General features: G+C 37.9%; 217 protein-coding genes and 6 pseudogenes (2 of these 223 running past the window's edge). 126 read left to right on the forward strand and 97 right to left on the reverse strand.

Going from position 1 to position 230,686, the window contains the following annotated elements; all coding sequences use genetic code 11:
• The 5 genes in view from gyrB to dnaA are tightly spaced (at most 13 nt apart) and all read right to left on the reverse strand, a layout consistent with a single transcriptional unit that may run on beyond the window.
• A protein-coding gene (gene gyrB / locus RT723_RS04225) for a DNA topoisomerase (ATP-hydrolyzing) subunit B (protein ID WP_315945993.1) crosses the window boundary here: on the reverse strand, positions 1–1,023 show its 5' portion. 1,428 nt of this gene lie to the left of the window's left edge; only the first 1,023 of its 2,451 coding nucleotides appear in the window; it begins with the start codon at positions 1,021–1,023; the stop codon falls past the left edge of the window.
• The gene (locus tag RT723_RS04230; RefSeq protein WP_315945994.1) at positions 1,014–1,418 is read right to left on the reverse strand and encodes a DNA replication/repair protein RecF; all 405 of its coding nucleotides are present in this window, start codon (positions 1,416–1,418) and stop codon (positions 1,014–1,016) included. Before RT723_RS04230 ends, gyrB begins: the two co-directional genes overlap by 10 nt.
• Positions 1,412–2,140: a DNA replication/repair protein RecF gene (recF, locus tag RT723_RS04235; RefSeq protein WP_315945995.1), complete on the reverse strand. Its 729-nt coding sequence runs from the start codon at positions 2,138–2,140 to the stop codon at positions 1,412–1,414. Before recF ends, RT723_RS04230 begins: the two co-directional genes overlap by 7 nt.
• A 10-nt stretch (positions 2,141–2,150) precedes the next feature.
• Positions 2,151–3,254: a DNA polymerase III subunit beta gene (gene dnaN / locus RT723_RS04240; protein ID WP_216055411.1), complete on the reverse strand. Its 1,104-nt coding sequence runs from the start codon at positions 3,252–3,254 to the stop codon at positions 2,151–2,153.
• 13 nt (positions 3,255–3,267) lie between these two features.
• Positions 3,268–4,653, reverse strand: a complete 1,386-nt coding sequence (gene dnaA, locus RT723_RS04245) for a chromosomal replication initiator protein DnaA (RefSeq protein ID WP_216055410.1) — start codon at positions 4,651–4,653, stop codon at positions 3,268–3,270.
• Between the two features lie 417 nt (positions 4,654–5,070).
• Here dnaA and rpmH point away from each other — a divergent pair, with 417 nt between their 5' ends.
• From rpmH to RT723_RS04360, 23 genes are all read left to right on the forward strand, one after another.
• The gene (rpmH, locus tag RT723_RS04250; RefSeq protein ID WP_105051306.1) at positions 5,071–5,205 is read left to right on the forward strand and encodes a 50S ribosomal protein L34; all 135 of its coding nucleotides are present in this window, start codon (positions 5,071–5,073) and stop codon (positions 5,203–5,205) included.
• A gap of 2 nt (positions 5,206–5,207) precedes the next feature.
• Complete coding sequence (gene rnpA / locus RT723_RS04255; RefSeq protein WP_216055409.1) at positions 5,208–5,576, forward strand: ribonuclease P protein component; 369 nt, start codon at positions 5,208–5,210, stop codon at positions 5,574–5,576.
• Entirely contained in the window at positions 5,531–5,878 is a 348-nt protein-coding gene (gene yidD, locus RT723_RS04260; RefSeq protein ID WP_428983593.1) for a membrane protein insertion efficiency factor YidD, read from the forward strand. Before rnpA ends, yidD begins: the two co-directional genes overlap by 46 nt.
• A complete protein-coding gene (gene yidC / locus RT723_RS04265) occupies positions 5,802–7,463 on the forward strand; it encodes a membrane protein insertase YidC (RefSeq protein ID WP_315945996.1) in 1,662 nt (553 codons plus the stop codon). The genes yidD and yidC overlap by 77 nt, the downstream gene beginning before the upstream one ends.
• A 113-nt stretch (positions 7,464–7,576) precedes the next feature.
• Positions 7,577–8,956: a tRNA uridine-5-carboxymethylaminomethyl(34) synthesis GTPase MnmE gene (gene mnmE, locus RT723_RS04270; protein WP_315945997.1), complete on the forward strand. Its 1,380-nt coding sequence runs from the start codon at positions 7,577–7,579 to the stop codon at positions 8,954–8,956.
• A gap of 39 nt (positions 8,957–8,995) precedes the next feature.
• Complete coding sequence (locus RT723_RS04275; protein ID WP_315945998.1) at positions 8,996–9,442, forward strand: flavodoxin domain-containing protein; 447 nt, start codon at positions 8,996–8,998, stop codon at positions 9,440–9,442.
• A gap of 550 nt (positions 9,443–9,992) precedes the next feature.
• Complete coding sequence (mnmG, locus tag RT723_RS04280; RefSeq protein ID WP_315945999.1) at positions 9,993–11,882, forward strand: tRNA uridine-5-carboxymethylaminomethyl(34) synthesis enzyme MnmG; 1,890 nt, start codon at positions 9,993–9,995, stop codon at positions 11,880–11,882.
• Between the two features lie 109 nt (positions 11,883–11,991).
• A complete protein-coding gene (gene rsmG / locus RT723_RS04285) occupies positions 11,992–12,624 on the forward strand; it encodes a 16S rRNA (guanine(527)-N(7))-methyltransferase RsmG (protein ID WP_216055403.1) in 633 nt (210 codons plus the stop codon).
• Between the two features lie 13 nt (positions 12,625–12,637).
• The gene (locus RT723_RS04290; RefSeq protein WP_216055402.1) at positions 12,638–13,417 is read left to right on the forward strand and encodes a ParA family protein; all 780 of its coding nucleotides are present in this window, start codon (positions 12,638–12,640) and stop codon (positions 13,415–13,417) included.
• 17 nt (positions 13,418–13,434) lie between these two features.
• Positions 13,435–14,331 (forward strand): ParB/RepB/Spo0J family partition protein, encoded by an 897-nt coding sequence (locus tag RT723_RS04295; RefSeq protein ID WP_315946000.1) that lies wholly within the window; start codon positions 13,435–13,437, stop codon positions 14,329–14,331.
• Between the two features lie 399 nt (positions 14,332–14,730).
• Entirely contained in the window at positions 14,731–15,054 is a 324-nt protein-coding gene (locus RT723_RS04300) for an ATP synthase subunit I (protein ID WP_315946001.1), read from the forward strand.
• A 28-nt stretch (positions 15,055–15,082) separates the two neighbouring features.
• Complete coding sequence (gene atpB, locus RT723_RS04305; protein WP_216055399.1) at positions 15,083–15,886, forward strand: F0F1 ATP synthase subunit A; 804 nt, start codon at positions 15,083–15,085, stop codon at positions 15,884–15,886.
• Between the two features lie 108 nt (positions 15,887–15,994).
• Positions 15,995–16,213 (forward strand): F0F1 ATP synthase subunit C, encoded by a 219-nt coding sequence (atpE, locus tag RT723_RS04310; protein ID WP_105051295.1) that lies wholly within the window; start codon positions 15,995–15,997, stop codon positions 16,211–16,213.
• A gap of 50 nt (positions 16,214–16,263) precedes the next feature.
• Positions 16,264–16,734: a F0F1 ATP synthase subunit B gene (atpF, locus tag RT723_RS04315; RefSeq protein ID WP_216055398.1), complete on the forward strand. Its 471-nt coding sequence runs from the start codon at positions 16,264–16,266 to the stop codon at positions 16,732–16,734.
• Positions 16,735–16,751: 17 nt separating this feature from the next.
• Positions 16,752–17,285 carry a F0F1 ATP synthase subunit delta gene (gene atpH / locus RT723_RS04320; RefSeq protein ID WP_216055397.1) on the forward strand — a complete coding sequence of 178 codons (534 nt, stop codon included), beginning with the start codon at positions 16,752–16,754 and terminating at the stop codon, positions 17,283–17,285.
• 14 nt (positions 17,286–17,299) lie between these two features.
• Positions 17,300–18,841 (forward strand): F0F1 ATP synthase subunit alpha, encoded by a 1,542-nt coding sequence (atpA, locus tag RT723_RS04325; protein WP_216055396.1) that lies wholly within the window; start codon positions 17,300–17,302, stop codon positions 18,839–18,841.
• Between the two features lie 68 nt (positions 18,842–18,909).
• The gene (atpG, locus tag RT723_RS04330; protein ID WP_216055395.1) at positions 18,910–19,773 is read left to right on the forward strand and encodes a F0F1 ATP synthase subunit gamma; all 864 of its coding nucleotides are present in this window, start codon (positions 18,910–18,912) and stop codon (positions 19,771–19,773) included.
• Positions 19,774–19,800: 27 nt separating this feature from the next.
• Positions 19,801–21,183 (forward strand): F0F1 ATP synthase subunit beta, encoded by a 1,383-nt coding sequence (atpD, locus tag RT723_RS04335; protein ID WP_315946002.1) that lies wholly within the window; start codon positions 19,801–19,803, stop codon positions 21,181–21,183.
• A 15-nt stretch (positions 21,184–21,198) separates the two neighbouring features.
• A complete protein-coding gene (locus RT723_RS04340) occupies positions 21,199–21,618 on the forward strand; it encodes a F0F1 ATP synthase subunit epsilon (RefSeq protein WP_216055393.1) in 420 nt (139 codons plus the stop codon).
• A 527-nt stretch (positions 21,619–22,145) separates the two neighbouring features.
• Entirely contained in the window at positions 22,146–22,346 is a 201-nt protein-coding gene (locus RT723_RS04345) for a DUF3283 domain-containing protein (RefSeq protein WP_216055392.1), read from the forward strand.
• Positions 22,347–22,416: 70 nt separating this feature from the next.
• On the forward strand, positions 22,417–22,773 hold the full coding sequence (locus RT723_RS04350; RefSeq protein WP_216055391.1) for an MGMT family protein: 357 nt from the start codon (positions 22,417–22,419) through the stop codon (positions 22,771–22,773).
• Positions 22,774–22,883: 110 nt separating this feature from the next.
• On the forward strand, positions 22,884–24,272 hold the full coding sequence (locus tag RT723_RS04355; RefSeq protein WP_315946003.1) for a DNA-3-methyladenine glycosylase 2 family protein: 1,389 nt from the start codon (positions 22,884–22,886) through the stop codon (positions 24,270–24,272).
• 21 nt (positions 24,273–24,293) lie between these two features.
• A complete protein-coding gene (locus RT723_RS04360; RefSeq protein ID WP_315946004.1) occupies positions 24,294–24,818 on the forward strand; it encodes a methylated-DNA--[protein]-cysteine S-methyltransferase in 525 nt (174 codons plus the stop codon).
• Positions 24,819–24,839: 21 nt separating this feature from the next.
• Here the strand turns inward: RT723_RS04360 and RT723_RS04365 are convergent, their stop codons facing one another.
• From RT723_RS04365 to RT723_RS04375, 3 genes are all read right to left on the reverse strand, one after another.
• Entirely contained in the window at positions 24,840–25,739 is a 900-nt protein-coding gene (locus tag RT723_RS04365; RefSeq protein ID WP_315946005.1) for an AEC family transporter, read from the reverse strand.
• 19 nt (positions 25,740–25,758) lie between these two features.
• Positions 25,759–26,631, reverse strand: a complete 873-nt coding sequence (gene ubiA, locus RT723_RS04370) for a 4-hydroxybenzoate octaprenyltransferase (RefSeq protein WP_315946006.1) — start codon at positions 26,629–26,631, stop codon at positions 25,759–25,761.
• 83 nt (positions 26,632–26,714) lie between these two features.
• Complete coding sequence (locus RT723_RS04375; RefSeq protein ID WP_315946007.1) at positions 26,715–27,263, reverse strand: chorismate--pyruvate lyase family protein; 549 nt, start codon at positions 27,261–27,263, stop codon at positions 26,715–26,717.
• Between the two features lie 145 nt (positions 27,264–27,408).
• On the opposite strand from RT723_RS04375, the gene RT723_RS04380 reads away from it, so the two are divergent.
• Entirely contained in the window at positions 27,409–27,819 is a 411-nt protein-coding gene (locus RT723_RS04380) for a flagellar basal body-associated protein FliL (RefSeq protein ID WP_216055387.1), read from the forward strand.
• A gap of 88 nt (positions 27,820–27,907) precedes the next feature.
• Here the strand turns inward: RT723_RS04380 and glpG are convergent, their stop codons facing one another.
• Together glpG and glpE are read right to left on the reverse strand one after the other, a co-directional pair.
• Positions 27,908–28,771: a rhomboid family intramembrane serine protease GlpG gene (gene glpG / locus RT723_RS04385; protein ID WP_315946008.1), complete on the reverse strand. Its 864-nt coding sequence runs from the start codon at positions 28,769–28,771 to the stop codon at positions 27,908–27,910.
• Positions 28,732–29,055 (reverse strand): thiosulfate sulfurtransferase GlpE, encoded by a 324-nt coding sequence (gene glpE / locus RT723_RS04390; protein ID WP_216055384.1) that lies wholly within the window; start codon positions 29,053–29,055, stop codon positions 28,732–28,734. Before glpE ends, glpG begins: the two co-directional genes overlap by 40 nt.
• 287 nt (positions 29,056–29,342) lie before the next feature.
• Between glpE and RT723_RS04395 the strand changes: the two genes are divergently transcribed.
• Positions 29,343–29,666 carry a helix-turn-helix domain-containing protein gene (locus RT723_RS04395; RefSeq protein ID WP_216055383.1) on the forward strand — a complete coding sequence of 108 codons (324 nt, stop codon included), beginning with the start codon at positions 29,343–29,345 and terminating at the stop codon, positions 29,664–29,666.
• 306 nt (positions 29,667–29,972) lie between these two features.
• Here RT723_RS04395 and leuD read toward each other — a convergent pair whose 3' ends face one another.
• Genes leuD through leuA form a run of 4 tightly spaced genes read right to left on the reverse strand, consistent with a single transcriptional unit; the run spans position 29,973 to position 34,681 of the window.
• A complete protein-coding gene (gene leuD / locus RT723_RS04400; RefSeq protein ID WP_315946009.1) occupies positions 29,973–30,578 on the reverse strand; it encodes a 3-isopropylmalate dehydratase small subunit in 606 nt (201 codons plus the stop codon).
• Positions 30,579–30,589: 11 nt separating this feature from the next.
• Positions 30,590–31,999, reverse strand: a complete 1,410-nt coding sequence (leuC, locus tag RT723_RS04405) for a 3-isopropylmalate dehydratase large subunit (RefSeq protein WP_216055381.1) — start codon at positions 31,997–31,999, stop codon at positions 30,590–30,592.
• Positions 32,000–32,015: 16 nt separating this feature from the next.
• The gene (gene leuB, locus RT723_RS04410) at positions 32,016–33,083 is read right to left on the reverse strand and encodes a 3-isopropylmalate dehydrogenase (RefSeq protein ID WP_315946010.1); all 1,068 of its coding nucleotides are present in this window, start codon (positions 33,081–33,083) and stop codon (positions 32,016–32,018) included.
• 44 nt (positions 33,084–33,127) lie between these two features.
• Positions 33,128–34,681, reverse strand: a complete 1,554-nt coding sequence (gene leuA, locus RT723_RS04415) for a 2-isopropylmalate synthase (RefSeq protein ID WP_315946305.1) — start codon at positions 34,679–34,681, stop codon at positions 33,128–33,130.
• A gap of 484 nt (positions 34,682–35,165) precedes the next feature.
• Here leuA and RT723_RS04420 point away from each other — a divergent pair, with 484 nt between their 5' ends.
• The 5 genes from RT723_RS04420 to RT723_RS04440 all read left to right on the forward strand — a co-directional run bounded on the left by RT723_RS04420 (position 35,166) and on the right by RT723_RS04440 (position 39,937).
• A complete protein-coding gene (locus RT723_RS04420; RefSeq protein WP_428983600.1) occupies positions 35,166–37,301 on the forward strand; it encodes a S9 family peptidase in 2,136 nt (711 codons plus the stop codon).
• A gap of 101 nt (positions 37,302–37,402) precedes the next feature.
• Entirely contained in the window at positions 37,403–37,840 is a 438-nt protein-coding gene (locus RT723_RS04425; RefSeq protein ID WP_315946012.1) for a nucleoside deaminase, read from the forward strand.
• Positions 37,837–38,580, forward strand: coding sequence for a substrate-binding periplasmic protein (locus tag RT723_RS04430; protein WP_315946013.1), 744 nt, complete (start codon positions 37,837–37,839; stop codon positions 38,578–38,580). Before RT723_RS04425 ends, RT723_RS04430 begins: the two co-directional genes overlap by 4 nt.
• A gap of 126 nt (positions 38,581–38,706) precedes the next feature.
• Complete coding sequence (locus RT723_RS04435) at positions 38,707–39,360, forward strand: HD domain-containing protein (RefSeq protein ID WP_315946014.1); 654 nt, start codon at positions 38,707–38,709, stop codon at positions 39,358–39,360.
• Positions 39,353–39,937 carry a class I SAM-dependent DNA methyltransferase gene (locus tag RT723_RS04440; RefSeq protein WP_315946015.1) on the forward strand — a complete coding sequence of 195 codons (585 nt, stop codon included), beginning with the start codon at positions 39,353–39,355 and terminating at the stop codon, positions 39,935–39,937. Before RT723_RS04435 ends, RT723_RS04440 begins: the two co-directional genes overlap by 8 nt.
• Positions 39,938–39,990: 53 nt before the next feature.
• Here the strand turns inward: RT723_RS04440 and RT723_RS04445 are convergent, their stop codons facing one another.
• From RT723_RS04445 to RT723_RS04485, 9 genes and pseudogenes are all read right to left on the reverse strand, one after another.
• On the reverse strand, positions 39,991–40,659 hold the full coding sequence (locus RT723_RS04445; protein WP_315946016.1) for a GNA1162 family protein: 669 nt from the start codon (positions 40,657–40,659) through the stop codon (positions 39,991–39,993).
• Positions 40,652–41,002: a DUF4810 domain-containing protein gene (locus RT723_RS04450; RefSeq protein ID WP_315946017.1), complete on the reverse strand. Its 351-nt coding sequence runs from the start codon at positions 41,000–41,002 to the stop codon at positions 40,652–40,654. The genes RT723_RS04445 and RT723_RS04450 overlap by 8 nt, the downstream gene beginning before the upstream one ends.
• On the reverse strand, positions 40,999–41,328 hold the full coding sequence (locus tag RT723_RS04455) for a hypothetical protein (RefSeq protein ID WP_216055372.1): 330 nt from the start codon (positions 41,326–41,328) through the stop codon (positions 40,999–41,001). The genes RT723_RS04450 and RT723_RS04455 overlap by 4 nt, the downstream gene beginning before the upstream one ends.
• 4 nt (positions 41,329–41,332) lie before the next feature.
• Positions 41,333–42,280, reverse strand: coding sequence for a CsgG/HfaB family protein (locus RT723_RS04460; RefSeq protein WP_315946018.1), 948 nt, complete (start codon positions 42,278–42,280; stop codon positions 41,333–41,335).
• 285 nt (positions 42,281–42,565) lie between these two features.
• Entirely contained in the window at positions 42,566–43,480 is a 915-nt protein-coding gene (galU, locus tag RT723_RS04465; RefSeq protein WP_216055370.1) for a UTP--glucose-1-phosphate uridylyltransferase GalU, read from the reverse strand.
• A gap of 11 nt (positions 43,481–43,491) precedes the next feature.
• The gene (locus RT723_RS04470) at positions 43,492–45,249 is read right to left on the reverse strand and encodes a sugar phosphorylase (RefSeq protein ID WP_315946019.1); all 1,758 of its coding nucleotides are present in this window, start codon (positions 45,247–45,249) and stop codon (positions 43,492–43,494) included.
• Positions 45,250–45,264: 15 nt separating this feature from the next.
• Positions 45,265–46,523, reverse strand: a pseudogene (locus RT723_RS04475) (glycosyltransferase family protein).
• A 10-nt stretch (positions 46,524–46,533) separates the two neighbouring features.
• On the reverse strand, positions 46,534–47,355 hold the full coding sequence (locus RT723_RS04480; protein ID WP_315946020.1) for an HAD-IIB family hydrolase: 822 nt from the start codon (positions 47,353–47,355) through the stop codon (positions 46,534–46,536).
• Position 47,356: 1 nt separating this feature from the next.
• Positions 47,357–48,292, reverse strand: a complete 936-nt coding sequence (locus RT723_RS04485; RefSeq protein ID WP_315946021.1) for a P-loop NTPase fold protein — start codon at positions 48,290–48,292, stop codon at positions 47,357–47,359.
• Between the two features lie 125 nt (positions 48,293–48,417).
• On the opposite strand from RT723_RS04485, the gene RT723_RS04490 reads away from it, so the two are divergent.
• From RT723_RS04490 to RT723_RS04505, 4 genes are all read left to right on the forward strand, one after another.
• Positions 48,418–48,657: a DUF2164 domain-containing protein gene (locus tag RT723_RS04490; protein WP_315946022.1), complete on the forward strand. Its 240-nt coding sequence runs from the start codon at positions 48,418–48,420 to the stop codon at positions 48,655–48,657.
• Between the two features lie 89 nt (positions 48,658–48,746).
• Entirely contained in the window at positions 48,747–49,466 is a 720-nt protein-coding gene (locus RT723_RS04495; RefSeq protein ID WP_315946023.1) for an HAD-IA family hydrolase, read from the forward strand.
• 118 nt (positions 49,467–49,584) lie between these two features.
• Positions 49,585–51,999 carry a DNA helicase II gene (uvrD, locus tag RT723_RS04500; RefSeq protein ID WP_315946024.1) on the forward strand — a complete coding sequence of 805 codons (2,415 nt, stop codon included), beginning with the start codon at positions 49,585–49,587 and terminating at the stop codon, positions 51,997–51,999.
• 4 nt (positions 52,000–52,003) lie between these two features.
• Entirely contained in the window at positions 52,004–54,313 is a 2,310-nt protein-coding gene (locus RT723_RS04505; protein WP_315946025.1) for a tRNA(Met) cytidine acetyltransferase TmcA, read from the forward strand.
• An 8-nt stretch (positions 54,314–54,321) separates the two neighbouring features.
• Here RT723_RS04505 and RT723_RS04510 read toward each other — a convergent pair whose 3' ends face one another.
• The 6 genes from RT723_RS04510 to RT723_RS04535 all read right to left on the reverse strand — a co-directional run bounded on the left by RT723_RS04510 (position 54,322) and on the right by RT723_RS04535 (position 58,724).
• Positions 54,322–54,882 (reverse strand): GNAT family N-acetyltransferase, encoded by a 561-nt coding sequence (locus tag RT723_RS04510; protein ID WP_315946026.1) that lies wholly within the window; start codon positions 54,880–54,882, stop codon positions 54,322–54,324.
• Positions 54,883–54,924: 42 nt separating this feature from the next.
• Complete coding sequence (locus RT723_RS04515) at positions 54,925–55,344, reverse strand: hypothetical protein (RefSeq protein WP_315946027.1); 420 nt, start codon at positions 55,342–55,344, stop codon at positions 54,925–54,927.
• 37 nt (positions 55,345–55,381) lie between these two features.
• Complete coding sequence (locus RT723_RS04520; protein WP_315946028.1) at positions 55,382–55,549, reverse strand: hypothetical protein; 168 nt, start codon at positions 55,547–55,549, stop codon at positions 55,382–55,384.
• A gap of 546 nt (positions 55,550–56,095) precedes the next feature.
• The gene (locus RT723_RS04525; protein ID WP_315946029.1) at positions 56,096–56,458 is read right to left on the reverse strand and encodes a DUF1304 domain-containing protein; all 363 of its coding nucleotides are present in this window, start codon (positions 56,456–56,458) and stop codon (positions 56,096–56,098) included.
• A gap of 108 nt (positions 56,459–56,566) precedes the next feature.
• On the reverse strand, positions 56,567–57,919 hold the full coding sequence (gorA, locus tag RT723_RS04530; RefSeq protein ID WP_315946030.1) for a glutathione-disulfide reductase: 1,353 nt from the start codon (positions 57,917–57,919) through the stop codon (positions 56,567–56,569).
• Between the two features lie 154 nt (positions 57,920–58,073).
• Positions 58,074–58,724 carry a thiol:disulfide interchange protein DsbA/DsbL gene (locus tag RT723_RS04535; RefSeq protein ID WP_315946031.1) on the reverse strand — a complete coding sequence of 217 codons (651 nt, stop codon included), beginning with the start codon at positions 58,722–58,724 and terminating at the stop codon, positions 58,074–58,076.
• 222 nt (positions 58,725–58,946) lie between these two features.
• Here RT723_RS04535 and prlC point away from each other — a divergent pair, with 222 nt between their 5' ends.
• From prlC to RT723_RS04550, 3 genes and pseudogenes are all read left to right on the forward strand, one after another.
• A complete protein-coding gene (prlC, locus tag RT723_RS04540; protein WP_315946032.1) occupies positions 58,947–60,998 on the forward strand; it encodes an oligopeptidase A in 2,052 nt (683 codons plus the stop codon).
• A gap of 124 nt (positions 60,999–61,122) precedes the next feature.
• Positions 61,123–61,647, forward strand: a pseudogene (locus RT723_RS04545) (DNA-3-methyladenine glycosylase I); the annotation flags it as partial.
• A gap of 111 nt (positions 61,648–61,758) precedes the next feature.
• Positions 61,759–63,123: a tyrosine-type recombinase/integrase gene (locus RT723_RS04550; protein ID WP_315946034.1), complete on the forward strand. Its 1,365-nt coding sequence runs from the start codon at positions 61,759–61,761 to the stop codon at positions 63,121–63,123.
• 772 nt (positions 63,124–63,895) lie between these two features.
• Here RT723_RS04550 and RT723_RS04555 read toward each other — a convergent pair.
• The 3 genes and pseudogenes from RT723_RS04555 to RT723_RS04565 form a co-directional block, all read right to left on the reverse strand.
• A complete protein-coding gene (locus tag RT723_RS04555) occupies positions 63,896–65,446 on the reverse strand; it encodes a LytS/YhcK type 5TM receptor domain-containing protein (protein ID WP_315946035.1) in 1,551 nt (516 codons plus the stop codon).
• 15 nt (positions 65,447–65,461) lie between these two features.
• On the reverse strand, positions 65,462–67,000 hold the full coding sequence (locus RT723_RS04560; protein WP_315946036.1) for a methyl-accepting chemotaxis protein: 1,539 nt from the start codon (positions 66,998–67,000) through the stop codon (positions 65,462–65,464).
• 489 nt (positions 67,001–67,489) lie between these two features.
• A pseudogene (locus RT723_RS04565) lies at positions 67,490–68,172 on the reverse strand (DNA-3-methyladenine glycosylase I).
• Positions 68,173–68,458: 286 nt separating this feature from the next.
• Here RT723_RS04565 and RT723_RS04570 point away from each other — a divergent pair.
• Together RT723_RS04570 and RT723_RS04575 are read left to right on the forward strand one after the other, a co-directional pair.
• Positions 68,459–68,734, forward strand: coding sequence for a helix-turn-helix transcriptional regulator (locus tag RT723_RS04570; protein WP_315946037.1), 276 nt, complete (start codon positions 68,459–68,461; stop codon positions 68,732–68,734).
• Positions 68,735–68,817: 83 nt separating this feature from the next.
• Positions 68,818–69,234 (forward strand): hypothetical protein, encoded by a 417-nt coding sequence (locus RT723_RS04575; protein ID WP_315946038.1) that lies wholly within the window; start codon positions 68,818–68,820, stop codon positions 69,232–69,234.
• Positions 69,235–70,197: 963 nt separating this feature from the next.
• Here the strand turns inward: RT723_RS04575 and RT723_RS04580 are convergent.
• The 8 genes from RT723_RS04580 to RT723_RS04615 are packed head-to-tail and all read right to left on the reverse strand — an operon-like array spanning position 70,198 to position 80,656.
• The gene (locus RT723_RS04580; protein ID WP_315946039.1) at positions 70,198–71,208 is read right to left on the reverse strand and encodes a hypothetical protein; all 1,011 of its coding nucleotides are present in this window, start codon (positions 71,206–71,208) and stop codon (positions 70,198–70,200) included.
• A gap of 19 nt (positions 71,209–71,227) precedes the next feature.
• A complete protein-coding gene (locus tag RT723_RS04585) occupies positions 71,228–72,079 on the reverse strand; it encodes a M48 family metallopeptidase (protein ID WP_315946040.1) in 852 nt (283 codons plus the stop codon).
• Between the two features lie 5 nt (positions 72,080–72,084).
• Complete coding sequence (locus RT723_RS04590; RefSeq protein WP_315946041.1) at positions 72,085–75,387, reverse strand: type I restriction endonuclease subunit R; 3,303 nt, start codon at positions 75,385–75,387, stop codon at positions 72,085–72,087.
• Positions 75,387–76,001: an SLATT domain-containing protein gene (locus RT723_RS04595; RefSeq protein WP_315946042.1), complete on the reverse strand. Its 615-nt coding sequence runs from the start codon at positions 75,999–76,001 to the stop codon at positions 75,387–75,389. Before RT723_RS04595 ends, RT723_RS04590 begins: the two co-directional genes overlap by 1 nt.
• A 7-nt stretch (positions 76,002–76,008) precedes the next feature.
• A complete protein-coding gene (locus tag RT723_RS04600) occupies positions 76,009–77,289 on the reverse strand; it encodes an SMODS domain-containing nucleotidyltransferase (protein WP_315946043.1) in 1,281 nt (426 codons plus the stop codon).
• A 14-nt stretch (positions 77,290–77,303) separates the two neighbouring features.
• The gene (locus RT723_RS04605) at positions 77,304–78,425 is read right to left on the reverse strand and encodes a restriction endonuclease subunit S (RefSeq protein WP_315946044.1); all 1,122 of its coding nucleotides are present in this window, start codon (positions 78,423–78,425) and stop codon (positions 77,304–77,306) included.
• Positions 78,426–78,479: 54 nt separating this feature from the next.
• Positions 78,480–80,021, reverse strand: coding sequence for a type I restriction-modification system subunit M (locus RT723_RS04610; protein WP_315946045.1), 1,542 nt, complete (start codon positions 80,019–80,021; stop codon positions 78,480–78,482).
• A 59-nt stretch (positions 80,022–80,080) separates the two neighbouring features.
• Positions 80,081–80,656, reverse strand: coding sequence for a restriction endonuclease subunit S (locus tag RT723_RS04615; protein WP_315946046.1), 576 nt, complete (start codon positions 80,654–80,656; stop codon positions 80,081–80,083).
• 156 nt (positions 80,657–80,812) lie between these two features.
• On the opposite strand from RT723_RS04615, the gene RT723_RS04620 reads away from it, so the two are divergent.
• From RT723_RS04620 to RT723_RS04660, 9 genes are all read left to right on the forward strand, one after another.
• Positions 80,813–83,554: a hypothetical protein gene (locus RT723_RS04620; RefSeq protein ID WP_315946047.1), complete on the forward strand. Its 2,742-nt coding sequence runs from the start codon at positions 80,813–80,815 to the stop codon at positions 83,552–83,554.
• Positions 83,551–85,581 (forward strand): integrase, encoded by a 2,031-nt coding sequence (locus tag RT723_RS04625; protein WP_315946048.1) that lies wholly within the window; start codon positions 83,551–83,553, stop codon positions 85,579–85,581. Before RT723_RS04620 ends, RT723_RS04625 begins: the two co-directional genes overlap by 4 nt.
• Positions 85,582–85,591: 10 nt before the next feature.
• Positions 85,592–85,975: a hypothetical protein gene (locus tag RT723_RS04630; RefSeq protein ID WP_315946049.1), complete on the forward strand. Its 384-nt coding sequence runs from the start codon at positions 85,592–85,594 to the stop codon at positions 85,973–85,975.
• A 52-nt stretch (positions 85,976–86,027) separates the two neighbouring features.
• Positions 86,028–86,321 (forward strand): hypothetical protein, encoded by a 294-nt coding sequence (locus RT723_RS04635; RefSeq protein WP_315946050.1) that lies wholly within the window; start codon positions 86,028–86,030, stop codon positions 86,319–86,321.
• 82 nt (positions 86,322–86,403) lie between these two features.
• Complete coding sequence (locus RT723_RS04640) at positions 86,404–87,102, forward strand: class I SAM-dependent methyltransferase (protein ID WP_428983601.1); 699 nt, start codon at positions 86,404–86,406, stop codon at positions 87,100–87,102.
• 55 nt (positions 87,103–87,157) lie between these two features.
• A complete protein-coding gene (locus tag RT723_RS04645; protein ID WP_315946052.1) occupies positions 87,158–87,631 on the forward strand; it encodes a peroxiredoxin in 474 nt (157 codons plus the stop codon).
• Positions 87,632–87,682: 51 nt separating this feature from the next.
• Positions 87,683–87,925: a cysteine-rich CWC family protein gene (locus RT723_RS04650; RefSeq protein WP_315946053.1), complete on the forward strand. Its 243-nt coding sequence runs from the start codon at positions 87,683–87,685 to the stop codon at positions 87,923–87,925.
• 51 nt (positions 87,926–87,976) lie between these two features.
• On the forward strand, positions 87,977–88,153 hold the full coding sequence (locus RT723_RS04655) for a hypothetical protein (RefSeq protein WP_315946054.1): 177 nt from the start codon (positions 87,977–87,979) through the stop codon (positions 88,151–88,153).
• A 9-nt stretch (positions 88,154–88,162) separates the two neighbouring features.
• On the forward strand, positions 88,163–88,360 hold the full coding sequence (locus RT723_RS04660) for a DUF4019 domain-containing protein (RefSeq protein WP_315946306.1): 198 nt from the start codon (positions 88,163–88,165) through the stop codon (positions 88,358–88,360).
• 96 nt (positions 88,361–88,456) lie between these two features.
• Here RT723_RS04660 and RT723_RS04665 read toward each other — a convergent pair whose 3' ends face one another.
• The 11 genes from RT723_RS04665 to ilvC all read right to left on the reverse strand — a co-directional run bounded on the left by RT723_RS04665 (position 88,457) and on the right by ilvC (position 103,957).
• Positions 88,457–88,720, reverse strand: coding sequence for a hypothetical protein (locus RT723_RS04665; RefSeq protein ID WP_315946055.1), 264 nt, complete (start codon positions 88,718–88,720; stop codon positions 88,457–88,459).
• Positions 88,721–88,801: 81 nt separating this feature from the next.
• Positions 88,802–92,023, reverse strand: coding sequence for an efflux RND transporter permease subunit (locus tag RT723_RS04670; protein ID WP_315946056.1), 3,222 nt, complete (start codon positions 92,021–92,023; stop codon positions 88,802–88,804).
• Between the two features lie 14 nt (positions 92,024–92,037).
• On the reverse strand, positions 92,038–93,048 hold the full coding sequence (locus RT723_RS04675; protein ID WP_315946057.1) for an efflux RND transporter periplasmic adaptor subunit: 1,011 nt from the start codon (positions 93,046–93,048) through the stop codon (positions 92,038–92,040).
• A gap of 528 nt (positions 93,049–93,576) precedes the next feature.
• A complete protein-coding gene (locus tag RT723_RS04680) occupies positions 93,577–93,798 on the reverse strand; it encodes a hypothetical protein (protein WP_315946058.1) in 222 nt (73 codons plus the stop codon).
• A 50-nt stretch (positions 93,799–93,848) separates the two neighbouring features.
• The gene (locus tag RT723_RS04685; protein ID WP_315946059.1) at positions 93,849–95,309 is read right to left on the reverse strand and encodes a M20 family peptidase; all 1,461 of its coding nucleotides are present in this window, start codon (positions 95,307–95,309) and stop codon (positions 93,849–93,851) included.
• A 136-nt stretch (positions 95,310–95,445) separates the two neighbouring features.
• Positions 95,446–96,996 carry a threonine ammonia-lyase, biosynthetic gene (gene ilvA, locus RT723_RS04690; RefSeq protein WP_216055344.1) on the reverse strand — a complete coding sequence of 517 codons (1,551 nt, stop codon included), beginning with the start codon at positions 96,994–96,996 and terminating at the stop codon, positions 95,446–95,448.
• Between the two features lie 91 nt (positions 96,997–97,087).
• Positions 97,088–98,947, reverse strand: a complete 1,860-nt coding sequence (ilvD, locus tag RT723_RS04695; RefSeq protein WP_315946060.1) for a dihydroxy-acid dehydratase — start codon at positions 98,945–98,947, stop codon at positions 97,088–97,090.
• 161 nt (positions 98,948–99,108) lie between these two features.
• A complete protein-coding gene (locus RT723_RS04700) occupies positions 99,109–100,041 on the reverse strand; it encodes a branched-chain amino acid transaminase (RefSeq protein WP_315946061.1) in 933 nt (310 codons plus the stop codon).
• A gap of 21 nt (positions 100,042–100,062) precedes the next feature.
• The gene (locus RT723_RS04705; protein ID WP_216055341.1) at positions 100,063–100,410 is read right to left on the reverse strand and encodes an ACT domain-containing protein; all 348 of its coding nucleotides are present in this window, start codon (positions 100,408–100,410) and stop codon (positions 100,063–100,065) included.
• Positions 100,411–100,419: 9 nt separating this feature from the next.
• A complete protein-coding gene (ilvG, locus tag RT723_RS04710) occupies positions 100,420–102,132 on the reverse strand; it encodes an acetolactate synthase 2 catalytic subunit (protein ID WP_315946062.1) in 1,713 nt (570 codons plus the stop codon).
• A gap of 343 nt (positions 102,133–102,475) precedes the next feature.
• A complete protein-coding gene (ilvC, locus tag RT723_RS04715; RefSeq protein WP_315946063.1) occupies positions 102,476–103,957 on the reverse strand; it encodes a ketol-acid reductoisomerase in 1,482 nt (493 codons plus the stop codon).
• A 145-nt stretch (positions 103,958–104,102) separates the two neighbouring features.
• Between ilvC and ilvY the strand changes: the two genes are divergently transcribed.
• From ilvY to RT723_RS04740, 5 genes are all read left to right on the forward strand, one after another.
• Positions 104,103–104,984: an HTH-type transcriptional activator IlvY gene (gene ilvY, locus RT723_RS04720; RefSeq protein WP_315946064.1), complete on the forward strand. Its 882-nt coding sequence runs from the start codon at positions 104,103–104,105 to the stop codon at positions 104,982–104,984.
• Between the two features lie 126 nt (positions 104,985–105,110).
• Entirely contained in the window at positions 105,111–106,220 is a 1,110-nt protein-coding gene (locus RT723_RS04725; RefSeq protein ID WP_315946065.1) for an HD domain-containing phosphohydrolase, read from the forward strand.
• A gap of 245 nt (positions 106,221–106,465) precedes the next feature.
• Positions 106,466–107,782 (forward strand): conjugal transfer protein TraF, encoded by a 1,317-nt coding sequence (gene traF, locus RT723_RS04730; protein WP_216055336.1) that lies wholly within the window; start codon positions 106,466–106,468, stop codon positions 107,780–107,782.
• A 13-nt stretch (positions 107,783–107,795) separates the two neighbouring features.
• The gene (locus RT723_RS04735) at positions 107,796–109,724 is read left to right on the forward strand and encodes a hypothetical protein (RefSeq protein WP_315946066.1); all 1,929 of its coding nucleotides are present in this window, start codon (positions 107,796–107,798) and stop codon (positions 109,722–109,724) included.
• A 58-nt stretch (positions 109,725–109,782) separates the two neighbouring features.
• Positions 109,783–110,799, forward strand: coding sequence for a hypothetical protein (locus RT723_RS04740; protein WP_315946067.1), 1,017 nt, complete (start codon positions 109,783–109,785; stop codon positions 110,797–110,799).
• An 83-nt stretch (positions 110,800–110,882) separates the two neighbouring features.
• On the opposite strand, the gene RT723_RS04745 is transcribed toward RT723_RS04740, so the two are convergent.
• Genes RT723_RS04745 through coaD form a run of 3 tightly spaced genes read right to left on the reverse strand, consistent with a single transcriptional unit; the run spans position 110,883 to position 113,545 of the window.
• The gene (locus RT723_RS04745; protein WP_315946068.1) at positions 110,883–111,773 is read right to left on the reverse strand and encodes a TraB/GumN family protein; all 891 of its coding nucleotides are present in this window, start codon (positions 111,771–111,773) and stop codon (positions 110,883–110,885) included.
• Positions 111,774–111,777: 4 nt separating this feature from the next.
• Positions 111,778–113,013 (reverse strand): cystathionine gamma-synthase family protein, encoded by a 1,236-nt coding sequence (locus RT723_RS04750; protein ID WP_315946069.1) that lies wholly within the window; start codon positions 113,011–113,013, stop codon positions 111,778–111,780.
• A 49-nt stretch (positions 113,014–113,062) separates the two neighbouring features.
• Positions 113,063–113,545 carry a pantetheine-phosphate adenylyltransferase gene (gene coaD / locus RT723_RS04755; RefSeq protein WP_216055458.1) on the reverse strand — a complete coding sequence of 161 codons (483 nt, stop codon included), beginning with the start codon at positions 113,543–113,545 and terminating at the stop codon, positions 113,063–113,065.
• 450 nt (positions 113,546–113,995) lie between these two features.
• On the opposite strand from coaD, the gene RT723_RS04760 reads away from it, so the two are divergent.
• From RT723_RS04760 to hldE, 4 genes are all read left to right on the forward strand, one after another.
• Positions 113,996–114,649: a TetR/AcrR family transcriptional regulator gene (locus tag RT723_RS04760; protein ID WP_315946070.1), complete on the forward strand. Its 654-nt coding sequence runs from the start codon at positions 113,996–113,998 to the stop codon at positions 114,647–114,649.
• A gap of 8 nt (positions 114,650–114,657) precedes the next feature.
• Positions 114,658–115,233, forward strand: a complete 576-nt coding sequence (locus RT723_RS04765; RefSeq protein WP_216055330.1) for a D-sedoheptulose-7-phosphate isomerase — start codon at positions 114,658–114,660, stop codon at positions 115,231–115,233.
• 38 nt (positions 115,234–115,271) lie between these two features.
• Positions 115,272–116,132, forward strand: coding sequence for a PA4780 family RIO1-like protein kinase (locus tag RT723_RS04770; protein WP_216055329.1), 861 nt, complete (start codon positions 115,272–115,274; stop codon positions 116,130–116,132).
• Between the two features lie 114 nt (positions 116,133–116,246).
• On the forward strand, positions 116,247–117,704 hold the full coding sequence (gene hldE, locus RT723_RS04775) for a bifunctional D-glycero-beta-D-manno-heptose-7-phosphate kinase/D-glycero-beta-D-manno-heptose 1-phosphate adenylyltransferase HldE (RefSeq protein WP_315946071.1): 1,458 nt from the start codon (positions 116,247–116,249) through the stop codon (positions 117,702–117,704).
• A gap of 32 nt (positions 117,705–117,736) precedes the next feature.
• Here the strand turns inward: hldE and RT723_RS04780 are convergent, their stop codons facing one another.
• From RT723_RS04780 to RT723_RS04810, 7 genes are all read right to left on the reverse strand, one after another.
• A complete protein-coding gene (locus RT723_RS04780) occupies positions 117,737–118,135 on the reverse strand; it encodes a ribonuclease E inhibitor RraB (RefSeq protein WP_315946072.1) in 399 nt (132 codons plus the stop codon).
• 71 nt (positions 118,136–118,206) lie between these two features.
• Complete coding sequence (locus RT723_RS04785) at positions 118,207–118,767, reverse strand: sensor histidine kinase (RefSeq protein ID WP_315946073.1); 561 nt, start codon at positions 118,765–118,767, stop codon at positions 118,207–118,209.
• A gap of 35 nt (positions 118,768–118,802) precedes the next feature.
• Positions 118,803–119,648 carry a hypothetical protein gene (locus RT723_RS04790; RefSeq protein ID WP_315946074.1) on the reverse strand — a complete coding sequence of 282 codons (846 nt, stop codon included), beginning with the start codon at positions 119,646–119,648 and terminating at the stop codon, positions 118,803–118,805.
• 110 nt (positions 119,649–119,758) lie between these two features.
• On the reverse strand, positions 119,759–120,547 hold the full coding sequence (locus RT723_RS04795; RefSeq protein WP_315946075.1) for an ABC transporter substrate-binding protein: 789 nt from the start codon (positions 120,545–120,547) through the stop codon (positions 119,759–119,761).
• Positions 120,548–120,666: 119 nt separating this feature from the next.
• Positions 120,667–121,785 (reverse strand): DNA alkylation repair protein, encoded by a 1,119-nt coding sequence (locus tag RT723_RS04800; protein ID WP_315946076.1) that lies wholly within the window; start codon positions 121,783–121,785, stop codon positions 120,667–120,669.
• A complete protein-coding gene (locus RT723_RS04805) occupies positions 121,782–123,173 on the reverse strand; it encodes a 3-deoxy-D-manno-octulosonic acid transferase (RefSeq protein ID WP_315946077.1) in 1,392 nt (463 codons plus the stop codon). The genes RT723_RS04800 and RT723_RS04805 overlap by 4 nt, the downstream gene beginning before the upstream one ends.
• Positions 123,163–123,930 (reverse strand): 3-deoxy-D-manno-octulosonic acid kinase, encoded by a 768-nt coding sequence (locus RT723_RS04810; RefSeq protein ID WP_315946078.1) that lies wholly within the window; start codon positions 123,928–123,930, stop codon positions 123,163–123,165. The genes RT723_RS04805 and RT723_RS04810 overlap by 11 nt, the downstream gene beginning before the upstream one ends.
• A 121-nt stretch (positions 123,931–124,051) precedes the next feature.
• On the opposite strand from RT723_RS04810, the gene RT723_RS04815 reads away from it, so the two are divergent.
• The 6 genes from RT723_RS04815 to RT723_RS04840 all read left to right on the forward strand — a co-directional run bounded on the left by RT723_RS04815 (position 124,052) and on the right by RT723_RS04840 (position 130,338).
• A complete protein-coding gene (locus RT723_RS04815) occupies positions 124,052–125,098 on the forward strand; it encodes a glycosyltransferase family 9 protein (protein ID WP_315946079.1) in 1,047 nt (348 codons plus the stop codon).
• Positions 125,098–125,676: a D-glycero-beta-D-manno-heptose 1,7-bisphosphate 7-phosphatase gene (gene gmhB / locus RT723_RS04820; protein WP_315946080.1), complete on the forward strand. Its 579-nt coding sequence runs from the start codon at positions 125,098–125,100 to the stop codon at positions 125,674–125,676. The genes RT723_RS04815 and gmhB overlap by 1 nt, the downstream gene beginning before the upstream one ends.
• A gap of 203 nt (positions 125,677–125,879) precedes the next feature.
• Positions 125,880–127,757 (forward strand): choice-of-anchor I family protein, encoded by a 1,878-nt coding sequence (locus tag RT723_RS04825; RefSeq protein WP_315946081.1) that lies wholly within the window; start codon positions 125,880–125,882, stop codon positions 127,755–127,757.
• A gap of 196 nt (positions 127,758–127,953) precedes the next feature.
• Positions 127,954–128,193: a FeoA family protein gene (locus RT723_RS04830; protein ID WP_216055319.1), complete on the forward strand. Its 240-nt coding sequence runs from the start codon at positions 127,954–127,956 to the stop codon at positions 128,191–128,193.
• 2 nt (positions 128,194–128,195) lie between these two features.
• A complete protein-coding gene (feoB, locus tag RT723_RS04835) occupies positions 128,196–130,013 on the forward strand; it encodes a ferrous iron transporter B (protein ID WP_315946082.1) in 1,818 nt (605 codons plus the stop codon).
• An 88-nt stretch (positions 130,014–130,101) separates the two neighbouring features.
• On the forward strand, positions 130,102–130,338 hold the full coding sequence (locus tag RT723_RS04840; RefSeq protein WP_315946083.1) for a hypothetical protein: 237 nt from the start codon (positions 130,102–130,104) through the stop codon (positions 130,336–130,338).
• A gap of 13 nt (positions 130,339–130,351) precedes the next feature.
• Here RT723_RS04840 and RT723_RS04845 read toward each other — a convergent pair whose 3' ends face one another.
• Both RT723_RS04845 and RT723_RS04850 read right to left on the reverse strand, forming a co-directional pair.
• Positions 130,352–130,642, reverse strand: coding sequence for an antibiotic biosynthesis monooxygenase family protein (locus tag RT723_RS04845; protein WP_315946084.1), 291 nt, complete (start codon positions 130,640–130,642; stop codon positions 130,352–130,354).
• A 55-nt stretch (positions 130,643–130,697) separates the two neighbouring features.
• Positions 130,698–131,186: a GNAT family N-acetyltransferase gene (locus tag RT723_RS04850; RefSeq protein WP_315946085.1), complete on the reverse strand. Its 489-nt coding sequence runs from the start codon at positions 131,184–131,186 to the stop codon at positions 130,698–130,700.
• A gap of 85 nt (positions 131,187–131,271) precedes the next feature.
• Here RT723_RS04850 and RT723_RS04855 point away from each other — a divergent pair, with 85 nt between their 5' ends.
• From RT723_RS04855 to tdh, 5 genes are all read left to right on the forward strand, one after another.
• Positions 131,272–132,054, forward strand: a complete 783-nt coding sequence (locus RT723_RS04855; protein ID WP_315946086.1) for a polysaccharide deacetylase family protein — start codon at positions 131,272–131,274, stop codon at positions 132,052–132,054.
• A gap of 3 nt (positions 132,055–132,057) precedes the next feature.
• The gene (locus RT723_RS04860) at positions 132,058–132,417 is read left to right on the forward strand and encodes a hypothetical protein (RefSeq protein WP_315946087.1); all 360 of its coding nucleotides are present in this window, start codon (positions 132,058–132,060) and stop codon (positions 132,415–132,417) included.
• A gap of 55 nt (positions 132,418–132,472) precedes the next feature.
• Positions 132,473–133,276 (forward strand): hypothetical protein, encoded by an 804-nt coding sequence (locus RT723_RS04865; protein ID WP_315946088.1) that lies wholly within the window; start codon positions 132,473–132,475, stop codon positions 133,274–133,276.
• Between the two features lie 240 nt (positions 133,277–133,516).
• Positions 133,517–134,713, forward strand: a complete 1,197-nt coding sequence (locus RT723_RS04870; protein WP_315946089.1) for a glycine C-acetyltransferase — start codon at positions 133,517–133,519, stop codon at positions 134,711–134,713.
• Between the two features lie 7 nt (positions 134,714–134,720).
• The gene (gene tdh, locus RT723_RS04875) at positions 134,721–135,746 is read left to right on the forward strand and encodes an L-threonine 3-dehydrogenase (RefSeq protein ID WP_315946307.1); all 1,026 of its coding nucleotides are present in this window, start codon (positions 134,721–134,723) and stop codon (positions 135,744–135,746) included.
• A 121-nt stretch (positions 135,747–135,867) separates the two neighbouring features.
• On the opposite strand, the gene RT723_RS04880 is transcribed toward tdh, so the two are convergent.
• Entirely contained in the window at positions 135,868–137,928 is a 2,061-nt protein-coding gene (locus RT723_RS04880) for a glycoside hydrolase family 97 protein (protein WP_315946090.1), read from the reverse strand.
• Positions 137,929–138,120: 192 nt separating this feature from the next.
• On the opposite strand from RT723_RS04880, the gene RT723_RS04885 reads away from it, so the two are divergent.
• Positions 138,121–138,825 carry a DNA alkylation repair protein gene (locus RT723_RS04885; protein ID WP_315946308.1) on the forward strand — a complete coding sequence of 235 codons (705 nt, stop codon included), beginning with the start codon at positions 138,121–138,123 and terminating at the stop codon, positions 138,823–138,825.
• Positions 138,826–138,923: 98 nt separating this feature from the next.
• Here the strand turns inward: RT723_RS04885 and RT723_RS04890 are convergent, their stop codons facing one another.
• Positions 138,924–139,352, reverse strand: a complete 429-nt coding sequence (locus tag RT723_RS04890; protein ID WP_216055308.1) for an organic hydroperoxide resistance protein — start codon at positions 139,350–139,352, stop codon at positions 138,924–138,926.
• A 164-nt stretch (positions 139,353–139,516) separates the two neighbouring features.
• Here RT723_RS04890 and RT723_RS04895 point away from each other — a divergent pair, with 164 nt between their 5' ends.
• Positions 139,517–139,945, forward strand: coding sequence for a MarR family winged helix-turn-helix transcriptional regulator (locus RT723_RS04895; protein WP_216055307.1), 429 nt, complete (start codon positions 139,517–139,519; stop codon positions 139,943–139,945).
• A 55-nt stretch (positions 139,946–140,000) separates the two neighbouring features.
• Positions 140,001–140,825, forward strand: coding sequence for an alpha/beta hydrolase (locus RT723_RS04900; protein ID WP_315946091.1), 825 nt, complete (start codon positions 140,001–140,003; stop codon positions 140,823–140,825).
• 14 nt (positions 140,826–140,839) lie between these two features.
• Here RT723_RS04900 and RT723_RS04905 read toward each other — a convergent pair whose 3' ends face one another.
• The 3 genes from RT723_RS04905 to yegD are packed head-to-tail and all read right to left on the reverse strand — an operon-like array spanning position 140,840 to position 143,446.
• Entirely contained in the window at positions 140,840–141,511 is a 672-nt protein-coding gene (locus tag RT723_RS04905) for an RluA family pseudouridine synthase (RefSeq protein ID WP_315946092.1), read from the reverse strand.
• Positions 141,512–141,513: 2 nt separating this feature from the next.
• Positions 141,514–142,044: a YgjP-like metallopeptidase domain-containing protein gene (locus RT723_RS04910; RefSeq protein WP_216055304.1), complete on the reverse strand. Its 531-nt coding sequence runs from the start codon at positions 142,042–142,044 to the stop codon at positions 141,514–141,516.
• A gap of 43 nt (positions 142,045–142,087) precedes the next feature.
• Positions 142,088–143,446, reverse strand: coding sequence for a molecular chaperone (yegD, locus tag RT723_RS04915; protein ID WP_315946093.1), 1,359 nt, complete (start codon positions 143,444–143,446; stop codon positions 142,088–142,090).
• Between the two features lie 172 nt (positions 143,447–143,618).
• On the opposite strand from yegD, the gene RT723_RS04920 reads away from it, so the two are divergent.
• Together RT723_RS04920 and RT723_RS04925 are read left to right on the forward strand one after the other, a co-directional pair.
• Positions 143,619–144,386: a substrate-binding periplasmic protein gene (locus RT723_RS04920; protein ID WP_315946094.1), complete on the forward strand. Its 768-nt coding sequence runs from the start codon at positions 143,619–143,621 to the stop codon at positions 144,384–144,386.
• Between the two features lie 7 nt (positions 144,387–144,393).
• Entirely contained in the window at positions 144,394–145,020 is a 627-nt protein-coding gene (locus RT723_RS04925; RefSeq protein WP_315946095.1) for a hypothetical protein, read from the forward strand.
• Between the two features lie 356 nt (positions 145,021–145,376).
• Here RT723_RS04925 and RT723_RS04930 read toward each other — a convergent pair whose 3' ends face one another.
• The 5 genes from RT723_RS04930 to RT723_RS04950 form a co-directional block, all read right to left on the reverse strand.
• Positions 145,377–146,717, reverse strand: coding sequence for a Do family serine endopeptidase (locus RT723_RS04930; RefSeq protein ID WP_315946096.1), 1,341 nt, complete (start codon positions 146,715–146,717; stop codon positions 145,377–145,379).
• Complete coding sequence (locus tag RT723_RS04935; RefSeq protein WP_315946097.1) at positions 146,701–147,219, reverse strand: hypothetical protein; 519 nt, start codon at positions 147,217–147,219, stop codon at positions 146,701–146,703. Before RT723_RS04935 ends, RT723_RS04930 begins: the two co-directional genes overlap by 17 nt.
• Positions 147,209–147,748 (reverse strand): RNA polymerase sigma factor, encoded by a 540-nt coding sequence (locus RT723_RS04940; RefSeq protein WP_315946098.1) that lies wholly within the window; start codon positions 147,746–147,748, stop codon positions 147,209–147,211. Before RT723_RS04940 ends, RT723_RS04935 begins: the two co-directional genes overlap by 11 nt.
• A gap of 191 nt (positions 147,749–147,939) precedes the next feature.
• Complete coding sequence (locus RT723_RS04945; protein ID WP_315946099.1) at positions 147,940–149,481, reverse strand: EAL domain-containing protein; 1,542 nt, start codon at positions 149,479–149,481, stop codon at positions 147,940–147,942.
• Between the two features lie 264 nt (positions 149,482–149,745).
• The gene (locus RT723_RS04950; protein ID WP_315946100.1) at positions 149,746–152,598 is read right to left on the reverse strand and encodes a M16 family metallopeptidase; all 2,853 of its coding nucleotides are present in this window, start codon (positions 152,596–152,598) and stop codon (positions 149,746–149,748) included.
• A gap of 265 nt (positions 152,599–152,863) precedes the next feature.
• Between RT723_RS04950 and RT723_RS04955 the strand changes: the two genes are divergently transcribed.
• The 4 genes and pseudogenes from RT723_RS04955 (at position 152,864) to RT723_RS04970 (ending at position 156,696) form a co-directional block, all read left to right on the forward strand.
• The gene (locus RT723_RS04955; protein ID WP_315946101.1) at positions 152,864–153,901 is read left to right on the forward strand and encodes a sensor histidine kinase; all 1,038 of its coding nucleotides are present in this window, start codon (positions 152,864–152,866) and stop codon (positions 153,899–153,901) included.
• Positions 153,888–154,574, forward strand: a complete 687-nt coding sequence (locus tag RT723_RS04960; RefSeq protein ID WP_315946102.1) for a response regulator transcription factor — start codon at positions 153,888–153,890, stop codon at positions 154,572–154,574. Before RT723_RS04955 ends, RT723_RS04960 begins: the two co-directional genes overlap by 14 nt.
• A gap of 100 nt (positions 154,575–154,674) precedes the next feature.
• Complete coding sequence (locus tag RT723_RS04965) at positions 154,675–155,328, forward strand: potassium channel family protein (RefSeq protein WP_315946103.1); 654 nt, start codon at positions 154,675–154,677, stop codon at positions 155,326–155,328.
• 5 nt (positions 155,329–155,333) lie between these two features.
• A pseudogene (locus RT723_RS04970) lies at positions 155,334–156,696 on the forward strand (TrkH family potassium uptake protein).
• Between the two features lie 468 nt (positions 156,697–157,164).
• Here the strand turns inward: RT723_RS04970 and RT723_RS18020 are convergent.
• Entirely contained in the window at positions 157,165–157,854 is a 690-nt protein-coding gene (locus RT723_RS18020; protein ID WP_346432569.1) for a methyltransferase domain-containing protein, read from the reverse strand.
• Between the two features lie 407 nt (positions 157,855–158,261).
• Complete coding sequence (locus RT723_RS04980) at positions 158,262–159,452, reverse strand: BaiN/RdsA family NAD(P)/FAD-dependent oxidoreductase (protein ID WP_315946105.1); 1,191 nt, start codon at positions 159,450–159,452, stop codon at positions 158,262–158,264.
• Positions 159,453–159,615: 163 nt separating this feature from the next.
• Between RT723_RS04980 and RT723_RS04985 the strand changes: the two genes are divergently transcribed.
• Entirely contained in the window at positions 159,616–160,398 is a 783-nt protein-coding gene (locus RT723_RS04985) for a DUF481 domain-containing protein (protein ID WP_315946106.1), read from the forward strand.
• Positions 160,399–160,512: 114 nt separating this feature from the next.
• Complete coding sequence (locus RT723_RS04990) at positions 160,513–161,253, forward strand: DUF481 domain-containing protein (RefSeq protein WP_315946107.1); 741 nt, start codon at positions 160,513–160,515, stop codon at positions 161,251–161,253.
• A 51-nt stretch (positions 161,254–161,304) separates the two neighbouring features.
• Here RT723_RS04990 and RT723_RS04995 read toward each other — a convergent pair whose 3' ends face one another.
• Positions 161,305–162,258 carry a diacylglycerol/lipid kinase family protein gene (locus RT723_RS04995; protein WP_315946108.1) on the reverse strand — a complete coding sequence of 318 codons (954 nt, stop codon included), beginning with the start codon at positions 162,256–162,258 and terminating at the stop codon, positions 161,305–161,307.
• 237 nt (positions 162,259–162,495) lie between these two features.
• On the opposite strand from RT723_RS04995, the gene RT723_RS05000 reads away from it, so the two are divergent.
• The 4 genes and pseudogenes from RT723_RS05000 to cobA (RT723_RS05015) all read left to right on the forward strand — a co-directional run.
• Positions 162,496–164,325 carry an assimilatory sulfite reductase (NADPH) flavoprotein subunit gene (locus tag RT723_RS05000; protein ID WP_315946109.1) on the forward strand — a complete coding sequence of 610 codons (1,830 nt, stop codon included), beginning with the start codon at positions 162,496–162,498 and terminating at the stop codon, positions 164,323–164,325.
• A gap of 26 nt (positions 164,326–164,351) precedes the next feature.
• Complete coding sequence (gene cysI / locus RT723_RS05005) at positions 164,352–166,103, forward strand: assimilatory sulfite reductase (NADPH) hemoprotein subunit (protein ID WP_315946110.1); 1,752 nt, start codon at positions 164,352–164,354, stop codon at positions 166,101–166,103.
• 36 nt (positions 166,104–166,139) lie between these two features.
• Entirely contained in the window at positions 166,140–166,913 is a 774-nt protein-coding gene (locus RT723_RS05010) for a phosphoadenylyl-sulfate reductase (protein ID WP_315946111.1), read from the forward strand.
• Positions 166,914–166,992: 79 nt separating this feature from the next.
• Positions 166,993–167,808, forward strand: a pseudogene (cobA, locus tag RT723_RS05015) (uroporphyrinogen-III C-methyltransferase); the annotation flags it as partial.
• Here cobA (RT723_RS05015) and RT723_RS05020 read toward each other — a convergent pair.
• From RT723_RS05020 to glmU, 3 genes are all read right to left on the reverse strand, one after another.
• Positions 167,805–168,218 (reverse strand): SRPBCC family protein, encoded by a 414-nt coding sequence (locus RT723_RS05020; RefSeq protein ID WP_315946112.1) that lies wholly within the window; start codon positions 168,216–168,218, stop codon positions 167,805–167,807. The pseudogene cobA (RT723_RS05015) and the gene RT723_RS05020 overlap by 4 nt on opposite strands.
• Positions 168,219–168,358: 140 nt before the next feature.
• Complete coding sequence (locus tag RT723_RS05025) at positions 168,359–168,739, reverse strand: VOC family protein (protein ID WP_315946113.1); 381 nt, start codon at positions 168,737–168,739, stop codon at positions 168,359–168,361.
• Positions 168,740–168,907: 168 nt separating this feature from the next.
• Entirely contained in the window at positions 168,908–170,266 is a 1,359-nt protein-coding gene (gene glmU / locus RT723_RS05030; protein WP_315946114.1) for a bifunctional UDP-N-acetylglucosamine diphosphorylase/glucosamine-1-phosphate N-acetyltransferase GlmU, read from the reverse strand.
• Between the two features lie 93 nt (positions 170,267–170,359).
• Between glmU and RT723_RS05035 the strand changes: the two genes are divergently transcribed.
• The 3 genes from RT723_RS05035 (at position 170,360) to RT723_RS05045 (ending at position 174,287) form a co-directional block, all read left to right on the forward strand.
• Entirely contained in the window at positions 170,360–170,815 is a 456-nt protein-coding gene (locus RT723_RS05035; RefSeq protein ID WP_315946115.1) for a 2-thiouracil desulfurase family protein, read from the forward strand.
• Between the two features lie 193 nt (positions 170,816–171,008).
• Positions 171,009–173,870 carry a M16 family metallopeptidase gene (locus tag RT723_RS05040; RefSeq protein WP_315946116.1) on the forward strand — a complete coding sequence of 954 codons (2,862 nt, stop codon included), beginning with the start codon at positions 171,009–171,011 and terminating at the stop codon, positions 173,868–173,870.
• A 69-nt stretch (positions 173,871–173,939) separates the two neighbouring features.
• A complete protein-coding gene (locus tag RT723_RS05045; RefSeq protein ID WP_315946117.1) occupies positions 173,940–174,287 on the forward strand; it encodes a DUF6404 family protein in 348 nt (115 codons plus the stop codon).
• 14 nt (positions 174,288–174,301) lie between these two features.
• Here RT723_RS05045 and RT723_RS05050 read toward each other — a convergent pair whose 3' ends face one another.
• Both RT723_RS05050 and RT723_RS05055 read right to left on the reverse strand, forming a co-directional pair.
• Entirely contained in the window at positions 174,302–174,757 is a 456-nt protein-coding gene (locus RT723_RS05050; protein WP_315946118.1) for a hypothetical protein, read from the reverse strand.
• A gap of 118 nt (positions 174,758–174,875) precedes the next feature.
• Positions 174,876–176,891 carry a TonB-dependent receptor gene (locus RT723_RS05055; protein WP_315946119.1) on the reverse strand — a complete coding sequence of 672 codons (2,016 nt, stop codon included), beginning with the start codon at positions 176,889–176,891 and terminating at the stop codon, positions 174,876–174,878.
• 325 nt (positions 176,892–177,216) lie between these two features.
• On the opposite strand from RT723_RS05055, the gene RT723_RS05060 reads away from it, so the two are divergent.
• On the forward strand, positions 177,217–178,113 hold the full coding sequence (locus RT723_RS05060; protein WP_315946120.1) for a cupin domain-containing protein: 897 nt from the start codon (positions 177,217–177,219) through the stop codon (positions 178,111–178,113).
• A 39-nt stretch (positions 178,114–178,152) separates the two neighbouring features.
• On the opposite strand, the gene RT723_RS05065 is transcribed toward RT723_RS05060, so the two are convergent.
• Positions 178,153–179,637, reverse strand: coding sequence for a protein adenylyltransferase SelO (locus RT723_RS05065; protein ID WP_315946121.1), 1,485 nt, complete (start codon positions 179,635–179,637; stop codon positions 178,153–178,155).
• Between the two features lie 146 nt (positions 179,638–179,783).
• On the opposite strand from RT723_RS05065, the gene RT723_RS05070 reads away from it, so the two are divergent.
• Positions 179,784–180,086 (forward strand): c-type cytochrome, encoded by a 303-nt coding sequence (locus tag RT723_RS05070; RefSeq protein ID WP_315946122.1) that lies wholly within the window; start codon positions 179,784–179,786, stop codon positions 180,084–180,086.
• 112 nt (positions 180,087–180,198) lie between these two features.
• On the opposite strand, the gene recQ is transcribed toward RT723_RS05070, so the two are convergent.
• Positions 180,199–181,998, reverse strand: a complete 1,800-nt coding sequence (gene recQ, locus RT723_RS05075) for a DNA helicase RecQ (protein ID WP_252731737.1) — start codon at positions 181,996–181,998, stop codon at positions 180,199–180,201.
• 77 nt (positions 181,999–182,075) lie between these two features.
• Here recQ and RT723_RS05080 point away from each other — a divergent pair, with 77 nt between their 5' ends.
• The 3 genes from RT723_RS05080 to RT723_RS05090 all read left to right on the forward strand — a co-directional run bounded on the left by RT723_RS05080 (position 182,076) and on the right by RT723_RS05090 (position 184,860).
• Positions 182,076–182,531 carry a thioesterase family protein gene (locus RT723_RS05080; protein ID WP_216055269.1) on the forward strand — a complete coding sequence of 152 codons (456 nt, stop codon included), beginning with the start codon at positions 182,076–182,078 and terminating at the stop codon, positions 182,529–182,531.
• 54 nt (positions 182,532–182,585) lie between these two features.
• Complete coding sequence (gene rarD / locus RT723_RS05085) at positions 182,586–183,482, forward strand: EamA family transporter RarD (protein WP_315946123.1); 897 nt, start codon at positions 182,586–182,588, stop codon at positions 183,480–183,482.
• 136 nt (positions 183,483–183,618) lie between these two features.
• Positions 183,619–184,860: an erythromycin esterase family protein gene (locus tag RT723_RS05090; protein WP_315946124.1), complete on the forward strand. Its 1,242-nt coding sequence runs from the start codon at positions 183,619–183,621 to the stop codon at positions 184,858–184,860.
• A gap of 51 nt (positions 184,861–184,911) precedes the next feature.
• On the opposite strand, the gene RT723_RS05095 is transcribed toward RT723_RS05090, so the two are convergent.
• A complete protein-coding gene (locus RT723_RS05095) occupies positions 184,912–185,877 on the reverse strand; it encodes a siroheme synthase (protein WP_315946125.1) in 966 nt (321 codons plus the stop codon).
• 577 nt (positions 185,878–186,454) lie between these two features.
• Between RT723_RS05095 and nirB the strand changes: the two genes are divergently transcribed.
• From nirB to RT723_RS05125, 6 genes are all read left to right on the forward strand, one after another.
• Positions 186,455–189,049 (forward strand): nitrite reductase large subunit NirB, encoded by a 2,595-nt coding sequence (nirB, locus tag RT723_RS05100; RefSeq protein ID WP_315946126.1) that lies wholly within the window; start codon positions 186,455–186,457, stop codon positions 189,047–189,049.
• Positions 189,050–189,073: 24 nt separating this feature from the next.
• The gene (gene nirD, locus RT723_RS05105) at positions 189,074–189,406 is read left to right on the forward strand and encodes a nitrite reductase small subunit NirD (protein ID WP_315946127.1); all 333 of its coding nucleotides are present in this window, start codon (positions 189,074–189,076) and stop codon (positions 189,404–189,406) included.
• Between the two features lie 290 nt (positions 189,407–189,696).
• The gene (locus RT723_RS05110) at positions 189,697–190,962 is read left to right on the forward strand and encodes a MipA/OmpV family protein (protein WP_315946128.1); all 1,266 of its coding nucleotides are present in this window, start codon (positions 189,697–189,699) and stop codon (positions 190,960–190,962) included.
• Positions 190,963–190,972: 10 nt separating this feature from the next.
• On the forward strand, positions 190,973–191,455 hold the full coding sequence (locus RT723_RS05115; RefSeq protein ID WP_315946129.1) for a DUF3019 domain-containing protein: 483 nt from the start codon (positions 190,973–190,975) through the stop codon (positions 191,453–191,455).
• Positions 191,456–191,572: 117 nt separating this feature from the next.
• On the forward strand, positions 191,573–192,322 hold the full coding sequence (locus RT723_RS05120) for a response regulator (protein ID WP_315946130.1): 750 nt from the start codon (positions 191,573–191,575) through the stop codon (positions 192,320–192,322).
• The gene (locus RT723_RS05125) at positions 192,322–193,611 is read left to right on the forward strand and encodes an ATP-binding protein (RefSeq protein ID WP_315946131.1); all 1,290 of its coding nucleotides are present in this window, start codon (positions 192,322–192,324) and stop codon (positions 193,609–193,611) included. Before RT723_RS05120 ends, RT723_RS05125 begins: the two co-directional genes overlap by 1 nt.
• A gap of 300 nt (positions 193,612–193,911) precedes the next feature.
• Here RT723_RS05125 and RT723_RS05130 read toward each other — a convergent pair whose 3' ends face one another.
• The gene (locus RT723_RS05130) at positions 193,912–194,097 is read right to left on the reverse strand and encodes a hypothetical protein (protein WP_315946132.1); all 186 of its coding nucleotides are present in this window, start codon (positions 194,095–194,097) and stop codon (positions 193,912–193,914) included.
• A 146-nt stretch (positions 194,098–194,243) separates the two neighbouring features.
• On the opposite strand from RT723_RS05130, the gene RT723_RS05135 reads away from it, so the two are divergent.
• The 7 genes from RT723_RS05135 (at position 194,244) to RT723_RS05165 (ending at position 202,780) form a co-directional block, all read left to right on the forward strand.
• On the forward strand, positions 194,244–195,287 hold the full coding sequence (locus RT723_RS05135; RefSeq protein ID WP_315946133.1) for a GlxA family transcriptional regulator: 1,044 nt from the start codon (positions 194,244–194,246) through the stop codon (positions 195,285–195,287).
• A 454-nt stretch (positions 195,288–195,741) separates the two neighbouring features.
• Entirely contained in the window at positions 195,742–197,127 is a 1,386-nt protein-coding gene (locus RT723_RS05140) for a CmpA/NrtA family ABC transporter substrate-binding protein (protein WP_315946309.1), read from the forward strand.
• A 63-nt stretch (positions 197,128–197,190) separates the two neighbouring features.
• Positions 197,191–198,189 carry an ABC transporter permease gene (locus RT723_RS05145; protein ID WP_428983597.1) on the forward strand — a complete coding sequence of 333 codons (999 nt, stop codon included), beginning with the start codon at positions 197,191–197,193 and terminating at the stop codon, positions 198,187–198,189.
• A 14-nt stretch (positions 198,190–198,203) separates the two neighbouring features.
• On the forward strand, positions 198,204–199,055 hold the full coding sequence (locus tag RT723_RS05150; RefSeq protein ID WP_216055254.1) for an ABC transporter ATP-binding protein: 852 nt from the start codon (positions 198,204–198,206) through the stop codon (positions 199,053–199,055).
• Positions 199,056–199,114: 59 nt separating this feature from the next.
• The gene (locus tag RT723_RS05155) at positions 199,115–200,278 is read left to right on the forward strand and encodes an alginate export family protein (protein WP_315946134.1); all 1,164 of its coding nucleotides are present in this window, start codon (positions 199,115–199,117) and stop codon (positions 200,276–200,278) included.
• A 403-nt stretch (positions 200,279–200,681) separates the two neighbouring features.
• Complete coding sequence (locus tag RT723_RS05160) at positions 200,682–201,842, forward strand: N(5)-(carboxyethyl)ornithine synthase (protein WP_315946135.1); 1,161 nt, start codon at positions 200,682–200,684, stop codon at positions 201,840–201,842.
• A gap of 449 nt (positions 201,843–202,291) precedes the next feature.
• Complete coding sequence (locus RT723_RS05165; protein ID WP_216055250.1) at positions 202,292–202,780, forward strand: helix-turn-helix transcriptional regulator; 489 nt, start codon at positions 202,292–202,294, stop codon at positions 202,778–202,780.
• Here RT723_RS05165 and RT723_RS05170 read toward each other — a convergent pair.
• A pseudogene (locus RT723_RS05170) lies at positions 202,758–202,907 on the reverse strand (tyrosine-type recombinase/integrase); the annotation flags it as partial. The gene RT723_RS05165 and the pseudogene RT723_RS05170 overlap by 23 nt on opposite strands.
• 121 nt (positions 202,908–203,028) lie before the next feature.
• On the opposite strand from RT723_RS05170, the gene RT723_RS05175 reads away from it, so the two are divergent.
• Entirely contained in the window at positions 203,029–203,685 is a 657-nt protein-coding gene (locus RT723_RS05175) for a hypothetical protein (protein ID WP_315946136.1), read from the forward strand.
• A gap of 565 nt (positions 203,686–204,250) precedes the next feature.
• A complete protein-coding gene (locus RT723_RS05180) occupies positions 204,251–204,409 on the forward strand; it encodes a hypothetical protein (RefSeq protein WP_216055242.1) in 159 nt (52 codons plus the stop codon).
• A 205-nt stretch (positions 204,410–204,614) separates the two neighbouring features.
• Here the strand turns inward: RT723_RS05180 and RT723_RS05185 are convergent, their stop codons facing one another.
• Genes RT723_RS05185 through RT723_RS05195 form a run of 3 tightly spaced genes read right to left on the reverse strand, consistent with a single transcriptional unit; the run spans position 204,615 to position 207,488 of the window.
• The gene (locus RT723_RS05185; RefSeq protein ID WP_315946137.1) at positions 204,615–205,010 is read right to left on the reverse strand and encodes an ACT domain-containing protein; all 396 of its coding nucleotides are present in this window, start codon (positions 205,008–205,010) and stop codon (positions 204,615–204,617) included.
• 35 nt (positions 205,011–205,045) lie between these two features.
• Positions 205,046–206,890 carry a monovalent cation:proton antiporter-2 (CPA2) family protein gene (locus RT723_RS05190; RefSeq protein WP_315946138.1) on the reverse strand — a complete coding sequence of 615 codons (1,845 nt, stop codon included), beginning with the start codon at positions 206,888–206,890 and terminating at the stop codon, positions 205,046–205,048.
• Between the two features lies 1 nt (position 206,891).
• Positions 206,892–207,488, reverse strand: a complete 597-nt coding sequence (locus tag RT723_RS05195) for an NAD(P)H-dependent oxidoreductase (RefSeq protein ID WP_315946139.1) — start codon at positions 207,486–207,488, stop codon at positions 206,892–206,894.
• A gap of 337 nt (positions 207,489–207,825) precedes the next feature.
• Between RT723_RS05195 and RT723_RS05200 the strand changes: the two genes are divergently transcribed.
• The 17 genes from RT723_RS05200 to RT723_RS05280 all read left to right on the forward strand — a co-directional run bounded on the left by RT723_RS05200 (position 207,826) and on the right by RT723_RS05280 (position 219,716).
• Positions 207,826–209,352 carry a NarK family nitrate/nitrite MFS transporter gene (locus RT723_RS05200; RefSeq protein ID WP_315946140.1) on the forward strand — a complete coding sequence of 509 codons (1,527 nt, stop codon included), beginning with the start codon at positions 207,826–207,828 and terminating at the stop codon, positions 209,350–209,352.
• 32 nt (positions 209,353–209,384) lie between these two features.
• Positions 209,385–211,190 (forward strand): bifunctional protein-serine/threonine kinase/phosphatase, encoded by a 1,806-nt coding sequence (locus tag RT723_RS05205; RefSeq protein WP_315946141.1) that lies wholly within the window; start codon positions 209,385–209,387, stop codon positions 211,188–211,190.
• Between the two features lie 272 nt (positions 211,191–211,462).
• Positions 211,463–212,374: a DUF2785 domain-containing protein gene (locus RT723_RS05210; RefSeq protein ID WP_315946142.1), complete on the forward strand. Its 912-nt coding sequence runs from the start codon at positions 211,463–211,465 to the stop codon at positions 212,372–212,374.
• A gap of 139 nt (positions 212,375–212,513) precedes the next feature.
• Complete coding sequence (locus RT723_RS05215; RefSeq protein ID WP_315946143.1) at positions 212,514–212,924, forward strand: GFA family protein; 411 nt, start codon at positions 212,514–212,516, stop codon at positions 212,922–212,924.
• Between the two features lie 96 nt (positions 212,925–213,020).
• Complete coding sequence (locus RT723_RS05220; protein ID WP_315946144.1) at positions 213,021–213,497, forward strand: hypothetical protein; 477 nt, start codon at positions 213,021–213,023, stop codon at positions 213,495–213,497.
• 11 nt (positions 213,498–213,508) lie between these two features.
• Positions 213,509–213,916 (forward strand): EamA family transporter, encoded by a 408-nt coding sequence (locus tag RT723_RS05225; RefSeq protein ID WP_315946145.1) that lies wholly within the window; start codon positions 213,509–213,511, stop codon positions 213,914–213,916.
• Positions 213,917–213,951: 35 nt separating this feature from the next.
• Positions 213,952–214,464: a helix-turn-helix domain-containing protein gene (locus RT723_RS05230; RefSeq protein WP_315946146.1), complete on the forward strand. Its 513-nt coding sequence runs from the start codon at positions 213,952–213,954 to the stop codon at positions 214,462–214,464.
• 153 nt (positions 214,465–214,617) lie between these two features.
• Positions 214,618–215,046 carry a DUF4396 domain-containing protein gene (locus tag RT723_RS05235; RefSeq protein ID WP_315946147.1) on the forward strand — a complete coding sequence of 143 codons (429 nt, stop codon included), beginning with the start codon at positions 214,618–214,620 and terminating at the stop codon, positions 215,044–215,046.
• A gap of 81 nt (positions 215,047–215,127) precedes the next feature.
• Positions 215,128–215,583, forward strand: coding sequence for an SRPBCC family protein (locus RT723_RS05240; RefSeq protein ID WP_315946148.1), 456 nt, complete (start codon positions 215,128–215,130; stop codon positions 215,581–215,583).
• Between the two features lie 51 nt (positions 215,584–215,634).
• The gene (locus RT723_RS05245; RefSeq protein ID WP_216055232.1) at positions 215,635–215,961 is read left to right on the forward strand and encodes a hypothetical protein; all 327 of its coding nucleotides are present in this window, start codon (positions 215,635–215,637) and stop codon (positions 215,959–215,961) included.
• Between the two features lie 160 nt (positions 215,962–216,121).
• Complete coding sequence (locus RT723_RS05250) at positions 216,122–216,547, forward strand: MAPEG family protein (RefSeq protein WP_315946149.1); 426 nt, start codon at positions 216,122–216,124, stop codon at positions 216,545–216,547.
• Between the two features lie 9 nt (positions 216,548–216,556).
• Positions 216,557–216,742, forward strand: a complete 186-nt coding sequence (locus RT723_RS05255; RefSeq protein WP_315946150.1) for a glycine zipper domain-containing protein — start codon at positions 216,557–216,559, stop codon at positions 216,740–216,742.
• A gap of 28 nt (positions 216,743–216,770) precedes the next feature.
• Positions 216,771–217,088 carry a YciI family protein gene (locus RT723_RS05260; RefSeq protein ID WP_315946151.1) on the forward strand — a complete coding sequence of 106 codons (318 nt, stop codon included), beginning with the start codon at positions 216,771–216,773 and terminating at the stop codon, positions 217,086–217,088.
• A gap of 31 nt (positions 217,089–217,119) precedes the next feature.
• Positions 217,120–217,416: a YkgJ family cysteine cluster protein gene (locus RT723_RS05265; RefSeq protein WP_216055228.1), complete on the forward strand. Its 297-nt coding sequence runs from the start codon at positions 217,120–217,122 to the stop codon at positions 217,414–217,416.
• Positions 217,417–217,439: 23 nt separating this feature from the next.
• The gene (locus RT723_RS05270; protein WP_315946152.1) at positions 217,440–218,267 is read left to right on the forward strand and encodes a formyl transferase; all 828 of its coding nucleotides are present in this window, start codon (positions 217,440–217,442) and stop codon (positions 218,265–218,267) included.
• Between the two features lie 52 nt (positions 218,268–218,319).
• Positions 218,320–218,856, forward strand: coding sequence for a DUF924 family protein (locus RT723_RS05275; protein ID WP_315946153.1), 537 nt, complete (start codon positions 218,320–218,322; stop codon positions 218,854–218,856).
• Positions 218,857–218,906: 50 nt separating this feature from the next.
• Positions 218,907–219,716, forward strand: coding sequence for a Rossmann-fold NAD(P)-binding domain-containing protein (locus RT723_RS05280; protein WP_315946154.1), 810 nt, complete (start codon positions 218,907–218,909; stop codon positions 219,714–219,716).
• 27 nt (positions 219,717–219,743) lie between these two features.
• Here RT723_RS05280 and RT723_RS05285 read toward each other — a convergent pair whose 3' ends face one another.
• From RT723_RS05285 to RT723_RS05320, 8 genes are all read right to left on the reverse strand, one after another.
• Positions 219,744–220,673 carry a hypothetical protein gene (locus RT723_RS05285; protein WP_315946155.1) on the reverse strand — a complete coding sequence of 310 codons (930 nt, stop codon included), beginning with the start codon at positions 220,671–220,673 and terminating at the stop codon, positions 219,744–219,746.
• A 127-nt stretch (positions 220,674–220,800) separates the two neighbouring features.
• Entirely contained in the window at positions 220,801–221,220 is a 420-nt protein-coding gene (locus tag RT723_RS05290) for a hypothetical protein (RefSeq protein WP_315946156.1), read from the reverse strand.
• 5 nt (positions 221,221–221,225) lie between these two features.
• Positions 221,226–221,705, reverse strand: coding sequence for a hypothetical protein (locus tag RT723_RS05295; RefSeq protein ID WP_315946157.1), 480 nt, complete (start codon positions 221,703–221,705; stop codon positions 221,226–221,228).
• Between the two features lie 136 nt (positions 221,706–221,841).
• Positions 221,842–222,825 (reverse strand): glycosyl transferase family protein, encoded by a 984-nt coding sequence (locus RT723_RS05300; RefSeq protein ID WP_315946158.1) that lies wholly within the window; start codon positions 222,823–222,825, stop codon positions 221,842–221,844.
• Between the two features lie 16 nt (positions 222,826–222,841).
• The gene (cobA, locus tag RT723_RS05305) at positions 222,842–223,747 is read right to left on the reverse strand and encodes a uroporphyrinogen-III C-methyltransferase (protein WP_315946159.1); all 906 of its coding nucleotides are present in this window, start codon (positions 223,745–223,747) and stop codon (positions 222,842–222,844) included.
• Positions 223,748–223,754: 7 nt separating this feature from the next.
• On the reverse strand, positions 223,755–226,511 hold the full coding sequence (locus RT723_RS05310) for a nitrate reductase (RefSeq protein ID WP_315946160.1): 2,757 nt from the start codon (positions 226,509–226,511) through the stop codon (positions 223,755–223,757).
• A 325-nt stretch (positions 226,512–226,836) separates the two neighbouring features.
• Positions 226,837–227,928, reverse strand: coding sequence for a CmpA/NrtA family ABC transporter substrate-binding protein (locus RT723_RS05315; protein WP_315946161.1), 1,092 nt, complete (start codon positions 227,926–227,928; stop codon positions 226,837–226,839).
• A 1-nt stretch (position 227,929) separates the two neighbouring features.
• Complete coding sequence (locus RT723_RS05320; protein WP_216055219.1) at positions 227,930–228,553, reverse strand: ANTAR domain-containing response regulator; 624 nt, start codon at positions 228,551–228,553, stop codon at positions 227,930–227,932.
• 437 nt (positions 228,554–228,990) lie between these two features.
• On the opposite strand from RT723_RS05320, the gene RT723_RS05325 reads away from it, so the two are divergent.
• From RT723_RS05325 to RT723_RS05335, 3 genes are all read left to right on the forward strand, one after another.
• Positions 228,991–229,545 (forward strand): RNA polymerase sigma factor, encoded by a 555-nt coding sequence (locus tag RT723_RS05325; RefSeq protein WP_216055218.1) that lies wholly within the window; start codon positions 228,991–228,993, stop codon positions 229,543–229,545.
• A complete protein-coding gene (locus tag RT723_RS05330) occupies positions 229,532–230,224 on the forward strand; it encodes a hypothetical protein (RefSeq protein WP_216055217.1) in 693 nt (230 codons plus the stop codon). Before RT723_RS05325 ends, RT723_RS05330 begins: the two co-directional genes overlap by 14 nt.
• 89 nt (positions 230,225–230,313) lie before the next feature.
• Positions 230,314–230,686: the 5' end (the start) of a hypothetical protein gene (locus tag RT723_RS05335; RefSeq protein WP_315946162.1), read on the forward strand. It continues 608 nt past the right edge of the window; the window shows 373 of its 981 coding nt (coding positions 1–373); it begins with the start codon at positions 230,314–230,316; the stop codon falls past the right edge of the window.

A 230,686-nucleotide genomic window follows, 5' to 3' on the forward strand; every position in this document is an offset into this window, starting at 1 on the left:
ATCCGGTACTTTTACAGATACTACTGCAGTTAAGCCTTCACGAGCATCATCACCACTGGCTGATACTTCCAGTGCACCTTTGCTCTTACCTTTGCCTTTATTCAGACCTTCAGAGGTTATGTAGTTATTTAGAGTACGTGTTAATGCGCCTCTAAATCCACTTAAGTGAGTACCACCATCACGTTGCGGGATATTATTTGTAAAACAAAGAATATTTTCTTGGAATGAGTCATTCCACTGCATCGCAACTTCAACCATAATTCCATCATCTTTTTCTAGATTAAAATAGAATATTTCTTGGTTTACTGGTGTTTTGTTTGTATTTAAATAATCAACAAATGCTTTAATACCACCGTCGAAATAAAAGTGTTCGCTTTTATCTTCTTCACGCTCATCAATAATACGAATAGAGACACCTGAGTTTAGGAATGATAACTCTCTAATTCTTTTTACTAATATATCAAAGTGGAATTTTACGTCAGAGAATATTGTTGGGCTTGGCCAAAAACGAACTTCAGTTCCATTTTCAGACGCTTCACCAACTACCGCTAAAGGTGCTACTGGTTCACCTAAGTGATATTCTTGTTCATGTAACTTACCTTCACGACGAACATTTAACACTAGTTTGTCGCTCAATGCATTTACAACTGATACACCAACTCCGTGAAGACCACCTGATACTTTATAACCAGAGTCATCACCACCAAATTTACCACCGGCATGAAGTACCGTCATGATAACCTCAGCAGCTGAAACACCTTCTTCAGGGTGAATTTCAGTTGGGATACCACGACCATTATCTCTTACGGATACGGATCCATCTAAATGAATTTTAACAACAATATCCGTACAATGACCCGCTAAGGCCTCATCGATTGAGTTATCAAGAATTTCAAATACCATGTGGTGTAAGCCTGAACCATCGTCAGTGTCACCAATATACATTCCCGGACGTTTTCGAACCGCATCAAGGCCTTTTAAGACCTTAATACTGGCTGAATCATAATCATTTTCTACGGACATAGCTGCTCCATACTCTCTTGTCTGACGGTTCCATGTTCCACGTGGAACACGTTGACAGAATCTGTGTAATTCATAAATTCCATTGCAATATTATTCTCTATCCCTGTAACGAAAATTTGAGCTTGGGAATGTAAAAGCATTTCCAGCATCGTTTGTCTTGTTTGTTGATCTACTTCTGAAGGTAGATCATCAACCAATAACAAAATATTTTTCTTAGTTGTTTGTTTAATTATATTAACCATAGCAACAACTAATAGATAAAAAAGCATCTTTGCCTGTCCTCTTGATAGACGACTAGACATGTCTTCTCCATCTCTTAAAAACAAATAATCAGCCCTATTCGGCCCAAAACCAACTTGTTTATATTTAATATCTTTTTCAATTTGTTTTAACAAACTATCGTCAGATATTTCTTGTTCAAACGCTTTTTCTTGTAGCGCATTAACAAGTTTTTTAACAAATCCGTTTTTTCATTATGCTCTAATTCAAGAGCTAACTCTTTGATTGCTTTCGAGAAATGTTCTTCTAAAAACAACTCTCGAAAATGATCAATTTTATTGGCCGACTCAACAAGTCCCCTATACCAATAAAGTAATTCCTTTTGGTTCACCCCACCACGTCTCAGTAACGCGTTGGTCTGTTTCAATATTTTGCTATATACATTCCACTCATTTTGAAACTCATGTTCCACGTGGAACAAGCCAAAATCAAAAAAGCTTCTACGTGCTTTAGGTGAGCTCCAAAAGATATCAAAACTCTCAGGTGTAATTAGCTGTGTAGGAAAAAGAATAGAGGCCTGTGATAGTTTTGTTACCACTTCACCATCTAACTTTAACTTGGTAGTTCCTTTTCCTTCTAGCCCAATACCTAATTTATGAGTCTCTAAATGTTGCTGTAAATCTGCACTAACCGCTAATAAAGAACTGCCATCCCTTAATAACTCGCCTTTTTTACTCGTTCTGAATGACTTAGCTCGGCTGAGGAAAAACAAAGCTTCTAAAATACTTGTTTTGCCACTGCCATTTTTTCCGTAAAAAACGTTAACTCTTTTATTTGTATTTAAACTTGCTGTTTCTATATTCCGAAATCCGAATATCTTAAGTTGGGATATCAGCATTAATATAAAATTAAAGTTTCATTGGCATGACAACGTACAAGCTAGAGCCGTCATCATAACCTTCAATTAACGCACTACTATTTGAGTCCGCTAACATAATTTTAACTGTATCTGTTTTTATATTATTCAAAACGTCGATCATGTAAGAAACATTAAACCCAATCTCTAATGAATCACCGGTATAATCTACCACAGCAGACTCTTCAGCTTGCTCTTGTTCAGGGTTATTAGCTGAAACTAATAATTCACCATTAGAAAGATTTAAACGAACGCCTTTAAATTTTTCATTAGATAAAATAGAAACGCGTTGGAATACTTCTTTTAACATGGACTTATCTGCAACGATGGTTTTATCTCCACCTTGAGGAAGTACTCGACGATAATCAGGAAAACGTCCATCAACTAATTTAGTCGTGAATATAAAGTTTTGTTCTTCAATACGAATATGATTTGAACCAATATGCAATTGGATTACAGCATCGTCGTCTTCTAATAGCCTAATAATCTCCAGAACAGCCTTACGTGGCACGATCACTTGTCTTTGCTCTGTTAGCCCATTAACAATAGATTGTTGTGCTAAGGCTAATCTGTGTCCATCTGTTGATACGGTTCTGATCAAGTTTGGTTCTAATTCAAAAGACATACCATTGAGGTAATAACGAACATCTTGGTTAGCCATTGAAAAGTGTGTACTTTCAATTAATGCTCTAAGTGCATGACGTGTAAGTTCTATTTTTTCAGAACTAGACCATTCTTCAAGATTAGGGTAATCACTTGCCGGTAAAGTTGATAAGCTAAACTTACTTTTTCCAGACTTGACCACAGCAGAGTGACCATCAACTTTAAACTCAATTTCAGAGTTATCAGGTAATGAACGACAGATATCAAATAGCTTTTTAGCGGGAACGGTAATCGCACCAGCTTGAATAACATTTCCAGGTACAGCAGAAGCAACTAATTCAACCTCCATATCTGTGCCGGTGAACTTTACCTCTTCTAATGACGTTTCTATTAAGACATTGGATAGTATCGGTAACGTATGTTTACGTTCAATTGCACCAGATACTAAAGTTAACGGTCTTAATAATGCTTCTTTACTAATTATTATATGCATTTGTCTATTCCCACTACGAAGACAAGATTCTGTTCAGGTTTTGAACATCTTCTTTTATTTCGTGACTCTCTTCTTTTAATTCTTTGATCTTTCTACATGCATGTAGAACGGTTGTATGGTCTCGGCCACCAAAAGCATCACCAATTTCTGGCAAACTATGGTTAGTTAATTCTTTAGCTAATGACATAGCAATTTGTCTTGGTCTTGCCACTGAACGACTACGGCGTTTGGACAATATATCAGCCACTCTAATTTTAAAATATTCAGCGACCGTTTTTTGGATATTATCAATAGTGACTAACTTATCTTGTAATGCAAGAAGGTCTCTCAATGCATCTTTTACAAAATCAATCGTAATTGGTCTGCCTGTGAAGTTAGCATTCGCTATCACCCTATTCAGCGCACCCTCTAACTCTCGAACATTAGAGCGCAACCTTTTTGCTATAAAAAAGGCAACTTCTTCTGGTATTTTAACTTTACTTTGATGTGCTTTTTTCATCAATATAGCGACTCGAGTTTCTAACTCTGGTGGCTCAATAGGTACATTTAATCCCCAACCAAATCGACTTTTAAGTCTATCTTCAACACCATCAATCTCTTTTGGATAACGATCAGATGTTAAAATTATCTGTTTGTTACCTTCAAGCAAAGCATTGAAGGTATGAAAAAACTCTTCTTGTGAACGATCTTTCTTAGCGAAAAATTGTATGTCATCTATTAATAGAGCATCTAAGCCACGGTAGTAACGTTTAAATTCTTCAATGGCATTATTCTGAAGTGCTTTCACCATGTCTTGTACAAAACGTTCTGAATGCATATAGACCACTTTTGCATCTTTCTTGTTGGCCATAATGCCATTACCGACAGCATGCAATAAGTGAGTTTTACCTAGACCAGTACCACCATATAAAAATAATGGGTTGTAAGCATTTCCTGGATTATCAGCAACTTGCATAGCAGCTGCACGCGCTAATTGGTTACTATTACCTTCTACAAAACTATCAAATGTATAAGACTCATTAATATTAGATTTATGGCTGGTACGAACTGGAGTATTTTGAACAGGGGTAATTCTTGAAGGTGAAACAGTGCTAGATGTATTTGAGACAGGTTGTTGTGCAACAGGCGCTTGATTACTTGGCGCGTTAACTATTTTAGATCCAACATCAAAATTAATACTCGGGATATTAGAAGCGTCACCGAATTGGTTTAACAATTCTGTAATACGCGCCATATATTTATCACGAACCCAATCTAATACAAATCTATTTGGCGCATACAGAGTAATTAGCTTTTCTGAGCTATGTAACTGCAGTGGGCGAATCCACATATTGAACTGCTGCAGAGTTAATTCTTGCTCTAGTACTTGCAAGCAACTTTGCCAAAGTGATTGATACACTGATTATCCTAATATGATGTACGGTTATAATTATTATGGGCGTAAAAGCATTTGCTATTATGCCTTAGATTTATCCACAAACTCAACAAAGAATATGAATAAACTACAATTAAAATATTAGCCGCTATTTATAAGATTCAGCGTATGTAATATTTGAGTTACGCCTAATATTTAATGGATAAATATTGACTATTTAATTGTGAACAAAAAGTAGTGAAAACAGTGAAGTTATACACAATACACAGTAATTATCAGTCAAAATTGTGTATATCTTGTTATTTTCTGTTTTTTGGAATGATTGTGTTGACTATTATTCCATCTATCTATATTATTCGCCGTCCTTTTTTGGGGCCCTGCAGGGGTCGCGACCTGCGGGATATTTACATTAATTAGTTAAACCGATCGGATGGATTTAATATGAAACGTACATTTCAACCTAGCGTTCTAAAACGTAAACGTAGTCACGGTTTCCGTGCTCGTATGGCAACAAAAAACGGCCGTGCTGTCTTAGCTCGTCGTCGTGCTAAAGGACGTGCTCGTCTTTCTGCATAATAGTGAAAAGTAATACTTTTCCAAGGGAGTTACGCCTTGTAACTCCCTCTCAATTTTCCCGCGTTTTTGACCACCCAGTTAAAGCAGTTTCTGATCACATCACAATATTAGCCAAATTTAATGATCTAGATAATCCTAGAATTGGATTGACTATTGCTAAGAAAAAAGAAAAAACAGCGGTAGGCAGAAATAGAATTAAACGAATTATTCGCGATAGCTTTCGTTTAAATCAACATAATTTGCCCAATATTGATATAGTGGTCATTGCCAGAAACCAAATAGGTGAAGCAGACAATAAACATCTGCATAAACAATTGAACAAATTATGGAAAAAAATAGCTCTACGCTGCGAACAATCCTTAAAAAAATAATAAGGGTTTACCAAAAGGCAATTAGCCCTTGGTTTCCAGCTAAATGCCGCTTTTATCCAAGTTGTTCAGAATATGCTATTGATGCGTTAAATCACCATGGCTCTATAAAAGGTAGTTGGCTTAGTTTAAAACGTATTCTAAGATGTCACCCATTTAGTCAAGGTGGATTTGATCCTGTACCAAATTCACCTCAATCAAACATAGAAAAAAAGAGAATTAAGCTCTATGGAATCGCAACGTTCATTTTTAGTTATTGGTTTAGTATTAGTAAGCTTTTTGTTATATCAACAATGGTTAGTTGACTATTCCCCAAATCCTCAAGTAGCACCAGCGCAAACCGAACAAACGGTAAATAATGCAGTTGGTTCCGCTTTACCTATTTCTAGTGATTCAAATGATGATTTACCTTCATCAACAAGTTCACAGGTAATAGAGACTCCAATTCAACAACAAACACAAAATTTGGTTACTGTTACCACAGACGCGTTTGAAGTACAAATAGACACTAAGGGTGGCGATGTAGTTAAAACTATTTTGCTAAAACATGACGCTGAACATAAGTCTGCTGATAAGTTTGTATTGTTATCGCAAAAACCTAATGTATACGTTGCCCAATCGGGTTTAATAGGCCGCAATGGACCTGATGCTTCAGGTGAAGGTCGACCTATCTATAAAGTAGAAAAAACGGAATGGGTTTTAGAAAACAACGCGTTAGTCATTCCAATGACTTATGTATCAAAAGAAGGTTTAGAAGTTACTAAAACTTTTTATTTTGAACGTAATAAACATTCTATCGATGTAACATTTAATGTTAAGAATACATCTTCTAAAGCTTTAGAAGTTCAACCTTTCTATCAGTTAAAACAAGATGTCGCTGGTGATGAACAAAGTATGATGATGCCTACCTACCGTGGTGGAGCTTACTCTACAGCTGATGAGTCTTATGAGCATTATGATTTTGAAGACATGGCTGATAAGTCACTAAATACAAATACCGTTGGTGGCTGGATTGGCATGATCCAACATTACTTTGTAAGTGCTTGGGTACCAGCAAAAGATCAACAAAATAACATCTATTCTAGAGTATTAGGTAATAACCAATCTGCCATTATAGGTGTTAAATCACCCGCGATTGTTATAAATGCCGGTGAAACTGTAGAAACAAAAGCAACATTATTCTCAGGTCCTAAAAATCAAGAAGAGCTAGGTAATATCCACGAAACATTAGATTTAACGGTTGATTACGGATTTTTATGGTTCATCAGTCAAATGTTATTCTCATTACTAATCACTATTTATGGTGTTGTGGGTAACTGGGGTATCGCAATTATATTGATCACAATATTTGTTAAAACGTTAATGTACCCATTAACTAAAAAGCAATATGAATCAATGGCTAAAATGCGTGCATTACAACCAAAAATGGAACAATTAAAACAACGCTTTGGTGATGATCGTCAGAAGTTTGGCCAAGCCACTATGGAGTTGTACAAAAAAGAAAAAGTAAACCCTATGGGTGGGTGTTTACCACTAATTCTACAGATGCCTATTTTCTTAGCATTGTACTGGGTATTCCTAGAAAGTGTTGAGTTACGTCATGCACCATTTGGTTTATGGATTTCAGACCTATCTGCTGCTGACCCATATTACATCTTGCCAGCGTTATTTGGTGCTTCTATGTTCTTAATGCAGAAGTTATCACCAACACCTTCAACAGATCCTATGCAACAAAAAATGATGTTGTGGATGCCGGTTATATTCTCAGTGTTCTTTATCATGTTCCCTGCTGGATTGGTTTTATATTGGTTTGTATCAAACGTAATATCCATCATCCAAATGTTGATCATTTATCGTAATATAGATAAGAGAAACGCAGCTAAAAAATAACTGATAGAAAGCGGTTTAATAAAAGTTCTGAACTGTTTTCTAAAATTAAGTTAAAATTAAAGGTGACTATCCAGTCACCTTTTTTATTGCATTAAATTCAAAGAGATACTTCAATGACCGTACTAGCTTATTCAAATGACACTATAGCTGCACAAGCCACTGCCCCAGGAAAAGGTGGCGTAGGCATAATTAGAGTATCGGGTCCCAAAGCAGTATTAGTTGCCAACAAAATTTTAGGTAAGTGTCCTAAAACACGATATGCAGATTACCTCTCGTTTAATTCTTTAGATGGTGAATTATTAGATCAAGGCATCGCTTTATTTTTTAAGGGGCCAAATTCATTCACTGGCGAAGATGTCCTAGAACTACAAGGCCATGGTGGACCTGTAATTGTTGATATGTTGTTACAACAAATCACACAAATAGAAGGTATTCGATTAGCTCGTGCTGGCGAGTTTTCAGAACGAGCATTTTTAAATGACAAAATAGATTTAGCCCAAGCTGAAGCTATTGCTGATTTAATTGAAAGTACATCAGTACAAGCAGCAAAATCAGCTATGCAATCTTTACAAGGTGAGTTTTCTAATAAAATCCATCAACTTGTTGAACAAATGATCCGACTTCGAATATATGTTGAAGCCGCGATAGATTTCCCTGATGAAGAAATAGACTTCTTATCCGATGGCAAAGTTGAAAATGACTTGTTAGCTATTATCGACTATTTAGTCACTGTGCAAAATCAGGCTAAACAAGGTGCCATCATGCGTGAAGGTATGAAGGTCGTTATTGCTGGAAAACCTAACGCTGGAAAATCGTCATTATTAAATGCCTTGTCTGGTAAAGACTCTGCAATTGTGACAGAGATAGCAGGAACTACTCGTGACGTGTTAAAAGAACATATTCACATAGATGGTATGCCGTTACATATTTTCGATACAGCGGGTCTTAGAGAAAGCCCTGATAAAGTAGAACAAATAGGTATTAAACGAGCTTGGCAAGAAATAAACTCAGCTGATAAAGTATTATTGCTGGTGGATGCGAGTGAAAACGATAGTTTAGATCCTAAACTTATCTGGCCAGAATTTATGGCCAAACTGCCAAAAGATATGTCTGTTACCATAATTCGTAACAAGATTGACTTAGTGGAGTTAGATAAACAAAAAATCTACATCGATGGTGAAGTACCCGTATTATCAATTTCGGCACAACATGACATTGGCATACAAGAATTAAAAACTCATCTTAAAAAAGCAATGGGGTTCCAAGGAACGACAGAAGGTACATTTATGGCAAGACGCCGCCATCTTGATGCATTAGAAGCTGCCTACAATCACTTACTAACAGGTAAAGACCAATTACAATCTTATACAGCTGGTGAGATTTTGGCAGAAGAGTTACGCATTGCACAGCAACACCTAAATGAAATAACAGGTGAATTTAGCTCTGATGATTTATTAGGTCGAATATTCAGTTCGTTTTGTATTGGCAAATAATATCCATTTACGTATTACCAGTAATGTAGGAACAGAAAAATGATCAATATAATAGTAGGAACCGAAACAGGCACAGCAGAGTTTGTAGCGGATGAAGTACTGGAACTATTAACAAGCAATAATATACAAGCCTGCATAACGTTAGAGCCTGTTTTAAAGCAACTAATACCATCACCTCTATGGATAGTAATTACTTCTACGCATGGAGCTGGAGATATCCCACATAACCTACACCAATTTACACAAAGTGTGACTAATAGTAATTCGGATTTATCAAGTCAAAAAGCAATGATCATCGCATTAGGTGATTCAAGTTACGACACATATTGCCAAGCAGGGATCAGCATCAATGATCTATTTTTATCGGCTAATATGACTATGATCACCCCTATGTTAAAGGTTGATGCTATGGATGCTGACATGCCTGAAGACATAGTAATAGAGTGGTTAATCCAATATATACCAAGCATTTCGGATCTTATTTAATTAAATAACGTAATATTATTAAGATCCGATCAATATTTTGGATCTTAATTGTTACTCACATCACACTTCATATTTAGTACAACAAATAACCTTTTCACATCAAGTACTCAGCTTATCCACATTATCCACACAAGATTAGTGTTTTTAATATACGGTGTGTATAAGATCGTTAAGATCCTATGATCTAACTGGACATATCCAGAATATAACTATCAAGGCTAAAGTGCTTGTGGATAAACCCTATATTTATATGCAGGTTTAACCCATTTAGATCAAAGAATGATCACAACATATGATCTAATTAACTCTATGAATTAATAAGGAAAATAAGAGTTACTAACAAAATACGGGAAGTTAATAGTAGAAATAATAAAAGATCTTTAAAAAGATCTTATATATATAAGAGCAAGGACATGAAGGAATTACATATGTTCTGAATAAAAAATAACCGTTTCATTCCAGTAAAAAGAAAGATAGAATACGCGCCCTTTTTTAGAGGATCTTTACTAAATCCCTATTAAGAATTGGTTAAAAGTATTTCGAGGTATAAATGATCTTTGCTGAACAATTTGATGTGATCGTAGTCGGTGGTGGACACGCTGGAACAGAAGCGGCACTTGCTTCTGCAAGAATGGGACAAAATACGCTTTTGTTGACCCATAACGTTGATACATTAGGTCAAATGTCATGTAATCCAGCTATTGGCGGGATAGGCAAAGGTCATCTAGTTAAAGAGATTGATGCCCTAGGCGGAATAATGGGTCTAGCAGCAGATGCTGGTGGGATACAATTTAGAACATTAAATTCATCAAAAGGCCCAGCAGTAAGAGCAACTAGAGCTCAAGCTGATAGGATCTTATACAAAGCTTTTATTAGAGAAACACTTGAAAGCCAACCTAATTTAAAAATATTTCAACAGTCATGTGATGACTTAATTGTTGAAAACGAAACCGTTGTCGGTGTTGTAACCCAAATGGGGTTAAAATTTCGTGCAAAATCAGTAGTGTTAACGGTTGGAACATTTTTAGGTGGAAAAATACATATTGGTTTAGAAAACCATTCTGGTGGCCGAGCAGGCGATCCTCCATCAATCGCATTAGCGGATAGATTAAGAGAATTACCATTTAGAGTCGATCGTTTAAAGACAGGCACTCCACCAAGAATAGATGCAAGAACTATTGATTTTTCTGTTATGCAAGAGCAACAAGGTGATACTCCAACGCCTTATTTTTCTTACATAAGTGAAAAAAATACGCATCCTCAACAGATCCCTTGTTTTATAACGTATACCAATGAAAATACACACAATATAATACGTGGAGGACTTGATAGATCGCCAATGTATTCAGGTGTAATTGAAGGAATAGGTCCTCGTTATTGTCCATCTATTGAAGATAAAATTGTACGTTTTGCAGATAAAGATCAACATCAAATATTTGTAGAGCCTGAGGGACTAACAACACATGAAGTTTATCCAAACGGAATTTCAACAAGTTTACCTTTTGACGTACAAATAGAATTAGTAAGATCAATCAAAGGGTTCGAAAATGCACATATAACTCGCCCAGGTTACGCGATTGAATATGACTATTTTGATCCTAGAGATTTAAAACAAACATTAGAAACTAAATTTATAAATGGGCTTTACTTTGCCGGTCAAATTAATGGTACCACAGGCTATGAAGAAGCCGCTGCACAAGGTTTAATTGCAGGTGCGAATGCAGCATTACGCTCACAAGAAAAAGATCAATGGATCCCAACCAGAAACCAAGCTTATATCGGTGTATTAATCGATGATCTTGCAACTTTAGGTACTAAAGAACCTTATCGTATGTTTACAAGTAGAGCTGAATACCGTTTGATGTTAAGGGAAGATAACGCAGATCTACGATTAACTGAAACCGGGCGTCAATTAGGTTTAGTTTGTGATAAACGCTGGCAACTATTTAATGAAAAAGTAGAAAAAATCGCGACTGAAAAGCAACGATTAAAATCAACTTGGATCCATAAAGATCATGTTTCACTCGAACAAGTAAATTCATTACTTAAAAGTCCAATTTCTCGTGAAGCAAGTTTAGAAGATTTAGTGAGAAGACCTGAAGTTAGATATGACGACCTTATGAAGATAGAAGGTATTGGTCCTGCTTGCGATAATGTTCAAGCTGCAGAGCAAGTAGAAATACAAATTAAGTATCAAGGTTATATCGATCGTCAAATGCAAGAGATTGAAAAACTACAACGCCATGAAACGACTATTCTTCCGGCAGACTTTGATTATTCTACAGTAAGTGGTTTGTCTAACGAAGTCGTAGCGAAATTAGAAGATGCACGCCCTGATACAATAGGTCAAGCATCAAGAATATCTGGAATTACGCCTGCGGCAATTTCGTTATTATTGGTTTATCTTAAAAAACAAGGGGCGTTACGTAAATCAGCGTAACGCGTTCGTTTTTAAAGCAAATTAAAGTTTTTAAAATTAACACTAGGTATGACACATTTTGCTAGTTATACTTTTGCGATAATTGACCAAATTTTGAAACTATCACTCTATGTTAAAAGCTAAATTAGCTAAGTTAATTGCCAAAACAGATTTACAAGTTAATGAACAACAACTTGACCAGTTGGTCGCTTATGTTGGACTTTTGAATAAATGGAATAAAGCATATAACTTAACGTCGGTTCGTCAGCCTGAACAAATGTTAGTAAAACATATAGTTGATAGTTTAGTTGTAAGTCCTCACTTATCTGAAGTTTCAGATATCAATAATAAATTCATAGATGTTGGCACTGGACCTGGATTACCAGGTATTCCATTGGCAATCGTTAACCCTGAGTTAGAGTTCACTTTATTAGATTCATTAGGGAAACGGATTCGTTTTATTACTCAAGTAAAACATGAATTAAAGTTAGATAACGTTACTCCACTACAAAGTAGAGTTGAAGATCATCAAGGTCAATACGCTGGAGTATTAAGTAGAGCCTTTGCCTCTATTTCTGATATGGTAAATTGGAGTCATCATTTAGTTGCGAAAGATGGATTATTTTACGCATTAAAAGGTCAATTAGATCAGCAAGAAATCGATCAATTACCTGACTTTGTAACCGTTAAACAAGTTCATACATTGCTTGTTCCTGAATTAGATGGTGAAAGACATCTCGTTTTATTGAAAAACGTTAGTTAGAACTGAGGATACAGTGGCAAAAATAATAGCAATAGCCAATCAAAAAGGTGGTGTTGGAAAAACAACATCTGCAGTTAACCTTGCAGCGTCTATGGCTGCGACAAAACGTAAAATATTATTAGTCGATCTTGATCCTCAAGGTAATGCAACCATGGGATCTGGCGTTGATAAATATGATGTTGAATATAGCGCTTACGATTTGTTGGTTGACGACTTACCACCTGAAAAAATAATAATCACAGAAACATCTGGTGGATTTGACTTAATCGCAGGCAATGGAGACGTGACGGCTGCTGAAGTAAAAATGATGGAAATGTATGGCAGAGAATTACGCCTTAAAAATGCATTGGCTAAAGTTAAAGATAACTATGACTATATATTCATAGACTGCCCGCCTTCACTGAATATGTTAACGGTTAATGCGATGGCCGCGTCTGATTCTGTAATTGTACCTATGCAGTGTGAATATTATGCATTAGAAGGGTTAACTGCATTAATGGATACTATTTCTCAACTAGCGAGTGTTGTTAATCCAGATTTAAAAATTGAAGGGATATTACGAACTATGTATGACCCTAGAAATCGTTTAGCTAATGATGTTTCTGAACAGTTAAAACATCATTTTGGCGATAAAGTTTATCGAACTGTAATTCCAAGAAACGTTAGATTAGCAGAAGCGCCTAGTTTTGGTGCACCTGTTATGTATTATGATAAATCATCATCTGGTGCAAAAGCGTATTTAGCATTAGCCGGTGAAATGCTTCGACGTTCGAATAAAATAAAAGCTGCATAAAATTTCAAAGGAACACTATGTCTGCACGAAAACGTGGGTTAGGTAGAGGTTTAGATGCCCTACTTTCAAATCAATCCAACCAAAATACAACAGCTGAAAACTCAGAAGCTATTTTAAGCGCCAGTGAAATAGAAGCTAAAACGGGGTTATCTAAATTACCAATAGAGCAGCTTGTTCCTGGTAAATATCAGCCTCGCCAAGACATGTCTCCAGAAGCGCTTGATGATTTAGCATCATCGATTCGTTCACAAGGTATTATTCAACCTATTGTTGTGCGTCCATTAAAAGACGATAGTTATGAAATAATTGCAGGTGAACGTCGTTGGCGTGCCGCTCAATTAGCAGAGTTAGATCTGGTGCCTTGTATTATCAAAGATGTGCCAGATGAAGCAGCCGTTGCAATAGCTTTAATTGAAAATATTCAACGAGAAGATTTAAATGCAATGGAAGAAGCCATTGCATTACAACGTTTACAAGATGAGTTTGAATTAACACATCAAGAAGTTGCTGACGCAGTAGATAAGTCACGTACATCAATTACTAACTATCTTCGTTTAAACAAATTAGAAGATGATGTTAAGACATTAATGGAACATGGTGATTTAGAGTTTGGTCACGCAAAAGTATTATTAGCCTTGTCTGGCGATGAACAGATATTAGCGGCTCGTAAAGTTGTAGCAAAAGAATTGACGGTTAGAGAAACCGAAAAGTTAGTTAACAGTATTACCGATGGTATTAAAGAAAAAGTACCCGCTGATAAAGATCATGACGTTAAATTGTTAGAACAACAGCTGATTGAAAAGTTAGGTGCTAAAGTTGATATTTCTTACAATCGAAAAGGTAAGGGGAAATTAGTCATTTCTTATTCATCTTTAGATGAATTAGATGGGATTATCTCTCATCTCAGTCCTTAACAAAATTAATAAATTAAGAAGCCAACAATGTTGGCTTTTTTTATAAACTTTAGATCTAAAATATCAATAAATTGTTAAGAGTTTGATTATAAAATGACAGCTTAGATTAATAAGCCGTCATAAAACTGAAAGACAATAGTAAAAGTTTGTGCAGGCTATAAATTTTCAACCTTAAACGCTTAGTTATAACGTGCTTAATAGTTGCAAATTAATGACATAAACGTATAATTTCGCCAGTTTTGAGCCTAGAAAATGTGACGAGTTAAAAATTGTCATCTATTTGAATTAAGTCTAGGCAAACAATCATGCTGCATTGAGCATGAAATAAAATATTTAGGAAATTGATTTTTGGTACAACACATAACAAAAACAAATCGGCAAAAAGCCTTCAAGTTTTTGATGTGGCAATTCTTAATTGGGTTACTGATATCAGTTTTTATAGGATTTACATGGGATAATTTAGCGGGCAAATCATTTTTTATTGGTGTTTTGTTAGATGTTATCCCTTCAGTTGTATTTACATTATATGCGTTTCGTTTTACCGGTGCTCGCAAGTTACAAATGGTAGCTGCATCATTTTACCGAGGTGAAACCGTTAAAATAATGTTAACTGGCGCTATGTTTATTGCTGTTATTAAAACCGTACCGGTTATATTTCCGGTGTTATTTATAGGGTTTTTAATCGCAAAATTAAGTCAGTTTTTACAATCGATAATTTTTTAATAACTTTAAACTTTTGGGAAAATAAACAATGGCTGGTGAACTCACTACTCAGGGTTACATCAAGCACCACTTGACCAATGCGTCAGTGGGCGAAGGCTTTTGGACATGGCACGTTGATACGTTGGCATGGTCAATTCTTCTAGGCTTGGTTTTCATCCTTTCTTTTCGCAGTGTTGCAAAAAAAGCAACCGTTGGTGTTCCAGGAAAATTTCAATGTTTCGTTGAAATGATCGTGGAGTTTGTTGGGAACAGTGTGAAAGACACTTTCCATGGCAAAAATCCATTAATAGCTCCATTAGCGTTAACCATATTTGTATGGGTATTGTTAATGAACTTTATGGACATCATTCCTGTTGATTGGTTACCTACTGCAGCTGCATTAATTGGTGGTGAATCGTGGGAAACTATCGCTTCAGGTAACTCTCATATTTATATGAAGGTAGTACCGACTACAGATTTAAACATGACAGCAGCACTTGCTCTGGGTGTGTTTGTATTAATGATTTTCTACTCGATAAAAATTAAAGGTTTTGGCGGATTCATGAAAGAGCTTTATGCTCACCCGTTCAATACCCCTTGGTTGTACTGGTTTAACTTTATATTGGAAGTCATTGCATTAATTGCTAAACCTATGTCATTAGCATTACGTTTATTCGGTAACCTATATGCTGGTGAGCTTATCTTTATATTGATTGCAGGACTTATGGGTATATGGCAATTGCCTGCTCACTTCATATGGGCCGCTTTCCACTTGTTAGTAATTCCACTTCAAGCATTTATTTTCATGATGTTAACCATTGTGTACTTAAGCTTGGCGCATGAAGATCACTAATTAGTAAAACAGTTTACAAAGATTTAATTATCCATTTGGATATGGGCAGGAAGCCCTATAAAAATTTACTTTAACTTTAAACATTAACCATAAAAATTGGAGATACATATGTTATTTATTGCTGTTGCTCTACTAATCGGCCTAGGCGCACTTGGTACTGCTATCGGTTTCGGTTTATTAGGTGGCAAATTCCTAGAATCTGCAGCACGTCAACCTGAACTAGCACCTCAGCTACAAGTAAAAATGTTCATCGTAGCGGGTCTTATTGACGCTATCGCGATGATCGGTGTAGCTATCGCGTTATACATGTTATTCGTACTTGCTTAATCACTCATTTTCATTCGAACAATAGTATTAAATAAGTAAGGAGAGCGGTAATGAATCTAAATGCCACTCTATTAGGCGAGTCTATCGCATTTATCGTTTTTGTTTGGTTCACAATGAAATATGTGTGGCCACCATTAAACGGTGCTATCGAAGAACGCCAAAATAAAATAGCAGATGGTCTTGCAGCGTCTGAACGCGCTGAGAAAGACTTAGAACTTGCTCAAGAGAAAGCGACCGAGCAGCTTAAAGAAGCTAAAGCTCAAGCCGCTGAAATCATTGAACAAGCGAAAAAGCGTGCAACACAGATTGTTGATGAAGAAACGCAAAAAGGTCATGACGAACGTGAAAAAATTATTTCACAAGGTTATGCCGAGGTTGACGCTGAGCGCAACCGTGCGAAAGAAGATCTTCGCCAACAAGTTTCTGTTTTAGCAGTAGCTGGTGCAGCAAAAATTTTAGAGCGTCATATTGATGCTGCTGCCCACAGTGACATCCTAGATAAACTAGTTGCAGAACTATAAGCAGAGGAATAGAGCAAATGTCTGAATTGACTACAGTAGCTCGTCCCTACGCTAAAGCTGCGTTTGATTTCGCTGTTGAAAGCGGAGCCGTTACGCAATGGCATGAGATGTTGGAATTTGCAGCACAAGTTGCTTCAAACGAAGACATCAAAGCCTATTTAGCAGGCTCTCATTCACCAGAAGTTACTTCTGACTTATTTGTCAAAGTATGTGGTGAACAACTGAATGAACAAGGTCAAAACTTTATTAAAGTATTGGCCGAAAATGGACGTTTAGTTGCTCTTCCTGCAGTTGTTGATTTGTTCGAAGAACAAAAAGCACTGTATGAGAATGAGATTGAGGTCGATGTGACTTCAGCAACTGAAATTAGTGAAGCACACCAATCATCATTGGTTGTTTCTTTAGAAAAACGTCTAGCACGCAAAATTAAGCTGAATTGTAATATTGATAGTTCTGTTGTTAGTGGTTTGTTAATTAAAGCGGGCGATACCGTTATTGATGCAACAATTCGCGGCAAGTTAGAACGTTTATCACATACATTACAATCGTAATTGGGGATTTGAGCATGCAACTTAACTCAACTGAAATCGCTGAACTGATCAAGAAACGTATTGAGAAGTTTGACGTTGTCAGCGAAGCTCGTAACGAAGGTACTATCGTATCAGTAACTGATGGTATTATTCGCATCCATGGACTTGCAGCTTGTATGCAAGGTGAGATGATCGAACTTCCTGGTAGCCGTTTTGCTATCGCATTAAACCTAGAGCGCGACTCTGTAGGTGCGGTAGTAATGGGTCCATATGCGGATCTACGTGAAGGTACAAAAGTAAAATCAACTGGTCGTATTTTAGAAGTTCCAGTAGGTGAAGGTTTATTAGGCCGCGTAGTAAATACACTAGGTGAGCCAATCGATGGTAAAGGTCCAATCGACGCAGCTGGTTTTGAACCAGTTGAAAAAATTGCACCAGGCGTAATCGAACGTCAATCAGTAGATGAGCCTATTCAAACAGGTTATAAATCTGTTGATGCCATGGTTCCAGTTGGTCGTGGCCAACGTGAATTAATCATCGGTGACCGTCAAACAGGTAAAACTGCATTGGCAATTGATGCAATCATCAATCAAAAAGATTCAGGCATTAAATGTGTATACGTAGCAATTGGCCAAAAAGCCTCTACTATTGCTAACGTGGTTCGTAAGTTAGAAGAGCACGGTGCGTTAGGTAACACTATCGTTGTTGCTGCTACTGCTTCTGAATCTGCTGCACTACAATTCTTAGCGCCTTTCTCTGGTTGTACTATGGGTGAATACTTCCGTGATAACGGTCAAGACGCACTTATCGTATATGATGATTTGTCTAAGCAAGCTGTTGCTTACCGTCAAATTTCATTGCTACTTAAGCGTCCACCAGGACGTGAAGCATACCCAGGTGACGTTTTCTATCTTCACTCTCGTTTATTAGAGCGTGCTGCTCGTGTAAACGATGTTTATGTTGAACGTTACACTGAAGGTAAAGTTAAAGGCAAAACTGGTTCTTTAACAGCACTTCCAATCATTGAAACTCAAGCTGGCGACGTATCTGCGTTCGTACCGACTAACGTAATCTCGATTACAGATGGTCAGATCTTCCTTGAGTCAGACATGTTTAATGCTGGTATCCGTCCTCCTGTAAATGCAGGTATCTCGGTATCACGTGTTGGTGGTGCAGCTCAAACGAAAATTATCAAGAAACTAGGTGGTGGTATCCGTCTAGCTCTTGCGCAATACCGTGAATTAGCAGCTTTCTCTCAGTTTGCATCTGATCTAGATGACGCAACACGTGCTCAGTTAGAGCATGGTGAGCGTGTTACTGAGTTAATGAAGCAAAAACAATATGCTCCAATGTCTATTGCTGACATGGGTGTATCTTTGTTTGCTGCTGAAAAAGGTTACTTACAGGACATCGCCGTTTCTAAAGTTTTAGACTTTGAAGCAGCGCTAATCTCTTACATAAACAGCACAAATGCTGATCTTATGAAAGATATTAATGCAACTGGTAACTTCAACGGTGAAATCGAAGCAAGTTTGAAAGAAGCTATTGAGAAATTCAAAGCGACACAAACTTGGTAATTAGGTTAGGTGAGTTGTTCTTATTAAAAGAAAAACTCGCCTTCGTTGAAAGTTAATCGGAGAATCACATGTCCGGCGCAAAAGAAATAAAAGGTAAGATTGGGAGTATTAAAAATACTCAAAAAATTACCAGTGCTATGGAAATGGTTGCGGCTTCTAAAATGAAGAAAGCTCAAGACCGTATGGCGTCAAGCCGTCCATATGCACAAACGATGCGTAAAGTGATTGGTCATATTGCACGTGGTAGCCTTGAATATCGCCATCCATATTTGGAAGAGCGTGAGGTAAAACGTGTAGGCTATTTGGTCATTTCGTCTGACCGTGGTCTGTGTGGCGGCTTGAACTCTAACGAGTTTAAAGCTGTTGCTAACGACGTTGAAAAGTACTCTGAAGCAGGTGTAGAACTAGATTTTGCACTTATTGGTTCAAAAGCAGTAGGTTTCTTTAACCGTTTTGGCGGTAACGTTGTTGCAGTAAAATCAGGCTTAGGTGATGCACCATCTGTACAAGATGTAATAGGTGCAGTACGCACTATGTTAGATGCGTACAATGAAGGCAAAATTGACCGTTTGTTTGTGGTTTACAATAAATTTGTAAATACCATGACACAAACGCCAACGATCGATCAGTTATTACCTTTACCAAAGTTAGAAGAAGACAAAGACATGTCAGGTAACTGGGATTACATCTACGAACCAGACCCTAAAGTTTTATTAGAAGCTTTATTGGTTCGTTATGTGGAATCACAGGTTTATCAAGGTGTCGTTGAAAATGCAGCATCAGAACAAGCTGCGCGTATGATCGCAATGAAAGCCGCTACAGATAATGCGGGCGACATAATCAACGATTTACAATTGGTATACAACAGGTCTCGTCAGGCAGCCATTACTCAAGAAATTTCTGAGATATGTGCTGGTTCTGCTGCGGTTTAGGTTAACAAAAATTTATGAGGAAATGTCATGAGTCAAGGTAAGGTCGTACAGATCATTGGCGCAGTTGTGGACGTTGAGTTCCCACAAGATGCAGTACCTGCGGTATATGACGCAATACAAGTAACTGATGGTAACCTTGAAGGGTTAACATTAGAAGTACAACAACAACTTGGTGGTGGTATCATACGTGCAATTGCACTTGGTACAACTGACGGGTTGGCACGTGGTGCAGTAGTCGTTAGTACCGGTAAAGGTATTGAAGTTCCAGTTGGTGTTAAGACATTAGGTCGCATCATGGACGTATTGGGTAACCCAATTGACGAAGCTGGCCCTATAGGCGAAGAAGAACGTTACACGATTCACCGTGAAGCCCCTTCTTATGAAGAACAATCAAGCTCTACTGAATTATTAGAGACTGGTATCAAAGTAATCGACTTAGTTTGCCCATTTGCAAAAGGTGGTAAAGTTGGTCTATTCGGTGGTGCTGGTGTTGGTAAAACAGTAAACATGATGGAACTTATCCGTAACATCGCAATCGAGCACAGCGGCTACTCTGTATTCGCAGGTGTTGGTGAGCGTACTCGTGAGGGTAACGATTTCTACCATGAAATGAACGAATCAAACGTACTAGATAAAGTATCTCTAGTTTACGGTCAGATGAACGAGCCTCCAGGAAACCGTTTACGTGTTGCCTTGACTGGTTTAACAATGGCTGAAAAATTCCGTGACGAAGGTCGTGACGTTTTATTCTTCGTTGATAACATCTACCGTTATACACTAGCTGGTACAGAAGTTTCTGCACTACTAGGTCGTATGCCTTCAGCTGTTGGTTACCAACCGACTCTTGCTGAAGAAATGGGTGTTCTACAGGAACGTATCGCGTCTACTAAGACTGGTTCAATCACTTCAATCCAAGCGGTATACGTACCTGCGGATGACTTGACGGATCCATCACCAGCAACAACGTTTGCTCACTTAGACGCAACAGTTGTACTTTCTCGTGATATCGCATCAAAAGGTATTTACCCAGCGATCGATCCACTAGATTCATCTTCTCGTCAACTTGACCCGTTAGTAATTGGTCAAGAGCATTATGACGTAGCACGTGGTGTACAAACTGTATTACAACGTTATAAAGAGTTAAAAGACATCATCGCTATCTTGGGTATGGACGAATTATCTGAAGAAGATAAACAGACTGTATCTCGAGCTCGTAAGATTGAACGTTTCTTATCTCAACCATTCTTCGTAGCAGAAGTATTCACTGGTTCTCCAGGTAAATACGTATCGCTTAAAGACACTATTGCAGGATTTAAAGGTATTCTTAATGGTGATTACGATGATCTTCCAGAACAAATGTTCTACATGGTAGGTTCAATCGACGAAGCGGTAGAAAGAGCTAACAAATAGAATACGGAGCGTAAAATGGCTGCAATGACTGTCCACTTGGATGTAGTAAGCGCAGAACAGAAAGTATTTTCTGGTCTAGTTGAAACATTACAGGTAACAGGTAGTGAAGGTGACTTGGGTATATATCCAGGTCACGCGCCTTTACTTACCGCCATTAAACCTGGCATGGTACGCGTAGTTAAGCAATTTGGCGTAGAAGAACTTTTCTACGTTGCAGGTGGTATTTTAGAAGTACAACCTGGCGCTGTTTCTGTATTAACAGACACAGCTGTAAGAGCAGAAGACCTAGATGAAGCACAAGCATTAGCAGCACAAAAATCTGCTGAAGACGCAATTGCAAATCCTGGTGCTGACTTTGAATATGCAGAAGCAGCTATACAGCTTGCAGAAGCAGTTGCTCAATTACGTATTATCCAACAAATTCGTAAAGGCTAATTAAGCTTCCAAAGATTTGATGAGTCGACTCTTATACATCCTTGTATCGTCGACATTCCATCATCCAAAAACCCAGCTCAGGCTGGGTTTTTTTATGCCTAAATTTTATCAAATACATTATTGATAGCCGCATTTATGACGAAATAGATATCTGCTAATTGTTATCGTAGATATGATATAAAATAATTCACAAATAAGAATGATTATCATTTGCAATTAATTGAAAGGTATTATATCTTAAATATCAAGTTGGAAGACCAATAGGAAATAGCTAGGTATTGGTTCAACAAAAGCGTTGTCTCTAGGATGATATTAGGTGAGGCATCACCTTACATGGATGTAAAAGCACTTTGTTCCCCTCTCTTACTCTCTTACAGGCAGGGTATAGAGAGGTGGAGCATTCCCCTAAGAAAAAATACAAAATGGTAATATACACGAAACCATAAAATAATTTTCCATCTACTTGTTGCGTACCTGCCTTAAAGTTATGATGCACACATCTTTATTAACTTAAGTATTATAATATTGTGTCTTACAACATAGCGACAAAATCAAAACAAGAACAAGACAATATTCAATATGATTTAATGTCTTCATACTGGGCATATAAAGAAAAACGCGGGTTAATGAGCAAGCCCGAGATATTTAAGTATATCCATCAACATTTTTCTGACCCTGGGATACAAGACCATTTAATTCAGCGTTATGAATATTATAAAATGCAGTAACCGTTTTATGATGAATCATCAGTTTACAGATAATTAACTTATATATTTCTTAGTTCCACATGGAACCTAAATGCCAAATAATCCTCAGCACGAAAAAATATGGAAAGTCATTCAACTTATCCCTGAAGGTAAAGTAGCTAGTTATGGACAAGTTGCTGATTTAGCAGGTCTTCCTGGCCGTGCTCGATTGGCAGGTAAATGTTTAAGCTACGTACCAAAAGAAGGATTTAATGGTAAGTCAGTACCTTGGTTTCGTGTACTGCGCTCATCAGGTCAAATAGCCTTTGAATTAGGTTCATCATCATTTGAAGAACAAAGAGCACTATTAATGGATGAAGGTGTAATGGTAAAAGGAAGACGTATTTCAATCAAACAATATGGCTGGAAACCTGACTTAGGCGAAATTCTATTTCTGTTAGAAAATTAACAACACATCCACATACAATCATCACTTCCGTTTTCATCTAGTTTTATTTAATTGTTACGCTAAACTCAATGTTATTGATGTTACCAATAACGTTTAACTTAGAGTTCATTATGAATATTCAAGATTATCAACAAGCACGTTTATCCCGCGATCCTCGTTTTGATGGTGTGTTCTTTACAGCTGTGAAAACGACAGGGATATTTTGTCGACCCGTGTGCCCTGCTACACCACCGAAAGAACACAATGTTGAATACTTTGAAACTGCATCTGAAGCGCTTGTATCAGGTTATAGACCATGTTTAAGATGTCGGCCTGAATCAGCCCCCTTTTCCCCAGCATGGAGCGGTACGGAGACCACAGTTAAACGTGCTTTATCCATAATTCATCAAAATGGTTTTAACGGTTTAAAGTTATCAGAGTTAGCAGATAAGTTAGGTATTACTGATAGGTATTTACGTAAGTTATTTGAACAGCAATTAGGTGTTTCACCAAAAGCCTATGTGCAGCACCAACAAATACTATTTGCAAAGTCGTTATTACATCAAACTCACTTACCGATAAATCAAATTGCTTACGCTTGTGGGTTTAACAACGTCAGACGTTTTAATGACGCGTTTAAACGCATAACAACAAAAACCCCTTCTGAAATTAAAAAGCTACAAGTATCCGACGCGCCAATACGACTACAGATGAATTACCAACCTCCTTTTAACTGGCAGCACTGGCATGACTTTTCTGAGTTTAGATTAATGGATGGTATAGAAACATTAGGCAGTAGTTCTTATGGTAGAACCTTTAACTGGTTAACAGAAAAGGGATCGTATATTAAAGGTTGGTTTAATGCTGTACATAGGCCGGATAAACAAGGTTTTAATGTCAGTATTAATATTGATGATGCTAAATATTTATATCCCGTTAGTCAGAAGATAAGACAAGTATTTGATTTAAATGCCAATGTAGAGTTAATCAATTCACAAATTGTTAATGCAGGATTTCCCGATCATAATTTACAACAAGGTATTAGAATCCCAGGAAGTTGGAGTCCATTTGAAGCAGGCATCAGAGCGATATTAGGACAGCAAGTATCAGTTAAAGCGGCAACCAACTTGTTAAATACTTTGATATTGCATTTAGGTGATAAGAAAACATCAAGTAACGGCAATATGAAAACTCGTTATTGGTTTCCTACCCCAAAACAAATAGCTAAATCGGACTTGGCATTTTTGAAAATCCCTCAAGCAAGAAAAACCACCTTAATAACATTAGCAACGTGGTGTAATAAACATCCTGAGGGAGAAGTTAAAGATTGGTTAGAATTAAAAGGCATTGGACCTTGGACCGTGGAGTACGCTCAGATGCGCGGTGAAGCCAATACTGACATCTGGTTGGATTCAGACTTAGGCATCAAAAAAGCATTGGATATATTTCCAGAAATTGATGCCGAAAAAGCCAAACCTTGGCGTTCATATTTAACCTTTAATATGTGGAGCATGTTGTAATTTTTAGATACGAGATACGATATGAAAAATAAATTAGAGTTGCACCGTTATATAACAACCCCTCTAGGGGCACTTGAGATCACACTTAATATATCGGATGAAATTAAACCATGGTATCAATCGATTGTGTTTAAATCTGAATTAGAAATAATAGACTGCGTTAATGATTCTGAGCATGAGTTGTTAGATTTAGCACAAAATCAACTACAGCAATATTTTGATGGTGAAAGAACTGAATTTGGTGATTTACTTAAACATCAAAGTAATTTGGGAACACACTTTCAAAAACAATGTTGGTCAGCGTTATGTGAAATACCTTATGGGGAAACGTGGAGCTATGGTCGGCAAGCAAAACATATGAATAACCCTAAAGCAGTACGTGCAGTTGGTGCGGCTAATGGTAAAAATCCATTAGCTATCGTAGTGCCTTGTCATCGAGTTATTGGTGCCAACGGAACGTTAACTGGTTACGCAGGTGGTTTGGATAAAAAACAATGGCTGTTGGCGTTTGAAAATCAAAAAATTCAACCAGATCTAAGCTTATAACTAGGCTGTTGGATTAATAAACTACAGTAAAAAGTTGATCCAGAAAAGGTAACTCAAAGTGCAAAATATTGTAGATAGCACCACTGTAGATGCAGATATATCTTCTGCTGCTTGGTGTTTGGTTGCCATAATATAAGCCCCCACTCCAGTTGGGCTTGCCGTCAGAATAACTGCGATAAACAATTGCTCAGACGTTAGTTCAAAAACATAATGTCCAAGCAAATATACGAAAGCAGGTAGTATCATTAATTTGTAAAATGAGTTAACCAAGGCGACCTTTCGATTACCCTTAAATGGTAAGTAATACATAGCCGCACCTAAACCAAATAAAGCCAATGGAATAGCTGAAGCCGACAATGCAGTAAGAGGCTCTAATAACAATTCTGGGATATCGATCCCTAATAAATTAACGGTAAAACCACCCAAAATACTCAATACTATAGGATTTTTTCCGGCTTTTAATAAAGTATTAAAACCCGAATTATTTACAAAAACTTCCGTTAAGGTAAATAACACTGCACTATGAAAAGCAATAAGCACAAAAGCGCTTCCCGCAGCGGTAGGAGTTAATATGCTGGCAATTATAGGGATAGCAACCAATACGGTATTAGAATAAGTCGCCGCAAGAGCACTTAATGTAGAGTGGTTGTTTTTATGTTTAAGTAAGTAATGATTGAATATAAATAATACAGCAAAGCTGATTATTACCGGTATATAAAAAGTTAAAAACCATTGGGCAGAAAAGGCAATATCCAAATTAGTTTGGTAGGTGGACTTAAAAAGAAAGATAGGAACCAACAAATTAAAGCTGATGGCTGACAGGCTATCCATCTGCACCTTATTGAATAATTTAACCCTTACCGACAAATAACCTAACAAGCAGATTATGGCTAACGGTAATATAATGGTTAAGGTATTCATTTACTTAAGCTCAGCATTTTTAAAACAAAGCATATTCAATTACGAGTCCCAAAAATATCACCATACCTACATAATGATTATCCAAAAATGCGTTAAAACACGCTTTTGGTTCGCGGTGTCGACATTGCCATAATTGTCTTATAAATAGCAGTGCGCATATAACCAAACTAGAGATCACAGGCCAATGCCAGTTTAATAATAAAACGACTTTACCAATCAAAAGCAAGGTGATTATTTGTAACAAAGCTACGTTAAGTAAATCGTTTTTACCAAAAGCGATGGCTGTAGATTTGACTCCAATTTTTAAATCATCTTCCCTATCAACCATGGCATATAAAGTGTCATAGGCAACGGTCCAAGATAAGTTAGCAAAATACAGTAACCAAAGTTCGTGAGGTAAGTCGGCATTCACGGCCATAAATACCATAGGCATAGACCAACTGAATGCGGCACCTAAAACAACTTGTGGATAATGGGTGTAACGTTTCATAAAGGGGTAACAAAACGCTAATAACAAACCAACAACAGATAAGTAGATAGTTTGTATATCTAAGGTCGATACGAGTAAAAATGCGAGTATGATTAACAAAACAAATAATTGTAACGCCTCAGTGGAACTGACTTTACCAGACGGTATCGGTCTTTGATGGGTTCTTGTTACATCACCGTCAATATGACGATCTGCATAGTCATTTATTACGCAACCTGCTGCCCGCATAACAACTGTCCCGGCAAGAAATACAATTAAGTAGTGCCATAAAGGAAATCCATCTGACGCGATCCAGAGAGCCCAAAGCGTTGGCCACATGAGTAAATAGATACCTATCGGCTTATCCATACGCATTAACTGAATATAAGAAGCAAAGTTAGACGGTTTTAACAATAGTCGCATTAAGGTCAATTCTCTTTTTAAAAGCGTGGTTATTTTAACTATCTGATTGGGTATTGAATACTGTTTCTATATAGGTTGAGTATTTAATTAAATAGCGCCGGTAAAAAACATTCACATACTAACAAAGGTTTGCCATTTAAATGAAATATCGAACGGCGTATGTAACAGGTTCTTTTAATGGGTTGTTGTAACTGCTGTTCAATGAATTGACCTAGTTGACTATTCGGTTCAACCACGGCAAATTCAATATTACTTCGAATTGCTTGGGGTGATTGAAACAGAACTTGCCCAAGTGATTGGTTACCTAATTCACTTAACATTGATTCAGTCCCGGTAACACTGGAATCAGGCATGATAGTCTGCGCATATACTAAAGGGATATTACCTTGTTTTAGTAACACTTCTCGGTATAAAGCCGAGTTATCCGTTACCGCTAATAATGACTGTATTTCTGACGAAACAGGCCGATTTACTTGGTTGAGTAAATCAACGGAAAAGGCAATGCCCAACTCTTTAATTTTAACGGTGAGCGAACTATCCGAACAGATCCAACTTTCAGCGTCAGAATGGTTAATGCTTTGCTCTTTTTGGTCGCTAGAGTACCAAAGGTTTGGAAGATTAATTGGAAACAATTGAATTACCACATTATTTAACTAGAGGTATGTTAACAAGCTCAATAAAAAAGATCTTGTTAGTTTTAAATTAAGGGTGGTAGTTAATAAATAAACCTCTAAAATTAACCACTCATATTGGATTAAGCTTTTATAGGATCAGGAAATGATAAAACGTTTTTTTAACGCATTAGTATTAATAGGCTTGTTCACAAGTTTACAAGTGAACGCAGACGTCGCGATTAAAAAAGATAACGTTGGCTATTACGGCTTTGAACCAGACATTATTACTAATTACGTAAGTTCAAATGCGAAAAAAATTGGCTTTGTACGTATTACGGCGGAGTTAATGGTAGAAGATGTTAGTTATGTTGCCATCATAGAACACCACAGTCCGTTATTACGTGATGCCATAATTGACGTGTTACTGCGTCAACCGGAACAAAAAATAAAATCAATGACAGGCCGAGAAGAAATTCGAGTTTTGATACTTGATAGATTAAAAGAATTAATGGAAAAAGAGACAGGAAAAAAATTAGTTAGAGATATTTTATTCACTAAATATTTATACCATTAATTAGGCAATAGAGGAAAACGACTTTACACCGTATACAAGTTTTCCTCTTTGAATCACCATTTCAAACGTTCTCAATTTAAACAGATAGTTAACGCTTCTTTAACGTCATTATTTGAGCAATTAGTAAACCGGCAAGCAAACCAAACAAATGTGCCCAATTGGCCATGTTTATTGGCAACAAATCAACAAAACCCAACCCCATCCAAATTAACAAAAAGATAAAGATATTATTAGGTAAAAATACTTCACTGTTGGGTCTATTTCTACCATACAACCAAGTAAATCCCATCAATGCGTAAACAACACCAGAAATACCGGCGAAGTTATTACTGACTATTAATGATTGTGCGGAATTAGAAAATAATGCACTGAAGAGTGTGAGGTTGATCAATACATAAATACCAAACGACTTCTCTATTTTACCAGCTAAGTACCACCACCAAGTTATATTAAACACTAAGTGTAATGTGTCTAAGTGCATCAACATTGGGGTGATTAAACGATAAGGCTGATAAAAATCCCAGCTAAAACTAAGTGCGTTAAATATAACTGGAAAATAACCAATGTAAGATGCGATATATATGCTTATGCAAATTAGTGTGACTAACTTAGTTAACCAACCGGTACTGTTCCAAATTTTACTCAAACCTAAATTAGTATTGGAACTAGCGTTAGCAAAAGCGATAGTTTGTTGTGGGTTATTCACTTGCCAAGAAGCTTCTAAAAACTTAGCTTGATTTGGATTGTGAATAAATTCATCAAATAAGGCTTGGCTTTGGTGGTATTGCTCAGGATCAACAGAAATAACAAATCGGTTATCTGATTTATCTACATTATGTCTTATATGTTTAACACTTAAGTAGTCTGAAAAGGCTTGGCAAGCACGTTTATTGCCAAGCTCGCCAAGAACTATCATTGTGGGGATGTGATAAACGGGTAGTTTAGTTTCCACATTTCAAAACCGCCATCAACACTATAAACTTCATCAAAACCTTCGTGCACTAGATATTGTGCGGCACCTTGACTGCTATTGCCGTGGTAACAAAATACTAATATAGGCGTTTCATAATCATACTTTTGTACAAACGAAGACATACTTGCGTTGCTTAAATGAAATGCGTTTTCAACATGGCCATTAGCAAATGATTGATCATCTCTAATATCGGCAATGACAACATGCCCAGCTTCAATTAATTTATGCGCTTGCGCTACACTAATACGTTTAAAATCAGTCATGCAGTTTCTCTTTTTATTTATATATCGTGATAATAGCTAATTTTGTGCATAGAGTTAAACATCATTTTAGATCTAACTTACGTTACTGTGTATTTAAACTTACTTTATTGACTCAAATAGCTAATTTTGCATTAAAAACGAATGGTTGAACCAACCTATGATACTTACGTTTGTGTTTTGAGTTACAATAAGAAATACAGATTGCGGACTTTATCCCAACTATTAAACAGTGTAGTTAAGAGCTTGTCTTTTTTCGCCGCGCCAACTCCCCAAAAGGACAAGTAATAATGAAACCTTATTCTAACATTGCTGAATTAATCGAATCATTAGAAGATGAAATTCAAGATATTAATGCAGAAATAGCTACTCTAAAGAAAAAGCCGAATAGTTTTAACGAACGCATTCTTTTTAAATATATAGATACTGGCAGTACCGGCAAAGCTAAAGAGTTTGTTAGAGCTCAAGGTGTAATGTCTGACCGTGGTTCTCTATTCTCCTCTGGTGATGTTAGCCGTTTAATTAAAGATGGCGCAGGTGATGTATCGCCTGCTTTATTAGCGATAGCACGTAAAGTGGTTCATATGAAAAAGAAAAGTGGATCTAATCGTTAAGGTTTAGTGCTGGTGGAGTTATTGGGTTGTGTTCACTGACCCGATACCCTCTTTGCACACGAAGCTAAAACAACAGTCAAAACTTGCACATTAAGCTAATACATCAGGGGATTATGGGCTTTCTGAGTTGTTTGAACTGGCGGTACACCCTCATTGGCCATCCATGGCCATCGGGTGTTGGGCAATCCTTTGCCCAAAAAAAACCGCTACATATTATGTAGCGGCGATACGGTTGCACAGGAACAAAAACTGGTTCAAATTAATTTGCAATGAGTAAATAAAATTGCAAAGTAATTGAAAAACTATTTACTGCCAAGGGCGTGCTTCTGTTAATTGATCTTCAAACGCTTCAATTTCTTTTGAAAACTGTTCAGTCACACCAATAAAGTCCAAGTTTTTTAATAGTCTTTCTCTAACATCTTCCACTATTTCAAACTCTATAGGGGCTTCACCCTCAATCAGAATCTTTTGGCCTTTTAAGTCTATAGCCAAATTAACTTGTTCTTGAGTCTGGCACAGGTTGAACAATTTATCGACCATTTGCTCAGAAACTTTTGCAGGTAAAATTTGGTTATTTATGCAGTTATTATAAAATATATCTGCAAAGCTTGGGGCAATAACAATTTGGAAGCCATATTGTTTTAATGCCCATGGCGCATGTTCGCGACTTGAGCCACAACCAAAGTTTTTACGTGTTAATAAAACACTCGCCCCTTGGTATTGTGGAAAGTTTAAAACAAACTCTGGATTTGGTTGGTCATTATCTAGATAACGCCAATCATAAAACAAGGCTTTATCAAATCCACTGCGTTCAACTGAGGTTAAAAACTGTTTTGGAATGATCTGATCGGTATCAACATTGTTTTTATCTAATGGGCAAACTAAACCCTGATGAAAAATTGCATCTGACATTTTGTTACCCCTTATGCTTTTCTAATATCGACAAAGTGACCATGAATAGCAGCCGCTGCAGCCATCGCTGGGCTAACTAAATGAGTACGACCACCACGGCCTTGGCGGCCTTCAAAGTTACGGTTAGAAGTTGATGCACATCTATCACCAGGTTCCAATCGGTCGTCGTTCATTGCCAAACACATTGAACAACCCGGTTCACGCCATTCAAAACCTGCTTGTTTAAATATTTCATCTAAACCTTCTTGTTCTGCTTGAACTTTAACTCGAACCGAACCTGGTACTACTAATGCTCTAACGCCATCAGCAACTGTTTTTCCTTTAGCTATTTCTGCAGCTGCACGCATGTCTTCAATACGTGAGTTGGTACAAGAACCAATAAAAACGGTATTAACGTGAATATCAGTAATAGCTTGGTCAGCCTCTAAGCCCATATAAGCAATCGCACGGCGAATCGCATCTGCTTTTACCGAGTCATTTTCATGAGCTGGGTTTGGCACTTTAGCATCAACACTTATAACTTGTTCTGGGCTAGTGCCCCAAGTTACCTTTGGAATGATATTGTCTGTGTGTAAAGTGATTGTATGATCAAACACTGCATCATCGTCGGTTTTTAATGTTTTCCAGTAAGCAACGGCATCATCAAAGTCAGAGCGTTCAGCTGTGTTCTTTGGTGCGTAATCTTTGCCTTCAACATAATCAAAAGTTACTTGATCCGGAGCCACTAAGCCTGCTTTAGCACCCATTTCAATAGCCATATTACATAAGGTCATGCGGCCTTCCATTGATAATTCTTCAATGGCTTGTCCACAAAACTCAGCGACGTAACCTGTGCCACCAGCAGTGCCTAAAATTTCTATTACCGCAAGGATCACATCTTTAGCAGTTATGTCTGGGCGTAATGGACCATTAACTTCAATTTTTAATGTTTTCGCTTTTTTCTGTTGTAACGTTTGAGTAGCTAAAACATGTTCAACTTCCGAAGTACCAATACCAAATGCTAAGGCACCAAACGCACCATGAGTGGCGGTATGTGAATCACCACAAACTATTGTGTGGCCTGGTAATGTTATGCCTAGCTCTGGCCCAATAACATGAACAATACCTTGGTTTTCATGGTTTAAATCAAATAAAGTTACACCAAATTCTTTACAGTTTTTCGCTAGCGCTTCCAATTGCTTACGAGAAGTTTCACCAGCGGCTTCAAATGAACGTACTTGTGTTGAAACATTATGATCCATAGTGGCAAATGTTTTATCTAATCGATGTACTGGACGATTCTTTTCGCGTAAACCGGCAAAGGCCTGTGGAGATGTAACTTCATGTACTAAGTGGCGATCGATGTAAATTAAATTGGTATCACCCGATAATTCTGCGACAAAATGTGCGTCCCAGATTTTTTCATATAATGTTTGTGCCATTTTCATTCCCACACTTTTATTTAATTGCTTGCGCGATGGCTTGTGCTACTTGTTCCGTACTGAAACTTTCACTACCTTGGGCGATATCACCCGTTACTGTTCCTTGTGCAATAACATCGGCTATTGCTTGGTCTATTGCGTTAGCTGCATCTTGCTGACCCAAACTGTAACGTAACATCAAGGCTGCACTTAATATTTGAGCAATAGGATTAGCAATACCTTTACCGGCAATATCAGGTGCCGAACCACCAGCGGGCTCGTACAAACCAAAACCTTGTTCATTTAAGCTCGCAGATGGTAACAAGCCCATAGAACCTGTGATCATTGCGCACTCGTCTGACAATATGTCACCAAATAGGTTGTCACATAATAAAACATCAAACTGACTTGGGTCTTTTATTAGCTGCATTGTCGCGTTATCAATATAGATGTGCTCCAATTCAACGTCAGGGTAACCTTTAGCTACTTCGTTAACGGTCTCACGCCACAAAATAGAAGTTTGTAATACATTGGCCTTATCAACTGACGTAACCTTGTTACGACGTTTCTGTGCGGCTTCAAAACCAAGTTTTGCTATACGAGTAATTTCACTTTTAGAATAACGTTGGGTATCAAAAGCAGAATCACCTTCACGCCCTTTCTCACCAAAATAAATACCACCAGTTAATTCACGCATTACTAAAACATCAAAGCCTTTTGCACTGATGTCTGCTCGTAATGGACACATGGCCGATAATGCAGGTACTAAAGCAGCTGGACGCATATTACAAAACAGAGAAAAGTGTTTACGTAAAGGTAATAGTGCACCGCGCTCAGGTTGGTCATTAGGCGCTAGATTTTCCCATTTAGGGCCGCCAACAGAACCAAATAAAATAGCATCTGATTGTTCACATACATTTAATGTACTTGCTGGTAAAGGACTGCCATGATTATCAATCGCAATACCGCCAACATCAGCGTGGGTGTAGTTTAATTTAAAATTGTACTTTTTCTGTACCACATCTAAAACTGTTATTGCAGCAGCCATGACTTCAGGACCAATACCATCACCGGATAAAACTGCAATTTTGTATTCGTTACTCATTGTTATTCATTTCCCAATATATTGTGTATTTCTGACTTCTTATTTTAGATGCCTTGATGTTTCTCTTTAATGTCTTCCACTTGTTGTGCTCTGTGGATTAAATTTAAAACGTGGATATAAGCTTTAACGCCTGCATGGATAATATCTGTGGCTAAACCGGTACCGTGGAAGTTACGTCCCTTACATTTAGCAATGATATCGACTTGACCAATAGCGTCTGCCCCTTCACCTTTTGAATTTAATTTAAAATCAATAATATCCAAATCAACCTTGGTCATTTGTTTTAACGCTTTATAAGCCGCTTCAATTGGACCATTTCCCGTCTCAGCCTTAAATACCACTTCTGTACCACCAATGGTGATGCCAACGGTTGCGGTATTGACTGGAAGATTACTGGACAAACCTTGTAATGAGTTTAATTTGTAATAATCAGACTCTTCTTCAAGTTGCTGATTAAATACAATGGCTTCCAAATCGTAATCATGCACTTGGCCTTTTTTATCTGCCAATAACAAAAACGCATCGTAAATATCGTTTAAGTTGTAATCTTTATCGGAATAGCCCATTTCTGTCATACGATGTTGAATAACATGACGACCAGAACGAGACGTTAAGTTCAACTCATTGCTTTGCATACCAATGTGTTCAGGCTTCATGATCTCATAAGTATTTTGCGCTTTTAAAATACCATCTTGGTGAATACCAGAAGAATGAGCAAAGGCATTTGCTCCCACAATCGCTTTGTTTTGTTGTACTGGCATATTACAAAGCTGACTAACTAATTTAGAGGTACGGAAGATCTCTTCTGATTTAATGTTGGTTGTCACGCCAAAACGCTCTTTACGTGTTTGCATGATCATGGCGACTTCTTCTAATGCACAGTTACCGGCACGTTCGCCAATACCATTTACGGTACATTCTATTTGTCTAGCACCAGCTTGAACGGCGGCAATACTGTTAGCGACTGCTAAACCTAAGTCGTTATGACAATGAACAGAAATAATAGCTTTGTCGATATTTGGTACTTGTTGTTTGATGCCTGCAATAATTTCAGCAAACTCTGTCGGTTCTGTATATCCTACGGTATCTGGGATATTAATCGTGGTTGCACCGGCATCAATAGCTCGTTCAATGACATAAGCTAAGTCAGCAACCGGAGTACGCCCTGCATCTTCACAAGAAAACTCAACATCGTCAGTGTAAGTTTTGGCTAATTTAATGGCTTTAACCGCCATGTCGGTGGCTTGTTCTAACGTTTTTTGTAACTTATGTTCCAAATGAATAGGAGAAGTGGCAATAAAAGTATGAATACGGCGTTTTTCAGCTGGGGCTAATGCTTCACCACAAGCAATGATGTCCTTTTCCATGGCACGAGCTAATCCACAAATTATTGGCCCTTTTACTTGTTCAGCAATGGACTTAACGGCATCAAAATCCCCAGGGGAAGAAACAGGAAAACCAACTTCCATTACATCTACACCTAACTTAGCGATAGCATGAGCAATTTGTAGTTTTTCTCGTTTGCTTAAGCTGGCACGTAACGCTTGTTCACCATCACGTAAAGTGGTGTCAAAAATGACAACGTTATCTTGATTCATATTTTGCATATTCCTTTCTCCTGTAACCCAAACATAAGCTAACAGGGTAAAAAAAAACCCCGCTAGTTGAGCGGGGTTTTATTGATACTAATTAAATTTTAGTCAACCAAAACAAACCCGCGCACAGTTAAAAGCAGCAGGTTGAGTAATAAAACAATTGATGTGGTGAATAAATTTGCCATTTATGTAAATAAATATTCCGATTGACTTGCCTTATTTTTTAACATCCATAGAAATGGAGTGCAAGCTCTAATTGTTAAAACCTAGATTCTTTTCGTTATTTGTTATTCAAAATTGCAAAAATAGAGTAATTTATAATTATAAGCTCCATCGGCTGAAATTGTTTCAAGCATTAGTTACCTATAACTCACGTTTAATTTAAGCCGTTTTTTAAAGGAGTAAATGACAGTATTTAAATTTTTATAGTAAAAGGATGTTAGCAATGGCTAAGTTGAACTACGCATTTAGATTTGCAAAAAGTGGGATGATGGTTTCGTTTATCTCTCTAATTATCTCAGGTTGTGCCCCATCAAATAAAGCGACAGAAAATATGACATCGGAAACAATTAAAGCTCCAGTAGCAAAGAAAGTCCCGTATGAAATGATCCAACATGGACATAAACGAATAGATAACTACTATTGGATGCGTGACGACACTCGTGAAGACAAAGAAATATTGGCGCATTTAGCAGCAGAAAACAATTATGTAGATGCGCAAATGGCCCACACTCAACCACTGCAAGATACTTTATTCACCGAAATGACAGGTCGTCTTAAAAAAGACGATGCGAGCGTGCCATATGAGAAACGTGGATATTGGTGGTATAACCGTTATGAGGGTGACAATGAATATGCTATTTATGCTCGTAAAAAGTCATCACTTAAAAATACAGAAGAAGTTATTTTAGATGCTAATGTTTTAGCTGAAGGTCACGAATATTTCAGTTTAGATAGTGTCGCGGTTAGCACGAATAATAACCTTTTAGCTTATTCTACAGATACAGAAAGTAGACGCTTATACACCATTGAGTTTAAAGATTTAACAACCGGTGAATTATACCAAGATAAACTGGTTAACACCTCGGGTAGCATTGTTTGGGCAAACGATAATAAAACGGTTTTTTATATTAAAAAGGATGTGCAAACTTTATTAGGTTATCAAGTATTCCGTCATACGCTGGGCACAAGCCAAGAACAGGACAAGTTAGTTTATCAAGAAAACGACACTACGTTTTACACAGACATAGGTAAAACTCGTGATAATAAAACTATCTACATAAACCATGACTCAACATTAACGACGGGAGTATCTGTTATTTCAGCAGACATGCCAAATGCTGAGTTTAAACTGATAACTCCTATTACTACAGGTCATGAATATGACTTTGATCAACACAATGACTGGTATTACATACGTACCAACAAAGACGCTCAAAACTTTAAGCTGGTTAAAGTAAAGCGTAAAGACAGTGCCGATATCAGCAAATGGCAGGACGTGATACCACACAGAGAAAATGTGTACTTCGAGGATTTTATAGTTTTTGAAAACCACTTAGTATTAGAAGAAAAAGAGAACGGCAATACTCAAATTCGAGTGATTAATTTAACTACTAATGAAGTGACATCATTACCATTTAATGATGCGGCTTATGTTGCAACATTTGATACCAATCCAACCTCAGACACTGGCAAACTACGTTATTACTATAGTTCGTTAACTACTCCTGGCGCTGTTATGGAAGTAGATTTAAATACTTTTAGTAGTAAAACGTTAAAACAAGATGAAGTGTTGGGGAAGTTTGATTCAAATTGGTATCAAAGTGAGCGTGTTTTTGTCACTGCCCGCGATGGTAAAAAAGTACCAGTTTCTATTGTTTATCGTAAAGATAAGTTCAAAAAAGACGGGACTAACCCTCTGTATCAATATGCTTATGGCTCTTACGGTATAATCGTAGAACCATACTTTTCAGCATCTAGATTATCCTTGTTAGACCGCGGATTTATTTTTGCTATTGCACATATCCGTGGTGGACAAATGTTAGGCCGTTCGTGGTATGAAGACGGTAAAATGTTTAATAAAATTAATACATACACTGACTTTATTGATGTAACTAAGTCATTAACTGAGCAAAAGTATGGGGCTGAAGATAAAGTCTTTGCTATTGGTGGTAGTGCTGGTGGTTTATTAATGGGGGCCATTATAAATATGGAACCTGACTTATATCGTGGAGTAGCGGCACATGTTCCATTTGTTGATGTAGTTACCACTATGTCTGACGCTAGTATTCCGTTAACTACCGGTGAGTACGATGAATGGGGTAACCCAGCCAACAAAGATTCATACGAATACATGTTGTCCTATTCACCTTATGATCAAGTGAAAGCACAGGACTATCCAAACCTATTAGTCACCACAGGATTGCATGATTCACAGGTGCAGTATTTTGAGCCTATGAAATGGGTAGCAAAGTTACGTGACATGAAAACTAATGATAATAAATTGTACTTCCAAACTAATATGGATGCGGGTCATGGTGGCGCGTCAGGACGCTTCCGCCGTTATAAAGAACGCGCATTAGAATACGCTTTCTTTATGGACTTAGTTGGTATTAATAAATAGCGCCCAGTATATTTAAATTTAGTTTAAGGAATAGGCGTATCGACAGACGCCTATTTTTTGCTAAATTTAGAAATGAATTTAACTTATATAAGGTGGTGCTGGTGGATAAATTTATGCAAGCAGCGATTGATGAAGCCAAATTAGGCTTGGCTGAAGGTGGTATACCTATCGGATCGGTATTAGTTCATGATGGGATAATTATCGGTCGGGGCCACAATCGCAGAGTGCAAACCGGCAGTCCTACTTTACATGGTGAAATGGATGCATTAGAAAACGCTGGGCGTCAGCCAGCTCGTGTTTATCGTCAAAGTGTTATCTATACCACATTGTCACCTTGCTCTATGTGTACCGGTGCTATTTTGCTTTATGGCATACCTAAAGTAGTGATTGGAGAAAATCACAGCTTTATGGGGGAAGAAGAACTCCTTAAGTCCAAAGGCGTTGATATTCAATTAGTTAATTCAGCCGAATGTAAACAAATGATGAATGAATTTATAACAAATAAGCCTGACCTGTGGAATGAGGACATAGGAGAGTGAAGTTTTATACATTATTGATTACTGTTATTTTTATTATCAATGCATGGGCGGTTGAGGTAGTTAAAGTCGGCGTATATGACTTTCCTCCTTATGTTTTTGTGGGTGAGGAAGCGACAGGTATTGCCATCGATATAATAAATGAAATGAACCGTATTCAAGATGAGTATGAATTTGTGGCTGTACCAACAACGGCAAAACGTCGTTATAGCGATTTTGAAAAAAACAAATTTGATTTAATTCTGTTTGAAAATAAACAATGGGGGTGGCAATCATACCCTGTTGTTGCATCCCAAGTTTTTGGAAGTAGTTATGAGGTATATGTAACTAAAGCTGAAACGGGTAAAACCCAAGCGTATTTTTCAAATTTTAGCGACAAGGCGATGATCGGGGTATTAGGTTACCATTACCAATTTACTGGGATGCAGGCGCAGAGTGAAGATAAGTTAAATGTTTTTCTAACCAATAGTCAAAAAAATAGCCTAGGTTTAATATTAAACGACCGTGGTGATATCACGGTTTTATCTATGGAATATTTAAACTATCACTTCACTCACTATCCAGATGATAAAAATAAACTGTTAATATCCGACAAGTTTGATCAAATTTATCAACACACTATGTTAGTTCGTCGTGATAACAGACTTACCGTTAAATACATAAATACCTTAATTGATAACATGAAAACAAAAGGCGCATTAAGGTTCATTTGGCAAAGTTATGGCCTTGATGACCCCAATTAATACGTATCGAGTTCGCAACATTACCAGATAAAGCTTTTGCGGTAGATGCACCAAGGTAATTTATTGTTATCATATTATTCAATTTATCCAATATTGGGTTATTCCAATTTAACGCTAAGATAAACAATGAATTTAGAACAATTAGAAGTAAACTGCGCAGAGTTTATTCTGCAGCAACAAATTCATGATGCAGCACACGACATTAATCATATAAAACGTGTAGTAGCGACCGCTAAAAAGTTATGTGTGACCGAACATGCTGACTTAAACATAGTTTTGCCGGCCGCTTGGTTACACGATTGTGTTTCTTTTCCAAAAAATCACCCAGATAATAAACGTGCTTCAGTATTGGCAGGTGATAAAGCGGTTGAGTTTTTAACATCGATTGATTATCCAGTTCAGTACTTAGATGCCATTCATCATGCGATAAAAACCCATAGTTATAGTGCTAACATCACGCCAGAAACGATAGAAGCGAAAATAGTACAAGATGCAGATCGATTAGATGGACTCGGCGCTATAGGTGTGAGTCGTTGTATGTTAGTCGCGGGTAAACTCGGCAGTAAACTGTATAACCCAGAAGACCCTTTTTGTCAGCAACGAACCCCAGATAGCAAAGTTGCTGCGGTTGATCATTTTTATGAAAAGCTGTTTAAAACCGCAAAAACCATGACAACTCAAGCCGGATTACAAGAAGCACAAAAACGAGTTGAGTTTATGCAAGGATTTTTAGCACAACTAGCTGCTGAGATTGGCGATAAGGAATACTTAGATGTCTGATTCTTGGGATGATTATGCCGATGGCTGGGATGATAATAAGGACGTACAAAAGTACGCGCAATTAGCATTTAACAGCTTAGTTCAAAAAGTAAATTGCAAGGGACTTAACGTTCTGGATTTTGGCTGTGGTACTGGATTATTAACAGAAAAGTTATCGACTGTATGTAACCAGATTGTCGCGATAGACCCCTCTGTAAAAATGGCCGAGATATTATCGCAAAAACACTTAACTAACGTGAAAGTGGTGGCAGACTATTTAACTCCTGAAAGTATTCTACAGCATGTTGAATTACAGCAGTCATTTGATTTAATTGTTGCCAGTTCAGTCTGTTCATTTTTACCTAATTACCCCAAAACATTAAGTTTATTAACTTCATTGTTGACACCAAACGGTCATTGGGTTCAATGGGATTGGGCTGCAAAAAATGAAGGTGATTTTGGATTAACTAAACAGTCAATTGAGCAGGCATTGATTATATCTGGATTAAATAAACGAGCTCTGAATGTTGATTTTTCAATGAAAGCAAAAGAAGAAGTTATGGATGTGTATATCGCACATGGGATCAAACCCGCTTAAGGGTAAGGGGCTGGATTAAGATAGGAGAGGTGTTATTCACACCTCACCTATTATTAATGTTTCACTTTTTTGGTCTGACCCGAACCGTCATTAGCGTCTAACTGATAACGAGGGTGGTATTTGCCTAGTGGAATGGTATTCAGTATTTGACTGTTTACTTGTCTAGCAATTGGCACGTAATCCGTAGCGGCTGTAGTGACTGCGGTTGCGATAATATCAAACAGTATACTACCTGAATCATTGCTGGTTGTTTCATGCACAATAACACGTTGTTGCTGCCATAAAACTTCACTGGTTTTAGTTGAAATGAGTTCAAATTTAAGCCCAACTGTAACGTCTGCAACCGTTAATAAATAGGTTGTATCCCATTGGTCAATCGTTACAAATAACACCGCATCAGCACCAAATAAATAATTAAACCGTTCCATTGGAATATCTCTTACTTGAGCACCATCTTGTATCCCTTCTAACGCTAAAACATGATTAACATAAGGAATGGATACAACATAAAAACCCGCTTCCGCTAAAGGTTGAGCCACCGTAGTTGAAAATAAATCTGTCGCATCCGCTGCGGTTGTTTTATTAATTGCAGGTAAAACCACAATACTGATTGGCTTCTCTTCATACATTTTAGGGTAAGCTTCCATTTTCCCTATGTTTTCAGTGGTGACGCAGCCTGATAGAAACAGGATAAATGTAGTTACAATGATGTATTTATTCATTTTGATTCCCTGCTTTCATATTTTCTATGTAAGTTTTAGCTTCAGGGTAAAGTGCATATTCCTGACTAAGTAACATGTTCGCTTTGTCGTGATTGCCCTTTTTGCTTTCATACATGCTCAATTCAAAATAAATACCTGGTGGGATCTTCTTGCCATAATGATCGGCTAAGCTAATAATTTTTATTAGCTCAGCATAATGACGTTCATCACTTTTCACTGATTTTTCTTTTTTCGCTTCATACAGCGTATTTGAATAATCAGCCCAGTAATAAATATTTTTATTTTGTGCACATGCTGTGACAAACAGCAATATAACAACAAGGATGGTGTTTCTAATGATCACGGTATTATCAACTCTACAGTTTGTGCGTTAGACAGTAAGACTTTTTTATTAATTAATGTAATACCGTTTCTTTCTACTTTTACCGAATGAGTGCCCACACTCACTGGAAACTTGGAAACCAAATGCCCGTTTAGTTTGAATCGAGCGATTGTCTCGTCGATTGTGGTTGATGTATCGTCTATATGTAAAACGGTATTGCTAAAGTTGCCTTTTAATAAGATATAACCTGAGTCTTCGACTTGTGTGGCGCTAGAATAATTCGTCGTACACCCTGCTAATGAAGAAATAAATATTGAAAATATAATAGCTGTAATGATTTTATTCATGATCTTAATCCTTAATTTCTCTGATTACATATTGAGGGATTTTAGCGGTATCTATTTTGCCTGACTGTATTGAAACTATGCTTAGTTCATCATCACCTTGACCAACAAACCCTGTGACTTTTACTCTTGCAACTTCTTCCCCTGGCAAAGCGATTAAAAAGCCTGTTTGTGGATTTTTAACTTTGTTGCCTTCCTCAATCACGGCAAAGGAATGACCTAATTTGATGCCTTGTGACTTACCACCAGTCATAAATAAAGATCCATTATTATCAATTAAATAAGCCTGCCATGGCGAGTCCATAAGGTTATTCATAATATTGGAAACCAGTTTTGATATGGCCGCAGAAACTGCTTTGTCATCCAAGGAAGTATCGTAAGCGGCTGTTTTCCCAACACCTAGTACTTGGTTGGCTTCAGTACGTGCTTCACCAGAGGCTTCTTCTGTATACACAATACGGCCAGTTTTAACTTCAATTAACCGTACATTCACGGTGGCGTTGGCAATTTGAATTTTATTACGAGAAAAAATGGCTATATCACTTTCTGTACGTCGGCCAAACTCAGACACAGAACCAACGATTAAATAGTCAGCGCCTATTTTTGAACTTTCAAATTGGTTTGACTCTGAACGTAATAGTTGAACATCTGGACGTTCTAACATGATGAACTTTCCACTGGCGGTTAACCGAGAGCTTAAAATATCAGAAGCTTGTTTTCCTAGTCGGTTATTGTTTTGATCGACAAGAAAGCTATTACCTCGTTTGGTTTCATCTGAAAAACGACCGATAGCCACCAGTCGTTTTAACCCATTAAACTCAGTCGCCATTGAATTAGGCGCTATCTGTGATTGTGAAATTAACGGTGCATTTAATTTTTCTTTGGTTGATGTGGTACAAGCCGAAAGTAATACGGTTGAGGATAAAGTAAGTAAGACGAATAAATATTTTTTCATTACTACGTTCCTTGCTAAATAAAAGTAAAAAATGCCGTTAGATTTATGCGCTAATAGCTAATAAGTCTATATGCATTTAGACGATTAAAACACTTAGGTTGGAGACCTTAAGTTTCCAAGTGGTTCAATATGATATTGAATGTACTCGATGTGGAATTGGGATAATGTAAAAATTTGTACAAAGATGTAATGCGTCATCTTTTAACAGGTAAGTTGTTTAATAAAATTCAAAACGTGTGCCGTAAAGTCAAAGCGGTACACGTTTTGAGTTGGGGGATTTAATCGTTAAAATTCAAAGTTTGGATCAGCAATTAAGTCAGTGATTGCTTGTTTTAAATCGTCTTTAAATTCAGGACGTTGTAAAGAGTACTCTAAATTTGCTTTGATAAAACCGAGTTTACTGCCGCAATCGTGGGTTTTGCCAACGATGTGATAAGCAGACATATTTTCAATTTTATTGAGTTGGTGTAATGCATCCGTTAATTGAATTTCACCACCAGCTCCAGGTAACGTTTTCGCTAATAAGTCCCAAATTTTTTCTGAAACAACGTAACGTCCAGTAATGGCTAAATTCGACGGTGCGCAACCATCCTCTGGTTTTTCAACCATAGTTTTGATTGGTGCAGAACCTCCCGCAATAAGTGTTTCACCGTTGATATCAACAACGCCATAACTACCAACGTCTTTTTCCGGAACCGGGTTAACCATAATTTGATTATCCCCAGTTAATTCGTATTGTTTTAACATGCCAGCTAGATTTTCTACGCCTAAATCAGAGTAGTATCTGTCAATAATCACGTCTGGCAGCATGATAACAAATGGATTGTTGCCCAGTACCGGTCTGGCACAATTAATCGCGTGGCCTAGTCCTTTTGCTTCAGCTTGGCGTACTGAGATCATGGTGACGTCTTTAGGATTAATAGAGCGTACTTCTTCTAATAAAGAACGCTTAACCCGTGACTCTAGCTGTGCTTCTAATTCAAAACTAGAATCAAAATGGTTTTCTATTGAGTTTTTACTAGCGTGCGTAACTAATACTATTTCTCTAATTCCCGCTGCAGCAGCTTCTTCTACCACATATTGGATCAGTGGACGGTCAACTAAGGTTAACATTTCTTTTGGTATTGCCTTTGTTGCAGGCAACATACGTGTGCCAAGACCCGCTACAGGTATTACGGCTTTGGTTACTTTTTGGGTCATGTCGTTTCCTTCTATTCCTCGTTTCTGAAGTTGGTTAACCAAACTGTTTGGTATGGCATTAACTCAAGTTCAGTGGCGGTATCTTCAATATGGGTACCAGAGATAAGATCAAACCAATTGTCAGTCACTATTAGGTTTAATTCATTTAAGCGTAACTCTACTTTTTCATCGCTTATATTACTAATACAAAAAATACTTTGTTTACGGTTTAAGCTTTGACGCCAGTAACCGAATAATTGTAAACCCAGATGTAACACATATTGTGTTGCATTAGGATGAAATGCCGGCTGTTTTGTACGGATGTCAATTAACGCTAACATACGATTCAATACTTTACTGTGTGTACTAAAGTTAGAATCTAATTGCTCTTGAAGTAATTGATAATCCCAACGATGGCGGTTAATTGCACGGTTATGATGGGTGTTTTTTAATTTTTCATAGTCATTTTGAGTGGCTAAAAAGCTATGAATATATATACCTGGAATACCTTCCAATCCAAACATTACCGCGTGGGCACAGATAAAACGTTCTAGCCCCCATTTGTCTTCGCCCTTGGTGGTGCCTTTTAGTGCATCGTATAATGCAATGTTAATTTCATAGGCTTTTTGCTCCCCTGTATCTGACGTTCGCCAAGACACACGACCACCAAACGTTTGCATGGTGTTAACTAACGTATTGAGCTCTAAATCAGACAATAAACCTTCTGCTGGTCTTAAGCCAATGCCATCGTGTGAGGCAATAAAATTAAAGTAACTCGTGCCATTTTGAGCCGGAGGCATACTCATTAACCAACGTTTTAAATAAGTACAATTACCGGTTATTAAGCTATTCACTAACAGTGGTGGTAATGAAAAGTTATAAATGCAGTGGGCTTCGTTTGCATTACCAAAATAAGTAAGGTTTTGCGTATTTGGTATATTGGTTTCAGTGATGATCACTGTTTCAGGTTTAGTGTGCTCTATTAAGGTTCGTAATAAACGAATGACTTCATGGGTATGAGGTAAATTAATTGATGGACTACCGATAATTTTCCATAAAAAAGCCACCGCATCTAACCTAAATATTTTCACTCCGGAATCAAGGTATTGTCTAATAATTGAAACAAAGGCGAGCAAGACTTGTGGGTTTCTAAAGTCTAAATCTACTTGGTCGTGACTAAAAGTACACCATACGTGTTTGGTGCCTTCAGCGGTTTCTGTTTCACGTAATAGCGGACTGGTTCTTGGGCGAACGACTTGGGATAAATCGTCACTGGGGTCGGCGGTAAAAAAGTAATCTTTGCCAACACCTGAGCCTTTGATGAAGTTTTGAAACCAAGCACTTCGACTCGAACAATGATTGATCACTAAATCAGACATGAGCTTGTATTTATCAGCGATATCTTCAATATCTTGCCAATCACCTAAAGACTCATTAACACTGGAATAATCAATTACCGAAAATCCATCGTCCGAGCTATATGGGAAAAATGGCAAAATATGAACCGAGTTTATTTTGTCATCTAAGTAGTTATCCATAAAGGACGCTAAGGTTTTTAACGGCTTTTTATCTGCCTCAATTATGCTATCGCCATAAGTGATCAAAATCATGTCTTTTTCAGACCAATGATTTGCATATGGTACAGGCTCAACAAAGGTGTCAGGTATATTCATTTCATCAAGCAATAACTGGCTGAGTTCAGTTATTGGCATTGGTAACTCAATATCCTGATATATCACATTCAGTTGCAGCTCAACCTTATGTTTTAACTCGTCTAAACTTGCTGGCATAGGGGAATACTCCGATTACGCTGCGGTGGTGTTTATAGAATCTGATTTCACAGTATTAGCAAATTCTTCATAGTCTAATTCAACGGCTTGTTTTAATTCGGTTAATACTTCAGGCATAGCACTGATTACACGGTTCCAAGACGGAATAAATGGCGTTTCCATTGGATTCGCTAGGAAATTATCACCCGCTTCTATAATGTTTTTGGCGAACATTTCTACCGATTTTTCTTCGGTATGAATATCTAATGTTAAGCCATTGATCATAGCGTCATTGCGGTAAGTTTCTATATAATCTAGGGCAATACGGAAGTAAGTTGCTTTGATGGTACGCATATTTTCAGCATTAATGATGTAACCTTGGGTGGCTAATTTACGGAAAATCGCTTTGGTGATATCAATCGACATTTTAGATAAACCACCGTCAGTTGAATCCAGTGATAAATCTTGATGTTTATGATCGTAATTATTGGCAATATCTACTTGGCAAATTCGGTTGGAGGCAAAGTTTCTGTGCATTTCTGACAACACACCAATCTCTAATCCCCAATCACTTGGAATACGTAAGTCAGTTAACACATCTCTGCGGAAAGAGAACTCACCAGATAATGAGTAACGGAAACTGTCCATGTATTCCAAATACTCATTGGTGCCTAATACTCGTTTAAGCGCTTTTAATAATGGCGTTACCAATAAACGTGCAACGCGGCCATTTAATTTGCCGTGGGCAACACGAGCATAAAAGCCTTTACCAAATTCATAGTTAAAATGCGGGTTTGCCACAGGGTAAATAAGTCTAGCTAATAAACTACGGTCATAGGTTAGAATGTCGCAATCATGTAAAGCAACGGATTCCGCTTTACCAGACGCTAATATATAACCCATGCAATACCAAACGTTACGTCCTTTGCCCATTTCGGTTGGAGCCAAGCCGAGCTTTTGTAATTTAGCATCTAACGCTTTTAAACGAGGTCCGTCATTCCATAAAATTCTATGGTGTTGCGGTAACTTACTGAAAAAGTCGATGGCGTGTTTATATTGGTCGACATCGGCTCTATCTAATCCAATAACGATTTCAGATAAATACGGAACTTCGGCAATCTTGTTAACGATATCTGGTAATGCTTTGCCTTCTAGTTCAGAAAAAGTGAAGGCAGTATTAACCCTAGCGGTCGACTTTTAGAAAAAGTTAATAGCTCAGCTTCTAGCTCTTCGGTACTACGATTTGTTAAATTATGTAAGGTTGTAACAACCCCATTTTGATAAAAATCAGCCATGATGAAGCTCCTATGGTAAGTCTATGATTTGTTGTAAACATTCAGTCCAGCCAGAAGGCCCATAAAGAGTACTTTGCATAATATTGTCTTTACGTTGTAACGCTGGGTAGTCATGTTTATGTGATTTAATTTGAACTGCTATGTCAGCCACTTCTAACATTTCGTTGTCGTTATAACTGTCACCTAAGGCAACGGTAGAAAACGAGGTACTGGTATCGAGGCTTGCCATGAGTTGCGTAAGCCAAACCATTGCATTACCTTTGTCAGAGTTGCCGCTGATATGTAAAAAACGCCCCCCTTGCAATACATGAGCACCTGCATCCGTTAAGTGTTTTTTAAATATTTGTTTTTGTACATCAGTGCCTAGCCACTTCAATGGTTCACTATATAAACGGCTATTGGCATTTAACGCCGCAGGCGCAGTAAGGCCCGTTTCGTTACACAGCTGTTCATTGTTCATGGCGGAAAAGCCGAGATAACACTGCTGAAGTTCGGTGGGTAAAGTGTTTAATAACGTCAACCAGTGTGAGCGTGGTTTAGAAAAACTTTTCACCCAAAAACGTTCAAAGACTTCAGTCGCTGGTGGTTGCTCCGCAAAAAATCCAATAGGAATAAATACAGCAGCACCGTTCTCTACGATAAATGGGGTATCGAGCTTAGTTTGTTGTCTAAAGAAGATGAGTTCCGCATACGTTTTACTGGTGTTAGGGATAACGTGGATGTTTGACTGTTTTAGCTTAGCCAACATCTCTACAGCAGGTTGAAAACTATAAGTGTTATGATCTAATAACGTGCCATCTAAGTCGGTAAAGATTAAATACTGCTGACCCATATTATGAACTACCTCTTAAGTGATTGAATTCTGTAACTGAACTACCGTCAATCGAGATAGGTTGACGTTGTGCGTCTAAATTGAGGACGACATTGTATTGTTCCTGAGCATGCTTAAAACCATGTTCAGTTAAACGTTGAAAGTGTTGTATAAATCGCTCTACTTGCTCATCAGACATAATGGCTGTCGCTTTATCATCGTTTGATGATGCATCATGCGCTTGTCTTAATTTATGTTCCTGTTCTTTACGCCAATTGGCTATACAGTCAAAAGAAGGGGCTTTTAACATCACCCAAAAATCCATTAATTGGTATAAGGCTAAATAATCAGATTTAAGTGAATCATTAACAAAAGTGCGCCAAGTTCCGTTTTTGTCTTCATGCTTTTCTAATTCATTAATAGGATTGGTTAATTCCTCAACGGTTTGTGCTGATGTTCCCCAACACCAACCTTCCATGATCACCACATCTACTTTTTCGGTAATTAGCGGCCAGTTTTCTTGTGAATGAGGATTATCTATTGCTTTATTAAAACGCGGTAAACGACAATTAGGTTGGGGGGACGCTAATGCAAGTAAAGTGGATGACATTAATTGGATATCATGAGTACCTGGTACGCCTCGAGATCGTAACAGTGGGTGTACCGTTTCCGCTAAATGCTGACGCTGTTGCTGGTTTAAGTAAAAATCATCCAATGAAACGACGGCAACCGATAACTGACATTGAGTTTCAAGATACAATTTGATGTAATCGGCGAGCGTTGATTTACCCGACCCTTGACTGCCGTTTAAACCGACAAACAAAGTTTTATCCGCCCTTTTTTGGTGAGTGTTTATTATTTCAGCAATAGGTGTGTACCATTTTGGTGCATCAACTTCTATAACACTGGTTAGTTTGTGTTGTGCTTTAAAGGCTTGTATTAACTGGTCTGTAGTCATTTATATTGGCTGATTTATGTTAAAATTATTCATTTTAGTAATATAACGATTACAACTAGTGTGCCAATGGGATGTGTATTACCCACACAGCCATACTTATATACAGGTTAAAAAGGAATGATTTAGTGTCAGAAATAAAACTTACTAAAGAGCAACAAGCTGCGGCAGTCGTGAAGTTACAAGGGTATTTTGAGGAAGAATTAGATAAGGAGTTAGGTCAATTTGAAGCTGAGTTTTTGTTGGAATTTATAATGAAAGAGATTGGATCCTCGATTTATAACCAAGCTCTATATGATGCCCAAAGTTTGTTAACAGCAAAAATAGAAGATGTGTTTGCTGAGATTGAACAGTTTGATTCTCTTTAGCAATGACAATTGCAATATACGCAGTGGACCACATTACCACCGTTCATTATGTTAATATTGTCCAACTTACTTAATTTATAGGATGTCTTGTGTCTCTTAGATTTAACCGCCCATTTAGTGATCCAATTAAAGCGCTCAGTTTTGATTTAGACGATACCCTCTATTATAACGGAGATGTGATCCGCAACGCTATTCAAGTTCAGTTTGATATAATATGCCAACTCATTCCTAGTGCAAAAACAAAAGGACCTGAATTTTGGGAGGCGCTTAAATGGCAAGTTGCTAAATCGAAGCCAGAAGTTTGCCATGACGTAAATTTGTGGCGACATCACGTGCTCGACTTGGGGTTAGCGAGTTTTGGTATTGAGCAGCCATTAAAAAAGCAGATGAGCATGCATATATATAATGCCTTTTATGATGCCCGATCAGACTTTACTGTGCCGCAACAAACCTTTGATGTTCTGGGTAAATTAAGCGAAAAATACCCATTAGTAGCCGTTACAAATGGCAATGCCGATTATCAGCGAATTGGTCTGGCACCGTATTTTGTTGGTTATTACCGTGCGGGAGAAAATGGCACCAGAATGAAGCCTTATCCTGATATGTTAAAAGATGCGTCCAAAGACTTGAACATTCCTTGTGAAAATATCTTGCACCTTGGTGACAGTGCACCGTCAGATATTCAAGCTGCGTTAAACGCCAATTGCCCTTCTTTATGGTTTAACCCGGATAATAATAACTATCCAACAGGTTTTACTTTGGCAAATGGTGAATATTCGGACTTGGATGATCTGCTACACCTGTTATAATAAAAATCCTGTTTATATATACAGCTCTTGTCACTCGATGTTATCGGGCTTAAGTACAAGCTTTTATGTAACAACACTAAAATTTAACGGTTACTCAATTTAATAGGTTTTGTCTCTTATGGACGTTTATATTCCCTCACAAGATATTCCAAGTTCGGCTACTGCAGTATTAAAGCTGAATGAGCTAAATGAACGTCAATATGAAGCGGTAACTGCACCTCCACAAAATATGTTGGTATTAGCAGGTGCAGGCTCTGGTAAAACTAAAGTACTGATTAGCCGAATTGGTTATTTAATCCAAGCACATCAAACCTCTCCATTTTCAATCTTAGCGGTAACCTTTACCAATAAAGCGGCGGCGGAAATGCGTCATCGCTTAGAGTCATTGTTAGGTCAAGGATCTGTGGGGTCTCAATATGGTGCTGGTGGTATGTGGATTGGTACTTTCCATGGTTTAGCCCATCGTTTTTTACGCACACATTTTCGTGAAGCAAAATTACCAGAAAGTTTTCAGGTTTTAGATTCGGATGATCAACATCGATTAATCCGCCGTATTATGAAAAGCCTAAATTTAGATGAAAAGCGTTATCCGCCAAAACAAGCCATGTGGTACATCAATGGTAAAAAAGATGATGGTTTAAGACCTAAGCACATAGATACTTTTGATCCAACGGAACAAGTGTTTTTACAAGTTTATACTACTTATCAAGAAGCATGTGACCGTGCAGGTTTGGTGGACTTTGCAGAAATATTGTTACGTAGCCATGAAATTTTAGCCACATATCCAGAAGTATTAAGTCATTACCGTAAACGTTTCCGTCATATTCTGGTGGACGAGTTTCAAGATACTAATAAAATTCAATACGCTTGGATTAGATTATTGGCTGGTGGTCATGCTGGTAACGTTGCAGAAGATTTACCGCCTGCTCATGTAATGATAGTAGGTGACGACGATCAATCCATTTATGGCTGGCGCGGTGCGCAAGTTGAAAATATTCATAGCTTTCAAACCGACTTTTCTGACGTGGAAGTGATCCGTTTAGAGCAAAATTATCGCTCAACTGCCAATATCTTAAAAGCAGCCAATGAAGTGATCTCTAATAATACCGACCGCTTAGGTAAAGAGCTTTGGACGGAAGGTAAAGAAGGTGATCCAATAGGGTTATATGCGGCTTTTAATGAATTGGATGAAGCACGTTTTATAGTCGGCAACATTAAAAAATGGCAGCAAGAAGGCGAAGCTTTATCTGAATCTGCCATTTTATACCGTAACAATGCGCAATCTCGTGTATTGGAGTCGGCCTTAAACGAAGCCGGTTTAAGATATCGCATATATGGCGGTTTACGTTTCTTTGACCGTCAAGAAATTAAAGATGCATTAGCGTATTTGCGTTTGGTTTCAAATCGTGACGATGATGCTGCATTTGAACGTGTAATCAATACACCTGCACGTGGCATAGGCGAAAAAACATTACAAATGTTGCGTGATGCTGCTCGTAGTCAGAACATGACCATGTGGCAAGCAGCAGGACGTTTGATGGATGAAAAACATTTATCAGGCCGCGCAAGTAACTCGGTTAAAAACTTTATGGACTTAATTGTCCAGCTTGAAACTACAGTTGAGCCTTTACCACTGCATGAACAAGCCGATCACGTAATTCAAAGTTCGGGTTTAATGGCCATGTATCAAGCTGAAAAAGGCGAGAAAGGTCAAACACGAGTAGAAAACTTGGAAGAACTGGTTTCTGCCTGTAAGGACTATGAACCTGATGAAAACATGCAGGAAATGCCAATGTTAGCGGCATTTTTATCCCATGCATCATTAGAATCAGGTGACTCACAAGCAGACGCTTATGAAGATGCCGTCCAGTTAATGACGTTACACAGTGCAAAAGGTTTGGAGTTTCCTCTGGTATTTATGGCGGGTGTGGAAGAAGGTATGTTCCCAAGCCAACAAAGTTCAGATGCACCAGAAAGATTAGAAGAAGAACGTCGCCTTGCTTATGTTGGCATGACCCGCGCTAAAGAAAGATTATTTATAACTCACGCAGAAACAAGACGATTGTATGGCCAGGAGTTGTATCATCGTCCATCACGTTTTATCGCTGAAATTCCGAAAGAATGTATTTACGAAGTTAAGTTATCCACTCAAGTTTCAAGACCGCAATCTGGTTACAGTGGCGGTTATGGTGGAAAATCCAGTTATGGTGAACAGTCTACCTATAGCCAAAACTCTGGTTATAGCGCTAGCAATAGTTCTGGTAGTTCGACGGGACATGGTGGTTACCAAGGTGAGAGAAATAAATCGAAATCATCGAATAACTTTGGCTCTGGTTTTGGGCAAGCATCAAGCCACTTAAAATTTAGTGAAAGTCTATTTTCATTAGGACAGCGTGTAAGTCATGCTAAGTTTGGTGAAGGGACGGTATTAAATTGTGAAGGTGATGGTGACAACTCACGCATTCAAGTAAACTTTGATCAATTTGGTGCCAAATGGTTAGTCACTACGTATGCAAAGTTAACGGCCATCTAACGCTATGTTAAACCAACTAATTGAGCATTTAACGCAAAACAAACAACGCTGTTTATTTTGGGTTAAAGGCGAACAATGTTGGGCTCAGGCACAAATACAAACTTGGTTATCAACGACAGACCCGTCTTTGCAAATAACTAGGTTTGGTGAGCCACAATTAAACACAGGTATCCTTCGACACTCACAAACAGTAAATCACGAACAGAGTCAAAGCCAGACCCAAAATCAAATTACCGATATTAGAATTAAACAATACAAAAAAATGCTCGGTCAAGAATCAGATGTATTGATATATGATTGTTATGCCGGGTTAAATCCAGATGCACTGGGCGCATTGGTAGGCACTGTCAAACTAGGTGGTCTGTGTATTCTGATCTCCCCAGAAGTACCACAGTGGTTGAATTTTTTGGATCCAGAATATAACCGTTTATGCGTAGAACCTTATCAACCAGAACAGATCAGTCATCATTATCTGCAGTACTTTATCAATCAGCTAACCTTATCCTCAAGCGTATTGACCATAAGTCAAAGTGATAAACATGACCCCCAATATGTATTTGAAAACTGGTGTGAAGATGTTGGGGACATTAAAATTGGCTCGGATGTTCGTGGGGAAGTTGAAGGAATAAAGACTCATCCACAATATAATCAGTGTAAAACAGATGACCAATATCAGGTTGTAAAGCAGTTATTTGAAAGCTTTGATCTTCGGAGCGAGTGCTCTACTAGTCAAGAGGCCTTGATTATACAAGCGGACAGAGGGCGCGGTAAATCCGCATCTTTAGGTATTTTTTCTGGTCTTCTTTTAGCTGAAAGCAAAAAGCAAAATGACAGTAAATCAATAAATATAGTATTAACAGCGCCCCACTTGGCATCGATATCTGGTGTATTTGAATTTTGTGAAGTCGTATTAAAACAAAAAACCATAAATTACAGTGTTAATAATAATGCACTTAAAACTGAGTTTGGTTCGTTAACCTTCATCGCACCGGATGACCTCGCCGATAAGGTTACCGATGCAGATATTGTATTAGTTGATGAAGCTGCGGCCATTCCAAGTCAGATGTTATTGCCTTTATTGTCACCGAAAACAGCACAATCACAGTGTGCGTTTGTGGTATTTGCCACGACCGTTCATGGTTATGAAGGTACAGGGCGAGGATTTGAATATAAGTTTAAGCCGTTAGTAGCAAAAGCGTTTAACCAGGTCAAAAACTTGTCTTTGAGCCAACCAATTCGTTGGTCTGAACATGATTGTTTAGAGGCTGATATTAACCAGTTATTATTGATTAATACACACCTACCAGAGTTTGATAGAAAAAACATTAAGTTAATTAATTCCGAAAACGTCTCACTTTCATTGTTGTCATCACAAGACTTAATTAACCACTCGGTCAAGTTGGAGGGGGTATTTGGTTTGTTGGTAAATGCCCATTACCGTACAACCCCTAACGACTTACGTAATATGCTTGACGGCCCCAATATGCAGGTCTTTAGCTTGCAATATAAAGGGGAGATCATAGGTGCTGTGTTATTGGCGGAAGAAGGTTGTATAGATCCTGATTTAGCCGAGCAAATTTGGCAAGGTCGCAGACGACCCAAAGGACATTTATTACCACAGTCTTTAATTGCTCATAGTGGTTTTAAACGGGCTGGTGAATATCGGTATGGTCGTATCGTTCGTATTGCTATTCATCCAGATCTACAAAACCAAGGTTTAGGTAGTTTGTTATTAAACAAAGTAAAACAAGCAATAACACAACAGGGGTTCGACTTTATCTGTACTAGCTTTGGTGTAGCGGATAATTTAGTGAGATTCTGGATATCCAACCAATATGTACCTGTACGTTTAGGTTTGAAAGCAGAAGCCTCTACGGGAGAATATTCCTTATTAATGACTCAAGCGTTAAATCTGCCAAGCAAGACATTTGAACAAGATGTATCAACTAGATTCCAGCAAACGTTACTCGTAGAGCAAAAGCTGAACATGCGCCATGAGTTATCCGAGCGTTTATTAAATATGTTACAGCAAAGTGCTGATTTGACTGAGCTGGTCACTGGGCAAGATGCGCAAGATATTGCTTGTTTTTGTCATCACCACAGGTCATTAGATACCTGCATATTGGCTATGTACCGGTATGTTAAGTCAGGTTTTATGAGTGAAGAAGGTAAAGGGCAAAGAATTTCACCGTTAATCTTAGATAAAGTGATTAACGGTGTGGATAACAAAACCTTAATTCAAAACTATAAATTAACCGGTGAAAAGCAGTTAGTTCAGCAATTAAGGAATGAATGGTTAAGCTATATAAATTAAAGAGATGGCTACGTTCTATTAGTCAAACAAGCTAACTCATAATATTGGTTATTGTTGTACTCAAATTCTTGGATGACATCTAAACCGACCTTTTTGGTATGAGCAGCAAAAGAACGTGGATTTATTTTGTTAATAAAAGTGACCAAAACTGGATATCGTTTTGACATTTCTTGTAGAGCAAAACTAAAAACGCCTTCAAATACGCCTTGTCCCCTCACACTTTTATCAACACAAACCGGACCATATTGGTAAGAGTTTTCAGTACTTAATACGTACCCTTTGTATTGCAAATTAGGTAAGTCTTTTATCATATGGGCGAACATTGGCCAGCGTGACCAAAAGCCCCATGACGCAGCCATGGCATAGGCAACAATCTCATTGCCTTTAAGGGCCACAAACAACCCATGTTCTTGTTCAATTAACTCGGTCAGCTGTGTTTTATCAAAGGCCGTTGTGATAAACCCATCGGCTTTATCTGCTTCATTTATAGTGTCAACTTGGTAACGGGCATGAAGGGCGAGGATCTGCTGGATATCAGCTGTGGTGGCTGATCTAAATTCTATTGTCATATATTAACTGCCTTAATAAACGGATGATCTTAGCTTAGGAAATTATAAACTTGTCCAAAGTTGCTTCACACCAATGAAATGGATAATACCAAACAATAAACAAATGATGGAACTCCATAGCCAAAATTCAGGTGTACGTCCCATAGGTGAACTGATTAAGAATAAACCTGCGATACCGCGGATTAAATATATGAGTGTAATTAGGCTGAGCACAAGACGAAGAAATGGTAAGCGGGAAATAACACCCGCGGCAGAAAATGCATAAAGTGACCAAATAGAAAGTAGGATAACAATTATGCTAGTTATCACTGTAGGGCGAAGACTGCCTTGTTCTGCCAACGTAGCCATCTGCTCCCCTGCACCAAAAAAGCGATACCAAGGCGCACCAAAATAAATACAACCTAAATGCAATAGCGCGACAAATGTATTTAAAACACCAGCTACAATGAGAAAAACATTCATGCCTTATCTTATCCTATAACCTGTGTAATTATATGTTTTAAGCGCCAGCCATCTTATATAAAAACAACCCTAAACCACCAAAAATCACAATCCCAATCAGACACATTACGAACAATGTTTTGGACTTTATTAGAGATTGCAGAAAAGCAAACTCAGTTAATAAACCAGTTGCTAATAGTGCATTGTCTTTTGATTCTTGTTTCATAATGTTAACTCCAGCTTAAAAAAATGTTCAGGAAAAGTTGTAAATCCAACTTCAAGTTATTTCAAGGGACCATCTTTTGTTATAGCTTTGTACATGTTTGGTTTTATATTTTTCTTTGCATTAATACGATCGAAATCGGAAATGTGGGATTGAATAACATCTTTACGACATGATGCATAGCGCTTCTTAGAGATAGCCCAGCAATGTTGGTCATAACAATGAAAACTATAACTATCAGTTATAGAGGAATAAGACCATACTGGTAAAGCAAACATCAAGCTTAGTCTGTGATTGCCATTCCGCCCTCAAGTTAGATCAACTAACTTTAGGTTTATCTACAAATAATCAAAGGTAAATGTTATGAGTAAAGGGCAAGATACAAAGAAAAATAGTAAAAAGAAACCACTGTTAACTGCAAAAGAGAAAAAAGCAGCTAAAAAATCAAAAGAAAAATCAACGGATATCTTAGGCCGTTAATTTAGCTCGTTAATTGATCAAGGCTACCCAATTACACTACACAGGTAGCCTTTTAAAATGTCATTTGAATTAAATAAACTGCAGACTTAACAATGCCAAAAAGGCAGGTACGCCTTGCACAAATAAGATTGAACGTTTTACCGTTAAACCACCATAAACCGCCGCCACTAATACACAAGTCAAAAAGAACATTTGCAGTTGTAGACCAAACTCCTTGTTCGTATGTAACAAGCCAAATGCCAACCCAGCCGCTAAAAATCCATTATATAAACCTTGGTTTGCCGCCATCGACTTAGTTTGTTCGGCAAATTCTTGTTCTAGTCCAAACACCTTTAATGTTCTAGGTTTTGTCCATAAAAACATCTCCATTATTAAAATGTAAACATGTTCTATGGCCACTAATGAAACAAGAATAATTGAAAGTATAAGCATAGGTTTTCTCAATAAGTATGGATAAGTTAGGGTAATATTAAAAAAGCCCAATAATGTTTATTCATTATTAGGCTCTACATTTAACAACACTTTATATAGTTGAATTACTTAACGTAAAGTGACAAATTCTTCGGCTGACGTAGGGTGTATTGCTACACAAGCATCAAAGTCTGCTTTGGTTGCGCCCATTTTCATAGCTACGCCAAATCCTTGTAGGATTTCATCCATGCCAAGACCAATACCGTGGATACCCACTACTCTTTCATTGTCTCCAGCACACACTAATTTCATTTTAGTCATTTGACGATGTTCAGTCACGGCGGTGTACATAGCGGCAAAACTAGAGGTATAGACTTTTACGTTTTCTTCACCAAATTCAGCAATCGCTTCAGGCTCAGACAAGCCCATAGTACCAATGGCTGGATGGCTAAATACTACGGTTGGTACGTTAGTGTAATCCATAACGACATTAGTAATACCACCAAACAAACGTTCGGCTAATATACGGCCAGATTTCACAGCAACAGGGGTTAATTCGATTTTACCAATTATATCGCCAAGTGCATAAATACCTTTCACGTTAGTCTCGTGATGCTCATTAACTGGAACATATCCACGATTATCAAGCTCGACACCCGTCGACTCAATATTAATATTGTCAGTGGCTGGTGTTCGACCAATTGCCCATATAACACAGTCAGTTTCAACAAACGTTCCATTCTCAAAATGAAGAACCAAGCTCCCGTCGGCTTGTTTAACAACTTTTGATGGTGTGCTATTAGCAAGAAGTTCAATACCTTCCTCTTGCATCATTTCCGATAACGTTTCTGACAACATAGGGTCAAAGTTACGTAATGCCATGTGTTTACGCACGGCTAATTTAGTTTCAGTACCTAAGCTATGTAATACACCAGCGAGTTCAACTGCGATATAACCTGCACCAACCACCACACAACGTTTAGGTTGCTCAGTTAAGGCAAAAAAGCCATTTGAATCGATACCTAATTCAGCGCCTTCGATTTTTGGCCAAGTAGGGCTGCCACCTGTTGCGATAGTGATATGATCGGCTGTGTATTGCACGCCATCCACTTCTACGGTGTTAGCGTCCACAAATTTAGCAAAACCATTAATTACAGTAATATTATTATTGGCTAAAACTCGGTCGTAAGAGCCGTGAATACGTTTAATGTAAGCTTCGCGACTTTCTACTAATTTAGCCCAATCAAATTTATTAACGGTGACATCGAAACCATAATCTGCACTATATTTATGAATAGCTTCAGCGACTTGAGCGCCAAACCACATGGCTTTTTTAGGAACACAACCTACGTTTACGCAAGTGCCGCCCATGTGTTTAGCTTCAATTAATGCTACTTTTGCACCGCGCATCGATGCTCTATTAGCTGATGCAATGCCGCCACTTCCGCCACCTATGGCAATGTAATCAAAATGTTGTGTCATGTAATGAGTTCCAGTCTTGAATTAAAATAATAAGGACAATGTAGTAAGAATATGGGTTAACCCATAGAAAACCAAATTAAAAAAGTCGATGTGGTTAATCGGTAATTTAATAATTGTTAACAGCAGACCTTACTTTTACTAATAAAAATTCAAATTAAGCGGTTTTAGTTAATAAAAATGCAATTAATTTTAAGTATTCATCCATAGACTTGAGAGATTCAGTATTAGGTTTGTATTTACCGTTTATGATCAATGTTGGGACTTTAGTAAATCCTTGTTTTCGTAACAGGTCAGTTTTATTGCGCATAGTATTTGCGGCCATGTTGACATTAAAACTACCGAATATTTTATCAAATTCTTGGCTATCTACGCCTTTTAATAAAAACAAATTTTTAATATCTTTTAATTCAGAAAAGTCCGCCTTGCCTTGATGAATGTAGGAAAAAATAGATTGCACAATTGTTTCTTTAACATTGAGTAAATCAGCGGTAATTAACGCTTTTGTTAACAAATGTTCAATTTCAATTTTTCTACCAGGCATGCCATCAACGTGATTTTTTATAAACTGGTTAGGGTCAGGTAATAACGCTTTTACCTTATGCATAAAGGGTTCAGATTTGTAACAGTGTGGACAATAAAAGGAGAAAAATTCAGTCACTTGCGGCGTGGTAGATTGGATGCCTTTCACTTCTACGTAATGCTCGCCCAATTCAAATTGAGCTGCTTGAGCAATATTAAATACTGGGTTAAATAATAAAAAACTCGTTAATAACACGAGTGATGAGAAGATAATTTTCGATTTCACATTAGATCCTTTGCATGAATAACGGTTGATGTTTCATTAGAGGTTTTACTCACTTAAAATTCAAGTAAAAGTTAAATGACTATAAAGTATTGATAAAATTTGATGATTAACTAAACACAGTTAATCTTTTTCTCGGTATGTAGCTGCTTACCCTTGTAAAAGCTTGTATGTGATACTATTAATCTGTTAATTATCAAAATAATCGTAAATTATTGAGAACTCATGTCTGAACAAAACAATCCCCTACTCGCTAACCTCAACTTGCCTGCATTTTCAAAAATTAAACCTGAACATATTAAACCTGCAATAGAGCAGTTAATTGCAGAATGTAAAACAGTGATCAAAACAGCTGTTGAGCAAACGACACCAACATGGGAAAACTTAATACTTTCAATCGATGAAGTTGATGACAAGTTGAGTAAAGCTTGGTCGCCAGTATCGCATTTAAATTCAGTATTAAGCAGTGATGAACATCGTGAAGCATATGAGTCATGTCTACCGTTATTAACAGAATATTCTACTTGGGTGGGCCAGCATAAAGGCTTATATCACGCCTATAAAACGTTATCTGAATCAGAGGCGTTTGAGTCTTTTAATGCCACCCAACAAAAAGTAATTAACAACGCATTACGTGATTTTAAATTATCAGGCATTGATTTAGATGCTGACAAACAACAAAGATATGGTGAGATCCAAACACAACTTTCTGAGTTAAGTTCAACTTTTAGTAACAACGTATTAGATGCGACAAGTGCTTGGCAAAAGCTGATCACAGATGAATCTGAATTAGCAGGATTACCTGATTCAGCCATAGCCGCGGCTAAACAAATGGCACAAATGAAAGAATTAGACGGTTGGTTGTTTACCTTGGATTTCCCAAGTTACTTGCCTGTAATGACTTATTCGGAAAACAGTGAATTACGCCAAGAAATGTACACTGCATTTTCTACCCGTGCATCAGACCAAGGGCCAAATGCCGGTGAGTTTGATAATTCAGAGATCATTGACCAGTTATTAGCATTACGTCATGAAGTATCTAACCTTCTTGGTTTTGATACCTATGCGGATAAATCACTGGCAACTAAGATGGCTGAAAACACTCAGCAAGTGATTGGCTTTTTGGATCAATTGGCAGAAAAATCACATGCTCAAGCCCAACAAGACTTTGCCGAGTTAACCGAATTTGCCCAAACGGAATATGGCGTTTCTAGTTTAAACCCGTGGGATAATGCGTTTTACAGTGAAAAACTAAAACAACAAAAATACTCAATATCAGATGAAGCGTTACGTCCTTATTTCCCTGAAGACCGCGTATTGTCAGGTCTGTTTACCACAGTCAATAAGCTGTTTGGCATTACTGTAACTGAGCAAAAAGAAGGGATTGATACTTGGCATAAAGATGTACGCTTTTTTGATATCCACGACAGTGAAAATAACTACCGTGGTAGCTTTTACTTAGATTTATACGCTCGTGAGAAAAAACGTGGCGGTGCTTGGATGGACGACTGCAAAGGTCGTGCGTTATTAGCCGATGGTTCATTGCAAACCCCTGTGGCGTATTTAACGTGTAACTTTAATCAGCCTATTGGCGATCAAGCAGCGTTATTTACCCATGACGAAGTGATCACCTTGTTCCATGAGTTTGGTCATGGTATTCACCATATGCTGACACAAGTAGATGAAGCTGCGGTATCGGGCATTAATGGTGTAGCTTGGGATGCGGTTGAATTACCAAGTCAGTTCTTAGAAAACTGGTGCTGGGAAGAAGAAGCTTTACAGTTTATATCTGGTCATTTTGAAACGAACGAACCCTTACCAAAAGACATGTTAGATAAGATGTTAGCGGCGAAGAACTTCCAATCGGCCATGATGATGGTACGCCAAATAGAGTTTAGTTTGTTTGATTTCCGTATTCATGCCGAGTTTAACCCTGAAACCGGCGCGAAAGTGCAAGAAATCTTAGATGATGTACGTGATAAAGTTGCAGTGATTAAACCACCGGCGTTTAATCGTTTTCAGCACGGCTTTAGTCATATATTTGGAGGCGGTTATGCGGCAGGATATTACAGCTATAAATGGGCTGAAGTTTTATCTGCTGATGCGTTTGCTAAGTTTGAAGAAGAAGGTATTTTTAATCCTAATACCGGTGAGCAATTCTTAAATTGTATATTAGAGAAAGGGGGCAGTGCCGAACCTATGGAATTGTTTAAATCATTCCGTGGTCGCGAACCGCAAATAGACGCCCTTTTACGTCACTCTGGTATTACGGCTTAATTGCTATAAAGTAGCTTACACAGAGTTAAAGCGACACATATTTTGTTTGTTAATTAAACTCCCATGACAACGTGGGAGTTTTGCATTTTATACGTTAATTAATTGACCTAAACCTATGACCGAAATTAAAAACTTAGAGCCTTTTTCTGACATATTACACCGAGCCATTGAACGTAAAGGCGATAAAAGTTTTGTGTTAGATATGGCGGGGCAAACCTTTAGCCAAGACGAACTTGCTCAAATCCCAGATTCTATGTGGCTAGCGGCATTTACCAAACAAATATTCCAAAGTGGTTTTGTTTGGCGCGTGGTCGAACAAAAATGGCCGGGCTTTGAAGAAGTGTTTTTTAACTTTGATATTGAAAAAATGTTAATGATGTCTGACGACATGTGGGAGTCTAAATGCAAAGACGAACGCATCATTCGTAATGGCAAAAAAGTCATGACCATCAAAGACAACGCTCAAATGATATTCGAAATAGCAACTGAGCACGGGTCATTTGGACAGTTCATTGCAAACTGGCCAAAACACGACATTATAGGGTTGTGGGCGTTTCTTAAAAAACACGGTTCACGCCTTGGTGGTAATACCGGCCCTTATGCATTACGTAGAATGGGCTTTGATACCTTTTTAATTAGCCAAGACATAACCACATCTTCAATTCTTACAAATTAACCACATCTTCAATTATATCCATGAAGTGTTACTATATAGAGTAGTTGAAAAGTATGAAGCTATCATTTAAAAAAAGAGGTTAATGTGTTTTCTATAATTCAAACCGAAGTGAACTTAGGTGCATTGCCATCTTTTGATGGGGAACTAATTAAAGTCAAAGATAAACATCAGATTCGTTCTATTAATTACCAAAGAATGCACACAATAAATAAGTTCCCCCTGCTCTTTAATGATAGAAGATTAAATGATTGTCTTGAAGTAAACCTTTTTCTTGAATACAGGTATAAAGGTAAGTTCATTAGGCCCAAAAAAGGATCTCAAAGGAACTTCTTAGGTGGAGTAAGTGTAAAAACAATTAATAGCATAGCTAAATCGCTCAAAGTTTTTCTTACGTGGTTAGAGGACAAGGGAATTGAGTGGAAAGATTTATACGCAGTGGCAGAATCTGACAGAGCAAAAGAATGGTTACCTCCATATATATTTCGATCTCACTTAATTGAGCGAGTTAAGAAAAAAGAATTATCACTTGATACAGCTAACTTATATATTTCCCATGTTCGTCAGTTATATGAATGGGCATGGAAAACTAGACGCATTGAAAAGTTACCATTTAAATACACTGATAGAGTAATTAAGAAAAAGCGGTCAAATAATGAAGTAGATTTGATATTCACATCATTTATTAAAGATAAAGGTATGGTTATTCAAACTAATGACTTAAGCATTCCACGTAAGTTTCAACAAAAAAATATGGTATTAAATAATGGGTTGTCTCCTTTTAATCAAATAGAACTCAAGCAATTTTATTCCGCAGAATACATGCAAGCAGAATCGCGTAGGTTATGGGCTGATTTAGCTTTGTTATGTGGCTTACGCGCTTTCGAAGTGACGCTATTAAATGAAAGAGATATTGTTAATACTAGCCTAGATGAAACTAAGGTTTATTCTGTGAGTATTATTGGTAAGTTTCAAAAACATAGAGTAATACTTATCCCAAGAACTTTAATGACTCGTTTATGGGCTTATAAAAATTCACCGGATAGGTTAAGACGTTCTGTAAAATGGGATTGTCATCATAGTCAAATTGATAAACCATTATTTATAAATCGTTCGGGTAATCGCTTAAATGAAGGCTCGATTACGAATATAACATCTATTACAACAAGTGAATTAACTACTAACAAATTAAAGTTTAAACGCTCATTTCACGATCTACGATCTACATTTGCCACATCTTTAGCTCGTTACTTATTGGGTCAGAATATGCCGCTTGGGTTTATTCAATACAAAATAATGTCTTTAATGGGGCATTCAAATTTTTCAACGACTCAAAGATATATTGATCTGGCTAGAACTACTACATATGATAAAAAAATGAAATCTTGGGTAGATGAGGTATTTGGAGAATTAGTACAAGATCTACAACCACATACTACCAACGAACCTTAAACTATCGTTCTTCCGTTGCAAAATCCAGTTTTATAGCGCTTTATAAACCGTAATAAATCATCTTTAAGTTAGGCGGTTATTTAGAAGCTACACCGGAAGTTCATAAAAATGTCTTTGTAGACATTTTGAAGGGTTATTTGAATCAATCTAGGGACTGCCACTAATTGGGAAGTAATTTCGGGCTTTTTTGTTAACGTACTCTGTGGTAATAGCGTGTTAATGTTTAACACGCCAATGGACAGAAATGAGTTACTACGGATCGCATCATGGAGCCTAAACCGGTCTAAAATCACATGCATTAATCATCAAATTTAATGATCACTTTGATACGAAACCGGACGTTTGTAGTGGATTACCTAGCGACTAGTGAACCGACAAAGCGGTCATAAAGTTGGTTGAGATTTATTGCCTTAAAACTATCAAATCAAACTGCTCTAAAAAGCAGAATAATTTGACCGTTCTGGCAACTTAGCGGTCATAAACAGTGTTCAAACTTTTATTTCCGAAGTTTCCTGATTGGGGACGTTCTCCATAGATAAAAACATGAGTCTTTGATGATAACTTTTTGCCAATGAGTCGTTCAGCCTGGATGTGAACAAAGCCACCAAAAAGGTCATTAGTCATTAAACTTCAACATCATAACGGCAACTTTGTCGGATATAGCATTTCTTTAGGTGCATTATTAAATGGCGGGAGAGTGCTAGTTCAGTTTGGAATGACATGTTAACCGTTAGGTTATAGTCGTTTAGAGTCATACAGTAAGCTCTGCTGATTAGTAATCATTAAATTTATCCCTAATAGCTAAAAATTCATCTAAATTGTCAAAAAATATATCAATTAACTTGGGATCGAAGTGCTTTCCTTTCTCATCTTTAAATAGGTTGAATATTTTTTCTTCATCCCATGCTTTTTTATAGCAACGTTCACTACCAAGCGCATCAAACACATCGGCCACTGCCGTTATACGTCCGTAGATATGTATATTTTCGCCACTAAGACCTTGCGGGTAGCCACTCCCATCATATTTTTCATGATGTTCATAAGCTACGATAGCTGCAGCTTTTAGAAGTGGTCTTGATGAGTCCATTAGCATGTCATGACCAATCTGCGCATGTGTCTGCATGATTATCCATTCTTCAGCATCAAGTTTACCTGGCTTATTTAAGATAGCATCGGGTATGCCTACTTTTCCAATATCATGCATTGGACTCGCCTGCTTGATAAGCTCAGCTTCATCTTCACTTAAACCAGAATAAAGAGCCAACAACTTTGAATACTCAGCAACCCTTCTTACGTGATTTCCGGTTTCTTTGCTACGAGTTTCACCAATTTCCCCCATCCTGAAAATAACTTCTCGCTGCGTTTCTGCTATTTCTTCGTGGAGTTGCTCGACTTCTTTTCTATCTGTAATATCGAATCTTGTTGCAATATATCCAATATGCTTTCCATCAGAATCAAATTCAGGTTCTATTCGTGAATCTACCCAATAATGATCGCCACATTTCTTTCTATTTTTCAAGGTAATGTGGAAAGCCTTTTTTTGCTTTATTGTTTTCCATAAGTTTTCAAATACTGATGAAGGTGTATCTGGATGCCTTACGATTTTATGTGGCTGCCCCACCAACTCAGTCAATTCGAAACCACTTATTTCGCAAAATGCCTTACTCGCATGCGTTATTTTTCCTGTTAAATCTGTTTTTGAAAAAATAACATTCCTATCAAAATCATCAAGCGTTTTACTTAATGCTTGCTCAGTATTAAAACGGTCTTCAGCGTCTTTTAACAGCATGCCGAGGAATGCTGTAGCGGGTGTAAAAATAAGAATGAACGGGAAAGCAATCGTGGACATTACCCTCCCAACTACATCTGCGGGCAGCTGAGTAAATAATAGTACTGTGACAACGTGCACCAAAAGGCCAAATAACAGGAGCTGTACGATGTTAACTTTCATCCAGCCTTTATGAACACAGTAACGATAGCCTAAACCAAGGCAGGTAGATGCGATAACGACTGCAACACCAACATAAACGCCACCACCACCAAGAAATAACCGATACACTCCTGTAAGAGCAGCAGCAATAACTGAAACGATTGGACCACCGAATAAGCCCGCCATACTAAGGACTACCGTACGGGGGTCGAAAATGACTCCTGGGGTAATCTCAATCGGCAGCATCATGCCTATAATGCAAACCCCTCCAAAAATCCCCCCTGACACTACTTGTTTTGCAAGTTCATTTTTGCTTATAAAACGAACGGCAAAGCTTTGTAATAAACAAAGTGACAATAGTAGAGCTGTAGTCTTGATGAGTTCAATTATCATAAGTGTAAAGGTTTCTTATTTAAAGGTTGTACTTAATTTTCCGATATCTTCAGCACTTTTATTTACGGCTATTCCATAGTTATTCACTTTCGAAGCAAGTATGGTGTTTTTCTTAGAAAGATCATCTATGGTATGAACACTATGCGTTATTTGATTGGCAACAACACTTTGCTCTTCAGCCGCTGTTGCAATTTGAGCTGTCATATCGCTAACATCATTAACATTGCCAATAATATTTTCCATGGCTTGTTTTATTTTAGTGCTATCTTCAGAGCATTCTTCGGCATTAGCTTTACTAGCAAGCATCACTTGGCTCCAATTTTCTAATGTTTTTTGTAATTCCGTTACTGAGCTTTGGATCTGAACGGTTGCTCCCTGAGTCCTACTCGCAAGAGTTCTTACTTCATCGGCAACAACAGCAAAACCTCGACCCTGTTCGCCCGCTCTTGCAGCTTCAATTGCAGCATTTAAGGCAAGTAAATTTGTTTGATCCGCAATTCCCTGAATTTCAGACATGATCGTTGAAATTTTATTGACATCGGTTACCAATTCAAGCGCATTGCTGGCAGCTTTTTCAACATTACCCGCCAAACAATTAATTTTGTTTTGGCTGATTTCGATAACATTGATATTTTCCCTACATTCGTTTTGTACGATTAACACTTTGTCATGTGTCTGATTGGTATTTAAACTGACTTCATCAATCGTCGCACTCATTTCAGTGATGGCGGTTGCAAATTGTGCAAGATGTGAGTTCTCTTCTTCTATACTTTCGAGCATTTCTATTGAAGCGCTCTGTAATTCATTAGCAAGCCTTACCAGTTCCTGTCCAGAGTCATGACTACGTCCTAGTATTGTTCTTATCCGAGCTTTATATAACTCTAAAGGATAAGCGATAATACCTAATGCTCCCTTTCCTGAGAAAATTAGACGTGAGGGACTATCGAATAGTTTTTTCGTGGTCGTGACGTAATTTGGAAAGGTGAACAGTTCGGGTGAAAAAACCAGAAAGAGCAAAGCGATACAACTTAGTAACACGATAGACGGCACGATTGAGCTCGTATATGCCCAAACACCAAAAGATGCCATGGCGATAAGAACGATAGCAACTAACTTTCTCATGTTAACGTTAGTATCTAAACCTGAGACAGTGCACCCATTGTTCAGGGTATCATATAGCTGTTGAGCGTTTTGTTTTTGCTCGTGACTCGGCAATGTTCTCACGGACTGATAGCCAGTAACTTTTCCATTTTCATAGACGGGGGTTACGTAGGCATCGACCCAATAGTAATCGCCATTTTTACAACGATTTTTAACCATGCCTCGCCAAGAATTATCTTGTTTAAGTTTACTCCATAAATCAGCAAAAGCAGCTTTAGGCATTGATGGATGTCTAACTATATTATGATGTTGTCCTATGAGCTCATCAAGAGAGTATCCGGCAATTTCACAGAATTCCTTATTAGCGTAAGTTATTCTTCCCTCAAGATCAGTAATAGATACTAATTGTTCATTTTCTGAAAAATTTCTTTCACTACCTGATGTATGATTCATAACACTCAATATTAATACGCTAATAAAAACCAGTAATTTAGATTAATTAAATACAACATCAAAGTTAACAATTCGATGTAAATGTAAATGTAAATGTAAATGTAAATTAAAATAAAACTAATAACTTGATCTAGATCAGCATAAAGACTAATTGGCAATTAAAATTAAATCAGGTGCAGAAAATAATCTTAGATGATTCTGGTATTAAGCAATATAAAAAGGCTGTCAACGGTTAGCCCATTATTTTTTTCACAAAAAAAGGGTGTTTTATCATTCTAACGGGACAAATCACCTCGTACTTGACGGGGCGGATTAGTGCATAGCCTTTGATTAGTAACTTCCGCTTTTGGCTAGATGCTGACGTAAACCTCAACAAACATCTAATATCTGCAATGTCGAATAATAGACCCTCGCTAACTTACTTTGGGGCAGAGACGAGTTTGCCAATAACTCATTTATTGACAAAAGCGTGTTTACAGCTAATGAAAATTACACTACATGATTATCGCCAACTGAAAATGCGACTATTTGACTTAGCGCTTGTAAGCTTAAGCTTGACTCCTCATGCCATGTATTGAATGAGTTTTGAATTATATTCAAGTTGCGTTTAGATGTTAAACCACCTTCTATAAGCCTGTTAGCTCTGAAATATGTTTCAACATCTTTGCTGAGTAAAAAAGTATCTTTGCCTAATTGTCGAAGTGCGTATGGGCCAGTGTTGCCACCCAGTCGAGATCCTTCTTTTTTAAAAAAGACCACAAACCTATTATGTCAGTAGATGGCCATTCAGCTATAAACTTTCCAATTGAACCGTGTTCCGTGTCTATCTCATAAATCATTTGGGCATTGGCTTTGATAGTCATTATTTTTTTGCCATTTCGGATGATGCGTTGATCTTTGCTTTTTAAATCCCACATTTTATCAGGCATCATCAGTATTTTTTCAATATTAAAATTAAAAAATACTTCTTCAAATCCTGACCATTTATTATTAACCACGTTCCAAACAAAACCTGATTGAAATATTTTTCTTGAGAACTCGGCTAAAAATCTACTATTACTAATAGACCTAATATAATTATTATCTAAAGGCATTGTTAATAAATTTGATAAATTAGCTTCATTACCTTTTCGTTCAACAGCCCTAGCGTAAATTTTATTAAATTTTTCCATGATTCGATCTATTATTAGTTTTAGAAACGGGAGTTTACAATAGATACCATAAACTCTCAAAAGCCTACACTGAGCAATACTCTTATGACACTAGTTGATGAACTTTCGAGTCTTGCTAAATGTGGGGTTAATTTATCTATGACTTAGCCGTTAGAGTTGGATTTAATTGTTAGCTCTTTATTTTTTAGGCTTCGTGGAATTTGAACCTTATAGTATATAAGTTGAATTTGGAATTAGATAATATAGTCAGTGGCTTAATTAAATATTTATGAAGAGGATTTTCATTATGGATAATAATCACACATTTGAAGCAAAATTAGGTGCTCCTAAACCAGCTTCACATTACCTAAAGTTTTGGTTTAAAAACCAAGAGCTAAGCGCACCCCATGCAGCTAAAGTACTTGGGGTAAGTAAGTCCACTGTAACCAGATTATTGAACGGGGAAGGTAAGTTATCGATTGAAATTGCTAATAAACTATTCGTTAAATATAATATTGATCCATACCTTTTATTTTCGTTAGATGCTCAATACAAGTCACATATAGCTAAATCAATAGTGTGATACCATTACACCCAATTTTTAACTTAATAGATTCCCATGTAATTAACGTTGTCACTTCATCAAATAAACGAAAGAGATTTACTATGAATTCAGATAACAATGAAAACAACAACTTCGTGGTTTCTGACTTAATCATAAAAGCAAAAGAAGTTCTTGGTTTAAACAAAACCGATATGAGTAAATTTTTATATATATCTAGAATAATTTTAGACAAGCATATTAAAGGTGGAGTGGTAGAAGATAGGCAACGTTACGAAATGTTAAATGATGCAGTAAAAGATATTTATAGTGTATTTGGTTCTACACTTTCACCTTTTTCGAGCAATGTTATGATCGATGGTAAAACATTTAAACAACACATATTAGAAAGTGTTGATTTACAGGATATTGTCAAAGCAGCGAATTTATTAGCTACTAAAACAAAAAGTGCATATTGTAACAATGCAGAGGCTAATTCTAAAAGTTACATAAATACAATAGGTGTGGGCATAATAGGCTAGTTAGGTATCCGTTCAGCTGCAATAGCTTATAATAACTAGTTACTTACCGATGTTATTAATATTTAAATTAATCTAGGACCGATCATTTGACATCCCTCTTTATTTTTCTATTTGAATATACTTTATATAAATTTTTTTAATTAAATCAATTTATTTTCCGAAATCATATCACAATTTAATTGTATTTTTACCTACACAATAGAATATATTAGTTTCAATGTTTCACTGCAATTAACAGCTTAGTTTCGATCACTATTGCGAATGGAATAGCTTAATTTGAATATTTGACTGGAATTTCGATAGCTTAGTTTCGATCACTATTGCCAATGGAATAGCTTAATTTCAATGTTTCACTGGAATTAATAGCTAAATCTCGATCACTATTGCCAATGGAATAGCTTAATTTGAATATTTGACTGGAATTTCGATAGCTTAGTTTCGATCACTTTTGCCAATGGAATAGCTTAATTTCAATATTTTCACTGGAATTAATAGCTAAATATCGATCTCTATTGCCAATGGAATAGCTTAGTTTCAATGTTTCACTGGAATTAATAGCTAAATCTCGATCTCTATTACCAATGGAATAGCTTAGTTTGAATATTTGACTGGCCTCTCGATAGCTTAGTTTCAATACTCAGGATGCAATTAACAGCTTAGTTTCGATCACTATTGCCAATGGAATAGCTTAGTTTCAATATTCAGAGTGCATTAATAGCTTAATCCCGATCTTATTTGACCACTCCAGTTTTTCTCGATAGTATTGAGGGCATAAAAAAGGAGAATCAATGATTCTCCTTTTTTATGGTGATTTAATTGTTAGGCCTTTCAGGTATCTGGGAAACAACTTCTAATACTTCATTTTCTGTCAGTTACGATGAATTTAATTCTTTGTGCTTGTCGAGCAATTTTAAGCAACGATTGATTAATGTTTGCAAAGACAATGAATCTTTTGATTGTGACTCAGTTTAGTGGGCCTTTGATACCTATTAGTTGATCATATGGTTTTATTTGAAAGGGATGTAACTCATGATAAACATAGTCATCAAACCATATTTGTATCTTTTTGACTAAATTTGTCCCTTGTAAAGCGGTATCTTTAGCTAAATTATCAAAATCGGTAATGGCTAACTGTTTTTCAAAAGGAGTTGACCTCACTAGCCCATGAATGGTTGTATTTCGTTTCTTTCTCCATTCATCGACTTTAGAAAATAATTCAAGTTTATTGATCTTTAAGCAAAGTGAAATCAACTCATATAGGCTTTTACTATCTGATTGCTTCTTTTTATGACTTAAAAATAGAGCCAGTTTGTCGGATATAATACTTTCTTGAAGTGTAATCGCTTCAAGGTAGTAACCATCTTTGATTGCCTTTGTAATTCTGGCATTAGCGATTTCTGTAATACTGTCTTTAACAAGTAAAGTTTCAGTAACATCTATCTCAAACTCTTTAGTTAATATTATATTTTGTAATTGAGCTTTGAGTTCGCCTGAACTATCAACTTCTTTGGTTAAACCACGAATGTCACAAAACAACTTATTTAGAAATGCATAACTATAAACATCAGTTGATTGAAGCCAGTAAGCATAATAGTTATCGTCATTAGCCTTGTTAATATTTTGAAGGTACTCACCTAATGTCCAGATAAATTGGTGGATGTACTCTATAAATGCTGTGACATGTAGAAGTATTAATTCCCCATTCGGGTATATGTGAAACTGATCTTGCGGTACTTCAGCATTAGTTAGTTTTTGAAACCATGAAGGTGCTTGTGGAGACTCAGAAACTATTTTAATCAGAAGTTGTCCAATAAGATTAGGGTTGTTACTCGTGTATTTATTATCTCTAGAGAGGCATTCTGATAAGTAAACAGAGAAGGCATATACATCTAATCTTCCTTCGTTAAAAAATGAATAGTTCTTAATAAACTCATAAAATTTTTGGTCTACTTGATTGTTGTTAGTTTCCATCATTTTAATATCCCTATTGCCCTTACTCATTTAAATACAACTCCGCCATATCATCCAACTTGGCTTTAACTTCTTTCCAATTAGGCATTACTTGGGTTAGCAATCGCCAAAACTTTTCGCTGTGATTGTGTTCTGCAATATGGCAAAGCTCATGTAATATCACGTAATCAATACATTCTTTAGGGGCTTTAATTAGATGGGGGTTAAGCATTAAGTTGCCTTTAGTTGAGCAGCTTCCCCATTGCTTCTTCATAGCCATCACTCTAAATGATGGAATGTCTGTAACCCATGTCGCTTTAGGTAACATTTTATTTAAGCGTTCATGAAAAATTGCTTTAGCTTTATGTTGATACCATCGGTCAATTAATGGCTTTATTTTACACGCCCGGTCATCATTGATTGAACCTAAATTTTGTTGAATTGTTACATTCAATTTACCACGACTAAGCTTAACGTTAGACACTTGCTCAGAATCAATGAGAACTTTTAAAACATAGCGTCTACCTAAGTAAAACTGGCTTTCACCGCTAACATAGCGTTTGGGTAAAATGTAATCTTTTTGCTTCGCAAACTCTTCTATATTTTGCCAAATCCATCGGGCACGTTTAAGCATAGCCTTTTGAATCGAATCATCGGTAGCATCATGTGGCACTGTTGCAATCACACGTTGATCGGGATGCACCTTTATCACCACCTTACGAGCAATAGCTTTACTAGAGATAACCTTGCTGCTTTGTGATTTACGGATCACATCATAATGAATCATGTCATTACCGTAATAAAATGCACCACGCTCAGCCGTTTTAGTGTGGCTTTTTGGGGTAATAATGTCAGCAGCCATTGAAGAATTAGCCCCGGTTAATGAATTTTCCATCAACATTAACCTCTTGATAAACCAAGGCGGGTAATTTTAAGCACTGCTTCAATGAGCTTTTCAGCATTATCAATACCGATATCGCCAAACAACATCGGTAGTAACTTCATACTGATGGCATTTTCAATTTCGGCAGGGTTGATAGAGTATTCAGCTACAGCATTGTTAACAACTTCATCAATATTAAAAGCAAGCGCTACTAACTTCTCATTATCTAATGATTGTTCAATTAAATAGTCTGAGCCAAACACATGCTTAAACAAACCAAAATAGGCTTGAGCATGTTTATTTAACTTGCCTGAATCATCGGTAAAGTCGTTTGGAATGTCGGCAACTTTTCGCTCTTTTACCTCTTGTTCAAAGTCAGCAAACAAGATGTATTGTTTAACTGGCGCATCAAACATCTCCTTAGTTTTTTCAATTGCTTTCTTTAATAGATTAGAGAAATACTCTTGTGCATAAGGATCATCAGCAAGATCTTCTTCAATCATTTTAGTGATGCGACCCGTGATTTTGTCTGTTTGGTTTCGAGCTTCATCATCACTTAAATCTTGCGGTTTAACATTTTTACCCAGATTACCAACCAAATAAGCACCATCAGGTTCTTTTACCTCAATACCCGCAATATGTTTATCTAATAAGCTGCGTATATCTTCAGCGTATTCATCGTAATTGACGGTTTCATTGGCATCTTCACGCACCTGTTTACGCAGGTCTACAAAGGCTTTTAAGTCACGTTTATACAAGTCACGTTTGCTATCGAAAGACTTATCTTCAAAGTAGCTAGCAGATTGTAAAGCGACCTTAATACAGTTAGAAAAAACAGTAAGGGCAGAGTAAAAATCATCACGCTTTTTAAGATTAGTATCAACCAGCTTGCCATCTATATCCTGTACTTTAGGGGCTAATGCTTGCCTTAATGCAGGGCCATCTTGCTTATTTTTAACGTTCGAAAAAATATCCCATAGTTCACTATGTAAGCCTGGTAACTTTTTGTATTCCGTATCCATGCGGTTATATAAACCTTTAAGATCGTCTATATCAAAGCCACCCTGGGTGCGTTCCGCCAAGTCTTGGTATTTTTCAATGGTGGTATCGAGTTCTTTCAAAATGCCACGGTAATCAATTAAGTAACCAAACTGCTTTTTACTGTGTAAACGGTTTACGCGAGCAATGGCTTGTATCAGATTGTGCTCTTTAAGTGGCTTGTCGATATAAAGTACCGTGTTTTTAGGCTCGTCAAAGCCCGTTAGTAGCTTATCGACCACTATCATGATGTCAGGGCCATCGTCACGGCTAAAGTCTTCTATAATGGCTTTTGTGTAAGCTTTTTCATCGCCCCCGTAGGTTTGTGCAACGTTGCCTTTCCACCAGTTTTGAACGATGTCTTTACTGTCTTGATCAACAACGTCATGGCCTTCACGGGTATCAGGCGCTGACATTGCAACAACAGAAGTCACAGAGCCTATTTTATCTAATGCATTCTTATAGCGAATAGCCGAAGCTTTTGAGTCACAGGCTAATTGGCCCTTTAAACCTTGTTGTTTGAAATTTTGGAAATGATCAGAAATATCGTAAGCAATCAGATCAATTCGACCTTCAGCTTGGTAAATTTGACCTTTTTGTGAAAACTTCTTCTTTAAATCAGTTCGTTGTTTTTCGCTTAATTTACTAGTGCTGCGCTCAAACCAAGCATCAATGGCTTGGTCATTCACGTTTAATTCAGGTATACGCTCTTCATACAATAAAGGCGTTACGGTTTTATCTTCAACGGCTTGTTGCATGGTATACGAGTGGATTATTTTACCGAACTTATTTTCAGTCTTATCATCTTTTAATAGTGGTGTACCTGTGAATGCAATAAAGGCTGCTTTTGGCAGTGTTTGCTGCATTCGAATATTGTTTTCACCGTTTTGGCTACGATGGCCTTCATCTACTAATACGATAATATTGGGGCTGTCGTTAAAACATTCTTTTTGCTTAATGGCAGAACCAAACTTATTGATGATTGAAAAGATAACACGTTCATTACCTTTACCAATTTGTTCTGCTAAACGCTTGCCAGATGTTGCCATAGCGTCTTTCTTATCTCTGTCAGTCAGTACACCACCAGAGGCAAAAGTACGGCTAAGCTGATCTTCTAAATCAACTCTGTCAGTTACGATGATCACACGAACTTGTGATAGTTCTTCTAACCAAACAAGGGCTTTGGATAAAAACACCATAGTAAACGACTTACCACTGCCTGTTGTATGCCAAATAACACCGCCTTCACGAGCACCTGCTGCATCAAAGGTATTAATACGTTCAACTAAAGCTTTAATGCCAAATACTTGCTGATAACGAGCGACAATCTTACCTGCTTTTTTATCGAACAAAGTAAACAAGCGAGTCATCTCAAGTAAACGCTCAGGGCGTAATAAACTGATGATCAGTCTATCTTGGTCGGTAACGGTTAAATCACCTGCGGAAATTAACGATAAGTAGTCATCTTTAGCGTAAGCGGGGCGATGATTGAACAAACTATTGAGCTGTTTATCATTAAGGTTACGATTTTTTAGGCGAACAAACTCAGCTTCAGGTATTAACTCTTCTTTCCACTTTGCCCAGAATTTTTCAGGTGTGCCGCATGTAGCATATAAACCTTCGTGCCCATTAACCGACAAAAGCAACTGGCTATAAGCAAACAAGTGAGGGATTTCTTGTTGCCCTTGATTACGAATTTGCTGAGAAATTGCCTCCGCATTGGTCGATTTACCCTCTTTATTAGAATCAGGGCGTTTTGCCTCAATCACCACCAAAGGTAAGCCATTTACAAAACAAACAATATCAGGAATACGATTACCTGTGCCTTCAGCATTTTGTACCACTAGCTCTTCGGTAAAATGGAATTCGTTGTTTTCGATAGTGTGCCAGTCGATAAGCTGAATAGTTGGTGAGGCTTTTTTTCCATCAACAAACTCAGTAACACTCACGCCATACATCATGGCGTTATAGAGCTTTTCATTAGCGGCTTTAAGCCCTAAATTCATTGCAGGGTTTAACTCATGCATCACTTTATCAATCGCAGCATCAGTGAGCTTGTGTTGCTTACCTGCAAAGGGAAACGTTTGTTTAGCTAAAAAATCACGCATGATTGGCATTAACACTACTTGGTGAGTGCTTTTTTTCTCTGCTGCAAATGGATTACCACGTAAGGCTTCACAATCACTAGGCGGAATGAACTGATAACCTAAATTAGTAAGCAAGGTTAATGCTGGGATTTTTGAACTAAATTCTTCTTGGAAATTTATGGTGGTTCTACTCATTAGTTGCCACCTTTAGTATTTATAAACTCGCAAACCACTGCAAGAATATTAGTACAATTAAATACTACGATTAAAGTGGTAACTATCAATGTTACCCATAATGTTAATGGAATTTTGTCTCTAAAAAAGCCAAAAGGTCGATAATTATCAATCCACCCAATTTGTTGTTCCCAGAAAAATTTATAATGAGCAAACCAAGTTGCGAACATTATATGATGGGATGCACAACTTTGATTATATTTAGCTTCAATATCTTGCAGCTCATTGTTTATTATCTCGGTATCTGGTGATTGATGTTCTGCTTTTAACATTAAGTGTTTTAGCTCATTAAATAAGTCAGTTAGTTTGATGCCTTTTGTTTCATAATTAGCTTTGTCCCCATTTTTCATTGTGATGTATAAACCAATGAGACCAAGTACAAGAAGGGTGCAAGACATAAGTTTTGTTGATAGCTCAGAAAAAGCTAGCGCATAAATACCAAAAGCCATTGAGATAAAACTAATTAATCCTGGAAGCTTTTCAATCATTTCAAAACTAGCAAAGTGCAATTTAGCTGAATACCCAACGTTGTAGGCAGTTTCAGCAATATGTTTTTTTAAGTTATTATTATCCATTCTAGCCTCACTGGATTGGTACATCGATTCGGTCTCTTGCGACTACAACATCATTTTGAATAACAAAACATTCAACAATATGTTCTCCGTTAAAATCTGTTTTTTCGTCTTTCTTTCTAAAGCCTTTATCAATAACTATATCACCTCGAATGCAATCTCTTTGTTCAGCTACTGCACCACGATTAAGGACCTTCCACTTGATAATGAACTCACCTGGAACATCAATATCAGCAATAAAGAAGTTAAGTTTTTTCTTTGATTGTAATTTTAGCTTTCTAGCTAACATATTTCGAAGTAAAGCTTCCCTGAAACCGTTTTGTGAAACTTCACATTCAAGCCTTACGTTAAATCGAATGTCTACAGTGTATAAATCTTCAATAAACTGTTCTGTATTTCTAAACGAGTAAGCTGAAGATTTGCTTTCTTGCACCGCAGCAACAGGAAAAGGTCGGCCAAATATTTTTTTCCACTTTTTATTGGCGGAGCTTGTTTCTCCTGCTGCAATGGCTGTTAAACTATTTTCGTAAGCTTCTTTTGCTTTGCGCTGAAATTTGCTTTTAACATTAACTCGTTGATTACTACCTAAGGCTAAGTAGTAGTCTTTGTTTGGCTCTTCCGATACATACTTAAAGAAATCTCGGCACAACCAGTCATAATAAGCTGTTGAACGATTATCATAATCAGAGTTAGACTTAAGAAAGTTATACGCTAAGGTATCGACTAATAATCCACCCATACCAACACCGCATTTGTTCTTCCATGCTCTAGCCATTTTACAAAGCTTGCGTAGATTTTTATTTTTTTGATCAACAAACTCTTTCATCGCTTTAATTTCTTCACGAGGCTTGGTGATCTTCCAACATCCACCATTGTATGTGTCGGGATACTTGAAGCTACCATCGTCTTGCTCAAAAACAGGCTGAACTTCAACCATAAATCCGTTGTAAAGAACCTGCACAACCAAGCGATCTTTATTCACTGTTGTTTTTCGATATCGGGCTTGAATGGCATCTTTGGTGTCATCTAATAACTTAGACTGCTTACCGTTTTTATAATCATTCCATTTAGAACTTGGCATGATATAAAGCATGTCTAAATCCGATATGCCTTTTATAGCAGTCCAACGGCCATAAGAACCGACTTGCAAGCTATTAGTGGTTTTTGACTCGGTATCTCTAAACTTTTTATTTAATGCCGAAGTGATTTCTTCATACTTAGAGGTAATAGATGCACTATTATCAATCGCTAAATTTCTCAAAAAGTCGGTAAACATCTCTGTTGTAGTCATTAATAATCCTTTATTTACACTATTACTCTGCGCTTACCCGTTAATAACTGCTGCATTAATGCTTTTTTCTCTTGCTTTAAATCAGTAAGTTGTTGTTTTAAAAGCTCGATTTCATTGTCGGCATTGGTTAATACTGAGGCGATTTTTTGTTGCTCTTGTTTATCCTTGGGGTATTTAAAATCTTTTTCTTTCAGCTCTCGCATGTGTCTGCTGTATCCAAGGTTTGGAATATCTGTATTTTGTAATAAATAATAAGAAAACTTGGCATCTAGACATTTATTTTCTTTCAATACTTGTGTTCCATCTGCACCTTGAGCAAATTCAAAGTCTACCCATTTTATTATTCTTGTGTGATCTCCAAAAATGATCACTGGTAAATTAGTATGCTTTTCTGCGTTATTTGTATAACCAGAAATAAGTTGTTTGCCTTGATCGACTACAGGAATTTCGCCAATTTCCAAATAATCACCAGATTTAACTTGAGTCTTCTTATCATTAGCAACTTTAAAAATTTCAGTGAATATTGAAAATATCCAGTCACCATCAAACGGTTTGCCTGAATCATCAAGTAGGCGCTTTCTCTGGGTATGAGTGCCTGTGAGCAGTTGTTGCATTAGCGCTTTTTTCTGCTGTTTGCTGTTTTCGATTAGGTGCTCGGTGGTGCTAATCGCTTTATCCCATGTGCCAAGGATAGTGGCGATTTTTTGTTGTTCAGGATACGGTGGGATTGGCACCTTGATTTCCTGTGTCAGTTTGGTATTAAATACGCCTTGTGCTCCACCTGCGGCTCCTGAAAATATTTGATTTTTACCCATAGGAGATAATAAGAAATAAGTAAAAAAATCGGCATCAGCATCATTAACCAAGTCGGTTTTAATAATGATAGAATTTGCCATGTTTGCTAGCCCATGTAGCCCATCAGCTTTACAAACCATGCCTAAATTAGCACCTACGCGAGCGATTAAAATATCATTGTTTTTAATTTGAGATTTTTTGTTCTTTTCATTAAAAGCGTGAGTAACATACTTGAGTTGTACATGTCGAAAATGACCATTACGGATATTTAGAGTTCGATAAAAAGGAACACCTTCTTCAGGTGAACAATAGTGGTCATTAACATTTCCAACATAACCCACAACTATTTTTGGAAAGACTTTACCTAGGGGGATTCCCCCCAGGTTTCAGGGTAATTATTCATAACCCAACTCCTTTAAGTAGCCTGCCATTTCTGCTTCAAGCGTATTAAGCTCACTTTTAAGCGCTACACGTTTTGTACGCACAGCCACTAAATCAATTTCAGCTTCTTCCTCAAAGGTATCAACATATCGAGGGATATTGAGGTTAAAGTCATTTTCAGCAATTTCATCAAAACTGGCAAGGTAAGCGTATTTATCAACACTTTCACGGGATTTGTAGGTGTCGATTATTTTTTGAATATTATCTGGAGTTAATTGGTTTTGGTTTTTGCCTGATTTAAATTCACGACTAGCATCAATAAACAGTACGTTGTTATCCGTTTTTTGCTTTTTAAATAGCAAAATGGCGGCAGGGATACCCGTGCCAAAGAATAGTTTTTCTGGCAGGCCAATAACAGTATCAAGCAGGTTTTCTTCAATCAATTGTTGGCGAATTTTACCTTCAGATGATGCTCTGAAAAGCACACCATGCGGCACAACCACACCCATGCGCCCCCCTTTCTCCGATGAAGAGCCGGGCTTAAGGGTTTCAATCATGTGGCTGATAAACGCATAATCACCTTTTGTTTTAGGTGGTACACCTCGTCTAAAACGACCATATGGGTCGCTGCTAGCATCTTCATGGCCCCATTTATCCAAAGAAAATGGTGGATTGGCGGTCACGATGTCAAAGTGTAATAAGCCAGTTCCTTCTTTATCTAATAACTGAGGATTGCGAATAGTGTCGCCCCATTCAATACGGTGGTTATCTTCACCATGTAGGAACATGTTCATTTTGGCTAGTGCCCAGGTTGCACCAATGGCTTCTTGACCAAATAGCGCATATTTTTTTGAACCTGAGTTTTTACGCACCATTGCGCCACATTTAAGTAACAGCGAGCCAGAACCACAGGCTGGATCACAAATTTGGTCACCTTCAACGGGTTCTAAAATGGTTGCTAATAAATCGGAAACTTCTGGCGGAGTATAGTATTCACCTGCGGTGGCACCACTGCCTGCGGCAAAGTGTTTAATGAGAAATTCATAGGCATTACCTATAACATCTAAACTCCCCACACGTTCAGAACTTAAGTTAAGAATGTCTTTACCAAAATCTTCTAACAAGTGGCGTAGTAAATCGTTCTTTTGCTTTTCTTGACCTAGTTTGTCGGTATTAAAACTGATGTCTTGGAATACATTTTTAAGCTTAGTGCCGTTGGCTTCTTCTAATGCGTGTAGAGCTTGGTCAATACGTTGCCCATTACCTGCTTGGTGACGTTGTTCGTATAAATCCCAAAAGCTTGCACCTTCAGGCAATACAAAACGCTGTTTAGACATCATTGCGGTTATTAATTGTGGGTTATCGCCATGTTGTTCAACGAGCTTTTTGTAATCGTCTTTATATACATCTGAGATGTATTTTAAGAACAACATGGTCAACACGAAGTCCTTGTATGTATCTGCGTTAATAACACCTCTAAATGTGTCACAAGCTGCCCATACTGCTTTATTAACTTCACTTTGTAGTTGGTTGTTTGTTATCTGATCTGTGCTCATTATTTATTCCTTGTCTATTGCTTAAGGCTTTAATTCGGTAAATTAGTTACGTGTAACGGTTATTTTTTCAAAATTGAATTGGCTATAGCTTTAAGTTGTAACTCCCTGTTATGGATCAACTGTAACATTACATTCTTTTCTTTTAATGATGTTTTAGCCAACTCTACTATATTTTTTTGTATTTCAATATCTGGTACAGAAATATCGAATTCTTCTATCACTGATTTTCTAATTCCTACTTGTAAACTCCCTTCAGCACTTAATTCAAAATATCTTTTAGCAATAGCTTGGTTTAATTGCCACGCGAGAAATTCCGGCATAATTATCTTAGGGTTAGTAATTGTGATTATAAAAAAATGAGGAGAGCAAACGGTGGGAACTTCAGGCTCCAATGTTATACAGCTAGCAATGTTCCTAGGTCCCCTAGATGCAATAATAATGTTTCCAGAAGTCAACCATCCAGTACTCCCCCTTTGAGTTTCGACATTAGTTCGGACTAAATTGTTCCAGTTAATGACACCATCATTATCAATGTCTTTGATTTGAATTACTTTAGATTCAGCATCATCCTTAGCATCTATTCTGCCTCTGAATGGGTGCCCAGCACGAATTTTCGTAACTTCTTTTAACTTCATTCTTTGCATAGGTTAATTAACCATTTCAATATTGATTAAAGTCACTCTAGCATACAAATCACTATACAACATCTCGATAATGCACAAAATAACTTGCAATATGAAAAATAAGCACTATTGTGATGGTGTATTAATGTACTAGGTAGGAAATATTATATGTTGTTAAAATTTAGAGATTCAAACCTCAACATCAGGCTAGATGGGATAATTAAGCATAGTAAGCCATTAGCTAATGATATAAATACTTGTTATCAAACATTTTTGAATAATCAATGTAAGTGGAATTATCAGGAGAGTACTATCTCAAAAGGTATTCGTGCTATTACTACTCAATTTGAAAATTTACTAATCGAGTTGGATAAACACACAAAGAAAGCGTTACTGAAAAATGGCTTATCCGCGCTAGAAAATGAAATTGTGTGGTTAAATATTGAGAGCGCTTTCTTTAATACCTACAATCATAGTGAGGAGAAGAGGTTCCTCACAATATTAAATAACTCATTTCTCCTTTTAGCTCGCTTATTTCACAATGATTCTGACTTAGTATCTCCCAGTACAATAAAAGTCAAAGGCATATTTATTAATACACTTAAACTATATAAAGCATCATATTTATTGATGAATCAATATCAGATGTTCATACGATATTTAGAAGATAGTGGGAAAACTCAAAGGGAGATAAAACGTATAAAAGCTAGTACCCACGCTATCCTTAATGAACTTATACAAATTGAAAAATATCGTAAGCTGCTCGCTGAGGTGGGATTAAGGACATTTGTTTATGATGAACATATTTTACAGGAAGTATTAAAATCAAAAATGTATACAGGCAAACATTTTGAAATTTTCCTCAAGCACATAGACAGTATTGCTTTCGCTAATTTTGATAGCAAAACCTTTGGGAAAAAAACCATAGTCTACAAAGGTGACAATAAACTTGATTTAACCACATTACATAATACTTCAACTACTTTATTTGAAGAGCTAAATAATTTTTCAAAGGTTATTGGACATTCAGTTGATACCCACCTATCACGGGGGTCAATCCGAGATCGATTCTCCGAGTTCACTAGGGCAATAGGTATATTACAAACTAAGCTTACGGATGACTTATACCAAGAATTCCTCAAAAATGGTGTAAGAGTTTTAATCTGTAATAATAATCTTAAGCAGTTATATAACGATCAAGATGTTCCTAGGTGGGTAATTTTAAGCATTCACCGAATATGTCTATATATTTATCCCAAAGAAACACCTGAAATTGTTACTTTGCATGATAATTTGCTTTCATTTCCGAGTGTTAGTGAAAATAGAGACCCTTTATCCGACTTCTCAATAATCAAGAACATCTCAGAGTTGTTGTTTGATGATTTTAAAAATTTACTTGAGGAACTTATAAACGACATCGATCTTAAAGTCTATTCGATGATTAGTGTTTACCATAACTATCAGCAGATTAAGTCTTTGCTAGTTAAGTACAAAGATTCTTTTAGTGAACCACACCTCGAAATATTGAGAAAGCATGGATTAAAAAGTTTTGGTATTAAAGATGGATTAATTCAAAAGCATTTATTAGCTCAGTTACAGGCAAGCGTATTAAATGGCTCATTCAATCGTTCTACCGCCATTACCTATCGCTCTAGTTTTATATGGTTCTTGCATGAGTTAAATATTCCATACTACGAGATATACCCTATCAATAACTCTAAAGCTGTTAAGTATCAGGAACGATTAAATTCACAAGACTTCTATTCAGAAAATGAATGTAGAGAACTAGCTTTTCATATAGAAAAATTATTAAGTGACGATAGTACTTCTCTCAACGTACGAATTTTGTTGCTTTTTGGAAAAGTGATATTAAAAACAGGCTGGAATATCAGCCCATTACTTAAATTAGAATGCGAGGATATTGTCCAGATTGAATCACCGATCACCAATAAATCCGAGTTTGCAGTTGTGCTTCAAAAGGCAAGGGCTGGATATCGAAATGACACTTATATCTTTGAAAAAAACGAGTTACAAGCCGATGCCTACAAGAGTGCTATTACGGATTTGTTAATCGTTCGTGACGAACTAACAAGTCATTTACGAACGCAGACTAAAGAGCACAGTAACTATGTTTTCATAATACCCAGCAAAGAAACTGTGATCAAACTTGAGTACAGCCACCTAAAAAGGCTATCCGCAATATTGAACGCTGTAGGGTGTAACGTTAACTTTATTGCACGAAAAATTCGTAAAGGAGGTCTAAATTATATTTATCGTAAAGTACAGAAGAACATATCTAGTTATATCAATATAGCCAATCACTCGTTTGAGACGTTTGAGTCAAACTATTTAAGGATAGACCCAAATCAGTCTCGTTACACTCTCAATCAAGCGACCAAAGTTATGTCTGATTATTTTACTGGAAAAGACATAAGCTCTGTTATTCAAATTATCACAGATAACTCAACCGAACACACTCAAATCATACCCGCTGGTGTTTGTGCATCTAAAGAGGGAAGCGAAGAAGCTGTACGTTACAATAAAGAACATCGTAAATTGCACCAAGATAATGATACCAATGTACTAAATCTATGCGCAGATTTTCTAAGTTGTATCTGGTGTAAATACTATAGAGTGGTAGTAGATTCAGAGCATGTTTGGAAGCTATTAAGTTACAAAAATTATATTTTACTAAATATGGAATTATCGGTTGTAGATTTCCATGACACTAATAACCAAATATCAAGTATTAACATACTTAAACAAAGGGTTGATGAGATCATTTCGAGCCTAAAAGAAAGAGATAACAAAGCGGTATGTGAAGGATATGCGTTAATAAAACAGCATGGAATACATCCTGACTGGGAGTTTGCATTCCCTTCTATGCCACTAAGTATAGGAGAGTTATGATGTCTGAATTAAATACGATAGTTAACTGTATCACGGATGTTAATAACACTATTAAAATAAAACGGCTTTCTACTAATGAAATTCAAACCCTATCTCATCTAATTGTATGGGAATCCGAAACTTTTGATGGGCAAAAAACAATATTTGGTGGTGTCCGTTTTAAGTATTCTCTAAAAGAAAAAGGGGTTTTGATTAATACAGGTTCAATCATATTTGACTATGAAATAAAAGCAATAATGGTTGCTTCACTACATTTGGGAATGGTCGTAGGTGGATCTCCTTTAGAATGGAAATCAGTTATGTCCAGAGTCAATATACTCAAGCGATTTTGTATTTTCTTGCAAGTTAGAAATTACAGTTCGTTTCGAGATATGGACGAATTACCTGAATTGAAACTTCGGAATCTTCTAATTGATTTTATGTATGTACCGAAGGAAGAAGGAGGATTAGCCGCTGATATTTTTACTTCTTTAATAAAGGCCGCTCGTGATTCCTTAAAACTACTGCATATTTATGGACTAGTTGAAGAGCAACCTTTCTCTTTATTACTTGATGAATTAACTATTAATAAAATAAGAAAACATGAAAACCAACATAGATTGAAACATTCAATTATTCCAACACTTGTGATGAAGTCATTGATTCAAGCATCAACTGAGTATTTAAACTCAGTTAAAGCCAATATTAATAGTATTATTGATACTCACAAAAAAGCAAATGAACGTATAGAAGGATCTGGAATAAATAACTCAAAGCATATTATATTATCTGTAAAGGGAAAGTTAAAAAGTGATTTGACCATAGTAACTGCACTAATTAAGGATTTAAACCTTCATGTTTATACGTTAATTTTAGCATTCACTGGAATGCGCTTCAATGAGGTATTTGAACTCAAAAACAACTGCCACTCAAGTAAAATGGAATCGGGTGAAAAAATTTACACCATCAGGAGCCTTTTATCAAAAACCACTGAAGGGGTTCTTGAGCTTGACTGGATCGCCAATGAAGTCGTTTTTGAAGCTATAGATCTGTTAAGTAAAGTTAATGAAGTTTATAAAGAAAGAGCAATATTACTTCTTGAACACCAAAGCCATATTTTATCTGACTCCCAAATACGTGAATACAGGTATGGATTAAAACGCAATCGTTTGCTGGGTATTTCTCACAATAAAGGGACTGTTCGCTTTGTTACATCGTATTCACTCCACGATAAAGGCAGCTTTGCATCTTTGATAAGACATTCATTTAAGGTAACAGCCAGTGATATTGAACAATTAGAAAAAATGGGATGTAATTATCAATCAGTTTCGCAAACAAGTGGTAAACGAGGATTAAAATATAAAGTAGGGGATACCTTTAATTTTACAGCACATCAATTTCGTCATACTTTTGCATGGTTCATTATTGCTAATCGCTTAGGGGATCTTGATGATATTAAATATCAGTTCAAACATCTAAAAAATATGATGTCGTTGATATATTCAGAAAGAGGATTTGAATCTTTAAATGAACTTAGGTCTGTTATTGAATACTTTGAAACGTTAACAAACAGCCAGGCTATTGAAAATATTGTTGAATCTGCCAAACGAAACGAAGTTACTGGAGGTGGAGGAGATAAACTTTCTAAGTTTCTTGCAAAAATAAATTCGAATCAATCACAAGTAATATACACAACAGCCCAACAACCACATTTCAACAACACACAAGAATTAATAGATTTTTCAACCAAACATGGCACGATAATTAGAGGGTTACCGCATGGCTATTGTACTAAAGGTGTTGAATGTAAAATAAAGAATGCATCTGACCCTTCGCATTGTTTATATTGTGATACGTATTACGTGACACCAAAGCATTTACCATATTGGGAAGCTATTAAAAAAAGTTGCGAGAATAAAATAGAGCGAATTAACGAACTACCGGATTCATCCAAATACCAAGCGTACTTTACAGGCTTAAAGGATAATTTAAACGCTGCCAATAAGATAATTGATAAGCTTACACCAGCTCTAAAGAAACAATCATAAAAGGACTGTAATGAATACCCGAGAAAAATTATTAACCTGTGTAAAAAAATTTGAAGAAAGTAACATTCCTATCAGCATCTCAAAAGTTGCTGGCGAAGTTGGCATAAGTCACTCTCATATATCTAACAATCATCCTGATATTAGGGATGATATTATTAGAATTAAGAAAGAACAAAAAATACAAATATTAATTGAAAAAAAGAATAATAAAACCGAAAAGTTGATTAAACATAATGAAACTCTTGCCCGAAAGCTCTCTTTAGCCAAGGATAAACAAGCTGACAAAACCATAGCAACCTTAATGGCTCACATACAAGAGTTATATTCAATGTATGACTCACTGCTTGAAGAGCGGAACTCTTTTGCAGAAAGAATATTAGATTACGAAAAGTGAGACAGAAAGTCATTTTGTGAGTAACATATTGTTATAAATTAAAGGATTTTAGATGGGTTATTTGATTAGATTACGGTTCTTTTTTGTTACTAGGTCCAAAGCCTTTATAAATAAGGTTACTAACGGTTTTTATATTTTTCAAGATGTGATTAGGTCGGATGAAGCTTATTTCAGAGCTTACAAACATATTGATGGTGGCGTAAGCAGTAAAAAAAGCCAACAAACCATGCAACAATGTTTTGATATTTGGCAGCAACAAACAGGTTATTCTTATCAAACATTAAGCCGGGTATTGTCGTTTTCTGTGGGAGATAATTTTGTAGGCGTAGTCACTGATGGCAGCTGATCAATCAAACACCTTACAATTTGTTAATTGGCGTACCGCGCCGTTGGAAATAATCGACCTAGCTGAACAGTTTGGTTGGATTATGGCGAACAAGGCCCCGAATGATGAGTCATTACATATCGCTTTTGACGACGACAAACTGTTTTTAACCCGAGACAGTAAAACCAAAATATTTGTCGACTTTGCTGAGGGGGCAAATGCTCATAGACAAAAATTCGGTGGTGGTAAAAACCAAGCTATCGCTAAAGCGGTAGGGTTAAATAAAGTAGATTTGTCAAAGTCCTCGTTAAAGGTCTTTGATGCTACTGCCGGTATGGGTAAAGATGCGTTTGTATTGGCTTCCTTAGGCTGTGAAGTTACATTAGTTGAACGCCAACAACCTATCTATGCATTATTGGTTGATGGTTTTCGGCGTGCGAAAACATCAACTCATTTACCTTGGTTTGAGGAGCGTATGAGTCTGATTCATGCCCCTGCACAACAAGCATTAACGCAAGCTATATCGAATAAACAAGACGTAGATGTGGTGTATCTAGATCCTATGTTTCCACATAGAGTAAAATCGGCGGCGGTAAAAAAAGACATGGCGCTGTTTCAGACGTTTGTTGGGACAGATGATGATGCAGATGAGTTACTGCCAAGTGCAATAACCTTGGCTAAAAAGAGAGTTGTAGTGAAACGTCCAGACTACGCACCATTCTTAAATGCACAGCAGCCAAGCACGCAAATTAAAACCAAAAAGAATAGATTTGATGTATATGTTAACGCAGCCATGGTATAAATTGGCTGTTATTCAACGAAGAATATAAAAATAATAAGAAAATATAGGATGTTAGATGATAGATGTAAACAGTAAGCTACCAAGTGTCGAGTTTCAGTATTTTGCAGAGGGTGAAATGATCACCGCAACAACTGAAGAATTATTTGCTGGTAAAAAAGTGGTTATGTTTGCAGTCCCTGGTGCATTTACACCAACTTGTTCAAACACTCACCTTCCTGGTTATGTGGTAAATTATGATAAGTTCATAGCTAAAGGAATAGATACTGTTATTTGTTTATCAGTAAACGACGCTTTTGTTATGGATGCTTGGGGCAAAAGTCAAAACGCAGAAAATATTATCATGCTAGCCGATGGTGGCGCAGACTTCACTAAAGCAATCGGCTTAGAAGCTGAAACCGGCATTTTTGGTGGTACTCGTTCACGTCGTTACGCTATGGTCGTTGATGATGGTATGTTGCAAGTACTTAACGTTGAAGAGCCTAAAAAGTTTGAAGTAAGTGATGCTGAAACCATATTAGCTTTACTTTAATAGGTAAACATCAGTTAACAATTAGATAAATTAGCGTTTAAAGAGGCATGTGTGAGTCAATCAGTACAAAAAGCTAACCCACAATTATGCCCTTTATGCGCTAAAGACAATGCTTGTGGCAATCTGGTGAGCGACTCTCTAGTTTGCGACCCAGAAACGAAACAAACCTGTTGGTGTCAAAACCCTAAATTACAATTCCCACCTGAGTTATTACAACAAGTCCCAGATGCTGAAAAAAACAAATCTTGTATTTGTCAGGCTTGCGCGACAAGCTTTATAATTTCAAGGTCATGAAGTTAATTAGCCGTAGTAAAGAGTTCGATTGTTAAATATCAAGGAATTCAAATGAGAACATTTTTATGTATTGTTACGCTGTTTACGGCATTAGTCGTAAATGCCAAGCAAGTTAAGGCTCCAGAAGCATCAATGCATTGGTTAAGTCTTATCGATAATGGCGACTATGCAGAAAGCTGGCAATTGGCAGATAAAATATTCCAATCACAGCTAACGATAGGTAAATAGGAAGTTGCGCTGAATAATGTACGAGCACCTTTAGGCGATGTTAAATCTAGAGTGGCATTAGGAGAAAAAGCATTTACATCTTTACCTGGTGAGTACGTGGTACTGCAATTTAAAACAGATTTTGAATTTAAAAAAGACGCTATTGAAACACTCACCTTAACTAAAACTGACGGACAATGGCGTGCTATTGGTTACTTTATTAAATAGTTGGTGTACTTCGTTCTGTATTTCAGTTGAATTCAGCAATGAGTAAATGTGGTGTAAGAATCCAGTGGGTTATAGAAGTTAAATGCACACTGGTGATCATTCATCGTCAAGAGGTTCCCCATTTTCATCTTTTTTCTTAATGTGTTCCTGTTTAATGTTTTCAATTTTTTTGATTTCTTGATGTGGTATTGGAAAAATCGAAATTACAGGAAAGATAGTCAAAAATATCAAAGCCCCTTTTGACATTTTTTTGCTCCAGAGCACCAACCAATACAAAATTTGCACGACAAAAACAGCAAAACACACTAATAAAAAATAGCTAAAAAAACTCTCAATTTTAGCACCACTCAATAAATCCATTTACACCACCTATTATATTTATACTAATGAGGTGAGGGGCTAAATGGATATATCAAGTGGCCGCAGTTATGTGTGACCTTACTAAATTTTGTCTTTTTTACTTCTGTAATAAGCAATAGGAATAACAAACAAGGTCAGTGCTGACGATACCGCCATACCAAAGATTAATGAGACGGCTAATCCCTTAAATATTGGATCTGACAAGATAAACAACGCGCCTATCATGGCAGCTAACGCGGTCAATATTATAGGTCTTGCACGCATTTGAGCAGACGCTACGACGGCATCTTTTAAGTCCACACCTTGGGCTAATTGCTGCTCAATAAAGTCGACTAACAAAATTGAGTTCCGGACGATAATACCTGCCAGTGCTATCATGCCTATCATAGAAGGAGCCGTAAATTTAGCATCCAATAACCAATGACCAGGGAAAATGCCGATAATAGTTAATGGAATTGGCGCCATGATAATTAATGGTAAACGATAGTTTTTAAACTGGCCGACAATTAATAAGTAAATCAGTAACAAACCAACCCCATAAGCGATACCCATATCACGGAATGTTTCGTAGGTTATTTGCCACTCGCCATCCCATTTTATTGCATTGGTGTAAGGCGTATCTGGCGCTTGAGTGTAAAAGATATCTGTATCAGGGTTTTGTTCTGAAAAAGTGCCACCGGCTTCAAACATGCCATATAACGGACTGTCTGTATCACCCGCCATATCGGCTACAACATAAATAACCGGACGTAAATCTTTGTGATAAATAGGCTGATCTTGTACAGCTTTAATCACTTGAGTGAATTCACTTAACGGGATTAATTTGCCATTAACATTAGCCATCTTAGTATTTAACCAAGCGTTTACATCGGCTTTATAAGGGCTGTTGGCAGACACTATGATAGGCGTTGGAGTATTACCTAAACGGTCGTGTAAATAGCCAACAGGCTGCTCTGACAACAACTGATATAACATATTTTGTGCGTCTGCTTTGACTATGCCTAGTTGTTGAGCACGGGATTCATCAATTACCACTTTCCATTTTAGCTGTTGAGCTGCAATAGAAGTGTCAGTATCGACAACTTCGTTAGTGTTATTAAAGGCGTGCAATAATTGTTTTGCGGTATTTTCACGACTGGCTTGGTCTGGCCCATACACCTCCGCTACTATTGGCGCCAACGTAGGAGGGCCTGAAGGTTCTTCTACCATTTTAAAATTGGCATTTAACTTATTGGCAACAGGTAATAACAAATTACGAATTTGTTTGGCTATATCGTGGCTGCCCATATTTTCACCAAGAGAGCTGCGCTCATTATTTTCTACTATACGTAATGTGATCTCACCTTGATGAGACATTTCACGCATATAATACTGACGTACCAAACCATTAAAGGTTATAGGCGCATACGTACCCGCATACAGCTGATAGTCAACAACATACTCTTGTTCAGCTAACACAGAAGAGAGCTCTTGCAATGCAGCTAAGGTGGTTTCTACAGTGGTGCCTTCGGGCATATCAACGGCAATTTCCATGGTCGCCTTGTTATCAAACGGCAGCATTTTTAATAACACTAAACCGGAAGTAGGCAATACCATAACGGCCACCATTAATGACACAATCACACCAAATAACTTCCACTGATTTGCTAAAGCATTTTTAGAGGTAATAAATTTGCTTAGAACCTTTCCTGCAAATTTGCCAATAACATCATCTGATTCATCATGGGATGGAGCCGGTTTTTCATTAGCATCTTGTTTTGTGTTGTGATGTTTTAATAAACGTACTGCTAACCAAGGGGTAATGGTGAATGCAATGATCAGCGATAACAGCATACCGGTACTGGCATTGACTGGAATTGGGCTCATGTAAGGGCCCATTAAGCCAGAAACAAACGCCATAGGTAATAAGGCTGCGATAACCGTAAAAGTGGCTAATATGGTTGAACCACCCACTTCATCAACGGCTTTTGGTATTAACGTGGTTAATGATTCATCTGGGTGCGACTGTTGACGTCGATGAATGTTCTCCACCACAACAATGGCATCATCAACCAAAATACCGATTGAAAATATAAGGGCGAATAAAGAAATTCTATTTAAGGTAAAACCCCAAGCCCATGAAGAAAACAAAGTTATCAGTAACGTTAAACCAACCGCTAAGCCAACAATAATGGCAGCACGTTTACCCAAAGCAAACAAAACTAAAACAACCACAGCCATAGTGGCGAATAATAACTTTTGAATTAACTTGTTGGCTTTTTGTTGTGCGGTTAATCCACTGTTGCGAGTAACGCTGTATTGAATATTATCTGGGATCACTTTGCCTTTCAGCGTTTGTGCTGTGTCTAATACGGCATTAGCCACATCAATGGCGTTTCGGCCTTCCTGTTTAGCAACACTTAATGTCACAGCTGAGTGTAATTTGGTGTTTTGATCCGAGCCTTTACCAAATCCCATTTGAACATAACTCGTTGGTTTAATACTCGATAAACTCACATCCGCAATATCACGTAAATAAACTAACTTAGAACCCTGAGAGTCTATTTGCGCTGAGATCACTAGGTCTTTTACGTCTTGCTCATTTGTTAAGAACTGACCAATCGCAACGATCACATCTTTATTGCCACTTTGTACTGGTAACTCAGGGGAATGACCACCAAACTGCTGCATCGCACCTAAAACGGCACGTATATCTACACCAAAGGCAGCGGCTTTCACGGGATCAATTTTTACATTCACTGCGTGCTCAGCATAACCTGTTACTTCAATGTTACGACTACCTTCTACACGCTGTAATACTTGGCTAACTGAAGTAGCAACTTGGCCTAATTGTGATTGGCTAACTGTAACATCGTCACTCCAAAAGGTGAGGCTGACAATGGGGACATCGTTAATACCCCGTGCTCTTACTGCGGTTTGACCGACACCATACTGCTGTGGCCAATGCAACTCGGTCATGACTTGATTCCAAGTTTTGACTAAGGCCTCTTGACGTTTAATTCCCACTTTAAATTGCACAGTGACCACTGATTGACCTTGCATAGATACACTATAAACATGTTCTACGCCTGCCATTTGGGACATGGCATTTTCAGCTTTAATGGAAACTTGTTGCTCAACCTCACCACTACTTAAACCAGGTGCCGAGATAAATACGTCTACCATAGTGACGTTAATTTGTGGATCTTCTTCTTTAGGGGTAATTAAAATGGCGATTAACCCCAAAATCACAATCATGATTGCAAACAAAGGGGTAATTGGATTATTTTGCGATAGTCTCGCGATACGGCCTGAAATTCCCATAGTGATCACCTCAACTACTTAGTTTGAGATGCTAGGAATTTAGCACCAAAACGAACGACGGAATCTTTTTCAGTTAATCCTGACAATACTTCAATATTTTGGTCATCACTGTCACCTAAAACGACCTGACGTAATACATGGTGCTCACCTAGTTTTACAATCACAGCAGAAAGGTCACCTTGGTTAAACACAGAACTGATTGGTACAACTAAGGCTGAACGAGGGTCGGTTTTTACAGCAACTTTGATAAAACTACCTGGGCGTTGATTAAAGCTATCTTTGTTGATATTGGCGCGAACTAATAACGTGTGAGTATCTTTATCTAAGTTTGGCGCTATGGTTAAGTTGGTTAATTCCGTCCAATTTCCTTGGCTAGTTTGGGCTAATAATGATTTGTTTGCATCGATATCAGAAACCAGAGAATTAGGTACGTGAACGATCAATCTATTTTGATTAACGGCAAAACCTGACAACATAGCTTGTCCAAACTTAGCGGTTTCCCCCACTTCAATATGACGAGCTGTTACAACACCAGAGTATGGTGCAATCACCTTAGTATACGTAAGCTGTTGTTTAACTTCTGCTATTTGCGCCTTGGCTAAACTAATATTGGCCTTAGCCACTTCCAGCGCACTGCTGGCTTTAGTCATGTCGTTTTCACTGACAAAGCTATTGGACGTTAATTCTTTTAATCGATTGTATTCAGAGTTGGCTTGGTTCGCATTGGCTTGTGCTACTTTTAGTGATGCATTAGCTTTAGCTAACTGAGCTTTTAATTCGGAATTATCAAGTTCAATGAGAACTTTGCCGATGGCAACTTGGTCATCCACGTCGACATGTATTTTTTTTACTTTGGCATTTACTTGGGCAGAAACTGTCGATTCACTAATAGCTTCAACATGTCCGTTCAGTACAACCTTAGTATCAAGTTGAATGCGCTTAACCGCAACACTCTCACTCGCTTGTACGGAAAATATAAAACACAATAAAGTGCTAGTTAATGTGATTAAGTGACTCATTTTCATAATAAATACTCTGTTTGTTCTGTGATTATTTAAGCGCTATGGCCAAATAATAGACTAACGTGAATGAAATAATGTAGTTATTATATATTAGTTTTTACTAATATAGCAAGGTGATAAAATCCTTTATCTTATTTTTGTCTGATAGACGTTATTTCTAACTTGTTTTTACAATTATTAGGGGGATTAGTAACCCCCATTTTTGGGTTATGTAAGGTACTTAGCTATTTAAAATAGTGTCTTGTCGTTCTTTTCGCTCTCTCTCAATATCCTTATAAATTTTTCTTTTGGGATTATTTAAACAAGACAAAATTTCTTCAGGTTGCACAGTACGACAAATAGCCTCTCTTTCACTGTCTGATACGCTATTGCATGCAGCTAATAAGAAAGTAACGGTTAGCGTTAAAATTAGGTATGAATTGGTCTTAAACATAAAGTTTCTTAATTCCTTTAAAAAATCAATTTTATGTCACGTAATTTGACCGAGACATATATTTTCAGTTACCACAATTAAGTGAAAGATTCGCAAATTTATTTGCGGTTTTTAATTAATTCTTGTCTCAGTTTTTCGTATTCATCATAAGTTTTATCGTTAAGATTATTTAAGCAGTCCTCAATATCTTGTGGGGGTAAAGTACGGCAGTGCGCTTTTCTATTATTTTGCACTTCACTGTATAACTCTTTGCTAGTGCACGCCGCTAATACAAATGTCACGATAAGCGCCATAGCTATCTGTAAATTGTAGTTAAACATAAACTTTATAAACTCCATTCAAACTAAAATTGTAGAACACACATTTTGATTTACTGTTGTCGCATAATGCCAGCATAAAAACGTACCGCTTTAACCATATTGTCGATACTAATACGTTCATTAGTGCCGTGCATACGAGCTAAGTCTTGTTTGTTTAAAATCATAGGACTAAAGCGATAACTTTGCGTGATCTCAGAATAAAAACGACTATCTGTTGCTGCTATGGTGATGCCTGGAGTAACGATTACGTCACCATAAGCGGCTGATGCCTGCTCGGCAATAATATTAAAACCAGAACTGTCCATAGTGGCAATTGTTGAAGCCGACTGTGCTGTGACTGTATTGACTTCAATTCGTTCATCATTAATTACCCTTTTTACATGATTTATAACATCGTCAATGGTGTCTCTTGGGTGCAATCTGAAATTAACTATTGCGGTGGCACTGATAGGTAGGACATTGGATTTAATACTACCGGTTAACATAGTTGGGGCAGTGGTGGTTCTTAACATAGCGTTACCACTTGGAATGTTACCCATGACTTTCTCAATAATAGGTTTAAATAACCAAGTGTTGGCAAACAAAATTCGGTAACCCAACGACATATGTCGGCCTAACTTGTCGTACATAATCTCACTAACACCTGTTAAACCACCTGCGACCGGGTTATCTCGTAGCTTAACAATACCATCGGCCAGAATGCTTACTGCTGTATCTTTTGGCGGCATTGAGCTATGACCTCCTTCAGCGTTCGCGACTAACTCTAAATTCAAATAGCCTTTTTCAGCCACGTTTATCATGGCTATTTGTTTTGTTATGCCCGGCACAATGCCATCAATAACGGCGGAACCTTCATCAAGAGACCATGCGATATCCACTTTCTTTTTGGCAAGCCAATTAGCAACTGCCTGTGCGCCAAATTGACTTCCGATCTCTTCGTCGTGAGTTAATGCTACATAGATATCACCTTGCGGTTTAAAGTCTTTATTTGCTAATGCATTTATTGCTTCAAGCATGGCAATAGCTGAACCTTTATCATCCATTGCTCCACGACCCCATATATATTCTTGGTCAATCACGCCATCAAATGGAGCATGTTGCCAGTCTTGTTCTGTACCAGGGTTTACCGGAACCACATCATAATGAGCGGACAATAAAATAGCGGGTTTTTCAGGTTGTAAACCGCGCCAATAAAACACTAAGGTATGTTGATTGATTTTTATTAATTGCAGCTTTTTATGAACAAGTGGGTAAGTACTTCTCACCCAATCTACAAAATGATTAAATGCTTTTTTATCAATTTGAGCCTGATCTTCTTTTGAAATAGTTTTGAACTGTATGGCTGCTGATAGATTGTTAGCCAAAGACATGGGATCAATATCAAGTTCAGGGTTTTCTTTATTTATACTGATGATTGGTTCAGGTGCATCATAAGTTATGGTTCTTACTAAAATGATGGCAATTAAGATCAATATGCACGACAGCAAAATGTTTGTTATTTTTTTTAACATGGATATCTATTCTCAAAAAGACAATTTATGTGACTAAGGCGTTGAATAGATTACGGTAAATTTAAAGGGATGGCGAGGAAAAGTAAATCGACCATTTATCAAGAAATAGCCGATATTAAGAACCAATGACGGTGAGTTAACTGCTTTTTAAGAATAATTTAAAACTTGGATTTTCTGTTTCGTCTTTCCAAGTAAACCCTAGTTCGTCTAGATGCTGACGTAAGTTTTCATCTTCATCGTTGGTTGTTTCAAACGCTGCCAATACCTGACCAAAGGCCGCACCATGATTACGATAATGGAATAACGTAATATTCCAATTTTTGCCTAACGTATTTAAAAATTTAGACAGTGCGCCCGGGTATTCTGGAAATTCAAAACTAAATATTCGTTCGTTTACGGCTTCAATTGGTTTACCACCCACCATATGACGGACATGCAATTTAGCTAACTCATTATCAGTTAAATTCACCACTTGATAATCGGCTTGAGTTAGTTGAGTTATTAATTGTTCAAGCTCTTTTTGACCGTTGGTTAATTTAACACCAACAAATATTTGAGCTTTGCTTTTATCTTGAAAACGGTAGTTAAATTCAGTGATAGCTTTACCGCCGATAACATCACAAAATTCAATAAAGGCACCCTGTCGTTCTGGAATAGTCACCGCGATAACGGCCTCTTTTTTCTCACCGAGTTCGGTTCTTTCTGCTACATATCTTAATTTATCAAAGTTAAGATTAGCGCCAGACAGGACACAAGACAGACGTTGGCCAGTAATACCATTTTCATTTACGTATTTTTTTAGCCCTGCAAGGCTTAAAGCACCTGCGGGTTCCGCAACCGCACGCACATCATCAAATAAGTCTTTTATAGCCGCACAAATTTCATCAGAATTGACAGTGACAACGTCATCACAATACTGTTTTGCCAACTCAAAGGTCTTTTCTCCTATGCGTTTAACGGCAACGCCGTCGGCAAATATATCGACCTGGCCTAAATCAACAGGCTCTCCAGCTTCTAATGCGGCTTTTAAACAAGCGGCACCTTCTGGTTCAACACCGATTACTTTGATTTCAGGTTTAAGTTGTTTGATATACACCGCCATACCTGCAAGCAAACCACCACCACCAACCGGAATGAAAACAACATCTAAATCGCGAACTTGTTGTAATAACTCTTTGGCTACTGTGCCTTGCCCTGCAATGACATGATGATCATCAAACGGGTGGATATAACTCATGGATTTTTCAGCGGCTAAATTAAGAGCAAAGGTATTTGCTTCATCAAAACTTTTACCCACCAAAACTACATTTGCGCCATGACCCCGTACCGCATTGACTTTTATGTCGGGTGTGGTTTCTGGCATCACTATCGTCGCGTTTACGCCCAATGTCTTTGCAGAAAGGGCTAAACCTTGGGCATGATTACCTGCTGAAGCGGCTACGACGCCACAATTTAATTGTGATTTTGTTAGATTTGCGAGCTTGTTATATGCACCACGCAGTTTAAATGAATGGACTGGCTGTTCGTCTTCACGTTTTACAAAAACGTCGTTTTGTAATCTAGTGGACAAACTTTTTAATCTATCAACACTGGTTTGAACGGCAATGTCATAAATAGGAGCCAACAAAATATCGTGAACAAATCCTTGCGCTATTTTCAGTTTATTCAGTTGGTCGGTTGGTGACATAGTAATTCTCTTTTGCTTATATTTATATTGATGTGGATTTCACAATTTTTAGGGTAAATAACCCTTGATGATATGGGTTATTTACCACTAATTAATGTATGAAGTTATCTAATAACTCTCTGTTACGTACCGCGCCTTTATCTGCGCTGGTTGCTAACATAGCGTAGTTTTTAAGTGCATAACTAATTGGACGTACACGATCCGCAGGTTTCCATGCATCTTTTCCTTTTGCTTCCATTTTTGCACGACGTTCCGCTAACGCTTCATCACTAACTTGCAAAGTAATTTCACGAGTAGGGATGTCGATATGGATAATATCCCCTTGTTCAACCAGTGCGATAGTACCTCCGCTTGCAGCTTCTGGAGATACATGTCCGATAGATAAACCAGATGTACCACCAGAGAATCGACCGTCAGTTAATAAGGCACATGCTTTCCCTAAACCCATTGATTTTAAGTAGGTAGTTGGGTACAACATTTCTTGCATACCTGGGCCGCCTTTAGGACCTTCATAACGAATAACCACCACTTCACCTGCAACTACTTTTCCATCTAATATGCCAGCAACCGCAGCATCTTGGCTTTCAAAAATATGAGCAGGTCCGGTAAATACTAAGTTGTCGTCTGATACCCCAGCGGTTTTTACGACACAGCCGTCAACGGCAATATTACCTGAAAGTACTGCTAAACCACCTTCAGTAGAGAATGCATTTTCAAGGCTACGAATACAGCCATTCTCACGGTCGTCGTCTAATGTGTCCCAACGACAATCTTGGCTAAACGCTTTGGTGGTGCGAATGCCTGCAGGGCCAGCACGGTAGAATTTTTTCACTTCTTCATCATCAGTGACCTTGATATCGTATTTGGCAATCACGTCAGCTAGTGTCGTACCTAACACGTTTGGTACATATGTTTTTAATAACCCAGCACGCGAAAGTTCGCCTAAGATAGCAATAACACCACCGGCACGATGTACATCTTCCATATGATATTTAGGTGTTGATGGCGCAACTTTGCATAACTGTGGCACGATGCGAGATAATTTATCCATGTCTTCCATGGTGTAATCTATTTCAGCTTCTTGGGCGGTTGCCAACAAATGCAGGATAGTATTGGTTGAGCCACCCATAGCAATATCTAAACACATAGCATTTGAAAACGAATCTTTATTCGCAATATTGCGCGGCAGTGCAGATTCATCATTGTCCTGGTAATAACGTTTAGTTAATTCAACAATTTGTTTGCCGGCTTTTAAGAATAGTTGTTCACGGTCAGCATGGGTTGCCAACATAGAACCGTTACCCGGTAAAGCTAAACCTAACGCTTCGGCTAAACAGTTCATTGAGTTTGCCGTGAACATACCTGAACATGAACCACAGGTCGGGCAGGCAGAACGTTCTACTTGGTCAGATTGTTCGTTAGATACTTTAGGGTCCGCGCCTTGGATCATGGCATCGACTAAATCCAATTTAATTATCTGATCAGAAAGTTTGGTTTTACCCGCTTCCATTGGGCCACCAGAAACAAAAATGACCGGTATGTTTAACCGCATTGCGGCCATTAACATACCCGGAGTAATCTTGTCACAGTTAGAAATACATACCATGGCATCAGCACAATGCGCATTAACCATGTATTCAACTGAATCCGCAATTAAGTCACGAGAAGGTAAGCTATAAAGCATACCGCTGTGACCCATAGCGATGCCATCATCGACCGCGATAGTATTAAACTCTTTAGCGACACCACCTGCTTCTTCAATGGCGCCAGCCACTAACTGTCCCATGTCTTTTAAATGTACATGACCTGGAACAAATTGAGTAAATGAGTTAACAACGGCAATGATAGGTTTACCAAAATCTCCGTCTGTCATTCCTGTTGCACGCCATAAAGCACGTGCTCCTGCCATATTTCGACCTTGTGTAGACGTTGCTGAACGTAACTTTGGCATCCTAAACTTTCCTTTCTTAATCTTTTAAAATCGTTATTAATCTATTTTCTAGAGGCATAAAAAAAGCCTCTGAACTCTTTGTATGTAAAAACGTTACAAAGAACAACAGAAGCTTTATCCCTGATTAATCAGGATACAAATAACCAGTGACGAATCTGGAGTTATTTTACTGGCGTTAACCAGTTATGCTTGTCTTCTGTTGTTCCGTTAAACAAGCCAAAGAATGCATCTTGAACTTGTTTAGTAATAGGTCCACGTGTACCTGAACCTACTGGTATACCGTCTACGCTGCGCACTGGTGTAACTTCAGCAGCAGTACCACACATTAATACTTCATCTGCTAAGTATAATGATTCACGTGGGATGTTTTGTTCTTGTACTGTGTAACCCATATCTTTTAATAACTTGATAATGGTGTCACGCGTTAAGCCAGGCAATATAGCGGCTGTGATAGGTGTTGTTGTTACCACTCCGTCGCGAATAACGAATAAATTTTCGCCTGCGCCTTCTGATACATAACCATGAATATCTAATGCGATACCTTCACCGTAACCGTGGCGACGTGCTTCCATCGAAATTAGTTGTGATGATAAGTAGTTACCACCTGCTTTAGCGCCCGTTGGCATTGTATTAGCCGCTAAACGATTCCAGCTAGAAACTCCAGCGTCAACGCCTTTTTCTAGCGCTTCTTCGCCCAAGTATGCACCCCACTCCATCGCTGCAACCATAACATCGGTTTCAGTGTTAAATGGAACCGCAAGACCTAAACCAATCTCGCCATAAAATGCAGCTGGACGTAAGTATGCTGATTTAAAACCGTTCTCTACAACCACGTCTTTTTGAGCTTGGTTTAGTTGCTCATGTGTATACGGGATTGTCATACGGTAAATTTTAGCAGAATCAAATAAACGACGAGTGTGATCGTCTAAACGAAAAATACACGTTCCTTTATCTGGAGTGTCATAAGCTCGCACGCCTTCAAATACTGAAGATCCGTAATGGATTGCATGGCTAAGCACATGAACTTTTGCGTCTGCAAAAGGAATTAATTTACCGTTAAACCAAATTTTCTCTGCTGATGATGGAAGTGCCATTCTATATTTTCCTCTACGAGCCTAACCAACTGCTTGTTGTTGGGCTGTGTTACCTATGAAGGGGTTAATCATACTGGAAAACCCCATTTCTAATAAAGTCGCCAATTTTGCCTTATCGTCGGTCAAATAGCACTGCTGCACGTCAATTATGGTTTCTAAACTTTTCTTTAAGGTTGTCAGCTTTGCTTGACCTTTTACTAAAAAGTTAACTTCAGCGTCGCCACTTTCTAAGTTATTAGAACTCATATTTAACACTTGAAACCCTCGATATCGAACGGTCTGTAATAAACGTTCTAATAATATTGGATTTGCCGTACATATCAGAGATAGATGGGCTATTGGTGTTTCATTGTGATTGTTGTTGGTCATAATTAGCTCCTAGCCCACGATGTCTGAAGTTGGTTGATTGTCGATCATATCTTGATTTGCCGCACCTGGTGGTACTAGCGGCCATACATTATCTTGTGCATCAATTTTAACGTGTAAAATATAAGCTCCGTCAAATTCAATAAAGTCTTTTAACGCCTGTGATACTTCACTTGGTTTAGAGATTGTTTTACCTGGAATATTAAAGGCAGACGCTAATTGAACAAAATCAGGGTTGTCTGATAAATCCGTTTCGCTTAAACGATGATCAAAGAATAACTCTTGCCACTGTTTAACCATGCCTAATTTAGCGTTATCCACTAATAGGATTTTTACACCTAAATTAAAACGTTTAATCGTGCCCAACTCTTGAATATTCATCATGATTGAGCCATCTCCACAAACCGCAATCACTTGATCATTGGGGCGTGCGACTTTTGCTCCGATAGCAACCGGTAACCCAAATCCCATGGTGCCAGCCCCACCTGAACTTAAATGATTTTTACAATCATCAAACTTCATATGTTGTGCAACCCACATTTGGTGTTGTCCAACATCGCAGGTGATCACCGTAGAACTTGGCATGATATTCGATAATTCATTTAACAAGGCTGGGGCATATATTCCTTGAGCTGGGCAGTTATAATCCCATTGATGTTGCTGCTTTAATTGAGCACATTCATCACGCCACCCTTGCCATTGCTGTTTGTCTTTGGCATCTAATAATGAAAACTGATGTTCAATAGCTGGTAATGCAGTCTCTAAACCACAAGTTATTGCTAATTCAACCTGGCGTAATTTATTTAACTCTGAATTATCAACATCGATATGTAGAACTTTTGCTTTGGCAGCAAAGCTAGATAGTTTACCGGTTACCCGATCATCAAAACGCGCGCCTAAGGCAATCAGTAAATCACATTCCTGCACCGCTAAATTTGCAGCGCCATTACCGTGCATGCCCAACATTCCCATAAAATGTGGATAGGTCGATGAGATAGCACCAATGCCTTTTAATGTTGTCACTGCAGGTAATTGAGTATGTGATAACAATGCATTTAAATGTTTTGATACGGCAGCCATATCAACCCCACCGCCTATATAAAACATTGGTTTTTTTGCATTCAAGATTAACGACTTAGCGGTTTCAAATTGATCTTGTGCGGTTGCTGCAGCTTGCGGTTCTGGCAAATTAACGGCGATCTGTTTGATCACATTATTCATTTGCACATCTTTAGGGATATCGATTAATACTGGACCTGGACGGCCTTCGTTTGCAATACGAAATGCTTGATTAATGGTGTCTTCTAATTCTGACTGATCCATGACTTGGAAGCTGTGTTTACAACTTGCTAACGACAACCCAAAAACGTCTAATTCTTGAAATGCATTTGTGCCCATTAATGGACGAGGAACTTGACCTGTAATAGCAACTACTGGCACTGAGTCTAATTTAGCATCTGCTAGGGCTGTGATTAAATTTGTTGCCCCAGGACCTGATGTAGCAATACATACTCCAGTCTTTCCAGTTGAGCGAGCAAAACCAACGGCAGCAAATCCGGCACCTTGTTCGTGGCGACATAAATAGTGTTTGATAGGGACATTACGTTCGTAGCTGCGGAATAGGGCATCATAGACTGGCATTATGGTTCCACCTGGATAGCCAAACACCTCAGTAACCCCTTGTTTATAAAGGGTATCTATAATTAAATCTGCGCCTATTTTCATCTTTGTTCCAACCGTTAGTTTAGATACCTAAAAGGTATTGTCTAACCCGGTTATAAGTTCAGGCGTAGTAACAAAAAACCCCGAACTTGGTATCCGGGGTTTTGAACATTATGAATTTAGCTCAACAAAAACCCCGACGTGAAATAATCACGACGACGTTAATAATTAGAAGAGCTTTGTTTAAATTCATAATACCAATATTTATTAGTTTGTTACTTCGTCGTTCATCAATACTGAACAATGAAGAAAGTGTTATTTATTAATACTTGCTGTGCCTTTTCAAGTCAATCAATAAGCTAAATAACACTTAGTCCATTTGGTTATAACCAAATTTATTCAGTTATTAAACTGTTTGAATTTTCTTCATGTCAGTCATGTAACCACGCAGTTCTTGACCCGTCCATTCTACTGGATGGTTTCTTAAAGCGTCATTTATTTGTACTAACAGTTTGTTATCAACTGCATTATCGATATCAGTGATGCCTTTACCAATTAAATCAGTACCTATACTTGGCATTACTTTTTCACGTAATAACGGAATAGCAGCATTAGCAAATAAGTAGTTACCGTACTCAGCGGTATCTGAAATAACCACGTTCATTTCGTATAAACGTTTACGTGCAATTGTATTAGAGATTAACGGCGTTTCATGTAACGACTCGTAGTAAGCAGATTCTGGTAATATTCCCGCTTCAACCATTACTTCAAACGCTAGTTCAACACCGGCTCTGATACATGCAACTAAGAAAATACCTTTGTCGAAGAACTCTTGTTCTGTGATGGTGTTAGGAACCTGAGGTGATTGCTCAAATGCAGTCTGTCCCGTTTCTTCACGCCATTTTAATAAGTTCGCGTCGTTGTTGTTCCAATCCGCCATCATGGTTCTAGAGAATTCGCCACTGATTATGTCATCTTGATGTTTTTCAAATAAGGGACGCATTAACTCTTTAAGCTCTTCTGAAAGACCAAACGCTTTTACTTTAGCTTGGTTTGATAAACGATCTAACATGTGGCTAACACCACCTACTTTCATCGCTTCAGTGATAACTTCTAGACCGTATTGAATTAAGTTAGCGGCATAACCTTCGTCAATACCTTCTGCAACCATTTTTTCATAAGCAACGACAGCTGCTGCTTGTTGCATACCACATAAAATGGTTTGCTCACCCATAAGGTCAGATTTAACTTCAGCAACAAAAGAAGACTCAAGTACACCGGCTCTATCACCACCAGTTGCAGACGCTAATGCTTTAGCGATATCCCAACCTTTATCTTCAGGATCATTAGCCGCATGAACTGCAATTAGTGTTGGCACACCAAAGCCACGTTTGTACTCTTCGCGTACTTCTGTACCTGGGCATTTTGGTGCACACATCACAACGGTGATGTCTTCACGGATTTCTTTGCCTTCTTCAACGATATTAAAACCGTGTGAGTAACCTAGTGTTGCCCCTTTTTTCATTAATGGCATGACGGCATCAACAACGGCTGAATGTTGTTTGTCTGGCGTTAAGTTATAAACTAAATCTGCAGAAGGGATTAATTGTTCATACGTACCAACAACAAATCCATTTTCTGATGCACGCACAAATGAATCACGTTTTTCGTCAATTGCAGCTTGGCGTAATGCGTAAGAAACGTCTAAACCCGAATCACGCATGTTTAAACCTTGGTTTAAACCTTGTGCGCCACAACCAACAATGACAATTTTTTTACCTTTGAGGGCATCACATCCTGCGTCAAATTCATTGCGCTCCATAAAACGACAAACGCCTAATTGAGCTAGTTGCTCACGTAAAGGTAATGTATTGAAATAATTAGCCATGGGTATTCCTTAATATTTGCGCTATTCGCAATAGTTTTTTCTGTTGACTGGACTATATGTGTTATCAATAATTGCGTAAATTGATATATACTCAATCTAGCATTGCGATTAATGAAATATGAAACGTTAGGGATTTCCGTTAGCCATGGATTTAAAAGAACTCAAAGCCTTTTTACACTTATGTCAAAGTAAACACTTTGCAACCACTGCTGAAGCTATGTATTTAAGCCCATCGACACTCAGTCGTTTAGTACAACGATTAGAAGTTGAGATCGGTGAACCTTTGTTTATTAGAGATAATAGAAAGGTGGAGCTTACACAGGCAGGAGTGAAGACTCGAGAATTTGCGGCTTCTACTATTACTGAATGGCATAACTTGCAACAAAGCTTAAAACAAAAAAGTGAACAATTAACGGGAAGCTTACGAATATTTTGTACCGTTACGGCCGCTTATGAGTTTCTGCCTTCTTTAATTGAAACATTTTCAATCTCACATCCATTCGTTGACCTTAAAATAACCACAGGTGATGCCGCTAAAGCGCTTGCTGAAATTGATAGTGGTGAAGCGGATATTGCGATTGCTGTGTTAAAAGATGGTCATTCAAGTAAATATTTTTTCCAATCTATTGCTGAAGTGCCATTAAAAATAATAGGGCCAAATGATAATAGTGAGCTTGCTTTATTATGTCAGAATCCAGAAGTTAACTGGAATGAATTACCTATAGTAATGCCAGAGTCGGGCCCGATACGTTATAAGTTTGAAAAGTGGCTAAAAGCCATGTCCATTAAACCCAATATTTACGCCAGCGTTTCTGGTCATGAAGCATTAGTGAGTATGGCAGCCTTGGGGTGTGGTATCACTATAGCACCACAATTAGTGATTGATGCTAGCCCAGTGAAAAGTAAAATTTTCGAACTCAGACCAAACATAAACCCTGAACCTTTTAATTTAGGTATTTGTTGTCAAAGCAGTAAGAAAACAGCTCCAATCGTGTCTGCCTTTATATTATCGGCAAATCAGTCGTAAATGACTTAAAAAATATTAAAAAGCAACTTCATGATTTTACGCAATATTTGTTGATAAATTTAAGCAGAGATCAATTACATGCTCTAGTATTAGTGAAATACAATTACGATACAGGGCATGACAATAATGGCGATATTCACACTTCCTGATTTAGAAATGGATATGTTAAATGATCTAATGGATGAGATTAATCAACTCTATGAAGAAAGTGAAACCACCTTAATTGAGTTAGAATTAAAACCTAATGATATAGAATTACAACGTTCATTATTCCGCGCCATTCACACAATCAAGGGTGATTTAGGTTTGGTGATGTTTAGTCCGATTATCCCCCTTGTATCTCACGTCGAAGACCTTTTAGATTTTTTAAGAAAAGGGAAAGTTACTTACACCAGTATAATGAGTGATTTAGTGTTATTAACCATGGATAGGGTTAAGGTTTTTGTTGAGACAGTGATTAACCAAGGCAAAGTTGAATATGACGAAGTACTTTATATAAACCTTGGAGCTCAGGTTGCAAAAGTAAATCCAGACAATCCACAACTACATGAGAAGTTATTAACCAAAGCCGTACTATTATTAGACCCAACTTTAGAGGTAGATGACGAGGACAAAGAACCTCAAGAGTTACCTGAAGTCGCCAAACGTTTTGATGTTGAATTAAAGGATGACTTAACTTTTTTCAGAGAAGTGATGCAACCTATTGAACGTCGTTCACGATATTGGGCGGGCAAAGGCGTACGTATAGCAAAAATGTGCCAATACATTAATGAAGTTGCAGGGAATACAATTCCTGAGGAGCAACTTATTGCAGCTTGTTACGTACATGATTTTGGAATGGCTTTCGTAAATCATGAGCTATTACACAAACCTGATGGACTCACCACTCAAGAAAAGATGGTGATTAACGATCATGTTTATGGCAGTACACAACTACTTAAAAATCTGTCTAGATGGCAATACGCCCTTAAAATAGTGATGCAACATCATGAACGTTGTAATGGCTCGGGTTATCCATTAGGGCTTAAAGATGAAGAGATTTGTGATGGCGCTAAATTATTGGCGATCGTGGATAGCTTTGAAGCGTTAACGCATGAACGCGCGCAAAGCACACATGTTAAGCGCCCTATCAGGCGTGCCGTGTTACAACTTAATGCTGAAGCTGACGGTTTGTTCTGTCCAATTTGGATGGGCCACTTCAATACAGCAATGATGAAACTGATATCAAAGAATTAGTTTATATTATTGATAAATATACGTTTCACTAACAGGAAAAATTAAATTTTTTCATTTATAGAATAAAAAATAAGCTTATAAAACATAGCTCAATATAATAATAAGTATTATATTATGTAATATAATATATTAGTCACACTTTTCTGTTAATTGTTTGTACCTAACAATCAACTAAATATTTAGACTTATATGATCTGTCTTAAAATTATTAAACTAGCTATCATTTAGTTAAAAAGGAGCTTTAAATGAAACTACGCCTTGCCATTTTAGCGGCTATCATTTCCTCAAGTGCCAATGCTGCGGATTCAGTATCTCAGCCGCTTGGATCCTCAACTACATTAGGTTCCGCTACTAATGTTTGGTCATTATCCTCATCCAATAACAATCCTGCAGCCGCATTTATGATGGTTGGGAAAGGCGATAAAACGCGTTTCGGGATTTTAACAAGCTTGTCAGGTGGTTATGAATTGGGTGCCGTTGATGAAATCCAAGACAAAATTGAAGAGTTGGATGATAAATTAGATTCAATTGAAGATAACTTAAGCGATGCGCTTGATTTACAAGATGATTTTAATGAATTACTTGCTGAATTAGGCGAAAATGCGTCTTTAAAAATAATGGCAGGCGGTAATATACCACTATTACCATTCATATATAAAACGGATAATTACGGCGCTTTTACTTTCTCTGCTGATGTTTCCACTATGGGGTCGGGTCAAGTACTAAGTGATAACGCATCGTTAATCTTAAACCCATTAACCGCAGAGTTTCAATTAAATACCGCGACTTCCATTTATGTGAAAAACTTTTTAGATGTAAAAGCGTCAATTGGTTACAGTAATGAATTTTATTCAAGTGATGCTGGTACTTTTTTAGCAGGAGCACGTGCTAACTTTCATCAAATAACACTAGGTAAAAGTGTTTTAGCACTTTCCGCTCTTAGTGGTGATGAAGTGGATGACGCCATTCAAGGTGAAGTTGAAGACAACCAAAATACAACAACCGCAGCAAGTTTTGACTTAGGTTTCATCTGGACCGCGACACATTATCAACTGGGTGTTTCTGTTGATAATGTTAATGAACCGACCTTTGATTATAAATCTGTGGGTACCAATTGTTCTGCAATACCGAGTGATGCCGCTCATGAAGTTGAGCAAATTAACTGCTTTGCTGCTGCTAGTTTTGCTAGCCAAGGTTTAATTAATAAAGATGAAACCCATACGTTATCGCAACAAACTACAGTAGAAGCGTCGTTGTTTAGCGAAAATAAAAGTTGGAATGTGTCGGCATCGTATGATGTTAACTCAGTCAATGATGCGTTGGGAGATTTATATCAATGGAGTAGCGTATCAGCTCAAATACATCCTGATTGGTGGTTGATTTCAGGTTTACGTGGCGGTTACCGCAAAAACATGGTTGGCTCTGAGCTAAGTTATGCAAGTGTTGGCGCTACTTTCTTAAAAGGAATTAATTTTGATGTTTCTTACGGTTTAGAAAGTGTGGGCGATACTGATGCACCACGTAGCTTATATTTATCACTTGGTATTGAAACCTCATTTTAATTAGGAGTCGAAAATGAAATTTATTAAAACATTATTAGCAAGCAGCATAAGTTTATTGTTGCTTGGTGCAGCAGGTTGTAGCGACAACACAACCCAAGATACACAGCAAGAAGATGCAACAAGTTTCACCGGTTTAGTTATTGACGGCCGAATTGCTCGGGGATTCGTATGGATTGATACCGATGATGATGGCATTATCGATACGCATGAACCATACGCCTATACCGACCAAAATGGGTATTTTAGTTATAGCCCACTCACCAATACCGATTATTGTGAGGATGTAAACCATCAGTACTGTTTGAAAACGGGCATGGTTGAAGGTGACTTTATTATTCGAATCGCGGGCGGTGTTGATTTATCAACAGGCGAACCGTTTTATGGTGTAATGAAGTTGCAAGGCAACACAAATGATGCCAAAGAAGTGGAACAACAAGTATTAGAAATTACCACAAGCAGTGACAGTAAACCCGGATTTTTGCCTGTTATTTCACCATTAACCACACTTGTTGGAAGCTTAACAGATGCCGAAAAAGCAGAACTATTGACCAAAATAGGCATTACTGATGTTGATGAATTTAATGTAGAAGATTTATTAAAATTAGATTTTACCGACTTTACTGAAGAAGTAGATGACGAATCAACAGCAAGTGCAAAATCTCATACGCGTCTTAAAGGCGCAGCATCACAACAGACATTAACCAATATCAATACTTTTGCCTCTGCGGTTCAATATCAGAAAACCGTTGATACTATTACTAGTATGCTTGAAGGTTATTTGGATAACCAAGGGGTTGATTTAACAACGGATATAGATGGAAATACTGGTATCGGGTCATTGTCAGGTTTAGTGTCAGATGCATTAAATGAATACATTGCAACTTATGAAGAAAGTGATGTATCTAATCTTAGCAACTCAAAGTCTAATCGCGTTAGCATATATAATATATCATTATCTGATTACCAATTTGTATTAGAGAGATCTCTTCAACCTATTCGTTTATACTATCCAATAATCCCTATAGAAATTCCTCTTAATCGAACAATTGAACGATATCGTTCTGTTACTTCAAGTCTGGATACTTTATTCAACAATAGATTACGTAACGTTAATACTGTTGAAGATTTTAATGCTGGTTTAATAAGTACACAAACGTTAACAACCACAGTCAGAGAAGTCTCTGAACAGTTATCTACTGATACTGGCGATTCGGAAAATACAGCCTTAAATACAGTTAATAATGTAGCTACCCAAGTTCAATCACCTGAGTTTATTGATGCGATTAAAACTGTTGGAAGTAACAATCAAACGATTGATGTTAAGCAACTGTCTGATGATTTGACAAACGGTAACTCAGTAACGGACTCAGTAGCAAACTCAACTCTAGCAGAAGCTCCACAAGCGGGTGAACCTGGTATATGGGCTCAACGAGTATTGTCCATGTCTGGTAAGTCTGAAGATGGTGAACGTGGTCGAGTCATGTTCTTCTTTGGTGGTGATGATACTAGTAGCACAGAGGGTGATGTGTCGGTTTGTTACGCATATAACGCCAACAATAATGATGATGATATTACATCGGTGTTATTAAAAGGGACATGGCAAGAGCTTAACTCACGCGGCATAGTCCAAGTAAATCAAGACTTAGTTAGCTTTACAATTAAAGCTTCCAAACAGGCTATAATTCCAGTTGCAGAGCAAGATTCGTATTTAGGATTAGGCAGTGGCACTGGGCCAGATCCTGATATTAAGTATGGACACTTACGTTTTGTTAACGATGGAAAATCAGAAATATGGTTCTCTGATGTGGCAGTAGAAGATGCAACAAACACAAGAGACTTTGGGTTGCTTGAGTCGGCTAATATTCCGACTACGGCAGCGCAATGTGAAAGTTTTGAAGTTAATGGCATCCCTAACGCATTACATAAAAACTTAGGCTTTTAAGCACAAATGAACAGAACAAGGCTACCTTTTGGTAGCCTTTTTAATGAAGGAAATATATATGTTCAAAAAGTTATTGATACTTGGACTGGGAGTTGGTTCATTTTTAGCTCATTCAGAAGTGAATAACAGAGCTTATTCATATATAGGTTTTGGTATTGGTGAATTGTCATATAAAGAGAGTGGCACTCTGTCCAGCGGATTACAGTTTGAAACCACGCCTACTACCACTAATATATTTAACTATTCTGGGGGCTATACACCAATTAATAAACATGCTGGTTTTTATATTAATACGGTCAGTACGTTATCTTCATCCACTACGGATGAATATTGGACAGCCAATGGCTCCGTTACCAATGGTAATATCACCAATAGCGTTGATGGGATTTACCAAAAAAACGCGACATCTTCTACCCATAATGAGCTTGATATTTTTCTAGGTTATCTAATAGCTCCAGGACATCAAATTATTGCTGGTGGTAGTTATACTCGCACCTTAATGGATAGAAATAGCTTTGATAACGGCAGTTCTTTAGATGATTTCAACCGTGCACACTTAACGCCTTCTATTGGTAGTTTTGATATAGCCGGTTCTGGTGCGGTAGACGTTAATGAAAATGGTACCTTAGAACTAGATGAGTTAATTGCCACCTATGGTGTAAATCCAGCACAAAGCATCGTGAATTTTACCGAAACCTTTACGTCCGTGGTGTTGCAGGCAGGTTATATTTATGATTCTAGGTTTGCCACAAGAGATCTCGGTTTACGTTGGTTAGGTGGTGTGATTGTTGGTTTACCGGCCTATTATGATGTTGTAAATACATCTAATCCAACCTTGTCATTCTCGGATAGTTTTTCTGGCTTTAACATTAAATCTTACATAGGCGCGGGTTGGCGCTTTACTAAAAGCTTTGGTGTTGTTGCTAAAATGGATTACTATTTTAGACAAAGAGACGAAGTCGCTGTCGATATTGGTTTCAGTGATGAATTGCAAAGAAATCGATCTGCGATCATCCCAGAAAATGAAATCCAATATTGGAATGCAAGTGTTACCGCATTTTGGAACTTTGACTAATTGTTTTATTGACGTATAAACAGTCAAAAATGGGCATTTATATGCCCATTTTTATTGTTAATCTTAGTCAATCGCGGTTAACCCTAATAGCCATTCGGAGCCGTTAGTTCAAATTTATCTTTTAATAACAAAGGCAAACCCTTGTCACCGACAAAATGTAAAGTTCCAACTGCGACGAGAACTTTTTGTTGATTTAACACAGGTTCTAATTCAGAGACCCAATTATGGTTACGGTTAATGAGTAATATTTGCTCAGCTGCAGCGTCAAACTTACTGGTCCCTAACGTGTCTCTATAAATTTTTTCAAATACTTGCATATCACCGTTATGCCAAGCTGTAATCATGACTTGTGGTAAGTCACTAAAGTGTTTGATTTCCGATAACGTATCTAGAATTAAATCGTCATTGGTTACTTCTGGAAACTGCTCTATTATTTGATTGAAAAAATTAATTTGTTGATGGTAGGTCTCTAAACCAACTACTTTTTTACCTTGCTGTAAGGCATACTTTTGAACTTGGTTATCAATACCATTTTCAGCATTCAATCCTAATTTTGCATATGACATTTGAACCATAGACAATGCTACTAACCATGGTTTAAAGTGGGAAAACTGCTCTATATTGACACCATAGTTAGCAAAGTATTGTTGCGCTTGTTTATAAACTGGTTCTGACAAAGTCTGTTTTAACGTGACCTCCGCTGGTAATGATGCGTATTGCATTAATATTCTTTGTTGATCGGACGGAGAGACCCGCGACAAATCAGTTTCAATTATGACGATATCAACACTATCAATTGCCATTTTAATACTGCTAGGAAGTGTGGATAAACTGTCATCACCTAAATGAATCGTACCTAACAGCCAATCATCTCCTCCTGACTGTTTATTACTCCATAAAGGCTCAGCATTCACATTTAATATAAGCCCGAGTAATAAAACGGCAGTTACCCTAATCCTTTGGTAAGTTTTCATAAAATTAACAACTCATTAATGCTTGTTCAAAATCTGAGAGCAGATCACCTATATCTTCAATCCCAACAGACATACGGATCATGTTTTCACTGATCCCCGCTTTTTGACGATTTTCTAATCCCATTTCATAAAAGATAGTTTGCGCTACAGGTAAAGCTAACGTTCGATTGTCACCTAAATGGGTGGCTGAAATGACTAAGTTTAATTCAGTGAGGAGTTTTACAGGATCAATCCCTGCTATTGGGTCAAAGCTAATGATAGCGCCAAATGTCTTAAAGTACTTTTTTGCATCAAGGTGCTGAGGGTGAGACTCTAATCCTGGATAATAGACCTTGGCTATTTTGTCATGATCATTTAAATATTGAGCTAACTGCATGGCATTATCGCAGGCTCTTTCTAAGCGTAATGACATAGTTTCGGCGCCAAGCGCAATTAAATGAGCTGAGTCAGAAGACAAACATCCTCCTAAATCCCGTAACCCTTTTTTCTTAATTTGAGTTAAAGCTTGAGCGTGAGCTGGCTGCTGCCTAAAACTATCTAATATGTTGTCAAAGTTAGTCCAGTCGTAGTTGCCTGTGTCGATAACAGCGCCCGCGGTCACTGTACCGTGACCACCGACATATTTCGTTAACGATGTCGTAATTAAACTAGCGCCTACCTCTTTAGCCTTAAATAGATAACTAGGCGTCATGGTATTATCAACGATATACACTAAGTTGTGTTGTTGGCATAACTGACCAATGCCATCTAAGTCTGCAATTTGAGTAACCGGGTTTGCAATTGTTTCCGTAAATACCATTTTGGTATTGGGTTGAATAGCACTCTGCACCAATTGAGCATTGGTCACATCTACTTGAGTAACTTCAACACCAAAACGTTTTAATGTGCCTAATACACTTGGGGTATTACCAAATAAGAATTGGCTCGCAATAATGTGGTCCCCTGCGTTTAACAAAGTGAAAAAGGTGGTTGTGATGGCCGACATGCCAGAAGCAAATACTAAACACCCTACTCCATTTTCCATATCGTTAACCATTGACTGTAATGCATCGGTGGTAGGTGTAGATTGGCGTGCATATGCGTGGCCAGCTTGTTTACCTTGGAATATATCCACTAAATCTTGTGGGTTTTCATAACCAAATAATACGGAATTAACGACGGGATAATGCACTGCGCCGCTGTCAGGGTTAAGTTTACGATCTGCATGGACAATATTAGTAGTGAATTGCGTTTTACTCATTGGAAATGACCTTGTTAACAACTGTGTTGATTTTTACTTAAGCATGACGTTATTTGTTAAATTTTTGCACTAATGCATCGGCCACTAATGGCGGTACAAACAAGGATACATCACCATGATGCGCGGCAACATCTCTGACGATGGTCGATGAAATATGGGCATGTTCGTGACTTGGTGTTAATAATACACTCTCTAATTCTGAATATAAGGTACGGTTTACACTGGCAAGTTGATATTCGTACTCAAAATCTGCAACCGCACGCACGCCTCGTATCAAAACTTTTGCGTCTTTTTCTTTGGCATAATCGGCAAGTAGTCCAGTGAACCCTTCCACGGTTACATTAGGTACATCGATTAATGAGGCTTTAGCCATTTCAACTCTTTCTTGTAAATCAAATAATGGTTTTTTACGAGAACTAGTCGCAATCGCTAATACCACATGTTCAAATAATTTAGCCGACCGTTTAACTAAATCGATATGCCCATTGGTAATGGGATCAAAAGTACCGGGATAAATCGCTTTTACCATTATATTTGCTCTTAACATTGCTGAATTTGAGGTTAAATTGATTACTAATCACCCCGTGATTGGTAACAAATTTAGGATGAGGAACAATAACATGTATAGTTTAATTTGTGATATGGAATTACACAATCAGATTATCCCCCATAGACATGCAGTGTTTTTGGTTAAATAAACCGAATGATAAACCGCAGTTAAAATGACCATGAGCCTTTATTTAATGGGCTTAATCGTTGATTAATATTAGTTATTTTTTATTCGTTATTAATTCCATACAAACCATCGGGTTTTGATTAAAAGAATATTAATAGAGCTATTGATCTAAATTCACTAAACATACACAATGCTGTGTTAACCCAAATAAAAAGCTTAGTGACGGGCTGGTATTGATTCAATGCGGTATCACTAAATGGAACTTGATGATCAAGTATTTCCTGTACTAGTAACAGAGTTAAAAAAATGAAAACTAAAGATAGAATTATAGAAGCAAGCATAGAGCTATTTAATAGCCAAGGTGAACGTAATGTCACTACCAATCACATCGCTTCACACTTAAATATCAGTCCTGGTAATTTGTATTACCATTTCCGAAACAAAGAAGAAATTATTCGTCATATATTTACCAAATACGCTGACCATATGGCGGTTTCTTTTGAGCCGGTAAAACCAAGTCAAGATGCGGTTAAAATATTAACTAATTATCTAGATGCTGTATTTAGTGCGTTATATCACTTCAATTTTTTATACGACAACCTGCCAGTTATCATGGCTCGCGACCCTGAATTAAGAACTCAATTTGGTCAAATTCACAATAAAATGATGGAAAAAATTCATCATTTAATCGTCAGTTTACAAGTGGCAGAAGTGATCAATATGGATACAAACGATATTGATGATTTGGCAAATATTATTAAACAGCAAGTTACTTTCTGGATTAGTTATTGTAAAACAAGTTCAGACAATGCTGATGTGACCGATGAATTGATATACAACGGTCTATTAAAAGTTATTTTGTTATTTAAACCTTATGTAACCGCAGATTACAAAGATACCATTAATGATATCTCAGCCCAGTATCGTGCCCTTGCTGAAGGCAAAGCGGTTGATGAATAGGAGTTTCCATGTTTGATTTAAAACAATGTTACGCAGACAACCTTAAACAACATTTAGAATTGTTTAATGCAATGGAAAAATACCTTCCTGTTGCAGAAACCTTAGCTATTGAATGTTTTGATGCATTAGGAAAAGGCGGAAAAATCGTATTTTTTGGTAACGGTGGCAGCGCCGCAGACAGCCAACATTTAGCCGCTGAATTTGTTGTTCGTTTCAAAAAGGAACGTCGTGCATTAGCTTCTATGGCATTAACAACAGATACATCTATCCTTACGGCTCACGCTAATGACTACCATTTTGATACTGTTTTTGCTCGCCAAGTAGAAGCGTTAGTTAAACCTGAAGATGTGGTTATTGGTTTAACAACTTCTGGTACGAGTGCCAATATAAACTTAGCGCTTGAAGCGGCTAATGACATTGGTGCATATACCGTTGCTCTTACGGGTCGTGATGGTGGTCAAGTGAAAGACATAGCCAAGTTACCGATTATAATCGAGAATAATATTACCGCACGTATCCAAGAAGCTCATATGTTTATCGGTCACTGGTTATGTGAAGCTATTGACGAACTGGTAACTCAATAATTGAACTCAATTTTTAGCGTAATTTCAGGCAGCTCATTATGAAGATCCCTCAGCGTCTACAGCCTTTAGTCGAAGATGGTTTGGTTGATGAAGTGATCAGCCAATTAATGAGTGGCAAAGAAGCTACTGTTTATATGGTAAGCACGGGCGATCATATTCAATGTGCCAAAGTTTATAAAGAAGCCAACAAGCGTAGTTTTAAAAAAGCGGCCCAATATCAAGAAGGCCGTAAAGGTCGAAATAGTCGTCGTTCTCGTGCGATGGAGAAAGGATCTAAGTTTGGTCGTAGCCAACAAGAAGAGTCTTGGCACAATGCGGAAGTGGATGCTTTATTTAAATTAGCTGACGCTGGTGTTCGTGTTCCAAAACCATATGGTTGTTACGACGGTGTGTTATTAATGGAGTTGGTGGTTGATGCCGATGGCGATGTTGCACCTCGTTTAAACGATATCACTATGTCTGGCGAAGAAGCGCTTAAACAACACACCGAATTAATGATCCATGTTCAGCGTATGTTATGTGCTGGTATTGTGCATGGAGATTTATCCGAGTTTAATATTTTGGTTGATAAACACGGTCCAGTGATTATTGATTTGCCGCAAGCGGTTGATGCCGCAGCAAATAATAACGCCAAAAAAATGTTAATTCGTGATGTAGAGAACGTCACTAATTATTATGCACAGTATGAACCCAGCCTAAGCAAAACACGTTTTGCATTAGAAATGTGGGCATTGTATGAAGCGGGGGATTTATTACCAGATACCCCACTCACTGGCGAATATATCGATACTTCTGGTGCTGCCGATGTGGATTCTGTTTTACAAGAAATATCCGCTGCATTTGAAGAAGAGCAAGAACGTTTAGACCGAATTCAATCGGCTAACGCCACGGAAGAATAACCTCTAGCGTTGTTGCAAATAGGGCAATTGCCACCTGAGACAACGCGGTCCCATCTGTTCGACAATTAATATTTAATGTATGCTTACCCTATCTAGCTTTTAGTGAATTTATCTATGTTTGATTTATCTATTTTTAACCACCTTTCTGATGTAAAAATTTTAGTCGTTGGCGACGTAATGTTAGACCGATACTGGACTGGTGACTCTAAACGCATTTCACCCGAAGCCCCTGTTCCTGTTGTTAAAATTAGTGGTCTAGACGACAAAGTGGGTGGCGCGGCCAACGTAGCTTTAAATATAGCTCGTTTAGATGGGCAAGTTACCTTATTAGGTATTATTGGCGATGATGAAAACGGCGACCGTTTAGAGCAATTATTAACAGATGAAAACATAAATTCCGCATTAATTCGACAAACCGAACAACCAACCATCACTAAACTGCGTGTCATTAGCCGCCAACAACAAGTTGTACGCTTAGACTTTGAAGAACAGTTTGCAATTGCTCACGCAAAGTCGTTGCAGCAAAAATTTGAACAAGAATTGGATAACTTTGATTTCATCTTATTTTCTGATTACGCCAAAGGATCATTAGCGTGTATAAAAGAGATGATCAGTACGGCCCGAGCTGCAGGCAAGACAGTATTAATCGATCCTAAATCAAAAGACTTATCTGATTACGCGGGCGCAACAGTGATCACTCCAAACAAAGACGAGTTTATTGCCGCTGGTGGTCTAGTTCATAACGAAGAGGTGATATGGCAGTCAGCACAAGATGTGATGACGAACTGCAATATTGAATCAATTTTGTTAACTCGTAGTGAACAAGGTATGTCAGCGATAACACGTACTGAAAAAGTAGATATGCCAGCACAAGTATTGGAAGTGTCAGACGTTACCGGTGCGGGTGATACTGTGATTGCCACGTTAGCTATGATGATGGCGGCAGGATTAGAGTTAGCAGACGCGGCTAAAGTAGCAAACTTAGCGGCGGGTGTGGTCGTTGCTAAATTAGGTGCGGCTACGGTTTCTCCTGAAGAGTTGTATGGGGTCGTTAATAAAAATATGTTTGCTTCTAAACAAGCACACTATCAGACGCCATTCGATGAAGTGTTAAAACATATTGAGTTTGCCCGTCAAAGTGGCGAGAAAATAGTGTTTACTAATGGCTGTTTCGATATTTTACACGCCGGTCATGTACATTATTTAGAGCAAGCTAAAGCATTAGGTGACCGCTTAGTGGTTGGTCTCAATAATGATGAATCTATAACTCGCTTAAAAGGCCCTACACGCCCGGTTAATCCATTAAAAGAAAGAGCGACTGTTATATCAGGATTAGCCAGTGTAGATTGGGTGATCCCATTTGGTGAGCTAAATGGCAATGAATATGACGACACCCCTTTTAACATCATTAAACAAGTTAACCCAGATGTGTTGGTCAAAGGTGGTGACTATACACCCGAAACAATAGTAGGCGCTGACTTTGTGCAAGCTCAAGGTGGACAAGTCGCTGTCATTGAATTTGTTGATGGTTGTTCGACCACAAAGATCATCAATAAAATACAGCAAAAATAAGAAAAGCAGGGGAATAACCTTCCCCCCTAATTTTACTTCACTACAGCAGCTCCCCACCCTACATGTTTGCATGCGCCAGCAGGTATAATTGGCATGAGCTTATTCCTATATGTTGTAACTTCATTTAATGTTAATGGCATGGACATGTTTAAAGAAGTAGACCATAACTGGTCTTTGTCAGAAAAGTTTATGTAATCATCTTCAAACCCGAGCAACACCCCTTTCTGTGAAATATCCGTCACCACCTGTTGAGACTTACAATCTATAAAAAAGCTAATGTAGTGTATTTTTGCTGGGTTGGATCCTTGTTGAACCAAAAGGTTAATTAAACCTTGATCAGACGTTTGATAGTCGAATTCACTTTGTTTATTTTTGGTTGTGCAGCCAAAGATCAACAGCGAGCATAACGATATCATTAGGATTTTATACATATATCTTCCTTGTAATAGGGGGAGAAAAGGCGTGGCTGTTAAAGTTTATAACTTTTACCAGCCAGTTAATATTATTCCGTTACTTGTTTTGGGATAGTAATGATAGCCTTAAAGCCGTTGCCTAAACTACTCTCAATTTGAATGTTACCTTGTAACACTTTTTTAATGATATTTAACACAATTGGCATGCCTAAACCTGTGCCTTTATTGTCCTCAGCCGTAGTAAAAAAAGGGTCGAACATTTTACTTAACACTGCAGGTGTCATGCCTTTACCATTGTCTTGGTAAGTAATTTCTATGTAGTTGGCATCTATGGCTTTTATCACTATATCTATCATGCCAAAACGACCATCGGAAAAGCCATGTATAAATGAATTATTAATTAAATTAACAATGACTTGGCCTAAAGGGCCGGGAAAACTATCTAAATTATACGATTCAGACGTTACATTAATCTCATGGTCGATAGCTTTGTGTTTTAAATTCATATTAAACACATTTTCTTCAATGCATTTTTTAATATCAAAAATACGTCTATTTTCGCTAGACTGGTCAACCGCAACTTGTTTAAAAGTCGTAATGATCTCGTTAGCTTTATAGATATTACCTTCAATAACTTTGGTGCCTTCCAATACGTTTGTTATGTATTGATCAAGTTGACGTTTGGTTAACTTGCCTTCATCGGCACTCTTTTTAGGATTTTGGTCGAATCATTAACATGGGTAGACGCGGTTAATCCTATGCCAAGAGGGGTATTGAGTTCATGTGCTACACCCGCAACAAGATCCCCTAATGCCGCTAGCTTTTCAGTTTCCATTAACTGTCTTGAACTTTTTTCTAATTGTTTTTTTTGTAGTTCAATAGAATCCAACATCGAATTAAAACTGGCAGAATATATGGAAAATTCATTGTTTCCATATGCTTTCATGCGCACATGTGCTTCTTTATTTTTAAGTCGGTTTACCACCGAAATAGCGTATTCAATTGGCCGGATTATGCGTAAGTTTAAGATATATAATAATAACGCAATACATAAAATGGTGAGCAGAGCGCTAAGGATAAAATTGAATATAAGTTTGGAACCAAGATCTATCTCCAACTTATTCAGTTTGTCATTACTTAACATGGTTACGGCTTCTCTAATGTCACTTAATGCAACACTTAAAGCATACTCAGAATCCGTAAACATATCCGCAAGTTCTTGTACTGAACGGTCTGATTCAAAGTAAATCTTTAGCGCCTTGCGGTAAGATTTACTGTTAAGTTTAATGTCATCACTAAGTTTATCTATTGGTGTCAACAGGGCGGAATCGTAGTCCAATAAGTTTTTTAGCTCATTCAATTCTGCGTATAACTTACGCTCGTTTTTATAAAAGTTATTTAAAAAAGTCTGATATCGCCCTTCGGTATGACCTCGTAATAAAATATTCTTCCAGCTTTCTTTATATTTATGGAAGGTGAGATCTAATTCGATGGCGACTGAAAGGGTCTTGTTCAATTTGGTATTTAACATTGTGACATCATGTTTAATCACATTTATTCTATAAAATAACGACAGACCTATCGTGATCAACAGGACGAACATTACTAATACAGTGCTGAAGACTTGGGTACGAATCTTCATTATTTTAATAACGCTATAGGTTTAAATAATACGTTATTGTTCACTCTAAATTCGCCGATAAGCGTTTGTGCTTTATCGCTTAATAACCAATCAACAAATTGATTAGCAACTGCATAGTTTTGTTTTTCAGTCGTAGTTACAATCGCAGAATAAGGGTTTAATAATTGCGGTGCATTTTCAAAAACAATAGTTAAATCAACTTGGTTTTCCTTTGCCAACCATGTTCCCCTATCTATTAAGGTATAAGCTTGGCGTACATTCGTTTCTAATAATGTTTTGGCCATGCCTAATCCAGTTTCTATGTACCAAGGTTCACCAATAGGATCGTAATTAAACTGTTGCCATAAGATTTCTTCTTTTTTATGGGTTCCAGAACTATCCCCTCGCGAAACAAAAACCAACTGGTTATCCACAAGGTGTTTAAAAAAATGCAGTAAATCTGTGTATGTATTTTGATCCTTACCAACAATGATAAAGTCGTTAAACATGAAAGGTTCACGTCGAGAGCCAAAACCTTGTGCCATATATTTTAATTCAGCGGGTTCGGAATGAACCAACAACACATCCACTTTGCCTTCTCGGCCTAATTTGAGTGCAGCGCCTGTGCCAACAGCAATATAATTAACATCAATGTTAGTTTGTTGGGTAAAGTGTGGCAGAAGATATGTGAGCAACCCGCTATTATCAGTTGAGGTACTCGTTCCTATTTGTAGGGTCTTTGCCATAGGGGAACTGATGAAACAGAACGGTAAAACAATAAATAACGCCAATAAACGGATGAAATTCATACAGTAAGCCAAATAGACATTTCTCTTTATAATTTAGCAAGCTAAAAGTTAGTGTCAACAAAGTCAGGTTTTTTTGTTATTAATTGTAGCTCATTGATAGCCGTTACAACGACTAAATATCAAATACTCAAAGTAAATTCAGTAACCGCAAACTCTTGACCATTTATTAACAGGGCGCATTTATGTTGCCCCGGATAATACTTGCGGGTACTTATCTGTTTGATGTTATGTTTTTTGGTTAAAGAAATGGTTTGCTCTGGAGCTAGGGTAAACGCTTTCCATTTAAATACTTTAGGGCTCAGTTTGCCATTTGCTTTTTGATGATAAACAACATAATCCAACAGTATGCTTTTCGACGAGGTATTATTGTTGGTTAATGCAACACGGATATCAAAATTATCCCCCATGTTTATTGTGGTAGATGACAAAGATAATTGCGGTGTTATCGCTGTTGGAGGTTCATAACCCAATACAGATAAGGTGGTTGTATGGCCTTGTTTAATCAGGGTTCTACAAGCATGTTTTACTAAGCGTTGACGATTGTTGTCTGCATTCAAAAGCCAATTTTTTGCGATATCAGCGATTAAATCTGGGTGGTTTTTAGCAATATCATTTAAATGATTCGCCACACTTCTGCGTACGTATTCAGAGTTATCGGATTTTAACCTTTCTAACAAAGGTAAAACTAAACCAGGTTGTTGTTTAAACAAGGGCAGTTGCATTGCCCAAGGTAATAATGGTCGTGTACCTTCACTCACTAGGCGGCGTACATGATGGCAATTATCGTCGCACCAAGATTGCATTATTTGCAAACACATCTGCGGTTGCTGCAGTAACAAATAACGAATGCCAAACTCGCTAGTAAATAACTTAGTCATTACCCTTAAACCCTCTAATGACTCAACAAGGTAGTCTTGGCCTAACTCACCTATATATTGAGTAAAAGGTAAAATCATCCAACCGGCAACACCATTTTCATCGGTTGTGATCTCTGTCAGATCTTGATTATCTTGGATTGGATGTAACGTGTTTAATAATATTGATAATGAGGTTAAATAATCTTTTGGTAGGTAATGTTTAAGGGCGATACAGATTTGATTTGCTCTGTCTTTTAATTCTCGATGTTCAATATCGTCAGAGGCCAGTTTGATAAAACCGTTTTGATTAAAACCTGAAAAATTATCAGCAATATGTTGAGCGGTAATCACAATGAGTTCAGTGTTAAATACGTTTTTCATGGTGTTGACTTATCTAACATTTGTAATAATTCTGAGCTAATAATTTCTATAATTCCAGCATTAGCCGTTAATGTACTTAAGGCTTTATTTCCTGCGTCCTGCATAGACTCTGGTGCCGATAACCACGTATTAATCTGGCTAATAAACTCAAAGTTGCTATTGGCAATAAATAATCCCCCGTCAGATTGCAATGTATGGCAAATCTCTGGGTTATTATACACATGAGGCCCCATTATGATGGGTTTGGCGTAGGCGGCAGCCTCAATTGGATTATGGCCTCCACGTTTAACAAATGAGCCACACACAAAGGCGATGTCACACACACCATATAATTTACTCAGTTGGCCCATTTGGTCTCCGAGTAATACATCGGTATCGGCATTGGAGGTTGTCGATTCGCTCATCTTAACAACGTTCAGTTGTTGGCTGTTTAAGTAGTCAAATACAGTTTCAAAGCGTTGTGGATGACGTGGGCAAATGATTAATATTAAGTGCGGATTTTGAGTTTTAAATTGTTTATAGGCATCAACCAATAAGCTTTCTTCACCTTCATGACTGCTCCCTGCAATAATGACTTGGCGATGAGTTAAGTTTAATGATGCTCTTAATTGCTCAGCTGCAACTAAATCGGCTTGGCCAATATCAAACTTAATGTTGCCTAATAACGTCAGTTTATTGTTATCAATACCCATGGCTATGTAATTATCAAAGTCGGTTTGATTACGGGCATAGACCCGTTGTAACTGCTTAATCATGGCCTCAGCCAATACTCCAACCGTTTGATACCCTTTTCTGGTTTTATCAGTCAGACGTGCATTTACAATGCAAACTGGAATTTGTTTTTTATGGCATTGGTTAATTAGGTTTGGCCATAACTCAACTTCCATGATCAGCATAATGTCAGGGTTAACTTGTTTTAACAGTGATGACATCAGCCAAGGTAAATCAATGGGTAAATAACAGTGTTTGACTTTATCTATTAATGAATCATCTAAAAGCCGTAACAGCTGTTCTTTTCCCGTCTTCGTATTTGTGGTGATCACAAATTGTAAATTCATGTCGCAGTGAAGGCTGGACCTTATAAGGTTTTTGATTAAAGGAATGACAGCGACAACTTCTCCGACAGATGCGCAGTGGAACATCACAGTTTTAACATCTACAGAGTTTATTTGGGTTGTTGGTGAGAACAACTCCCGAGCCACCAAACCATATTTTTGGCCCCACGCCCAATCACGTTTTTCGGCTCCGGTTAAGGATTTACCCAAGGCAAAAAATAAAACTTGTCGGAATAATGCAAACACCCATTTAACTAAATCCACACAGGTAAAGATGACTAATAAGAGGTTATAAATAAACAAACTGAATGTTCGCTTTATTTTATAAATCATTGCCCATATCCCAATAACAATTGTTGCCAATGTCTGTCGGTAAAGTGGAAGGTTTGTTCCTTATTTTTTCTTTTTCTAATGAACGTAATAAGCGGGCTAAGTTAGCTTGCTGCCAAGTATCAGACGGTGCTTTGAATTCACAGCGATCAAAGTCAATTAAAAACACCTTTCCGTTTTTGTCTATCATTATATTGTGGATGTTAAGATCGCTATGGTAAACGCCATTTTGATGAAACTGTTTTATTGTTGCCCCAATATTTTGCCATGTTTGATCGGTTAAGTTTTGACTGATTAACCAATAAAAACCATCTTTAGCATCGACTATACGTTCAATTAAAATATCATTCCGACACCACAGGCCAGATACTTTGGTGACCATAGCCGCAATGGGATTTGGAACGGGCAAATCTAACTCCACCATTTTTTGTAACATGGTGAATTCAGCAATGCTGCGGGTATTTTCTATTCCGGTATAAAGAAATTCATCGTTTAATACCTTACTAACTAACCCACCACGATAATAATGACGTAATACAAAGTGTCGTGTTTGTTTTGACTCTGTGTTGTTGCCTAGGTATTTAATAAAATAGGTGGTATTTCTACCTTTGGATTCTCCTGTGATTGCGTTTTGTTTTTCCCAAAATGCCGCATCAAACCAATCGTGCGTGACAGGCTCGCTTAGACTTTTATGGGCCAATATAGTGTGTCCATCTTGTATAGTTTTATGCCAAGACAAATGAGTTGGATTTGATAACAATACGAGTTCTTACAAGTTTTAAGTTGGAATAGTGTAAATCATACATTAGCATTACCAACTTAAGCCAATTTGATTTTATTTCTGCGCGATTTATTTTTGTACTTTATACCTAGGAGTTTGAGTGTCTTTGCAATCTATCTGTATTTTGAGGTTATCAGCCATAGGTGATGTATGTCATGCCGTCGCTGCCGTGCAAGCAATTCAAAAACAGCATCCAAACGCTAAAATAACTTGGATTATTGGCAAAATAGAAAAGATGTTACTAGATGGGTTGCCAGGCGTTGATTTTGTGATTTTTGATAAATCCAAAGGCAAAGCCGCCTTTAAACAACTTAAACAAGATTTAGTCGGACAACAGTTCGATGTGTTATTGCATATGCAAGTGGCCTTAAGAGCCAATTGGGCAGCACAATTTATTCACGCTAAACGTAAAATTGGCTTTGATTGGAGCAGAGCAAAAGAATTACACGCTTTATTCACCAAAGAACGTATTGCTCCACAGTGTGAACCTCATGTATTAGAAGGCTTTTTTGGCTTTGCAGAAAAGCTAGGTGTGCCAATATCAGAACTAAACAATTTAACTTGGGACATTCCTGTTTCAGATCAAGACATCGAATTTGCCAATCAACATATTGCACCAGATTCTAAAACCTTAGTGATCTCGCCAGCTGCCAGTAAAAAAGAACGTAATTGGTTACCAGAGCGTTATGCTGCTATTGCGGACTATGCTGCAAGTAAAGGGTTTAATGTTGCGCTTTGTGGTGGTCCAGCGCCAATCGACCGTGAACTTGGTGATGCGATAAAACAACATGCACAAATTGAAATTATGGACCTCATTGGCAAAACCAGTTTAAAACAAATGTTAATGTGTTTAAAAAATGCGTCATTAGTCTTAGCGCCAGATACCGGCCCTGCTCACATGGCAGTGACGCAAAGAACGCCTGTCATTGGTGTTTACGCTCATTCAAACCCCAAACGTACAGGCCCTTATTTATATCAAGATTATGTTGCTGAGGTTTATCATCAAAATTTGTTACAGCAAAAAGGAAAGCCTGCGGATAAACTTAAATGGGGTGTGAGAGTCAAAGGGACGGATTTAATGCAACAGATAACGGTGGAACAAGTTCAAACCCAGTTTGACCGTATTGTTAAGGACTTTGCACTCTAATGGCACAATCTTTAAATATTAATACTGAATATAAAAAAGCATTGTTTTTAGACCGTGATGGTGTAGTGAATGTCGATCATGGTTATGTATCAGAGCCAAAAGATTTTGAGTTTATTCAAGGTGTGTTTGAAGCATGTAAACAGTTTCAAGAAGCTGGTTATCAAATTGTTATTATCACCAATCAGTCAGGTATTGGCCGAGGCTATTATACCGAACAGGAGTTTGAAGAACTTAGCGCATGGATGACCGAACAATTTAAATTCAATGGGGTAGATATATTAGCGGTTTATCATTGCCCACATCATCCTACCAAGGCGAATCCACCGTATTTATTGCAATGTGATTGTCGTAAACCTAATCCCGGCATGTTATTCCAAGCAATGCATGAACATAGGTTAGATCCGGAAATATCCATTATGATTGGCGATAAAAAATCCGATATTCAAGCCGCAAAAAATGCTGGAATAAAACAGCGTTTTTTAGTCAATTCAGGTCAATCATTAACATCTGATGGCATGTCTTTAGCTGACGGCACATATGCTGATTTACTCAGTGCAGCTAACGACTTATTAGATTAATCGTTGGCTTAATAAGGCCGCATATTGTTAACTCCTTCATTTTATTATTGAAAATAACATCTGAAAAATGACAGCTTAGTTACAGATAAAAAACATCAAACATTAAACTGTCATTTTGCTGCAATCCTAAGGTCATCAACTTATCTTTTAATCACCTAAATTTTTTATAAACAATCACTTATAACAAGGTTTAGGAATTGATAATGAAATACAGAAAAACCAGTTTGGCACTGTTATTAGCTACATTAATTACCGGTTGTGCAGAAGACGGCGAAAACGGTGTAAATGGTAACGATGGGGTTAATGGTACAAATGGCGTTAACGGTACAAATGGCGTAAATGGCACTAACGGTGTTGATGGGGCTGACGGCAAAGATGCAACGACAATGTTAGAGATTGAACTAGTCGGTCGTGCTCAATTAAATGCCAGTGACCCTGAAGGTGCAGCTGAAATCGTTTCTTATCAAAACTCTACAGGTTGGGTATATGCAATTAATAGCTCAGCATCTCCTGCGGTTGTTGAGATCATTGATATCAATGGTATGGATAAAGCTGAATTAACAGCTGATACCGAAGGGGTCATTACCAATACCAATCTAACCGCATCTCAAACCATAAACTTAGCTACCAGTGCATCATTATCGGGCGATGCCAACAGTATTGCCGTTGATAATAACAATAACTTGTTAGCCGTGGCTGTAGATTCAGGTACTAAAGGTGTTAATGGACATGTCGCGTTTTATGATATCTCTGGTGCAGCACCAAGTTTTATCAAAAATGTAGAAGTGGGTGACTTACCTGATAATGTTGTTTTTAGTCATGATGGTAAAAAAGTGCTGGTTGCCAATGAAGGTGAGCCTGCCGATGATTATGTGATTGACCCTGAAGGATCTATCTCCGTCATTAACGTAACAAACGGCGTACCGGCAGACACAGCAACACAGATCACTTTTGAAGATTACAACGACAAACAACAAGAGTTAGAACAACAAGGCGTTAAATTTGCCAATCCTAATGGACTAACGATTAAAGGCCAAGTGCGCACTTATACTGTAACGCAAGACTTGGAGCCGGAATACATCGCTGTATCTAAGGACAACAGTAAAGCGTATGTTTCGTTACAAGATAATAATGCCATGGCCATTGTCAATCTTAGTAATAACAGCGTTAAAGTAGTTGGGTTGGGCGTTAAGGACTGGAGTGAATATCAAATTGACGTGTCTGATAAAGATGGCGGCATTAACTTCAAAAAATACCAACATTTATATGGTTTATACCAACCTGACACCATAGATTCTTATCAATGGAATGGCGTAGACTTTGTTGTTTCTGCAAATGAAGGTGACGCAAGAGAGTATATCGCTTTTGAGCGAGATGCTGCAGAAGATGCGGGTAAAGCGGAATGTGAAACCGATTTTCCTTCTGGATCGTATGATTGGGATGACGGTGAAGAAGTGTGCATTGCTTATACCGATGAAGTACGTGCTAAAGACTTGGAAGATTTAGCGACCGTAACACCTGAATTAGATGCTTATATCAGTGAAATGGGTGGCAATGATGGCCTTGGTCGTTTAATCGTGACGTCATCAATGGGTAAAAACGATGATGGTGAGTACGCCGACTTATATAGTTTTGGCGCTCGTTCATTTTCTATTTGGGATCAAAATGGTTTGTTAATTTTTGATTCAGGCGACCAAATTGCCAAGATAACGGCAGCAATGCATGGTTCGGCGTTTAATAATAATGAAGATGAAAATGTTGGGGATACCCGTTCAGATGCTAAAGGTGCAGAGCCAGAAGCCCTAGCGTTAGGTAAAATTGGCAATAATACTTATGCTTTTGTTGGCTTAGAGAGAATGAGTGGCATGTTAGTGTTTGATATTACTAATCCATATGATGTGAACTTTGTTGATTACTTCTTTAACCGAGGTTTAGTTGAAGATGCTGACATAACAGGTGACTTAGCACCTGAAGGAATGAAGTTTATTGATGCCGCACATAGTCCAACAAACCAAGCGTTATTAGTCATAGGCAACGAAATCTCTGGCACAGTAGCGATTTGGCAAATTAATGAAAAATAATCATTTTTGTTAATATGGGTTAGTTATCCAAATCGATAACATCAATAAGGCAGTGTTTATTCACTGCCTTTTTTATTGGCAAAAATTGGACATAGATCAAAAGTGAGTAAACTAAACGGTAATAATAACTATTATCATTTAACAGTTCGAATAAATAAGGTTATTATGGTTTCTCTTCTTTAGAATTGAGGTTCATATGACTTTATGGGAATTACACAAGGGTGGAACTGCAAACATTTCCCATCTTTGTGAGCATTTAGATGATTCAGTCAGCACCCGTTTGGTAGAAATGGGGTTTGAAACTGACCAATATATTAAATGTCTACGTAGAAGCATTTTTTCCGGCCCACTAGTCATTCAAATTGGTGATTGTGTCTATTCATTAGAACAAGCATTAGCTGAACAAATTTTCATCTCAACGTCGAACAATAATTAATTATGAAAAAAATTCTCTTAGTCGGTAAACCTAACTGTGGCAAAAGCCTATTGTTCAACCAACTTACTGGCCTTCGACAAAAAGTCGCAAACTACCCTGGTGTCACCGTTGAAATTAAAAGTGGCGCAATGGGAGAGTATGAAGTTATAGACTTCCCTGGCACTTATTCTTTAAGCACCATGTCCATTGATGAACAAGTAGCGGTTGAACAACTGACCCTTCGTGTAAACGATGACGAAACTGAGCTTGTTGTGTGTGTATTAGATGCCACTCGGTTAGAGCGCAGTTTAGTGTTTGCATTACAAGCGCAACTGTTAGCCAGCAAAGCAAACAAACCCATTGTATATGTTTTAAATTTTATCGATGAAGTAAAACGGTTTGGCCATGACATAGATATAGATGGGTTAGCCAATGAACTCGGTGCTCCGGTTTATGCTTTGTCTGCCCGTTCACTTGATGGCATCGCTGAATTTAAAAATGCCTTGTTAAATGCCGAGTATAAAAACTTCAATCCTTTGGTTCCAAAGATTCCATTAGAAACCACCAAAGAAGTGGTCGATTTCAGCCGTGCATTGGCTAAGACCTACGCAATAAATAAAGATGTAGTGCTTAAAAATCAAAACAAGGTTGATAATTTTTTACTGAATAGCCTGTTTGGTTCATTTGCATTTTTAGCCATTATGTTTGTGCTCTTCCAAAGTATTTTTACTTGGGCATCGCCATTAATGGATGGGGTGGAAACCATTATTGCCGGCATGGCTGTTTTCATCACGCAATTCACAGGACAAGGAGTCGTTACGGACTTCTTGAATGACGCCATATTTGGTGGTGTTGGCTCGTTTTTAGTGTTTGTACCGCAAATTATGGTGTTAACGTTCATTATAGGCTTGCTAGAAGACAGCGGATATTTAGCCAGAGCGGCATTAATTTGTCATAAACCGTTAAGTTATTTTGGATTATCTGGAAGAAGTTTCATTCCTTACCTTTCCGGTCACGCCTGTGCTATCCCGGCCATTATGGCGGCACGTACGATTGAATCTCCGCGCAAACGATTAATCACTATGATGACAATTCCGTTAATGTCTTGTTCAGCACGATTACCGGTTTATGCGTTATTAGTATCTGTATTTATCCCATCTGATGTTTATTGGTTAGGAATATTTAACCTGCAAGGGGTTACGTTTTTTGGTTTGTATATGTTTGGTATCGTCACGGCGTTGATTATTAGTGCGTTATTAAGCCGCTCAAGTATCACCGACCATGAAAAATCTGAAATGCCATTTATTATTGAATTACCAAGTTACCGTTTACCACATTGGAAACCGCTTTATCACAGAGTGATCAACAGTGGCGTACAATTTATAAAACGTGCTGCGCCAATTATATTTATGGTCGCGGTGGGCATTTGGGTTCTGGGTTATTTCCCGTTGAATGCAAGTTTAGAAGAGTCTTGGTTAGGGAGCATAGGTCATTTTGTTGAGCCTATCTTTGCCCCACTTGGTTTGGATTGGCGTTATGGTATTGCCATTTTAATGTCGTTCTTAGCCAGAGAGGTGTTTGTTGGCGCGCTTGGTACCTTATATGGAATGGAAGGGGCTGACGAAAACATTGCTGGCCTCGCACAAAATATAATGAACGATGGCTTGCCATTAGGTACAGGTATTGGTTTGTTATTATTTTATGTTGTAGCTTTGCAGTGTGTTGCCACCGTTGCGACATTGAAAGCAGAAACCGGAAATAGCAAATTATCTTGGGGGTTATACGCCGCCTACGGCGTACTTGCGTATATCTTGGCCTTCTTGGCAAATGCATTAATCTAATACGACAAAGGTTGAAATATCACAAGTGGCAGCATATGGTTGCCACTTCTGCTAACTAAGTTATATTTACGGATAATAAAGAGTTCCAATGGAAAAAAGATTAACGATATTTAACTGGGTCACCCTTGGTATTTGTTTTATGGTCATGTTATTTGGGCTAGCACAGCTTGGGTTTTTAATTGGCTATGTTGCTGTTTCTAAAGATTTTAGCTTAGAGCAAATTGGTTACACACCTTTAGCGTCTGTGTTTGCTGGAATCACAGCCATATATTTGTTTGTTCGTACCATTAAAAATGCCAGTACAAGTACTGGAATTAAAGATTAGCTAATAAACTAACTTAGTTAGAACGATATTGGCGTTTAATTTCAACTACTTCAACACTATAAGATTGGTACCAATTTTTCTGGCCAAGTTGTTGTGCTAGAAGATGTTCCGGATCTTGTTTCCAAGCTAATATCGATTGTTCATCTGGCCAATAAGAAATCGCCACTTCTTGTTCACCCTCACATACCGCAACAAAGTCTAAACAGCCATATTTACTAAATGCTAACTCTCGCATTTTTGCTGCAGTTTTGGAATATTCATCATTTAACTCTGCAATTTGTGCTTTAAATATCACTGCGTACATTCACATTACCTATCTTTAATGACTAAAAACTTGATGAGATTGGTATAAAAAATGATTAACTTTTGTAATGTTTAACCATGTAAACACAACCATCCATCGGCATCTCTTCAGGGTACTCGGCTTCTACAAAGCCTAATTTTTGATAAGCGTTTTTGGCTTTATGATTGTCGTGAAATACAAACAAAGACAGCATATCCGCCTTTAGTTGCGCACAACCTTCATGCGCTAACAAATGGATTAAATCCGCTATTTTATTTTGTCCACGACATTCAGGGTTAATCACCAGGCGACCTAAATGACATCTGCCCACCCTAGAATAATACTGACCAAAACCAACTAACATATCGGTATCTACACACTCATTTTTTTCAGAGTATTTTAAGCAAAATGAAGGGAGTCGCTCCATGCTCAAGTCTTGATAAAATGAGGCTTGGGTAAAGGGGTAACGAAACTTAGGTCCCGACCACGTTCTTAGGTGGATTTCATCTGGAAACCACTGACTTATCGTATTTATGTCAGACTCTGTGGGTGTCGTAAGTTTCAATAACATCTCCTAAAAAGTATAAACCATTGCTTTATGTTTCAACATGTTAAACACTAATCAAAATTAATCAGTTTGGGTAGTGCTTATGTTAATTAAACTCACTCCATATTTGCTGTCACTGTTTTTGCTTAGTACGCCAGTTTGGGCAAACAAAGATGATAATAATTTTACTTGGCCAAAACATTACAAAGCCGCTGTTAGTTTGTCTTATGATGATGGTTTATATAGCCAAATCCACAATGCCATTCCAGAACTAGACAAACACAATTTGAAAGCCTCGTTTTATTTAACCTTGGCATCGCCAGCGGTTGATGAGTATATGGAGGTTTGGCGTGCTGCGGCCAACAACGGTCACGAATTAGGTAATCATACCGTGTATCACCCTTGTCGTGGTTCGTTACCTAACAGGGATTGGGTTAATCCACTGCATGACACGGACAAAAATACGGTAGTAGAAATGGTAGAGCAGGTCACATTAGCCAATACCATGTTAAAAGCGATTGATGGCAAAAAGGACAGAACCTTTACTATTCCATGTGGTGATTTATTGGCGAGTGATGGTAATTACGTGGAACGAGTTCGTCCAAAATTTGTTGCGATTAAAGCGAATAATCCAGACTTACCTAAAAAATTCGACTTACTGTTTACACCAGAAAACGTAACCGGTAAGCAGCTAATTGATTTTGTTAAAAAAGCGGAACAACAAGGTGGCATTGCCAATATATTATTTCATGGTATTGGTGGTGATCATCTAACGGTGAGTACTAAAGCGCATGCTGAGTTATTAGATTATTTAGCCAACCACAAAGATATTTATTGGACCGATACATATATTAATATTATGCAATACGTAATGGAAAATAAGTGATTTATGGAACCTAACTTTGAACGTTATACCTTAAAGGAGTTACAGGAGTGTTTCGAAAGCTTAGACAAAGCTAAGTGGCCGGAACGGGCAATCAAAATTGAGCAGTTAATTAAGCAAGCGAAGTGCAATCCAATCCATGTTTCTGAGGAAACGACACCATTAAATAAAGATGTAGTTATGATGTTTGTGATCGGGCTAACAATAATTGTTTCATTGATTTTAGGTAAAGTGACAATATCAAATCGCTATGACGGTTTTAGTTATGCAGATAACCCATTTGTTTTTAGTCTTTGTATCGGTGTGTTGTTGTTTATTTTTTTGCAATATCTCTCAAGGTATTTAATCTCGAAAAAAGACGATTAGCTAATAGAGATTATATAAATTAATATTAAATTTAGTAAAAGAAAAAAGGTAAGTTATGAAGGGAATATCAAACCTAACTATATTCATCATATTCTTGCTCACAATGAATGTTCAGGCTGGTCAACAAACTGTATGTGGGCAACAAGAGCCAGAGTGTACCAGCGTTGAAGTAACACAAGAAATGGTAAAGTACGAAATAAAACACGCCGATTCTTACAGTCCAGTAAAGATTGAATATTTAATATCGCACTCAATTACAACCGAATTTGGGATTGTCACTAATAAAATCTTGAACAGTGTCCACATCCAAAATGCAAAAATAGAGGTTACATTAGATAATTGTACTAAAAGTGATTGCAACAAAATGGCGTTTGTAAACTATCTGACTACACAGTTTAATGATGTTGATACACTTTGGGCTTTGTTTTTTTCAGATGCGGTTAAATACTTAATGTCAGAGTGGATAAAGAAGGAAGATCTTTCTCGTTTAGAACAACATGACACCTTCTTTAAGTCATTAGAAAACGATGTTACCGGTTTAAGTGCGAATATATATGTTTATTTTATTGGCACCAATCGCGAGCCTTTAGGTTGGGTGCAATTGGGCAGAGATCGCAATCGTGAATTGCATATTAAGAATGACCTTATTTTTGCGATAGGCAGTAATAGTAATGGGCAGTCTATTTTACACATGAATATTGGCGCGTTGGAAAGCTCAGATTGGTTTAGAGATTATGTCTATGTCTATCACACAATACATGGGTGTGGGCAACAACAAATAAGTTATCAAGACAATAATGGTTTTACCACTAACGGTCTAAGAATGGTTTGTTCCTACTCAAATAAGCAAGACTATTAATTACTCAAGCACTTGCCCACCCTTAATAACTAGGCTGTTACTTATACAGGGTTAACAGCCCGTCTTTGTTTGTGCATTTAACTGCACAAAATCTAATAAATACGATTAGCAAAATTAGGGCTAGAACGCGCCGTTTTACTGTACTGGATGAATTAATTCTATACAATTCAGCACATTATTGAATAGTCATCTATTATTCTATTTATTGTGAACAATTAACTCAAATTGGAGTGATCTTATATGCGCGCAGCTGGTTTTTTTAAACACCTTCAACAAGAAATTGAACAAGTTAAGCTTGATGGTTTGTATAAATCTGAACGTATTATTACGTCACAACAAAAAGCCAATATTGATGTTAATGGCGAACAAGTTTTAAACTTTTGTGCTAACAACTACTTAGGCCTAGCAAACCACCCAGACTTAATTAAAGCAGCGCAAGAAGGATTAGATGCTCATGGCTTTGGTGTGGCATCGGTTCGTTTTATTTGTGGTACTCAAGATATTCATAAAACTTTAGAAAATAAGATCAGTGAATTTTTACAAACCGAAGACACAATTTTATATGGCTCGTGTTTTGATGCTAACGGCGGTTTATTTGAAACGATTCTAGGTGCCGAAGACGCCATTATTTCTGACTCGTTAAATCATGCTTCTATCATTGATGGTGTACGTTTATCAAAAACAAAACGTTACCGTTATGCCAATAACGACATGGCGGATTTAGAAAAACAATTACAACAAGCCGTCGCCGATGGCGCACGTTTTAAGTTAATTGCCACTGACGGCGTGTTCTCAATGGACGGCGTTATTTGTGATTTAAAAACCGTTTGTGATTTGGCTGATAAATACGATGCCTTAGTTATGGTAGATGATTCGCACGCGGTTGGTTTTGTTGGTGAAAACGGTCGTGGTACGCCTGAATACTGTGGCGTTATGGATCGTGTTGATATCATCACGGGCACATTAGGTAAAGCCTTAGGCGGTGCTTCTGGTGGTTATACAACGGGTAAAAAAGAAGTGGTTGAATGGTTACGCCAACGTTCACGCCCTTATTTATTCTCTAACTCTGTTGCACCTTCAATTGTTACCGCATCGATTAAAGTATTAGAAATGTTAGCAACGGGTTCTGAGCAGCGCGACCAACTTTGGTCAAACGCGGCTTACTTCCGTGAGCAAATGGAAGCCGCTGGATTTACTTTAGCTGGTAAAGATCATGCCATTATTCCAGTAATGTTAGGTGACGCGCAATTAGCGTCGGATATGGCTGACAAAATGTTACAGGAAGGTATTTATGTGGTTGGTTTTAGTTTCCCAGTTGTACCTAAAGGCCAAGCTCGTATACGCACACAAATATCCGCAGCACATACAAAAGAACAACTTGATAAAGCCATTTCAGCCTTTATCAAAGTAGGTAAAGAATTAAAGGTGATCAAATAACATGACGATGAAAGCATTATCCAAGACGAAATCGGAAAAAGGTATTTGGATGACTCAGGCTGAAAAGCCGGTAATGGGTCACAATGACTTATTAATTAAAATCCGTAAAACCGCTATTTGCGGTACAGATATGCATATATATAACTGGGATGATTGGGCAAAAGCCACCATTCCAGTGCCTATGGTTGTTGGTCATGAATACGTTGGTGAAGTGGTAGATATGGGCCAAGAAGTTCGTGGTTTTAGCGTTGGCGACCGTGTGTCTGGCGAAGGTCATATTACTTGTGGTCATTGCCGTAACTGCCGCGCAGGTCGTGTGCATTTATGCCGAAATACTGTGGGTGTGGGTGTTAACCGTGAAGGTTCTTTTGCTGAGTATTTGGTTATTCCAGCATTTAACGCCTTTAAAATCCCTGACAATATTTCTGATGAACTAGCGTCAATTTTTGACCCGTTTGGTAATGCGGTACACACTGCTTTGTCTTTTGATTTAGTGGGCGAAGATGTATTAATTACCGGAGCTGGCCCAATAGGTATTATGGCTGCTGCCGTAGCTAAACATGTTGGCGCACGTCATGTAGTAATTACTGATGTAAACCCGTACCGTTTAGAGTTAGCCAAAAAAATGGGTGCAACACGCGCCGTCGACGTATCGAAACAAAAACTAAAAGATGTAATGAACGAGTTAGGCATGACCGAAGGGTTTGATGTCGGCTTAGAAATGTCTGGCGTTCCTATGGCCTTTAACGACATGTTAAACAACATGAACAATGGCGGTAAAATTGCCATGTTAGGTATTCCGCCGTCTGATATGGCGGTGGACTGGAACCAAGTGATCTTTAAAGGTTTGGTGATCAAAGGTATTTATGGCCGTGAAATGTTTGAAACTTGGTATAAGATGGCAAGTCTGATTCAATCTGGCTTAGATATATCACCTATCATTACTCACCGATTCCCAATTGATCAGTTCCAACAGGGCTTTGAAACTATGGGTTCTGGTTTGTCTGGGAAGGTTATCCTGAACTGGGATTAATACTTAACCCTGTATTCCAATAAAATAAAACGCCAGTTAATGATTGCTCAGTAACTGGCGTTTTTTATTGTTTAGTTTTTTATTGTTTAATAATGGTTTATTTAGCGAGTTAAACTAAAACTTATAACGCTTTAAAACGAATGGCCGTTCCGCCTGAGCTTGCTAATTTTAAGGTTAATTTATCTGTCGAGCTAACCACTTTCTTCTCAATAACATAATCGTATGGATTATGTTTCCACTCGGCTTTGTCACCATCACGGTAAATTTGCGCTTCGTATTTTTTATCTGTATCTAAAAAGGTTAAGTCAATATCTAAGCTGCGAGCGTCGTTATTGGTAATTGCACCTAAGAACCAATCATCTCCTGAGTAACGTTCTGTTGCACGGGCTTTACGAGCAAAAACCACAAAGTCACCAACTTCGCCAGCTAAGGCAATAGACTCTTCCCAGTCTGTGGGTACATCAACAATAAATTGGAACGCGTCTAATTTAGCTTCGTAGTTTTCAGGTAAATCTGCAGCCATTTGAATTGGGCTATACAACACAACATAAGACGCTAATTGTTTTGCTAACGTCGTTTGTGGTCGATTAGTTTTATCACCCAACCCATTAAAGCTCATATCAAAAATACCCGGCGTAAAATCCATTGGGCCTGATAACATACGAGTAAATGCTAAAGTAGGCATATGTTCTGGAGGGTTTGGCGGAGTTCCCCATGCGTTAAACTCTTGTCCTCTCGCGCCTTCTCTAGCAATCCAATTGGGATAGGTTCTACGTAAACCGGTATCTTTAACGGGTTCATGAGTATTAATGCTGATCTTACGTTTAGCGGCTTCGGTAATATTATACAGGTATTCATTAACCATAAACTGACCATCATGCCACTCTTTACGCACAATTCCGTTTTTGTCTATTCTTTTAATATTGCCGCCGTCAGCAACATAACCGGTTTTGATTTGCTCAACGTCAAGTTCTGCATATAAGTCCAGTGCACCTTGCATCTGCTCTCGGTAGTTGGTCACATTGCCTGATGTTTCATGATGACCAATTAACTTAACGCCTTTTTCTGCACCGTATTGGGTTAATTGCTTAATATCAAAATCGTCATAATTTTCTGTAAAACTAAATACATCACCATTAAAGAACCAGTCACCGTCCCAGCCAATATTCCAACCTTCTACTAACACACCATCAAAGCCGTACTTAGCAGCAAAATCCATAAAATGTTTGGTGTTGTCAGTTGTGGCACCGTGTTTATCTCCGCTACCCCAGGTTGATTTATTAACGTGCATTTCCCACCAAATCCCTACGTATTTACCAGGATTAACCCAAGACACGTCACCTAATTTATTAGGCTCATTAAGGTTTAAAATTAAGTCTGAGTTTAATAATCCTTTGGCATCTTTTGATACTTGAATCGTACGCCAAGGAGAGGTGAAATCCGTTTGGGTTTTTACCGCAATGCCATCGTACCAAGGGGTTAAATCAGCAACATAACGACCTGGACGACGTTGATTTAAGGTCATAGCCGCATAATCAACCAGTGCAGCTTCATGAATGCTTAAATGAATGCCAGTATCCGTTTTAAAAGTAACTGGCGTATGAACGTGTTGTGCTTGGTAAACGGGAGTTTCGTTATAAACATATTCATAACGATTCCAGCCCCTTGCTGGGATCCACCATGCGGTGGTTTTATCGGCATTGTTAAGTGCAAACTCGGTGCTTTCTTTTACAATCTCGACTTGTTCATAACCTGATTGTTTTGGGACTTCGTACCTAAAACCAAACCCATCATCAAATACTCGTATACGTACAGAATATGTCCCCGCTGAATCTTTATTGCCAGCGATTAATTCTGAGTTATGCAGTTCCACCAATAATTCATTATATTTGTCTGTAACTACTCGGCGTTCGCCCCAAGGTAACTCCCAACTTGTGTCGTTGCTGCCTTTAGTTGTATTAACAATCTTAAAACCATCAGTAAACGCCGCTTGCTGTTTAAATACTAAGCCTAAAGCTGATGGCTCGATGATCTGTTCCACGCCAAATGAAGCAGAGTATTGAGGTTGATTGTTATCATCGCTGATAGAAACTTTTAATTTTCCATTTGGGGACGTCACTTGCAGGGTTTGTGCATGGGCGATGAAGGAACAGCTGATCAATAGTAGTAAAATGATTTTCATATTTTATTGGTATCGCTAGTTATTATAATTAGTATGGCTTTAGCATAATCGCCGAGGACTTATTTCTAAATATACAAAGCCGAGTTACATACGTATTCAAACCCTAGTTAATGAAACGATAACAAAGGGTTTAGTTAATATTAAAGGAATCTGAATGACAACCAGCCAGCAAATACTTAACCAATTATCTGAATTAGCAGACGCGACAATAGCGGAACATTCCAGCCGTTTTTTAAGTCGGGTGTTGGTGAATATGGTGAAGGCGATAAGTTTTGGGGTATACGAGTGCCCGCTTTACGACAAATAGCCAAACAGAACGTGGCGACACCGTTGGATGAAATAGTGACATTGTTGTACCACGATCATCACGAAACACGTTTATTAGCTGTGTTTATGCTGGTGCAAATATATGAGAAAAACAAAAAATCTCCAGACATTCAACAACAAGTATTTGACCTGTATTTAATACATTCAAAGCAATTTAATAATTGGGATTTAGTGGACAGTTCAGCTCATAAAATTTGCGGCCCGCACTTATATAATCAAAAGAAAGTGAATCAAGAGATAGATAAACAAGATCGTTCAATACTGTACACATACGCAAAGTCAGACAACCTTTGGCAACGCAGAATAGCCATGATGACTACGTATTATTTTATTAAACGTGACGATTACCAAGATGCTTTTGCCTTGGCTAAAATTTTATTAAATGATCAACATGATTTAATTCATAAAATTGTGGGCTGGATGTTAAGAGAAGTAGGTAATAGAAACTTAATGGCAGAACGTGAGTTTTTAAATCAACATTATCAAGTTATGCCAAGAACCATGTTGCGTTACGCAATAGAAAAGTTTGATAAACCGCTTAGGCATCAGTATTTAAAAGGGCTGATTTAACATAAAAAGTTATCAGGTAAAGTTGTCTAAAACCTAATAACCATTTCAAAATGTTAAGGTAGCGGTATAAATTGTAATAACGCTACCTATCACTGCCATTAAATAAGTGATAACTCAACAGCAATATTGCCACGTGTTGCATTTGAATATGGGCATACTTGGTGTGCCGCATCAACTAACGCTTGCGCTTGTGTTTTGTCTAGATCACCAAGTGATACAGCTAATTTAACTGCGATACCAAAACCACCTTCAATTGCGCCAATTGACACTTCTGAGTTGATGTAGGTTTCTTTTGGAAGTGCAACTTTAGCTTGGCCAGATACAAATTGCAGCGCACCAATAAAACAGGCCGCATAACCAGCAGCAAATAATTGCTCTGGGTTTGTCCCTTGACCGTCATCACCGCCTAGCCCTTTTGGCGTAGATAAGTTTACTTGTAAACGACCATCATCACTTTTAGCCGTACCAGTACGGCCGCCAGTTGCAGTTGCTTTTGCTGTATATGCGACTTCTTTTAATAAATTCATATTGTTCTCCAGAAACGTGTTTTATATAAAATGACTTCGATAAATAAGTGAATATTTACTTTGCGTGCAAAATAATAACCTGCTATTTCAAACATTGCAAATGTTTTGTATGCAAATTATAATCCGTCCATAAATCGCAATCTATTCATCCGAAGGTGCACGTTATGGAATACCCACAACTTAAATTAGACAATCAAATTTGCCATCGACTATATATGGCCTCCAATCGGATTATTAGAAATTACCGTGACCCGCTGATTCAATTGGATTTAACTTATCCGCAATACATAGTGATGATGGCGTTATGGGAAAAAGATGGAATCACCATCGCTGACTTGTTAGAAAAAACAGCTATTGATGGTGGCGCTATGACGCAAATTCTCAAAAAGATGACAGACAAATCATTGCTTTCAATTGTCAAAGATGAAAACGACAAACGTAAACGCATCATCAAGCTTGAAACACATGGTTCTGAGTTACGCCATCAAGCGGCGGCGATTCCAGATAAAATTAGATGTTCATTTTCACATATGACAGATCAAGAAGCACAACAATTGATCGCTTTACTGGATAAGGTTAATCAGGAGCCTTAGAGACAGCTAACCTAGATTAACGTCCTCGTTAAAAATACATGCAAAGGAAATTTCATTGAAGTTATTAACTTTTTTTACTTGTCTATTATTTTGCTCTTTAGCTTATGCAAATGATGGATTTGAAATACCTAGAAGTAAAACTGTTGAATTAATTGAGCCTTCAAGCAATAGAGTTTATCCAATATTTATAAAAATACCTCGGTCGTATAAATCAAATCACGATAAAAAATACCCAGTCATATACTTAACCGACGCCTTATATAGCTTTCAAATTGCGTCGGGAGTTACCCGTTTTACAATGAACAGTGGCGCAATGAAAGAAGCCATTATTGTTGGAGTGTCTTATTCAAAAGATTCTCAAGGCGCATCCAGTCGAGTTAGAGATTACACAACGAGTAAAGCCGAAAGTTGGAAACTAGAAACCGGTAATGCGCAAGGACATGCTCAATTTATTCGCGAAATCGTATTTCCTTACATTGATGAAAACTACAGAACAACGCCGTTGGAACGGACTTTAGTTGGTCATTCTCTTGGAGGTTTATTTGGTGCTTATGTTTTATTTAAACATCCAGATATGTTTAGCAGTTATATATTGGGTAGCCCATCCGTTTGGTTTAATAACTATAACGTATTGACCATCAATGGAATTAAATCCAGTACACAGATTAAAGTTTATTTATCTGTTGGTAGTCTAGAAAAGCCTGAATTTGGTGAGAGGGAAAACATGATTGCAGGAGCTAGACAGCTAGCAAATAAAATTAAAGCACAATCAGGAGGAAATACAGCTCTCAAATTCAATGTTATTGATGGTGCAAAACATGTTACTGCCTTCCCAACAACTTTGATCCAAGGATTAGACTGGATTTACGGCAACAATTAACGAGGTTTGCAACTTCAAAAACTCGCTGGTAATTTAACATCCATAACTTCATTGGTTATTGGGTGAGTAAATACTAACCGACTTGCATGTAACATGAGTCTATCGGCTTTAAAAAATGATTGTTCCAAGTCATATAAATCACAACCAATAATTGGGTGGCCTATTTCTCGGCTATGAATTCTCAGTTGGTGGGTTCTGCCTGTGACAGGTTTAAATTCAACTTTAGTGGTGTTGTTTTCACTGTTGTAACTTACAACCTGATATTGGCTGGTGGCTTGTTTTCCTGTTTGCTCGCATACTTTTTGCAGCGGAAAGTTATCCACATCTTTGATAACAGGGATATTGATTTCTCCTGTTTCTGTTAGCAACTTGCCATCTAATACTGCTTCATAATATTTAGTGACATTACGTTGACTAAATTGCTCACAAATTTTTTTGTTTATTTCCTTGTTCAGCGCCACCACCATTAAGCCGGAAGTGCCAAAATCAAGCCTGTGCACCATTAATGCCGTAGGGAAATGCTGCACCAAACGCCAATGCACAGAATCTTTATTAAGTGGATGTTTGCCGGACAAGCTTAATAAGCCTGACGGTTTATTAATGATCAGCAATGATTCATCTTGATAAACAATAGCTATTTGATCTGTGCACTTGGGAACAATAAAAGGGTCGGCTTGTGGTTGCATGATCAGATATCTTGCTTTGGTAAGGTGATGTTTCCGGCACTCGCGTTATATTCCAGCAAGGTTAAATATACTCGGGTATCAAATTCTATTTGGTGATATTCAGGCAACATGTGGCAACACAGTTTATAAAATGCCTTGTTATGGTCTAACTCTTTCACATGTGCCAGTTCATGCACCACTATCATGCGTAAAAACGCTTCTGGTGCGTCTTTGAAGATAGAGCTGACTCTCAACTCGTTTTTACTTTTGAGTTTGTTACCTTGTACTCTGGAGACATAAGTGTGAGTGCCTAGTGCGTTTTTCACTACATGTAGCTTGTTATCAAACTGGATTTTATTTATCGGTGCCGACTTTTTAAGATACTGGTTTTTAATCTCCATTACATAATCACGCAATTGTTTGTCGTTATTACAATGATGTTTATCTGGATATTTTGCATCAAGGTAGGTTTGCACTTTACCTTGTTGCAACATACCTTGAATTTGCTCCACCAATGACGGTGAATAGTGATTTAAGTATGGTAATCCAGACATAGTGTCGTTTATCTTCTTTTTATTTATAAGTGCTCAAGAGGACTTAAGCAAATATACGTTGTGACCAACGGGTTAATCCAGAGGTAACACTACCAAAATGGTCACCAATGACGACAGGTATATTATTAAATTGCTGCTGCAGGAATTGGTTAATCACAGGCGATTTTGCCGTGCCCCCAGTTACAAAAATAACATCTGGCTGACATTCTGCTAACTCAACCGCTTCTCGCATTAACTGAGCAATATTGTTTAATTGATTTTCACTGGCTTGTAAAAACAATTCACGGTCAACCGACTGTGCAAGTCCCGCATCTAAATAACTTAAATCAACTAAGAATTGGTGGTTATCTGTCAGATTTATTTTGGCTTGTTCTGCACTGTTAACTAATTGATAACTTAACTTTTGTTCATACACTTTTAATAAACGCGCTAATAACTCAGGTTGTTTGGAATCGCGTTTTAGCTGGGCTAAAAAGCGGCCATTTTTAGCGTTATAAAACTCGGTTTGCGCGTTAACATCATTAATGGCAACGGCTTCGTGATAACTATTAACCGGCATAGGTTTGTCGGTTAATAACTGACTGGTCATGCCCAAGTTAGGCATGATGCCTTTTAATGCCAACTGAATATCGAAGTCGTTACCACCAATACGTTTACCGCTGTGGCTTAATAGTTCAGCACTACGGTCTAACTTATTAATAAAAGACGGGCCCATTAACAGCATAGAGCAATCCGTGGTACCACCACCAATATCCACCACGAGCACACGAGTTTCTTCAGTCAATTTGGCTTCATAATCAAAACCAGCGGCCACAGGCTCAAATTGAAATTCAACATCTTGATAACCTACGTGTTTAGCCGCATTGGTTAATACCTGAATAGCTTGTTTATTACTTTCTTCGCTGTTGCGGCCTTGGAAGTTTATTGGACGACCAATCACCACTTGCGTCACTTCTCTTTGCAATTCGTTTTCGGTGAGTTGTTTAACATGGGCCATCATCGAGGCAACGATATGCTCAAAAAAAGCAATTTGTGGTGCTAGCAAGCCATTAGTGCCCAAAAATGATTTTGGAGATTTGATGTAATAACCTTCACTTGGATCGTCCAAGTATCGAGAAAGCGCTTCTTTACCAAAAGACAAATGTTCGGCAATGCCGTCATAGCGTAAATCTTCTAACGCTTCTTGGCCTTTTGATAATTGGTATTGTCTAAGGGCTGTGAATTTTGCTTTATGTGGTTCATTAATATTTTTTTGCAGCCAGTTAACAATTACATCACGACTAGGAGAATATAAAGATGACGCCATAAATCGGCCATGTTCACCCAAATTGAGTAACTTAGGTTGGTCTTTTTCCATAATACCAACGGCACAATTTGAAGTGCCATAGTCAAAACCGATCATAAATAGTATCCAATCTTAAATTCAAGAGCTAAAAAGGTCGCGTAGGATACTGACGTTAGTGGTGTCCTGGCAAGCCAATAATGGTTAAGGATAAAAACTATTTCACTTTGAGATTGTATAATTACCACTTCGCATATACCTTTTAAGTACCTCAATTATTTATATGAGAGATATGAACATTAAATTTATCTTATTATTGCCTCTAGTGTTCATCGCATTTTCTGCGCATTGCAAGCAAAAAATCACGGTAGTATTTGGTGACACTCTTGCGCCGTGGGTCATTCCATCTAACCACAGTGGTATCATAATGGACATTATGAAAGCTGCGTTAGAGCCAGAGGGATATCAAATCGATCCTTATTATTACCCATATGCCAGAAGAATAAATTCATACCGGAATGGGTTAGTTGATGTTTCCATTGATATGAATGCCAACACAATGGAGGCGGAGGGATTAACGGGCTATTTTTCAGGATCAGTTTATCAATATCAAAATTATTTAATTTCACTTTCTGACAATCAATTTCAATTTAAGACGTTGCAAGATGTCGGCACTCATAGCTTAATTAGTTGGCAAGGGGCGTTGCAGCATTTAGGTGAAGAATATAAAAATGTAATGGCAAAGAATCCTAATTACACGGAAACGCACGACCAAGCATTACAAGTTAAGATGATATTTTTAAAACGCTATGAAGTGGCGCAAATGGATATTCAAATATTTAAATATCATCGGAACCAAATTCAAAATGAAGGTATCATTAATACCAAAGCTAAAGTCGACCTTTTCCCTGTACTAGGTGCAAGTCCTAATGGTTTTTTATTTAAAGATGAAAGGTTAAGAGATGTGTTTGTCGAGCGTATAAAACAATTAAAATCCAGTGGTGAATTCCAACAGATTTTTGATAAATACACTGTAGAGTCAACACAACCAATCCAATAAAGAATTTATGAATTTAGAAAAGTTACAAATCGCGCAACAAGATTTTTTACGTGTTTACCCTCAGGGGTTCCAAGACCCTAAAATGGCTGAGTTAGCAAAAAAACATCAAGTCGACAAAATGACGGATTTTGTTTTGGACGTATTTTCACGTGATCAATTTAATATACCTGAACGCATATTAGAAAATTGGACTAAAGCGATTAGTCGCTCGTCTATGGTGTCTATGTTTGAAAAACCAAAATTTAAAAATATGTTGCACGATTTATCAGCTCATGAAAAAGATTTGATGATCAATGGTTTATACGAATTATTACATGGTGACGCTGAAGTGGGTTTTAACGCCCAGTTAGATATTTTAAAACAATATAAATTGGCAAAATGGTCATTAATATCCGCTGTACCTGCTTATTTTAAACCACAGCAAGAAGTGTTTATAAAACCTACGACCGCCAAAGGTGTGATCAAATATTTTGAATTACCTAACTTAATCTACCAGCCGACACCGAGTTGGGACTTTTATTGTGAATATCGCAAACAGATATTAGCTTTGATGAATTTTGTTGATAAACAACTAGCCCCTAATACCGCGGCATTTTGTGGTTTTTTAATGATGAGTTTACCGAATAAAGGCTAATGTAAATTTCAAACGTGGCATGAAAAAAGGCCGACACGTTCGTATCGGCCTTATCACTCAATCTAACAATAACTAATCATATTCTTTTTGTCCTGTTTTGTTCTGGCTTGTAGTCGAACTTCAGTTGTTATTGTTGCTATTATTGTTATTTTTAAATTTACGATTTTGATCAGAGATTTTTTGTAATTCCATACTTCTCGTATTTATCGCCCGGCCTTCTGCTCTGACCGCGTCATTAAGTTTGGAGAAATGAAACGAGTTATCATAAAATTCTACCGGTAATTCGCTCTTAACTTTATTGTGACTTGCAGTGGCAAATAACGCGTTTTGTTTATTTATTATTAAGTTAAACCCGACTAACTTGCGTGGATTAAAAGACGACGATAGTATTTTTCTTGACCTTGGCGTACCACGACAACCTTATATTCTTCACCCGTTTTTAATTTAATTAATCCATCTTGTAGGTTTTTATGATTGCCTGCTATTTCAATAGAGTTGAAGCTAGATATTATATCACCCGATTGTAACCCAACCTTAGCAGCTTGACTTAACGGACTAATACTCTTAACGACAATTCCCATTTCCCCATTATTATTTAACCTAATCTTTTGGTAGGTCATACCATAAATGTAATCGTCTACCGTTTTTCTGGTTAATTTTTTATGTAATATCGTTCTGTCATTATTATCTAATGACTCTAGCTCTAACGTAAGTTGGCTGAGTCGATACATCAATTCGTCCGATAGTGGCGATTGATTGAACACGTTTGGCGCTTGGTCAAATCGATTATTGTTAAAGTAATAACTTATTTCAGAAAGGTAATTGGGAATTAATTCCCCTGACAATGTTAATGGTTGGTTATCTCTCAGAATTGCCATGACTCCCTCTTTTTGTCCTGTGGATAAATAGCTATTTAAGTTATCAAGGGGGGTAACCTCGTTAGTTACTTCACTTTCTCCTAACTGAACAATTTTATCGCCCGCTCTTAGCCCAAATTTTTCCGCCACCGAAGCGGGAGAAACCGCAAGAATTGTCAATGAAGTTGGGTTTTGAGAAAATTGATTATCTAAAATAGCGCCAAACTTTAAATTTTGATGAGATGGAATTAAGTTGTTTAATGACATACCTGAAGATAATTGAAATTCATAAATGTCATTCATTAAAGTCCGTAACCGATACTCTAACCCGTTCCCAATTGATTCATTATATTCAATCGGTTCAGAGGTTAATTTTGTAAAATCTAAATCACATTGAGCGTCTGAACTATTAACAATGTGCATTTCTGCTTTTAAATTATTTGCGCTTGGACTCATGACCACTTTTTTTCCATCCTCAATAAACACCTTAAATTGTTTATATTCCGGAATGGTCATTTTTTTTGTTTTTCCGTTTGTGATGCCCGTTAATCGTTGTAATTTAAGATATCGATAATCTTTATTCCGCCACTGGAGCGCTGAAATGGTATGCCAGCCTGGTGTGATTAGGTAGTTAACATTTCCTTCCGCAATTTGGTAAATATCATCACGTTCTGAGATATTTAAATTATTGTCGGATAATATCTCGTAAATATATTCATCACCGTCAATATTGGTTTTGTTAAGTTGCAATATGGAACAATTATCACTGATTGCGTTAAAACTAAAAGTCAGTAAAACGATAGCGAAAGTAGTAATCGGTTTATTAAATGGTGTACGCATTATCTTGTCCTTTTTTAATTTCAATGAGCTTGACTAATACCAGTCTTCGTTTGTTCAAGATTTCTAATTTATGTTCGGCGTCATTGACGTCGTTCAGATCGTTTTCCAATTGCCTTAACTCTAAATTGAGACTGTCAAAGTACAGGTTCTGGCTAGACAACAGACTTAACTCGGCTTCTAATTGTTGATTTTTATTTAACACTAACTCTAATTGCTGGGTTAAGTTATAGGAGTTCCAGCTTAAATAGGTAAATGCACATATAAAAAATGAAGCGGCTATCGCTAAGTAGCTTTTCGCAAAAAATCGATGTTTTTGTCTGGGTAATATCGGTTCAATGTTTTCCCAAATATCAGCAGGCACTTCAGCGGTATCTTCCGTTTTGGCTTCTATGTATAAGTCGTTTAGGAAATGGAAATGTTCATAACATTCAGAACATGTTTTAAGGTGTTTTATTTCGGATCCTGATAACTCAGGAGTAAACCTATCAAAGTTAATATGCATAATTTTTTACCTTAACGTGAGTTTTAATACGCATTAAGCTTCGAGAAACGGTGGATTTAGAGAAACTTATACTTTTATCAAATAATGTTGCAATCTCTTGGTGGCTGTATTGTTCGACAATATATAGCCATATGATGAGTCGTTCCGTTTCATTTAATATGGAAAGTAATAATTCAAATAACTGAGTATCCGCTAAAGCTGATTCATGTATTGGCGAATCTTGAATGCAATCTTCAACCTCTATGTCATTTTGATTTATATAATCTTTACGTTTAACGGCATTATAAAAATTATTAAATGCGATTCTTTTTATCCAAGACTTAAAGTTGCTACCAATTTTGTAACTTTTCAGATTCTGAAAGGCATCAATAAATGTGTCTTGTAATAAATCTTTAGCGAGGTCTTCGTTCTTACTAATCTTCAGTAGAAGGTGATAGAGAACAGGCGATAATATTTGATAACAAATCTTAAAGGCATCTCGTTCGCCGGCCTTCATCCTTATCGCGATGTCTTCATCCCATTGGTTCAAAATGACGTCCTTATTTGTGAGTAGGTATTAATATAACAATTCAATGTTAGAAAAGGTCGCAATTAATATTTTGATATGGATTTTAGATTAAGCGTGTTTTAAAGAAGAATAGAATAAATGTTTTCAATAACTCGCTCCAAACACCGCCGAGATTTTTGGGGTATTTAATGGATGTGCTTGCCTACTCTAAGTTAGCTCAGATTAAAGTCGCTATTGTCAGCAAGGTAATGCTTAAATTTTCTAATAGATAGTGCTTTTGAGTAGTGCCAACCTTGAGCCAAAGTGATGTCCATTTTTAGCAGTTCCTCTACTTGCAAGATATTTTCAACCCCTTCTGCCACTATTTCAGCGTGCAATTTATTAGCTATAGAAACGATATTAGGAATTAATGTGGACCGAATTGCGCCAGTCTCAACTTCATCGATAAACGATTTATCTATCTTTAACGTATGAATTGGGAACGATTGTAGTTGTGACATATTTGAGTAACCAGTACCAAAATCATCGATAGAAATGTTCACCCCAGCTACAACGAGTTTGTTTAATATCTCCTGAGCTTTGGCAAAGTCTAATTCTTCGTCCTCTGTAATTTCAAACGTAAATTCAATATTGCTCGGTGTATCTTTAATTAAATCTAATATCTTTAGCACCTGACCATTATTTATATCTTTTGGAAATATATTGATTGAAAGGTAAATGGGGTTATCTGCCAGCTCTAACCCTTTTAAATCATGGATTGCTTGTGTGACAAGTAACTCAGTCATTTGCCACGAGGCACCCAGTTCAGAGACAATTGGGATAAAGGTATCAGGATACAAAATACCTTTTGAGTCTTTAAAGCGGGCTAACATTTCGCAACCGACCGCCTTTCCACTTTTTAAGTCAACGATAGGTTGGTAAAACGGTTTGAATTTGTGCTTTTCTAGCCCTTTTTGGATCCGTCTTTTATCGCTATTCATGTATCGGTCAATATAATCATAAACATGCAAAGCGGTGACACCTGACAGAATTAAAATAAACATTAGGACTAATGTAAAAGGGACTTTTTGATATTCGGTAAAGTTATCTTGTTGTATGGCGACACATATGAATCTTTGTTCACCGCAAAACTCTAATTTATGACTGAGCAGCCCTACCTGAACATTATTACGATTATTGTGAGTTTCATTTTTGTAGATATCGTCGTGACCATATAAGTGCTTGGGTTGATCATTGATTAACGCAACTATTTCATAGTTGGTGAATTCGTGATGTTTAACCAATAACGTGTTAAATGATAACACCACGTTATATCGTCCACTTTTGATAACGACACCTTCAACAGTGCCATCGAACGTTTTTAATTTATGGCCGAACCAAAATTCATGCCCGTCTATTTTTTTATCAAATTGACCTTCAGAAATTGGTATCTCTAATTCACCAACACCGGTTGTACATATAATCTTGTTACCATCAAAAAAACCAATGTCTTTTATATCGTTTGCTTCAAATTGCAACTTGCGCATGGTTAACAAATTTAAAGTGGAACATTCCGTAAAGCTATTTCGATTTAACCTTGCTAGCGCTGAATAGGCTTGATTGGCTCCGTCATTTAAGTCGTTTATTATTCGTTGACTGTGATTGCTCATTTGAACAATAAGGGTTTGGGAGTAGATAAAAAAGATTAAAAATACGCTAATTATTATGCCGATAAAAAATGCGGCTGATTTTTTTAATAGCGTAGATAATGGCATTTAATCTTCTTGATGTTATTGGCTTTTATGTGTGTATTTTAGTCGGAATAATAGACATTTGTCTAACGTTAACAACAGTTTGTTACCATTTGATACCTTTTCTCTCAATTACGCACCAATAACATGCAAAAAGGCCAGCAATGCTGACCTTTCATTTATGACTCTCAAGCTTTATTGCCTTAAAACCTTAAAACCTTATAGCTTTAAAGCCTTCAAGCCTTCAAGCCCTATAGCCTTCAAGCCTTACCGTTTATTTAAGCTAATTTACTCAAACACAGCGTCAATAGCTAATAACTCAATATTGTTAGCTGGTATTGCTAATTTATAATCTTGAATTATCGCGTCTTCATCGGTTAACGCTTTTGGCTTTTCTGAATTGTACAATAACGGTGAGGTTTGTTCTTGGCTTAAACGTTTCACCATATCTTCACCGTCTCCAGTAATGAATACATAATGCATGTTATCGCTTTGTAAGTTCTCTGCGATAACACGATTTACATCTTCTAACGTTAATTGATTTAGCTGGTTTGTCACATACGCACCAAACTCACCAATGCCGTAAAATTCACTGTCCAGAGCGTAACCAAGTTGTTTGTCTTGGCTTGCTACTAACTGCGGGACATAGTTAATTAAGAAGTTACGAGTTGCTTCAAAGTCTTCTTCACTTAATCCATTTTTAATCAATTGGTCTAGTTCATATAACGCAACACGAGTGGCAAAATGGGCATCATTGTTTGAACGTAATGGACGGATCCAAATTTGGAATATCTGTTCGCTACGGCCTAAGTTTGCGCTCGGTTTCGTTCTAAACATGCCACTTGGAAAGTATTCAATGTATGAATAATCACCATAGTTCATGCCACGTACTTCACGAATACGCTTAAACAAATGCGCATTACTGCTTCTGTGTTCACCAAAGTAAGAACGGACTAACCACAATGCAGCCCAATCTTTATCACTTCTTGTTGTTTCAATAGGGAAACCAAAACTAACGGCAGTTGATTGCGCTGATTTTTCAATAACCGTAGCGTGGCGACCTGTTAATGTTGGAGCATCCGCAATGGTTAAACGAGTTGAATCGCCTACGTTTAACTTTGTTAAGTCCGCTAACATCGTCGCTTTAACGTCTTCTGGTAACGCACCCGAAATACCCACATTTAAGTTGGACTGAGTAAATTGTGCAGCATAAAACTGTTTTACGTCATCAAGGGTAATTGACTCAAGATCGGATAAATCACCGTAGTTATAAGTGCCGTAAACATGTCCTTGGTACAGTTGTTCATATAACACTTCTTTGCCTAATTCTTCGTCATTAGACGCTTTAAGGCCTGAGGTAATTCCGTCAATCTGTTCTTTCTTAAGACGTTTAAAGTCGTCTTCTCTCCAACCTGGATTTAACAATTGTTCACTTACTATGTCATACCAAACGGATACTTTGTCTTTGTGTACTCGACCTTTAAATGAGACCATTTCTTTGTCGACCTGCACACCAAAACTACCTGCGATTGGGTATAACGCCGCTTTGATCTCTTTATAAGAACGAGACACACTACCGCCATTCGCAACCATGTTGGCTGTTAATGCGGCTAAGCCTTTTTTACCTTCAGGATCGGCAGCTGCGCCAGTATAGAATAATAGGTTAATATCGATTAGCGGTGAGCTGCTTGATTTGTCTAAAACAGTGTAAACACCTGCCGCTTTAGGTTTTGACAATTCTGCAACAGCACTTTCTAAACTTACTTCTTGCTCAAACCCATCTACGTTGTCTAATGCAGACATGGTGACTGTGGTGCGAGCTGAATCAATAAAGTACTTGTTGGCGATGTTACGTATATCTTCCGCCGTTACTTTATCTAACGAAGCATAAAGTTGGTTTAATAATTCTGGGTCACGCTCAAAGTGCATATAACTTGCTAAGGTATCAGCAATAGATTTTGACGAATCTAACCCTTTCGCAAAGCTGTATTTTAGGTTTGATTTAAGATCAGCTAGTTTTTTAGCGTCTACCAACTCCACTCTTGCTTTAGCGTAAGTATTGTTAATCGCGTCACGAACGACTGCTAAATTTTCTTGTTTATCAACCTTAATAAATACGTGTAATAATCCAGGATCTTTTGTTTCTGGATTGTAAGTAAACATTTGGCTAGCCAGTTGTTTATCCACAACTAATTCTTGGTATATATCTGAATTACTAGAAAAATATAGCTGAGAAATTAAGTCTAAAGCAGCTCTGTCTTTTTGCTCTGGTTCAAACGCAGTGCCCTTGTAAGAAACTAATAACCAATGCCCTGGTAAACCTTCACTTACTTTATGTGCATATAACGCTTTGTCTTGTTTAGGTTCAGCTGGAACGGAAGAAACGTAATCGCCTTTTTTCCACATGCCCCAGTATTTTTTAACTAGCGCTAAGGTTTCATCGGCGTTTACATCACCTGTGATGATCAAAGACACGTATTCTGGTTTATAAAAACGCTCAAAGAATAATTGGCCATATTCCATTTGATCTGGCATCGCTTCAATATCTTCAAAAAAGCCCATTGTGGTGTGGCTATAAGTATGAGTATCAAACGCAGTATCTCTTACTGTAGATAATAATTGGCGAACAGGGCTGGCATTATTTTTTAAATATTCGCCTTTAACCGTTAATGCTTCAGTGCGGAACTCCGCTTCTGTGTAACTTAGGTTTTGAAAGATATCAGCTTGGATCTCTAATACTTTTTCTAAATGTTGCTTAGAAAAGTTTAGGTTATAGTTGGTGTAGTCATTGGTGGTATAAGCACGGTTATCCACACCTGAATTTTTGTAGATGTCACTGTAAACATCTTGTGGAAATTTTTCAGACCCTTTGAAGACCATATGTTCAAAGAAATGAGCAAAACCGGTTTTACCCGCTTCAACTTCATCACGAGAACCAACCGAAACCGGAATTTGTAATGACACAACATCTGGATAATCTGTTGGCACTATCATGACTTTTAAGCCATTTGGTAAGGTTTCTAAAACATAATCTTGCGAGAATATTTTATCTTCACTTTTGGTTGTTTGGGTATCTTGGCCAGAGCAGCCCGCTAACGTTAATAAAAACGCTACCCCCGTGGTTAATAATCGAAATTTCATCTGAGTTCCTTGGATTTTTATAATGTTTGGTTTTAGTACGTCTGCAAAAACAGTTAAGCTAAAAACGTTTAGCCGATTGTGCCTATAACAGAATGATATGGCGACTTTTTACGACCAATTAACGGAATTTATATATTAATAAGCAGTAATTATATCTATACGGAGATCTAGTTTGTTGGTTTTATATTTTACGTAAATTTTACACCCTCATGTATTCAATTGCCGTTAGAATAATCACAAATAGATAAACCAGCAGCACCACTAAATGCTCAATAAAGTTCTTACCCAAAAACGTTATATATATGCCTTTTCTATATGCACTGTGCTTTTGTTTTCATTACTTGCATATATACTTTCACTAATGTTCTTACCTAAAACAGGCATCTTGATAATTCTTCAATTAGCCGTTGTTGTAGTTTCGTTATCCACCAATAGAACAGCCACTATTATTGCCGATATTTTAGGTGCACTAAACTTTAACTACCTTTTTACTAGCCCAGTTTATTCATTTCAAATGAACAGCGCAGAAGACATTATTAATACAATTACTTTTATTGTGGTCTCTTCGTTAACAAGTGAATTCTCAATAAGATATAGGAATAAAAGTGAGGCCCTAGAGCAAGCTGAAATCCGTTCTAATATTTTACTATCAGTGTCCCACGATCTAAGAACCCCTTTAGCTAACATCATAGGATCACTAAGTACCCATAATGAATATAAGGAAAAAATAAGTCATGCAGAGCAGCAAAGGCTAATTAACAGTGCGATAGATGAAAGCCATCGATTGCACAATTATGTGGAAAATATTCTTCAATTAACTCGAATTAAAAACAACACATACAACTACTTATTTGTCCCTCAATCAATTTGGCAGGTGATCAAAAAAGTTGAAGATAGATTTTCAGATCCAAGATTATCCATTCACAAAGGAGAGTGTTTGAAAGATGTATTGATACAGACATCATTAATTGAGCAAGCCATTTATAACATTGTAGATAATGCACTAAAATACTCACCAAGCGAGTCAAAAGTAACTATTGCTGTAAGAAGCGATAATCACTTCACTTACATATGTATAACAGATAACGGTCCAGGCATTGCGCAACAAAAACTACAGCATATTTTTGATCTGTTTTATTCCAGTAGAAAAGGGGATTCAGGTCAAGGAGGCTCTGGTATTGGCCTAACCGTTTCTAAAGGTATCGTTGAGGCACACAATGGCGATATTTCAGCACAGTCCACAGATCAAGGCTGTATTTTTGAAATTAAATTGCCAGTAGGAGAGCCTAATGCACAAAACTAAAATTTTGGTTATCGATGACGAACCTAAAATTCGTGACTTTATCTCTATATCGTTATCAGCCGAAGGATTTCAATTTATTGGTGCAAATGATGCTGATACTGGGTTGTCGTTATTTAGATCTGAGCATCCTAATCTCATAATTTTAGATTTAGGTTTGCCTGATATGGATGGCCGCAGAGTTTTAAAAAAAGTAAGAGAAAGCAGTAAAATCCCAGTTTTAATATTAACGGCAAGGGATCAAGATACAGAAAAAGAACGGTTACTTGGTTCCGGCGCCAATGATTATTTAAGTAAACCTTTTAGTATCAAGGAACTTATCGCACGAATTAAAGTATTACTTCGTGATATCAATTATGAACCAATACCTGCTGAGTTATACTTTAACAACTTGGTTATAAAAACTCTTGAACCGGTCGTATTTATAACAGAAACACTTATTCATTTAACTAAAAAAGAACATCAATTACTGCTGATGCTTGCTATTACTCCCTATACTTTGGTTAATCAAAAAAGGTTACTGATTGATATTTGGGGACCTACCCATGAAAAAGACAATCATTACCTTCGAGTCCTCGTCACTCAACTGAGAAAAAAGCTCAATGACAACGCGGATGATCCCAAATACATCTTCACCGAACCAGGGATAGGTTATCGATTTATCGCAAAAAGGTGAGTTTTTATTGAATATAAACCGACAAATAAAACTCAAAAAATCAAATGAAAGTGACGTTTTTATTAGTTCTTTTTAAAAGAGACAATACAGGATTTAGGCGATGGCACATTTTACAGTTATAGGTTTAGGTAGTTTTGGCATTTCAGCTTGCTTAGAACTAATTCATTTGGGGCACACTGTAACCGGTATCGATAGTGATTCAAAAGTTGCTGAAATGTATGCAGAACAATTAAATCAAGTGGTGATCTGCGACTGTACCGATGAAAGTGCACTCAAAGAACTTGATTTAATAAATAGTGACACGGTATTAGTCGCAATAGGTGAAGATATGCAATCCAGCATATTATGTACACTGTGTTTGAAAAATATAGGTGTAAAAAATATTTGGGTCAAAGCAAATACAAAAGCACACCATACTATTATCTCCAAACTTGGTGTATCCAAAATAATACACCCAGAAGAAGAAATGGGGATCAGGGTAGCTCAAGCGTTGAATTACCCAATGGTGCATGATTATATCACTTTGGGTGACGGGTTTTATGTGGTAGAAATTCATATTAAAAATCACTTACACAATTACTCAATTTCAAAACTACTCGGTCACACTCGAAACTCGATAGAACCATTAATGGTTAAGCGCGATAAACAAAACTTAACCCACATAGGGCTAGATTTTTCATTAGAGGCTAACGATACCTTACTATTATGTGGTAAACGTGCGGCGCTCAAAAACATAGCACCAAGTCTGTTATAGTCATTATGATTTTATGGCAACCCACTCATCAGCATATAGTTAGAAAAAAATAGCGAACAAAAGAATTAATGCTGCTCCACCATTTGTACTTGCAGGCAGTTTTGCAATATTAATTGTTATTGGTACTTTATTGTTAATGCTGCCGATATCAACGTCTTCACCTATTAGTTGGGAACAGAGTTTATTTACTGCAACTTCTGCGGTAACAGTTACAGGTTTGGCTGTAGTTGATACGGGTGGTGTATTTACTACTTTTGGTCAAACCATTATCGCCATTTTAATTCAGTGTGGTGGCATTGGGTTAATGACTTTCGCTGTTGTTACTCTAATTGCCCTTGGTGGTAAAATTGGCTTTCTACAAAGAGTTATTGCTAAAGAAGCATTTAACCATACAGACACATCAACCTTATTTAGTGTTGCCAAATCAGTTATTTATTTTTCGTTCATGGTTGAGTTTATTGGCTTCTTAATTTTATCGCTCTATTGGAGAGGTGAACTAGGTTGGGAAACTGCCTTGTTTCATGGTTTTTTTATACTATTAGTGCGTTTAATAATGCCGGGTTTGCATTATCTCCTGACAGTTTAATGCCATACGTTGGCGATCCTATTGTTAATTTAACTATTACAAGTTTATTCATCGCAGGCGGACTTGGTTTTACGATATGGCAAGACGCACTAAAATCTAGATCTTGGGAGAGACTGTCACCTTATAGTAAGACCATGATTTTAGGTACTATAATTATCAATGTCATTGCTATATTAGCGGTTTATGGGATTGAATATAATAACCCAAATACATTACAGCCCCTCTCTGAGTCTGGGAAATGGCTAGCGGCTTGGTTTCAAGCGGTAACACCAAGAACCGCTGGGTTTAATACGTTACCAATAGAACAATTAGAAGATGCAACAACCGCATTAATGTTGTTACTAATGTTTATTGGTGGTGGCTCTCTGAGTACTGCAAGTGGAATCAAAGTAGTCACATTTATTGTGTTAATTTTAGCAACTTACAGTTACTTACGTAGAGATAAAGCGATAACGCTTTTTAATCGGGAAATAGAAAAAACAACGGTTTATAAAGCACTTGCCCTGACAATGATCTCGGTTGGCATGACTTGGATTTCGATTTTTTTCTTACTTTTAAGCGAAGATGCCCCTTTTCTGGATGTTGTGTTTGAAGCCGTTTCAGCGTTGGGCACGGTTGGACTATCAAGAGGATTGACCACATCACTATCTGGGGCTGGCGAGTTTATAATAATTTTACTAATGTTTGTTGGGCGTTTAGGACCGTTAACACTGGCATACTTTTTAGCTAGCCCTAGAACGAAACGTCTTAGATACCCAACAACGCAATTAACGATTGGTTAATAGTTTATTAGATGACAAATGAAGACAATTATACGCTGCAAGCCGCATTCTTAATGCCTGTTTCGAGGGTCGATTATTGATTATAAATAGAGACATTTAAAGGCACCTATATACTCGCCACGCTAGATAAAGCTGAAGTTTATTAGAGGACTTATAAAACCTTATTGTTGAGTGTATTTGAGAGGGTAAGCAGAAATTTTTATGAAGATATTGTGTTACTGTTTCGTGGCGTTATCCGGATATTTTACCAATATGTGTAGGTGTCAATAAATGAGAATAATTCCACCCAACATTCATTTTGATACGATAGCGGACATTAACATAAATAGATTTCTGAGCTGTTTTTAGTGTTAATTAAACGTTGAGCTAGCTTCATTTTGACAGACAAATAAGCCACCATAGAGGTCATTAGTAACAGTACCTTTAATACTGACTTTGCCAAAAGCTGTTATTAAATTGCGCAATTAATCACTTTATCGCAACAACAAATTGTAGGCTATTACGTTGTTCGTGAGAATCAGAGTTGATGAAGGCTAAAAACTCTCGTTCAAATTCACAATATTCACTATCTAGAAGCCGCTTAAGAAGAACTAATCTGCTTAACCTCGCTCTCCAAATTGCAACCACTTCCTCTTTAGCACAGCCATTAAAGTTCAGTTCAACATCATGAACATTTTCATCACAATGAATCACTTTAAACCCCGATTTATTAAGTAGTGGTTTGAGCTTGGCTCCAAAGTTAAAGTCATATACACCTGACTTACACGACTCTAATTCAAAATTTCTAACTTTTTCGTAAAACTTACTCTGTTTATTCATATTGCCAGAAATAAAGCATGAAACATCTAATAGTGCAATCCAGCTACCTTTATCCATTTTCATATAAACCTTGTCTAAATATGGCTTTGGATCGGCTAAGTAAGACAGAGAAAAACTTCCCAATAAACCAGTTAAACAGGGCAATTTACTGAAGTCTAAATCTAAAAAATTTGAACAGATATATTGTTCATTAGATGATTTGTTTTCATCACAAAATTGAATGAAATCAGGGTTAAGGTCAATTCCCGTTACATGAGATACTTTATTAGCGAGTAGGTGTGATACGTTTCCAACTGAACATCCTAAATCTAAAACTATATCTGTTTCTTTAATAGGTATTAAATCTAGGTAAGATTCCCAATTTCGCCAGTTTGATGTTTTTTATATTCTTCGATTAAATTTATTTTTTATTATTTTAACTACTTTTCTCATGCAACCAGAGGTTGAAATTTATCACAAAACATTTGGAGCCAATAATATTTTTGGATTCCGTTGTTGAATCTTATGAGTCGTTTACTTTAATGTCTTTAATTTTATCACCTGTGGCAAGTGCACCTTCAACGTCTTGAACAAGTAACCAAGGCGAATAGTTTTCACGTTCACCAATCCCATCCCGCTTTTGAGGTGACGTGAATAATCATTTTAACTTTTATACTTCCTCCCTTTTTCCATTTGTTCACTTTAACTAACATCTAAAAAATCAATACTTTTAACCTGAGTAATCTATTGTATAAATGCAAACTACATTAAACACTCTGCCCTGCAGCCCAACCGCATGCCCAAGCCCATTGGAAGTTGTAACCGCCTAACCAACCGGTGACATCTGTGACTTCACCAATAAAATACAAGCCTTTTACGTTTTTGCATTCCATGGTTTTTGATGACAGTTGATCTGTGTCCAGACCACCTAATGTTACCTCTGCGGTTCTATAACCCTCTGTGCCATTGGGTTTTATTTTCCAATGAGAAATGGTGTTTATCAATGCATCCAACTCTTTATGTTCCAGTTGTTTTAATGGTTTGTCGTTTATCTGCTTGGACTCTATTAATGCCTCAACAAAACGTTTTGGTAACCATAACGCTAACGTATTTTTAACACTTTGATTTGGATGGTTTTCTCTTTGTTGATTAAGCTCTGTGGGTAAGTCTATGTTAGGTAACAAGTCGATACTGACTGCTTCACCGGCCAACCAATAGTTAGATATTTGCAGTATAACAGGCCCCGATAAACCACGGTGGGTAAACAATATATCGGCAGCAAAGCTAGTGCCGTCATTGGATTCCACTCGTGTGGGTAAACTAATACCTGATAAATCTTGGTAAATTACTTTGTCATGATCATGCAAAGTAAATGGAACCAGTCCTGCCCTAGTTGGGAGTACAGATAAACCAAATTGTTCTGCCACCTTATAACCAAACGGCGTTGCGCCTAATTTAGGCATAGACAATCCGCCGCTAGCAATCACTAATGATTCACAAGTGTAGTCAAGTTGATTGGTGTTAACGTTATATCCATTATCCGTTTTCACTATGCCAAGTATGTCGGTGCGTAATTGGATTTTTGCGCCTGCGTCTTGGCATTCGCTGATTAATATATTAACGATATCTTTGGCGCTGTCGTCACAAAATAACTGACCAAAATCACGTTCATGGTAAGGCACATTATATTTGGCTATCAGCCCTAAAAAGTCCCATTGGGTATAACGAGAAAGTGCCGATTTTACAAAGTGTGGATTACTACAAATGTAGTTGTTAGGTTCAACATCCATATTGGTGAAATTACAGCGTCCGCCACCAGAGATAAGAATTTTTTTACCCGCTTGTTTGGCATGATCTAATAAAAGAACGTTTCGTCCTCGATACCCTGCTTGTGCAGCACACATTAATCCTGCAGCGCCAGCGCCAATAATAATTACATCAAAATGTGTGTTAGCCATAAAACAAAAATACCGATTGTATAAACAAATTTAGGGTGATTTTCCCCTATATAGCCAATCTTCACAATCAATAGTTATAACTGGGCTAAAGTAATTGCACTAGTGCCGTAATTGTATGTAAAATGCGCGCCTTATACTCCCTGTGTGTTTTTTGGACGAACCTATGAAGTTTGTGACCTTTTTTGCTGCCTTAATTTTTCTGTTGAATGCTTCAACTGTGTCTGCTCGTTTGTATGATGAAAGTGATTCATTTGAATTGGAGCCATTAATAACAGACTCCACATTGGATATATCTGCAGAATTAGGTGCTCTATTTACCACAGGAAATGCAGAATCTACCTCAATATTGAGTAAATTGGCGCTTGATTATGAAATGAATAATTGGCGTCATAAGTATTCCTTTGAGTCGTTATATAAACAAGACGCTCAAATAGATAGCGAGACGAACACAAGTAAAACCGTGACTTCCGCTGAAAAATACAAATTAAATGCAGAGGCGTATTACAAGATAACAGAGACTAAGTCAGCACTCGTTTTCTGGGGTAATGAGTTTGACCGATTTGGTCAATACACGTCTATTTCAACACTGGTACTGGGTTATAACTTTAGGGCGATTGACGGTAGTTTAATTAAACTGGATCTCAATGTTGCACCTGGGTTCACTTTTATTGAGTCAGAAGATGGCTCGACGCAAAGCGCACCGGTTTTGCGTGGTTCTGGTGTTTATAAGTGGACCATCAATAGTAACACCCGTTTTACTCAGACGTTCACTATTGAAACCTCTGAGATTAATACACGTGCAATAATTGAAAGCTCTATAACCGCTAAATTGCATGGTTCAATGCAAATGAAAGTCAGTTATAAAGCCACTTCTGATGATGATGTGGATGACACACTTGCACACATTAATACTCAAACATCGGTCACTTTAGTGGTGAACTTTTAATTAAGCATTGGATATTTTTACTTAATTTACATTCATTTGCTGATAATACGTTATTCTTAGCTATGGTTATTACGCTAATCTTTTTAAAATTTTACAATTAAATATAGGTATTTTATGAAAACCAAATTACTAGTCACAGCAGTAGCGACTTCTTTATTATCATTTGGCGCTATGGCAGAAGACGCTGCCGACACATGGGTCGTTTCAGCTGAATTAGGCGCATTAATTACTACTGGTAATACGGAATCTTCTTCATTATTTACAAAAATCTCTGCATCACACCAATTAAATAAATGGAAAAACAAATACACGTTTAATACTTTGGTAAAAGAAGATGAAGTTGTGAATGCTGACGGTAATAAAGAATCTCAAACGACGGCTGATCAATACTCTTTAACTGGTCAAGGTGATTATACTTTAGGTGAACACTCTGCGGCTTTCGTATTTGGTAGTTATAAAAATACTAAATTTAGCGCTTATAAAGGGTACACAACAGTTGCAGGCGGTTACAGCTTTAGAGCAATTGATAAAGAGAATTTAACGTTAGACGTCAATGCCGGTCCGGGTTTCACAGAAAGTGAAACACAAGATGGTGTTGTAGAAAGCGGCGCGATCATCAGAAGTTCTTTAGCGTTAACGTGGCAGATATCTGAAAGTGCAAAGTTTGAACAAAATGTCAGTGTTGAAGCGGCTGAGTTTAATACAAGAACCGTGGCTGAGTCTGCATTAGTATCAAGCATCAATAACGCAATGCAAATGAAGTTTGGTTTCGCGTTAACAAACGACTCAGACGTAGCACCAGGTCTTGAAAAAACAGATACTGAAACATCAGCAACTATTGTTGTTAGTTTCTAATTTGTATATCAATTGATAATTAATAATACGTAAGCTTAATCAGCTTACGTATTATCTTTTCATTCTCAGCGCATTATCAATAACCGATATTTCACACGGTGATTGACCTATATATTCCCCATCCGCTTGTAGATCTAATCCAACAGAATCAATAACCGATACTTTATCCGTAGTGGTATACGTTACTTGTTGTGCTGTTAAATGTTTACCCACACATAACAAAGAGATCAATTTAAGCTTAACCAATAAAGGGTGTTTTCCAACTTGCACTATGTCTAATTGGTTGGATAAAGGATTGGCTTTAGGTGCAACTTTTAATCCTCCCCCAAAGTATTGGCCATTGGCAAAGGCGGTGATCAAGTTTTCATATTTTTGATGAATACCGTCAATCACAAAGCTGGATGCTCTTTCTCGATAAAATGGCACATTCTTAACCGCAGCTAATAAGTAACTTAATCCTTTGAACGTGCCTTTGTTATGCCTTAATGCCTTGGACAATTGGCTATCAAAGCCTGTCCCCATTACATTATGAAATAAGCGTTGATGCTGATATTGGTTGTGTTCATATTTTTCATTAAACACACATTTACCTAAACTTATCGTTTGTACGGTATTGGCAGTCACTACATCCAATATGTAGGGTATGTTTTTGTTTTTACGGCCATACCACATTCTGGCAAAATCATTTCCAGTACCCGCAGGAATGAGTCCCACATTTATGTCAGTGCCAATGGGCAAGCTGTTGACCACACAATGTAAAGTCCCATCACCACCAATCACAATAACATCTGTATATTGATGAATATTGGTCTCAAAATAACATTGATTGACTCTTAATAGTGCATCGGTCGGATAAAGATCAAATGCCATATTTTTTTGTATTAATCTGTGTTTGACCAGATCAATTATGGTTTGTCGTTTTTTATTAGGTAAAGGGTTAAATACAATTAAGTATTTTGTGATCTGGTTTTCAGTTGATAATTTAGGGGAGTTATTATTATCCAATCTTAACGGTCGCTCTTATCTTTAAATGTGATCTTCTTTGTTAAAAACAGGGTAAACCTAAAAAGATCTATCTCATAGTAAAAAGTCATATCTGGCTTGAAAGTTACTACACGCTTGATTTTAAAGGGGGTAATTAGATATATAACCAAATGGAATACATATAAGCATTTAGATACTTTATCGAATATAACTAGACTTCTACAATCCGTTTACTTTGTAAATAGATGGTTTAATAACATGAGTCCGGTTCAACTCGTACAACAACTAAATCAAATTGCCTCTCCGTTATCTGCACAACAAGTGACGGACCTGCAAACCTTGGTCGCACAACTTAACCCAGTTCAACAAGCTTGGGTGAGTGGCTATTTGGCAGCAAGTGCTAATGCAGCGATGCCAAGTGCTCAAACTACGAGTTTAGCTCCACAGGCAAATGAAGCGTCGGTATTAACCATATTATATGGTTCGCAAACGGGTAATGCTAAAGGCGTTGCCAATCAACTAAAAGAACAAGCTGAAGCTAAAGGCATCACTGTTAAGTTAGTTAATATGTCGGACTATAAAACTAGCCAACTTAAAAAAGAAAAATTCATTGTGGTTGCCGTTTCTACTTACGGAGAAGGTGAACCACCAGAAGATGCGGAAAACTTACACGCATTTTTAGCTTCTAAAAAAGCACCAAAATTAAACGGCGTTAAAGTTGCGGTGATTGGTTTGGGTGATACCAGTTATGAATTTTTCTGCCAAACGGCAATAGATTTTGAACAACGATTTAACGCATTAGGCGCAGATACCCTTGTTACCCGTGCTGAACTTGATGTTGATTATGAAGAGCAAGCGACACAGTGGATTTCTGGTGCTGTTGAAGCCTTTGAACCTGAATTTAAATCTAATAATCAAGCGGGTGCGCAAGTTATTCCAATGAGCGGTTTTGCCGCTGCACATGCGAATAGTAGTCAATATAATAAACAAAACCCATTTGCTGCAGAGTTAAGTCTTTCACAAAAGATCACCGGCCGTGATTCAACTAAAGACGTACGCCATGTTGAAATCTCATTAGAAGAATCAGGTATCACTTACCAACCAGGTGATGCACTTGGTGTTTACTTCCTTAATGATGAGACATTAGTCGATGCTGCTTTAGCTCAAACGGGGCTTCAAGGTGATGAACAGGTTACCGTTGGTCAAGAAACATTAACCGTTCGTCAAGCGTTGATAGAAAAATTAGAACTTACTCAGTCTTATCCTGGCTTTGTTGAAAAGTACGCAAGTGCAACCAACAACAAACAATTACTTGCTTTGACTGAAGATAAAGCGACATTACGTGAATACATTGAAGCACGACAAATATTTGATGTTATCGCCCAAAATCCAGCTAAATTAGACGCTCAAGTATTGGTTGATTGTGCTCGCAAGTTACAAGCTCGTTTATATTCAATAGCTTCTAGCCAAGCTGAAGTTGAAGAAGAAGTTCATTTAACGATTGGTTTAGTTGAGTTTGATGCGTTTGATAGTGAACATTTAGGTGGCTGTTCTGGTTACTTAGCTCGTCGTGCCGAAGAAGGGACGTCTATCAAAGTATTTGTTGAACACAACGATAATTTCCGTTTACCGGTGGACAATAATACACCTGTGATCATGGTTGGCCCTGGTACTGGCATTGCGCCGTTCAGAGCATTTTTACAAGAACGTGATGCACGTGAAGCGGAAGGTGAAAACTGGCTATTCTTTGGCAATCCACACTTTACTCAAGACTTCTTATATCAAGTTGAACTGCAAGGTTATGTTAAATCTGGATTATTAACCAAGATTGACCTTGCCTTTAGCCGTGATCAAGCTGAAAAAGTATATGTGCAAGACCGCTTACGTGAGCAAGGCGAGCAAGTATTTGCTTGGTTAGAAAAAGGCGCTCATTTCTATATTTGTGGTGACGCAAACCGTATGGCAAAAGACGTACATCAAGTGCTGCTTGAAATCGTAACAACCTTTGGTGGTAAAAACGAAGAACAAGCAGAGCAATACTTAAAAGATTTACGTAGCGCTAACCGCTATCAAAAAGACGTTTATTAATAGTCGATTAGAATTTAGGAAAAAACGTGAGCAATAATTCAGAATTTAAGAAAAACAGTAAACACGATCCAGATGCAAAGTTTGCTGATAACGAGCGTTTAAAAACGCAAAGTAACTTTTTACGAGGCACCATTGAAGCGGATCTTGATGATCAATTAACCGGTGGTTTTACCGCTGATAACTTCCAGTTGATCCGTTTCCACGGTATGTACCAACAAGACGACCGTGATATACGTTCTGAACGTGCTAAGCAAAAATTAGAACCATTACACAATGTGATGTTACGTGCTCGTATGCCAGGTGGCGTGATTAAGCCACATCAATGGTTGGCTATCGATAAGTTTGCAGAAGATAAAACCATGTACGGCAGTATTCGTTTAACTACGCGTCAAACGTTTCAATTCCATGGTGTATTAAAACCAAATATCAAAGGCATGCACCAACTATTAAATAGTGTCGGCATTGACTCAATTGCAACGGCGGGTGACGTAAACCGAAACGTACTTTGTACTGCCAACCCAGTGGAATCAGAATTGCACCAAGAAGCGTATGAGTGGGCAACTAAGATATCTGAACATTTGTTACCAAAAACCAGAGCGTATGCAGAGATTTGGTTAAACGGCGAAAGATCAGAAAGCACTGAATCAAAAACAGAAGAGCCAATTTTAGGTTCTACTTACTTACCACGTAAGTTCAAAACCACTGTGACTATTCCACCGGATAACGAAGTGGATATTCACGCTAACGATTTAAACTTTGTAGCTATTGCTGAAAACGGCAAGTTAATCGGCTTTAACGTTTTAGTGGGTGGTGGTTTAGCCATGACGCATGGAGATGTAAACACATATCCGCGTAAAGCTGACGACTTTGGCTTTATTCCGGCTGAACATACTTTGGCTGTGGCTGAACATGTTGTCTCTGTACAACGTGATTGGGGTAATCGTTCTAACCGTAAAAATGCAAAAACTAAATACACATTAGATTCATTTGGTGTTGAATCATTTAAAGCTGAAGTTGAAAAACGTGCTGGTGTGAAGTTCGAACCAAGCCGCCCATATGCATTTACTCATCGTGGGGACCGCATTGGTTGGGTAGACGGTATTGATGGTAAACATCATTTAACTGTATTTATTCAAAACGGCCGTATTTTAGATTACCCAGACAAAGCGTTAAAAACCGGTTGTCGTAAAATTGCTGAAATCCATCAAGGTGATTTCCGCATGACGGCAAACCAAAATTTAATTATTGCAGGTGTGCCGGCAGAACAAAAAGCTGAAATTGAAAAAATCGCTCGCGAACATGGTTTGATAGATGACAACCATAGTGAACAACGTAAAAACTCAATGGCCTGTGTATCTCTACCAACATGCCCATTAGCCATGGCAGAAGCGGAACGTTACTTACCAAGTTTGATTGAGAAAACCGAGGCGATTTTAGCGAAACACGATATAGCCAATGACGACATTATTTTACGTGTTGTTGGTTGCCCAAACGGTTGTGGTCGCGCCATGCTGGCAGAAATTGGCTTAGTAGGTAAAGGGCCAGGTAAATACAATGTGTATTTAGGTGGTAACCGTGAGGGGACGCGTGTCCCTAAGTTGTATTTAGACAATGTTGGTGAAGATGTGTATTTGCCAGCACTGGACGAATTAATTGGTGCTTGGGCTAAAGAACGTTTAACGCTTGAGAACAATGAGCATGAATGTTTTGGGGATTTTGTGATCCGTAAAGGAATCGTTGCCGAAGTAAAAGTCTCTAAAACAGACTTCCATGCCTAACAATTTGGGGCTGATACAGCCCTTTAGGAAATAAACATGACAACAGCCACAGCTATAAAAAATCAAAACTCAGGTGACAAACCTGGGTTGGTGGCCAATATTGAGCAAATTAATCAACAGCTTGCACCATTAACGGCAGAGCAACGTGTTGCTTGGGTAGTTGAAAACTTACCTCAAACAATCACCTTGTCATCTAGCTTTGGTATTCAAGCTGCCGTGATGTTACATATGGTAACGCAAGTAAAACCGGATATTCCTGTGATATTAACGGATACGGGTTATTTATTTGATGAAACGTATCAATTTATCGACCAGTTAACTGAACGATTAAACTTAAACTTAAAAGTCTATCGCGCTGAATTAACTCCAGCTTGGCAAGAAGCGAAATTTGGTCAGTTATGGACTAAAGGTGAAGCGGGATTAAAGCAATACAACCTTATCAACAAAGTTGAACCTATGAATCGTGCTCTTGAAGAATTGGATGTAGGTACTTGGTTCAGTGGTATTCGTGCGGGTCAATCTTCTAGTCGAGCTAATAAGACCATTGCTGAATACAGTTTTATTCGTGGTAACCATAAACCTGTCATTAAAGTGCATCCTATTTTGGAATGGTCTAACAAAGACATTTACGATTATTTGCAAAAACATGACTTACCTTATCATCCGTTATGGGAGCAAGGGTATGTATCTGTTGGTGATAAACAAACAACACGCAAGTTAGAACCGGGCATGACGGAAGAAGAAACACGATTTTTTGGTCTGACTCGTGAGTGTGGTCTACATGAAAATGTAGAAGGTGGAGGTATTTAAAATGAACAATGTACCCGTTTCTATATCACTCAACAGCAATGCTGGTAATAAAGTTAACCTGCCTAGAGTAAATACACGAGTGTATTTAGTTGGAGGAGGTCCTGGCGATCCTGATTTATTAACCATTAAAGCGTTACGAGTGATGCAAGCGGCAGATGTCATTGTTTATGATTATTTGATCACCGACGAAATATTAACCTTATGTCGTACCGATGCAGAATATATTTCTGTGGGTAAAAAAGCGGGTAATCACACCCTACCACAAGATCAAATCAATCAGCTGCTGGTGGATTTAGCCAACCAAGGAAAAGTGGTTTGTCGCTTAAAAGGCGGTGATCCTTATATCTATGGTCGTGGCGGAGAAGAAGCACAGTTATTATCGAAACATAATATCCCTTATCAGGTGGTTCCTGGTATTACCGCCGCGGCAGCTTGTTCTGCTGCGGTCGGTATCCCATTAACCCATAGAGACTACGCACAATCTTTACAGTTTGTGACGGGTCATCTTAAAAAATCGACTGACGCCAATGCGCAGTCAGATACCAATTGGCAGTCATTAGCCAGTACGAATCAAACCTTAGTGATATATATGGGCATCATTCAAAGCCCTGAAATCAAACATCAATTGATAAAACATGGCCGTGCTGCTGATACGCCAGTAGCCATTATAGAAAAAGGCACAAGACCCGACCAACGTGTTGTGATTGGTACATTAGCGACTTTAGATGAGCTCGTGCAAAGCCATAACATTGGCTCCCCTGCGCTGATCATTGTGGGAGAAGTGGTTAACTTATATTCGGAGCTTAATGGTCAAGATGTTAACAACCAAACCAATCAAGATGCACAACAAGAGCTGACAAAAATCATTCAAATTGCTCAAGAGCAAGCGGCTTAAACGCGCGTTTGCTCTACATGTTGTTTAAAGTTATTTAAGATAGATAACCAACCTTGTTTTTGTTGCTCACCTGAGTTTTCACTTTCAGCTTCAAAAGTCTCAACTAACTTCACACCTTCATTAGTTTGAGTGAAAGTAACCAGCACTTTTCGGTCATCGTCTAACACATACTCTATTTGTTCATGAAAAATTATTGAGGTAAAGCGTCCCTCGAAATCAAAACCAAATGAACCGTCTTTGGCTTCCATTCGGTAATTGAATTTACCACCCACAACTAGTTCAATATTTGCTTTAGGACAAATCCAATCGTCAGAGGCAAAGTTCCATTGAACGATATCATTGGGAGTAACCCAAGCTGACCATACATTTTCTAATGATGCATTTACTAACGTCTCTATTGATATTTTCATAATCGTTCCTTAACAATAAAGTGGGCTACCTTAACGAAAAAAGCGAGACTAACCAACTAGTCTCGCTTTATATGATATTTATTCAGTTATCATTTTAGTACCAAACTAGTTGATACATATCGATATTTTAACTCCAAAGGTTATGCCATTGAATGTAAACCTATCATATTGCCTTCTGTATCTATCGCTAATGTACAGAAACCAAATTCACCAATCGCCATTTTAGGTTGCTGAATTTTACCTCCGGCAGCCACAACGTTGGCTTCTTCAACTGCACAATCTTCACATGAAAAATAAATGATGGTGCTATTACCGCCAGCCGAAAAACCATCCATTTTAACTAAAGCACCTGAAACACCGTATTCTTCCATATTCGATGGAAACGCCAACATTTCAGTGCCTGTATTGGTGGGATCGCTTAATACTTCGAAACTGACATTAAAGACGGACTCATAAAAAGCTTTGGCTCTCGCCATTTCATCCACATATATCTCAAACCAACCAACTGGGTTATTCGCCATCACATTTCCTTAAATTTATTAATTTATACAAAACAACAACGAATTAAATGTAGAACAAGTTATCAGTCTTGATAAAAATTTTTTGTAAATTGTTAAAGGTAATACCAGAAAGCAAAAAGCGCCGATATATCAGCGCTTTAAATTATTGAACAATGAAGTGCTTATTCATTAATCTTTAGTTGGGCGTTTCCAGCCTTCGATATTACGTTGTTTACCACGAGCGATAGCTAATCCATTTTCACCAACGCCTTTAGTGACGGTTGAGCCTGCCGCCACAAAGCCATTTTCTTCAATGCAAATAGGCGCTACTAATGTTGAATTAGTGCCAATAAATGCGTTGTCTTTGATTTCAGTTTGAAACTTATTTACACCATCATAGTTTGCCGTGATCACGCCAGCACCTATGTTAACGCCACGTCCGATAATGGCATCACCTAAATAAGAGAAGTGATTTGCTTTTGATCCTTCACCTAAGGTGGATTTTTTCATTTCAACAAAGTTGCCGACTTTCGCGTTATTGCCGACAATGGCGGCTGGACGTAAGCGAGCAAAAGGGCCAATTTGAGCTAATTCACCCACTTGCGCTTGATCGATTAAACAATTCGCTTCAATGACTGCTCCGTCACCAATAGTGCAATCTTTAAGTACGTTGTTAGGACCAATTTTTACATTGTTGCCAATCACAACGGTGCCTTCAAAGATAACGTTGACGTCTACTTCAACATCTTGTCCAACGGTTACATCGCCTCTTACATCCACTCTGGCAGGATCACGCATTGACGCACCTGATAACATTAAGGTTTCAACGGCACGACGTTGGTATTCACGTTCTAACGTAGCAAGTTGAACACGGTTATTGGCCCCTTCTACTTCAATTCCTGTTTCAGGGTGTGCCGTTTCAATTGCAAAACCGGCGTTGTGCGCCATAGCGATAACATCAGTTAAATAATATTCGCCTTGCGCATTGTCGCTGGATAAGTTGGATAACCACTGTTTTAATAAATCGCCATTCACCGCCATGATGCCAGTGTTTACTTCATCAATTTGTAACTGTTCTGGGTTAGCGTCTTTTTGTTCAACGATACCAACCACTTTGCCATTTTCACGGACAATACGGCCATAACCGGTTGGGTTATCTAGTTTAACCGTTAACAAAGCAATGCCTTGTTCAGGTTTTACCGCTAATAAACGTTCTAATGTCGAGGTTTGAATAAGCGGTACGTCACCGTACAAAATAAGAATAGTGTCTGAATCTGGCATATATTCGTCGGCGACTTTTACCGCATGACCTGTGCCTAATTGCTCAGCTTGTAATGCCCAATGCACTTTATTATGGCTTAATGTTTGTTGCAGTTGTTCACCGCCGTGACCATACACTAAGCTAATGTTTTCTGACTGCAATTCTGTGGCCGCATCGATGACATGTTGCACCATAGGTTTGTGTGCAACAGGGTGTAACACCTTAGGTAAGCTAGATCTCATACGTGTGCCTTTACCGGCAGCTAAAATTACAACAGATAAACTCATTATTTTTCTCATATCCTTTTAAAATCAGAGGTATTATAAAGGCTGTTGGTAAAATGTTCAGTCCTTTTTTATAAATAACAAACAGAGTGGGTTATGACAGACAAAGTGTTAGTGTCAGCATGTTTATTGGGTTATCCGGTAAGATACGACGGTAAAAGTGTGCCTCTGAAAGAAATAACATGGTTACAACAATTACAACAGCAAAATCGCCTCGTTATCATTTGCCCTGAACAAGCGGGTGGTTTACCTACACCAAGAGACCCCGCTGAGCGACAACAAGACAAGATCATGACCGTTAACGGACAAGACGTAACCACTGAGTTTGAACTAGGTGCGCAAAAAGCATTAACGCTTTGTCAGCAACACAATATTAAGATTGCCTTATTAAAAGCAAAAAGCCCAAGCTGTGGTAATCATCAAATATATAATGGTCAATTTGATAAAACGTTAATTGCCGGTCAAGGTGTTACCGCGGAATTACTAAATAAAAATGGGATCAAAGTTTATTCAGAACTTGAAATAGATAAGTTACTCGACGTCATTTCTTAACCCTTAAGTAAGATAATCTCCACACCTCTTGTTAGATTCTTTTTAAACTAATTTATTGTTTTTGTTGATGCATACTTTTAAAGTGGTACGGATAATAAGAATAAAACGACTAATGTATGTCAGTCAGCTTCAATAATTCGCAAATTACAATAATCGCAATTTTAAAACTGCAATTTCAAAATAAGGGATGCTCGTGAAATCTATAAAGCGTGTTTTAACTATGGTCGCTATTGCCGTCACTATGACAGCTTGCACCAACCCAGAATCATCAACTCCTACCACAAGCTCAACCAAAGAAAGCAAAGCGCTTAACATAGAAAAGTATCAACTTAAAAATGGCCTTGATGTGGTTTTACACCAAGATAAGTCAGACCCAGTTGTTGCCGTTGCGATTGTTTATCATGTTGGTTCAAATCGTGAACTGCCTGGTAAAACTGGTTTTGCGCACTTTTTTGAACATATGCTGTTCCAAAACTCCACCAATGTTGGAGCTGGTAAGTTTATCCAAAACATCGGCAATATGGGTGGCACTCTAAATGGTGGTACTTGGCAAGACGGGACTATTTATTATGAAGTGGTTCCAAATGATGGCTTAGAACAAATCTTATGGATGGAGTCTGACCGTATGGGTTACTTCATCAATACCGTGACCAAAGAAGGCTTGGAAAACGAAAAACAAGTTGTTAAAAATGAAAAGCGCCAAAGCGTAGACAACAGACCTTATGGCCATACAAATTCAGTTGTTATGGAAGCTATGTATCCAGAAGGTCACCCATATAGCTGGAGTGTTATTGGTAGTTTAGAAGACTTACAAAACGCCACCTTACAAGATGTGCGTGACTTCTATCAAAAGTGGTATGGCGTAAATAACGCAACACTGGTTTTGGCCGGTGATTTTGAAGGTGTACAAACCAAAGAGTGGATTGAAAAATACTTTGGTGAGTTACAACCTCAACCAGAAGTAGAGGCATTACCGCCAATGCCTGCAAAATTAGCGCAAAGTGTGTCTTTGTATCATGAAGATAACTTTGCACAATTACCTGAATTAACCGTTACTTTTCCAGCAGTTGAGCAATATCAAGCGGATGCTTATGCATTAGAGTTATTGGCAGAAGTATTAAACGATGGCAAAGACAGTGTGCTTTACCAAACTATAGTAGAACAAGATAAGTTAGCGCCGTCGGTCAGTGCGTATGCGTATATCGGTGAAATTGCGGGTACCTTTGGTATCAGTGCTAGAGCCTTTAACGGTACAAAATTAGACGATGTAAAAGCCAGCTTAGATAAAGCATTAACCCGTTTTGCAAAAGAAGGTTTTAGCGACGAACAGCTTGCTCGAATTATTACGCGCCAAGAAAAAGCATTTTATAACAACCTAACCAGCGTCTTTAATAAAGCCTCTTCATTAGCGACATACAATGAGTTTGCTGGTGATCCAAACTTAATCACAACAGAAATTGAGCGTTACAAAAGCGTGACTCGTGACGACATCATGAATGTATTTAATAAATACATAAATGGTAAAAATTATGTTGCTACTAGCTTTGTGCCAAAAGGGCAAAAAGAACTGGCGTTAAGTGATGCAACCAAAGCAGACGTTGTTGAAGAACAAGTGGTTCAAGGTGCAGAACAAAACCTTGGGATGGAATCAACGGAAGCATTACCGCCAGTAGCTGAAACTAAGTCTGCATTTGATCGTTCAGTAAAACCTAAGTTTGGTAAGTCACCGACAATTACTTTACCTGATGTTTGGACATCTAAATTAGACAATGGTGTGCAAGTTTTAGGTATTGAACATACTGAGTTACCGTTAGTTTCCTTCTCTATCCGTATTTTAGGTGGTCATGCTTTAGACACGAAAGACAAAGTGGGTACCGCTAATTTAGTCACAAGCATGATGATGGAAGGCACTGCAACGAAAACGCCGCAACAGCTTGAAAAAGCCTTAGGTGAGTTAGGGGCAGACATTCGTTTCACAACCAGTGATGAATATTTAACATTAACCGGTAATACCTTAGCTGCTAATTTCACAGAAGTGATGGCGTTAGCGCAAGAGATGTTATTGCAACCACGTTGGGACGAGTCAGAATGGACACGTATTAAAAACGAAACTATTGCACAAATTCAACAAGCTCAAGGTAACCCAGGCGCTATCTCTAACATTGTGTATAACAAATTAATGTATGGTGGCGAAAACATGTTGTCTTCGCCTATTTCCGGCACAGTGGAAAGCGTGAACAATATAACCTTGGATGACGTTAAAGCGTTTTACAACAATAACATAGTAGCTAACTTAACCAGTGTTCATGTTGCAGGTGACGTAGCCCAACAACAAGTAACCGCAAGCTTAGCTCCGTTAGCTAAAACGTTAAAAGCCGGTGATGTTCAATTACCAGCAACGACCGCTGCAACGCTTAATGAAAAAGCCCAAGTTTACTTTGTAGATGTACCGGGGGCTAAACAGTCGTTCATTAAAATTGGGGCTCGCGCTATGGTTGCAAATTCAGATGATTATTATCCTCTAGTTGCTGTTAATCATAACTTAGGTGGCAGTTTCTCAGGTCAGTTATTCCAAATATTACGCCTGCAAAAAGGCTATACCTATGGTGCATATTCTGGTGTAAATCGTAAAAACTTAGGGGGTGTATTCACTGCAAGCTCAAGTGTACGTTCAAATGTGACATTAGAATCTTTACAAACCTTTAGAGAAATAATGACTAATTACAACCAAGGTTTTGACGAGGAAGCTTTGACCAATACCAAGTCAGTCTTGTCACGCTCAAACGCCCGCGCATTTGAGACTACAGACAGCCTAATGGGTGTATTACAAAACATTAGCAGTTACGACTTACCTAAAGATTATGTCGCTAAACAACAAGCAACATTAGCTAATATGACCATAGAACAAGCACAGCAAACCGTGGCTAAATACATGAACCCAGACAAGATGATTTACCTTATTGTGGGTGATGCCGCAACACAGCTTGAACGTGTTAATGAACTTGGTTTAGGCAAAGCCATTATATTGGATACGGCTGGTAATCCAGTTAAGTAATTGTGGATTAATATACAAAGGGATAAGCATGGCTTGTCCCTTTTTCACTTTTAAGTAATGAGATCTCAAATGTCATATCAATCAAAACTAGAAAAAGCCCAAGTGGAATTAGCAAACACAGGTATGCGCGAGTCTAACTATAACCCGCCATTATTTATCCTGTTAAGAAAGTTAGGGCTTAAAATCAAGCCAGTGCATTACAATAGCTTTATTAATAACTTTGCTTTTTCAGCAATTTTCTTTGGTGTAATTTGGGGGTTGTTAATGTGGTTTACGACTTGGAGCACACAGCGCTTACCGATATTTAATGTGGTAGGTACGAGTATTTTTACTGGCATATTATTTGGTTTGATAATGGCGCTTTATTATAAAAAAAGCGCCACTAAATATGGCTTAAGTAAATGGGAGGAACTGTAGTAGCTAAAAGTGCTTTATAACTCGTTTTCCATTACCGTTGCTCTGATACTTGGAACTTCGGTGTCGTCAAAGCTGTAGCTATATAAAATATGCATGCCTTTAATTTTTTTGAAGTCTTTAAAATTGGTGTTTGCTGAGTTTTTGGCAATATCGTCAAACGACCCCTGCAAAGCGGCTACACCGTCCTCGGTTTTCAAAAAAGCTAAATTTTCATCAATAGACAGCTCGTTTTGTTTTGCCATATCGTCTAAGAATTTAGTTGTTTTCAGTACATAGCTATAATTTAAAATGCAAATATTAGAAACATAAAACACTTGAACGCCGGTCAGAGTCGTCACGTAATCAATATCCATTGGAGCTTGAGCTTGCAGATCTTTTACTACCGGTTTGAGTTCATCACAAGCTTGTTTGGCGGTTGTTGCATAAGCTGAGACGCTAAATAACGCCAGTAAAAATAGTATTGTTTTCATAGCACTTCCTTGTTAATTAATATTAAACAACAAGTTACCATTATTAATTCTGACCCGTAAAGAAAAATGGTAAGCTATAAGGCTTACCGTTTATTCATTGAGTTATGATTAAATCTAATTAAAACAATAGGCTTAAACTTAATCTTACCGTTCTCGGTTCAATTGGGTGGAAGTGATTGTCTTCAACACCTTCATTGCTCTCACCCGGTAAACGAGATTCATAATAATAATCAATGTCATGATCATCACTGTCCAGTATGTTCAATAATTCAAAACTTACTTTCCAATGAGTTTGTGCATAACTTACCATGCCATTTAAGACCGTTAACGGGTCTGAACGTTGTTCGTTATCTGCCGTTAATGTGCGTTTACCGATATGGCGTAATCGTAAAGATGATTGCCAGTTATCGTTAACATGCCAATTCACACCTGTGCTCGCAACGACTGGAACCGCCCCTTCGATATGGTCGTTCACATCGTTTATATCGAGTCTCGAATGGGTCAATGAAGCTTCTGCATCTATGCTAATACTGTCATTTAACCAATAGTACGCACTCAATTCGATACCATAACGTTTTGACGCATCACTGGCTTCGGTATTACCGGCATCCCCAATAAACAACAATTCAGACTCGAGCTCTAACCACCATAAAGCGGCAGAAAGATTGAAATTTTGTTTATCAAAATAACGCAAGCCAATTTCAGCACCTTCACTTTTCACTAATAAATCAACGGTTTCTGCTGGCGTTAAGGTGGCAGGATCAATAGAGATGGTTGCCCCACGCGCATCATTAGAATGGAAGGATTCACCCCAATTAGCATAGGCTGCTAACGAGTCATTTATTAGATAGTTAAGGCTAGCTTTAAAACTGATTTGATCATCATTGGCAGAACCAGAGTTGACGGCTATATCACTATTTACTTCAGCGTCAATGTAGTCATACCTAACACCCACCGTTGCTTCTAATTTGCTATTAAAGGTTAAGTTAGACTGCCAATAACTGGAATAACTGGTTTCAGTTAACGAGTCTTGGCGAACTGTACTTACATAGACAGTGTCTTTGGTATTATATAATCCAACATTATCTATGTTGTCATGACGTAGTTGTAATCCCACAGTATGTTGAACAGGGATTGAAAATCCATGACTGTCGAACTGATAACTTAATGCCCCACCGGAAATAGTACGACTATCCTGTTGATTAAATTGATCGCCATTAATCGGATCATTTAAAAAATATGAAAAGTTTGAGAACAAGTCTAAATCGTAATTAATTACATAAGCATTTGCTTGTAGGTTATTGCCTTGCCAATTGGCCGACAAACTATAACGACTTGAGCTACCACCTAACGACGTATCTAATGACCCTAATTCAGAGATTAAACCTTGGTCTACTGCACGCTGCGGTATTTGATCCGCTGAGTTCCACGTATTGTCATAAGCCATGGCCGTTACAGATAAGTTTCCGTTTTGCATATTCGTTACATAACGTAATAATGCGTTCTTTTTGTTCACGTCTTCATCAACATTGTCCCAAGGTCCTGCATAAGTTTGCCATTCCGTTGCACCAATTAACTTACCGTCACTTAAGTCTGCAGCACCTAAAGCGACACCTCTGAAGTAATTGTTTTCACCTAAGCTCAATTCAACTTGCTGATGTTGTAAATCATTGGCAATAAAGAAGTTAGCACTGCCAGCTGTAGAAAAGTCGCCTTGGCTTGCGTCATACGAGCCTTTGGCATAACTGATGGTAGATATGGTTTCTGGGATAATAAAGTTAAGATCTGTGTAACCTTGTCCGTGACCGTGACTGCGCATATTGATTGGCATGCCGTCGATATTGGTGGCGAAGTCAGTGCCGTGATCTAGGTTAAAACCACGAATAAAGTACTGATTAGCTTTACCTGAACCACTATGTTGAGTCACAGCCATCCCAGGAATTAACTCAAGCATTTCGGTACTTCTTAACATTGGACGTTCTTGTAATTCCCCTTGACCAATAATACCACTTGAAGCACTAATCGAATCGCCGATTAAACCTGCTCTATGACCATATACGGTGATCTTTTCAATATTGGCATGCACAGCCGCGCCATATAAAATGCCGATTGTGGCTAAAACTAACCTTCCCATATTACTGCTTATCCTATTAATCTTTTGTACTCACTCATATTAATGAGTCAGGTCACGATTGCTCTAATTGGCGTATTATAAAAGAGTGTGTCGAATTGCGCACTGTGATTAGTCTTAAGTTATCTGTGAAATAACTCATAAATGCGAATGCATTGCATTTAGGTTAACTATGAATTTTGGCTTTTAGCCATTTAAACCAAATTAAATGAAGATATTTAGCCTTATGAATGCTGTAAATTGGCATATCTAAACGGCATAATAACGCTCGAATCCATCGAATCCATCGAATCCATCGAATCCATCGAACTAATCAACTGGAATTTTCATGCCCTACCCCACAGACACTTGTGTTTTTTGTATAGCTTCACCCACTTTAGTCGCTGAAATCTTGCAACAGACTGAGTATGAACACCCAAGCGTAAAAGCTGAAGGGTTTATGCATTTATGCCGTTCCCATCAAGTCAGCGAAGTGGTCAATACCTTTTATTCTGGTGTGATGGAGTTAAAATTACTGGTGATTGATATTAGTCTGCTGAAATCCGAACTGATATACGAAGGGGCGGATGGTGACTTTAGTAATTGTGATGATTCCGCTAGCAATTTTTTCAATACTGAGTCTTTCCCACACTTGTATGGCGCATTAAATACCAATGCCATTATTGACGTTGTTGATGTCAGCCGATTTAATCAAAAACCAATTCATCCAGATACCGTCGCTATGTTGCGCCATTATCGTTTTGCGCGTTTACCTGTAGAAGGCACCTTGTTTAAAAGTACATGGCGTTCTAATCAAGAAAATACCATTGGCGAGCCTGCAGGCACCGCTATGATAGGGTTATATGCTAACGAACCCGAAAGCTTATCGTGTTTTCATAAACTTGATTTTGATGAGGTGTGGCACGCGTATAACGGCGACCCATTTACGCTTTATTTATTGTATCCAGATGGTAAAACGGAAGAGGTATTAATGGGCACAAACCCAATGGCGGGACAACATATTCAATACGTCATACCTGCAGGTGTATGGCAAGCGGGTTGTTTAAACGACGGTGGCCGATATGCCTTATTTGGTTGCACTATGGCACCGGGTTTCACCGGCACCTGTTTTGAAGCAGGATTAGCGGATGAATTAATGAAGCAGTACCCAAGCAGAGCGGAAATCATTAAAAAACTATCTGTTAACGGACACGAAACTAACATGCCAGAAGGGTTTGCGAGTTAACGCTCATAGTCTGGGTATAAGTTGTCGCAGTTAGATAAGTTAACTGCTGCAACTTATCGATAAGTCTTTTGACCAATCTGGTGGCGTTTGGGCGTATTGTTCAAATTCTGGTTGCTCGTCAAAAGGCATTTTTAGCACTTCAAATAATCTTTCTAGCTCTGAGTTATCACCCGCTTCTGCGGTTTTAATGGCTTGTTGGGCTAAGTAATTTCGTAATATATATTTAGGGTTAACTGCGCGCATTTTTTGTAGACGAGTTTGGGTATCGTCTTTTTCAATCAGTAACCGGCGTTTGTATTTTGCCAGCCATTTACTGGCGGCTTCTCGGTCAATAAAGTGATCAATGAACACGTCATCATTACCATCAAAGTTTGATAATAAACGCCATGAATTCGTGTAATCACGTTTATCTTGTTGCAACAAAGTTAACCATTCTCCTAATAACACTTGATCGCCTTTGTCGTTTTGAGTTAAACCTAGTTTTTGGCGCATAAGCGCCGAATAGGCTTTGACTAATGTAGGTTCAAATTGCGACAAACATTCAGATAATTGATCTTTGGTTAATAAAGGCGATAACGCATGACCTAAAGCATTTAAGTTCCACAGCGCAACACCAGGTTGTTCATCAAAAGCATAACGCCCCGAGTGATCCGAATGATTACAGATGTGTTTAGAATCAAATTCATCTAAAAATCCATAAGGTCCAAAGTCAAAAGTAATGCTCAATATAGACATGTTGTCGGTATTCATTACTCCGTGACAAAAACCAAACGCTTGCCATTTTGCCACTAACTCAGCGGTAGATCTGATCACGGCTTTATACATTGCCAATGTTTTGTCTTGAATAGTTAAATGGACGTCAGTAGCCAGTTGTAAAACATGACTATGAGTATATTCCACCAATGTTTCTAATAACTCGGTATTGTTTTGGTAAAAGGCATATTCAAAATGGCCAAAACGAATATGACTTTGGCAAATACGAATTAACACAGCACCTTGTTCTGTTGTTTCACGTTGAATGGCTTCAGATGTTTTAAATACACCTAATGCACGGCTTGTTGGTATACCTAAATAAAACAAAGCTTCCGATGCTAAAAACTCTCTAACGCTACTGCGTAATACTGCTCTGCCGTCACCAAATCGTGAAAATGGGGTTTGCCCTGCACCTTTAACGTGAATATCCCAATGGCCAGATGATGTTTGCAACTCACCTAATAACAAGCCTCTACCATCACCTAAGTCGGGATTGTAATGACCAAATTGATGGCCTGTGTATTTTTGCGCTAACGGTTTGGCATTAGATAAAGTTGCATTGCCACTAAACCAGTCTAAATATTGGCTATCTGTGAAAACTGAGTCGGGTAACTCCAATAATTCAGCCACTTCAGGACTGGTCACTAACCACTCTGGGTTCGGTAGCTTTGCCGGCGTAATAAATGCGGCCATATCTGAAAGTTGTTCAGCGAAGCTATGTTTTAGGTTTAGCTGTATTTGATCTGATTGTTTACCATCTGTAGAAGACATAATTTCGCCGTATAAATTGATATATATTAATAAAGTTAAGATTAACGAACTGTGACCCCATTTCCTTATTCGACATTTTACCAATAAATGCTAAGTTATTAATCAGTAGGTAAAAAATCAATCATATATTTTCTATTGGAGTCCATATGAAAAAAATAATAGCACTCTCTACCATGCTTTTTACATCGGTTGCATTTAATGCAAATGCGGCTGATATTGCTGCCGGTAAAGCTAAGTCTGCCACGTGTGCAGCTTGTCATGGTGCCAACGGTATCAGCATGATCCCTATGTATCCAAATCTAGCAGGACAGAAAGTAGCTTATTTAGAAAAACAATTAAGAGACTTTAAATCTGGTGCCAGAAAAGATCCAGTGATGTCTGCGATGGCCATGCCTTTGTCAGAAGAAGATATTAAAAACGTATCTGCTTATTTTGCGTCATTAAAGTAAGTAAAAAGCCGATTTAACTTAATCATGTTAAACAATGCGATTTCAATTCAATATTGAAGTCGCATTTTTGTATCTGTAATTAACAAGTGTCAAGCATTGCTAATATAACAAACTAACCATTCGCTAAATGTTGTTCTATAACCGTCAAAAACGCGTTACCGTATCTTTGTAGTTTAGTTTCACCTACGCCTGACACCGCAAGTAACGCTCTTGGATTGGTTGGTAACTTATTGGCCATATCCACCAAAGTTGCATCAGAGAACACCACAAATGGCGGTACGTCGTGTTCTTGTGCAATGGCTTTTCTTAGACCTTTTAAGCGTGCAAATAAATGTTTGTCGTAATTCACTTTATTCGGTTTCTCATACAAATGAGTACGACCAATTCTTGGGACGGCTAAGTGTAAAACCTTTTCGCTTTTTAAGTACGGGCGTGACTTTTCGGTCAGTAATAAACGGCTGCCTTGGCTAATATCTTGTTCGACTAACCCTTGGTGGATTAGCTGACGCATAATACTTAACCAGTATTCTTGGCTCTGATCTTTACCTAAACCATAAGTGCTTAACTTGTCGTGTCCGTGATCTTTAATTCTTAAGTTTTGGCTGCCACGTAAAATATCAATCACATGACCTACACCAAATTGTTGTCCACTGCGATAAACACAAGACAAAGCTTGTTGCGCTAACAAGGTGCCATCAAATGATTTTGGCGGATCCAAACAAATGTCGCAGTTTCCGCAGGAATGATTGTCGTATTCATTAAAGTAATTCAGTAATACTTGGCGGCGACACGTTTGCGCGTCGGCCAGTGCAATCATAGCGCTAAAACGTTGTAACTCTACTTTTGCCCTTTCTTCATTAGGGTTGTCGCTGATCAAACGTTTAACTCTTGGCACGTCAGCAGAATCAAAAAACAATAAACATTCTGCAGGCAAACCATCTCGACCTGCTCGGCCGGTTTCTTGATAATAGTTTTCAATGGTTTTAGCTAAATCATAATGCACAACAAAACGAATGTTAGGTTTGTTAATTCCCATGCCAAAAGCAATGGTTGCAACCACGATTTGAATGTCATCACGTTGGAATTTATCTTGAACGGCAACTCGATGGGACGTATCCCAACCCGCATGATACGCCTCGGCTTTATAGCCTTTTGCTTGTAGTTTTGCGGCGATGTCATCCACACGAGCACGGCTAGAGCAATACACTATGCCGCAGTTATCAGACTGGGTATCCAAAAAAGTTAACAGCTGATTTAGCGGTTTAAACTTCTCTTCGATGGTGTATCTCAAATTGGGTCTGTCAAAACTGCCTACATGAATATAGGGGTCTTGCAGCTGTAATTGATAACTAATATCGTGTCGTGTCGCGCGGTCGGCCGTAGCCGTTAACGCCATAATAGGTGTGTTTGGAAAGTTAGGTTTAATGCAGTGTAAACGTAAATAATCTTGCCTAAAGTCATGTCCCCAATGAGACAAACAATGGGCTTCATCAATCGCAAACAAACCCACGCCACAAAACTTCAAATGATCCATAAAGCTAGGTTGTAATAAACGTTCTGGCGACACGTATAATATTTTTATTTCACCATGCTGAACTTGGTTCAACACTTGAATTTGCTCTTGTCGGTCTTGTTGGCTGTTGATAAACGCCGCAGCGATGTCTAATTCTAATAACTGGTCAACTTGATCTTTCATTAACGACAATAAAGGTGTCACCACAACCGTTATATGATTGAGCAATAAAGCTGGAATTTGATAACACAGACTTTTACCACCGCCCGTTGGCATTAAAACTAATGAATCTTTACCTGATAAACAGGCATCAATCACTTCTTGTTGGCCGTCACGAAATGACTCATATCCAAAGACTTGATTTAATAACGACAGCGGTGTGTTTTCGGCTAATGACAAAAGAATTTAACTATTGGTGTGACACAAATGTGCGCGCATTGTACCATTCCTCTGGTCTCTTCTGTGAAGGAAAATTAATGTTATCTGAACAACAAATCAAAGATTGGTTAATCAAGGTATTTTCTCAACTCAACTTCAACCAAACGATTGGTTTAAACATCACGGTTTGTGAGCAAGATAAAGCTGAAATACGCTTTGTATGGGATGACAAATTAATGGGTAATCCTATTCAAAAAATCCTACACGGTGGTGTCACTGCGACAGCGTTAGATACCGTTGGCGGTATTTTAGCGATTTATAGTCGACTCAGTCGTCATACTGATTTAACCGAACAAACCTTAGCCGAGTTAACTGGAAAAGTGGGAACCATCGATCTACGCACAGATTATTTACGTCCCGGTCGAGGGCAAGAGTTTATTGCCACTGCTCATTTAATACGTTCAGGCAATAAAGTCTGTGTGTGTCGAATGGAACTGCATAATGAACTTGAAGAACACATTGCATACGGAACCGGTACTTACCTAGTTGGTTAATGTTTAAAGCTAGTTCCAATACTTGATATTTAAAAAACTGAAAAGAAGATCTGAATGAATACAAACGCCAAACAAGGTGTATTTTTAGCCATTGCCGCTTATTTTATGTGGGGCGTCATACCTGCTTATTTTAAACTATTAGATTCGGTGGATTCGGTCGAAATATTGATGCATAGGATCATTTGGTCATCACTTTTATTGGCTATAATTATTTCAGTGAAACAAAACTGGATGCAAATATCCAACATATTCAGAAGTCCCAAAACCTTGGTCATCTTAGTAGCGAGTTCCGCTATTTTAGGTTTTAACTGGTGGTTGTTTATTTGGGCAATAAACAATAATCATATATTAGACGCAAGCTTAGGATATTACATAAATCCTTTATTAAACGTGGGTTTAGGTATGCTGTTTTTAGGTGAACGGTTATCAAAATTACAGTATGCTGCGGTGTCATTAGCCTTTATTGGTGTGGCTATTCAGGTGATCACGTTTGGTTCGTTTCCTATTGTCGCATTTGCGCTTGCGACTTCTTTTGCCATCTATGGTCTTATTCGTAAAATGGTTTCGGTTGATTCTGTTTCGGGTCTGTTAGTTGAGTCCATGTTGTTGGTTATTCCCGCCTTTTTGTATTGGTGGTTTATGGTGCCAACTCAGAGCAGCAACTTTGCCGATAACAGCATAGGTTTTAATTTGTTATTAATGTCTGCGGGCATTGTCACTACCGCACCTCTGTTATGTTTTGTGGCCGCCGCTCGTCGTCTTAACTATTCCACTATGGGCTTTTTCCAGTACATAGGGCCAAGTATTATGTTCATATTCGGTGTGTTTATTTATGGTGAGCAAGTAGGACAAGATCGATTGGTTACCTTTGGTTTTATTTGGGTTGCATTAGTGATCTATTCTATTGCCAGTATCTTAAAAATTAAAAAAGATAATAAAGCGGCCAGTTAATCTATAACAATAGGCGCAGGTTAGCTGCGTCTATTCCCTTTTCTTGTAACTAAGCATAAAAATGTATTTTGTTATTCTGCTATCAAATATGAGTATATTCTTTTTTATTAAAGAGTCATTTTTGTAGGGATGCTTGATGAGAAATTTTTTAGTGAATAAATTTGTTTTGGTTTTATTTAGCTTGTTTGTTAATGCTTGTACAGATCTAACAGTTGAAAAAGGAACAACAAACCAAAAACTAACTTCACAAATTACACAGCAAGTCATCGATTTATCTCCAACTCTTAAGCCTAATGTTGATCCAATCTATCATTTAGATACAACGGAACTAGAAAAAGTAGCTCAGTTGTTAGCCAACAAACGCATTATTGCTTTAGGAGAACAAACCCACGGAGCAGGCAGTGTTTTTGCGTTAAAAGTAGAGCTTATTAAGTACTTATACACACATCACGGGTTTGAGCTGATTGTGTTAGAAAGCGGAGTGTTTGAAGTTGAGGCTTTATTTAACATGGCTAAACAAAATCAAAGTATTGCGGACAACGCACCGGGCAATATATTTTATATGTATTCAAACACCGCAGAAGTTAAACCTTTATTTGAGTTTTTAAATCAACAGATCCCCATAAACCCTGAATTAATTTTTGCCGGATTTGACAGTCAACATACAGGAAGTATATCCAATCAACATTTAGTACACCAACTGAGTTTAGCTTTAAAATCTTCATCTGAAGACTTAACGTTATTGCCCCAATGGCCACAAACGTCACATACCATTCAAGCAATATTAAATGTTTCTAGAGAAAGATTAGAGTTAGATCAAGAAGCCATGTTTTTGCAAACAATCACGCAAATACAAGATTTATTTTTGTCAGACAATAATCTTTATTGGTACAGGATCAGCAAAGGGTTAGAAGCTCAAGCCAAACGTCAGTGGTCAATAGCTGATACCCGAAGTGCCGAAATGGGTGAAAATATAAAATGGTTAGCCCAACAATACCCCCATAAAAAAATGATTGTGTGGGCGCATATAGGACATTTATCAAAAAAAGCGGGAACAGGCATTAATGCTGGGCAAGTTATCCATCAAGCTTATGGTGATGACTATTTTGTTGTGCATTTTACTGGCGCGAGCGGCTCATATGTAGACTTTGTCGATTTACAGGTTAAGGATATTACTTATCCCCAAGCTGATTCATTAGAGCGTACGTTGGCAAACTTAAATATAGATGTAGGTTTTGTTGCTTTATCAGACCTGAGCATTGAAGACCAGACCATGAGTGCTTTCACCTTTAATTTTGGTTCACCAGTTACCGCACCAAAATGGCAAACCTATTGGGACGGCATATTTTTCATAAATAAAATTAAACCAGCCAGTTAAATGCAGGGTTAGTTTACAATGTAACAGTGCAACTAATGAATACCAATTCGTTTACACTGTTGGGTCGATACCGTGCACTATTTTGGCTGAATACTCCGCTTGATTTAACTCAAGTTGACTCATGGGGTTTTTCGCCGGACAACCGTGCACTAACCGCACAACTATCTCACCTCTGTCCAATGCATGTTGAATGGTTGTTATCACCGTTTCTTGAGCTGGAATAACCTTATCACTGTCTTTGCGCGTTAGTTCGATTATCTCTTGTGATACTTTTTGATCATGTACAATTAAATCCGCTAATTGCATTGCTTGTAAGGCTTTTAAGGTTAAGTTTTCTGGCTTGTTATTGCCAATGCCCACATAAAAAACCGAGCCGGCTAGTTTGTTGTCATCACTCAGAGTTTGCTCTATTAGCTGTTCAACCCCATCCCAGTCTTGTTGCCCTGCTTTGGCGGCAATATCACCACGGAAAAAGCGTTCCCAAAAATGGCGGCGGGATGTGAAATCGGTAATGGTGGCTTTTACTTTATGACGATATGAACCCGCTAATGAGGCTAACTTACCAGTCCATTGTGGCATTAACGATTCAAACCTTTCTTTCCATAAACGCGCTAACACTGGTGCTTCTCCACCAGATGAAATAGCCACCACAATGGGTGAGCGGTCAATAATCGCAGGGGTGATAAAATGACAATATTCAGGATCATCCACCACATTAACAAATATTTTTTGCGCTAAGGCGTTGGCTTGTACTTGTCGGTTTAATGCGTTGTCGTCCGTTGCTGCTATGACTAACCACTTGTCCATTAATAACGAAGAATCGTAATCACCTAGTATTAATTCTATTGAATATTGCACCGCTAAAGCTTGCACTTCTTGGCAGATATCATGAGATACCACAGTGATCTTGGCACCAGTCTTACATAAGGTTTGAATTTTTCTTAGAGCAACGGTACCGCCGCCAACCACTAAAACAGGTTTGTTTTCTAACTTAACAAAAATAGGAAGAGTGTTCATGATGTTCCAAATAAAGAGAAGCTTAATGTTAACTTGCAGGCATTAAGGCACGATAATAAGGGGACTATAGAAAATGGTTTACGTTATCACAACAACTAAAGACGATAAGATATAAGTGTTTGGTTTTCAGCGGTTGGTTAGGGGAATAATAAACACAAAAAGAAACAGGTCTTTTGCTACAAATTAGTGATAGTTATGAGAGAGGTGCACCACCAATGTGCATTTTAGCGTTAATTCTTCATTTGTATTTGTGCGTGATGTGATAGTGAAATTTTGTTACTTATTAAAATATAAGGAGTTTTTTCTTTTCATTATAATAAACATGGGTTTGGTATTTATATTGCTACTGAATGAGCAAGTTACAATTTATACAAAGTTATTAATCCGTACTTTCCTAATTTAAAAGTGTTATGCAGCGGGTTAATAAAAATAGGCGTAATAGCCAGCTTCGCCAGAAGCCAGAAACAGCTTAGTTTCTGACACCAACGACGGTGGTCCCACAAGACTCGTAATTTCAAAGTAGAAATTACTGCTCAGGTTGAAATAAATCAAATTCAATTATTCTGAGGGTTACCCCATGCCAAAGACAACAAATGTACAAACAAACACATCCAATAAACCATTAAAACTGATCGTTGTAGGCAACGGCATGGTTGGTCACAAATTTATTGAAAATGTGGTTAATCATCCTGACCATGAAGATTATCAAGTGATCACCTTTTCTGAAGAACCTCGTTTGGCTTACGACCGAGTTCAATTATCTGCCTATTTTTCTGGTAAAACTGCCGATGACTTAATGTTAACGTCGGAAGATTATTACGACCAACATGGCGTTAAGTACATCATCAAAGACAAAGTGTCTGACATTGACCGTGCTGCTAAAACCATCACCACAGAAAGTGGTCGTGTTGAAAGTTACGACAAACTTATTCTTGCTACTGGTTCATTCCCTTTTGTTCCACCAATTCCAGGTGGCGATGCAGAACATTGTTTGGTTTACCGTACCATTGAAGACTTAGAGAATATCACAGCATCGGCTAAAGAAAGTAAGGTTGGCGTTGTTATTGGTGGTGGTCTTTTAGGGCTTGAATGTGCCAAAGCACTACACAGCTTAAACTTAGATTCACATGTGGTTGAATTTGCACCGCGACTGATGGCCGTGCAACTGGATGAAGGCGGTGGTGCGTTATTGCGTACTAAAATTGAAGAGTTAGGCGTACACGTTCACACAGAAAAAAATACCCAGTCCATTACGGCTGGTGAAACTTGTCGTTACCGTATGAACTTTGCCGATGGCAGTCATATTGAAACGGACATGATTGTTTTCTCTGCGGGTATTCGTCCACAAGACGAACTTGCTCGTCAGTTTGAGATTCAAATTGGTGAACGTGGCGGGATTGTTATTGATGATAACTGTCTTACTTCTGACAAAGACATATACGCTATAGGTGAATGTGCATTGTGGGATGGCAAAATATTCGGTTTGGTCGCTCCAGGTTACACCATGGCCAAAGCTGCGGTTTCTCATATAACAGGCGGTAGTGATCAATTCACCGGCGCAGATATGAGCACCAAACTTAAATTAATGGGGGTTGATGTAGCCAGTATTGGTGATGCTCACGCTCGTACCGAAGGTGCACAAACTTACACTTACATTAATGACGCCGAAGGCATTTACAAACGTTTAATTGTTTCAGCTGATAAATCAACCTTGTTAGGTGCTGTACTGGTTGGCGACACTGACGCCTACGGTACTTTGTTGCCTATGATGTTAGAAAAAATGCAGCTGCCGGATGCACCAGAAGTCTTGATTTTACCGCAAGTTGAAGGGGGAGGAGAAAGTGCATTTGGGGTGAACGCCTTACCAGACTCAGCGCAAATTTGTTCTTGTCACGACGTATCAAAAGGTGACTTAATTGAAGCCATTCATGCCGGCGCAACAGAATTAGCAGAATTAAAATCATGCACCAAAGCGGGTAGCGGTTGTGGTGGTTGTTCGGCTATGGTTGGGCAAGTATTAAATGCAGAATTAGAAAAAATGGGCGTAGAGGTGAACAACAACCTTTGTGAGCATTTTGAATATTCTCGCCAAGAGTTATTCGACATTATCCGCACCAAAGAAATCAAAACCTTCGACGAATTATTAGCACAACACGGTAGCGGTCTAGGTTGCATTACTTGTAAACCTGCCGTTGGTTCAATGTTAGCAACTTACTGGAACGAGTATGTCCTTGAAGATGACCATATTCAGTTACAAGATACCAATGACATCTTCTTAGGCAATATGCAAAAAGACGGAACGTATTCTGTTGTTCCACGTATAGCGGCGGGTGAAATCTCGGCTCAAGGCTTGATTGACCTAGGTAATATTGGTGTTAAATATGACTTATACACCAAAATCACTGGAGGTCAGCGCATTGACTTCTTTGGCGCGCAATTACACGAATTGCCGCTAATCTGGGAAGAATTAGTACAAGCCGGATTTGAAACGGGTCATGCCTACGGTAAGTCCTTACGTACAGTTAAGTCTTGTGTTGGCAGTACTTGGTGTCGTTATGGCATGTTAGATTCGGTCTCTATGGCCGTGAATTTAGAGATGCGTTACAAAGGCTTACGCTCACCTCATAAATTAAAAATGGGGGTGTCAGGTTGTACACGTGAATGTGCAGAAGCGCAAAGCAAAGACTTTGGCATTATCGCAACGGACAAAGGTTGGAACTTATACGTGTGTGGTAACGGCGGTATGAAACCTCGCCACGCAGACTTGTTTGCATCAGACCTTTCTGATGAAGAGTTAATTAAATACATCGACAGAATTGTCATGTTCTATTGTCGTACGGCAGACCGTTTACAACGTACATCAGTATGGATGGACAATATGGAAGGCGGTTTAGAATATCTTAAGTCGGTGGTTATTGAAGATAAACTTAATCTTTGTGCAGATTTAGAAGCCAATATGCAACGTGTTATTGACACTTATGAATGTGAGTGGAAAAAAACACTTGATAATCCTGAACGATTAAAACGTTTTGCCCATTTTATTAACTCAGACGCAACGGACGACCGTCTTGCTTATGAAGCTGATCGTGGCCAAAACAAAGCACGTATTGCTCAACCTTCAGTAAGGGCGGCCAAAGCGAAAGGCCAAGAAATTCCAGCGTTAGAAGTTTAAGTTAGAGTGTCACAGGAGAATAAAATGAGTGAATTTAATTGGGAAACCATTTGTAGCGTGTCTGATATTAGTAAAAATACGGGCGTTTGCGCGCTTCATAACGGCGATCAAGTAGCCATTTTCAGAGTCGGCCCTGATGAACAATTATTTGCCTTACAAAACTACGACCCATTTGGGCAAGCAAACGTATTGTCTCGTGGTATTGTCGGTGATGTTGATGGTTTACTAACCATCTCATCACCCTTATATAAACAGCATTTCTCGTTAGAGTCAGGTAAGTGTTTGGAAGACGAAAGTGTGATCTTACAAACTTACATGGTTCGTCAACAAGATGGCCTAGTACAATTAAAGGTGTAATGAGGCTAAATAGATTAAATTGAAATTAACTTTGTAGTGAGCAAAAACCACCAAAACATTTGGTGGTTTTTTTGTGTCAGTGAATAAAGTTAACCATACAGAGGGAGAGTCGTTAGTGCTTACCGATAGTTCTTTAGGTATTTTATATGGCTAAATTGAATACAAATGCGCTGTAATGATTGTGTTGATACAATTTGGTACACTCTTAAAAATCATGATACGACTATTACGATCAATACCCATTAATATCTATTTATTCGCTTAGTCCAATATAAATAGAGAGTAACCTCATGGAAAAAATTATTAATTTGAAACGTACTTATATATCAATTGTTATTGCAGCATGTGCCTTTGCAACTCACGTTACTTCAGCACAATCTTTAACGGAAAATCAGCCTTTAGTCGAAACTGAACCCTCAAAAAATGAAACGCTGCCAAGCAACGAAGAGCCTAGCGATAAAAAAGCGTCGTTAAAGGCCAGAGAGGCTTCTGCCACAAACGAGTTATCAGAAGCTACTGACTCTAATTTAGACGTTAACGGCGATAAAAATATAAAAAGCAAAAAGAAAAAAGTATTCAACGTTGTTGAACCTAGTCATTTTCAGAAAGTGAAATTTAATGAAAATTTTACCTCATATACTTTGTTACCAGATGATAACGATGGTGACAATGTAGATGAACTGGCTGATGCTGAAACTATTGCTGTTACAGTAAAAGACGAGTTTTACGTAAAACGACCAATGGAGAAAAATAAAAATAAGTTCAATATAGAAGTTGATTTTGACAACGTTGAAGAATATGAAGAGCGAGATTGCTGGACATTTTCTCGCTCTGTTTGTAATCCACAGGATGGTTTTCATTACGCCTTTAGTTTTGTTAGCAGCGGCGGTGATGATATTTACCAAGAGTCAGGCGAGTCCACGGATATAAATACGTATGCGTCTTATCGAATTCAAATCGCTAGTTTATTTATAGAGTCTCCAGGAATGGCCACGCGCCGAATTCATGGTTTATATGCAGGTAAAGCTTGGGGGATTAACTTTTATAACACAGAAAGCTGGCGTTTAGACTTATACAAAGAACGTGACACAGGTGCTATTCGTGATTTACGAGGCATTAAATCTAGGACAAAAGAAAAACGAGCCGGTATACGTTTAACTGGTTTTTGGGATTCGTCGCAACTTCAAATAAGTATGAGTCCATACAGTCGTTCAAATCAAGAAGATGATGGGATTACGGGATCATTATCTTATACCCATTATTGGCAAGCTAGAAATTGGAGTTTTTACGGCAGTTTAGGTGTGCAATATCAACCTAAGCAAGTGGTAAGTTATTACGAGGAACATCCGGTCGACTTTACTGAGCGCAAAGGGAGATTAAATCAGGATTTAGAACTTGGTTTTGAATACCCTCTTAGTAAAAGCTGGGTGCTTGGTGGCTTTGTAGCATACAGCGAGTCTGATGCGCCGTTACCTGGAGCTATCACATATAAAAACGCTAGCGATGAATCATACTCAGGCACTCGTTCAGGTTTACTACTAAGTTTTGTGTTGTAAGGTGATGAACATGAACTTAGTCACTGTTCAATCTAATTTGTACTCTAGGACTCAGTTAACCAAGTACCAGCGACCAGTTACGTTATGGCGTTGGTGCATGGTCGTTATATTATTGATGCTGCTATTTACTCACCATGTAACGTGGGCCAATGACAAACCAACAGAGCAACAATTTTCAGCAACCATGACAATATCGCCTGACCAGTGTGTCGCTATGACAGAGGGACAAACTTGTTATGTTGATATTGAGTTGCAATGGCAAGCATCAAGCATTGGTGAGTATTGTTTATTTAGTTCGCGGCAGAAAAATGCTTTACAGTGCTGGTCACAAACGTCAAAAGGTCGCTTTCAACAGGAAGTGGCGTCGACGCAAAATGTCATTTATACATTACGTAAACAACAGTCTAAAGTACGACTAGCTCAAAGTGAATTAGAGATGGCATGGGTACACAAAAGACGTGGTAAACCGACCACTTGGTGGCGTCTTTTTTAGCAATCAATCTGAGCAATGGTAGTTTGGCTTATTGTTTAGATGTGGTGCGCAAGCCTATTTTTATCAGCGCGAAAAAGTAATGGGTACTAGTAAAAGTAATTAAATCGTTAAGGGCTTATGGAAAATCAACAACATATTTTATTAGTAGAAGATGAACAGTCCCTGTCAGATTGGATTGCAGAATACCTTACTATGCGTGGATTTAAGGTCACTCAAACGGCCAGAGGCGATGACGCTGTCACTCTTATTCAATCGCTTAATCCTGATCTGGTGTTATTGGACGGTATGTTACCGGGCATGGACGGCGTTGATGTTTGTAAAACGGTGCGCCCTGAGTTCAGCAACGCCATTATCATGATCACCGCCCGTGATGAAGAAGCCGACGAAGTATTAGGCCTAGAAATGGGGGCGGATGATTTTTTAGTGAAACCCATTCGTGCCCGTGCTTTATTAAGTCGTATAAAAATTTTATTGAACAAACAAAATCAAACATCATCAGCGCCAAGTGACGATCCATTAGCTAATGACCCATCAAATGACAATGAGTTGCGCTTTAACAAACTCATCATTAATGCCTCCACGCGACAAGTTACCTTGGCCGATGAGCAGATAAACTTATCTACCAAAGAATTTGATGTGTTGTGGTTACTTGCTAATCGTGCCGGACAAGTTGTGTCTCGGGAGCAATTAGTGACGGACTTACGTGGTTTTGAATACGATGGTTTTGACCGTTCAATTGACCTGCAAGTATCGCGCTTACGAAAAAAACTGAACGGCAAAAACGTTGATAAAAGCACAGACAATCAAACAGATCGGATTAAAACTATTTGGGGTAAAGGTTATTTGTTTGTAAAGGACGTTTGGTAATGCGCTGGTTAGTTGGTTCTTTAATCGCAGCTATTTTATTTGCAACTGTGGGATTAGGTTGGTTATTCGACACTATTTATTTGCAGTACATTGACGACAATTCAAACAAACAAAGTGATGTTGTGAGTGTTATGGAGCAACTTGGCGATAATGTAAGCCAGCTCATTAACTCGTCTAATACACCACATGAACTGTTAGCAAGTTGGCCAGAGGCTAATGATTACCAACTGACACTTCAGTCGGTGGATAATATGCCCTTACCAACGCCATTATTAAATCAGTTTATTAATGAAAAACGTCTAGTGTTAGAAACCAAAGATCACATAGAAATTAATTTTTATTTGCCAGCACATGATCAACGTTTAATTCTAACGGCACCAATTTCACATGCGGTAAATGAACCTCGCTCCAGCGCATATTTATTTACTGGTTTGTTTTATTTTACTTTATTGCTGTTAATGCTGTTGTGGCTAAACCCGTTAATAAAACGTTTACTTATTCTCAGAAAAACTGCAAAAGCCTTTGGTGAAGGTAACTTGGAGCAGCGAGTTAAATTAGGCTCAGTTTCATACATACGAGATTTAGAATTTGAATTCAATCGTATGGCACAGCGTATTGATGACTTAGTCTCAGACGTAAAATTGCTGAGTAGCGCCGTTTCCCACGATTTAAGAACCCCATTGTCATCCATTCGTTTTGGGATAGACACATTACAAGAAGTTGAAGAGCCAGAGTTAAGAAAGCGGTTTGAACAACTGATCAGTAAAGATGTTGATTCTATGATTGAGTTAGTGGAAACCTTGTTGAATTACGCTCGATTAGATCAAGCCATGCTTAATATTGATAAATCCAAGATTGCGGTCGCACCGCTAATAAACCAAATATTTGAGAGTAAAAGAAGCGATACCATATCTTTCAGTTTAATTTCAGATGTTAATACAATGGAATTTGAAGTGTTTGCCGACAAGGGTTATCTGCAAATGTTACTGAATAACCTAATTCAAAATGCGTTGCAATATGCGGTATTACAAGTCACGGTTACGCTCAAAAAAATGGACCATGGTTGTGAGATCATTATTGCGGATGATGGCGCTGGAATACCAGAGTCTGAGCGTGAAAATATAGTTAAACCTTTCATCCGTGGCGATAAAACCAGAAGTTCAGTGAAAGGCTTTGGTATTGGATTAGCCATTGTTAACCGTATATTACATTGGCATGGTGGGCGTTTAGAGATTGGCCAAGACGAACAACTGTTAGGGGCAAAACTTACAGTATTTTTACCGCATTAATAAGGTGACCAGATGAGTAATGTTTTTATTTAATGTGCCGCCAGATTCTTGATTAGTCTTTAGTCTAGAAAGGTTATTCCGTTAACTCTGCAGGCAACTCTCGTATAGATACCTTGTTTAAGGTGGTCCATGAATTAGGGCTTTCAATTGAGCTAAAGCCTAAGCTGGACGCTGATAGCCATAACAAAGGTTCTAATTGAGATCAGGGCTGGTAATTTGGAGCTAGCGAGTAATCCCTTGTAAGTTAACCTATCGTTACATTGTAGTGAGTAAAAACCACCAAACCCATTTGGTGGTTTTTTATTGTTTGTTACTAAATTCCATATTCTCTAATGCTTGCGTGATCACCACTATGCTTGGTAAGACAATTAATGGAATGGTCAGTAAATACATAGTTAAAGGCAATACAGCGTTAAAGCTCAGCCAAAATGTTGCGATTAACCCCACGATACCTAATAACAAATTTATCCACTTTGAAAGCTTCATAATATTTCTCTCATCCTGTTTATTGGTTGTATATATTTTTCAGCCTATTCAGTTTATGAGTTTGCAAATTGAATAAAAAGTGTCATTATTGACTTTAATAAGGTGATTAGTGACATTAAAGTAATCGTGATGATAGGAGTAATTTTATGCAGCAACAAGAGATCAAACACATTGTTATATTGGCTGCAGACGGAGTGATGTCTTCACAGATCACTGGGGTTATGGACTTTTTTATGATCTGTAACCGTTATTGGCAAGTCCGTAACGGTGGTGCCGAGTATAACTTATTCAATGTCACTGTAGTTTCAGCAAGCGGTAAAAACTTACAATGTTCATCCAATATTATTTTGCCTGCTCAAGACGCAACAAGTGTAGCAACGCCGGATGCGGTATTTATCACCGGCGGAGTCTCTTATGATCAAACTACATTAGCGGACTATTACCACAAGCTATCCCCTTTGATGCCGCTTTTAATCAAGTGGCATAAACAACAACTGCCAATTTGTGCGTTTTGCAGCTCTACATTTGTATTGGCAGAATTAGGTTTGTTAGATGGTAAACAAGCCACGTCTGTATGGTGGTTGGCCAACTTATTTCAACAACTTTACCCGGCAATAGAACTGCGCTTAGATCAGTTAGTGGTTAATGACGAAAACATATATACAGCAGGCGCTACTACATCGTATTTGAGTTTATGTTTGGCCTTGGTGAGTTTGTTAACTGACCAACAAATTGCGACTCAAATTGCTAAAATCATGCTGGTTGAGCCGAACCGAGCTTCACAACTTTCCTATATGTCCTTACAAACCTTTGAACAACACTCAGATACTTTGGTTAATCAAATTCAAAAATGGATGTCACATAATATTGCATCGCCAATTTCATTGGATACCATCGCCGAAAAGTTTGCGATAACCAAACGCACGCTTAACCGACGCTTTAAGCGTGCCTTAAATGATACTCCTGTGAGTTATTTACAACGAATGCGAGTAGAAGCCGCGAAGCGTTTATTGGAAAGCAGCGACTTAGCCATTGAGCAAATAGTTTACGAAGTGGGTTATGAAGACGTGAGTTCGTTCCGTAAGTTATTTATGGAAATAGCTGAGCTTTCACCAAAAGCATACAGAGATAAATTTCATAGTGGGTTTGGAATTAATATTGGGGATTATCAGCGCAGTTCTGCACATTAATACAAAGGTGGGTTAAAAAATGTAACTCATCGAGTGAATTAAATTAACTTATTGATTTAAAACAATAAAATGGATCAATCTTGTGCATTGCACAAACTAAAATAGTGCAATTAATGTCCAGTTGTTGAGATTTATGTGGTTGTTTTAAGTTAACTGTTTGTAATTAATAGATAAATTTTTACTGGCACCTAAAATGCAATTATATACCCAGTAACTCACTTTCGGAGAGGCAAGTGAGTTCGGCAAAGCAGCCACCGTTTCGACATCCTTTAGGGGATGTTGAACGGTGGTTTTTTGGTTTCTGGGCTTTAGTTTTTTTAAGCTGGTTTGAATGGCGTGGTTTATGGTTTTCAAATGAGTCCAACTTCAATTGTTTTGCCGGTGTGAATTATAAATACATGGGAAAATAATAATGAAAATATCACTATCCAGTAAAGTACCGTTTAAAAAGGCAATGACGTCTTTTTCAAACCCGTTAAATACAATTAAAACACTGATAGCGGCCACCAGTTTAGTGGCAACGTCTATTAGTTTTGGTGCCAATGCAGAATTGGGTTATCCAGAAAAAGAAGAACTTAAATTTGGTTTTATCAAATTAACCGACATGGCACCAATCGCCATTGCTTATGAAAATGGTTACTTTGAAGACGAAGGTTTGTACGTCACCATTGAAGCTCAAGCTAACTGGAAAGTACTGTTAGATGGGGTTATTGATGGCCGATTAGATGGTGCGCATATGTTGGCGGGTCAGCCGATTGCAGCCACTATAGGTTATGGCACTAAAGCGGAGATCATCACCCCATTTTCAATGGACTTAAATGGTAATGCTATTACCGTATCCAATGAAATTTGGAAAGAAATGAAGCCAAATATTCCTAAAATGGCAGATGGACGCCCTGTTCACCCGATTAAAGCAGATGCATTAAAACCTGTAGTTGAAAAGTATATGGACGCTGGTAAGCCATTTAACATGGGCATGGTATTTCCGGTTTCGACTCATAACTATGAATTACGTTATTGGTTAGCTGCCGGTGGCATTCATCCTGGTTTTTATGCACCACATAAAGGGGATACATCAGGAAAAATTGATGCTCAAGCATTGTTGTCAGTAACTCCTCCTCCACAAATGCCAGCCACATTAGAAGCCGGAACGATCTACGGTTACTGCGTTGGTGAACCTTGGAATCAACAAGCTGTATTTAAAGGGATTGGTGTTCCGGTTGTGACCGATTACGAAATTTGGAAAAACAATCCAGAGAAAGTATTTGGTATCACCAAAGCCTTTGCTGAGAAATACCCGAATACCACAATACGTTTAACTCGCGCGCTTATTCGTGCTGCCATGTGGTTGGACGAAAAGAGCAATGTTAATCGTCCTGCCGCGGTAAAGATCTTATCTCAATCTAATTATGTTGGAGCGGATTATGAAGTGATCGCAAACAGCATGACGGGAACGTTTGAATATGAAAAGGGTGATGTACGTGAAGTGCCAGACTTTAATGTGTTTTTCCGTTACAACGCTACTTATCCATATTATTCAGATGCGATTTGGTATTTAACGCAAATGCGTCGTTGGGGACAAATAAGTGATGAGCAAACCGACGCTTGGTATGCCGACGTCGCTAAAAAAGTTTATCGCCCAGACATTTATATGGCCGCGGTGAAATCATTAATAGAAGAAAAAATGGTACCTGCCTCTGAGTTTTCCGATTTACAAGGCGAAGATGGATACCGTGAGCCTCAAACACACTTCATAGACAACATAGTGTATGACGGTAAAAAACCAAATGAATACATTAATAAATTCACTATCGGCTTAAAAGCCAAAGATAAAATTTAACTTAAATATGGGAGTAAATTGGTTTGATTTGCTCCCTCATTTTTAACAAATAGAGAGTTCATTATGTCTAGTTTGATTGCACAACTTATAACTCGAAAAAATGAATCTGTAATAAAAGCGCAGTTACCGCCTTTTGTTATTCACTTCTTTAAAACCGTGACTTTACCTACCATTGGAATTTTGGTCTTTTTACTGTTTTGGACGGTGGGCGCGAATAATATAGATACCTCATTAGGTAAATTTCCTGGGCCTGCGCAAGTCATGACCCAAGTGGGCAATTTGTATAATGAACATGTTGAAAGCAGAGCAAAAGAAAGCGCTTTTTATGAGCGTCAAGATAATAGAAATCAGGCTAGATTAGCTAAAGATCCCAATTATCAAGTTAAAACCCGAACCTACACAGGCAGGGAAACCTTTGTCGATCAGATATTCACCAGTTTAATTACTGTGTTAAGTGGATTTCTGGTTGCCGCGGTTATTGCGATTCCACTTGGTATTGCCATAGGGTTAAGCAAGTCATTAAACACAGCAGTAAACCCAATAATTCAAATATTTAAGCCTGTCTCCCCTTTAGCATGGTTGCCTTTGGTTACTATGGTGGTGAGTGCGGTATACACCTCAACGGATCCTATGTTTGCAAAGTCATTCATTGTTTCCATGATCACAGTGACCTTGTGTTGCATTTGGCCAATGGTAATTAACACGTCTGTGGGAGTTGCGTCGTTAAACAGCGACTGGGTAAACGTGAGTAAAGTGTTAAGACTACCTGCATTAACCCATATTCAAAAAATTGTATTACCTGCGTCTATTCCAGCCATTTTCACCGGAATGCGTTTATCACTTGGAATTGCGTGGATGGTATTAATTGCGGCCGAAATGCTGGCGCAAAATCCCGGGTTAGGAAAATTTGTTTGGGATGAATTCCAAAATGGCAGCTCTGACTCGTTAAGTCGGATTATGACGGCCGTTATCGTGATTGGATTAATCGGCTTTTTATTAGACCGAACTATGTTGCAACTCCAGCGTGTTTTGTCTTGGGATAAAACAACAGAAGTACGTTAATTAAGGAGCACAAAATGAGTCTTACAAAAAACTTACTGTTAGATATTAGTAAAATAGACATGGTGTTTCCAACACCTAAAGGTGACTTTACCGCGTTAAAAGAAGTGGATTTGAAGATCAATAAAGGTGAATTCATTTCGTTAATAGGGCACTCAGGCTGTGGAAAATCCACAGTCCTTAATGTGGTTGCTGGTTTATATCAGGCAACCAGTGGCGGTGTTATTTTAAACGGAAAAGAAGTTAATCAACCCGGGCCAGAACGTGCGGTGGTATTTCAAAATCATTCTTTATTGCCTTGGTTAACGGCCTATCAAAATGTGGAGCTGGCGGTAAAACAGGTGTTTGCCAAAACCAAATCACCGAAAGAAATGCAAGAATGGATTGAATACAACTTAAAATTGGTTCATATGGATCATGCCATGCACAAACGCCCAGATGAAATATCTGGCGGTATGAAACAGCGTGTTGGTATAGCAAGAGCATTAGCTATGCAGCCAGAGGTACTGTTGATGGATGAACCTTTTGGCGCATTAGATGCGTTAACACGTGCGCATATGCAGGACTCGTTAATGGAAATTCAAGATGAGTTAAATAATACCGTCATCATGATCACCCATGATGTCGACGAAGCCGTTTTGTTATCTGACCGTATAGTTATGATGACCAATGGTCCGGCGGCGACGATTGGCGAGATATTGGATATTAATTTAGAAAGACCACGTAGCCGATTAGAGTTAGCTAAAGATCCAATTTATAACCAATACCGTTCGGAAGTGTTAACTTTCCTTTATGAAAAACAACGCAAAGTGGAAAGCATTTCAAAGACAAAAACAGAAACGAGTAGCTCAGCAACAAACGTGGCTTAACAACGAATATATTTCAAACAACAAAAATAATAATCTAAATAATTAATTCGGGAATAATTATGAACAAAAAACAACTGGCGACACTGATACCATTACTGGTCACTACCGCTTCTTATGCCACAATTGAAACTAGCCTAGGTAAAGCCAATGTGGACTTACGTTTACGTTTTGAAACGGTAAGCCAAGATAATGCACTGGATGACGCCACCGCATTTACCTTGCGTACTAAAGCAAATTTTAAAACCAATGCTCATAATGGTTTTTATGGCTTTGTTGAATTAGAAAATTCACTCGCTTTAATCAGTGATTACAACAATGCCATCGGTGATGGTGTTGGTTATTCTGTGATTGCTGACCCTGATTCAACGGAATTAGATCAAGCCTACATTGGTTACAGTCAAGATAAGATAAACCTAAAATTAGGTCGTCAGGTTATTACTATGGATAACCACCGCTTTATTGGTCATGTTGGTTTTCGGAATGATAAACAAACCTTTGATGCGTTAAGTGCAAGTTATGCGGCTTCTGAAAAGGTAAAGTTAAGTTATAGCTATATCAACAAACGTAATCGTATATTTGCCGATGATAAAGACATAGATTCAAATGATCATTTATTAAATGCCTCGTTAAAAACCGACTTTGGCACAGTTACTGGTTACGGCTATTTGTTAGAAGTCGACAATGGAACGGACAATGCGTTAAACACTTGGGGCGCACGTTTAGTTGGGGCGAAGGACAAGCTCAGCTATACCGTAGAGTTTGCCACACAAACCTCAGAAACGGGTGGTGCAGAGTTTGATACGAGTTACATGTTGGGTGAAGTTGGAACCACATTTAATGGCCTTAAACTAACAGCGGGTTATGAATCACTAGGGTCAGATAACGGCCAAGTTGGTTTTGCCACACCTTTGGCAACCTTGCACAAATTTAATGGTTGGTCAGATCAATTCCTTGGTACGCCGGGGGTTGGTTTAAATGATATGTATGCGACGGTTGCAGGTAAAGCTGGTGGTGGTAAATGGTCAGCAACCTTCCATAGTTATGCCGCGGATGAAGCGTCAGCTACAGTGGATGATCTAGGGACAGAGCTTAATGTTATTTATACAACAAAAGTGTCGGATTTTCCGGTAGGCGTTAAATACGCTATGTATAGTGCGGGTGATCAAGGAGCTGGTAAAGTTGACACCGACAAGTTATGGATTTGGACGGGATATAACTTTTAATTAATATTGGTTTTGTCAGGTTTGTTATTACAAACCTGACAGATTTTGCTTTAATCGCTGTTATCTCAATAACCAAGCCATTATTGAGTTATACTCCCCATGGCTAAATTCGCACCTGAGAACCCTTCAGAAAGTCACAACATTTGTGACACAATTTATTATTAAACGTCGTTGAATATAGTTTTTAAGATATTTCTTTAAGGCATTCATGTCCTTCCTGATAAATCGCCCGCACATGTTAAAACACGCGGAGCGTTAGGCTGACCTTTCAGTCACCAATTCAAGCGACGTCTAACGGTACATACGTTCGCTTTCATTTCCAGCAGTATAAAAAAGACCATTGTTAAGATAAGCATCTTGCCAATGTCGTCTCACCTTACAAATTCATACAAGGAAACGGCACATGTATATACCAAAAATAGGCGTCATTGGGACGTCAAAAAAAGTGGATGAACGACGATTTCCAATTCATCCAGAGCATTTATCACGAATTCCAGAAACTTTAAGAAAACAACTGATATTTGAACAAGGCTATGGTGAACCTTTTGGCATTAGCGATGCAGAAATAGCGGCGTTAAGCGGAGGCATTGCAACTCGTCATGAGTTATTAGCCGATGTAGGCACGGTAATCATCGCAAAACCGGTATTAGCGGATTTACAAGAATTACGTGAAGGGGGCACGCTTTGGGGTTATGTACATTGTGTGCAACAAGCGGAAATTACCCAAGCCGCCATCGACCGCAAACAAACGTTACTTGCGTTTGAGGATATGTTTATTTGGGCACCCAACGGCCAAGTAGGCAGACATACATTCTATAAAAACAATGAGATGGCAGGTTATTGTGCGGTCATACATTCTTTGCAACTCAAAGGCATAGATGGTCATTATGGTAATCAGCGTAAAACCATAATATTTGGTTTTGGTGCGGTCAGTCGAGGTGCTATTTATGCGTTAAAAGCGCATGGTTTTAGGGACATAACCATCTGCATTCAGCGAGTAGAAGATGAAGTCCGAGAAGAAGTTTTAGACTGTAATTACGTGAGGATCCGATCGGGAAACCATGGTGAAGCTCGGATGATGGTGTCGGAACATGATGGTACAACAAGACCGTTAACTGAATTGATCAGTGAGGCCGACATTATCGTCAATGGTACTTTTCAAAATACCCAAAAACCAACCCATTTTGTGGTTGAGTCAGAGCAGGCATGCCTTAAACCGAACAGTTTGATCATTGATGTTAGCTGTGACGAAAATATGGGGTTCTTTTTTGCTAAACCCACCACTTTTAAACAGCCTATGTTTAAATATAATACAGTGGATTATTACGCGGTAGACCATACGCCAAGTTACCTATGGGAAAGTGCAACCCGTTCCATTTCAGCGGCGCTTATTGTTTATTTACCAATAGTTTTAGCAGGACGTGATGCTTGGTATGACAATGAGACAATAGGCAAGTCGATAAATATAGATGCCGGTATTATTAAAAATAAGTCTATCCTGACATTTCAGAATAGGGATAAGACCTATCCACATTTATGCACAACGACCGCAACCAGTAGTTGATAGAAGGATGACCTCAACAACAATTAACTTGTTGTTGAGGGATATTGAAAATCACAAATTAAAGAATATATTTAGAAATCAATTTTTGATTGAGGTGTATCAAGGTTAAGGTCAGCCTGAGGCTCTGAACTATTACAATAGTTAATGAACAGTGCATTATGTATAGACTATAACTTAGGTTTAAACCACAAGACACATATGCAATGTTATCGGCATACACAAACCAATAAAACCAATAGTCATTTAGATTTGTTAATGCATTACTCGCTAAGGGTTACCATAGTTTACCTCCAGTTTTTTTTCTGTCCTCAAAACCCCTGTTCACCTTTAATCATCAATCTTGTCACATTTATGGCATACTCATTACAGGGGGTTGGCTTAACGACGTCGTATATAAAAAGGCAAAACGTCTTCATATTGGTTACACACTAATTATGAGGTTTTGAATTATGGAAATGGAACTAAACAAAAGAACATTAAAAGATCAACGAGACAGCCGAGCGTGGAGTCAAACCCAACTTGCCGAAGTATCTGGTTTAAGCTTAAGGACAATTCAACGCATTGAAAAAACAGGCATAGCATCACAAGAGTCAGCAAAGTCATTGGCGTCGGTTTACGAATGTTCAATAACCGAGCTCGTGTCAAAAGACGTCAGCGAACATACAAAACAAACCCTGTCTTTAAACACAATGAGTACAAAAGCAAAAGTTATTCATGTTTCAATACTCACACCCGTATTATTGATTGTGTTGTATTTATTTTTTACAGAACATCACTTAATTGCTTGGGTTGATACAATTAGAGACTCCATTTTTAGCCCTACTATTTCAGAAGACCGTTTAGATAAAATCAGCTTTTTAATCTTAGTGGTCGTCGTCGGTTTACCGTGTTTAATACCTGGTTATCTTTATGATCTCATCTCACATCCATCGGACTAATGGCACCTGATTTATGTTTACCTAAAACATGGGTATAAATTTGAGTGGTTTTCACATCATCATGCCCTAATAGCTCCTGCACGACCCTTATGTCATGACCGGTTTCAAGGAGTCTAGTTGCAAAGGCAAATAACAAGGCCACCCACTTCAATTTGACACAAATAACAAGGCCACCCACTTCAATTTGACAGTTATTTAAACTGCACTAAACTCACCTGTACCCATATTAATACAACGAGTGTTTTGTTATGCCTAGACCCAGAGAGCTTCAAATTAGCTTATCGGATACGCCGTATTATCACTGTATCTCTCGTTGTGTTCGTAGGGCATTTTTATGTGGTGAAGATAAACAAACCCATCAATCTTATGAGCACAGAAGACAATGGGTAGAAGATAAGCTGTTATTTCTCCCTCAAATATTTGCTATTGAAGTCTGTGCTTATGCAGTCATGAGTAACCACACACACCTTGTATTGCATGTAAATGAACAACAAGCACTTAACTTGAATACAACAGAAGTTCTAACTCGTTGGCATAAGGTGTTTAAAGGCACATTACTGACACAAAAATATCAGTCCTTAGCAGAAAATGAACGTGATACGTTAAGTCAATCAGAGCTTCTAACCATAGAGCAAACCACCGTTATTTACAGAAAACGCCTAATGGACATAAAGGTGACAGGACGTTGCATAAGAGAAGATAAAGCAGGGCATATAGACAACAACCTACCAAGTATACTCACACGCTTAAACATAGAGCCTGAGAGCTGGTTAATAATGACTAAGCAATTCACCACAGTATTCCATGGTGCAGTAGGTAATGAGCATGTATTACAAAACTTCAGTGAGAACTTACAACTAAAACGACGACCAAACTTATCGAGTTGTAGAAAGTTACTAGCTTAATCCCCAAAAAAGCCTGTAAAAAATTAACCAAAAAGACAAAATATCAAATCAGAATCCACTGAGATAAGTGTATATCTAGCATTCAACCCAAAAGTTAAAACAAGCCAAAAATACGAGTAAAAGCGTACAATTACACTCAATATTTCAAATTAAACTTCGATTAAAAATCTAGAACTTATTTTAAATTTACAAATTGTTTAAGTTTTATTTAAAGTGGGTGGCAATGATATAGCAGCATTAAATATTCCGAATTTATAACTGAGAACACGATTATTTCAGTTTAACCGAAACAAAACATCGCTTAGAAAATAGCATTTTAATCTTTGGATTAGGGCGTTCATATCATTTGTTGGCTTTGACTCTATATTTTCACTTTTAAACGAGTACAAATCACTTTAAATACCAAAGAGAGCAAATGAGGCACAATATTGTGTCAATATACAGGTAGAATAACCATGTAAAAGGTTGTTAACGTTAACGGGTTAGTGCGCGATATGCCTTTACCTAACCCGTGATGTTTATCGCATTTAAACCATATTAAAAATAACAATTAGGAAGATGATTAATGGAAAAATCAGGAAAAGAAATTGCAAAGTACGGGATCACATTTGGAACGGCACTCTCCATCGCTATTTCATGGAGCGTAAATAAGTCAGTGTTATGGGCCATTTTACATGGCTTTTTATCTTGGTTTTATGTGATCTGGCATGTTATTACACGCTAATTCATTAGCGTTATGTTTATCGAGCATTAGTTTATTTTTTAATTAATGCTCAATAAATCCATGCTGTAGTAAATATTATTTAACTACAGCACTACTCCAAGTAATCCTGTCACAATTCAAGTTGGTTTGCATATTCGTTAAGGTACTGATGGCTTTGTCGAGATTAGCCATCCTTAGAGTCGTTTTTTAAAATGACGAGTAGAGTTTAAATAGAAAACTCTTGTAACGCCTTGATCGCCAGTTCAGCCTTCTCTTTTTGTACAAAAATATGATCGTGGTAATACGCAGCTATAACATTAGCGCTGATTTCATATTCAGCTAATTTACTGGCTACTGCAGCGGTTAAACCAACGGCATCTAAACTAGAATGAACCGTTAATGTAATGCCACTAAATACAGATTCAAATGGGATATTATTTGCTTCTGCCTGCGCTTTAGTGATGACTAACGTTAAGCCCTCAGTTTCACGGAATGTGGCTAATGGAGACAAGGCTTGATAATCCATGTGATTGTCTGTTACACAACAAAATACATATTCATCAGTCATTAATTTTGGCGACATAGACTTTAATAATGTTGTTAAATTGGTTTCGCCTACCATGTGTTTTCCTCTATATATTTTGGATGATTTTAATTCTATTTTAATTTACCCGGTTTTTCCCACGCGTGTTCATCAGCGTCATGTTGCCATGTGCCATCTTGTTTTAATGTTTCTTCTAATAAACGTCTGGCTTCATTGGTTTTGGAAATGTATTCATGTTCATCACCATTAAATGCAGCCAGTTCTAATACACTTTGGTCATCGTGTTTTTTGAATAATCGACTCGTTCTGTAGGCAATATTACTTTGCCAACCAAGTGCAACTAACGCTTTTGCGCCAAGTTCTGCACCAGATGCCATGGTTTCTCGTTCTATTTCATTTACCCCTAAACGGTGTAATTCAACGGCGTGTAATCGGTTGATTGCTCTGGCTAAGATCTTTAAGTGAGGGAAATGTTTTTGCACCATATGCACTATGTTTAAACTGCTGTCTACATTATCAACTGCAACCACAATGGCTTGAGCGGTATCAGCGCCAGCGCTGTGTAATAACTCTGCACTTTCACCTTCACCAAAATAAACTTTAAAGCCAAATTTACGTACCATTTCAATTTGACTCGCGTCATGATCCAGTACAGTTGCTTTAACATTGTTGGCTAATAATAAACGTCCGACAGACTGGCCAAAACGACCAAAGCCAATGACGATAATTGGGTTGTCCTCGTCGATAACATCCGCAGGACGTTGTTCTTTTTTATGGGTAGCAAAACGTGGTGATATGTATTTCTCATTCACAATTAACATCAATGGGGTTAATAACATAGAGCTGGCAACGACCAAGGTTAATAATCCAATTAAGCCTGTTGGTAAAACGCCGCTGGTACTAGCAAAAGCGAACAATACAAACGCAAATTCACCCGCTTGCGCTAAGGCAACGGAAAATAACCAAGCGTCTGGTTTAGCTAATTTATTGGATTTGGCGAGTAAAAATAACACCAGAAACTTACCAATGATCAAGGCGACTGTAAGGCCAATAACAACTAACGGATCGGCAAGCAGAAGTTCGAAGTTGATACCTGCACCAACGCTGATAAAAAACAAACCCAGTAATAATCCTTTAAATGGTTCAATATTACTTTCGAGCTCATGGCGAAAATCACTTTCTGCCAATACTACGCCCGCGATAAAGGTACCTAATGCAGGAGATAACCCAATGGCTTGCATTGCTAGTGCAACACCTATCACTAACAATAAAGCAGACGCGGTGAAGATCTCACGTAATTTGGACTTAGCGATAAATCCAAAAATAGGATTCATCAGATATTTACCGCCAAAGATTATCGCGGCTATGACGCCTGCTACAATAAGCCCTTTAACCCAGCCTGCTTGGGATGCATCCGCGTTTACCGTTAATTCAGGGGAGGTAACAGCCAATAAAGGCAAAATGGCTAACATAGGGATGACGGCAATATCTTGGAATAACAAAACAGCAAAAGCGCTCTGTCCTGCGGATGTTTTCATCAACCCTTTTTCTTGCAGACTCTGTAATACAATGGCCGTTGAAGATAAAGCCAAGACCATACCTATGGCTAAAGCTTGTTGCCAAATCAGCCCTAAATACATGGCAATTAAAGTGATCACAGCTGTGCTTAATAAGACTTGTAAGCCACCAGTTCCAACAATTGGCCCACGCATTTTCCACAACAAACTTGGTTTTAACTCTAAACCAACTAAAAATAACATCATGACAACGCCGAATTCAGCAAAGTGCATTACATTGGTTTGATCGCCAACAAAACCTAAAACAAATGGGCCTATTAACACCCCCGCCACTAAATAACCTAAGACGGAACCTAAACCTAATCGCTTGGCGATAGGGACTGAAATCACCGCGGCACATAAGTAAATAAAGGCATCAAATAACAAATTTCCATGTTCCATGTTATTGCTCCCAACGTTGATTTAAAGTTTGTAAGTGACTCACGGATTCACTATCAAAGTTGTCGTCTTGTAATTCATGAATAAATTTTTGATATTGCTCTGCTAAGTGTTTCAGCTTGTCTGGATTTTTACTTAAGTTTCTAGCGCTGTGAGCAACAAACGGCGGTAAAAATTCCATTTCACATAAATGCGCGGTTTGATCAAATGGCGTTAATAATTCGCGAATGGTGAATCGATTATGACCTTGGGTGCAATAAGCTTCTTTACTACCGCCTGTGGTTATTACGGTTAACCATTGTTTACCTTTTAAGGCATTACCTTTAGGCCCGTAGGCATAGTTAAACTGTAATACTAAATCAAACCATTCTTTAAGGATTGCGGGGGCGCTATACCAATAAAAAGGATGTTGAAAAATAACCACGTCTGCGCTGGATAACTTTGTTTGTTCAGCATCAATGTCTATCACGCCATCTGGGTAAGTAAGGTATAAGTCGTGAATGGTTACCTTGTCATTTTGTTCAATGGCGTCGATAAAAGTTCTGTTTATTTGAGAGTTTGCCAAATTGGGATGAGCCAAAATAATAAGGATGTTTCTCATTATGGATCCTTCGAGATTAAATTAACCCCAGTGTACTGGGCATTTGATAAGAAAAAAACAATAATAAAACAATTCTAACCATTGTTTGGTTATGCAAAATAACTCTAATGCGCCGTATCAGTGCGAGCTTGGATCATTGTTGTGCATGTAAGGTTATCTGTATTTAAATTTTGGCACCAAAAAAACATAACTAACTGTTAATATTACGATTTATATATTTGGCATTAAAGGTGCTTTTTAACCTGCATTAAGCCGAAAGGTTTATGTTTACAGTTGAAGATATGGCAAAGAAGCCACCTATGGGCAAGTGAATCACTTGTTCTGGGTGGCTTTTTTTATGACTAAAAAAGTAGAACAAACGAGAAATCCCATGACAGCAAATGAAACACCGAGCAAGTTCAATCTCTTTTCCTTTCAAGGAAAAATGAAAATATTACATCTGAGTTGGATTGCATTTTTTATCACCTTCATGGTGTGGTTTAACTTTGCTCCAATGTTGATGGCAGTAAAAGAATCTTTGGGATTAACCACGGCAGAAATCAAAACGTTACTTATTTTAAACGTTGCCTTTACCATTCCAGCTCGTGTCATAGTGGGTATGTTAACGGATAAATATGGACCAAGATTAATATACACCGGCCTTTTAGCTATTTGTTCTATTCCTTGTTTTGCTTTTGCTATGGCCGATACATTTACCCAAGCCGCGATTGCTCGTTTTGCACTGGGGCTTATTGGTGCTGGTTTTGTTGTTGGTATTCGTTTGGTGTCGGAGTGGTTCCCACATAATGAATTAGGTACTGCTGAAGGTATTTACGGTGGTTGGGGTAACTTTGGGTCTGCCGCTGCTGCATTTACCTTACCTACTGTTGCTGCGATTTGTGCTGGCGTATTTGGCGGAGAAGATGGTTGGCGCTGGGCAATGGGCTTAACGGGCCTAGTTAGTTTGATTTATTCTTTTATCTTTTATAAAAATGTATCGGATACACCAAAAGGATCTACTTATTATCGACCTAAAAAAGCTGGCGCGATGGAAGTAACGTCTAAAGGTGATTTTTGGCTATTGTTGATAATGAAAATACCTATGTACGGCGCGTTAGCGCTGTTAACTTGGAAGTTATCACCCGCTGGCATTAATATGTTCAGTGAGACTTTAGTTAATGGCATTTATATTGGTTTAGCCGCGTTATATTTATTTGATAGTTACCATGTATGGCAGGTGAATAAAAACATCTTTGTTGAGCCCGTTGCTGAAATTCATAAATACAGCTTTAAACAAGTGGCGGTGTTAAATATTTTATACTTTGCCACTTTTGGTTCTGAATTGGCGGTTATTTCAATGTTGCCTTTGTTCTTTTCTGAAACCTTTGAATTAACCCCAGTGGTTGCTGGTATGGTGGCGTCCGCTTACGCCTTTATGAATTTAATGTCTCGTCCAGGTGGTGGTTGGTTGTCGGACCGTTTTGGCCGTAAACCTGTTTTATTAATCCTTACCGCTGGTTTAGCCATTGGCTATTTTGTGATGGGACAAGTCGATAGCTCGTGGCCTGTCTGGTTAGCGGTTGTTGCTGCAATGGCATGTTCATTCTTTGTGCAATCAGGAGAAGGGGCGGTATTTGCTGCGGTTCCTTTGATTAAACGTCGCATGACTGGTCAGATTGCTGGTATGACGGGCGCTTACGGAAATGTGGGGGCGGTAGTGTACTTAACGGTGTTATCTCTAGTTGATTATAGTACTTTCTTCTTGGTTATAGCCGCAACGGCAGTGGTTGGTTTTGCTGCGCTATTATTAATGAAAGAGCCTGAAGGTCATATAGCCGAAGTACAAGAAGACGGTACTGTTGAATTAATCTCTGTCAGTAACTAATACGTTAACGATAAAACAAAAGAGCAAAGATATTGCCTGATTTTGCAACGTCAAAACAGAGTCCGCTAAAGGACTCTGTCGATCAACAAAAACACTCGTCTATCAAAATGTTGGATGTGTTGTTTGGTGGCTTTTCAGATAAAGGGGTTAAAGTACAAAATCAAGATGCCTTTGCCGCGCAACAACCTTATGGCTCTGCACGTGAGTTAAAAGGCAGTATTGTTTGCATTGCCGACGGCGTAAGTTGCAGCGAAAACGCGCAACAGGCTAGTCATACGAGTGTGACAACGTTTATTAGTGATTATTTCAGTACCCCAGATTCTTGGTCGGTAAAAGACTCAGTAGCAAGGGTATTGTCTTCCCTAAACTCTTGGTTATTTCATTATGGACAACAAGCCAGTTGTCGCCAAAATCAATTAGTGACTACCTTTAGCGGCATCATATTTAAATCTAATACTGCCTATTTTTGTCATGCTGGTGACAGCCGAATATATCTATTTAGGCAAGGTAAGTTGGAGTTGTTAACCAAAGACCATTGTTATTTTCCAAGCGACAATAACAGTGTTTTAACCCGTGCTTTAGGCATGGACAGCCATTTAGAAGTGGATTTTTTTCAACGAGAACTGCAACTCGGTGACCGCTTTTTATTAACCACAGATGGTGTTCATGATTCATTAAATCAGACACAACTAAGTAAACATTTATCAGAACAGCAGCTTAGTTTAGAAAAAATTGCGACGGCAATATGTTTAGAGGCTGAGGAAGCGGGCAGTAAAGACAACTTAAGTTGTGTGATAGCAGAAATTAACAGTCTCCCCAATATTGATATCGACGAAGTTCATCAACAATTAACCGCGTTAAAAATTCCACCAGTGATGAAAGCTGGCGTCACTATCGATAATTACTTCATTGAAAAGGTGATCCATAGTGGTTCTCGTAGTCATGTTTATTTAGCTCGTGATAAAAATACTGACCAAAAAGTAGTGATAAAAGCACCATCTGATAATTTTGCTGAAGACTTAATCTACTTAGAGGGTTTTGTTCGTGAGCAATGGGTTGGTAGTCGTATTAATCATAAATCCATCATGAAAATCCAACCAAGAGCAAACAAGGATAATCAAAAAAAGAGCCCATTTTTATATCATGTGTGCGAGTACATTGAAGGGATTACGTTAAGGCAATGGATGTATGACAATCCGCAGCCAAGTTTTAATTTGGTACGAGAAATGACGGCAAAAATTATTGCTGCGTTGCGGGTATTCCAGCGTCAAAGCATGGTACACAGAGATTTAAAACCTGAGAACATCATGATAGATAATGATGGCAATATTAAGCTTATTGACTTTGGTACTGTGCAAGTCAGTGGATTAGCCGAAATTAACTCACCGCTTATTGAAGATACGTTAGCGGGTGCAGTTGGTTATATTGCCCCAGAGTATCTTTTAGGCCAACAAGGTGTACATCGTTCAGATATATTTTCATTAGGCGTAATTGTTTATGAAATGTTAACCGGCGAATTGCCCTTTAAAACGCCATTAATTCAGTACCAACAAGTGACAAACTACGATCAATGGAAATACCGTTTTGCTAAACGTATCAGAAAAGATATTCCAGTTTGGTTGGATTTAGCTTTACAAAAAGCAACACAACCGAATATATCTAGTCGTTATACGGCGTTGTCAGAATTTTTAAAAGATTTAACCACCCCCAATATGAGCATGGTAAACAAAATAGAATCGGCCCCTTTGATTGAACGAAACCCAGTGGGTTTTTGGAAAATGTTAAGTGCCGTACTTGTGTGTTTATTGTTTATTCAAACCTACTTGTTTACTCGCTAACAGCAAAAAAACGCTTACTCTTAAACCAAGGTTGATTAACTATTAATCTGTTACTGTTTAACAATTACTCAAAAATGAACGGCGGTCAAAATAAAAGTGGCCAGCGGTCAAAATTATAATCCCTGGCGTTTCAGCTTATAAACCTGCCATTGAACTTGTTATTGAGAGGCCACAGCGTAAACAAATTGAAGTTTAAATTTGTTTAGCACAAGGTAATAATTAGTTATTGCTGCGGTTTCGGTCAGCAATGGAGCACTGAGAAAATGAGAAATATGAATAAAATTTTTATCATGATCATTGTATGTATGTTGCCAACTATAGTGTCTGCAACCTCATGCAATAAGCACTTTTTAGATCAAGATTTATTAACCCTAAAAGACAATGATTTTGTTATTAGTTCAGAAGCGGAACGAAATCAAACCGCAATAAAATTATTAACTTGTTTGGGACACCCGAACCCTAAGATCCGAGATGGCGTTGTGTATGAAGCCAGTAGCCAGTGGTTACGCAAGGGGTTATTAACAACTCAAACGATAAAGACCATGTTTGCTGCATTAACAGAGCAATTGTCTTCACAGGTAAAGGACAAAAATATCCGTGATGCGGATAACTTTCGTCAGCCATTTGCGGCATTAGTATTGTCTGAAGTGGTTCGCGTTGATCGCATCAGTCCTTACTTGACCATTGAACAAAGACAAACTGTGGTTGATGTGACCACGCAATATATGCAACACATAAACGATTACCGTGGGTTTGACGACCAATATGGCTGGCGACATGCGGTTGCTCATACGGCCGATGTGTTTTTGCAATTAGCCCTCAATAAAAATATCACCAAAAGCCAATTAAACCAGTTGTTAAACGCAATTAAAATGCAAATAACCCCAAGCCAAGAGCACTTTTATATTTATGGTGAACCAAAACGTTTAGCCATGCCGTTTGTGTATTTAACGTTAAGAACGGAATTGTCAGAACAAACCTTAATATCTTTTTTAGATCAGATTGCTGACCCAACGCCATTTAAAGACTGGACGAAAGTTTATAGCAGTAATGCAGGTCTTGCTAAGTTACATAATACCAGAGCCTTTATTTATAGCTTGTATGCGATAACGTCAAAAAGCAAAAATCCAAGGTTAACCGCTATTCAGGCTAAGTTAGCCGATATTATGGATCAACTTGGATAACGGAAACAAAAACAAACCTGAACAACACAGTAAAAGGTTTGGCAAAACAGTTGTGATTGGTTATTTTAAATAGCTTAGAACAAACAAAGAATACAACGTTAAGGCATGCACTGTGCTTTATAACCGGAGTGAAACACCAATGACAGATACAATTAGCGGCAGTTGTTTATGTGGGCAAGTCGAAAGTAAAGTGACAGGGCCTTTTAAACGTTTTTATCAGTGCCATTGTGACCGGTGTCAGAAAAAAACAGGTTCGGCATTTGCCTCGTTAATCTTTACCAGCCCAGATAAAATAGAATGGCAATCTGGACAAGAACTGATTAAACGTTACGACTTACCACAGGCTATCCGTTTTTGTAATAGCTTTTGTTCTAATTGCGGCTCTCAAGTACCTTATTTAAGTCGAGACGGTTCTGCCTTGGTGATCCCTGCAGGTTACCTAAATGGCGATCCCAAAATCCGTCCTATGGCTAATATATTTTACCAAGAAAAAGCATGTTGGTTTGAAGAAGGTCAAGCGTCCACTAAGTTTGATCGTTATCCTGAGTAGCATTATTTGTTAGTCAGTTAGTTATTCCCATCTTGTCATTCATCCACAGACACCAATTGTTGTTCCAATAAATTGGTGTCGTTCATTAAGTTTATTATGCCTATTCAATTTATTAAATTATTCACTTATGTCAGCTTTGCCTTGTTAGCGTTTGCTGGAAATTCAGTGCTGTGTCGTTTGGCATTGGGACAAGGATTAATTGATGCCTCTAGCTTTACCTCACTCCGTTTATTATCTGGGGTAGTGACGTTAATCGTTATAAGTTTAGTGTTAAATAGAAATAGAGGCAGCGGAGCTGTGGTAATAAAGCAGCTAACTAAACAGAATACAACTAAGACCTGGTTAGCGAGTTTGATGTTATTTGTTTACGCCGCTGCTTTTTCTTATGCGTATATCTCGTTAGACACAGGAACCGGTGCGTTGATATTGTTTGGCATGGTGCAATTGAGCATGATTATGATAGGTGCACTTTATGGTAACAAACTGCACTACTCAGAATGGTTAGGTATATTGGTGGCTTTTTCTGGAGTGGTGTATTTAGTTAAGCCTAATCTTTCAACCCCTCTTTTTTAGGTTTTGTATTGATGACGTTATCTGGCGTAGCGTGGGCAATATATACCTTATTAGGCCGAGGTTCTAAACAACCAATATTAGACACAAGCGCAAACTTTTTACGCACAATACCGTTTGTTGTTGTGTTAATTTTATTTACCGTTCACGATGCGCAATTAACAAATTGGGGCATTATCTACTCCATCTTATCCGGTGCTGTTACTTCGGCGGTGGGGTATGCCATTTGGTATTTAGTGCTTAAAGATTTAACGGTAACACAAGCGGCTGTTCTGCAATTGTTAGTGCCTATTTTAGCAGCATTAGGTGGTGTACTGTTTGTCAGTGAAATGATTTCAATGAGATTGGTTACTTCGTCACTGTTAGTGTTAGGTGGGATTCTGATGGTGATCATAGGCAGACGTTTTCTTGTTCGTCATTAACAGATCTGTTTTGCAATGGACCTTAATATAGCAATATGAAAATTTACATCAAAAATATGGTGTGTCACCGCTGTTGTTTAGCGGTTGCCGAAGTATTAAAAACGTTAGAGTTAGCATATTTGTCTATTGATTTGGGCGTTATTGACTTTGCTGATTATCAAGGCGATAAGTTATCAGATGCCAATCACACCTTATTGTTACAAGCATTAGAGAATCTAGGTTTTGCCATATTAAGTGACAATAAAAGCAAGATAATCGAGCAGATTAAACGTTTATGTTTACTCCACCTGCAACAACAGACTCAAACTGAAAAACAAACGCTCTCTCAGTTTATCCATACTGGAATACAACGAGATTATAACTACTTAAGTCAACTATTCTCATCGGTAGAAGGGATTACCATAGAGGGTTACTTTATTAGTTTACGGGTGGAGAAAGTGAAAGAGATGTTATTTTACGAGGAACTTTCCCTTAGTGAAATTGCATACAAACTGGGTTATAGCAGTGTTGCGCACTTATGCGGCCAATTCAAAAAACAACGGGTTTAACACCGAGCCAATTCCGCACATTAAAAGATCAAAATAAACGTGTTGGTTTGGATGATCTGAAAATTGTATAACAATGAATAGTGAAGATATAACAGGTTAACTTGTATTATGTTTTATGATGAGACCTAAATATAAACCACTAGGAGCTTGCGCATGAAACTGGCTTGGAATAATAAAAGTAACTGGATTAAAAGTGCCCACAATACCAAATGGTGTTTAATTGGTTGTGCGATTGGTGATTTTGGCACTATCGCGTATTTTCAATTTACTGAACATACCCTATCAACTATGACCGTGATGATGTTAGCTATGTTTAACGGCTTATTAACCAGCATTATGTTAGAAACTATCATATTACTGCGATCCAATTTCACATTACCTGAAGCCCTAAAAACCGCATTTGGCATGAGTTTTATCTCTATGTTAGCCATGGAAGCGGCAATGAATATTACGGATTATGCGTTAACAGGTGGTGCTATTTTAACTTGGTGGGTGATCCCAATTTCACTATTAGTTGGTTTTCTAACGCCTTGGCCTTACAACTACTGGCGTTTACAAAAACATGGTAAATCTTGTCATTAATGTAGAGCGAATCCATATTTTGTATTCCTTGGTGTATAGTTAACTTTTCAACATTTTATTCTATATATGGAAAGTTGTGGTATGAATTTGTCGGTATCGGTAAACATTAATAGCTCTATAGATCAGGTTTGGCGTGCCATCACTGATATTCATAACTGTGACAAAATGATCAATGGCATCATAGGTCTCACCATATTGGAACAACCTGAATCTGGTTTAGTTGGATTAAAGTGGCAAGAAACCCGTTTAATGTTTGGTAAAGATGCGGTTGAAACCATGTGGATTACCGAATGCCAAGAACAAGCTTATTATTGCACACGGGCTGAAAATCATGGGGCTATTTATATTACTAAAATGTCAGTGCAATCGATTGACGACCAGACGGTATTAACCATGACGTTTAGTGGCACATCAGACTCGTTTTGGATTAAGGTATTGTCGTCAGTGATGAGTTTGTTTATTAAAAAATCGATGATGAAAATGTTACAAGCGGATCTAGAAGATATTAAACGTTATGTAGAAAGCCAATCTAATTAATATTCATTTTATTTTTTAATTTCCCCTTAATTTGGGTTCATAAAGGTTAACGTGAAAGACAATCAAATTAGCGTATTATTTCGCTTTTTATCATTAAATCGTATGCAAAGTTTTACTCTAAATAAAGAGCTGATGGATGCCTATTGCATAGAGGTTGAAGAAAAAAAACAATATATAGGCATGGTGCCATTAACGGATATTAACTTTAACGACATCATAGACTTTTATATCAAACAGCAATTAAAGCTAGACGACTGTGACATTACAATAAAAGTAAATGTGAGTGAAACTCAAGGTCATCATGCTGTCCCGACAATTGTTAGCCAAATGTTAAAACACATTGAATGTAGCTTGTCAGTGACTCTTTCCCATAACTAGTTTCATCCGTTGTTAACCTAACTTCACAATTTAATGTTGAGCTTGTGTTCTGCTATTGATAGTCAGTCAAATAATACTTCATGGAATTGGTATTAGTTATTATTGAATGTAAGCGTTTTGTGGCATAGTTTTACTTTATTTGTAATACATAAGAAAATTTATGGACGCTACTGCCCTACTTCAGCCTGTCATGGTCGTTGCTTTATTAACCTTAGTTATAACACTTTGGGTACTATTTACGCGTATTCCAGCTATGGTGCGTTTAAGAATACATCCACAAAAAGTGCAAGATACGTCAAAATTTAAAGATTTATTACCACCGGAAATTAATCGAATTTCAAACAACTACAATAACCTGTTTGAACAGCCCACACTATTTTACGCCGTTGCAGGCGTGATCGCGATATTAGGGCATGTTGATATGATTAATGTGTATTGTGCTTGGGCGTATGCGGTATTTAGAATTGTACATTCTCTCGTTCAAGCAACAGTGGATATTGTTAGATTACGATTCGCGATTTTTGTCCTATCATGGATAACATTGGCTATTATGATTGTACGCGAATCTATTACCATTTTTAGTTAAGGAAATATTATGTCTGATACAAGTCACTCTAATAATGATAACAAACCTAATAATAAAAAAGTGGCGGCGGGTATTGCGATTGGTGTCGGTGTGGGACTCGCCATTGGTGCTGCATCTGACAATATCGGTGCCGGTATTGGTGTTGGTATTGCACTGGGTGTTGCCTTAGGCGTTTCTAAAAGTAAAAAAACATAACTCACTTTTAATCGATAAGGTAAATATCATGGCTAAATTTGTAATTTCGTATATTGGTGGAAATCAACCGCAAACCCCTGAAGAGGGAAAACAACACTTTGTAAAATACAAAGAGTGGTTAGCATCATTGGGGGACAGCGCAATTAGTCCGGCCAATCCATTCAAAAATACCCATACTGTTGACCCATCTGGCAAAGTCACTGCGGGTGGCAATAGCACAATGTCTGGTTTTACCATTATTGAAGTAGAGAGCATGGAACTTGCCTTAGTCGCCGCTAAATCCTGTCCATTTCTTGATATTGGTGGATCCTTAGAAGTATCAGAATTAATGCAGATGCCGGTTTGATAACTTATTATTTAAAACGAGTTGTGTGTTGATGTCTGATTTAATTCCAATTGAAGACATTTCCGACCTTGATCCTGACATTACTTGTAATACTTGCCGTGCAAACTGCTGTAAGTTGGAAGTGATGTTGATCACCGATACGGGTGTGCCCCCTCGATATATTAAAACCGATAAGTGGGGTTCAGAAGTGATGTTGCGGTTAGATGACGGCTGGTGTGCAGCATTGGATAGAGACACGCATATGTGCAGTATTTACGAAGTACGCCCATTAATTTGTAGAGAGTTCGAAATGGGCTCGTACGAATGTATTGAAGAACGTAATAACTAGATTAATAAAGTTAGATTAAAACTATGAATATTCTTATTTTGGCCAATAAAGACTTAGCCAGTAACCACGCACTTAACCTTTTATTACCACAAATTAAACAGCATAAAGTCACGTTATGTTTGTCAGCAAAAGTGGGCGGGAATAACCCAAACAAGCCCACTGAGTTAAATCGGTTAAAATTTTTTGAACAAGACCTTTTTAATAATTTATTAACTCCAGCGTTAAAAGCAAACTACATATCTGAGAGCATTAACGCTAATGAAAACAACCTATATAAAACCTTTGACCAATTAAACTGTTATTTAAGTCAACCGGTGCAAGAGTTAAATAAGATTAATCAACCGGAACAATTACAAATGGTGGCAGAGTTAAAACCTGACTTAATTGTTTGTATTCGTTATGGCGTCATTTTAAAAGAACAAGTATTAGCGATTCCAAGCAAAGGCACGATTAATCTACATTCTGGAATATTACCCGATTACCGTGGTGTGATGGCGACGTTTTGGGCCATGTATTATAAAGAGCCCCAAATTGGGACAACACTGCATTATATTGACGATGCCAACATCGACACAGGTAATGTCATCGCCACGAGTACCTTGGCAGTTAATTATGAAAAATCATATTTATGGAATGTATTACAACTTTATGTACACGGCGTTCAGTTAATTTTAAATACGATTAATGCGTTGGCCAGCGATCAAGTTATATCTAAATCGGTGCAAACTGGCGAGGGGCAATACTTTACATTTCCCACTACTGACGACTTAACTGTTTTTGCTGATAACGGTCATTCGTTAGTGGATGAAACGGAAATTACAGAATTTATCACTGAGCATTATTTACTTTAACTCGCTTTGTAAAAGAGCAATTTTGTCGCTTGATCATAAAATAGGTGGGGTCATGTTTACCAAGGTATTGGATTTTTGGTTTAACGAAATAGAGTCATCTAAATGGTGGGTCAAAGATGTCGAGTTTGATCAAATTATCAAACAAAGGTTCACGGAAATTCATCAGTCGGCTCAAAAGGGCGAATTGTTTGCTTGGCGCAAAACCGCACATGGCCGTTTAGCTGAAATCATAGTATTAGATCAGTTTTCCCGTAATATGTTTCGTGATACGCCAATGGCATTCCAGTCCGATAGTTTAGCTTTGGTTTTGGCCCAAGAAGCAATTGCGGTTGGTGCGGACAAAGGGTTAACTCAAACGGAACGTAGCTTTTTATATATGCCTTTTATGCATAGTGAATCCTTATTAATTCATGAGGTGGCGGTGGGGCTATTTAAAAAAAATGGCAACCAATCCAATTTTGAATTTGAATTAAAACACCAAGCTATCATCAAGGAATTTGGCCGATACCCACATCGGAATCAGATTTTAGGTAGAACGAGCACTGAACAAGAAATCAAATTTTTACAACAACCAGGTTCGTCATTTTAATCTAAGAGTTGTAATGAATACCTGTTGAAAAATAAAGAAAGGCAAAATAAATGATGGCGTTTACAAATTTAACTAACCGTAAAATAAGTGTATTAGGCGGTGGTTGGTTGGGTTATCCGTTAGCACAAGAGTTGAAAGCATTTGGCGCGGATGTGAATATTGCCACACGCTCAAAACAGAGGTTAGACACTTATAACCAGCTAACAGGTTTTTTGGTAGATATTGAAAACTTAACTGATGATGTAAATGCGTTTTTAAACTCAGACGTTTTAGTTGTAAATATCACTAATAAAAACATTGCCGCCTTTAAAGCGTTAATCGATAAAATTGAAGATTCACCGATTAAGCAGGTTATTTTTATCAGCTCTACATCTGTGTATCCAGACAACAATAGCGTTATATCTGAGTCAGACGGTTTAGAGTTAATTGAACATCCGTTGTATCAAATAGAGTCGCTGTTTAAGCAATCCGATGCATTTGTGACTACGATAATTCGTTTCAGTGGTCTTATCGGTTACGAACGTCACCCTGGACGTTTTTTTCGAAATGGCAAAGTGATTAAAAATGCACAAGCGAAAGTAAATTTGATCCACCGAGATGATTGTTTACCGATCATTTGCCAAGTAATTAACGACGATATTTGGTCGGAAGACTTTAATGTATGTTCGGATACGCATCCAAATAAAAAAGAATTTTATACCTATGCTGCTCAGTCACTCGGTGTCACGCCGGCAGCCTGTGAACCTACTGACGTTGTTGCATTTAAGGTTATTGATAATAATAAAATTAAACACAGACTTAACTACCGATTTATTTATCCAGACGTAATGGCGATTGATTTTAGTCAGGACCTTTGTTAATTAATTTGGAAATCGTTAAAGCTATCGTTAGTGGTTTTTAACCACAGGGTAATAAATATTAAAGTCAGTGGGTAAAATCCACAACTTAGGATCGTTAACGTCTGTATTGTCGGATAACAATGGGTTGGGGATGTCGAGAAATAACGTACCCATTTCATTTTTTAAAGGGTAGACATTTTCTGTTAAAGGATGACTTTGCATGAGTTTCACGATACTGCCATTGTCAGCCAGCTGTTTTAAACCTAGTTCCAACCTTGCTGCTAATTCATGATTATTTTTGTTAGTAAAAAAGTAAACGGCAAACGGGTAATGCAGCATGACTTGTTCAAAACTGATTAAATTAGGATACAAGTTACGCCTTAATTTTAATTCGGTTTGCGCGTCATGATAACCACGCGGAAAATAGTCACAGCGTTTTAGGTCTAACATTTTAAATATATTTTCGTAAATGGTTGTGGTGGTGACTTCAAGCCCTGAAGCTTTGAGAATTTCAGTATCAGGCCAGTTGGTTCCTTGGCAAGCACTTAACTTTTGTAAATCAAAAAATGATTTTACGTTGTTAAATCGGTCTAACGAGTCTTTGTGGATAATGAATTTACGATAGCCAATTAACCCTCTAGTGGTTGGAACTTTAATCGCTAGTAAGTCACTTTCTAACTGTTTACTAGTGCCGAGCCAATATACATCAAGCATATCCCCTTTGATTAATTCTTTTATCGCACGACCTTGAGACAGAGAAACGGTGGTTTTTATTTGCGTGGCTTGGCCAGGTTGTTCAGTTTGTTTTAATGCTAATAACAATAATTGTTTATGGTAATCATGGGAAATGTCATATTCAGAACGTGGTAATGGGATCCGTAATTCTTCAACTTGTGACTGTGCGATACCGCTAAATAAAAAGATGTAGAGGATTAATGATTGGTAAGTCTTTTTGCAGGATACAATTTTAAAGGTCATAAGGACTTAATACATAAAGAAGACAATTTCAGTTTAACAGAGGTAACTAAATGGTCAATTTAGTTTACCGATTAATGTCACTACCAGGGGTAAAGCTATGGTTATTTGTTTTTAATTACTGTTTTTACTATTGTGCTTCCACTGAGAATGAATGCCAAAGTACTTTGCGTTCTAATGGGGTTTTACTCGGTAAAAGTGGGTTGCCAAGATGAATGATAGTTCTATTTTCTAAGTCGGCCTTTTCTATATAGGCTCCGTAATATTGCTCAAATAATGATTGTAGTGATCCATCTTCCACCATTTTTTCTAACCCTAACTCTAGACGCGCGGCGATTTGTGGGGTGCTTTTAGAGACAAACATATAAAAAGGCGAAGGAATATATAAGGCTAACCTTGGTTCAACCATTAAATGAGGTAAGTCTACTTTTCTAATTTCGATCTCGTCATAAATTTCGTGGATGCCTCTTGGAATATAATCAAAGCGGTTTTTATCTAACATGGCAAAGATAGAGTCGTATGAATATGCGTCGGAAACTTCAAAGCCCAATTTGGTCAGGACTTTACGTGTAGTCCAGCTTTTACGAACCCCAACGGTGAGTTTTTTAGCTGCTGTAAGTTATTAATATTATTGAATACTTCGGCCTTGGATTTATTAATAGCTAATAAACGATAACTAAAAATACCTCGTCTAATCGGGATCCGAATTGGCGTGCTTTTTTCTTCCCATTCATCGGTAGTTAGCGCCATGGCCACATTAATAAACTCACCTTTAACTAACTCTTTTAGAGTCTGATGATTAGGGACTTCAAATCCTGTAACCTCAATGCCAAATGCGCCAAATTTAGGAATACTGGCAATCAAGGCTTTATTTAACACGGTGTAGGTATAATTTGTACGAATGTCTTTATCTGACTGGCCTCGGTTGATTTTTATTATGTCTGAGGCGTGGCTGAACTGGAAATGAAGACAAAAAATAATACAAAAATAGATACGTAAGGGAATGATAATTTTTTTGTATAGTGTGTTTTTCATGACCATCCTGGAAGAATACGTAAATTGAAATGACAATGGAGAATTATTCATTGTTTCTTTAACTATAGGTGAAATTCTCTAACTTATCTAATGCAAGTCAGGGAGATAGTCAACAGGATATATTTGGCGTGGAAACCTAATAAAATTCAAATTGGGTGTTGCGTTCAGCCCACATTTGTTTGGCTTTTGTTAATGCTTGCCCCACATCTATGGAATCTAACAAGGTTAAGTAACAAGCAATAGTGCCTGTGATAGCTTGTTGAGCATATTCAAATTGAAGTTCCCCAGTCCAACATTGTCTTAATTCATCTGGTGTTAGACTTCTAGGTTTGATTTGCCAATTTGGCAGCAAAGTTGGAAATTCAAGTTGTGAGATTACATCATTATGGATCAGGTGTTGAATAAAACCTCGCTCAGGGTTTACTTCTACTTCACCACCCTCACCACGAATACAAGACACATGTTTGTCCCCTAATAATTTAGCAACATTGATGTGGCGTTCGTCAAAGTGACGATGATAAACCCCATGAAAGCTAAACGGTGCACTTGTAGGGTTTAACATTCTGGCTAAGGTATTGGCCGGAGAACGTAATCCAAACAAACTACGCATTTGAATTAACTTATTTAATTGTGGATTTACCTGTTGCAGATCCATATATGCAAAGCCAGATTTTTCTAGCTGTGCCTTGGCTTGTTCTGCCGTGTGTGAGATTGGAATGTTTAAGGCGTTAAATACGTCTGGTAAATATAAACGGTTGGAGTCTGGTTCTTTGCAACCATGTAAAAATATCCGTTTACCAGACTGGGCTAGGCATAACATAGCCAATATAAACCAAGGCAAATGCCGACGTTTACCAGCGTAACAACCCATATCCAAGTCGGCGTTAATTTGCTGTATGGCTAGTGGTGAATATTCACGGGCGGCTTGTACAAATCCTGCTAATTCTTGTTCCGACTCTTCTCTGACTCGCAATAACATTAAAAAGGCACCAACTTGTTCAGGTTCAGCTTGCCCAGTTAACAACAGATGAAACGCGTCATTCGCTTGTTCTTGGGTTAAATACTTACCTGACTTTTTACCTTTGCCTATGAGTTTTATGTATTGCGAAAATTCATTCATTTACGTTGGTTTACCATTATGCCACAGCACGTTTTGACTTCTTGTTAGTTAAGTCTGTTGTTAAAAGTTCAATATTGACCTGTGCTTGGTAATTTATAACATCGCCAACCACAATCAAAGCAGGACCAACAATATTTTCGCTATTTAATACTTGTTCAATATTAGCTAAATCAGAAATATAGGTTTTCTGTGCGTTTGTTGTACCTTGGTCAATAATTGCCATTGGTGTAGTCGCATTTTTACCATATGAAATAAGGCTTTCAGCTATGTGTTTAACCTTATTCAGTCCCATATAAAACACCAAGGTATCACTCGACTCAGCATAGTTTTTCCAATCTGATTCAATGTCATCACTTTTAAAGTGTGCAGTGATAAAACGTACTGAATGTGCGCAATCACGGTGAGTCAAAGGAATACCAGACCAAGCTGCGCAACCAGAAGCCGCAGTTACGCCCGGTACAATAGCAAAATCAATATTGTGTTGTTGCAGATGTTCCACTTCTTCGGCGGCACGGCCAAAGATAGAGGGATCCCCACCTTTTAAACGTACAACATCTTGTCCTGCCAAAGCGCGGCGTGATAACAGTTGGCAGATCTCATCTTGAGTCATACTATGACGACCACACTTTTTACCAACAAATACTTTTTCTACATGTTTGGGGATCATGTTAACGATGTCAGGACTTACTAACCAGTCATACATCACAACATCAGCCGATTGTAATAGTCTGTACGCTTTTAAGGTTAATAGTTCTGCATCACCAGGGCCTGAACCCACTAAGAATACTTGACCAACTGTGTTGTTCTTTTTAGTTACTTGTCTCTCTTGTTGAGCTAAATTTAGCTTGTTTTTTTTATGTGCGGTAAAACTAAACAAACGAGACAAAATTAAATTAGACCAGCCAAATGTTAAATTAAACATGATGTACCTACGCTTCTATTTCAGTAATTGGAATTTGCACTAACTTGGCATTATTAGATGCCGATAGGTTAAGTATTTGATTGTCCTTTACCTTGTGTTGTTGTCCGTGTTCGTTGATCAGAGCTCTTAATTCACTCTTACATGAACCACAATTGGTTCCACATTTAAGGCGTTGGCCTAATAATTCAGTGGTATTGTCATTATGATCAACAATGGCATTGATAATTTGGGTTTCACCTACTTTGAAACAGCTGCATATGGTTTTGCCATTTAAAAAGTCTTGCGCCACGTCGGCACGTAAAATTCGGTTAATTTGTTCAACGGTAACGCTAGGTTGGTCAAATAGGCTTTCTACCCAATCTGCATTTATTTCTGGTTTGTACGATGCTAAAAACGCAGCAAATTGTAATTTGTTGTCTTTAATGCAAAGTACCGTTCTAATGCCACTTTGGCTGTTTTCAAAATAACTCCAGTCACCAGCAATATCGGTATTATCTCGACACCAGTTAATGGCTAAATCGATAGGTAATGAATTGGCACAAATGTATTCAAAACCTGAGGTTATTTTTACTTTTGCCCAATAATCACTGTTAGGTTGAAATTCAACGTCTGAAAAACATTGAATGAATTGTTCGGTGTTATATTTTTCTATTTTGACCACAGTAAATTTACTTTCTGGCTGTCCAGAAATTGGGTCAACAAATGAACCAAAACATTTAGATATATTTGCCGTTGGTGCGGTTAATTGGCTCCAATGTATAGGAGCAAACACGTTGCCAACTTTTAACCCTTTATCAAATTGCAACGGCAAAATAACTTCACCATAGGGACTGGTGACTTTAACTAAGTCGGATTTACTTAATCCTAATTGTTCGGCTTCTTTTGGATTAATAAACAAAAATGGTTCTTTGATATTTTTGGCTAGTGCCGCTGATTTTCCGGTTCGGCTCATGGTGTGCCATTGATCTCTTAAACGGCCTGAGTTCAAAATATACGGAAATTCTGTTGTTGGTGTTTGTTGCGGTAATTGCGCGACAACATGAATAAATTGGGCTTTTTGGGATGGTGTATAAAACAAGCCGTCATCAAAAATATGTTGGCGGCCATTTGGATACGTACTGTTGATTGGCCATTGAACAGGTATAAGACGGTTATATTCATTCAGGCTTAACGTGCTTAAACCAGAAATATCAAAGTCACGCACTGCATGACCATGTGAGCCATTTTTATAACCCGATAATGCTGCATGTTCTTTAAAAATATCAGCTGCATGGTGGTAATCAAAATGACTTGCAAAACCCATTTTGTGGGCGACATCACGGATGATCTGCCAGTCATGTTTAGCTTGCCCTGGTGCTGGCATTAACCCCGTTTGACGAGAGATCCTTCTTTCTGAGTTCGTTACTGTGCCGTCTTTTTCACCCCATGTTGTTGCAGGTAGTTTTACGTCGGCATAGGTTAAGGTATCATTTTTTTCCATGCAGTCTGAGACCACAACAAATTCACATTTTTTAAGGGCTTGTTCAATAACGTTACGATTTGGCAAACTCACTAGTGGGTTGGTTGCCATTATCCAAACGGCTTTGATTTCACCGGCGTTTATCTTGTCGAATAAGTCTATGGCTTTGGCACCTGCTTTTGTGCAAATTGTGGGGGATTGCCAAAACTCTTGCACTAATTGTTGGTGGTTTTGATCTTCTATATTCATATGGGCCGCTAGCATATTTGCCAAGCCACCGACTTCACGCCCCCCCATGGCATTAGGTTGTCCTGTGATAGAGAAAGGCCCTGAACCTAATTTTCCAATTTTTCCTGTAGCCAAGTGGCAATTGATAATGGCATTACACTTATCTACGCCTTGGCTAGATTGGTTCACACCTTGAGAGTAAAAAGTCACACTGGATTTTGAATCAGCAAATAATTGATAAAATTGAGTGAGTTGTTCAGGACTCAAATCACATAACAAAGCCGTATTGTCTATATCACTGTGAGCTACTCCCGCAGCTGTTGTAGACCAGCCTTCACAATGAGCATTGATATAGTTATTGTCTATCGCATTATGTTGAATCAAGTAATGTAATAAACCGTTAAATAAAGCAACGTCACTGCCTGCTTTTAAAGGCAAGTGAAAATCGGCTAGTTCAGCGGTGGCGGAACGTCTTGGGTCAATAACAATGATTTTAACGTCAGGGTTCGCCAATTTGGCCTTTTCCATACGTTGGAATAAAACAGGATGAGTCCAAGCCGCATTTGAACCCACTAAGATTAATAATTCGGTATGGTCTAAATCTTCATAACTGCACGGAACCGTATCAGAACCAAAAGCACGTTTGTAACCGGCTACTGCTGAGGACATACATAAACGTGAGTTGGTATCTATGTTGGCAGAACCAATAAATCCTTTCATTAGCTTGTTGGCAATATAATAATCTTCAGTTAACAGTTGCCCAGAAACATAAAAGGCCACGGAGTCAGGGCCGTATTTTTTTATGGTTTGTTGAAATTTATCAGCAACATGTAGTGTCGCTTGTTCCCAGTCTACCGGTTTGTCAGCAATCATTGGATGTAACAAGCGGCCGTCTAAATCGACGGTTTGTATTAGATTAGAACCTTTGACACACAGTCGGCCAAAATTAGCTGGATGAGTTTCAGTGCCTTTAACTGCAGTTGGAACTGAATTTATTGTAGTGACATCCACGCCACAACCTACCCCACAGTACGGGCAACTTGATCTTATTATTTTCTGTTCAAATTGTTGGGTCATGTATTACTCACAAAAAAAAGGCGACAACCATTAAGGAAGCGCCTTTGCTTAAAAATTTAAATTTGTACCTCAACATTGAGGAGCTAATAATTCAGAGTTTTATCACTCTTAGCTAATGTCGAATAATAGTCTAAACAGGGTATTTATTATTCGGCTATGGTTATTAAGTAACAAGTTATATGCCAGTAAAAAAGAAACTGAATATTTATCTTAACCCTCTGTTATTAATAGCTTTAGTATTATTGAAGTAAATAAGCCATTATTTAACCTTGCACAGTATTGGTGCTAAATCGTTATTAGCTGTATTGAATGTCACCTAATTGGGTCATCTTTTTTTCATATCTAACATGCTTTTGTATAAGTCAGGTCGGTAGACGTCCTTTAATAACTGTTGTTTTTGCGCTTGAGTAAAGTCATGTGGTAACTGGTGAGCCATCGCCATTTTATCCAAAAGAACTCGACCTTGGCTTAACTTGGGTAAATTAGCATCTTTACTAATAAAGCGATTATATGCAGGAATATTCCTTGGTGTTCCATTTTGCGTCGTTAGACAACTGCCAATTAATGACGGTGCAATAACATCAAGCGGTTCGCCTAAATAAGTTTGTAAAACGGCAGCTGCTTCAAATCGATTAGCGGTGGAGTTTAGCCATTCACAGGTTTGTTGTACTGCGGCCAACAGCGCTATAAATGTATTTGGGTGTTGTTGTTGCCATTGTGAGGTTACGGCTAGCACTTTTTCAGGTGCTTCTTGCCAGATATCACATGAAGTGATCACGGTGGCGCCAATGCCTGCTCTTACTGCTTTAGTATTCCAAGGTGTGCCAACGCAAAAACCATCTATTTCGTCATTTTCTAACGCCGCTGTCATTTCGGTTGGCGGAATGATGATAATTTCGATGTCATTATCTACATCAATTTCAGCAATAGATAACCAATCCCTTAATTGAAATAGGTGACATGAGTACGGATAGACTGCAGCAAACCTTAATTTGGCTTGGCCGTTATCACGTTTGTTTTGTACGATTTGATTTATCCATGAAGAATCAAGCGGTAATACAGGTTCTTGACCGTTATTTAGTTGCTTGATCTGTTCAAATAACGCAGTGGATAACGTAATACCATTGCCATTCATGCTTAAGTTAAACGCGTTAATAACATCACATTTTGCACCATTTAACCCTAATGTACTGGCTAGCGGCATTGGAGCTAACATTTGAGCTGCGTCTAACAGGCCTGTATGCAACCTGTCTCTGACAGTCGCCCAAGAATGTTGGATATGCAAGTTTACCTGTAAACCCCATTGTTCAAAAAAGCCTAAATGTTTTGCCATTACCAGTGGCGCACAGTCAGTAAGGGCAACAATACCTATGTCTAAGTCAGTTTGTTCTAATGCTAAATCTTGTTGTATGGTCATGTTATTTTGCTCCACCCATTAACTGCATCATGGAGATTAGATTTTTGGCAACATCTTCCATTTTTTGACCGTTATCCATCGCCATTTTTCTAATTGCAGAATAAGCTTGTTGTTCGGTCATGTTTTGTTTTTCAATTAATAACGCTTTGGCTTGATCAACCCATTTTCTGGATTCGAGTTGACGTTTGGCGTCGGATAGTTCGTTTCTCAATCCTTGGTGTTCATTAAATCGAGCTACGGCGACATCTAATATAAACTTTGCTCGTTCAGGATTAGTATCCCCAGATACATAAGCACTGACACCGGCTTTGATTGACTCACGCATTAAATCAGGCTGATCTTGTTCGGAAAACATCACAACCGGTTTAGGGTTAAAGGCTGATATAGTGCTTAAACTTTCGATGGTGTCGCGGTTTGGGGATTCAATATCAATAAGAATAATGTCAGGTTCGGTTTTTTCGACTTCTTTTAACAAGGAGACACTGGTATGAGCCAAGTGTTTTACTAAATAAGGCGTGTCTTTTAAGGCCGCTTCAAATGTTTGAGCTCTGTCCATATTGTCGTCAATGATTAAGACGGTTAATAGTTTTGCTGCTGTGGTCGATTTTTTTTGTTTTACAGCCATTTGGATAAATTAGCACCTGTTTCACTAACGCGAATATTTTGATGGCTAGCATTACTTCAAGTATTGCACCAAAACTATGAATAAACGGGTGTTTGATTGTTAATTATTGATTTTTATAGATTTATCTTTAATTGATTGGGCTCGTACAGATCGTCTCTGTTTAATGTTTTATCAAATTTGCACCAAAGAAATGTAGGGTTAATAAGTTATGCACAGAATTGGTGAGTAATTAATACAACATAAACTTAAGTAGCTGGATGATGGTTAATTAAATTTATTTTGATTATTTTAAATAAATTTAAAACTATTTATAAACAGGGCTCGACTATACACATGAACCTAATAAAGCGATGGTTTAACGTTTGGTGAAAGGCCAAGTTAGTAAACTTTAAAGAGTGTTATTACTCAACAAAATTATAAGAGAGGAAGCTTTGTCATTGTTTAAACAAACCGATGAAAAGCTAATAAAAAAGGCACTAAAGGGAAGTCAATCAGCTTGGCAACAATTGATATCGCGTTATGAAAAGACGGTTTATCATTATGCGTTACGTATGACTAGTAACTCGGATGACGCCTTAGATTTGATGCAAGAGACCTTTGTTTCAGTATGCCGTAGCTTGCCTGATTATCGTGGGGATAGCAGCTTTAAAACTTGGTTGTTACGTATTGCACATTTTAGAATCATTGAATTTTATCGTAAACGTAAGTGGTTTGCGGATGAGTCTGAATTAGATAATGTCGATGCAGATCCCAGGCATACATGCCCAGAATTAGCGTTAAATAACAAACAGACGCAATTACAAATTGTGCGTGTCATGAAACAGTTACCTTTGGAACAAAAGCTAATTGTTGAATTAAAAATATTTCAACAGCAAACCTTTGATGTGATAGGGCAGCAGTTAGGGATTTCGAATAATACCGTGAAATCCAGATTTTATTCTGCTTTAGATAAGTTAAAAGTATTATTGGAGGCCAATTATGACGCAGCATGAGTCAATAAAGTCAGAGCAATTGGAACGTAATTTTGAACGCTGGCTAAGTGGTGATACGTTAACGGAACAAGAGTTAACGCAATTGAAAATGCATCCAACGTGGTCAGAACGTATGTTAGCGTTTAATAATATGGAAATGTTAGCTGAACAAATGAACAGCGAGTCAGTTGACGTTCCAAACTGGAATAAAGATGCGGGGTTTGACCAATATTTACGCCAACCAAGCTGGTGGCAATCTAATGGTATGGCGATGACCGCCATGTGTTTTTCTATTTTTGCTTGTGTAGTTATGCTTTTTGACTTGCGAGTGAATATTTCAGAACAAGGCTTAATGATCACCTCGGCAGATCAATTGCAGCAACAAAAATTAAGCGCTGAATTTGATAAATTAGCGAAACAAAATAATGAACAAATTCAAACTCGTTTAGATAATTTCCAAGTGAACCAGCAGCAAAGTACTGCTCAAATGGTGAGTTATATTTTGGAAAACTCTCGAGCAGAGAGAAAAGAAGACATTCTAGATGTGGTTAATTTAATTCAAAGGCAGCGAGTGGACGATTTAGATTATTTAAAGCAGCAGTTTAGCGACATTAATTACAGCATTAAATCAGTCGAAAGAAAAAGCCGCAGACGAATTGCAGAACTGAGAGACGACGAATCTCAACTATCAGACGAATAACATAAACCTAATCGTTGGTTTGAAGAATGAAACATTAAGGTAATCCATCGCTTTATTTCCTTAATATATAAAAATTAATTGGAGTTATTATGACTATTTTATCATTACCTAAAAAAGTAAAACTGGCGGTGTTGTCACTTAGTGCTTTGTTGGTAGGAACATCATTACAAGCAGCCACCATTGAACAAAGTACCTTAGATAGAATTCAACGAGACATGAATATAATGACAAAGATCTTAGAAACATCTTTGGAACAAGGGCGAGAAAGGAATGTAAGAATTGAAGGGTTTTATTTAGCCAATCAAGGCATGGTATTTAATGTGGACCCGAGTCATCGTTTTCACTTTGATATGAACGATAGAAACTTTGCTCCTGTTATGCCAACAGCACCGATTGCACCTGTGGTTATTAGTGGTGATGCACGAAAATACTTATCCGAACAGGAAATAGAAGAGATAGAAG

This window comes from Psychrosphaera aquimarina (assembly GCF_032461525.1).
In the GTDB taxonomy this organism is placed as follows: domain Bacteria; phylum Pseudomonadota; class Gammaproteobacteria; order Enterobacterales; family Alteromonadaceae; genus Psychrosphaera; species Psychrosphaera aquimarina.

What these genes read in the sequence shown, in the direction of transcription:
- atpH (WP_216055397.1), top strand. Translation starts at nt 16,752, where the DNA reads ATGTCTGAATTGACTACAGTAGCTCGTCCCTACGCTAAAGCTGCGTTT.
- RT723_RS05190 (WP_315946138.1), bottom strand. Translation starts at nt 206,890, where the DNA reads ATGGAACATGGAAATTTGTTATTTGATGCCTTTATTTACTTATGTGCC.
- RT723_RS05295 (WP_315946157.1), bottom strand. Translation starts at nt 221,705, where the DNA reads ATGAAAAACACACTATACAAAAAAATTATCATTCCCTTACGTATCTAT.
- RT723_RS05220 (WP_315946144.1), top strand. Translation starts at nt 213,021, where the DNA reads ATGCCTATTCAATTTATTAAATTATTCACTTATGTCAGCTTTGCCTTG.
- RT723_RS05235 (WP_315946147.1), top strand. Translation starts at nt 214,618, where the DNA reads ATGAAACTGGCTTGGAATAATAAAAGTAACTGGATTAAAAGTGCCCAC.
- RT723_RS04440 (WP_315946015.1), top strand. Translation starts at nt 39,353, where the DNA reads ATGTCTGATTCTTGGGATGATTATGCCGATGGCTGGGATGATAATAAG.
- RT723_RS04360 (WP_315946004.1), top strand. Translation starts at nt 24,294, where the DNA reads ATGAAAAATAAATTAGAGTTGCACCGTTATATAACAACCCCTCTAGGG.
- nirD (WP_315946127.1), top strand. Translation starts at nt 189,074, where the DNA reads ATGAGTGAATTTAATTGGGAAACCATTTGTAGCGTGTCTGATATTAGT.
- RT723_RS04640 (WP_428983601.1), top strand. Translation starts at nt 86,404, where the DNA reads ATGGCGAACAAGGCCCCGAATGATGAGTCATTACATATCGCTTTTGAC.
- RT723_RS05065 (WP_315946121.1), bottom strand. Translation starts at nt 179,637, where the DNA reads ATGTCTTCTACAGATGGTAAACAATCAGATCAAATACAGCTAAACCTA.
- RT723_RS05060 (WP_315946120.1), top strand. Translation starts at nt 177,217, where the DNA reads ATGCCCTACCCCACAGACACTTGTGTTTTTTGTATAGCTTCACCCACT.
- RT723_RS05095 (WP_315946125.1), bottom strand. Translation starts at nt 185,877, where the DNA reads ATGAACACTCTTCCTATTTTTGTTAAGTTAGAAAACAAACCTGTTTTA.
- atpD (WP_315946002.1), top strand. Translation starts at nt 19,801, where the DNA reads ATGAGTCAAGGTAAGGTCGTACAGATCATTGGCGCAGTTGTGGACGTT.
- gorA (WP_315946030.1), bottom strand. Translation starts at nt 57,919, where the DNA reads ATGACACAACATTTTGATTACATTGCCATAGGTGGCGGAAGTGGCGGC.
- RT723_RS05090 (WP_315946124.1), top strand. Translation starts at nt 183,619, where the DNA reads ATGAGAAATTTTTTAGTGAATAAATTTGTTTTGGTTTTATTTAGCTTG.
- RT723_RS05265 (WP_216055228.1), top strand. Translation starts at nt 217,120, where the DNA reads ATGTCTGATTTAATTCCAATTGAAGACATTTCCGACCTTGATCCTGAC.
- RT723_RS05045 (WP_315946117.1), top strand. Translation starts at nt 173,940, where the DNA reads ATGTCATATCAATCAAAACTAGAAAAAGCCCAAGTGGAATTAGCAAAC.
- RT723_RS04795 (WP_315946075.1), bottom strand. Translation starts at nt 120,547, where the DNA reads ATGAATTTCATCCGTTTATTGGCGTTATTTATTGTTTTACCGTTCTGT.
- feoB (WP_315946082.1), top strand. Translation starts at nt 128,196, where the DNA reads ATGAAAAAAATTCTCTTAGTCGGTAAACCTAACTGTGGCAAAAGCCTA.
- RT723_RS04470 (WP_315946019.1), bottom strand. Translation starts at nt 45,249, where the DNA reads ATGCCAGCAAGTTTAGACGAGTTAAAACATAAGGTTGAGCTGCAACTG.
- RT723_RS05215 (WP_315946143.1), top strand. Translation starts at nt 212,514, where the DNA reads ATGACAGATACAATTAGCGGCAGTTGTTTATGTGGGCAAGTCGAAAGT.
- RT723_RS05165 (WP_216055250.1), top strand. Translation starts at nt 202,292, where the DNA reads ATGGAAATGGAACTAAACAAAAGAACATTAAAAGATCAACGAGACAGC.
- mnmE (WP_315945997.1), top strand. Translation starts at nt 7,577, where the DNA reads ATGACCGTACTAGCTTATTCAAATGACACTATAGCTGCACAAGCCACT.
- RT723_RS05195 (WP_315946139.1), bottom strand. Translation starts at nt 207,488, where the DNA reads ATGAGAAACATCCTTATTATTTTGGCTCATCCCAATTTGGCAAACTCT.
- RT723_RS04380 (WP_216055387.1), top strand. Translation starts at nt 27,409, where the DNA reads ATGATAAAACGTTTTTTTAACGCATTAGTATTAATAGGCTTGTTCACA.
- RT723_RS05135 (WP_315946133.1), top strand. Translation starts at nt 194,244, where the DNA reads ATGCAGCAACAAGAGATCAAACACATTGTTATATTGGCTGCAGACGGA.
- RT723_RS04830 (WP_216055319.1), top strand. Translation starts at nt 127,954, where the DNA reads ATGACTTTATGGGAATTACACAAGGGTGGAACTGCAAACATTTCCCAT.
- RT723_RS05240 (WP_315946148.1), top strand. Translation starts at nt 215,128, where the DNA reads ATGAATTTGTCGGTATCGGTAAACATTAATAGCTCTATAGATCAGGTT.
- RT723_RS05070 (WP_315946122.1), top strand. Translation starts at nt 179,784, where the DNA reads ATGAAAAAAATAATAGCACTCTCTACCATGCTTTTTACATCGGTTGCA.
- rsmG (WP_216055403.1), top strand. Translation starts at nt 11,992, where the DNA reads ATGTTAAAAGCTAAATTAGCTAAGTTAATTGCCAAAACAGATTTACAA.
- yidC (WP_315945996.1), top strand. Translation starts at nt 5,802, where the DNA reads ATGGAATCGCAACGTTCATTTTTAGTTATTGGTTTAGTATTAGTAAGC.
- RT723_RS05110 (WP_315946128.1), top strand. Translation starts at nt 189,697, where the DNA reads ATGGAAAAAATTATTAATTTGAAACGTACTTATATATCAATTGTTATT.
- RT723_RS04455 (WP_216055372.1), bottom strand. Translation starts at nt 41,328, where the DNA reads ATGAATAAAATCATTACAGCTATTATATTTTCAATATTTATTTCTTCA.
- RT723_RS04935 (WP_315946097.1), bottom strand. Translation starts at nt 147,219, where the DNA reads ATGCATATTAACTTTGATAGGTTTACTCCTGAGTTATCAGGATCCGAA.
- RT723_RS04860 (WP_315946087.1), top strand. Translation starts at nt 132,058, where the DNA reads ATGGAACCTAACTTTGAACGTTATACCTTAAAGGAGTTACAGGAGTGT.
- RT723_RS04965 (WP_315946103.1), top strand. Translation starts at nt 154,675, where the DNA reads ATGGCACATTTTACAGTTATAGGTTTAGGTAGTTTTGGCATTTCAGCT.
- RT723_RS05210 (WP_315946142.1), top strand. Translation starts at nt 211,463, where the DNA reads ATGAATAAAATTTTTATCATGATCATTGTATGTATGTTGCCAACTATA.
- RT723_RS05155 (WP_315946134.1), top strand. Translation starts at nt 199,115, where the DNA reads ATGAACAAAAAACAACTGGCGACACTGATACCATTACTGGTCACTACC.
- RT723_RS04350 (WP_216055391.1), top strand. Translation starts at nt 22,417, where the DNA reads ATGCCAAATAATCCTCAGCACGAAAAAATATGGAAAGTCATTCAACTT.
- RT723_RS05280 (WP_315946154.1), top strand. Translation starts at nt 218,907, where the DNA reads ATGATGGCGTTTACAAATTTAACTAACCGTAAAATAAGTGTATTAGGC.
- RT723_RS05035 (WP_315946115.1), top strand. Translation starts at nt 170,360, where the DNA reads ATGACAGACAAAGTGTTAGTGTCAGCATGTTTATTGGGTTATCCGGTA.
- RT723_RS04745 (WP_315946068.1), bottom strand. Translation starts at nt 111,773, where the DNA reads ATGAAAACTTACCAAAGGATTAGGGTAACTGCCGTTTTATTACTCGGG.
- RT723_RS05115 (WP_315946129.1), top strand. Translation starts at nt 190,973, where the DNA reads ATGAACTTAGTCACTGTTCAATCTAATTTGTACTCTAGGACTCAGTTA.
- nirB (WP_315946126.1), top strand. Translation starts at nt 186,455, where the DNA reads ATGCCAAAGACAACAAATGTACAAACAAACACATCCAATAAACCATTA.
- leuA (WP_315946305.1), bottom strand. Translation starts at nt 34,681, where the DNA reads ATGAATCAAGATAACGTTGTCATTTTTGACACCACTTTACGTGATGGT.
- RT723_RS04480 (WP_315946020.1), bottom strand. Translation starts at nt 47,355, where the DNA reads ATGGGTCAGCAGTATTTAATCTTTACCGACTTAGATGGCACGTTATTA.
- glpE (WP_216055384.1), bottom strand. Translation starts at nt 29,055, where the DNA reads ATGACTGATTTTAAACGTATTAGTGTAGCGCAAGCGCATAAATTAATT.
- atpA (WP_216055396.1), top strand. Translation starts at nt 17,300, where the DNA reads ATGCAACTTAACTCAACTGAAATCGCTGAACTGATCAAGAAACGTATT.
- RT723_RS04460 (WP_315946018.1), bottom strand. Translation starts at nt 42,280, where the DNA reads ATGAAAAAATATTTATTCGTCTTACTTACTTTATCCTCAACCGTATTA.
- RT723_RS04700 (WP_315946061.1), bottom strand. Translation starts at nt 100,041, where the DNA reads ATGGCACTTCCATCATCAGCAGAGAAAATTTGGTTTAACGGTAAATTA.
- RT723_RS04845 (WP_315946084.1), bottom strand. Translation starts at nt 130,642, where the DNA reads ATGTACGCAGTGATATTTAAAGCACAAATTGCAGAGTTAAATGATGAA.
- RT723_RS04840 (WP_315946083.1), top strand. Translation starts at nt 130,102, where the DNA reads ATGGAAAAAAGATTAACGATATTTAACTGGGTCACCCTTGGTATTTGT.
- RT723_RS04580 (WP_315946039.1), bottom strand. Translation starts at nt 71,208, where the DNA reads ATGATGGAAACTAACAACAATCAAGTAGACCAAAAATTTTATGAGTTT.
- RT723_RS05255 (WP_315946150.1), top strand. Translation starts at nt 216,557, where the DNA reads ATGTCTGATACAAGTCACTCTAATAATGATAACAAACCTAATAATAAA.
- RT723_RS05285 (WP_315946155.1), bottom strand. Translation starts at nt 220,673, where the DNA reads ATGACCTTTAAAATTGTATCCTGCAAAAAGACTTACCAATCATTAATC.
- RT723_RS05050 (WP_315946118.1), bottom strand. Translation starts at nt 174,757, where the DNA reads ATGAAAACAATACTATTTTTACTGGCGTTATTTAGCGTCTCAGCTTAT.
- RT723_RS04625 (WP_315946048.1), top strand. Translation starts at nt 83,551, where the DNA reads ATGATGTCTGAATTAAATACGATAGTTAACTGTATCACGGATGTTAAT.
- RT723_RS05260 (WP_315946151.1), top strand. Translation starts at nt 216,771, where the DNA reads ATGGCTAAATTTGTAATTTCGTATATTGGTGGAAATCAACCGCAAACC.
- RT723_RS04865 (WP_315946088.1), top strand. Translation starts at nt 132,473, where the DNA reads ATGAAGGGAATATCAAACCTAACTATATTCATCATATTCTTGCTCACA.
- RT723_RS04645 (WP_315946052.1), top strand. Translation starts at nt 87,158, where the DNA reads ATGATAGATGTAAACAGTAAGCTACCAAGTGTCGAGTTTCAGTATTTT.
- RT723_RS04485 (WP_315946021.1), bottom strand. Translation starts at nt 48,292, where the DNA reads ATGACTACAGACCAGTTAATACAAGCCTTTAAAGCACAACACAAACTA.
- dnaN (WP_216055411.1), bottom strand. Translation starts at nt 3,254, where the DNA reads ATGCATATAATAATTAGTAAAGAAGCATTATTAAGACCGTTAACTTTA.
- RT723_RS05025 (WP_315946113.1), bottom strand. Translation starts at nt 168,739, where the DNA reads ATGGCGAATAACCCAGTTGGTTGGTTTGAGATATATGTGGATGAAATG.
- RT723_RS05130 (WP_315946132.1), bottom strand. Translation starts at nt 194,097, where the DNA reads ATGAAGCTTTCAAAGTGGATAAATTTGTTATTAGGTATCGTGGGGTTA.
- ilvG (WP_315946062.1), bottom strand. Translation starts at nt 102,132, where the DNA reads ATGAAAATAGGCGCAGATTTAATTATAGATACCCTTTATAAACAAGGG.
- RT723_RS04355 (WP_315946003.1), top strand. Translation starts at nt 22,884, where the DNA reads ATGAATATTCAAGATTATCAACAAGCACGTTTATCCCGCGATCCTCGT.
- RT723_RS04340 (WP_216055393.1), top strand. Translation starts at nt 21,199, where the DNA reads ATGGCTGCAATGACTGTCCACTTGGATGTAGTAAGCGCAGAACAGAAA.
- RT723_RS04925 (WP_315946095.1), top strand. Translation starts at nt 144,394, where the DNA reads ATGAATTTAGAAAAGTTACAAATCGCGCAACAAGATTTTTTACGTGTT.
- RT723_RS05200 (WP_315946140.1), top strand. Translation starts at nt 207,826, where the DNA reads ATGACTAAAAAAGTAGAACAAACGAGAAATCCCATGACAGCAAATGAA.
- RT723_RS04930 (WP_315946096.1), bottom strand. Translation starts at nt 146,717, where the DNA reads ATGCGTACACCATTTAATAAACCGATTACTACTTTCGCTATCGTTTTA.
- RT723_RS04365 (WP_315946005.1), bottom strand. Translation starts at nt 25,739, where the DNA reads ATGAATACCTTAACCATTATATTACCGTTAGCCATAATCTGCTTGTTA.
- atpE (WP_105051295.1), top strand. Translation starts at nt 15,995, where the DNA reads ATGTTATTTATTGCTGTTGCTCTACTAATCGGCCTAGGCGCACTTGGT.
- ilvC (WP_315946063.1), bottom strand. Translation starts at nt 103,957, where the DNA reads ATGGCTAATTATTTCAATACATTACCTTTACGTGAGCAACTAGCTCAA.
- RT723_RS05230 (WP_315946146.1), top strand. Translation starts at nt 213,952, where the DNA reads ATGAAAATTTACATCAAAAATATGGTGTGTCACCGCTGTTGTTTAGCG.
- RT723_RS04655 (WP_315946054.1), top strand. Translation starts at nt 87,977, where the DNA reads ATGAGAACATTTTTATGTATTGTTACGCTGTTTACGGCATTAGTCGTA.
- RT723_RS04805 (WP_315946077.1), bottom strand. Translation starts at nt 123,173, where the DNA reads ATGATTTATAAAATAAAGCGAACATTCAGTTTGTTTATTTATAACCTC.
- rarD (WP_315946123.1), top strand. Translation starts at nt 182,586, where the DNA reads ATGAATACAAACGCCAAACAAGGTGTATTTTTAGCCATTGCCGCTTAT.
- RT723_RS04505 (WP_315946025.1), top strand. Translation starts at nt 52,004, where the DNA reads ATGTTAAACCAACTAATTGAGCATTTAACGCAAAACAAACAACGCTGT.
- RT723_RS04870 (WP_315946089.1), top strand. Translation starts at nt 133,517, where the DNA reads ATGCGCGCAGCTGGTTTTTTTAAACACCTTCAACAAGAAATTGAACAA.
- RT723_RS04910 (WP_216055304.1), bottom strand. Translation starts at nt 142,044, where the DNA reads ATGTCTGGATTACCATACTTAAATCACTATTCACCGTCATTGGTGGAG.
- RT723_RS04560 (WP_315946036.1), bottom strand. Translation starts at nt 67,000, where the DNA reads ATGAATCATACATCAGGTAGTGAAAGAAATTTTTCAGAAAATGAACAA.
- RT723_RS04790 (WP_315946074.1), bottom strand. Translation starts at nt 119,648, where the DNA reads ATGTTAAATACCAAATTGAACAAGACCCTTTCAGTCGCCATCGAATTA.
- RT723_RS05125 (WP_315946131.1), top strand. Translation starts at nt 192,322, where the DNA reads ATGCGCTGGTTAGTTGGTTCTTTAATCGCAGCTATTTTATTTGCAACT.
- RT723_RS04760 (WP_315946070.1), top strand. Translation starts at nt 113,996, where the DNA reads ATGAAAACTAAAGATAGAATTATAGAAGCAAGCATAGAGCTATTTAAT.
- RT723_RS04780 (WP_315946072.1), bottom strand. Translation starts at nt 118,135, where the DNA reads ATGTATAAAATCCTAATGATATCGTTATGCTCGCTGTTGATCTTTGGC.
- atpB (WP_216055399.1), top strand. Translation starts at nt 15,083, where the DNA reads ATGGCTGGTGAACTCACTACTCAGGGTTACATCAAGCACCACTTGACC.
- RT723_RS05225 (WP_315946145.1), top strand. Translation starts at nt 213,509, where the DNA reads ATGACGTTATCTGGCGTAGCGTGGGCAATATATACCTTATTAGGCCGA.
- RT723_RS04395 (WP_216055383.1), top strand. Translation starts at nt 29,343, where the DNA reads ATGAAACCTTATTCTAACATTGCTGAATTAATCGAATCATTAGAAGAT.
- RT723_RS05055 (WP_315946119.1), bottom strand. Translation starts at nt 176,891, where the DNA reads ATGGGAAGGTTAGTTTTAGCCACAATCGGCATTTTATATGGCGCGGCT.
- ilvA (WP_216055344.1), bottom strand. Translation starts at nt 96,996, where the DNA reads ATGTCACCAACCGACCAACTGAATAAACTGAAAATAGCGCAAGGATTT.
- RT723_RS04665 (WP_315946055.1), bottom strand. Translation starts at nt 88,720, where the DNA reads ATGGATTTATTGAGTGGTGCTAAAATTGAGAGTTTTTTTAGCTATTTT.
- RT723_RS05275 (WP_315946153.1), top strand. Translation starts at nt 218,320, where the DNA reads ATGTTTACCAAGGTATTGGATTTTTGGTTTAACGAAATAGAGTCATCT.
- RT723_RS04585 (WP_315946040.1), bottom strand. Translation starts at nt 72,079, where the DNA reads ATGGAAAATTCATTAACCGGGGCTAATTCTTCAATGGCTGCTGACATT.
- yegD (WP_315946093.1), bottom strand. Translation starts at nt 143,446, where the DNA reads ATGATCGGTTTTGACTATGGCACTTCAAATTGTGCCGTTGGTATTATG.
- RT723_RS05330 (WP_216055217.1), top strand. Translation starts at nt 229,532, where the DNA reads ATGACGCAGCATGAGTCAATAAAGTCAGAGCAATTGGAACGTAATTTT.
- RT723_RS04590 (WP_315946041.1), bottom strand. Translation starts at nt 75,387, where the DNA reads ATGAGTAGAACCACCATAAATTTCCAAGAAGAATTTAGTTCAAAAATC.
- leuC (WP_216055381.1), bottom strand. Translation starts at nt 31,999, where the DNA reads ATGGCACAAACATTATATGAAAAAATCTGGGACGCACATTTTGTCGCA.
- RT723_RS04685 (WP_315946059.1), bottom strand. Translation starts at nt 95,309, where the DNA reads ATGTTAAAAAAAATAACAAACATTTTGCTGTCGTGCATATTGATCTTA.
- RT723_RS04595 (WP_315946042.1), bottom strand. Translation starts at nt 76,001, where the DNA reads ATGGATAATAATAACTTAAAAAAACATATTGCTGAAACTGCCTACAAC.
- RT723_RS04990 (WP_315946107.1), top strand. Translation starts at nt 160,513, where the DNA reads ATGAAAACCAAATTACTAGTCACAGCAGTAGCGACTTCTTTATTATCA.
- RT723_RS05250 (WP_315946149.1), top strand. Translation starts at nt 216,122, where the DNA reads ATGGACGCTACTGCCCTACTTCAGCCTGTCATGGTCGTTGCTTTATTA.
- RT723_RS04825 (WP_315946081.1), top strand. Translation starts at nt 125,880, where the DNA reads ATGAAATACAGAAAAACCAGTTTGGCACTGTTATTAGCTACATTAATT.
- RT723_RS04630 (WP_315946049.1), top strand. Translation starts at nt 85,592, where the DNA reads ATGAATACCCGAGAAAAATTATTAACCTGTGTAAAAAAATTTGAAGAA.
- RT723_RS04980 (WP_315946105.1), bottom strand. Translation starts at nt 159,452, where the DNA reads ATGGCTAACACACATTTTGATGTAATTATTATTGGCGCTGGCGCTGCA.
- RT723_RS05140 (WP_315946309.1), top strand. Translation starts at nt 195,742, where the DNA reads ATGACGTCTTTTTCAAACCCGTTAAATACAATTAAAACACTGATAGCG.
- galU (WP_216055370.1), bottom strand. Translation starts at nt 43,480, where the DNA reads ATGACCCAAAAAGTAACCAAAGCCGTAATACCTGTAGCGGGTCTTGGC.
- RT723_RS04575 (WP_315946038.1), top strand. Translation starts at nt 68,818, where the DNA reads ATGAATTCAGATAACAATGAAAACAACAACTTCGTGGTTTCTGACTTA.
- RT723_RS04905 (WP_315946092.1), bottom strand. Translation starts at nt 141,511, where the DNA reads ATGCAACCACAAGCCGACCCTTTTATTGTTCCCAAGTGCACAGATCAA.
- RT723_RS04985 (WP_315946106.1), top strand. Translation starts at nt 159,616, where the DNA reads ATGAAGTTTGTGACCTTTTTTGCTGCCTTAATTTTTCTGTTGAATGCT.
- RT723_RS05320 (WP_216055219.1), bottom strand. Translation starts at nt 228,553, where the DNA reads ATGGCTGTAAAACAAAAAAAATCGACCACAGCAGCAAAACTATTAACC.
- gmhB (WP_315946080.1), top strand. Translation starts at nt 125,098, where the DNA reads ATGGCACAATCTTTAAATATTAATACTGAATATAAAAAAGCATTGTTT.
- RT723_RS04800 (WP_315946076.1), bottom strand. Translation starts at nt 121,785, where the DNA reads ATGAAAAACGTATTTAACACTGAACTCATTGTGATTACCGCTCAACAT.
- tdh (WP_315946307.1), top strand. Translation starts at nt 134,721, where the DNA reads ATGAAAGCATTATCCAAGACGAAATCGGAAAAAGGTATTTGGATGACT.
- RT723_RS04420 (WP_428983600.1), top strand. Translation starts at nt 35,166, where the DNA reads ATGATGGTTTCGTTTATCTCTCTAATTATCTCAGGTTGTGCCCCATCA.
- RT723_RS05310 (WP_315946160.1), bottom strand. Translation starts at nt 226,511, where the DNA reads ATGACCCAACAATTTGAACAGAAAATAATAAGATCAAGTTGCCCGTAC.
- RT723_RS04895 (WP_216055307.1), top strand. Translation starts at nt 139,517, where the DNA reads ATGGAATACCCACAACTTAAATTAGACAATCAAATTTGCCATCGACTA.
- RT723_RS04620 (WP_315946047.1), top strand. Translation starts at nt 80,813, where the DNA reads ATGTTGTTAAAATTTAGAGATTCAAACCTCAACATCAGGCTAGATGGG.
- RT723_RS04525 (WP_315946029.1), bottom strand. Translation starts at nt 56,458, where the DNA reads ATGCTTATACTTTCAATTATTCTTGTTTCATTAGTGGCCATAGAACAT.
- RT723_RS04770 (WP_216055329.1), top strand. Translation starts at nt 115,272, where the DNA reads ATGAAGATCCCTCAGCGTCTACAGCCTTTAGTCGAAGATGGTTTGGTT.
- RT723_RS04635 (WP_315946050.1), top strand. Translation starts at nt 86,028, where the DNA reads ATGGGTTATTTGATTAGATTACGGTTCTTTTTTGTTACTAGGTCCAAA.
- hldE (WP_315946071.1), top strand. Translation starts at nt 116,247, where the DNA reads ATGTTTGATTTATCTATTTTTAACCACCTTTCTGATGTAAAAATTTTA.
- ubiA (WP_315946006.1), bottom strand. Translation starts at nt 26,631, where the DNA reads ATGCGACTATTGTTAAAACCGTCTAACTTTGCTTCTTATATTCAGTTA.
- RT723_RS04600 (WP_315946043.1), bottom strand. Translation starts at nt 77,289, where the DNA reads ATGACTACAACAGAGATGTTTACCGACTTTTTGAGAAATTTAGCGATT.
- RT723_RS04880 (WP_315946090.1), bottom strand. Translation starts at nt 137,928, where the DNA reads ATGAAAATCATTTTACTACTATTGATCAGCTGTTCCTTCATCGCCCAT.
- RT723_RS05120 (WP_315946130.1), top strand. Translation starts at nt 191,573, where the DNA reads ATGGAAAATCAACAACATATTTTATTAGTAGAAGATGAACAGTCCCTG.
- RT723_RS04520 (WP_315946028.1), bottom strand. Translation starts at nt 55,549, where the DNA reads ATGAAACAAGAATCAAAAGACAATGCACTATTAGCAACTGGTTTATTA.
- RT723_RS04275 (WP_315945998.1), top strand. Translation starts at nt 8,996, where the DNA reads ATGATCAATATAATAGTAGGAACCGAAACAGGCACAGCAGAGTTTGTA.
- RT723_RS04705 (WP_216055341.1), bottom strand. Translation starts at nt 100,410, where the DNA reads ATGACCAACAACAATCACAATGAAACACCAATAGCCCATCTATCTCTG.
- atpG (WP_216055395.1), top strand. Translation starts at nt 18,910, where the DNA reads ATGTCCGGCGCAAAAGAAATAAAAGGTAAGATTGGGAGTATTAAAAAT.
- RT723_RS04435 (WP_315946014.1), top strand. Translation starts at nt 38,707, where the DNA reads ATGAATTTAGAACAATTAGAAGTAAACTGCGCAGAGTTTATTCTGCAG.
- RT723_RS05185 (WP_315946137.1), bottom strand. Translation starts at nt 205,010, where the DNA reads ATGGTAGGCGAAACCAATTTAACAACATTATTAAAGTCTATGTCGCCA.
- RT723_RS04740 (WP_315946067.1), top strand. Translation starts at nt 109,783, where the DNA reads ATGTTCAAAAAGTTATTGATACTTGGACTGGGAGTTGGTTCATTTTTA.
- RT723_RS04960 (WP_315946102.1), top strand. Translation starts at nt 153,888, where the DNA reads ATGCACAAAACTAAAATTTTGGTTATCGATGACGAACCTAAAATTCGT.
- RT723_RS05175 (WP_315946136.1), top strand. Translation starts at nt 203,029, where the DNA reads ATGCCTAGACCCAGAGAGCTTCAAATTAGCTTATCGGATACGCCGTAT.
- uvrD (WP_315946024.1), top strand. Translation starts at nt 49,585, where the DNA reads ATGGACGTTTATATTCCCTCACAAGATATTCCAAGTTCGGCTACTGCA.
- RT723_RS05150 (WP_216055254.1), top strand. Translation starts at nt 198,204, where the DNA reads ATGAGTCTTACAAAAAACTTACTGTTAGATATTAGTAAAATAGACATG.
- RT723_RS04295 (WP_315946000.1), top strand. Translation starts at nt 13,435, where the DNA reads ATGTCTGCACGAAAACGTGGGTTAGGTAGAGGTTTAGATGCCCTACTT.
- rpmH (WP_105051306.1), top strand. Translation starts at nt 5,071, where the DNA reads ATGAAACGTACATTTCAACCTAGCGTTCTAAAACGTAAACGTAGTCAC.
- RT723_RS04950 (WP_315946100.1), bottom strand. Translation starts at nt 152,598, where the DNA reads ATGAAATTTCGATTATTAACCACGGGGGTAGCGTTTTTATTAACGTTA.
- RT723_RS04515 (WP_315946027.1), bottom strand. Translation starts at nt 55,344, where the DNA reads ATGAATGTTTTTCTCATTGTAGCTGGTGTTTTAAATACATTTGTCGCG.
- RT723_RS05145 (WP_428983597.1), top strand. Translation starts at nt 197,191, where the DNA reads ATGTCTAGTTTGATTGCACAACTTATAACTCGAAAAAATGAATCTGTA.
- ilvY (WP_315946064.1), top strand. Translation starts at nt 104,103, where the DNA reads ATGGATTTAAAAGAACTCAAAGCCTTTTTACACTTATGTCAAAGTAAA.
- RT723_RS04675 (WP_315946057.1), bottom strand. Translation starts at nt 93,048, where the DNA reads ATGAAAATGAGTCACTTAATCACATTAACTAGCACTTTATTGTGTTTT.
- leuB (WP_315946010.1), bottom strand. Translation starts at nt 33,083, where the DNA reads ATGAGTAACGAATACAAAATTGCAGTTTTATCCGGTGATGGTATTGGT.
- yidD (WP_428983593.1), top strand. Translation starts at nt 5,531, where the DNA reads ATGGAAAAAAATAGCTCTACGCTGCGAACAATCCTTAAAAAAATAATA.
- RT723_RS04300 (WP_315946001.1), top strand. Translation starts at nt 14,731, where the DNA reads ATGTGGCAATTCTTAATTGGGTTACTGATATCAGTTTTTATAGGATTT.
- RT723_RS04445 (WP_315946016.1), bottom strand. Translation starts at nt 40,659, where the DNA reads ATGAATAAATACATCATTGTAACTACATTTATCCTGTTTCTATCAGGC.
- RT723_RS04510 (WP_315946026.1), bottom strand. Translation starts at nt 54,882, where the DNA reads ATGACAATAGAATTTAGATCAGCCACCACAGCTGATATCCAGCAGATC.
- RT723_RS04945 (WP_315946099.1), bottom strand. Translation starts at nt 149,481, where the DNA reads ATGCCATTATCTACGCTATTAAAAAAATCAGCCGCATTTTTTATCGGC.
- RT723_RS05300 (WP_315946158.1), bottom strand. Translation starts at nt 222,825, where the DNA reads ATGAATGAATTTTCGCAATACATAAAACTCATAGGCAAAGGTAAAAAG.
- ilvD (WP_315946060.1), bottom strand. Translation starts at nt 98,947, where the DNA reads ATGCCAAAGTTACGTTCAGCAACGTCTACACAAGGTCGAAATATGGCA.
- RT723_RS04750 (WP_315946069.1), bottom strand. Translation starts at nt 113,013, where the DNA reads ATGAGTAAAACGCAATTCACTACTAATATTGTCCATGCAGATCGTAAA.
- atpF (WP_216055398.1), top strand. Translation starts at nt 16,264, where the DNA reads ATGAATCTAAATGCCACTCTATTAGGCGAGTCTATCGCATTTATCGTT.
- recF (WP_315945995.1), bottom strand. Translation starts at nt 2,140, where the DNA reads ATGCTGATATCCCAACTTAAGATATTCGGATTTCGGAATATAGAAACA.
- mnmG (WP_315945999.1), top strand. Translation starts at nt 9,993, where the DNA reads ATGATCTTTGCTGAACAATTTGATGTGATCGTAGTCGGTGGTGGACAC.
- RT723_RS04765 (WP_216055330.1), top strand. Translation starts at nt 114,658, where the DNA reads ATGTTTGATTTAAAACAATGTTACGCAGACAACCTTAAACAACATTTA.
- RT723_RS05160 (WP_315946135.1), top strand. Translation starts at nt 200,682, where the DNA reads ATGTATATACCAAAAATAGGCGTCATTGGGACGTCAAAAAAAGTGGAT.
- prlC (WP_315946032.1), top strand. Translation starts at nt 58,947, where the DNA reads ATGTCTGAACAAAACAATCCCCTACTCGCTAACCTCAACTTGCCTGCA.
- RT723_RS05010 (WP_315946111.1), top strand. Translation starts at nt 166,140, where the DNA reads ATGACAACAGCCACAGCTATAAAAAATCAAAACTCAGGTGACAAACCT.
- leuD (WP_315946009.1), bottom strand. Translation starts at nt 30,578, where the DNA reads ATGTCAGATGCAATTTTTCATCAGGGTTTAGTTTGCCCATTAGATAAA.
- RT723_RS04610 (WP_315946045.1), bottom strand. Translation starts at nt 80,021, where the DNA reads ATGAGCACAGATCAGATAACAAACAACCAACTACAAAGTGAAGTTAAT.
- RT723_RS04725 (WP_315946065.1), top strand. Translation starts at nt 105,111, where the DNA reads ATGGCGATATTCACACTTCCTGATTTAGAAATGGATATGTTAAATGAT.
- RT723_RS05080 (WP_216055269.1), top strand. Translation starts at nt 182,076, where the DNA reads ATGTTATCTGAACAACAAATCAAAGATTGGTTAATCAAGGTATTTTCT.
- RT723_RS05020 (WP_315946112.1), bottom strand. Translation starts at nt 168,218, where the DNA reads ATGAAAATATCAATAGAGACGTTAGTAAATGCATCATTAGAAAATGTA.
- RT723_RS04955 (WP_315946101.1), top strand. Translation starts at nt 152,864, where the DNA reads ATGCTCAATAAAGTTCTTACCCAAAAACGTTATATATATGCCTTTTCT.
- RT723_RS04890 (WP_216055308.1), bottom strand. Translation starts at nt 139,352, where the DNA reads ATGAATTTATTAAAAGAAGTCGCATATACAGCAAAAGCAACTGCAACT.
- cobA (WP_315946159.1), bottom strand. Translation starts at nt 223,747, where the DNA reads ATGTTTAATTTAACATTTGGCTGGTCTAATTTAATTTTGTCTCGTTTG.
- traF (WP_216055336.1), top strand. Translation starts at nt 106,466, where the DNA reads ATGAAACTACGCCTTGCCATTTTAGCGGCTATCATTTCCTCAAGTGCC.
- RT723_RS05315 (WP_315946161.1), bottom strand. Translation starts at nt 227,928, where the DNA reads ATGACCATACAACAAGATTTAGCATTAGAACAAACTGACTTAGACATA.
- RT723_RS04570 (WP_315946037.1), top strand. Translation starts at nt 68,459, where the DNA reads ATGGATAATAATCACACATTTGAAGCAAAATTAGGTGCTCCTAAACCA.
- glmU (WP_315946114.1), bottom strand. Translation starts at nt 170,266, where the DNA reads ATGAGTTTATCTGTTGTAATTTTAGCTGCCGGTAAAGGCACACGTATG.
- RT723_RS04855 (WP_315946086.1), top strand. Translation starts at nt 131,272, where the DNA reads ATGTTAATTAAACTCACTCCATATTTGCTGTCACTGTTTTTGCTTAGT.
- RT723_RS05270 (WP_315946152.1), top strand. Translation starts at nt 217,440, where the DNA reads ATGAATATTCTTATTTTGGCCAATAAAGACTTAGCCAGTAACCACGCA.
- RT723_RS05000 (WP_315946109.1), top strand. Translation starts at nt 162,496, where the DNA reads ATGAGTCCGGTTCAACTCGTACAACAACTAAATCAAATTGCCTCTCCG.
- RT723_RS04615 (WP_315946046.1), bottom strand. Translation starts at nt 80,656, where the DNA reads ATGAAGTTAAAAGAAGTTACGAAAATTCGTGCTGGGCACCCATTCAGA.
- RT723_RS04920 (WP_315946094.1), top strand. Translation starts at nt 143,619, where the DNA reads ATGAACATTAAATTTATCTTATTATTGCCTCTAGTGTTCATCGCATTT.
- RT723_RS04735 (WP_315946066.1), top strand. Translation starts at nt 107,796, where the DNA reads ATGAAATTTATTAAAACATTATTAGCAAGCAGCATAAGTTTATTGTTG.
- RT723_RS04555 (WP_315946035.1), bottom strand. Translation starts at nt 65,446, where the DNA reads ATGATAATTGAACTCATCAAGACTACAGCTCTACTATTGTCACTTTGT.
- RT723_RS04680 (WP_315946058.1), bottom strand. Translation starts at nt 93,798, where the DNA reads ATGTTTAACTACAATTTACAGATAGCTATGGCGCTTATCGTGACATTT.
- RT723_RS05180 (WP_216055242.1), top strand. Translation starts at nt 204,251, where the DNA reads ATGGAAAAATCAGGAAAAGAAATTGCAAAGTACGGGATCACATTTGGA.
- RT723_RS04670 (WP_315946056.1), bottom strand. Translation starts at nt 92,023, where the DNA reads ATGGGAATTTCAGGCCGTATCGCGAGACTATCGCAAAATAATCCAATT.